Genomic DNA, 228,300 nt, shown 5'->3' with positions numbered 1-228,300 from the left:
GCTGAACGGCGCGGTCATGAAGACGCTGCAGGTCACCGCCATGATCATGACCATCCTGCTGGCCGGCAGCATGATGACCGGCGTCTTCATCGGCGCCGGCGGCGTGACCCTGGCGCAGGAGCTGGTCGACAAGGCGCAGCTCGGCCCCTGGGGCCTGCTGGCGCTGGTGCTCGGGCTGACGTTCCTGGCGGGGTTCTTCCTCGACTGGATCTCGATCGTGCTGATCATGATCCCGCTGTTCACGCCGCTGATCGTCGCCGCCGGCTTCGACGCGGTGTGGTTCTGCATCCTGTTCCTGGTGATGATCCAGACCAGCTACCTGACGCCGCCGATGGCGCCGGCGATCTTCTATCTGCGCGGCATCGCCCCGCCGGAGATCACCACCGGCCACATGTACCGCGGCGTGCTGCCCTTCATCGGGTTGCAGGTCCTGACCCTCATCATCGTGCTGGTCTTCCCGCAGACCGTGCTCTGGCTGCCGAGCAAGCTGCTGGGATTCAACTAACTTACGGAGCGCACCCATGACCCCCGAAGAGGTTCTCTCCCGCCCGCCGCGGATCCTGACCCAGGCCCAACGCGAGTCGTACTTCGAGGACGGCTATCTGCTGCTCGAATCCATCATCCCCATGGACATCGTCGACAACCTGCGGCGCACGACCGAGGAGATGGTGGACCGCACCCGCGGCATCGCCAAGTCCGACGACGTCTGGGACCTCGAGCCCGGCCACAGCGCGGAGTCGCCGCGCCTGCGTCGCCTGTCCGCCCCGGTGGACCACCACCCCTACTACTGGGAATACTGCTCGCAGTCGCTGCTGGGCGACATCGTCGCCGACCTCGTCGGCCCGGACGTTAAGTTCCACCACAGCAAGCTGAACTTCAAATGGGCCAAGGGCGGCACCGAGGTGAAGTGGCACCAGGACATCCAGTTCTGGCCGCACACCAACTACTCGCCGCTGACGGTCGGCACCTACATCTACGATTGCGACATGGACCAGGGACCGCTCGGCGTCATTCCGGGCAGCCACAAGGGCGAGCTGTTCCACCAGGTCGACGAGGCCGGCAACTGGACCGGCTGCCTGTCGGACGAGGACCTGAAGAAGGTGGACGTGACCAAGGCGGTCTACCTGCCGGGACCGGCCGGGTCGCTGACCATCCACAACTGCCGGACGGTGCACGGCTCCAAGCTCAACCAATCGCCGAACGGCCGGCCGCTGCTGCTGTACGCCTTCAGCTCGGCCGACGCCATGCCCTACACCGGCAACCCGATCCGCAGTTCGCACGACCAGGCGATCATCCGCGGCGAGCGCGCGCTGATGGCCCACCACGACCCGCGGCCGTGCTGGCTGCCGCCGGACTGGTCGGGCGGCTATGGTTCCATCTTCACGCACCAGCAGGGCGAGAAGAAGGCCGCGCCGGCCATGACGATGTGACCTTGCGCGGCACAATCCGGAGCGCTAAGTCTCGACGCTGGGGCAACTGGAACCGATGCTGCAAATGAAGAAGGCGCCACGCCACGAGACCCAACCGGTCAATGAGGCCGAGCCGGTCGACGACATGCAGTCGACCTTGACCGAAAAGGCCTACCGTGCGCTTGAGGAAATGATCGTCACCCTCAAGCTGGCGCCGGGCAGCGTGGTGTCGGAGGCGGCGCTGAGTCAGCTCCTCGGGATCGGCCGCACGCCGATCCGCGAGGCGCTGCACCGGCTGGCGCACGAGCATCTGGTGACCATCCTGCCCCGGCGGGGGATCATCGTCTCCGAAGTCAACATCATGACCCAGCTGCGCCTGCTGGAGGTGCGCCGTGAGGTGGAGCGCCTGATGGCGCGCGCTGCGTCCAAGCGGGCCACCCCCGCCGAACGCGATGCCTTCCGCCGCATCGAGGAGGGCATGCAGAAGGCGGCGTCCGGCAACGACGACATCGCCTTCATGCGGCTGGACCAGGCGTTCAACCAGCTGCTGACGCAGGCGGCGCGCAACGACTTCGCCGCCGGCGCCATCAGCCTGATGCAGTCCCTGTCGCGGCGGTTCTGGTACATCCATTACCGCAAGGTCGCCGACATGCCGCTGGCCGCCCGTCTGCACGGCGCGGTGGCGCTGGCCATCGCCGAGGGCGACGCGGAGCGGGCAGCCGCGGCGTCGGACGCGCTGATGGACTACATCGAGACCTTCACACGCGCCACGGTCACCGCCGACTGAAGCCCTTCCCCCAGGGGAACGGGGCTTCGGGCGCACACGGAACCGCTTTGGAGGCCCCATGCGGAACGGCTTTACCGACCTGTCGAAGGACGGCGAGGCGCTGTCGGCCGTCCTGTCGAGGATGGGACTGATCGCGCCGGGTCAGCCCTTCGAGGCGGAGACGCTGACGGGAGGCGTTTCCTCCACCGTCCTGAAGATCTCCAGCGCCGGCCGGGTCTTCTGCCTCAAGCAGGCGCTTCCCAAGCTGAAGGTGGCCAAGGATTGGCGGGTTCCGGTCGACCGCGTCTTCGGCGAGATCGACTGGCTGACCACCGTGTCCTCCATCGAGCCCGAAGCGGTGCCGGCGGTCTGCGGAGTTGACCGGGATTCCCGATGCTTCGCCATGGAATTCCTCCCCGAGGAGGCGTACCCGAACTGGAAGTCCCTGCTGATGCGGGGCCGTGTCGACGCCGGGTTCGCCGCCGCCGTCTGCGCGGCGCTCGGCCTGATCCACGCGAGGACGGCGGCCGACCCGGTCCTGGCCGGGCGGTTCGCCACGGACGCCAACTTTTACGCGATCCGCCTGGAGCCGTACCTCGCCGAAACGGCGCGCAACCATCCCCGTCTGGCGCCGCGGATCCTGGAGGTGCTGGAGCGGACGCGCACCACCAAACTCGTGCTGGTCCATGGCGACGTCAGCCCCAAGAACATCCTCGTCGGCCGCAAGGGGCCCGTGTTCCTGGACGCCGAATGCGCCTGGTACGGCGATCCGGCCTTCGACCTCGCCTTCTGCCTGAACCATCTGCTGCTCAAGGCCGTCCACAACCCGGCCGCCGCGCCGTCGCTGCTGGCGGCCTTCGCCGCGTCCGCTGCCGCCTACCTCGACCACGTCGGGTGGGAGCCGCGCGACCGCTTCGAGGAGCGCGCCGCGGCGCTCCTGCCCTGCCTGATGCTCGCGCGCGTCGACGGCAAGTCTCCGGTCGAGTATCTCGCCGACGCCGGGCGCGCGCTCGTGCGGACACTCGCCGTGGCGATGATCGACCGGCGGCCGATCGCCCTGGACCAGATTGCCGCGTTCGTTCGCAAGGAGATGACGTCGTGAGCCGGATCAAGGATGTTCGAGGCCGCCAAGTGTGGGATTCGCGCGGATGGCCGACCGTCGAGGTCGAGGTCACCCTCGACACCGGCGCGGTCGGTCGCGGCATCGCGCCCGCCGGCGCGTCGCGGGGCGCCCATGAGGCGGTGGAACTGCGGGACGGCGGCGCGCTGCTCGGCGGCAAGGGCGTTCGCACCGCACTTGCGGGCATCGAGCGGGACATCGCACCGGCGCTCGTCGGCCTGCCGGTCTCCGATCAGGCGCGGATCGACCGGACGCTGATCGATCTCGACGGGACGCCCAACCGCTCCCGGCTCGGTGGCAACGCGGTCGTCGCCACCTCGATGGCGGCGCTCAACGCCGCCGCAGCCGACGCCGGGCTGCCGCTGTGGCGCCACCTCGCTGAGGGCCGGCCGGTGCGGCTACCGCTGCCGCAGATCCAGATCTTCGGCGGCGGCGCCCACGCCGGACGCCGGATCGACATCCAGGACCTGATGGTGATCGCCACCGGCGCCGGGTCGTTCGGGCAGGCGCTTGAGATGACGGCGGAGGTCTATCACAGCGCCGGCCGGATCATGGCCGGGCGCGGTCTTTTGCAGGGCGTCGCCGACGAGGGCGGCTGGTGGCCGGCGTTCGACACCAACGAAGAGGCGCTGGACACGCTGGTTCGCGCCATCGAGGGCGCCGGCCTCGTGCCGGGCGAGGACGTGTGCATCGCCCTGGACATCGCCGCCTCGGAGTTCGGCAGGAACGGCCGCTATCGCCTCGGGCTCGAGGGGGTGGAGTACGATTCCGACGGCCTGTGCGCGGTGCTGCTCGACTGGCTTGACCGCTACCCGATCGTCTCAATCGAAGACCCGCTCGCGGAGGACGACGAGGCCGGTCTCGTCGCCTTCACCCGCGCGGCGGGAACGCGCGTCCAGATCGTCGGCGACGATTATCTGGTCACCGACGCGCGGCGGGTGGAGGCGGCGGCGGCCAAGGGCGCCTGCAACGCAGTCCTCCTCAAGCCCAACCAGGCCGGGACCATCACGGAGACCCAGGACGCGCTGGCCGCCGCGAAGGCGGCCGGCTTCAACACTATCGTGTCCGCCCGTTCGGGTGAAACCGAAGACGCGATCATCGTCCATCTCTCGACCGGCTGGAACGCCGGCCAGCTGAAAGTCGGCTCCTTCGCCCGGTCCGAACGGATGGCCAAGTGGAACGAAGCCATACGGGTCGAATCCGCAGGGCTTCCATTTTTCGGACGATCCGCACTGCAACGTCCGACGCGCTCCACGTAGGCATCCGGCTTCTGAAGTATCGTTTGTGGCGGACGAAGATCGAGTAGAATCCAGGCCTTTTCGGCGGTCAGGATGACAAGCTGATGCGCCGCGAGAAGAGCCCGTTCACGGAGGCGTTGGTGCGCAAATCGTGAGACTGGTGATCGAGGCGGGCTGCGGCAAAGGATCGGCCCCTGCTGGAGCCAAGGGCCGGATGCCGTGCAAGGCGGACGAGAGCCGTCATCATAAGGTCCAGAAGGCGCGCCACAGTGTCGAGAACGGGGCGGCCTAAGATGCGGCGATGTTCCGGCGCGGCGACCTGACCATCTTGGTGACATCGCAGGCGATCGCCGCGTGGACGCAGCCCGCTACGCGCCGACGCGGCCGGCCAGCGCACTGCTCGGGGCGATTCATTCCAAACGCTCAGGCCCACGCCGGCCTCCTTGTGAACTTCAGTGCAGATTGAAACTGGCGGGAAAGTCAAATCTCGGTGGCTTCGAGCCCCCGCAACCAAAGAAAAAAAGCCCTCCTGGAAGCACAGCGCTTCAGGGGGGCTTTTTGCGTGTTGTGTCCACCAGAGGCTTTGCGCAAAGTTTCGTTCAGAAAGAGCCGGCCCGACCTTCATTGAGCGGATGTGGTGGACGGCCCATCCACCTTCCTTATACCAAGTCCTGTGGAATACGACGTACGCCTCCGGTGAGCCTTTCAACTACCCACATCCGGCAGCACAGCTGATGACGGCGGTCTCCACCTCGTATGCGGGCAATCCGCGGCCTGTTGACATCGAACGATGTTCGGGAGGTGCCGATGGCCACGGGAACCAACGCCTGGATCGAGGGTGAACTCGCCGGCTGCCACTTTGCCGACGAGCGGCTGGGGCGACGCTTGAGCATGTTGCTCGATCAACTGGCCGGGGCGATGGGTGACAGCATTCCCCTGGCCTGCCAGGATTGGGCCAACACCAAGGCGGCTTACCGGTTCTTCGCCAACGAGCGGGTGAGCGACGCGGACAATCTCGCCGGCCACTTCGACTCGATCCGCCAGTGGGTAGCTGCGACTACCGGCCCGCTCCTGGTCATTCAGGACACCACGGAGTTCTCCTTCCAGCGCGAGCATCCTGAGAAGATCGGCCAGACCGTCCGGGTGAACAGCGGTCAGGACAAGGAGGGCCGGTTCCGCATGCACACCGTGTGTGGGTTGCTGATGCACGCCAGTCTGGCGGTCACGACCGAGGGCCTGCCGCTGGGCCTCGGCGCCGTCAAGTTCTGGACCCGGACCAAGTTCAAGGGCACCGCCGCACTGAAGAGGAAGATCAACCCGACGCGGGTTCCCATCGAGCAGAAAGAGAGTGTCCGCTGGTTGGAGAACCTGCGCCGGACCACAGAGCGGTTCGGCGATCCGGCGCGCTGCATCCATATCGGGGATCGCGAGAGCGACATCTACGAACTGTTCTGCCTGACTCAGGAGTTGGGCACGCATTTCCTGGTGCGGACTTGCGTGGACCGGCTCGCCCTTGGCGGCGATACGACCGTCGACGCTGTGATGAGCGAGGTCGCCGTTCAGGGCGTGCGTGCCGTCGCCGTCCGGGATGGCCAGGGGCGCGTCGGCACGGTGGAGGTCGAACTGACCTATCGCAGCCTGCGAATCTTGCCGCCGATCGGGAAACAGAAGCGCTATTCGGCGCTCACCCTGACCGTCCTGCATGCCCGGGAACGTGAGGCGCTCGCTGATCGGCCGCGCATCGACTGGAAGCTCCTCACCGATCTGCCCGTCCTCACCCAGGAGGCGGCCATCGAAAAGCTCCGCTGGTACGCGGTCCGATGGAAAATCGAGGTGTTTCACAAGATTTTGAAATCAGGGTGCAAGGCGGAGGAGGCAAGGCTCCGAAGCGCCGACCGCTTGGTCAAGTTGATCGCTGTCTATTGCCTCGTGAGCTGGCGGGTTTTCTGGATGACCATGATTGATCGATCGGCGCCGGATGTCGATGCAGGGACGAGCACGGACGCCGCAGCAGCGACGCCGGGCTGAGCGGCCTGGGAGTGCGGGTGGGCTTCCACCTCCTTCCGGTTGGGCACCGGGCTGGCGTTGGGTTCAACGGGGTCGATTGATGCCACGGGGGCCGCGACCAAGGAGGACTGCGCGGCCGGCTGCGCAGGCATGACGGTCGGCACCAGCGCCGGTGCCGACGGCGCCACGACGCTGGCGGGCCGCCTATCGGTCCCGGAAACCGCATTGCCCGACGGCGCGCCGGCCGGCATGCCGAACGTCATGCTGCTGACCGGCAAGGGTGGCAGGACGTCCGCGAGGTCGTCGTCGTAGTGGTTCTGTTCCCGTTCGGCGTTGATGCGGTGGACGCGGGGAAGCCCGCGCAGCACCAGCCGCGCGAGGTAGCTGTGCTCGGCCGTCTCCGCCGCCGGCACCGGCACCGGCAGGCCGACGGTGACGGCGCGCTCGAGCACCGCGCGGGCGGCGTCGAGACGGTTGTGCCGGACGGCGTCCTCGATGGTGGCAACGGCGTCGAGCTCGGCCTGGACCCGCCGGGCGATCTCCTCCGGCCCCCGCTCCCCGCCCAGGGCACGCGCCACCTCCGCCCGTTCCAGCTCGCCGAGCAGGATCGGTTGGAGGAGGGCGCGGAGCGCGCTGGTGTCGATGGTGCCGGCCTGCATGACCTCGCCGAGGAGTGCGAGCACGGCATCGACCACGACGCTGAGACGCCGCCCTCGCTGCCGTGCGAGGCCGGGCATATTGGTCCGCAGGGAGAGGCGTATCTCCCGACCGACGAATTTTTTCGAAGAATTTTCCGGGGCCCTGTCATCCCCGACCGCAGCCCCACATGCCGGCAGGATCCGGCGCCACCAGTAGACGGATCCGCGGCGGTAGAGATGGACCCCAAGCGACATCCCCGGCACTCCCCCGTGAAGGGCGCCGAACCGTCGATGGCACAGGCTGATGGCACAGTTGGGGGACCAGCCTGTTGGCTTCGCCCTAAGTGCCTGATGTACAAGGATTTCTAGGAAAGGTTGGTTGGGGGACTAGGATTCGAACCTAGGCTGGCGGAGTCAGAGTCCGCTGTCCTACCGCTAGACGATCCCCCAGACCGTCACCGGGAATGGCGTTGCGCCACATCCCGTCGTGGGCCGCTCTTTTAGCAAAGCAGGCAGGGCTTGTATAGCCCTTTTTTGGCATCTGGCACCTTGGTGTGGGCGCGCGCGCACAAATCAATGCCATTCGTGGGCTTTCGCTGGGACGTGAAACCGGGTTAAGATGACTCCCTTAAGCATGGCGGGGAGGAGACGTGGACCTTCAGGTGCACAGTGAACGGCAGAACGACACCGGACGGTTGCGTTCGTCGGCCCCTGCGCGCCCGGTCTTTGCGGCTCTCGATCTCGGAACCAACAATTGCCGGCTGCTGATCGCACGCCCGATTCCCGGCGGCTTTCGCGTCATCGATGCCTTCTCGCGGATCGTCCGGCTGGGCGAGGGGTTGACCCGCAACGACCGGCTTTCCGACTCGGCAATGGAGCGTACTCTCGCCGCCCTGAGGATTTGCGGGTCCAAGATCGAGCGTCGCGGCGTCACCGCGGCGCGTGCGGTGGCGACCGAAGCGTGCCGCCGTGCCCGGAACTGCAGCGAGTTCGTCGATGCGGTGGAGCGGGAGACCGGCATCGCCATCGAGATCATCTCCAGCCAGGAGGAAGGGCGCCTCGCGCTCGCCGGCTGCGCATCCCTGCTCGACCCGAACGTTCCCTATGCCGTGGTGTTCGACATCGGCGGCGGTTCTACCGAGCTGATGTGGCTGGCGGTCGAGCGGGGGCGGCCCCCGCGCATCCTCGACCAAACGTCCATCCAGTGCGGCGTCATCGGCCTGACCGAGCAGTTCGGCGGCGCCGACGCCGACCGCGGCATGTACCGGCAAATGGTTGAGGAGGTCGCTTCGGCCATCGCCTCTTTCGAGGCGCGCAACGGCATTCGCGAACGGGTGCTGGCCGGTCAGGTGCAGATGCTCGGCACCTCCGGCACGGTGACGACGCTGGCCGGGGTGCATCTCGGGCTGTGCCGCTACGACCGGCGGGCCGTGGACGGCAGCTTTCTGCGCATCGACCACGCCCGTGCGGTCATCGAACGTCTCGTGGCGCTGGACTTCGACGGGCGGGCGCGGCATCCCTGCATCGGACAGGACCGCGCGGATCTGGTGATCGCCGGATGCGCGGTGCTGGACGCGCTGTGCGACTGTTGGCCGGTGGAGCGCCTGCGCATCGCCGACCGCGGCTTGCGCGAGGGCATCCTCGTTGAGCTGATCGGGTCGACGCGGCAAATCTATTAAGGAAATGTGAGACCATGGTTGGAAAGCCTCCGTCCTCCTCGACGCCGGGTGGGCGCCGCGCCACCGTCCGCGTGAAGTCCGCGGCCAAGCGCACCACCTCCTCGGCCCGCTGGCTGGAGCGGCATCTGAACGACCCCTACGTGCACGAGGCGACGAAGCGCGGCTTCCGGTCCCGCGCCGCCTTCAAGCTGCTTCAGCTCGACGAGAAGTTCCATCTGCTGGGGCCGGGCAAGCGCGTGGTCGATCTTGGCGCCGCCCCCGGCGGCTGGACGCAGGTGGCTGTGGACAAGGTGCAGACCGGGCGTGAGGGCTGGAAGGTCGTCGGGCTGGATATCCTGCCCATGGACCCGGTGCCCGGCGCCACCACCATGCAGGCCGACTTCCTGGAGGAGGGCGCCGCCGAGCGGCTGAAGGAAGCGCTGGGCGGCCCCGCCGACGTGGTGCTGAGCGACATGGCCGCCCCGACCATCGGGCACCAGTCCACCGACCATCTGCGCATCATGGCGCTGGCCGAGGCCGCCTACGACTTCGCGGAGGAGGTGCTGGCCCCCGGCGGGGCGTTCGTCGCCAAGCTGTTCCAGGGCGGGGCGGAGAAGTCTCTGCTGGAGCGGCTGAAGCGCGATTTCACCACGGTGCGCCACGCCAAGCCGCCGGCCAGCCGTGCCGAATCCTCCGAAACCTATGTGGTCGCCACCGGTTTCCGTGGGGCCAACATGAACGACTAGGTCCACCTCCGGCTGCGGTCCGTTCGCGCAGGTCATGGCTGGCTTGCGCGGATGAGGCCCGGCACACGACAGTTTGTGGTTCAGGCGCCTTCACAAGCCCACGGTCTTGTGTATAGTGCGCCAAATTTTTTTCCGGCCCCTTTTTATCTCCCGGGAGACCGCCGATGGCCCGCTCGTCCACGATCCGCGAAGCTTTGACCTTCGACGACGTCCTCTTGGTTCCGGCCGAAAGTTCGGTCCTGCCGAACGAGGTGGACACCCGGACGCGCCTGACCAAGACCATCGAACTGGGCATCCCCCTGATGTCCTCCGCGATGGACACGGTGACCGAAAGCAGCCTCGCCATCGCCATGGCCCAGGCCGGCGGCATCGGCGTGGTCCACCGCAACCTGACCATCGAGCAGCAGGCCGAGGAGGTCCGCAAGGTCAAGCGGTACGAGTCCGGCATGGTGGTCAACCCGATCACCATCACGCCCGGCCAGACGCTGGCCGACGCGCTCCAGCTCATGGCCGACTACCGCATCTCCGGCATCCCGGTGGTGGAAAGCCGCGACTCCCGCGGCAGCGGCAAGCTGGTCGGCATCCTGACCAACCGCGACGTCCGCTTCGCCACCAACCCGAACCAGCCGGTCAGCGAATTGATGACCAAGGACGTGGTGTCGGTGCGCGAGGGCGTCAGCCAGGACGAGGCCAAGCGCCTGCTGCACCAGCATCGCATCGAGAAGCTGCTGGTGGTGGACGAGGCTCACCGCTGCATCGGCCTCGTCACGGTGAAGGACATGGAGAAGGCCCAGGCCTACCCCAACGCCTGCAAGGATGCTCAGGGCCGCCTGCGCGTCGCCGCCGCCACCGGCACCGGCTCGGACGGGCTGCGCCGTGCCGAGGCGCTGTTCGACGCCGGCGTGGACGTTCTGGTGGTCGACACCGCGCACGGCCATTCGCTGAAGGTGCTGGATCAGGTGCGCGCCGCGCGCAACATGTCCAACTACACCCAGGTGATCGCCGGCAACGTGGCCACCGCCGAGGCGGCGAAGGCGCTGGTCGATGCCGGCGCGGACGCCGTGAAGGTCGGGATCGGCCCCGGCTCCATCTGCACCACCCGCATCGTCGCCGGCGTCGGCGTGCCGCAGCTGACCGCCATCATGGACGTGGTCGAGGCATGCGAGAAGATGGGCATCCCGGTGATCGCTGACGGCGGCATCAAGTTCTCGGGCGATCTCGCCAAGGCCATCGCGGCGGGCGCCAGCGTGGCGATGCTGGGCAGCCTGTTCGCCGGCACCGACGAGAGCCCCGGCGAGGTCATCCTCTATCAGGGCCGCTCATACAAGAGCTACCGCGGCATGGGCTCGGTGGGCGCCATGGCCCGCGGCTCGGCGGACCGCTACTTCCAGCAGGAAGTGTCGACCATGAAGCTGGTGCCGGAAGGCGTCGAAGGCCGCGTGCCCTACAAGGGCCCGGTGTCGGCGGTGATCCACCAGCTCGTCGGCGGCCTGCGCGCGGCCATGGGCTACACCGGCAGCCAGTCCATCGCCGAGATGCAGACGAAGTGCGAGTTCGTCCGCATCACCAACGCCGGCCTGCGCGAGAGCCACGTCCACGACATCACCATCACCAACGAGTCCCCGAACTACCGTCAGGGCTGATCGGGCGTTTGTCGGGTGGCGGTTCGAAGAGGCGAGGGGGGCGTTCCCCTCGCCTTTTTCATGCCCGCGCTTCAGGAGCGGGAGGCGAAGTGGCTGAACAGCGCCACGCTCGCCGCGACGGTGGCGTTAAGGGACTCCACCGCCCCGGTGGTCGGGATGGACAGGCGCTGGACGGGCAGGGTGGCGGGCACGCCCTGACCTTCCTCGCCCAGCACCAGCCGGACGTCGCGCGGCCAGCGGTAGGCCGCCATGTCGGCACCCCCGGCGTCCAGGGCGACCAGCGGCCCGGCGGCCCGGCTCACGTCCTCCCACCGGCCGCCGCGCAGCAGCGTCAGCTCGAACTGGGCGTTCGACGCGGCGCGCAGGCATTTGGGATGGTACGGGTGGGCTGCGCCGTCGAGCAGGATCACCCGGCGGGCGCCGAAGGCGGCGGCGCTGCGCAGCAGGGCGCCGAGGTTGTTGGGGTCGCCCAGCGCGCAGACGAGTTCGAGCCCCTGTGGCGGTTGCGAGAGGTCGATGGGCGGCGTGTCGGGCACCGTGCCGACCAGCAGGGGAAAGCCAGTGCCAGAGACGTCCAGGGTGCGGAACAGGGCGGGGGTGAGTTGGACGATCTCCAGCCCCGCAGGCAGGCGCCAACCTTCGGCCTGCGCCGGATCAGTGACTAGCAGGGTGGAAAAGCGGTCCGGCCAGCGGACCAGCGCCTCCGGCACCGTCTTCAGTCCGGCCAGCAGGAACTTGCCCTGTTTCTTCAGGCCGCGGCTCTCCAGCAAAGCCTCCCACAGCTTGAACTGCGGATTCTGCGGGCTTTCGATCAGGCGCGGCGGGCGGATCATGCGGGACGGGCTTTCCAGGGCGGGCGGTCGTCGTGATCGTGGACCTTACGGCGCGGGGCGCCGCGTTGGGAAGGCCGATCCGCCTTCATAGCCCTCTCCCCTCTGGGGAGAGGGTGCCCGCGAAGCGGGCGGTGAGGGGGATGTGCCGGGTGATGCGTTCGGCAAAAGCGGGTCCCCCTCACCCCAACCCTCTCCCCAGAGGGGAGAGGGAGCTTCAAACGCGAAAGCCGTGCGGCCACCGCCTGTTCTCCCACCGCCTTCCCGCTGCTATCATCGCTGAACCACTGAAAGGCGATCCCCATCATGCTTGCGCTGCGGCCGAACTGCGAATGCTGCGACCGGGATCTGCCCCCGGAGTCCCGCGATGCCTACATCTGCTCCTTCGAATGCACCTTCTGCGGCGACTGCCGGGACGGGGTGCTGAAGGGCCATTGCCCGAACTGCGGGGGCGAGCTGGTGCGACGGCCCGTCCGTCCGGCCGGTAGGCTGGCCAACAACCCGGCCTCCGCACAGCGGGTGCTCAAGGCCGGCGGTTGTCCGCCCGCCTTCTGAACCACTCTTAATCCAGGTGCCAGCCGAGGAACAGCAGCGCTCCCCGCTGGGTCGCTGCGGTGAATCCGGCGCGCTGGTAAAAGCTGACGTTCCGCGCGAACACCCCGGTCACCAGATGCAGGCCGGGCAAGCCATCGGCGCGGCAGTCCTCCGCGAAGCGGTCAACCAGCGCCCGCCCGATTCCATGATCGCGGAAGCCGGGCCGGACGTTGACGTGGAGATGGGCGGGAAAGGCGGCGAAGCGGTCGGCGAAGACCTCGTATTTCGGGATGGTGCGGGCGAGGTCCACCGCCCCGGCGCTGTCCTTGCAGCCGGTCAGATAGCCGATGATGGCGCCGTCCTCGGCCAAGGCGAACCACACGTCGTCCGGCGCCCGCTCCACATACCAGCCCGTCCAGGTGCGGAAGAAGGCTGTGCGCTCCTCCGCCGAGGCGAAGTCCTTGCGCAGCGTGGACTGGAAGAAGATGTCTTCCAGCGCGGCGAGGGCGGCCTCCCGGTCGGGCAGGGCGGACAGACGAACCAGCATCGACGACCAGACCTCAGCGGCGTTGCGCCAGCGTGAAGGAAGTGGTGCGCGGCGCCAGCATCGTGTAGCGGCCCTTGGCCTTCATCACACCGGCGCCCTCCGCGGCCTCCGCCCCATGGCCCCAGAACAGGTCGCCGCGCACCGCCCCCTTGATGGCGCCGCCGGTGTCTTGGGCGACGACGAGGCGCTTGATCTCGCCCTGCGGCACCGGCGCCTCGCGGACGTCCAGCCACAGCGGCACGCCCAGCGGGACGTAGCCGGGGTCCACGGCAAGGCTGCGGCCCGCCGTCAGCTCCATGTTGCGCGCGCCGCGGGCGCCGACGTCGGGGCGCATCTGGAAGAAGACGTAGGACGGGTTCATGTTCATCACCTGCTTGGCCTCGCCGGGATGCTCGGTCAGCCAGCGGCGGATCAGCGGCATGGTCACCTGCTCCGGCGTGGCGTAGCCGATGTCGATCAGGTGCCGCCCGATGGGGACGTAGCGGTGGCCGTTCTGCCCGCCATAGCCCAGAGCCACCACCGACCCGTCGGTCATCCGCACCCGGCCCGACCCCTGGATTTCCAGGAAGAAGGCGTCGATGGGATCGTCCACCCACAGGATCTCCAGCCCCTTGCCCTTCAGCGCGCCGTCGGTGATGCGGGCGCGGCTGGGCAGGCCGCGCTTGGTCCGCTTGGGCGCCTTGTAGAGGGGGACGTTGTAGCGCTCGGTCCGGGTCCAGCTGCCGCGCAGCTCGACCTCGTAATAGCCCGTGAACAGGCCCTCCTGCCCCTCGGACAGGGCGACAGGGGTGAAGTGATCCTCGAAGAAGCGGCGGGCGGTTTCCGGCTGGGCGTCGGGCAGGCCGCGCAACGCCTCGCAGATCGGGCGCCAGTCCGAGGTGGTGCCGGCGGCGGGGTTGGGGCCGAGCGGCTTGCCGGCCGGCTGCGACGCCACCCAGCGGCAGGTGCGCTGAACGGCAGGCAGGGCCTGCGCGTGGTCGTCGTCGATCCAGCCCGGCAGGCCGCGGAAGTCTGCGGAAACCTTCTCCATCCCCGGCCGCCAGGACGCCGCGGTGACGCCGCCGCCCGGTCCCGGTCCGGTCGCTGCGTCGCCCGCACAGCCCGCCAGCAGGCCAAACGCAAGAAGGGTGGAGACGCGCGCCAACGCACGCGCCATGACACTGCCGACCGCAGCCGTCATCGCGGACCCCGCACCAGATTTCAAGAAGACGCCGAAGAAGAGGGAGCGTTGGACTTGCCGCCCGCAAGAGAGCCGACGCAAGAACAACTACCCCTTTTTTGCCTCATTCACGGGATTGCGGTCAACCGCTCTTCGCGCGGATGGTTTCGATCGGGCCGTCTTGTCACAGGGCGAACGCCTGGGACGGCGACTCGAAAGGCTGCCGCGCGTGCGCGGGGGATGACAACCGCCCCCCGCTCGGGTTATCGAGCAGGGAATCTATCCGAGGACCATCCCATGACCCCCGCCGCCCGCCTTCAGGCGGTCATCGACCTGCTGACCGAGATCGACGAAACCCCGCGCCCCGCCGACGCGGTGATGAGCGCCTATTTCCGCGCCCGCCGCTACATCGGGTCGAAAGACCGCACCGCGGTGGCGCAGACGGCCTACGCGATCCTGCGGCGGCATGCCCGCCTGTGCTGGTGGCTGGAGCGTCAGGGCCATCCGCCGACCCCGCGCGCCCGCGCGCTCGCCAACGAGATCCTGGCCGAGGGCAAGGCCGCGGCGACGGTGAAGGCGCTGTTCGGCGCCACCAAATTCGCCCCGGCCCCGCTGGCGCCGGAGGAGGCGAAGCTCGCCAACGAGCTGGACACCCACACGCTGGAGCATCCGCAGATGCCGGAGAGCGTGGCCGTGGAATGCCCGCCCTGGGCCGAGGAGCCGATGCGCGCCGCCATGGGCGACCGCTTCGCCGTGGAGATGCGGACGCTGCTGGACAGCGCGCCGCTCGATCTGCGCATCAACCCGGTGAAGGCCAACCGCGAGAGCGCGATCAAGGCATTGGCCCGCGCCCAGATCACGGCGACGCCGACGCAGTGGTCGCCGCTGGGCCTGCGCGTCCAGGGCCGCCCGCCGCTGGGTGCCGTGGATGCCTTCAAGGACGGTCTGGTCGAAATCCAGGACGAAGGCTCGCAGCTCGTGGCGATCGCGGTGGCGCCGAAGCCGGGGCAACAGGTGGTCGATTTCTGCGCCGGGGCCGGCGGCAAGACGCTGGCCATCGCCGCGCTGATGAAGAACAAGGGCCGCGTCGTCGCCTGCGACGTGCTGGCCGGGCGCCTGAAACGCGCCGCCGAGCGGTTCCGCCGCGCCGGTCTACACAACATCGAGGCGCACCCGCTGTCCAGCGAGCGCGACCCCTGGGTGAAGCGCCACAAGCGCAAGTTCGACCGCGTGCTGGTGGACGCGCCGTGCAGCGGCACCGGCACCTGGCGCCGCAACCCCGACAGCCGCTGGCGCCAGCTCGGCCCCGGTCTGGCGGAACTGGTGCCGCTCCAGGCCAACATCCTGGACAGCGCGGCCCGTCTGGTGAAGCCCGGCGGGCGACTGGTCTACGCCACCTGCTCCCTGCTTCCGGAGGAGAACGAGAATCAGGTGGCCGCCTTCCTGGAAACCCACCCCGACTTCTCCGTGCTGCCGGTCGCCGAGGTCTGGGCGGAGGAGGGCGCGGGCACCCCGCCCGCCGAGGGGCCGTATCTGCGCCTGACCCCGGCCCGCCACGACACCGACGGCTTCTTCGCCGCCGTGATGGTGCGCAAGGCGGAGGACGAAGCCGCGGCGGAGGTGGACCAGATGGCCGAGGCTGATCCGGCGCCTTCAGAAGGGTAACATCGGCGGGGAGAACCTTCCCCGGTGGAATGCGTCAGGCCGGCGGTGTGTCGCCGGTCTGCGCGTTTCCGGTTTGCGGCTTTCCCGCCCCGGCCTTCAGGGCTTCCAGCAGGCCGCTGGCGACCGTGTTCTGGCCTTCGTTGGCGTTTCCGGTGATCGCGCCCAGGACACCGGTTCCGCCTTTCGACGCGCCCGACGCAAGCGCCGATTGGAGCATCGACAGCGCCGCCTGCGCGTTGCCGGGGTCGCTCGACGCCGGTTTGCTGACGGTATCCGGCGGCGATGGGCTTTCAGCGGCTGGCTTGCTCGCGATGGCTGGCGTCTCCGTAGCAATCTTGCTTTCCGCAGCGGGCGCCGGGGTCGGAGCGGCAGTGTCGGTCTTCGGGGCAGCTGATTTGGCCCCGATGCCGGGAATGTCCACGGTTTCCGCAAATGCCTGGAACGCGTTGCCGAAGACGGTCCGGTCGAAGCCGAGGTCCTGAAGCTTCTGCTCGGCGGCCTCGCCGTCCGGCGCGTACAGGTCCGCGAAGCCGGCGTCCTCCCCCATGGAGGCCAGCGCGGATTTGAAGCCTTCCATGTTTTTCGTGAATCCGCTGGCGTCGCTGAGTATGGCCGTCTGATCGGTCGGCCTTCCATAGGCGCCACGGGTCGCCGCGATTTCGCTCTTGAACGCGTCCTGAACCGGCTTCAGGCGCTCGTTCATCTCGTCCATCGAGATGTCGCCGCGCTGCTGGGCCTCCTGAATCTCCTGGGTCTTGCGCCCGACCTCGGACAGCGCGCCCGACATCCGGCTGCCGTAGGCCTGCAATTTCTGCCAAGCGGCCTCCGAATCGGCGAGCCGCTGCTTGTCCTCCTCGTCGCGGGGGCGTTCGGAAACGTAGCGGTTGAAGGTCGCCTTGGTCGCCATCGATTTCAGCCCGGTCACGGCGTCTTCGGCGCTGATCTTGCCGGAGTTGACGAGTCCCTCCAGCATGCCCCGCGCCTTTGAGTCAAGTTGCTTGAACACATCGGCGGCGGCGCCCTTCAAGGCTTGCCCAAGCTTGCTCACGGACACGGCATCCGTCTTTTCGCCGCTTCCGATGCTTGAGGATTGATGCCCGGAGGAGCCGGTTCCAGCCTGTACAGGCTTCCAATATCCGGTGGCGGGCAAGGGAATAGAAGAACTGATTGAGCTGTTTGTCATTGATCCAATTCCTGACCGTAATTACCAATCATTATTGGTTATCTGCATGGGAGAGCGGAGAATATAATTTTGAATTAATGATTAACGTATCTATTTTATACTTTTTAAGTATTTAGTATGCGATTGTTTAGCCTTCTATGACGTAAGATAATGAAGGCTATTATTTAAATTTTGCGCGATGGATTTGTGAGGGGATCGGCGGCGGAAGAGGTGAGCCTACCGGTAATCGAAGGCCCCCTTGCCAATCAGACGACGGACCGCGTCGCCGAAAGCCGCAAACGGACTTAGGTTGATGCCGAGATCGGCGATCTTCTTTGACGCATCGTCGCCACCATCCTCAATGGCAAGGAAGTAGGCGTTGGCCTGAGCATCCCTGCTCGTCGCCGGGGAGGGCGATGCCGAAGGTTTGTCGACGCGGATCGGAGAATTGTCCGGCTGCGTCGGCGTGTCGGACCGGCGCTGGCCGCGCTGAAGGAGCACCGCTCCGCCGAGAGCGCGGTTGGCGGCCTCCGAATCGAGATCGATGGTGGCGACATCGACACCGGACTGCGCGAAGCCGATGCGTTTCAGACGTGTCGTCAAACCCTTCGCCACCTCATCGCCGGTCAGAGTGCCGGCGCGCACGGCGTCGTCCAGTTTCCGACGGTCCTCGTCGCCCAGCGCCTCGTTGAACATCGTAAGGGCATTGCCTTTCAGGGCCATTGCGAGAGCGCTGAGATCCACGCTGTCGCTGGCTCCGCCCTTCCGGACGCTCGGCGTGGCGACGGAAAGTGTCGATGTGTTCGCTGAGCGCGATGCTGATCCAGCTCGGAAATTTGCGGGAACATCGGCGGGCGATGGGACGCTTGTAGGAGCCATTGGAAAAACTCCGTTGAACGATGGCCGAGGCCCTCATAGCAGGAGATAGATATTATTGATCTGTTGATATAGAAATTTGAGCGAAGATTAATAATGAAACATTAAAGTTCGAATGATAAGTATTTATGCGATAATGAGCTATACTCATACTGGGGTATGAGGTGGTTGGTTGGCGGCCAGTTCTGCGTCGGAAGGTGACAGTTGGCGCCCCGCTAAGGATTTGGCGAAACCAACATGGTAAAGGAGATTGACGGCAGGCCGAAAAAGCGGCGAATGCGCGCCAGCCCAAGAAAGGACGAGCGCCGCTACTCATGCGGGGGCACACGGACCGGCCTGCTGATTTCGTGCGGGTCATACCGCGAGGTTTGCGGTTAGGGTGCGACCTTTCCCCGCATGTTGGAGTGCAATGATGTGGAACACGTCCCGCTGGCGGAGCGCCGCCCTGTCCGCCCTTTTCCTGTTGGGGCTGGGCACCTCCGCCGAAGCGGCTGAGCCGGTCAAGGTCAAGGTGTTCGTCGGCGCCATGTTCGAGATCGGCAAGAACACCGGCGACCGCGCCGGCGAGTTCCAGAACTGGTACGAGCGCTACTGGCAGTCCGCCGAGCCGATCGCCGTGAAGGGCGCGCTGAACCCGGTCTACTGCAACGCCGACGGCGTGTGCGGCGCGGTTCTGGGGATGGGCAAGGTCAGCTCCTCCGCGTCCATGCAGGCGATTCTGCTGAACCCGCAACTCGACCTGTCGCAGGCCTATTTCATCATTTCCGGCGTGGCCGGCACGCCGCCGTCGCGCGGCACCATCGCCGAGGTCAACTGGGCGACCTGGCTGGTGGATTACGATCTGGGCCACCGCTGGGCGCCGGAGGAGGGCAAGCCGGGCGAGCCGACCTTCATGCCGCGCAAGGGCTACGAGTCCGTCCGCCTGTTCCAGCTGAACCCGGCGCTGGTGTCCTGGGCGATGAAGCTGACCGGCGACACGCCGCTGAAGGATTCCGACAGTGCCCGCGCCTATCGCCAGCGCTACCCGCAGGACGCCGCCCGGCGCGCGCCCTTCGTCGGCACCGGCACGCATATGACCGGCGACACCTTCTTCCACGGCCCCGGCATGTCCGAGCAGGCGCAGTACATCGCCAAGCTCTACGGCGCCGACGATTACGTCATCACCGAGATGGAGGCCGCGGCGATCACGCTGGTCATCAAGCGGACGCTGGGCTCCGACCGGGTGATGAGCCTGCGCGGCGCCGTGAACTTCGACCAGGGCAATCCCAAGGAAACCACGCTGGAGCATCTCGACCCGAAGCCGGGCGAGACCGCCGGCGGCTTCGCCGAGACGGTGGAGAATGTGGCGGTGGTCGGCGCGCGCATGACCGATCACATCGTGTCCCACTGGGACCAGTGGCAGGCGGGCGTTCCGGCGCTCCCGGCCCAGTAACACGAAGGCCGGCGGTGCGGCGGCCGTCCACCGTCGCCCCGTCCCGGCCCTTTTGGCTGACTGGACATCCTCCGGCCCGGCTCCCAGTTTCCATTGGGGTGGGCAACGGGTCCGGAGATGTCCCATGGATGAAGCGCTGGTGATTCGCGACGCGCGCCCGTCGGACGCGGTGGGCATCGCCAAGGTCCACGTCGCGACGTGGCAATCCACATATCCGGGCCTCGTCCCCGACACCTATCTCGTCAACCTGTCGGAAGCCGCCGCGGCGATGCGCTGGCACAACGCCGTCCAGGCCCACGGGCCGGGCCAGGGCGCCTTGGTCGTGGCGGATGCCGCGGATTCGGTGGTGGGATTCGCCACCTACGGCGGGCGCCGCATTCCCGTGGAAGGGTACGACGGCGAGTTCTACGCCCTCTATCTGCTGGACGAGGCGCAGGGGCAGGGGCTTGGCCGCCGCCTGATGGCGACCATGGCCGAACGGCTCCAGGAGGGCGGCAAGCGCACCGCCGTGGTCTGGTGCCTGCGCGACAACCCGGCCCGCTGGTTCTACGAGCGGTTGGGCGGTGTGCGGGTGGCGGAGCGGCCGATCCGCTTCGCCGGGAAGGAACTGGTGGAGGTCGCCTACGGCTGGCACGACCTCGCACCGCTTGCACGCTTGTCCGCGGGGCCTGAAATGCGGTAGTCAGGGGCTTGTCCCCCCGCATCAGGTTGTCGTCCATGTCCGCCGAGCGCGTTCTCATCCTCGATTTCGGGTCGCAGGTGACCCAGCTCATCGCCCGCCGCGTCCGTGAAGCCGGCGTCTATTGCGAAATCCATCCGTTCAGCATGAGCGAGGAGCGGATTCGCGACTACGCGCCGAAGGCGATCATCCTGTCGGGCAGCCCGGCCTCCGTCACCGAGGAGAACGGCCCCCGCGCGCCGGAGGTGGTCTTCACGCTGGGCGTTCCGGTCCTGGGCATCTGCTACGGCCAGCAGACAATGTGCCACCAGCTCGGCGGCACCGTGTCGGGCTCCGACCACCGCGAGTTCGGGCGCGCCTTCATCGAGGTGAAGCAGACCTGCGCGCTGTTCGACGGGCTGTGGGCGGTCGGCTCGCGCGAGCAGGTGTGGATGAGCCACGGCGACCGCGTCACCGCCCTGCCGGACGGCTTCCAGGCCGTGGCGGTCAGCGACGGCGCGCCCTTCGCCGCCATCGCCGACGACGCCCGCCAGTTCTACGGCGTGCAGTTCCACCCGGAGGTCGTGCACACCCCGCACGGCGCGCAGCTCCTGTCGAACTTCGTCCACCGCGTGGCGGGCCTGAAGGGCGACTGGACCATGGCCGCCTTCAAGCAGCAGGCGATCGAGAAGATCCGCAACCAGGTCGGCAGCGGCAAGGTGATCTGTGGCCTGTCGGGCGGCGTCGATTCCTCGGTGGCCGCCGTGCTGATCCATGAGGCCATCGGCGACCAGCTCACCTGCATCTTCGTCGACACCGGCCTGATGCGCGCCGGCGAGGCGGAGGAGGTGGTGACGCTGTTCCGCGACCACTACAACATCCCGCTGGTCCACCGAAATGCGTCCGAGCTGTTCCTGGGCAAGCTGGCTGGTGTCACCGACCCGGAGCAGAAGCGCAAGATTATCGGCGGCCTGTTCATCGAGGTCTTCGACGAGGAGAGCGCCAAGGTCGGCGGCGCGCAGTTCCTGGCCCAGGGCACGCTGTACCCCGACGTGATCGAAAGCGTCTCCTTCACCGGCGGCCCGTCGGTCACCATCAAGTCGCACCACAACGTCGGCGGCCTGCCGGAGCGCATGAAGCTGAAGCTGGTCGAGCCGCTGCGCGAGCTGTTCAAGGACGAGGTCCGGGCGCTCGGCCGCGAACTCGGCCTGCCGGCCGCCTTCATCGGCCGCCATCCCTTCCCCGGTCCCGGCCTCGCCATCCGCGTTCCCGGCGAAATCACTCCGGAGAAGCTGGACATCCTGCGCAAGGCCGACACGGTCTATCTGGAGGAGATCCGCAACGCCGGCCTGTACGACGCGATCTGGCAGGCCTTCGCGGTGCTGCTGCCAGTGCGCACCGTGGGCGTGATGGGCGACGGGCGGACCTACGACCACGTGCTGGCCCTGCGCGCGGTGACCTCGACCGATGGCATGACCGCCGACTGGTACCCGTTCCCGCACGACTTCCTGGCCCGCGTGTCGAACCGCATCGTCAATGAGGTGCGCGGCGTCAACCGCGTGGTCTACGACATCACCTCGAAGCCGCCCGGCACGATCGAGTGGGAGTGACGGATCGCAGTTTCGGATACGGACGGACACTACGTCGTAGATTCGTCGAACCACACACGCCGGTCGTTGCCGAACATGTGGAGTGAGGGCTTCGCCCTCACTCCGCTGGCGGGAGGCGGATGCGAATACTTGTCTTTGGCGCCGCTTTGCCGACCTGGATCCGCGACGCTTCGACGACCGCGCGCGAGCCCGCCGAGAGACACTTTCGTGTTGGGCAATCGAGGTGCAACCAGTCCTTTGGCACGATCCAGTCCTCAAGACACTGGATCAACCGCCCACTCCGGACGCAGGGCTGCGCGCGAGCGGCCCCTTCACATTGATATCGATCTCTTGGCCGTTGCGTGAGAACGACCAAGGGAGCCTCTGCGGTGCCGCCCATGGAGAGCGGACGTCCGAGCGGATCAACCAGCGCAATGGCTATCGGGAACGGCTTTGGGAGACTCGCGCCGGTGCGGTTGGCGTTGCAAATGCCCAAGCTGCGCAAGGGGGCCTGCTTCCCCGGCTCCCTGGAACACCGGTTTACCGCTGAGAAGGCGCTCGCCGCCGTTATCCATGAAGCCGGTGTGCAGGGCGTCTCGACGCGCAGCGCGGACGAACTGGTTGAGGCCATGGGCACGGCCGGGATCAGCAAGTCGCAGGTCAGCCGCCTGTGCGAGGATATCGACGAGCGCGTCGGCACCATCCTGAACCGCCCGCTGGAGGGCGATTGGCCCCTCTATGGATCAATGCGATTCACATGAAGGTGCGCGTGGCCGGGCGCATCGTGTCGATGGCGGTGATAATCGCCGTCACGGTCAACACAGACGGGCGGCGTGAGGCGCTCGGCCTGGAGGTCGGCCCGTCGGAAGCTGAGATGTTCTGAACCAGGTTCCTGCGCTCCCTCACCTCGCGGGGCTGCGGGGCGTGAAGCGGGGCATTACCGATGCTCACGAGCGGTTGAAATGTGCTGCCCCGGATATATTCCCGGTCCACCGCGCTGAGGCGGCCCGCCCTCTCCTCGGCGGTGGAGAGGACGGTATCGCCGTACCCGTCGTACAGGGAGCTGCGGTCGCCTGCAGCTCCCAGAATAAGGCTGTTCCTCTCAGCCGAACCAACCGGCGGCGTTTCCGGTCTGGCCGACGATGGTGATGCGGTTGCCCGACCCGATGTCGAGGATGGTGTTGCCACCCTCCACCCGGGCGGAGCGGATCACCGCGCCGAGATCGATGGTGGCGTCATAGAAGGCCAGGCGGTCCACGCCCACCTGGAAGTCCATCACCACCGACCCGCCCGAGGACCGGCCGAAGGCGAAGACGTCCGCGCCCTCGCCGCCCCACAGCGTGTCCGCTCCGCCGTCGGCGAACAGAACGTCGTTGCCGGCCCCGCCGTTCAGCAGGTCGTTGCCCGCCCCGCCGAACAGCGTGTCGTTGCCGGCCTCGCCGAACAGCGTGTCGTCGCCGTCGCCGCCGCTGGCCAGGTCGTCGCCCGCGCCGAGCCCGATCAGGTCGCGACCCGCTCCGCCCAGCGCCACGTCGTTGCCGTCGCCGCCGCTCAGCGTGTCGTCGCCCTCGTCGCCGATCAGGAAGTCGTTGCCCTCCCCGCCGAACAGAAGGTCGTTGCCCGACCCGCCGGACAGCGTGTCGTCGCCCTCCTCGCCGCTCAGCGTGTCGTCGCCGTCCTCGCCGAACAGGATGTCCTGGCCCGTCCCGCCGAACAGCGCGTCGTTGCCGACCCCGCCGCCGACCAGGTCGTTGCCCTCCCCGCCGAACAGCCAGTCGTCGCCCTCGCCGCCCATCACCACGTCGTCGCCGTCGTCGCCGTACAGCGTGTCGTTGCCGCCGGCGCTGGCGATCGTGTCGTTGCCGCCGCCGCCGTGCAGGATGTCGTCGCCGGCCCCCAGATACATGAACTGCTCGTGGTCGTCGCCGTAGACGATCTGCTCGCCGTCGCCGCCGACCAGCGTGGCGGCGCCGACCACCGCGGCGAACTCCACGTTGTCGAGCTGGATGGTCATCGGCCCCGACACCCCCGTGGTGTTCAGCACAACCGCAGTCGGTGCCGTGCTGGCGATGCCCGTGCCACCCAGCGTATTGCCGGTGACCCGCGTCTGCACCGCTTGGCCCGCAGCAACGCCGGGCGTGCTGAAGTCGATGGCCCGCACGAGGAGCTGGGTCTGCGAGGACAGCATCGAGAGGAAGCCCGAGCCGCCGCCGGTCAGTCCGGTGCGCGAGACCGTACCCTCGTCGGTGCGGGCTTCGATGGCGGCGATCAGGCCGGTCAGCCCGGTCAGCGCCTGGTTGGCGGTCTGCCGCTCGGTGTTGCCCGTGGCGGTCACCGCCACCCCGGTGGAGACGCTGACCGTCAGGGTGGTGACGATGGACGCCTGCCCCGTCTGCCGGTCGACCACCTGTTCGCGCACCACCGGCACGTCGGCCAGATCGGCGTTGGCGGTGCTGTGGTCCTCAACGCGGCTGCCGGAGGTCGCGGCGATGGTCACCGTAGTCGTGCGGCTGCCATCGGTGGCGGTGGTGACCGAACCGTTGACGGTGGCGCCGTCCACGGTGGCCGCTGCCGGTGGGGCGACCGGGGCCGGTTTGTCCACCGTCGCGGTCAGCTTCTGCGTCGTCGCGATGAAGGGCACCGAGGCGTTGCCCGCCGGGTCGGTCAGGCCAAGCGACAACGTGAGGGTGCCATCGCCCAAGCTGAACAGGTCCAGGCCGGTTACCCGCGTGGTACCGCCAGTTGTCACGCCGCTTCCAGTCACCCGGCCACCACCCGACGAGGTGATGGTCCAGGTGAAGGTGGCGCCGGCCTCGCTCCCATTGATGGTGAAGGCGCTGCTGGACTGCTCCACCGCATCAATGCTGTCGTCTTCAAACAGGACCGTTGCCGTGGGGGCGGTGGTGTCGATGACCAGCGACTGCGTGCTCGGCGCGGAGACGTTGCCGGAGACATCGGTGGCGGTGGCCGATACCGGATTGTCGCCGTTGGCGTTCAGGCTCAGCGTGCCGGCGGTCGGCGTCGCCGTGGCGAGGTTGATGCTCCAGTTTCCGCCCGTCGCCGTGGTGGTGTAGGTGGCGCCGCCGATGGTGACGGTCACCGTGCTGCCGGCCTCGGCCGTACCGGTCAGGGTCGGCGTCGTGCTGTTGCTGAGGTTGGTCGAGATGACCGGCGCGTTGGGGTTGGTCGTGTCGATGGTCAGCGACTGGGTGCCCGGCGCCGAGGTGTTGCCGGAAGCATCGGTTGCGGTGGCCGAGACCGGGTTGGCGCCGTTGGCGTTGAGGCTCAGCGTGCCATTCACCGGCGTTGCCGTGGCAAGGTCGATGCTCCAGTTTCCGCCCGTCGCCGTAGTGGTATAGGTGGCGCCGCCGATGGTGACGGTGACCGTGCTGCCGCTCTCCGCCGTACCGGCGATGGTCGGCGCCGTGCTGTTGCTCAGCGCCGCGGAGTTGATGATCGGCGCGTTGGGGTTGGTCGTGTCGATCGTCAGCGACTGCGTGCCCGGTGCGGAGACGTTGCCAGAGGCATCGGTGGCAGTGGCCGAGACCGGGTTGGCGCCGTTGGCGTTCAGGCTCAGCGAGCCGGCGGTCGGCGTCGCCGTGGCGAGGTTGATGCTCCAATTCCCGCCGGTCGCCGTGGTGGTGTAGGTGGCGCCGCCGATGGTGACGGTCACCGTGCTGCCGGCCTCCGCCGTGCCGGTCAGGGTCGGCGTCGTGCTGTTGCTGAGGTTGGTCGAGATGACCGGCGCGTTGGGGTTGGTCGTGTCGATCGTCAGCGACTGCGTGCCCGGTGCGGACGTATTGCCCGCCGCGTCGGTGGCGGTGGCCGAGACCGGGTTGGCGCCGTTGGCGTTCAGGCTCAGCGAGCCGGAGGTCGGCGTCGCCGTGGCGAGGTTGACGCTCCAGTTTCCGCCGGTCGCCGTGGTGGTGTAGGTGGCGCCGCCGATGGTGACGGTCACTGTGCTGCCGGCCTCCGCCGTGCCGGTCAGGGTCGGCGTCGTGCTGTTGCTCAGCGCCGTCGTGACGGTCGGGGCGTTCGGAGCGGTGGTGTCGATGGTCAGCGACTGCGTGCCCGGTGCGGACGTATTGCCCGCCACGTCGGTGGCGGTAGCCGACACCGGGTTGACGCCGTTGGCGTTGAGGCTGAGCGCGCCGGAGGTCGGCGTCGCCGTGGCGAGGTTGACACTCCAGTTTCCGCCGGTGGCGGTGGTGGTGTAGGTGGCGCCGCCCACCGTGACGGTGACGGTGCTGCCGGCCTCCGCCGTGCCGGTGATCGTCGGCACCGCGCTGTTGGCCAGCGCCGTGGTGATGACCGGGGCGGCGGGCAGCGTGGTGTCGATGGTCAGCGACTGGGTGCCGGGTGCCGAGACGTTGCCCGCCGCGTCGGTGGCGGTGGCCGAGACCGGGTTGGCGCCGTTGGCGTTGAGGGCCAGCGAGCCGGCGGTCGGCGTCTCGGTGGCGAGGTTGATGCTCCAGGTTCCGTTGGTCGCCGTCGTGGTGTAGGTGGCGCCGCCCACCTCCACCGTCACCGTGGCGCCGGCCTCCGCCGTGCCGGTGATCGTCGGCGTCGCGCTGTTGCTCAGCGTCGTGGTGATGACCGGGGCGTTGGGGTTGGTGGTGTCGATGGTCAGCGACTGGGTGCCCGGCGCCGAGATGTTGCCGGCCGCGTCGGTGGCGGTGGCCGAGACCGGGTTGGCGCCGTTGGCGTTGAGGGCCAGCGAGCCGGCGGTCGGCGTCTCGGTGGCGAGGTTGATGCTCCAGGTCCCGTTGGTCGCCGTCGTGGTGTAGGTGGCGCCGCCCACCTCCACGGTCACCGTGGCGCCGGCCTCCGCCGTGCCGGTGATCGTCGGCGTCGCGCTGTTGCTCAGCGTCGTGGTGATGACCGGGGCGTTGGGGTTGGTGGTGTCGATGGTCAGCGACTGGGTGCCCGGCGCCGAGATGTTGCCGGCCGCGTCGGTGGCGGTGGCCGAGACCGGGTTGGCGCCGTTGGCGTTGAGGGCCAGCGAGCCGGCGGTCGGCGTCTCGGCGGCGAGGTCGATGCTCCAGGTTCCGTTGGTCGCCGTCGTGGTGTAGGTGGCGCCGCCCACCTCCACGGTCACCGTGGCGCCGGCCTCCGCCGTGCCGGTGATCGTCGGCGTCGCGCTGTTGCTCAGCGTCGTGGTGATGACCGGGGCGTTGGGGGTGGTGGTGTCGATGGTCAGCGACTGGGTGCCCGGCGCCGAGATGTTGCCGGCCGCGTCGGTGGCGGTGGCCGAGACCGGGTTGGCGCCGTTGGCGTTGAGGGCCAGCGAGCCGGCGGTCGGCGTCTCGGTGGCGAGGTCGATGCTCCAGGTCCCGTTGGTCGCCGTCGTGGTGTAGGTGGCGCCACCCACCGTGACGGTCACCGTGCTGCCGGCCTCCGCCGTGCCGCTGATCGTCGGCGTCGCGCTGTTGCTCAGCGTCGTGGTGATGACCGGGGCGTTGGGGGTGGTGGTGTCGATGGTCAGCGACTGGGTGCCCGGCGCCGAGATGTTGCCGGCCGCGTCGGTGGCGGTGGCCGAGACCGGGTTGGCGCCGTTGGCGTTGAGGGCCAGCGAGCCGGCGGTCGGCGTCTCGGTGGCGAGGTTGATGCTCCAGGTCCCGTTGGTCGCCGTCGTGGTGTAGGTGGCGCCACCCACCGTGACGGTCACCGTGCTGCCCGCTTCCGCCGTGCCGGTGAGGGTCGGCGTGGCGTTCTTGGTCAGCGCCGCGCTGGTCACCGCCGGGGTGCTGGGCGCCGTGGTGTCGATCACCAGCGACTGAGTCCCGGCGGTGGAGGTGTTGCCGGCTGCGTCGGTCGCCGTTGCAGAAACGGCGTTGGTGCCATTGGCATTGAGGCTCAGCACACCGGCGGTCGGCGTCGCCGTGGCGAGGTCGATGGACCAGTTTCCGCCCGTCGCCGTGGTGGTGTAGGTGGCGCCGCCCACCGTGACGGTGACAGTGCTGCCCGCTTCCGCCGTGCCGGCGATGGTCGGGGTGGCGTTGTTGGCCAGCGCCGTGGTGATGACAGGAGTGCTCGGAGCCGCGCTGTCGATGGTCACCGTCAGCGTGCTGGAGGCCGACGAGGTGCCGGTGGCATCGCTCGACACGGCGGTCAGGGAATGAGCCCCGTCACCCAGCGAGGCCGTCGTGACGGTCCACAGGCCATTGGCATCGGCCGTCACCGTGCCCAGCGCCGTCGCGCCCTCGTACAGCACCACGGTCGTGAACGCCTTGGCCAGGCCAGTGATCGCCGGAGCCGTGACGTTGGTCAGCGTGTCCGTCGTCGAGCCGCTGTTGGACGCGGTCGTCAAGGCCAGACTCGCCGGAGTCGGCGGAACGTTGCGGAACAGGGTGATGCTTGTGAAGGCTCCGACCAGGGCGTCGAGATCGCCGTCACCATCGATGTCCACGATGCTCGGCGACCCCATCATCCCGGCATTGCTCAGCCCGAAGGGGTTGGTGCCGATCAGCGTGAAGCTGGGCGCCGTCGCCGTGCCGACGTTGCGGTAGACCGCCGTGTCACCGGTGACATTGCCGACCAGAATATCGAGGTCGCCGTCGCCGTCGATGTCCACCATGCTCGGCGACGCCTGCCCCCCGGAATTGCCGAGCCCGAAGGGGTTGGTGCCGACCAGCGTGAAGCTGGGCGCCGTCGCCGTGCCGACGTTGCGGTAGAACAGCAGGTCGCCGCCCTGGCTGCCGACCAGGATGTCGAGATCGCCGTCGCCGTCGAGGTCCGCGATGCTCGGCGACGCGAGAGGGACGACATTGCTGAGCCCGAAGGGGTTGGTGGCCTCCAGGGTGAAGCTGGGGGCCGTCGCCGTGCCGACGTTGCGCAGGAACAGCAGGGAGCCGGAGCTGCCTCCAACCAGCACGTCGAGGTCGCCATCGCCGTCGAGGTCCGCGAAGGCCGGGGTGGACATCGTCGCACCGCTCAGCCCGAAGGGGTCGGTCGCCGCCTCCAGGGTGAAGCTGGGTGAGGTCGCGTTGCCGACGTTGCGGTAGAGCTGGAGATTGATCCCGATGTTGCCGACAAGGACGTCGAGGTCACCATCGCCATCAATGTCAACGAAGACCGGCTTGGCTTGGGGGAAGAGGCCGTTCAAGCCGAAGGGATTGGTGGCCTCCAGGACGAAGCTGGGATCGCCCGCCACCCGGACCGCCTGACCGGTCAGCGCACCCGCAGCGTTGCCCGCGGCGTCCGCGGTCTTCGCGCCGGAGCCCGGCGGCGTGTAATCCACCGTGACGCTCTGATAGACCGTTGCTCCGGCGTCGAGCGTCAGGGTGACCGTCTTGCCGCTGGTGGCGACGGCGGTGACCGTGCGCGCCACGCCGCCCACCATCACCGTGAAGGCGCCGGCCGGAGTCTGGGCGCCGTCCAGAAGCTCCGAATAGGTCAGGGTCAGCTGCGTCCCGTTCAGCGTCGCCGAGGTGAGCGTCGGCGCCTTGGTGTCGATGGTCAGCGTCAGAGCGGTCGAGGCCGTCGAGGTGCCGTTGACGGTGCTCGACGTGACGGTCAGCGAGTGCGTGCCATCGCTCAGAGAGGCGGTGGAGAGCGTCCACAGGCCGGAGGAGGCGTCGGCCGTCACCGTGCCGATGGCCGTCGCGCCGTCGTACAGCACCACCGTCGACGAGGCGACCGCGGTTCCGACGATCGCCGGCGCCGTGACGTTGGTCAGCGTGTCGGTGGTCGAGCCGCTGTTCGAACCCGCCGTCAGCGTCGGCGCCGTGGGGGTCGCGGGCGGCGGCGTGGTGTTGCGGTAGAGGACCGTCTTGCCGTCGTCCCGACCGATGAGCGCGTCGAGGTCGCCGTCACCGTCGATGTCCGCGAAGGTCGGCTTCGCGTTGCTGCCGACATCACCCAGGTTGAAGGGGTTGGTGCCCTCCAGGGTGAAGCTGGGCGCCGCAGCCGTCCCGACGTTGCGGTAGAGGACCGTGTTGCCGCTGTCGTTGCCGATCAGGGCGTCGAGGTCGCCGTCACCGTCGATGTCCACGAAGACCGGCGTGGCGTTGCTTCCGACACCGCCGAGGCCGAAGGGATTGGTGCTCTCCAACGCGAAGGTGGGAGCCGCCGCCGTTCCGATGTTCCGATAGAAGAGCGTGTCGCCATCCGCGTTGCCGACCAGCGCGTCGAGATCGCCGTCACCGTCGATGTCCGCCAGGGACGGCGACGCGAAGCCCCCGGCATTGCTCAAGCCGAAGGGATTGGTGCCCACCAGGGTGAAGCTGGGCGCCGCCGCCGTCCCGTCGTTGCGGTAGACGACGATGTCGCCGCCCGCGTTGCCGGCCACCAGGTCGAGGTCGCCGTCGCCGTCGATGTCCGCGAGGGCCAGCTTGGCGAAGGCGGGCATGCCGCCGCCGACGGTGTTCAGGCCGAAGGGATTGGTGCCCACCAGGGTGAAGCTGGGCGCCTCCGCCGTGCCGACATTGCGGTAGACGACGATGTTGGCGTACCAGTCGCCGACCACCGCGTCGAGGTCGCCGTCGCCGTCGATGTCGGCGAAGACCGGGGCGGACTGACCGACGAAGCTGCCGATCCCGAAGGGGTTGGTGGCTTCCAGGGTGAAATTGGGGTCGCCGCCCACGCGGACCGGCTGGCCGTTCAGCGCGCCCGCGGCGTTGCCGGCGGCATCCACGGTCTTGGCACCGGAGCCCGGCGGGGTGTAGCTGACCGTCGCGCCCTCATAGACCGAGGAGGCCCCGGCATCCAGCGTCAGGGTGACCATCCGGCCGCTGACCGCGACCGCGGTGACCGTCCGCACCACGCCGCCCACCGTCACCGTGAAGGCGCCGGCCACCGGAGTCTCGGCGCCGTCCAACGCCTCCGAATAGGTCAGCGTCAGCCGCGTCCCGCTCAGCACAGCCGACCTCAGCGTCGGCGCCGCCGTGTCGATGGTCACGCTCAGCGCCGTCGAGGCCGCCGACGTGCCGTTGGCGGTGCTTGCCTTGACGGTCAGCGAATGCGCACCGTCGCTCAGCGACGCCGACGTGACCGTCCACAGGCCTGCGCCGTCGGCCGTCGCCGTGCCCACCGTGGTCGCCCCGTCGTACAGCACCACCGTGGCGAAGGCCTCCGCCGTCCCGGTGATCGTCGGCGTCGTGACCTTGGTCAGCGTGTCCGTCGTCGAACCGCTGTTCGATCCCGCCGTCAGCGCCAGACCGCTCGGTGCAGCCGGCGGCGGCGGACCGTTGCGGAACAGCACCGTATCACCGTCCGTATTGCCGATCAGGGCGTCGAGGTCACCGTCACCATCGATGTCCACGAAGATCGGTGTGGCGTTGTCTCCGACATCGCCGAGGCCGAAGGGGTTGGTGCCCTCCAGGACGAAGGTGGGCGCCGCCGCCGTCCCGACGTTGCGATAGAAGTATGTCTGGCCATCCCCGCTGCCTATCAGGGCGTCGAGATCGCCGTCGCCATCGATGTCCAACAGCTTCGGCGTCGCGCTGACCCCGACGTTGCCCAGGCCGAAGGGGTTGGAACCCTCCAGTGTGAAAGTGGGCGCCGTCGCCGTCCCGACGTTGCGGTAGAAGACCGTATGGCCGTCGTCGACGCCGATCAGGGCGTCGAGGTCGCCGTCACCGTCGATGTCCGCCAGTTCCACCGACGATCCGAACCCGGCGCGGCTGAGGCCGAAGGGGTTGGAGCCCTCCAGCGTGAAGGTGGGCGCTGTCGCCGTCCCGACGTTGCGGTAGAAGTAGGTGTTGCCGCCGGCAGTGCCGACCAGGGCGTCGAGATCGCCGTCGCCGTCGAGGTCAGCAAAGGTCGGCTGCGCCCCGCCGGAACCCACGGTGTTGAGGCCGAAGGGGTTGGTGGCATCCAGCGTGAAGGTGGGCTGCGTCGCCGTCCCGACGTTGCGATAGAAGACGATCTTGCTGGCGAAGTTGCCGACCAGGGCATCAAGGTCGCCGTCACCGTCGATGTCCACGAAGATCGGTGTGGCGTTGTCCCCGACATCGCCGAGGCCGAAGGGGTTGGTGCCCTCCAGGGTGAAGGTCGGATCACCAACCACTGTGACAGTCCGGCCGTTCAGCGCGCCCGCGGCGTTGCCGGCGGCGTCCGCCGTCTTCGCGCCGGAGCCCGGCGGGGTGTAGTCCACCGTGACGCTCTGATAAAGCGTCGCCCCGGCGTCCAGCGTCAGGGTGACCGTCTTGCCGCTGGTGGCGACCGCGGTGACCGTCCGCGTCACGCCGCCCACCGTCACCGTGAAGGCCGAACTGGCCGCTTGGGCGCCGTTCAGCGTCTCCGAATAGGTCAGCGTCAGCTGCGTTCCGTTCAGCCGCGCCGAGGTCAGCGTCGGCGGGGTGGTGTCGGGCGTGTTGTTGGTGACCGGTTGGGCGGTGAAGCTGGCGGCATCGCCGCCGGTAGGGGACTGGATGGCGTTGGCGTCGTCGCCCACGGTCGGGTCGGTGTAGGCGACGGTGACCGTGTCCGTATCCGTGACCGGTTGGGCGAGCGTCAGGGTAACCGTCTTGTTGGTGCTGTCCACCGCGACGTTGCTGACGGTGACCGTGGTGCCGCCGACCTTGACCGTGAAGGCGCCGATCGCCGGCGGGTTGGCCGCGTCCAGCGCGCTGTCGTAGGTGAGCACCAGCGTCGCGCCATCCACCGACGCGCTTTGAAACACAGGCGGAGGGGTAACCGTCACCATGACGGAACTGGAGACCACCGAATTGGTGAGGTCAAGGCCGGCGGAGATCGCGTGGACGCTGATGGGGAACGCGCCGGACGTGTCCGTGCCGGAGGACGTCACGTCGAAGGTCAGCGTGAAGACGTCGCCTTGACTGATGATCGCAGCGATCGAGGGAGTGAGACTGACGCTTCCCACCGACCAGCCGCTCGGTGCATCGACCCCGAACGTGATCGAGGAACCGATCAGCGTCCTCATCTGCGTGGCCGTCACGGTGAAGGACACCTGCTGCGGCGTTCCCGGCGTGAAGGCGATGGTCGGGTTCGTCGGTACGACCGTCAGGAACGGGGTGTAGGTGGCCGTGTTCGCGATCGTGACCGTGGCGACCTTGTCGATCGCCGTGGAGTTGCTGGAGGCCCCGCTGTCGGTGATGGAGCGCAGAACGATCGAGCGGGTCTCGCTGCCGCCGTAGTTCGTGCTGGCCGCGTCCGTGTTCTTGTAGGCGATGCCGTCGATCAGCGTGTCCATGCCGCCGTTGCTGAGCGCCATGCCGCTCAGCGTCACTGTGGCGACGCCGTTCGCCAGCGTGACCGTGTAGGCGCCGCTGGCGAAGCTGCCCGAGGTGCCGTTGCTCAGCGCGATGTCGGTGCCGCCGATGCTCAGGAACTCGGTGCTGCCGGTGCCGCCGACGTTGTGAACGGTCAGCACCATGCCGGTGAAGGTCTGACCGTTGTCCACCGTGGAGGCGGTCACCCCGTCGAACAGGTCGGTGCCGCTGCTGCCTTGGCCGGATGAGAAGCCGCCGTTCTTCGTCGTCAGCGTCAGCGTCGGCGGGACGCCGTTCGGGTCGGGCGTGGTGTTGGTGACCGACCGGCCGGTGAAGCCGGCGGCGTCGAGGCCGCCGCCGAAGGACTGGATGGCGTTGGCGTCGTCGCCCGCGGTGGGGTCGGCATAGGAAACGCTGACCGCGGCGCCGTAGGCGACCGGCTGGGCGAGTGTCAGCGTGACCGTCTTGGTCGCGGTGTCCACGGCGACGCCGCTGACGGTCACCGGGGACCCGCCGGCCAGGACGGTGAAGCTGCCCGCGGACGGAATGTTCACGGCGTCGAGCGCCGTGTCGTAGGTCAGCACCAGCGACGTGCCGTTGACCGCGGCGCTTTGCAGGACCGGCGTCTGGGGGGCGCCGATGTTGATGACGGCGGAGATGCCGGTGAGGGTGCCGATGTTGTCGCTGACGCCGCTGTCGGTGACGCTGGCCAGCGTGATGATGCGCTGGCCGTTGGACGGCGTGCCGGCGCTGTTGTTGTAGTAGAAGCCGTCCAGGAGCGACTGCATTTCGTCAGCCGACAACCGCAGGCCGCTGATCGTCACCGTCAAGGTGCTGCCGTTGAGCGTGGCGCCGCCGGTGACTCCAAAGGGGCCGCCCATCAAGCTGGCGCCATCGGCCAGATTCATGATGGCGGACATGGCCCCGGGGATCATGAAGATCAGGTATTCCGACGCACCGTCCAGGACGCCGGTCACGGTGAAGGTCAGACCGGTGAAAACCTGTCCCAGATCATTGGCGTTCGCCGTGACCGACGAGAAGAGGTCCGCCGGGCTTGAGGCGTTGGTGAAGGTCGTCGCGTTGCCCGTCGCCGTCAGGCTCGGGGTGTTGACCGTGCGGGTGGTCGTGACCATGGTGGCGAAGCGGGTGTCGGGGAAATCCAGGCCCGACAGGTTCTGCAGGACATTGGCGGTGTCGTTGCCCGCGGTGGGATCGGTGTAGGTGAAGCGGACGTAATCCCCCTGAGCGAGCGGACTCACCGTGGTCAGGATCAGCTTGTTGCCGGAGATCACTGCCGAGCGCAGATCGACCTTCACGTCACCCGTGTTCGTGTTGCCCACGATGATGGCGTCGGTGCCGAAGTCCAGTGGAACATAGCTGTCGACGGCGCCGAAACTGGAAAGCAGCAACGGACTCTGGGTGTCCAGGGCCTGATCGAACGTCACGATGATGACGTTCTCGCCGACATAGGCATCGATGGCCGTGACGGACGGCGGCGTGGTGCTCGGGTCGGGCGAAGTGTTGGTGACCGACTGGCCGGTGAAGCTGGCGGCGTCACTGCCGCCGGTGCCGGCCTGGATGGCGTTGGCGTCGTCGCCCGCGGTGGAGTCGGTGTAGGAGACGGAGACCGTGTCGCCATAGGCGACCACCTGGCCGAGCGTCAGCGTGACCGTTTTGTTCGCCCCGTCCACGGCAACGCCGCTGACGGTGACTGGCGTGCCGCCGACCGTGACGGTGAAGGCGCCCGGCGCCGGCGGGTTGGCGGAATCGAGCGCCACGTCGTAGGTGAGCACCAGCGAATCGCCGGTCACCGCGGCGCTTTGCAGGACGGGAGCCGGCGGCGGCGCGGTCACGGTGACGGTGGCGGAGACGCCGGTGAGGGTGGAGGTGTGGTTGTTGCCGCCGTCGTCGGTGACGCTGGTGACGGTGATGACGCGGTTGCCGGGCGTGACGTTGCCGGAGACGAGAGTCCCGCCGGTGTAATTGATGTAGGACAGGCCGTCGATCAGCGCCTCGAGCTGGGCGTTGGTGTGAGACAGCCCGGTCAGGGTGACGGTCACCGTGGTGCCGTTGACCGCCACGTTGGCGAAGACGCCCAGCCCGGACCCGGTGATTCCCGGCAGGGGCGTCGGGCCGCCGCCGGCGATCGACAAGGCTAGGGGATTGCTGCCGATGCCGAGCAGCGCCTCGGCGTCGGACACGCCGGTGATCGTCAGGGTCAGGCCGGTGAAGACCTGCCCCGTGTCGTTGGTGTTCGCCGTCACCGTGGAGAACAGATCGGCGCCCACGGGCGAGCCCTGGCTGAAGGTCGGCGTGCCGCCCGTTGCCGTCAGGCTGGGCAGGGTCAGCGGCGGTGCGCCGACATTGATGGTGGCGGCGATGCCGGTCAGGCTGGCCGTGCTGTTGCTCGCCCCATCGTCGGTGACGCTGGTGAGGGTGACGACGCGCTGGCCGTTGGACGGCGTGCCGGCGATGTTGTTGTAGGCGATGCTGTCGATGAACGACTGCATGTCGGCGGCCGAGTATTGCAGGCCGCTGATCGTCACCGTGGCGGTGCTGCCATTGAGCGTGACGCCGCCGACAGCCGACCCGACGAAGGGACCCGTCAAGGTGCCGGCGCCGGTCAGCGCGATGGAGACGGCCCCCCCCATCATCCCCGGTATGGTGAAGCCCAGCATTTCCGACGCGCCGTCGACGAGGCCCGTCACGGTCAGCGTCAGGCCGGTGAAGACCTGCCCCGTATCGTTGGTGTCGGCCGTGACCGACGAGAACAGATCCACCGGATTGGAACTGTTGGCGAAGGTCGTCGTGCCGCCCGTCGCCGTCAGCGTCGGCAGGGTCGAAGACGCCGCACCGATATTGACGGTGCTGGAGACGCCGGAGATGCTGGCGGTGCTGTTGCTGCTGCCGTCGTCCGTGACGCTGTTGACGGTGATGACGCGCTGGCCGTTGGACGGGGTGGTGGCGGTGTTGTTGTATTCGAGGTCGTCGAGGAGCCACCCCATGTCGGCATCCGACGCCTCCAAGCCCGTGAGCGTCACGGTCGCCGTGCTGCCGGTGACGATAACGGTCGCGGTGACGACGGCTCCGCCTGGCATCGCCGGATTCGCGGTGCCTGTGCCGTTGACCAGGCTAAGTTGAAGGGGATTGGCCGCGCCGGGTATGTAGAAGGTCAAGAACTCCGCCGCGCCGTCCTGGACGCCCGTCACGGTCAGCGTCAGGCTGGTGAAGACCTGCCCCGTGTCGTTGGTGCTGGCCGTGATCGACGAGAACAGGTCCACCGGGTTGGAACTGTTGGTGAACGTCGTCGTGCCGCCCGTCGCCGTCAGTGTCGGGGCGGTGGTCGGACGGGCTCCATAAACCGTGACATCGTTCTGAAAGGTCGCGACATCGTCACCGGACAGCGATGCCTGGAGAACGCCGCTGGTCTGATTGCCGGTCGGGTCCTCATACTTGATGGTGAGCACGTCACCGTTGGTGAACGTCTCCATTGGAAGCGTCAGCGTCAGCGTGTTGCCGGAGATTACGGCGGCCGACAAGTTGGTCGCGGCACCGTTGATCTCCACGCTGCTCGGGGTCAGCATGTCGGAGGCGAAGTAACTCAGGGTCGGCTGGCTTGCGGCGTCCAGCGCCTGATCGAACGTCAGAACGATGGTGTTTTCACCGGCATAGGCGACGCCGCTCACGATGGTCGGAGCGGCCATCACCCCACGATATGAATCGAATCGCAGGGCATCGGCGGTGATGGTGCCGTGCACCCAGTCGAGGTCCCAGTCGCCGCCCCGGTCCGCGGCACCCGTGGGCGTCCGCGAGGCCGCGACGTTGGCCCCCGTCGCCTCCGCCAGCGCGGTGAGGAAGTCGGCGCCCCGGCCCGACGCCACGTCGCAGCCGTAGAGCAGGATGTCTCCCTCCGGGGCGAGGCTGGAGGCGATGGACGCCAGTTCCTCGACGCGCTGCGCCAGGGCCCAAGTGTCGAACCGGCCGGAGCCGAGCTTAAGACCGCCTTCGAAGCCGTGGCTGAGCACATGAATGGCATGAACGTCCCGGCGTCCGTCCAGTGCCCGCGCCATCGCCGCCATGCCGTCGGTACGGCTGTCGATCAGGAAGACCTCGATGTGAGCCGGCGTCCCGGATTTCAGGATCTGCCAGTCATCGAGCGCCGTATCGATGAACGCAACCTCAAGCCGTGAAATCGCTGGACCTTCCTCACAGCCCAAAATAGCAGTAGCGGGCGAGGGCACGGTCGGATAGGGCATGGCAGGCTTTCCTCGAAGGGGGTAAGCTTTTTGGGGGCTCCCTTCCGCCTATACATACACAAGTTGACTTAGTAAAATGCAGGGTTTGAAAGAGCGGAATTCGCCCCATGAATTTGCACCGTATCGATTTGAATTTGCTGGTGGTTTTCGATGCAATCGCGCGCGCGGGTTCTGTGAAGGATGCTGCGCCACAACTAGCGCTCAGCCAGCCGGCGGTCAGTCACGCGTTGAACCGGCTCCGCGAGTTGATGAATGATCCGCTGTTCGTGCGCAGCCGCAACCGGTTGGTGCCGACGGAAAGGGCGCAGTCAATGATTGTTCAGGTGGCGGACATCCTTCAGTCCGTCCGCGTCCTGATGAACGGTGAAGAATTGAATGTGGTCGAAAGCGACCGTCATTTCCGCATCGGCATCAGCGATTTCACCGCGTTGGCCATTGTACCCCGACTGACCCGAAAGCTGCAGGAGATTGCCCCCAAGATAACAATGGAGATGATCCCCGTCGGGGAGAGCACATTGAACCAGTTGGCGGCCGGGGAACTTGATTGTACATTCTGGGGACTGCAACCACCGGAAGCACCGTATCAGTCGCAATTTCTCTTTCATGACAGCTTCCTGGGGTTCTGTTGCGCAAGCCACCCATTGATAGAATTGGAGAGTGAGGAGATTTCCATTGATGATTATTTGCGGTTCCCACACGCCATCGCTCAATTCCGCGCTTCCAGCGCCAGCCCGATCGATGTTTTTCTGAAGGGCATCGGCCGGCGCCGGACAATCGCCCTGCGCTCGCCAAGCTTCATGAGCAACATTACCGCCATAGCAGGGACGAAGATGATCGCGACCCTGCCATCACGTCTGGAATCAATGGCCTTGTCGCAAGGCCTCCTGTCCTTCCCGCTGCCCTTTTCCATACCGAATTTCAATTATTCCCTGGTCTGGCATCGGCGCACCGAAGCCGATCCTTCCGGTATCTGGTTCAGGAGGCTGCTGATAGATTTGCGATAAGCTTTGCCTTCTTCCGAAAACTCTTTATCCGGGCCAAGCTTGAGCTTTCCAGCATGGTCAATGGCGAACGGAAAATATCCAGCGGCACCGTCAACCCGCCGGAACCGGCGCCGCTGTCGGTCACGCGCGGCGCCGGCCACCGGAGCGTCTTTGGCGGTTCTCCGCGACGGACCAGCCAAAGGCTTTTTCTCCCGCTTCCAAGTCCGTCACGTTTCTATTCTCTATGGCGGCTTGGCTGTTTGATGCTGGTGCCGTCTGCTCCTCGGGGTTGGGGCGCCAGCGGTGCAGCAGGCTCTCACCAATCCCGAGGTCGGTGGCAATTCGGCTGATCGGGGGCTTGCCCTCGCGGACCAGCTTTACGGCTTGCTCCTTGACGTCCGGCGTGAAGAACCGCCGTTTCCCCTGTCCCATCCAACACCTCCTGACGGATCATACGATCCAAGCGAGGCCTCCACCACTCCGGGGACAGATCAACCGAAACCGGTCCGCCGTCGGCGGCTCTGCCACAGTCGGGGCATTATTGCTGCCTTAGTGGTTGTCAGCGGGCCGTTACCCACCAATGTGAACGGCAGCCGGGCGGTCCTGTGACCACCCGCTTCCCACCCGGCACGCCTGCCGTTCGACACTCCATCAAGGAGGCGGCCCCAAGAGGCCGAAATTATATGCGTCGTCACCGCCGCGCGAAGATTGTTGCCACGGTCGGTCCCGCCAGCAACACCCCCGAGATGCTGAAGCGGCTGTTCCTGGCCGGCGTCGATACCTTCCGCCTTAATTTCAGCCATGGGACGCATGAGGATCACGCCAAGGTCCACGCCGCCATCCGCGCGTTGGAGGCAGAGATGGGTCGTCCCATCGGCATCCTTCAGGACCTGCAGGGCCCGAAGATTCGCGTCGGCACCATCCGCGACGGCAAGATCACCGTCGCCGCCGGCGAGTCGATCCGCTTCGTCCTGTCCGGTGCCGACGGCGACAAGACCGCGATCCCGCTGCCCCATCCGGAAATCTTCGCCGCGGTGATGCCGGGCCACAATCTGCTGATCGACGACGGGCGCGTGCGCGTCGCCGTGACCGGGCTGGGCGACGATTACATCGACGCCAAGGTGGTGATCGGCGGGACCATCTCCAACCGCAAGGGCGTCAACCTGCCCGACACGGTGCTGGAACTGTCGCCCCTGACCGCCAAAGACCGCGTCGACCTCGCCTTCGGGCTGGAGCTGGGCGTCGACTGGGTGGCGATGTCCTTCGTGCAGAAGCCCGCCGACCTGCTGGAGGCCCGCGGGCTGATCGGCGACCGCGCCGGGCTGATGTCGAAGATCGAGAAGCCGGCGGCGCTCGACCGTATCGACGACATCATCCGCCTGTCGGACTCGGTCATGGTCGCCCGCGGTGACCTGGGCGTCGAGATCCCGCACGAGGAGGTGCCGGGCCGCCAGAAGGAGCTGGTGCGCGCCTGCCGCCTTGCCGTGAAGCCGGTGATCGTGGCGACGCAGATGCTCGATTCCATGGTCAACGCGCCGACCCCGACGCGGGCCGAGGCGTCCGACGTGGCGACCGCCATCTATGACGGCGCCGACGCGGTGATGCTGTCGGCGGAGTCGGCCAGCGGCGCCTTCCCGGTTGAGGCCGTGGAGATGATGGACCGCATCATCCGCAGCACCGAGCAGCACAAGCTCTACCGCTCGATCATCGACGCGTCGGACCCCGGCGAGGAGCAGACCGCGCCGCACGCGGTGGCGGCCGCCGCGGCCGATCTGGCCGAGGTGATCCACGCCTCGACCATCGTCGCTTATACGTCCAGCGGCACCACGGCGGCGCGCATCGCCCGGCGCCGCCCGGCGGTGCCGATCCTGGCGATCACGCCGCACGCCGCGGTGTCGCGCCGCCTGTCCCTGCTCTGGGGCGCACACAGCGTCCTGTCCGCCGACATCCACACCTATGAGGAGATGGTCGAGCGGGCGCTGGGCTTCGCCAAGGAGGAGGGCTTCGCCAAGCCCAACGACCAGATGGTCGTGGTGGCCGGCATTCCCTTCGCCAAGGCGGGGACCACCAACAACCTGCGCGTGGTGCAGGTCGAGGGGTAAGGGTCCGGCAACGGTGCCCCCTCCCTAACCCTCCCCCGCTCTCGGCGGACAAAAGGTCCGCCTGCCGCGTCAGCGCAAACCTATGGTTTGCGCGAGAGCTTTCGCAGGGGAGGGGACTTGCTTCTCCCTCCCCTGCGTCAGCGGGGGAGGGCCGGGGTGGGGGCAAACCTTAGCGCTGCCTGTACGTCTCGCTGTCCATATGGACAAGCTGCGCCGCCGGGTAGCGCTCGCCTGCCGCGGCGCCGGGAGGCAGGGCTTCGGCCAGCTGCGTCAGATCCTCCGCCGACAGGGTGAGGTCCAGGGCGCCCAGCGCCTCGGCCAGACGGTCGCGGCGGCGGGCACCGACCAGCGGGACGATGTCGCGGCCCTGCGCCGCCACCCAGGCGATGGCGACCTGGGCGACCGAGCCGCCGATGCGCTGGGCGATCTCCCGCAGACGCTCGACCAGCGCCAGGTTCCGGTCCAGATTCTCCCCCTGGAAGCGCGGGCTGCGGCTGCGAAAGTCCTGTCCCGCGCGGTCCTTGCTCCAGTGACCGCTGATCAGGCCGCGCGACAGCACCCCGTAGGCGGTGACGCCGATGCCAAGCTCCCGGCAGGTGGGCAGAATGGCCTCCTCGATCCCGCGGGAGATCAGGGAATATTCAATCTGCAGGTCGCTGATCGGGTGCACCGCGGCGGCGCGGCGGATGGTGTCCGGGCCGACCTCCGACAGGCCGATGTGGCGGATGTAGCCGGCCTTCACCATGTCGGCCATGGCGCCGACCGTGTCCTCGATGGGGACGCTCGGGTCGAGCCGAGCCGGGCGGTAGATGTCGATGTGGTCGACCCCCAGCCGGCGCAGCGAATAGGTCAGGAAGTTTTTCACCGCCGCCGGGCGGGAATCGTAGCCGTTCCAGCCCATCTGCGGGTCGCGCAGGGCGCCGAACTTCACGCTGATGAGCAGCCCGTCGCGGTCGCGCCCGCGCAAGGCGTCGCGGATAAGCAGTTCATTGTGCCCCATGCCGTAGAAATCGCCGGTGTCGAGCAGCGTGATCCCGGCGTCGAGCGCCGCGTGGATCGTGGCGATGCTCTCCTCCTGGTCGGCGGGGCCGTAGAAGTCCGACATGCCCATGCAGCCGAGACCGATGACTGAGCTGATGGGGCCGGCGGCCCCGAGCGTGCGCTGTTCCATGGTCCTGATCCTCTCCGTCCGTCGCGGCGCCGTTCCAGCGCCGCCTTGCCCTGGGTGATGACCTGGGGATGATGACCCGGCGCCATTGATCCGATAAGCTGGACAATGCCGAACGGGCTGTTCACTGCATCGAACAATCGGAATCCGGGAATGGACGACACCGACCTGCGCGACCTGCAAGCCTTCGCCGCCGTCGCCCGCCACCGCAGCTTCCGCCGCGCGGCGCTGGAGCAGCGCGTGTCCGTCTCAAGCCTCAGCCAGCGGATGCGGGAATTGGAGGAGCATCTCGGCGTCCGCCTGCTGAACCGCACCACCCGCAGCGTCGCCCCGACCGAGGCTGGGGAGCAGCTTCTCCGCCGGCTGGAACCGGCGCTGGGCGAGGTGGCCGGTGCCCTCTCCGACCTGCGGGAGCGGCAGGGGCGTCCGGCGGGGCGGCTGCGCATCAACGCGCCGGCCCCGGCGGTCGATCTCGTGCTGGCCCCGATGGTCACGCCCTTCCTGACCCGCTTTCCGGATGTGGAGCTGGAAATCACCGTGGACATCGCCCTGATCGACATCGTGGCGCAGGGCTACGACGCGGGCGTGCGCTACGAGGAACATCTGGCGCAGGACATGATCGCGGTGCCGCTCGGCCCGCCGCAGCGCTTCGTGCTGTGCGCGGCGCCGTCCGTGCTCGACCGTTTCGGGGTGCCGGAGCGGCCCGAGGACCTGCTGGGCAAGCCGAGCGTCTCCACCGTCTACGCCAGCGGCGCCCACCCGCCCTGGGAGTTCGAGAAGTACGGCCGCATCGTGCGCATCCAGCCCGGCGGCCCTTTCCACGCCGGGCACACCGGCATCCAGCTGCGGGCGGCGCTGGACGGGTTGGGGTTCCTGATGACCTTCGACGATTATGTGCGCGAGCACATCGCCGCGGGCCGTCTCGTCGCCGTGCTGGAGGACTGGAGCCAGAGCTTTCCCGGCCCCTTCCTCTATTACCCGTCGCGCCGCCAGCCCCCGGCGTCGCTGCGCGCTTTCCTCGACTTCCTCAAGGACTGGCGCCGGCAGGCCGCGCCGTAAGCGGTCAGACGGTGCAGAGGAAGCGGCGCTCGCCGCCCTCCAGGACCAACGCGGTCAGCCGGTTGGAGGCGTAGGCCCCGGTGTCGATGCCGATGCGGTTGGAGCGGACGTCCGGCTGCTCGACGATGGTGTGGCCGTGCACGACGAGCTTGCCATGGTCGAGGTGGGAGGTCAGGAACTCCCGACGGATCCACAGCAGATCCTCGTCCCGCTGGCGGTGCAGCGGCAGGCCGGGGCGGATGCCGGCGTGGACGAACAGATAGTCGCCGATGGCGACGCTGGAGCGCAGCCCGGCCAGGAAGGCCCGGTGATGGGGCGGCAGGGCCGCGGCGAAACGCTGGCGGGCTTCCTCCACATGCTCCGGCGGGGCGTCCTCGACGGGGGCCGGAACGCCGTAGCTGGCCAGCGTCGCCCGTCCGCCATATTCCAGCCAGTCCGCTCCGGCCTCCGGCTTCTCGATGAAGTCCATCATCGCGGCCTCGTGGTTGCCGCGCAGGTGGATGGCGCCGAAGCCGGGCAGGGGCTCCCGGCACAGCCGTTCGATGACCATCGCGGAATCCGGGCCGCGGTCCACATAGTCGCCGAGAAAGACCAGATACTTGACGAGGTCGGCGCCGCTCGCCGCGTCGCGGTCGATCTGCGCCAGCAACTGGTCCAGCAGATCCAGGCGTCCGTGGATGTCGCCGACCGCGTAGACGCGCACCCCCCGCGGCACATGGCTCGCGACGGGTTCCGGGTCCGACCACAGTTTGCGCGCAAAGCCGAACACGCTCCGCTCTCCTCCGTCCTCGATGGGTGGTCCTGCCTTGACAGGATGGGGATGACGGCGCGCGCACTCAAGTCGCACACCCGCATGCCCGGCCCGGGTTCGCCCATTCATCCACAAGGCGCGAGTCGGACTGGAAAGAGTGGGTGCGGTCAAGCGGCTGGAATGGGTACCCCGGATGGCGTTCCTTGGCGGCGCCGTCAGGAGCCGGGCATGGCCCGGTCCAGCGCCTCCAGCAGGCCACCCAGCCGGAACTCCACGGTCCGCCGGTCGAGCCGCGGCCAGTGATAGACCTGCGTCGCACCGCCGGCCTGCTTCTGGAACTCCAGCCGCAGCGGGCGGTCGGAGCGGATCAGCGGCAGAAGACGCTCCATCGGGCCGCAGGTCAAGCCGATGCGCTGCGGCTCCTTGATGGCGGCGAAGCGGCTCAGCATCTCCGCTCCAGCGTCCTGGTCGGCGATGGCGCCCTCGGCCACCTGACGCAGGAAGCGGGTGAATTCGGGAGGCCCCCCTTCCGCTGCCGCGTCGGTCGGGCCTGCGTCATCGAGCGCGTCGGCGAGGTCGGAAAGCTGGCGCGGCGTGTAGAAACGCTGCGGCGGGGCGCCGTCCACCGCCAGGGTGACCGGGCGGGCGAGCGCGATGGGCTCGTCGAACACGATGTAGAGGGAGGTGCAGGCCGCCTCGCGCACCGCGCTGATGCTCAGCTCGCCGAGGCCGCCGCGGTTGTCGGGGAAGGGCTCGACGGCGGACACGGTGCAGCGCCGCCCGGCGCCCTCCCCGGCACAGACGGTGTCGGAGACAGTGTTGGAGACAGGGGCCTCCACGGCTAGGGCGGACGTGGCCGTTCCCAGCCCGGCCACCAACAGGAACAGCCCGATCCGGCGCGTCATCGGCAAATGAATCCTCCTCCGGCGCATGATCTGAACGGGGGACGCTACCAGGGCCGGGCTTTCGTCCTGGTTAATGGTCCGGTTCGATGGGGTGGTGCGAACGCCCGGCAATCCCACCTTGGTGCGGCGTTTTCGCCGGTCCGGACTCTGCTAGGATGTGGGAAAAGAAGGACAAGGGGGAGGGGCGCCATGGACGAGAGCCCGATCCGCGTGCGCCGGTTTCGTGAAATCCTGCTGTGGCCGGTGCAACTGATGCCGCTGAAGGCGGGTGCGCAGATCCAGAACCATTGGGAATGGCTGGGCGGGCCGGACTGTCCCTGGCAGGAGGTGGCGGACGAGTTCACCCAGGACCCCGGCCAGTTCAGCGAGCGCCATTACAGCGAGTTCGTGTCCTTCCTGCCCTATGTGCAGCGCTTCCTCTATGGCGAGGGGGAATCGCGCGACCACCGGCCCGGCTATGGCGGCTCTCCCATCCGCGTCTTCCGGCGGCGCGACGTGGCGGCGCTGGCGGTCACCCTGCGGCGGGGGCAGGCGCCGCTGCGCTTCGCCATCGCCCATGTCGATCTGCATTTCTTCCACGACGTCGACGTGGCGATCCTCGTCGTGGAACTGTTCGGCACGGATCTGCCGCTGGACCGCGTGCAGGACACGCTGTTCCGGCTGGGCCGCACCTATCCGCCCGCCTGGGAGTCGGACGGCAGCGCCGCGCAGTGCCCGCACCGCGTCGAATGGCTCGGCGCCGACGGTGCCGTGCTCGCCGTCTCCGACTATGAGCAGAAGGCCGATTACCTGTCCTTCGTGTGCCGCCACCGGGCGCCGCGGATCGCCGCCCACTGGTCGTTCCTTCTGCGCCCCCTGGTCCACCACCATTCGGAGGAGGCCGGGCTGCTGCGTTACCGCCAGCTCGAATATCAGCGGATGCCGGCCATGGCCTATCTGTCGCTGGACGAGCCGGAACGGCTGGAACGGGCGGATTGGGTGCGTCTGGGCTTCGCCACGTCGCCCGGGTTGGGACCCAGCGAGGTGATGCCCTTCGCCCCCGCCTTCCTGGAGGGGTTCGAGCAGCGCTACTGCTACGACCGCTATTGGGATCCGCGGGCGCCCGGCGCCTGGACGCGCAGCCGCATCCTGTGCTGCGGCCATTCGCTGGTCATGGTGGGGCCGGAGGGCGACGCCTTCTTCACCGATGCGGAAACCGGGCTGCTCGGCCAGTTCCGGCACCAGTATTTCCTGCTGGGGCTGGTCGTGCATTTCCATCGGGCGGCGCTGGTGATGCTGTCCGACCGGCTGGTGCTGGCGGTCAGCCAACTCGACATCGGCACCGTGGAGTCGGTGAAGCGGTTCAAGCGCGACATCCGGCAGGTGTTCGAGATCTTCCTGCGCTTCACCCACCGTTACTGGTTCCATGAGCTTTCGATCCAGGGACCGCTGCGCGACCTGTTCCGCCTGTGGGCCGGGCATCTCGGCACCGACCGCCTCTACGCCGAGGTGCGGGACGAAGTTCAGGACATGTCGGACTATCTCGACAGCGACGGGCTGCGGCGGCAGGCCAACACGGTGCTGCGGCTGACCGTGGTTACGGTTGTCAGCACCATCGGCACGCTGGTCACCGGCTTTCTCGGCATGAACCTGCTCGCCATGACCGACGATCCGCTGCCGACGCGCATCCTGTTCTTCCTGTTCGTCCTGCTGGCGACGGTCGGGCTGATCGCCTTCAGCGTGACGCGCTCCAAGCGTCTGGCGGATTTCCTGGAAGCACTGTCGGACGAACGGCTGCCGGGGCGGAGCAAGCTGGCGCTGTTGGCGAAGGTGTGGGAGCGCCCGAGTCGCCGCACCGGGCCACCCTTCTGAGGTGGTGGAAACTGGATTTACAGAAAGACCGGAAGGATAGGGCGTCCTTTCCCCGAATGGAGAGGGCCGGCGCCAAAGAACAGGCGGGGTACAGGAACCAGCCGGTCAAGCTCGCGTTCTTCTCAGCGAAAGCTCCACATTTAGGGGGACATCATGACCATCGGCACCATTCTGCTCATCATTTTGATTCTCGTTCTAATCGGCGCGGTTCCGGCCTGGCCGCACAGCCGCAGTTGGGGCTATGGCCCGAGCGGCATCCTCGGCGTGCTTCTGATCGTTCTGATCGTGCTTTTGCTGATGGGCCGGATCTGACGGGCAAGCCATAACGGCACCCAATCCGGCGACCGATGCGCGGGCGCCGTTCCCGTTCCGCCACCGGCCCCTGGGCGTCACGCTCCGGGGCTGCGGCCGGGACGGGAACGGCGCCCGTTCCGCATCACGAACATCAGCCAGCCGATCGGCCCGAGGATCAGCACCATCACCACCCAGCCGGTCCGCGGGCCGAAGGGGCAGCGCGTGCCGGGCGGCGGGCGCCACGAACCGCCGCGCCGCGACAGCATCACATGGAGGAGAGGCGCGCCGTAAAGGGCGAACAGGATCAGCCAGGGTGCGAAGTCTTGTGCCATGGCGGCATGCTACCCCAGAACGGGTGGCCGCTCCCACCACGGAGCGGTGGGAGCAACGTCGTCGGCGCTTGTTCGGTGATGTGTCCAAATGGTAATACCGCAACGCAGGAATGGACTTCATGCGTATGAGGCATGGTTGCGCCGCAGCGTGGCGGACGATTATCCTCAGCGGCGTCCGATAAGCCGAAAGGCCGATATCATGGCGGTTGAGATCGAACGGCGGTTTCTGGTCCGGAGGGACATCCGTCCCCTGTGCCGAAACGGCCTGTCCATCGTCCAGGGCTATCTGCCCTCCGACGATGGCCGCACGGTGCGGGTCCGGGTTGCCGGTTCGGACGCCACGCTGACTGTCAAAGGTCCCCGCCGCGGCCTATGCCGCGAGGAGGTCGAACACCCGCTGCCCCTCGACCGTGCCTTGGGTCTGCTGCGCCACAGTTGCCGGCGCGGTCTGATCGAGAAGACCCGCTACCTTGTCCACCATCATGGTCTCTGTTGGGAAATCGACGTGTTCGGCGGCGAGAACGCCGGTCTGGTGATCGCCGAGGTCGAACTGTCCCATCCCGATCAGGTCGTTCCGCTTCCCGATTGGGTGGGGGCAGAGATCACGCACCGGGCGGCCTACAGCAACTCCGCCCTGTCGCGCAGCCCGATCCGCCACTGGGTCAGCGCGGCTTAACTCCCCTGCCGGAAAAAAAGAAGCCCCGATCCGAAGGGAGGACCGGGGCCGAGGCTGCGTGGATGACTGTGTGCAACGCAGCAATCCGCGTGCCAGACTGTGCGGAAACTCCGGCGATGCGCCGAAAGGGGAACGCAGCCCGGTCCCGTCCTGTTGCAAAAGAGCCGTCCGGACGGGCGGCGGGCAACGGCGAACGGGAGTCTGGCACGATGACTCAATACGAGAACCGGTGGAAGGACGAGGCCCGCAACGTGGACGAGGACGACCGTCGCGACGTCCGCGAGCGCAACGACTTTGGGCGCGGCGCCTACGGCGCAGGCGGTTATTCCCGGAGTGACTACGAAAGCGGCGGTTCCGGCGGGCGCGATCCTGGTCGCCGCTGGAGCAGCGATTGGGGGCACGCCGAACGCGGTTGGCATCGCGACGACCGTATCCGGGATCAGCGCTACCGCGACGAGCCCATCGGCATGGCGCGGGAGCGCAATTTCTGGGAGCAGGCGGGCGACGAGGTGGCCTCCTGGTTCGGCAACGACGACGCCGAGCGCCGCCGCCAGGAGGATGAGCGCCGCGCTCAGTTCCGCGGTCGCGGTCCGCGGGGTTACACCCGGTCGGACGAGCGGATTCGCGATGATCTGAACGACCGGCTGACCGAGGACCCCTATCTCGACGCGACCGACATTGCGGTATCCGTGTCGGGTGGCGAGGTCACGTTGGATGGCACGGTGGACGACCGCATGGCGAAGCGACGCGCCGAGGATTTGGCCGACGCCATCTCCGGCGTCCGTCACGTCCAGAACAACCTGCGCCTTCGCGAGCCGGGCGGCACCATGGCCTTCTGATATGGCCTTCTGATCGGGTGCCGGCCTCCGAGGCGCTGACGAGACACCCCCGCTCCATCCGGTGCGGGGGCTTTCGCGCGTGCGCTCAATGGGCGGTGGTTGTGCTGCCGGCGTCTTCGGCCATGAAGGGGCTGTACTGTTTGTCCACCGACTGGATGTGCTCGATGAACCATTCCTTCAGGAGCAGGATCAGGTCGATGCGCAGCATCATCTCGTTGCTGTCGTCATCGTCCAGGGTCAGCTTGTGCACTTCGTCGATGAAATAGCGGTGCGCGGCCCGGTGGGCGTCGAGGCCGGGATAGCCCTGCTGCTCCATCAGCGCCTCCTCCCGCTTGAAATGCACCGTCGTGTATTCCTGCAAGCCCCCCAGCAGCCCGGACAGGCTGGCACGGTCCTTTTCCGCGATGCCGGCCTTCAGCAGCCGGTTGAACATGTCGAGCAATTTTCGGTGGTCGTCGTCGAGAATTTCGACGCCGACGCTCATCGATTTATCCCAGGCAACATGTTGCATCGGATCAATCCTTTCAGAGGGCCGGGTCAGGCGAGTATAGGGGGCGCGGAAATCTTGTATTGCGATGTTAAAACCGGCAACCGCGGCGGCACAAGCGGCAAAAAACCGCAGGTCGGAGGTTGCGCCGCACCCTGTTGACCTTGTGGGCCGGCAAAGGATGTGCTTCCCCGCGCGCCGTCCAGGCATTATGAAAATGCACGGGATCTGCGGAGTTCGGGACGATGGCGCTGCTGGACGATATTCTGGAAAAGAAGCGGGTTCTGGACGACGCCCGGCCGATGCCGTTGACGGTGGTCCGCGATCTGGCCGACCGCTTCGAGCGCGGCCTGACCACCGCCTGCCTCCTCGTCGAGGGGGTGGAACTGTCCCCCGACGACATCCGCATGGTGCTGGACCGCGGCGCGGTGCTGCGCAGCCGTCCGGCCGAGCCGCAGCGCCTCGCGCTCAACCACCGCGCCGCGCTGGAGCTGATGGCCCGTCTGTCCTTCCAGGGCAGCGGGGTGGTGACGGAGCGCACGATCGCGGCCTTCCACGGCGTGCTCTACCAGGGGATCGACACGAACGCCGGGCGCTACCGGGACGGCGCGCTCAAGGACGACGCCGGGGCCTCTCCCGATCCGGCGAAGGTGCGGGTGTCGATGTCGGCGCTGTCGGGCTGGCTGCGCCGGACGGAAGCGGGGCCGGAGGCCGCCTTCGAGGCGCACCACCGGCTGATGAGCGTCCGTCCCTTCTTCCAGGGCAACGCCGCGACCGCGCTTCTGCTGTGCAACCTGATCCTGAACCGCGCCGGCTTCCCGCCGGTGGTGGTGACCGAAGAGGATCGCGAGATGTACGCCGCGATGGTCGAGCGCGCCTGGTCGCTCGGCGACAAGACGCCGTTCCGCGACCTGATGATGCGCCTGCTCGACCGCAGCCTGAACCTGTGCCTGCGCAGCGCCGCCCGTGCCCTTCGCGATTTCGAGCCGGCCGACGAGGATGATCACGGCTTCGGCGGCGACCATGACGAGGGTTATGGCCGGCGCCCCTGAGGGCTGACGGTCAGCCTCGGGCCGGCAGCAGCAGGCGCGACGGGCGGGCGCCGCCGCCGTGGATGAGCAGGGTGATCGGCTGCGCGTCCACCAGCCGGGTTTCGCCCGGCTCCGCCCCCGTCCCCGGATTGATGGGATAGGCCGGGAAGCAGGACCCGGCGAGGCTGAGGCGCAACGCGCTTCCGGCGGGCAGGGTCGCGCAGAGCGCGCGCAGGGCCACCGGCATGGGACGCTGCTCGCCGCCCGGCTCCACCCGCGCGTGGCCCTGGCTGAGCGGCAGGACGCGCCCGTCGGGCAGCACGGCGGAGAGGACGGCGCTGACGTCGAAGGACGGCGCGTCGGCCTCCACCCAGATCTCCAGGGCGGCCAACCCCGACAATGTCAGCGGCGCCGTGAGCGGTGCGGTGTCGTAGACCGCCACGTCGGGGCGGGCGTCGGCGGCGGCGCGGTCGCGCGGGCCGGCGTCGGGCACCGCGTGACCGCCCACGGTGGGCACCGGATCGCGCGGGTCGTGGACCAGCACGTCGAGGAACGCTTCGTCCGGGGCGTCGTCGCGCAGGGCACCGCCGCGCCGCGTGGCGAGTCCGTCGCTGGACAGATGCAGCGGCCGTGCGGCGGGCGGCAGGGCCGGCAGGTCGCGCCAGCGGCGTTCCAGAACGTCGAACAGGCGGATCGGGCCGCCGCGCTCCGCGCCGTTCATCTCCCCCTTCAGGAAGCGCTCGAACCAGCCGAGCTGCAGGGCGTCGAAGGACGGCACGTCGGACGGCTTCAGGCTGTCGAGCCCGGCATGGACCGCCACCCCGTGACGGTCCCACGGGCCGACCAGCAGGCGGACGGTGCCGTCGCAGCCGGTCGACAGGGCTTCGTGCGCCGCCAGCGTGCCGGTCAGGCGCGGGTCGTACCAGCCGCCGATCTGAAGGACGGAGACCTCGCCGATACCGCCGGACAGGGCGTGGCGGGGGGACAGCTCGTCCCAGCTTCCGCCCGGGCCGGGCGTGGTCAGCCAGTCGTCGTAATGGCAATGCCGCGCGTAATCCCGCAGCACCCGCGGGCGGGAGGGAATCTCGTCGTCCAGCGGCAGGCTGCGGATCGCCTCCAGAAGCGCGCGGTAGGCCGCGCCATCCTCCAGCCGGCGGGCGGACTCCGCCGCGCAGTGCAGCGCCCAGCCCATCGCGTCGGCCAGCCGGAAGGCGCCGCCCTCCGTCGCCCAGTCGGTAAACACGTCCCAGCCGGCCAGCGCCGGAACCACAGCGCGCAGCGCGGCGGGCCGCTCGGCCAGGGCCAGAAGCTGCGCCATCCCGGCGTAGCCGCTGCCGTACATGCCGACGGTGCCGTTGGAGCCGGGCAGGGAGGCTGCCCAGGCCACCGCGTCGGCGCCGTCCTCGCGCTCCGCTTCGAAGGGGCGGAATCGGCCCTCCGACGTGCCGCGCCCGCGCACGTCCTGCACCACGACGACATAGCCCCGCGCGGCGTACCAGCGCGGGTGCGCGTAATGGCTGGTCATCGCCGTGCGCCGCCCGCAGGCCAGACGCAGCAGCAGGACCGGCCAGGGGCCGACCCCGTCGGGGCGGTAGAGGTCGGCGTCCAACCGCACACCGTCGCGCGTCCGCATGGAAACGGTTTCGGGAGGCCGGACGGCCAGGAGGGGCGGCTGTTCGAGAATCACCGGGGCCATATGGGTCATGGGGCGCCCTGCCGAGCAACTGTGACCGGCAACTCTCGCAAGCGCTGTGCCATGACCTGTTGAAACCCTCTCTCCCCTGGGGAGAGGGCTGGGTGAGGGGGAATTACGCCCGGCAGGGCGGAGAAAAGCCCTCGTCTCGCGACGGAGGCCGCCTTCGGCGCCCCCTCATCCTGACCTTCTCCCCAGAGGGGAGAAGGAACTGTGTCGCACCGCTTCCGCACAAATCATGGGCAGACGCCTCTCGGAAAGGCGCTTTTACGAATCGTAGCTCATCAGTGAGACGCTGGGCACGTCCAGCTTGTCGCGGCCGTTGAGGAAGGTCAGCTCGACCAGGAAGGCGGCGGCGCGGACGTCGGCGCCGACGCGGCGCAGCAGGCTGATCGCCGCGGCCATGGTGCCGCCGGTCGCCAGCAGATCGTCGAGGACGACCACGCGCTGGCCGGGTTTCACGGCGTCGGCCTGAACCTCGATGGTGTCGGTGCCGTATTCCAGGTCGTAGGAATGGGCGACCTTGTCGCCGGGCAGCTTGCCATGCTTGCGCACCATGATGAAGCCGGTGCCGAGCGCCAGGGCCAGCGGGGCGGCGATCAGGAAGCCGCGCGATTCGATGCCCACCAGCAGCTCCGGCTTGTGCGGGCGCAGCGCTTCGGCGAGCTGGTCCACCGCTTCCTTCCACGCCTCGGCGTGAGCCAGCAGCGGGGAGATGTCGTAGAAGAGGATGCCGGGCTTGGGGAAGTCGGCGATGCCGCGGATGTGGTTCTTCAGATCGATGGGGTTCGGCATGGTGAAAAGGTTCCTGTACAACGGCGGCGCCATACTATCGGGGCGGCCGTCCGCGTGCAAACCACCGCTGTGCGGCTGTTTTTCCCCGGCTTGAGGTTGACCATCGGGGGGGCTTGCGGCCAAGTTCCTCTCCACAAGCATGAGCATCGCCGCATGGCGGCACCGGAAGGGAAGGGCAGGACGGGGCATGGCGCGCGAAAGGGCGTGGTTGGAATCGTCGCGCGCCGGCGACGGTGAGTGGCGGCTGACGGCTCTCGGCCATTGGGATTTGCAGGCCGCCGGCTCCCTGTCGGCTACGCTCGACGGCTTCGCGCTGGACGGTGGCGGGGCGGTCAGCCTCGACCTGTCGCGGCTGGACGCCATGGACACGGTTGGGGCCTATCTGCTGTCCACCCTGTCCGACCGGCTGAAGGCGGCGGGCCACGGCGTCGATCTGTCCGCCATCCGCCCGGAGCACGCCGCCCTGTTCGAGGCCGTGCGCGAGGTCGGCCCTCCGCCGGTCGAGCGGGCGCAGACGCACCGCCCCATCCTCGACATGCTGGAGCGCACCGGACGCACCGCCGTGGATGGGCTGCGCGAGGGGCGGGACCTGCTGTCCTTCCTCGGCCTGATCGCCATCACCTTCGGGCGGCTGATCGTGAATCCGCGCCGGCTGCGCTTCCGCTCGGTGATGTTCCACATCGAGCAGACGGGGCTGAACGCCCTGCCGATCCTCGGGCTGCTGTCCTTCCTGATCGGCGTGGTGCTGGCCTTCCAGGGCGCGGACCAGCTCCGCCGCTTCGGGGCCGAGCTGTTCGTGGTCAATCTGCTGGGCGTGTCGATCCTGCGCGAGATCGGCATCCTGATGACCGCCATCATCGTGGCCGGGCGCTCCGGCTCCGCCTTCACCGCGCAGATCGGCACCATGAAGGTGAACCAGGAGGTGGACGCCATCAGCACGCTGGGGCTGGACGTGGTGGAGCTTCTGGTGGTGCCGCGCGCGCTGGCCCTGATGATCACCCTGCCGCTGCTGGCCTTCTACGCCGACATCATGGGGCTGTTCGGCGGAGCGGTGATGAGCTACGCGACGCTGGACATCACCTTCGGGCAGTTCATCCGCCAGCTTCACGGCGCCGTCACGCTGCCGCATTTCCTGGTTGGACTGGTGAAGGCGCCGGTGTTCGCGCTGGTGATCGCCATGGTCGGCTGTTACGAGGGGCTGAAGGTCTCCGGCAGCGCCGAGAGCGTGGGCACGCTGACCACCAAGTCGGTGGTCGAGTCCATCTTCCTGGTGATCGTCCTGGACGCGGTCTTCTCCGTCCTGTTCTCCTTCCTCAGGCTGTGAGGGACCGTGGCGCCGTTTGACGACAGACAACCGGATTCGCAGGACGCGGTGATCCGCGTGCGCGGGCTGGTCACGCGCTTTGGCCCGCAGGTGGTCCATGACGGGCTCGACCTCGACGTGCGGCGGGGCGAGGTGCTGGGCGTGGTCGGCGGCTCCGGCACCGGCAAGTCGGTTCTGCTGAAGGAAATCCTCGGCCTGATCCGCCCGGCGGACGGCCGGATCGAGCTGCTGGGACGCGACACCGCCGACCTGCCGGAGCGCGAGCGGGTGGCGCTCCAGGCGCGCACAGGCGTGCTGTTCCAGAACGGCGCGCTGTTCAGCTCGATGACCGTGGCGCAGAACGTCATGGTCCCGCTGCGTGAGCACACCGACCTGTCGGCGGCGCTGTCGGCGGAGATCGCGCGGGTCAAGATCGCCATGTCCGGCCTGCCGCCCAACGCCGGGGCGAAATTCCCGTCGGAGCTGTCGGGCGGGATGATCAAGCGCGCCGGTCTGGCCCGCGCGCTGGCGCTCGATCCCGACATCCTGTTCCTCGACGAGCCGACCGCCGGGCTGGACCCCATCGGCGCCGCCGCCTTCGACCAGCTGATCCGCAACCTCCAGCGCAGCCTGGGGCTGACCGTCTTCATGGTCACCCACGACCTGGACAGCCTGACCTCCATCTGCGACCGCATCGCCGTGCTGGTGGACAAGAAGATTCGCGTGGGCACGCTGGAGGAGCATCTCCGCGACCCGCACCCCTGGATTCACGACTATTTCCACGGACCGCGCGGCCGCGCCGCGCGCCATGCAGAAAGCTGACCGGACGCCATGGAAACCCGCACCAGCTACATCCTCGTGGGCAGCTTCGTGTTGGCCTTGCTCGCCGGCCTCTTCGTCTTCACGGTCTGGGTCGCCAAGATCCAGCTGGAGGAGACGCGCCAGCCCTATTACATCTATTTCACCGGCTCGGTGACCGGCCTTCAGGAGGGCAGCCCGGTGCGCTACCGCGGCATCCCCGTGGGCACGGCAACCGACATCCGCCTGGACCCCAACGACGTCAGCCGCGTGCGCGTGCGGATCGAGGTGCAGGAAGGCACGCCGATCAAGACCGACTCCATCGCCTCGCTGGAGGTCCAGGGCATCACCGGCGGCGCCTACGTCCAGATTTCCGGCGGCACGGAGATGAGCGAGCTTCTGCGCACCGCGCATGACGGCGGCATCCCAGTGATCCCGTCGCGGCCGTCGTCGCTGACGGTCTTCGTCGACGCCGCCCCGCAGCTTCTGAACCGCGCGCTGGACCTGACCAATCGGGTGGCGGACCTGCTGACCCCGCAAAATCAGGCGGCCATCGCCGAGATCCTGGCGAACACCCGCGACCTGACCGGCGAGTTGGCCCGCGCCAGCCAGGGGCTGGACACGACGCTCGCCCAAGCCAACCGGACGCTCCAGGGCTTCGAGACGGTCGGGCCGCAGATCGGCGAAACCATGGACCAGGCGCAGCGCACGCTGGTCGCGGTGGAAGGCGGCATGAAGACGGTGAGCGGCGATCTGCACACGCTGGCCGGATCGCTGAACAAGACCGCCAACCAGCTCAACGCCATGATCGGGGAGAATCGCGGGGCGATCCGCGACTTCACCGGCGGCGGGCTGTATGAGCTGACCTTGCTGATCTCGCAGTTGCGCGACCTGTCGGGGCAATTGTCCCGCGTCGTGACGCGGATCGAGAACGACCCGTCGAACTTCCTGTTCGGCGGAACCCGCCAGGGCGTGGAGGTGCGTGGACGATGACGAGCCAATTGATGAAGGGGGTGGCGGCGGCGCTGCTGGCGGTCGGCCTGATGACCGGCTGCGCGGCGCTGAACCCCACCGCGCCCAGCCTCTACACGCTGACGCCGGGAACCGTGGCGGAATCCGGGCTGCCGCCGGTGAGCTGGCAGTTGCTGGTGGAGCCGCCGGCGGCCAGCGCCGGGATCGACACGCCGCGCATCGCGGTCACCCGCTCCGCCACCGCGCTCGACTATTTCGCCGGAGTGTCCTGGGCCGACCGGGCGCCGAACATGGTGCAGGGGCTGATCGTCCAGTCCTTCGAGGACAGCCGGCGGATCGTCTCGGTCGGACGGGATTCGGCGGGCTTGCGCTCCGACTTCCTGCTGAAGACCGAACTGCGTGACTTCCAGGCGGAATTCAGCGACTCCAGCGCCGCGGCGCCGGACCGGGTGCGGGTGCGGCTGTCGGCCAAGCTGGTCGCCATGCCCAACCGGACCATCGAGGCGGGTGAGACCTTCGACGCCGTGGTCCCGGTGCGCGGGTCGGATTTCACCGACGTGATCGCCGCCTTCAACACGGCGCTGGGTCAGGTGGAAGGCGCGCTGGTGGATTGGACCCTGCGGCGGGGCGAGGCGGTGTTCCGTGCGGATGCCGGCCGTGGCCGTTCGGCGGGCGTCCGTTAAGGAAAGCGCTTGCTATGCGTACAAAGCCTCATACGTAATAGGGATCTGGGAAGGGCAGGGGCTGACGGGGCAGAGCATCCGATGATGGAGCTTTCGGAGCTTTCGCGCGACGAATTGCAGGCGATGTCGGAGGCCGCGCGGGAGGTCCGGCAGTGCCAGCGCGTGCTCGCCAAGACCGGCGACACGGTGGTGGGGGAGCTTCTGCGCGGGCACGGCACGCTCTACGAATGGCGCCACTATCCGCCGGGCGACGTCTACGATGCCGAGTATCACGCCCAGTACTATTATCATTGCCACCCCGAGGACGAGCGGCCCGACGGTGAGCACGGGCACTTCCACACCTTCCTGCGCCCGCTCGGGATGCCGCCGGGCATGGAGCCGGTGCCGCTGAAGGATTACGAGGAGCCGGACAACCCCAACGACGCGCTGTCCCATCTGGTGGGAATCGCCATGGACGTGGCGGGGCAGCCGGTGCGCCTGTTCACGACGAACCGTTGGGTGACGGGGGAGACGTGGTACGGGGCCGAGGACGTGATCCGCATGCTCGACAGCTTCACCGTCGATCACGCCCGCCCGTCCTGGCCGGCGAACCGCTGGATCACCGCGATGCTTCGGCTGTTCCGGCCGCAGATCATCAGCCTGCTGCACGAGCGCGACCGGACGGTCGCCGCGTGGAGCGACCGCCATCCGGACGGCTGGGTCTACGAGGATCGGACGCTGGAGGTCACGTCGCAGATTCTGATCTCGGTGGAGGAGCAGATCGCGACGGTGGAGCACGCGCTGCGCGGCGTGCGGCGGCGGTCCTCCGTGCTGCCGGAGCCGCCGCGCTTCGTCACGCCGTAACGCACCGTGGGGAGGCTGCCGCCGGTCACACCGGCAGCAGCGCCTTGCCCGTGGTACCCGGAATTTGCCGGGCTTGGGCCATCACCGCCTTCTGGACCTTCTCGAAGGCGCGCACCTCAAGCTGGCGCACGCGCTCGCGCGAGACGTGGAAGTGCTGGCTCAGCTCCTCCAGGGTCAGCGGCTCGTCGCGCAGGCGGCGGGCCACCAGGATCTGCCGCTCGCGGTCGTCGAGAACGCCCAGCCCCAGCTTGAGGAACTGTTGCCGGCGCTTGCGCTCCTGCGCGCCGGCCAGGATTGCCTCCTGGTCGGGTCCCTCATCGGCCAGAAGGTCCAGCCATTCGCTGTCGCCATCCTCGGCCAGTGTGGCGTTGAGCGAGCGGTCGGTGCCCAGCCGGCGGTTCATCTCGATCACGTCGGCCTGGGAGACGTCCAGCGTCGTCGCGATGCTCTCCACCGCTTCCGGAGACAGGTCGCCGCCGAAGGTGCCGTTCTCGGCGTCCTGCAACTGCGCCTTCAGCCGGCGCAGGCTGAAGAACAGCTTCTTCTGGGCCGCGGTGGTGCCGATCTTCACCAGCGACCAGTTGTGCAGCACATATTCCTGGATCGCCGCCCGGATCCACCAGGACGCGTAGGTGGCGAAGCGGAACCCCTTGTCGGGGTCGAACTTCTGGGCCGCCTGCATGACGCCGACGTTGCCCTCGGCGATCAGGTCGGACAGCGGCAACCCGTAGCCCTGATAGCCGCGGGCCATTTTGAAAACGAGCCGGAGGTGGCTGCCGATCAGCTTGTCGAGGGCGCGGCGGTCCTGCCGCTCCCGCCAGCGGATGGCGAGGTCGCGTTCCTGCTCGGGGGTGAGGTAGTCGTACTTGCGGGTTTCTTTTAGAAAGAGGGTGAGGGGTTCGCCAGAAACTGCCAGTTCCGTCAAAGAGCTTCTCCTGATTCCGGCATCCTCGGGAAACACCCTGCAATGGACCGATGGTCCCCGGCCCGGCTGGCCGGCGGGGCCATCGGAGCGGGGTGGGATCGGCTGTGGCCCAGGGCCGGCCGTGACTGTGTGGATGTCGGCAAGAGCTTAGAAATAAGAGGCCGCGGCGGCGGTTCAAGGGGTGGAGGGAAAGAAAGTATCCGCAACTGGAAAACGGGAACTCCCTGCGACATGCCGCGTTGGGGGTCGCGTCGGGCCGGCTGGATTCGGCTCGGTGACCGTCAACGGAGGGCCGCGGCCATGGACCTCGATCCGCTGCTTCTGTCACGAATCCAGTTCGCTTTCGTGATTTCTTTTCACATTCTTTTTCCCTCTTTTACGGTGGGGCTGGCCTGCTGGATCGCGGTGCTGGAGGCGCGGTGGCTGATCACCGGCAAGGCGCTGTACCGCAGCCTGTCGGAATTCTGGACGCGGATCTTCGCCATTTCCTTTGGCATGGGCGTGGTGTCGGGAATCGTGATGACCTACCAGTTCGGCACGAATTGGAGCCGCTGGTCCGACATCGTCGGCAACGTCCTGGGGCCGCTGATCCAGTACGAGGTGGTGACCGCCTTTTTCCTGGAGGCCGCCTTCCTCGGCATCCTGCTGTTCGGGCGGGACCGCGTGCCGCGGGGCATCCATTTCCTGGCGGCGGTTCTGGTGGCCACCGGGACGGTGCTGTCCTCCTTCTGGATTCTCTCGGCGAACAGTTGGATGCACACCCCGGCGGGGGCGGAACTGCGCGACGGGCGGTTCTTCGTCACCGACTGGTGGGCGGTGGTCTTCAACCCCTCCTTTCCCTACCGGCTGGCCCATATGCTCACCGCGATGTTCCTGACCACCGGATTCGTGGTGGCCGGCATCAGCGCCTTCTACCTGCTGCGCAACCGCTTCCTGGAGCACGCGCGGGTTGGGCTCAGCATGTCGCTGGCGCTCATCACCATCCTGGCGCCCTTGCAGATCTTCCTCGGCGACCTGCACGGGCTGAACACGCTGGAGCACCAGCCGGCCAAGATCGCCGCCATGGAAGGCCATTGGGAGGGCGGGGCGCGGGCACCGCTGATCCTGTTCGCCATCCCCGACAACGAGGCGGAGACCAACCACGCGGAAATCGCCATTCCCGCGCTGTCGAGCCTGATCCTGACCCACGAGTGGGACGGGGTGGTTCCCGGACTGAAGAACTTCCCGGTGGCGGACCGGCCCAACCCGGAAATCCTGTTCTGGACCTTCCGCATCATGGTGGCGATCGGCATGATCATGCTGGCGGTGGCGTTGATCCACTTGGTGCAGCGGGTGCGCGGGAAGCTCTACAGCCCGCACTGGTTCCACAAGGTTTTGGTCGGCTGCATGCCGCTGGGCTTCGTCGCCATCCTCGCCGGCTGGTTCACCACCGAGATCGGGCGCCAGCCCTGGGTGGTCTACGGGATCATACGCACGGCGGACGCGGTCACTCCGGCCCTGACCGGCGGGGCGGTGCTGACCTCGCTGATCGTCTTCATGGTGGTCTACACGATCATCTACGGGGCCGGGACCTATTACCTGTTCCGGCTGCTGACCATCGGCCCGGCGCGGCTGAACGACGAGGATCTGGAGATCCCGGCGGTGGTGCAGGGCCACCAGCCGAAGCGGCCGCTGTCGGTGCCCGGCGAATCCATCGAACCCGCGGAGTGACGTCCATGGAAGGCAGCCTGCTCACCCTCGCCTGGGTCGCCATCGTCGGTTTCGCCGTCTTCATGTATGTGCTGATGGACGGCTTCGACCTCGGCATCGGCATCCTCTACCCCTTCGCCCCCAGCGAGGAGGCGCGGGACGTCATGATGAACTCGGTGGCGCCGGTCTGGGACTTCAACGAGACGTGGCTGATCCTCGGCGGGGCGGGGCTGTTCGCGGCCTTTCCCATCGCCTACGCCATCGTCCTGCCGGCGATGTATCTGCCGCTGTTGCTGATGCTGATCGCGCTGATCTTCCGCGGCGTCGCCTTCGAGTTCCGCTTCAAGGCGCGGAGCAGCCGCCATTTGTGGAACAAGGCCTTCTTCCTGGGCTCGCTGCTCGCCACCTTCGCGCAGGGGGTGGTTCTCGGCTCCTTCATCCAGGGGATCGAGGTGGAGGGGCGCAACTTCGCCGGGACCATGCTGGACTGGCTGACCCCCTTCAGCCTGTTCTGCGGCGTGGCGCTGATCGCCGGCTACGCGCTGCTGGGGAGCACCTGGCTGATCTGGCGGACCATCGGCATTCTGCAGGACTGGTGCTTCCGCGTGGCGCGGCGGCTCCTCATCGTGGTGCTGGTTCTGGTCGCGGCGGTCAGCCTGTGGACGCCCTTCCTGGACGCCTCCATTGCCGCACGCTGGTTCTCGGTTCCCAACATCCTGCTGCTGTCGCCGGTGCCGCTGATGGTCGGCTTCCTCGCCTTCGGCCTGTGGCGGGCGCTGGACGAGGGGCGGGAGGCGCTGCCCTTCGCCTTCGCCATGGGGTTGTTCGCCCTGTCCTATCTGGGGTTGGCGATCAGCCTGTGGCCGGTGCTGATCCCGCCGGGAATCACCATCTGGCAGGCGGCCGCCCCGCCGGAAACCCAGGTCTTCCTGCTGATCGGCATGGCCTTCCTGATTCCGACGATCCTGATCTACACCGCCTACAGCTACTGGGTTTTCCGCGGGAAGGTAACGGGCGCCATCGGTTATCATTGACGGCGGCTGCCATTGAGAACCCGCCCGAGGCTGGCGTACAACAGCCGACCCCTTTCGACGGAGACCGCGCCATGACCCCAGACACCGCCCCGGACATCAGCTTCGCCGAGGTGATGCTGCGCAAGGGCGCGGAACTGCTGCAGGACACGCCGTCGGACGACGCGGCGGAGGAGGCGGTGAACATCATGGCGCGCCGTCTCGCCATCGCCGCGACGATGGACGCCCCGCTGGTCGTCCACGCCGAGGGCGGCGGGCGGCCGGAGATGTTCGAGGAGGCGATGCGGCTGGCCGGAGTCTCCGCCGGGGAGCGCGCCGCCGCCCTGGCCGAGGCCCGGCAGGTCGAGCGCGCCGTGGTGTTCGAGTTCGACGGCACCGGCCCACTGACCGGCAACCGCGTGGTCGCCGCGGTCATTCGCCCGGAGGACCGGCCGGACCTCCTGGAGGCCTACATCGCCATCGGGCGCCTGCGCGACGGGACCGCCCAGGTGACCGTTGCCCCGGCGACCTTGCGGCTCGACGCCCGCGCGCTGGCGGAGACGCTGGCGCTGATCGGTCCAGCGGCGCAGCACAGCCTCAACGCCGCCAACGCCGCCATGGCCCACGCGGCGAACATCACCGCTTTGCCGGGGCATGAGCTGGACAGCATGCCGGGCGCCCTGGTCGCGCTCTACTGGCATGCCTTCTGCCTGTCCTCGGCCCGCACGCGGCTGCGCCCCACCGGGCCGAACGCGCCGACCTTGCATTGAACGCCGGGAGACGGCCCATGAGGGTGCTGTTCCGCGCCGACGCCGGGGCGTCCATCGGGGCCGGGCATGTCATGCGCTGCCTCGCGGTGGCGGAAGCCGTGCAGGAGCTGGGCGGCGATGCCCTGTTCGCCGCAGCGGGCCTGCCGCCGGCTTTGGAAGAGCGTCTGCGCGCTGCCGGCATGGCCGTTCACCGGATCGAAGCGGCTCCCGGCAGCGCCGCCGACCTTGCCGCAACCCGCGCCATTGCAACGGAAGCCGGCGCCGCGGCCATCGTGCTGGACGGTTATGGATTCTCCGAAGGCTGGCGGGCCGGGCTGGCCGAAACGGGGCTGCCCATCCTGGCCTTCGACGACGCCGGGACGGGGGAACCGATCCACGCCGGGCTGATCGTCAACGCCGCGCCGGACGCTGCGTCGCTGCCCTACCGCAAGGGCAACCCAGACGCCCGGCTGTTGCTCGGCCCCGGCTACGCGCCGTTGCGGCGGGAGGTGCGGGAGGCCGCGGCGGCGGGCAAGCCGCCGCTGGAGGAACGCCGCGGTCTGCTGGTGACCTTCGGCGGCTCCGATCCGCTGGGGCTGACGGCTCCGGTGATCGAACGCCTTGCACCCCGCCTGCCGCCCGGCGTCTGGCTGGATGTGGCGGTCGGCGGGGCGGTGCGCGACGCGGCGGCAGTGGAGGCCGCGGCGGGGTGTTTCAAAGACAGCGTGCGGCTGCACCGCGACACGCCGCGCATGGGTCGCCTGATGGCGCAGGCCGGGCTGGCCGTCTCGGCGGCGGGCACCACGACGGGGGAACTGGCGGCCATCGGCACGCCCGCCGTCCTCGTCACCATTGCCGGCAACCAGTTGGAGGCCGCCCGCCAGTCGGAGGCGCTGGGCTGGTGCGCCCTGGTGGCCGGACAGACCGAAGGTGCTCCGGAGCGGATCGCGGACGTCGCGCTGGAGCTTTGGACCGATCCGGCGCGGCGGCGGATCATGGCGGACAAGCTGGTGGGGATCGTCGATGGCCAGGGAGCCTTGCGCATCGCGCGGGCTCTGGCGGAGGCGGTCACCCCGCGGTGAAGCCGCCGTCCACGGGCAGCACCGTCCCGGTCACCCAGCGCCCGCTGTCGGCCAGCAGATAGGCCACGGCGTCGGCCACGTCCTGCGGCGCGCCGTAGCCCAACGGGTGGGCGGCGGCGAGCGCGGCGTTCTGCTCCGCCGGCAGCATGGCGAACTGCTTCTCCGCCTTGGCGCCCAGCACCACCGCCGGGGCCACCACATTGACGCGGATTCGCTTGTCGGCCAGTTCCAGCGCCAGCGATTGCGCCACCGAGACCAGCGCCGCCTTGCTCGCGGCGTAAAGCGAGCGGCCCTTTTGGCCCTTCAGCCCGGCGACCGAGCCGACATAGACGATCGACCCGCCGCCCGGCGCGACGACGCCCTTCTGGTGGAAGCCGCGCGCCAGCATCAGCGACGCTCCGACGTTCAGCGTGAAATAGCGGTCGAACTGCGCCCGGTTGACCTGGCGCAGAACGGAATAGCCCTGCTCCGACGCGGAATGGACCAGCCCGGCGAAGGGACCGCCGGCCTCCGCCAGCCCCTTCATCCAGCCGGGAATGGCGTCCAGGTCGGTCAGGTCGAAGGGGGCGACGCCGTGCCGCTCCGGTCCGTCCAGCAGGGCGCGCGTGGCCTCCAGCGCATCGGCGCGGCGGCCGACCAGCGTGAGGGCGGCCCCCAGCCCGGCCAGCGTCCGGCAGATCTCCCGCCCGATGTCGCTGTCGGCGGAGGCCCCGGTCACCAGCAGGCGCCGTCCCGTGAGGTCGAGCGGGTTGCGCATGGTCCGGCGGCTCAGGGGGTTAGCAGGGGGAAGTCGTCGGGGATCTCCTGCACCGCCGGGGCGGGGATCGGCCCAACGTCGGCGACCACCGCACCCCAGGACCAGCCGACGCCGAAGCCGGCCAGCAGCATCTTTCGCGTGCCGGTGGACAGCGCCTCGCCCAGCCGGTGGCTGACCGCCAGCGGGATGGAGGCGGAGCTGGTGTTGCCGAAATCGTGCATGTCCACGAGGAATTTTTCCGGCGGGAACTTGGTCTTCTTGCGCAGATGCTCCAGCATGAAGGCGTTGGCCTGGTGCATCACGCACAGGTCGATGTCCTCCACCCCCACGCCGGCGAACTCCAGCGTCTCGCGGATCAGCGGCGGCACGGCGCGCAGCGTGAAGGCGAAGACCTCCGCCCCGTTCAGCGAGAGGCGCGAGTCGGTGAACATCCGCTCCTGCTTGTCCGCCGGCCATGGTTCGCGTCCGGGCACCAAGGAGTTGCGGCGGCCGCCGGCCTTGACCCAGATGTTCTTGGCCCCGCCGCCGTCGGTGCCGACGACGACGTGGATCGGCGTCGCCCCCTGGCTGACCTCCAGCGCTACGGCTCCGCCCGCGTCGCCGAACAGCGGCAGGGTGGAGCGGTCGCCCGGCACGAGGTGGCGTGAGCTGGTGTCGCCGCACAGCACGATGGCCCGCCGGCCCGTCGACCCGCCGAGCAGGCGCCCGGCCATCCACAGCCCGTAGACGAAACCGGAGCAGCCCAGATTGACGTCGAAGCAGGCCGCCCCCGTGGACAGCCCCAGCCGCTTCTGCATGACGCAGGAGGTCGCGGGCACGTTGTAGTCGGGGTCCTGCGACACGAAGACCAGAACGTCGACGCTGGCCGGGTCCCAGCCGAGTTGGGCGAGCAGCCCTTCCGCCGCCGCGACGCACATGTCCGACGCGCAGATGTGCGGCGGGGCGATGCGCCGCTCGTACACGCCGGTGGTGGCGAACAGCTTCTCCGCCTCCTCCGCCGTGAAGAGGGAATGGTCCTCCAGGAAGGAATGGCGGTGCGGCGGCACGGCGGCCCGGAATCCCGCGATGCGCACGCCCTCGATGATGGCCTTCACCGGATGCTCCCTCCCTCCGCCGCCCTTCCGTCCGTCCTGGACTTGGGCGAATTCGGAGACTATTAACCGAAAGAACGCTAGGGTCGAATGATTAACGAACCGATAAATGGAATCAGCCATGGATGACCGGGTTCAGCAAAGCCAGCTTTCGTTCCCGCCCGACATGGTGATCCCGCCCCAGCGTTACTCCGGCGAGGCCAATCACGCCGAAGAGGCGGTGCGAGTCTTCCGCCGTTGCTGGATGTTCGTTGGATTTACGGACGACCTGCGCAACGACAACGACTTCATCACCACCGACATCGCCGGCACCTCGGTTCTGGTCCAGAATTTCGACGGTGACTTGCGGGCCTATCACAATGTCTGCACGCACCGCTATTCGCTGATCCACCTGCGGCCCTGCGGCAACGGCAAGCCAGTCTGCCCCTATCATGGCTGGGTCTTCAACCGTGACGGCGTTCCGGTCGGCATCCCCGGCAACCGCGAGCATTTCGGGCTGGACGACGCCGCGAAGAAACGCCTCGCCCTGCGGCGCTTCGAGGTGGCGGTGCGGGGCCGCTTCGTCTTCGTCCGGCTTGAGCCGGCCGGGCCGGGGCTGGACGAGCAATTGGGCGCCTATGGCGCCGTCCTCGACCATCTGTCGGAGCTGTTCACCGACCGCATCGACGAGGGCGTGCTGCCCTGGAACGCCAACTGGAAGGCGGCTCTGGAAAGCGCCCTGGAAGTCTACCACGTCGACGCCACCCACCCCGAGACCTTCAAGGGCTACGTGAAGAAGGTGTGGATCTGCTCCTACGAGGGCGAGCATTCGCGGGGCGTCAGCCAGCTGTCCGACGGCTCGGCGCGCTGGTGGGACGGGGTGAGCCAGAAGATGGGGCTGCCGCGCAGCGACCGGCTGGAAAGCTACGACCACTATCTGATCTTCCCCAACCTCGCCATCGGCGTTTCCCACGGCGCGCTGATGAGCGTCCAGACCTACGATCCCGTCGGGCCGGACCGCTGCGAGCTGCATTACCGCCTCTTCCTGGGCGAGACGTCCAAGCCGCAGACCAAGGGCGGAGCGGCCCGCAAGGCGGTGGAGGCCAACGTCGCCGGCTTCAACCGCACCATTCTGGGCGAGGACCAGCGCGTGGCCGAAGCCACCCACAAGGGGCTGAAGCAGGTCCAGGCTCCGGCCGTCCTCGGCTCCTGCGAGGAGCGCATCGCCGCCTTCCACCGGGCGTGGCTCGCCCGCATGGCCGCCGAATGAGCCGGGACATGAGCCCTCTTGTCGATCTCACCGGACGGCATGTCCTGGTCACCGGCGCCTCCGCCGGGATCGGGCGGGCGACCGCTCTGCTGGCCGCGAGGCTCGGCGCGCGGGTTACGCTCAACGGGCGCGACGCCGGGCGGCTGGCCGAGACGCTGGCGCTTCTGCCGGGGGAGGGGCATCGGACGGCGGCCTTCGACCTGTCGGACAGTGACGCCATTCCCGGCTGGGTCAAGGCGCAGGCGGACGCTGGTGGTCCAATCGCCGGTCTGGCGCATTGCGCCGGCGTGCACGTCGGAAAGCCGGTGCGCGGCGTTGACCGCGCCTTCTTCGACAGCATCCTGCACGCCAACCTGCTGAGCGCGCTGGCGCTGGCCCGCGGGCTGCGGCAGAAGGGCTGCCACGCCGAACCGGCGGCGCTGGTGCTGGTGTCCTCCGTCGCCGCGGAGATCGGGCAGCCGGGCAACGTGGTCTATTCGGCGGCCAAGGGCGGGCTGGTCTCGGCCACCCGCGGGCTGGCCATGGAGTTCCTGCGCGACGGCATCCGCGTCAACTGCGTCGCCCCGGCGATGGTCGAGACGGAGATGATGGAGCGCTTCCGCCGCACCACCACGGCGGAGCAGTTCGAGGCGATCCGCGCCGCCCATCCCATGGGCTTCGGCAAGCCGGAGGACGTGGCCTCGGCCATCGCCTTCCTGCTGTCGCCGGCCAGCGGCTGGATCAACGGGGTGATGCTGCCGGTGGACGGCGGCTATCTGGCGACGTGACGCCGCAGGCGTTCGAAGGGTAAGGGTTCATGTTCCGCTTCCGCCGACCAACGACCGACGATGCCGAGATGCTGCTGCGCTGGCGAACCGAGCCGTCGATCACCCGCTTCATGTTCACCGATCTGGAGAACCCGGATGTGGACCGGCAGCGTGCGTGGCTGGCCGCGATGGACGCCCGCCCGGACTTCCGCCACTTCATCATCGAGCATGAGGATCGGCCGGTTGGCTATCTTTCCTACTATGACATCGACCGGGTGCATCTGCGCTGCTCCTCCGGCTCGTACATCGTGGAGGAGAAGGACAGGCGGCGGCTCGCCGGCTTCCTGCACTGTTTCATCATGGACTATTGCTTCTACGGATTGGGGATGAACAAGCTCTTCAACTATTTCATGGAGGGCAACGACACGGTCATCCGCATCCAGAGGGTTGTGAAGGCGCGGGAGGTTGGGGTGCTGCGGCAGCATGTCCACAAATATGGCCGTTTCCACGACGTCCATGTGTTCGAGACGCTGCGCAGCGATTGGGAGGGACATCCCCATATCTTTTCGCGCGAAACCACGCTGGCCGCCTTCGCGGAATAGGCCAAGCGGCTGGGGGCTTACGTTGGGCGGTCGGCCGGGAAAGTTCGCCGTCACCCCCACCGAATGTTTGACCAATCCACCGCCGACGCGGTATGCGGCGGGGGTGGGGGCGGCGCCGCGGCGCCGGGAGCATGAGGGGAAGCACGGTGCGGCCTGAGGAAGCCTTGACGGACATTGACGTCACGCTGCTTGCCGGTGGTCTCGGCTCGCGCATGCGGGGCGTCTCGGGCGACACGCCCAAGGTGCTGGCGCCCATCGCGGGCCGCGCCTTTCTCGGACATCTGCTGGACCATCTGGCCGCCTACGGCGCGCGCCGGGTGGTGCTGTGCCTAGGCCATCTGGCGGACCGGGTGACGGCGTGGCTGGCGCAGGGCGACACCAACCGGTCGCTGGACGTCGTCTGCCAGATCGAGCCGAGCCAGATGGGCTCCGCTGCGGCGCTCGCCTACATCCGCAAGGACCTGAAGGCCGGCACCGTCCTTGTAATGAGCGGCGACACCTTCCTGGACGCCGACCTGCGCGCCTTCGTCGCCTCGCACCGCCTGTCGGGGGCGGAGGCGTCGGTGCTGTGCGTGGAGGTGGAGGACGCCGCCCGCTTCGGCCGGGTCGAGGTCGGGCCGGACAGCCGCGTCCGCCAGTTCCTCGACAAGGCGCCGGGGCGCGGGGTCATCAACGCCGGAGTGTATCTCTTCTCCGCCGCCTTCCTCGACCGCATCGCGGCCTCCGGGGCCAGCTCGCTGACCCGCGACGTGCTGCACAAGATGCCGCCGGGCACGCTGCACGGCCATGTCGCCAAGGCGCGCTTCATCGACATGGGCACGCCGGAAAGTCTGGCGGTCGCCGCCAGCGTGATCGGCGGCCGCGAGACCTGAGCGGAACGGGCGCCGTGGCGACTCTGGACGAGGCGCTGGCCATCGCACTCGACCTTCACACCGCCGGGCGGACGGAGGAGGCGGAAGCCCTCTACGGGCGCATTCTCGACGCCGTTCCGGACGAGCCCAACGCCCTTCACCTCTATGGACTTCTTTGCGCCCAAGGCGGGCGGTTGGAGCAGGCCGTTGAACTTCTGGGCCGGGCGGTGGCGCTGCGTCCCGGCCTGCCCGAATACCGCGCCAACCTCGCGATGCTGCATCAGGCCCGCGGCGACCCCGCCGCAGCAGCCGAGGAGTACCGCGCCGCCCTGTGCCTTTGTCCCGATTCGGCTGCGCTCGCCTTTCCGCTGGCCGGAGCGGCGCGGCAAGCGGGGCAGGGCGGGCTCGCCATGGCGGCCTATCGCCGCACGACCCTCCTCCAGCCCGACCTCGCCGAGCCGCTGGTCCAGGCCGGAATCCTGCTGCGCTACGAGGGACGGACGGGTGAGGCGATGACGGCCCTGCGCCGCGCCGTCCGGCTGCGTCCCGACCATGGGGAGGCGTGGCACCATCTCGGGGTGGCGCTTCAGCGCGTCCAGGACCCGGCGGCGCCGGCGGCGCTGACGCACGCAGCGGCGTTGTTGCCGGAGGACGCGACGGTCCGGCTCAACCTCGGCCGCGCCCATTACGAGGCGGGACGTTGGGACGACGCCGCCACGGCTCTGCGCGGCGCGTTGGCGCTCGACCCGGCGAACGACGGCGCGCTGGAACTTCTCGCCGCCGCCGGGCGAAGAGCGGGCGGGGAGGTGGGCGCCGTGAGGACGCTGCGCCGTCTCCTGCGGCTGCGCCCGGACTCGGCGAACGGCTGGCACGCGCTCTCCCTGTCTGAGCCCGGCATCCTTGGAACGCTCCGCCGCGCGCTGGTCCTCCAGCCGGATCACCGCAGCGCGCTGAGCGGGCTGGCGAACCGTCTGCGGGACCGGCGGGAGATCGCGGAGTCGCTGCGCCTGCACGATCGCGCCGTCCGCCTTGAGCCGGCCAGCGCCGAGGCGCGCTGGAACCGCTCCCTGGCGCGGCTGCTCGCTGGTGATTTGGCGGGTGGTTGGGAGGATTACGAGGCGCGCTGGGGCGTGGCCGATTTCCCGACCCGGCCGCGCGGCCTGCCGCAACCGCTGTGGAGCGGCGAGGGCATCGCCGGGCAAACCATCCTGCTGCACGAGGAGCAGGGCCGCGGCGACGCCATCCAGTTCGTCCGCTATGCCCCCCTGGTGGCCGCCCGCGGCGCCCGAGTGCTGCTGGAGGTCGGGGCCGACTTGGTTTCCCTGTTCCACGGCCTGCCGGGGGTGGAGCGGGTCGTCGCGCGCGGCGAGCCCTTGCCGGCGTTCGACTGGCAGTGCCCGCTGCTCAGCCTGCCGCGGGCCTTCGCCACCCGGCTGGAGACCATTCCCGCCGCCGTCCCCTACCTGAGCGCCGACCCGGCACTCACTGCGGCGTGGAAGGAACGGCTGACCGGCGAGGGTCTCACGGTCGGGCTGGTCTGGGCCGGCAACCCGCAGTTCGCCGGGGACCGTGAGCGGTCGCCGGGCTTGGCGGCGCTGGCCCCGCTGCTGGCGGTGCCGGGCTGCCGCTTCTTCGGTCTGCAACTCGGCCCTGGGCGCGACGAACTGGCGGGGCGGGCGATGCCCCCCTCCTTCACCGATCTGGCCCCGGAGATCCGCGACTTCGCCGACACCGCGGCGATCATGGCGTCGCTGGATCTGGTGGTGTCCTCCTGCACCGCGCCCGCCCATCTGGCCGGAGCGCTGGGCGTTCCGCTGTGGGCGCTGCTGTCCCACGCGCCGGACTGGCGCTGGCTGCTCGACCGCGCCGACAGTCCCTGGTACCCAACCGCCCGCCTGTTCCGCCAGCCCCGCCCCGGTGATTGGTCCGCGGCGGTGGACGAGGTCGCGGCGGCTCTGGCCGAACGCGCGGCGCGTTCTTGAAACCTTAACCACGCCGGGGCTATCAGGAGGCGGGGCGCAACACAGGCGCCGGTTGGGGGATCCGCATGTCCGACATCGCCGGGGAACAGGCCGCCACGTTGAAGGCCCTGCTGAGCGAGCGCCAGTTCAACGCCGACCGTCTCAACGCCCTGACGGCCCATTGCGAGCGCATGCGCCGCGAGCTGGATTCGGACACCCGCCTGTCCATCGCCGAGGAACTGCGTCGTGACCCTCCGACCGGGGAAACGGTGCTGCTCCACTCCGTGCTGTTCCAACTGACCGGCGACCTTTACCACTACGAGCGCATTCTCCATTACCTGATGCTGGGCGGGGAGCGGGTCGGGCCGCAGTTGATGCACTACACCTACTGGTGCATGGCGCGGCAGCTGTTCCTGGCCGCGTCGGCGCCGGAGAAGCTGGGCGCCTTCGGCCCCTGCGACCTGTTCCGCTTCTATGAGGAACTGGTTCAGGCGGTGGCGCGGCGCTGGGGCGTCGTACCGCCGCGCCACGCGCCGCGCGACGGGCCGATCCGCCGGGTGGCCGTGCTGACCAACCAGTTCACCAACGACCAGCACCAGCCCTCGCGCGACTGCTTCGACTACGCCAGCCGGCTCCAGGACGATTTCGGGCTCGATGTCGCCATCATCAACTGCAACACCATGCCGCTGCGGGCCGAGAGCCTGTTCGTTCCGCCGATGGTCGCGGAACTGGTCGCCGATTACGAGGGCGTGTTCGCCCTGAAGATGTTCGGGCGGCAGGTGAAGACGGCCTCATTCACCGACCGCGCCTTTTCCAAGGACAAGCTGTCCACCATCGTTGGCGCCATCGACGGCTACGACCCCGACCTGTTGGTGACCTTTGGCGGCGCCAACGTGGTGGGCGACCTGTTCGCGGTGACCGGTGCGCGTCCGGTGGTCTGCCTGCCCACCACCTCGGGCATGACCATCTCGCTGGCCCATCTGGTGCTGGGCTACGAGGAGGGGAACCACACCGACGCGATGCCAGCGCTCTACCGCGGCCCCTTCGCGCGGCGTTTCCGGCCCTTCACGCTGGGCTTTTCCCCACCCCCCACGGCGGGAGTCGGGGGCGCTCTCGATCTCGGCGATGCGGCCTTCGTCTTCGCGGTGGTCGGCACCCGTCTGGACCTCGAAGTGACCGCGGAGTTCCTCGCGCTGGCCGATTCCATCCTCGACCGCTGCCCCGGTGCCGTGATCGTCTTCGCGGGAGAGGTGGAGCAATTGCCGGCCCGGCTGGCGGCGGCGCGCAACGGTGCGCGGATGCGCAGCCTGGGTCATCTCAAGGATATCCGCGCCTTCTATCGGCGCTGCCACGCCTACCTCAACCCGTCGCGCCAGGGCGGCGGCGGCAGCGCCGCCTACGCCATCGCCGAGGGGCTGCCGGTGGTCACGCTGGCCTGGGGCGACGTGGCGAGCGTGGCCGGAGCGGGCATCCCGGTGACGGACACCGCCGCCTATGTGGAGCGCGCCGCCGCCCTGGTCGCCGACCCTGCGCTGCGCGAGCGGCAGGCGGAGCTGTCGCGCGTCCGCTTCCGGACCGTCGGCGACCGCCACCGCTGCACCGAGCGCCTGCTGGCCTATGGTGAGGAGGCGCGGGACCTTCTGCGGGCAACCGCACAAAGGGAAGACCGGCCAACCGCTTCCATGGCAGAGTGATCCTCGACCATCACCGAGAGACCCATCCCGTGCCGCGCGACGTCGTCATCAACGGGCGCCCCATCGGCCCCGGCCACCCGCCCTATCTGATCGCCGAGATGTCGGGCAACCACCAGGGCGAACTGAACCGGGCGCTCGCCCTGGTCGACGCCGCCAGGGAGGCCGGCGCCGACGCGGTGAAGCTGCAGACCTACACCGCCGACACCTTGACCATCGACCATGACGGGCCGGGCTTCCTGCTGGAGGGCGGGCTGTGGAAGGGCCGCACCCTGCACGACCTCTACCGCGAGGCTCATACCCCCTGGGAGTGGCACGGCCCGCTGTTCGAGCGCGCGCGTGCCCTCGGCCTGACCATCTTCAGCTCCCCCTTCGACGAGACGGCGGTGGATCTGCTGGAGCGGCTGGACGCCCCGGCCTTCAAGATCGCCTCCTTCGAGCTGAACGATCTGCCGCTGATCCGCCGGGCCGCCCGCTCGGGCAAGCCGCTGATCCTGTCCACCGGCCTCGCCACGCTGGGCGAGATCGGCGAGGCGGTGGAGGCCGCGGGCGACGCGCCGCTCATCCTGCTCCATTGCGTCAGCGGCTATCCGACGCCGCCCGAGGATTGCAACCTCCGCACCATTCCGCATCTGGCGCAGGCCTTCGGGGTCGCCGCCGGTCTGTCCGATCACACCCATGGCGCGGCGGTGCCGGTTGCGGCGGCCGCGCTGGGTGCGGTGGTCATCGAGAAGCACTTCACCCTGTCCCGAGCCGATGGCGGGGTGGACAGCGCCTTCTCGCTGGAGCCTGCGGAATTCAAGGCGATGGCCGAGTCCGTCCGCACCGCCTGGGCGGCGCTGGGCGGCGTCCATTACGGGGTGAAGCCGAGCGAGGCGGGCGGGCGCGACTATCGCCGCTCTCTCTACGTCACCGCCGACGTGGCGCCGGGCGAAGCGCTGAGCGTCGGCAACGTCCGCTCCATCCGTCCCGGCTTTGGCCTGGAGCCGAAGCACCTCCCGGCCGTGCTTGGCCGCCGCGCCGCTCGCGCCCTGACGCGCGGTGAGCCGCTGCGCTGGGACATGCTGGCACCTGAGAACGGATGAGGGAGGACGCATGAGCGCCGCCACGGCCAAGCCGCGCGTCGTCTGCATTTCGCAGGCCCGCATGACCTCGACCCGCCTGCCCGGCAAGGTGCTGATGGACGCGGCGGGGGAGCCGCTCCTGGCCCACCATCTGCGCCGCCTGTCGCGCTGCCGGACGCTCGACGCGCTGGTGCTGGCGACCACGGTGAACGGCACCGACGACCCGGTGGCGGAGCTGGCGGGAGCACTCGGCGTGCCGGTCTTCCGCGGCGACGAGCAGGACGTGCTCGGGCGCTTCGCCGGGGCCGCCGCCATGGCGGGCGCCGACGTCGTGGTTCGGGTCACCGCCGATTGCCCGCTGATCGACCCGGCGCTGGTGGGCCGCGTGGTGACCGCCTTCCTGGAGGCCGAGCCGCCGCTGGATTATCTCAGCCTGGACGTCACCCGCTTCCCGCGCGGGCTGGATGCGGAGGTCTTCAGCCGCGCCGCCCTGGACACGGCCGCCGCCGGCGCTACCGAACCGGCGGAGCGCGAGCACGTCACCGCCCACATCTACCGCCGCCCGGAACGCTTTCGCATCGGCGCCCCCCTGGCCCCGGAGGACGGCGCGGTCTTCGACCAGCGCTGGTGCGTCGACGAGGCCGCCGACCTGGAGCTGGTGCGCCGCCTGCTGGGGGCGCTGCTTCCCGAAAATCCCGGCTTCGGCTGGCAGGATTGTTGCAAAGTTCTGCGCCAGCACCCTGAATGGGCCGACCTGAACGGCAGCGTGCGTCAGAACACGCTCCACTGAAACGGAGACACCACCATGAACCGCAAGGATTTCCTGCTTGCGCTCGACGAGATGCTGGAGCTGGACCCCGGCACGCTGACGGGGGCGGAAGAACTCGACTCGATCGACGCCTGGGACTCGCTGGCCGTCATCAGCTTCATCGCGCTGGTCGACGAGAAGCTCGGCCACGTCGTGGAGGGCGAGAAGCTCGTCAGGGCGAAGACGGTGGAGGACCTGATCGGTCTGGCCGGCATCGCCGTGGCCGCCTGACTGTCAGGTGACTGAAAGGATCGAACGTTCGCCGCGGCGCGGACGGGCCGACATTGAGGGCGGTCCCGCCTCCTATCTGTCGATGGGGCGGGGCGGCGTTCCGGCCCTGTTGCTGCACGGCTTCGCCGGGGATTCACTGACGTGGCAGTTCAACGCCGCGGCGCTGGCCGCCGAACGTCGAGTCCTGGCGGTCGATCTGCCGGGGCACGGCGCCTCGACCCTGGATGTCGGGGACGGGCGGGTCGGCGCCTTTGCGCCCTGGCTGCTGCGCCTGCTGGACGCGCTGGAGATTCCGCGGGTCCATGCGGTCGGCCATTCGATGGGCGGTTGCGTCGCGCTGGAGCTGGCGCGGCAGGCCCCGGATCGGGTGGCGAGCCTGTCGCTGGTCGCCAGCGCCGGCCTCGGCCCTGACTTCGATCTGGAGTTCCTGCAGCGGGTCGCCGCGCTGGAGAGCGTGGAGGATGGGCGGGACTGCGCCGCGCGCCTGTTCGCCCGGCCCTGGCTGCTGGCGGGACGCGTCGGAGAGGTGATGCACGCCCAGGCCGCCGATCCCCGGCGCCGCGCCGCCCTGGAGCGGATCATCGCCGGCTCCTTCGTGGAGGCGCACCGGTCGCTCGACCCGGTGGACTGGATGGCCTTCTCCATGCCGATCCAATTGCTGTGGGGACGCGAGGACCGCATCATCCCGGTGCCGAGTGCCGACCGCCTGCCCCCCGCGGCACCGCTTCATCTCTTCGACAAGGCCGGGCACTTGCCGCATAGTGAGGCGGCAACCCCCGTCACGGCCATCCTCCGCGACTTCCTTTCCGCATGCGACCCCCAATGACCAATTCCATGTTCGCGCTGATCGCCGAAGAGCTTGCCCGCATCGCCGCCGACAAGGGGGAGACCCTGCCGGCGCTTGATCCGGACACCCGTTTTCTCGGCGGGGATCTGCCGATCGACTCCCTCGACCTTGCCACGCTGCTGGTGGTGCTGGAGCAGCGCACCGGTCAGGATCCCTTTCGCGCAGGATTTGTCCAGTTCAACACGGTCGGGGAACTGGCGGCCCTCTACCGTTCGGCCCTCCACTGTCCGGCCCTCCACTGTCCGGACGTGTCCGCCGGGTCCTCATGAGCCCGCCGCCACCGCCCTCCTGGCTGCATCCCGGCATTCGCCTGATCGAGGCGGAGCGAAGCGTCGGCTGGGCGGAGATCGCCTCACAGGCCGACGCTTTCGAAGCGGCGTTCCGGGCTATGGGGACGCGAGCGGTCCTGCCGCCGCAGGGCGTGCCGGCCCTTGTCGCCGCCCTTGTCGCCGCCGAACGGGCCGAGGTGGAACTGCATTTGTCGCGCCGCACCTCTGTGGAGACGGATGCCAAGCCCAACGGGCCGGGCTTTGCGGTGTTGCTGGAAACCTCTGGCACCACGGGCACGCCGAAGCTGATCCGGCACAACTTCCAGCGCCTGCGCGGACGGCTGCGCGGTGCTGCCGATCCGAGCGCGCGCTGGCTGCTGGCCTATGAACCGGCGGCCTTCGCCGGGCTTCAGGTCATCCTGACGGCTCTGGCGGCGGGGGCGACGCTGGTGTCGGCGCCCGGTGTCGGTGCGGGGGAACTGGCGCGCCTCGCTGTGAGGAACGCGGTGACTCACATCAGCGCGACGCCCAGCTTCTGGCGCTCCTTCCTGCTGTCGCTCGACGGCGTGGCGCCGCCGCTGGCCGCCGTCACGCTGGGCGGGGAGGTGGCCGACCAACCGCTGCTCGACCGGTTGGCGGAGCGCTTCCCGACCGCGAAGCTTCGGCACATCTACGCCTCGACGGAAGCGGGAGCCCTGTTCGCGGTGGGCGATGGGCAGGCCGGATTTCCCGCCGCCTGGCTGGACGGCGGCATCGACGGGGTGGGCCTGCGCCTGAACGACGGCGTGCTGGAGGTGAACAGCCCCCGCGCGATGCTCGGCCATGGGGATGGCTGGCTGTCCACCGGGGACTTTGTGGAATTGCGTGGCGACCGCGCGCTGTTCGCCGGGCGGATCGACGGGCGGATCAATGTCGGCGGTGTGAAGGTCTCCCCGGAGGCGGTGGAGCAGGTGCTGCTGGACGTGCCGGGCGTGCGGGACGCCCTGGTTCAGGCGGCGGCCAACCCGGTGACCGGCCATATCCTGACCGCTCTGGTGGTTCCGGCGCCGGAGGTGGATGAGGCCGCCTTGCGCGCCGCGATCCGCTCGGCGGTGGCCGATCTGCCGCCCGCGGCGCGCCCCCGTCTGGTGACCATGACCGGGAGCATCGCCCTGGGGGCGGCGGGCAAGAAGACGCGGAAGGGAACGGCATGAGCGGCAAACGGCATGTCATCGTCACCGGCGGCAGCCGCGGGCTGGGGTTGGGGATCGTCGAGGCGCTGCTGGCCGAGGGCTACCGCGTCTCCACCTGCAGCCGCGCGCCGAGCGCGGCGCTGGAGCGGTTGGCCGGGGCGGACCTGTTCTGGAAGCCCTGCCGCATCGGCGATGGGGAGGAGGTGCGGGCCTTCATGGACGCCGCGCTGGACTGGGGCGGCGCGTCGCCGCTCTGGGGGCTGGTCAACAACGCCGGCATCGCGCGCGAAGGGGTGCTGGCGACCTTTCCCGAGATCGACGTCGAGGAGGTCATCCAGGTCAACCTGACCGGCGCCATCCAGGTCGCCCGCGCCTTCCTGCGCGCCAAGCTGGTGACGCGGGGGCCGGGGCGGATCGTCAACATCTCGTCGATCATCGGGCAGCGGGGCTACAACGGACTGTCCGCCTATTCGGCGTCGAAGGCGGGGCTGGACGGGCTGACCCGCGCGCTGGCGCGCGAGGTCGGGCGGCTCCAGGTCACCGTCAACTCGGTTGCGCCCGGCTATCTCGCCACCGAGATGTCCGGCACGCTGGCCCAGAGGCAGCGCGACCAGATCGTGCGGCGCACGCCGCTGGGCCGGCTGGGCGAGGTGGCCGACGTGGTGCCGGTGGTCCGCTTCCTGCTGGGTGATGGGGCGGGCTTCATGACCGGCCAGACCATCGTCGTGGACGGCGGCATCACCGGCTGACGGAAGGAGACGCCCCATGGTGGCCAGCGTGATCGAGGGCGTCGCCCTGACCGGCCTCGTCGCCTGTGTTCCGGAGCGGCGCGAGACGGTGGAGGATCTGGCCGTCCGCTTCGGCGAGGACGCCGCCCGTCGGATCGCCAAGGCGACGGGCATCGAAGCCCGCCATCTCGTGCCCTCCCATCAATGCACCTCCGATCTGGGGGAGGCGGCGGCGCGTCGCCTGCTGGACCGGCTGGGCTGGGCGGCGGACAGCGTCGACCTGCTGGTCATGGTCACCCAAACCCACGACCACATCCTGCCGGCCTCGGGCTATCGGCTCCACCATCGGTTGGGGCTGGGCAAGGGGGCGGCGGTGCTCGATCTGACGCTCGGCTGCTCGGGCTACGTCCACGGCCTGTGGACGGCATCGGCGATGCTGAAGGCGGCGGGCGGGCGGCGCGCGTTGTTGATCGCGGGAGACACGACATCGCGCGTGCTCGACCCCGACGACCGCACCGTGGCGCCTCTGTTCGGCGACGCTGCCACGGCGACGGCGCTGGTGGCGGAGGAGGGGGCGGCACCCATGGTCTTCGCGCTGGGCAGCGACGGCGCGGGCGCTCCCTATCTTGCCGTCCCCGGCGGTGGTCTGCGGCGGCCCGGCGAGCCCGCGCACCTGTTCATGGACGGCACGCAGGTCTTCGCCTTCACCCTGCGGGAAGTGCCTGGGAACATCCGCGCCGTTCTGGAACGGGCCGGCTGGGCGATGGAGACGGTGGACCGGCTGGTCCTGCATCAGGCCAACGCCCAGATGATCCGCCACCTTGCGCAGAAGCTCGGCGCCACGCCTGACCAGACGGTGATCGGACTCAGCGAATTCGGCAACACCAGTTCCGCCTCCATTCCCCTGGCGCTGGCCTCCGAATTGGGTGCGGCGCTGTGTGGCGGTCCGTTGCGCCTCGTCCTGTCGGGTTTCGGCGTCGGCTGGTCCTGGGGAAGCGTGACGCTGACCGCCGGCCCACTCGCCGTCTGCGAGGTGATGGTGCTCCCTGCAAGCCCGGCAGAATCTGCCGGGTCGGAAGCGCAACCGGCAAACGGTGCCGGGCGGGAGGCAACTTTTGCCGGGCACCCGGCAAAAGTTGCCGAGTCCTGATTTGCCCGGAGGCAGGAATTGCCTCGCCTGGGCGGCAAATTCGATCTGGCCCATTTTTTGCCTACTGCTAGCCCGAGGGAATTAGTCCCTCTCCGTGCGCGCACCGTCGTACGGACTGACATCCTCCAAAAGGAGTGACTTCCATGGCTGGCAGCGACATTTCCCTCTCGTCTTCGATGCGTACGAACCTGCTGCAATTGCAGGGCGTGCAGGACTCGATCGCGAAGAAGCAGAACATCCTCTCGACCGGCAACAAGATCAACACGGCCCTCGACGGCCCGACTTCGTTCTTCGCGGCGAAGGGTCTGACCCAGCGTGCGGGCGACCTGAGCGCGCTGAAGGACACGATGGGCCAGGCCATCAGCACCATCAAGGCCGCCGACAAGGGCTTGAGCTCGATCGACGACATGATCGAGCAGGCGCGCGGCCTGACCACCGCCGCCTATTCCGCTCTGGGCACCGACGCCGGCTCCGTCGCCACCCGCAAGACGCTGGCCTCGCAGTTCAACGCGCTGAAGGAACAGATCGACAAGCTGGCCGGTGACTCCGCCTATGGTGGTAAGAACCTGCTGGCCGGCAACGGTCTGCGCATGGACTCCACCAGCGAATCGCGCCGCGCCGTCAACACGATCCAGGGCATCGAGAACGCCCGCGTCACCAACGTGGTGTCGGCCGACACCTACACGGTGCGCGTCAAGGGCGACGGCTCCATCGAAGGCGCCGCCGGCGAGATCAACAGCGCCGAAATGGCCCACGGCCTGGTCGGCCTGAAGCTGTCCGGCACGATGTCGACGTCGGCGGGCAGCTTCTCCGACGTGCAGATCGAGGTCCGCGGCGCGTCGGGCCGCGAGCGGTCCTTCATCGTCACGGACGGCAACGAGTCGCGCACGGTCACCTACTTCGACAACAGCCAGACCATAGCCGCCAACACGACGACGGCGGCCAAGACGGGCACCGCGCAGATCACCCAGGTGACGCTGGGCGGAACGGTCGAAGCCGGCGACAGCTTCACCATCACCGTCGAAGACCAGACCTTCACCTACACCGCGACCGCCGGCGACGTGGCGACGGGCCAGAACGCCCGCAACAACATCGCCAACCAGCTCAAGGCGTCGATCAACAGCGCGCTGGGCGCCAACGGCCGCCTCAGCGGCAAGGACGTCCAGACCGTCACGGTCAGCACGACCGGCACGATCACGCTGTCCGGTGCGACGACGACCAACGCCGCCCGCGAGATGACCGTCAAGGCCACGGCCGAGAACGCCCTGACCAAGCGCATCTCCGAGAGCTTCGCGTCGGGCACGGTGGTGTCCTTCACGGTGGACCGCAAGCTGCTGGAGCAGGCCGCCAACGCCGGCAACGGCGTCTCGAGCATCGAGAAGAAGGTCGACATCCAGATCTCGGTCAGCAACCTGAGCGGCGCCACGGTGACCCGCGACGGCATGTCCAAGCGCGGCGAGGGCAAGCTGTCGGACGGCGAGAACGCCTACGCGTTCGACACCGGCACGGTGCGCTTCAACGTCGATCAGAAGAACATCAAGCAGGCGGCGGCGGCCAACTCGGCGGCCAATCTGGTCTCGGTGCAGGTGACCGACGCCAACACCGCGAACGATCTGACGGTGCAGCTCAACGAGCGCAACACCAACGCGATCACGGTGAAGTCGCAGAACCTGACCACTAGCGGCCAGGGCCTGCGTCTGGACTATGCGCAGAACGACTGGACCGACCGCGCCGACATCGACAAGGCGGTTGCCAGCATCGACTATGCGAAGCAGAACCTGCGTTCGGCCTCGCAGACGCTGTCGACCAATCTGAACGTCATCACGACCCGTGAGAACTTCACCAAGGAGTTCAGCGACGTGCTGACGGAAGGCGCGAGCAAGCTGACGCTGGCCGACCAGAACGAGGAAGGCGCCAACCTGCTGATGCTGCAGACCCGTCAGCAGCTCGGCACCATCGCCCTCTCGCTGGCCAACCAGTCGCAGCAGTCGATCCTGCGTCTGTTCTAAGCCTGAGACTTCGGGTAGGATCACGCCCGGCGGGCGGCGGCGCAAGCCGCCGCCCGTTTCATTTGGTGCGGCGCCTTCCGGCAAGCGCTTCCCGCTTCCGCGCGCCGCCGAGACAAGGACCGGGTCCGTTTCATGCCTCTGAAGTTCGTTCTCCGCCCCAATGAAAAGGTCATCATCAACGGCGCGGTCATCGGGGCCGGTGATCGTCCCGGCTCGTTCTTTCTTTACAACACCGCCAACTTCCTTCGTGGGCGCGAGGTGTTGAAGGAAGAGCAGATCGATTGTATCGAGAAAAAACTCTACTTCGTCATCCAGCTCATCTACATCTTCCCGGAAGATGCGGTGCTCAACCTGCAGCGCTTCGCCGCCATATTGGCGGAGACGCGCGACGCCCGGCCGGATTGCAGCGAAGACCTGAATGAGATTGAACGGCTGGTCGAGGCGCGCAACCACTACCGCGCTCTGAAAATCTGCCGGAAAATGTTCAAAGGCGGGTCCGAGACCGCGCCCAGCGTCGAGGGCGCGTCGGAAAACCCAGGGGTCGATCCGGCGCCGTGACCGAAGCGGAGGTGCAGGACTGGGGCGGGCGGTCGGCCGACGAGCTTCTGACCGATGCCATCGCGCGGCATCGCGCAGGCAAATTGGGGGAGGCCTGGGCTCTCTACGGCCGCATCCTGTCCGCCGATCCATCCCACACGGACGCCCGCCACCTGTCCGGCATCGCCGCCTATCAAGCCGGTCACCCCGCGCAGGCGGCGGCCTGCTTCCACGCAACCCTGGCGACCGATCCGTCCTTCGCCCCCGCTTACAACAGCCTGGGCAATCTCCTGGCCGACCGGAGCCGTCCGGACGACGCGGCCCGCGCCTATCGTCGCGCGATCGCGCTTCAGGACGGCTACGCGGAGGCGCTCGTCAATCTCGGCCTTCTTCTGCAGACGCAGGAGCGGATCGACGATGCCATCGCGGCTTACGAGGAGGCGCTGCGCGCCGATCCCGGGCGCACCGCCACCCGCTTCGATCTCGCGGTCCTCCACCGGCGCCGTGGCCGTCTGGACGAGGCCGCCTTGGGCTTTTACCGGGTGGTTCAAACGCAGCCCGACCATGGCGAGGCGTGGCGCAGCCTGGCGCTCGTGCTGCGTGTCCTGGGCCATCCCGACGCGGAATTGTGCCTGCGCCGTGCCCTGTCCGATGATCCGACGGACCGGGAGGTGGCACGGGACCTGGGGACGCTTCTGAACGAGCGCGGCGATTTCGCCGAGGCGGCGGCGGTTCTGGCGCCGGCGGTGGATGCCGACGGCGGTCGGGACGCGCGGCTGCTTTTCCATCTGGGCAGTGCGCTTCAAGGGAACGGGCGGCTGGCGGATGGCATCGCCCGCTACCGGCAAGCGCTGTCCCAGGACCCGTTGCTGGCCGGGGCGTGGAACAATCTCGGCGTGGCGCTGCTCGACCTGGGCAATCACGCTGCCGCCGTGATGGCGTTGCGGGCGTGCCTCGCGTTGCGCCCCACCGATGCGGTGGCCTTCAACAACATGGGCACCGGCCTCGACGGCCTGGACCGGCCGGAGGAGGCCGCCGGCGTCTTCCGGCGGGCGCTGACCGTTCAGCCGGACTATGGCAAGGCTCTGAACAATCTCGGCAATTCCCAAAGGGCCGCACGCCGGGCGGAAGCTGCCGCGGCCCTGTACCGGCGGGCGCTGATCGTTCAGCCGGACTATCCCGACAGCTACACGAACCTCGGCAACGTCCTCAAGGATTGGGACGATTGGGACGGCGCGCTGCGCCTGCACCGGCGTGCGGTGCGTCTGGCGCCGCGGAGTGCCATCGCGCTGACCACCCTGGGTCTTGCCCTGAACGTGCTGGGAAGGAACCAGGAGGCGGAGGCCGCGCATCGGCGCGCGCTCTCCATCGACGCGGGGCATGCGGAGGCCTATGCCAACCTCGGCATGCTGCAATGGCAGGCGACGCGCGTGGCGGAGGCGGAGCGAACCCTGCGTCGTGCCCTGCGCATCGATCCGGCCTTGGCCGCAGCCCGGCTGAACTTTGCCCTGGTCAGCCTCGCGACGGGCAATCTGCAGGAGGGTTGGGACGCCTATCAGGATCGGTTCAAGGCCAAGGAACATCAGGAGCGCACCATCGCAGCGCCGCTCTGGAGGAATGACGGAGCGGCCGTCCGCCGGCTTCTGGTCTGGCGTGAGCAGGGGGTGGGGGATGAGCTGATGTTCGCCTCCTGCTATCCCGCCTTGGCGGATCGCGTGGCGGCGGGCCGGATCGCTCAGGTCATCCTGGAATGCGACCATCGGCTGGTCAGCCTGTTCAGCCGCTCCTTTCCCTGGGCCACGGTCCGGAAGGAGACCGCGGCTTCCGACGGAACGGAGACCCTGGTCCCTCCGGACTGTGACGCCCACATCGCCGCGGGTGCTCTCCCGCGTCTTCTGCGACCGGATCTGGCGAGCTTCCCGCCCCGTCCCTGGCTGGTGCCCGACCCGGAACGCCTCGCCGTCTGGCGGGAGCGGCTGGCCGCCCTGGGGACGGGGCTGAGGATCGGCATCGCTTGGCGCAGTCAATTGATGACGACCGAACGAAAGGCCGCCTACATCACTCTGGAAGCGTTCGCGCCGCTGTTCGCGATTCCCGGAGTGGTTCTCGTCAATCTTCAATACGGTGACTGCGAGGCGGAGATCGCGGCGGCGGAGGTGCGTTTCGGCGTGAGCATCCACCGCTGGGGTGATCTGAATCTCAAGGATGATTTCGAGGGCGCAGCGGCCCTGACCGCTTCGCTTGATCTGGTCATCGCGCCGGCCGTATCCACCGGCGAACTGGCGGGAGCCCTGGGCGTGCCGGCTTGGCGCATCGGCGCCCGCGACTGGACGCAGCTCGGCACCGGCGTCCGTCCCTGGTACGCGACGATGCGCCTGTTCCAGCCCCGCCCCGGCGAGACGTTGGCCGCCGTCATGGTGTGCATCGCCCAAACCCTGAGCAATCTGGCGCGGCCGGTCGAGGGCGTCACGAGCCGCCCACCCGCGGCACCCGTGGATGTCGCTCTAGTGATCGCCAAGGCCGTCACCCACTACCGCGCCGGGGCACTGAAGGAGGCGGAGGACCATTGCCGGACAGTGCTGGACGCCCTGCCGGATCATCCCGTGGCCCTTCATCTGTTGGGAATCCTGCGGCTTCGCCAAGGCGATGCCGACGACGCGGTGACGGTGCTGGCCCTCGCGGTTAAGGCCGATCCCGACAACGCCTCCGCCCATGCCGCGCTGGCCGATGCCTGCAAGGCGACCGGCCGGCACAACGCCGCTCTGGCGGCGCAGCGCAACGCCGTTCTGCTCCGTCCGGACGTGGCGGAGCATTGGCTCAACCGCACCGCCCTCCTGCGGGAGCGGGATGAGGGTGGCGAAGCGGAAGCCTGTGCGCGGCGGTCCCTGAGGATTCGCCCGTCGCTCGGTATGGCGCACACCCATCTGGGGCACCTGCTCGCCGAGCGCGAGGACCGGGCTGGGGGGGAGCGGAGCTACCGGCGGGCGCTTGCCCTGGCGCCATCGGAGGTGGATGTGCTGGTGAGTCTCGGCGCGCTCTGCCTGAGGGCCGACCGGCCCGCGGAGGCGGAGCGGCTGTTGCGTCGCGCCACCTTGACCGCACCCGGCGCCGCCGTCGCCTGGAGCCACCGGGGGAGCGCGCTCGACCGGCTGGGGCGCGTCGAGGAGGCGTTCGCCTGCCACAGCCGGGCGGTCGACCGTGCGCCGGAGATGGCGGAGGCCCAGGCGAATCTCGCCATGCATTGGGCGCGGCGGCAGCGACCGGCCGAGGCCATCGCCGCCTACCACCAAGCCATCCGGTTCAATCCGGCGCTGCCGACCGCTCATTACAACTTGTCGCTCCTGCTCCTGGAGCGGGGAGAGCTTCGCGCCGGATGGGCGGAGCATGACTGGCGGTTCGACACCCCCCAGTTCCGCGACCAGAAGCGCCGCTTCGCGGCAAGACCCTGGCGGGGCGAGAACATCTCTTCCGCTCGCCTGCTGGTCTGGCGTGAGCAGGGGGTGGGCGATGAAATCCTCTTTTCCTCCTGCTACCCCGATCTGCTGCGCCGTGCCGGGCATCTGGTGGTGGAGTGCGACCGCCGCTTGGCGTCTCTCTTCGCGCGCTCCCTTCCCGGCGCGACGGTCCGTCCATCGACCGTGGAGCCGCGCGACGTCGACGTGCAGATTGCCGCCGCGTCGCTGCCGCGGTTGCTGCGTTCCGATTGGAAGCGGTTCCCGGCCCAGCCCTGGCTGGTGCCTGAACCCGGACGCCTGGACCGCTGGCGGGACCGGCTGGCCGCTCTGGGGCCGGGATTGAAGGTCGGTATCGCGTGGCGCAGCCAAGTCATGGATGGGGAGCGCCGCGCCGCCTACGTCACGCTCGACGCCTTCGCGCCGCTGTTCGCCCTGCCGGGGGTGGTGTTCGTCAACCTGCAATACGGGGATTGCGCGGCGGAGATCGCGGCGGCGGAGGCGCGCTTCGGGGTGACCATCCACCGCTGGGACGATCTCGATCTGAAGGATGATTTCGAGGCCGCGGCGGCGCTGACCGCCAATCTGGATCTGGTTCTCACGCCCGCCGTCTCCTCCGGCGAACTGGCCGGCGCCCTGGGTGTGCCGGTGTGGCGGTTCGGGCACCGTGACTGGACACAACTCGGCACCGGTGCCCGTCCCTGGTTCGCGTCGATGCGCCTCTTCCAGCCGCGTCCTGGCGAAGGGTTGGAAGCCGTCATGGACCGGATGGCGGCCACGCTGCGCCAACTCATGCCCGCAGACGAAGAACCACCGTCCGGCGGCTTCCAGAAGGGTGCCCCGGACGATCCGGACGCCCTTCTGGAAGCTGCCGCCGCCCATCATCGGGACGGTCGGCTGGCCGAGGCGGCTCCCCTGTACGAGCGTGTGCTGAAGGTGCATGCGGACCATCCGGTTGCTCTCCACCTGTGGGGGTTGCTGGCACACCAGTCCGGGGATTCTGCTGCGGGGGCGGCGCGCATCACCCGTGCTCTGGACGTGCTGCCCGCTTACGGCGCCGCCCAATCGAGCCTGGGCACCGTCCTGCTTGCCCTTGGACGTGCGTCGGAGGCGGTGCAACGCTTTCGGCTGGTGCTTGCCTTGCAACCGGCCGCCGCGGCGGCTCTGACCAATCTCGGCAACGCGCTGGAGGCAGCGCATGACCTGACCGCCGCCGCCGACGCCCATCGGTGGGCAACGTTGGCCGATCCGGGGCTGGCGGAAGCGCACGACAATTGGGGTGCCGTGCTGACCCGGCTCGGCGCGTTGGGAGAGGCCGAGGGGCGACATCGCCAATCCCTGTGCCTGGCCCCGGACCGCGAGAATGGGTGGCTGAATCTGGGAGTGGTGCTCCGCCGGGCGGGACGGCTGGACGAGGCGCGGCGCGCCCTCGTCCGCGCGCTGGCCCTGGCGCCGGCGCAAGGGGATGGGCTGGCCAATCTGGGGCGCCTGCTGCGTGACGTGGGCGAGACCGCGGTGGCGGAGCGCTGGTGCCGCCGCGCCCTGGCGGCGGAGCCGGAGCATCCGGCGGCCTCCTTCAACCTTGGGCTGATGAATCTGGCCCGCGGCAGGCTGGAGACGGGGTGGGCCGGCTATGACGCCCGCTTCCGCGCCCGTGAGCTGTCCGGTGCCGCCCGGGTCGTCTCCGTCCCGGCCTGGGAGGGGGAGGACCCCTCCGGCCTGCGCCTGCTGGTCTGGGCGGAGCAGGGGATCGGTGACGAGATCATGTTCGCCTCCTGTCTGGACGAACTGATCGAGCGGGCGGCCGCTGTGGTGGTGGAGTGCGACCGGAGGCTGATGCCGCTGTTCGCACGGTCCTTTCCCCGTGCGGACTGGCGGCCCGCCCCGACGGACCCGGAAGCGCCCTGCGCCGGCATTGACCGTCACGTCGCCATGGGATCGTTGCCGCGCTGGCTGCGGCCCCGACTGGAGCGCTTTCCGTCGCGTCCTTCCTTTCTGACCGCCGCCCCGGAGCGGGCCGCCCATTGGCGGAAGCGGGTGGAGACGCTCGGCCCCGGCCTGAAGGTGGGAATCGCGTGGCGCAGCGGGCTGATGACCGCGGAACGCCGCGGAGCCTATGCGCCGCTCGACGCGTGGGGGGCGGTCTTCGCGCTGCCCGGCGTGGTCCTCGTTACTCTTCAGTACGGCGACTGCACCGCCGAGATCGCTGAAGCGGAGCGCCGGTTTGGGGTGACCATCCACCGTTGGGACGATCTGGATCTCAAGAACGATCTGGAGGGGGTGGCGGCCTTGATGACGACGCTCGACCTCGTCATCACGCCGGCGAGTTCGGTGGGGGAATTGGCGGGGGCACTGGGCGTACCGGTCTGGCGGTTCGGGCCACCGGGGGATTGGACGGCGCTCGGCGCCGGGGCGCGTCCCTGGTTTCCGACCATGGCACTGATCCCCGCGCCGCCGGGAGAGCCGGCGTCCGGTGCGTTGCCGACAATCGGGCGCCGTCTGGCCGGGCTTCGCCCCGAGGCTGTGCCGGTCGTCAGCACGAAACCATAAAGAAAGCCGGGAGCGAACCGTCCGCCGCCCCCGACTTTACGAATCGGATCGATCCGGAAGGGTGCTAATTCACCCTGTGACTGGTTCTTGCCAAGCGATCAATTTCTTCCTTGAGGTGCAGCTTCTCAAGCTTCATCCGCTTGATGGCACTTTCGTCAGGCCACGAACGCTTTTCCTCGTCGAGGATGGCGCGGTCGAGACGCAGGTGCTTTTCCTGCAAGGAAGATAGGCGAGCATCAGTGTGCATGGGCTGCTCTCCGTCAGATCGAACCGGCTCCTGCCAAGTCCGGCAGGCCGGAAACCATAGTGTTCACCCATCCGTGCTGCCAAACAACCCCAAACTTTTGTCCTAGTACTCCAAAGACGGGGGGTGACCGCCCCTTACGATGGGGGGTAGGACGATTCGCCGCATATGCCTACCTTTTGCCGTTCGTTGCGGGATTAGACCAAAAGGTGGGGCTTTCTTGCGTCTTCATACCTCGTCAGGGTTAGGGGGTGCCGCCATCCGGGTCAGTATCCGGGCGATTCGATGGACAACGTCGGCGGAGGTCTCGCCGGGGTGTGGGGCGATCAGCCTTTGGGTGGGGAACCAAGGCCGCACCCCGCTGCCCATCCAGGTCCAGTCCCGGCTGCCCAGCCGCCAGACCGGCACCCCCAGGGCACCCGCCAGTTCACCGGCGGCGGTGGCGGGCAGGATGACGAGGTCGAGCGCCGCCATCAGAGCCGCCACCCCCTCCAGATCGTTCTTGAGATCCAGATCGTCCCAACGGTGGACACGCTGAATGCCGTCCGGCTCGATGGAGGCCAGTTCGGCGGCGCAATCGCCGTATTGAAGGTTGACGACGCGAACGCCCGGCACCTCCAGCAAAGGCAACCAGTCCGTGATGCGGGTGTAGGCGCCTTCGCGGTGCGCCGTGACGATCTGGCTGCGCCAACTGATGCCCACCTTCAGGCCGGGTCCGAGCGCATCAACCCGCTCCCGCCAGAAGGCGGCCCGCTCCGGGGCGGGCGTCAGGAAGGACGTGCGGACCGGGAAGCGCTCCAGCCGGTCGCGCCACAGGGCGGGCAGTGAGCCGGCGGCGATCTGCAGGTCGCAGTCCGGCGGGTCGAAGCGTTCGCCTCCGTCGGCGGTGACGGACTCCGCCCGCACTGTCGCCCAGGGGAAGGCGCGGGCGTACAAGGACACCAGACGCGGATCGCATTCGAGAACCACGGTTCCACCGCGGCTTTTCAGGTCACCGAAGACGGAGGCGAAGAGGATCTCGTCGCCCAGCCCCTGTTCCGGCCAGACCAGCAAGCGGCGCCCGTGCAGAGGCTCCCCATTCCAGACGGGCAGCGCGATGCGGCGCGCCCGCTGAAGCTGGCGGGCGGAGAAACGCCGCCCGTAGCCGGCCCATCCGGTGACGAGATCGCCGTCCGCCAGCGCCATCAGCCCGACGTTCCAGGCGGCGAGCGCCAGCCCGGGGGCCACCCGCAGGGCGCGGTCGAGGAAATGCCGGCAGAGGGTCGGACGATCCGCCATCTTGGCGAGGGTGCCCAGGTTGTTCAGGGTGTCGGCGGAGTCCGGCCGCAGGGTCAGGGCGCGCCGGTAATGGGCCGCGGCGTCGTCGAAGCGTCCTTCCACTTCGCAGGCGTAGCCCAGGTTGGTGTGGGCCGCCGGGTTCGCCGGGGCGAGATGGATGGACCGGCGGTGCCAGCGCTTGGCCTCGGCCAGCCGGTCCGGCCCGTTCATGCTCAGCCCCATGTGGGTCATCGCCTCGGGGAAATCCGGGCGCAGCGCGATTGCCCGGCGGAAACAGGCGAGGGCTTGGTCCGGACGGTCCAGGGACTGCCGGACGAGGCCCAGATGGTTCCAGGCGGTGGGAAAATCCGGATCGGTCCGGAGCGCCGCTGCGATGTTGCGCTCCGCCTCCGCATGCTGGCCGGCTTGATGCTGGGTCAGGCCGAGAAGATGGAGGGCGTCGCCGTGCCGTGGCGCCAGATCGAGGACCGCGCGGTAGGCCGCCATGGCGTCGTCCAGCCGTCCCGCCCGGTGCAGGGCGATGGCGTGGTTCAGCAAGGCTTCCGGATCGGCGGTGGGCGACGACGGCGACGACGGCGATGGCGGGGCCGAAGGGAGAATGTCCACGCGGTCGGGAACAGGGGCCGGGGCGGGCCGCATCCCGGCAAGGACGCGCGCCATGCCCGCCAGCACCTCGTCGAAGGTTTCGCCCGGACGTGGCTGGAACAGGCGCATTGTCGGGAACCAGGGGCGGACCCCGGTGCCGAGCTGCGTCCAGTCGCGGTGTCCGAAGCGCCAGACCGGCACGCCGAGGGCGCCGGCCAGTTCGCCCGCCGCCATCGCCGGCGTGATGACGAGATCCAGATTGGCGGTCAGGGCCGCTGCGGCCTCGAAATCGTCCTTCAGGTCCAGATCGTCCCAACGGTGAATGGTCACGCCGAACCGACGCTCCGCCGCCGCGATCTCCGCCGCGCAGTCGTCATACTGCAGATTGACGAACGCCATTCCCGGCAGAGCGAACAGCGGCGCCCACTGGTCCAACGTGGTGTAGGCGCCCTTGTGCTCGGGTGTCGTCAGCTGGCTGCGCCATCCGATTCCGATCTTCAGACCAGGCCCCAGGGCATCCAGCCGGTCCCGCCACAGGGCGGTGCGGGCCGGATCGGGCTTCAGCCAGGGCGTGAACTGGTCGAAGGACGCGATCGTTCCCCGCAACAGTCCGGGCAGGCTGGCCGCCGGAATCTGAAGGTCGACATCGGGGGGGACCATGGTTTCCCGGCCTTCGGCGTCCAGCGTCTCCGCCCGCACCGTCGCGCGCGGGAAGGACCGGGCGAACAGGCCGACCAGCCGCGGGTCGGTTTCTATGGTCACCGGCCCGCCGCCCCAGGCGATAACATCGCCATAGCAGGAGGCGAACAGGATCTCGTCCCCGATCCCCTGTTCCCGCCAGATCAGCAGTCGGCGCCGGCGCAGCCCCTCGCCCCGCCACCGCGGCGCGTCGATCCGCCGGTCGGGCAGAACCCGGCCGGCGGCAAAGCGCCGTTCGTAGCCCTCCCAGCCGCGCTCTAGCCGTCCGTGCAGAAGGGCGATGACGGCGAGGTTGTCGCTGGCGCTGGCGAGGTTCGGGTCGTGGGCCAGGGCCTCCTCGTAACAGGCTTCCGCCTTCGTGAACTGCCCCTGCGCCCGAAGCGCGTTGCCGAGGTTGTGGATGGCCTCGACGGCGTGGGGGTTCCGGCTGAGCACCTTGCGGAAGCACCGCTCGGCCTGGGCGGGGCGTCCCAGCTTCAGAAGAACGCTGCCCAGATCGTTCAGCGTCACCGGGTTGTCGGGTGCGCGCTTCAGCGCCTCGCGGTAGGCGATCTCCGCACCCTCATAAGCGCCCTTGCGTTGCAGGGCGGTGCCGAGATTGTGGTGGGCCTTCGGGTCGTCGGGCCGCAGCCGCAGCGCGGCGCGGGCCTGGGCCAGCGCCTCGTCCAGCCGCCCGGCGGCGCTCAAGGCGTCGCTGAGGTTGGTGTGGGCCTCGACCATCGCGGGCGTGAGCGTCGCGGCGCGGGCGAAGGCCCGCAAGGCGCCGGCAAGACGGTTCTGGGCGCGCAGCGCGTTGCCGAGATTGTACCAAGCCTTGGCGTAGCCGGGCTCAAGCTCCACCGCCGCGGTGAAGGCCAGCGCCGCCAATCCCGGCAGCGCCTGCGCCTGGAAGGCGTTGCCCAGATTGTGGCGCGGCTGGGCCGACAGGGGAGTCAGCGCGACGGCCATGCGGTGCGCGTCCGCCGCCTCGGCGTGGCGGTCCAGCGCGGCGAGCGCGCTTCCCAGATTGTCGTGGTAGTCGGCGACGCCGCCGGCCTGCCGGATGGCCTCTTCGATCAGCTCGACGGCGGGGCCGGGATGCCCGGCCTGGAGCGCCAGAACGCCCAGCAGATGCAGCGCGTCGGGGTGGCGCGGGTCGGCCGCCAGGACGGCGCGGTAATCGCGTTCCGCATCGGCCAGCCGGCCCGCCCGATGATGGGCGACGGCGCGGCCGAGCCGGGCGGCGACCTCATCGGGAGTCGTTGGCGACGCCTGGTCGGGGGGCTGGTTCATGGGGGGCGCCTTTTCCATCTGCCCGATCCGGACCCGTGTCTCAGGGCCTTCCACCGGTCTGTTGCCGGAAGGGAGTGCCATGTTCACCGGTTCCCGGTAAAGATGCTGTTAGCCCATGCCCCATTCAGGAGCCGTTCCGTGTCCGAACCGAGCGATCCGCCCCGTTCCCCGTCGCCGCGTCCGGGCCTGCTCGCCCGTGGCGTGGGGAGGCTCGGCGGGTTGGCCGCTCAGGCGATGCGTCTCTATGCGGAGGCAAACGCCTTGGCCTCGGACGGGCTGGCCGCGGAGGCGGAGGCCGCCTACCGCCGCACGCTGGGGCTGAATCCGCGCTTCGCGGAGGCGCACAACAACCTCGGCAACGTGCTGCGCGCCCTGGGCCGTGCCGAGGAGGCGGTGGCGGCCTACCGCGAGGCGCTGGCCTGCGGCCTCGACCACCCGCTGGTCCATTACAATCTGGCTTCGGCTCTGAAGGCGGCGGGTGATACAGCGCCCGCGGAGCGGCATTTCCGCCGCGCGTTGGTCGAGGAACCGGCCTATGCGGAAGCCTTCAACAACCTCGCCAACCTGCTGCGCGACGGCGACCGGCTGACCAAGTCAGCCACCGCCTACCGCCGGGCGCTGGCTCTGCGGCCCGACTGGGACGAGGCGCACGACAACCTGTCCGGCGCCCTTTACCTGCTTCACGAGGAGGGGCGGCACGAGGAGGCGGCGCGGTTTGCCCGGCTGTGGTTGCGCGACCATCCCGACCATCCGGTGGCCCGCCACATCGGCGCCGCCATCGCCGGGCTGGACGCCGGGGACCGGGCGTCCGACGCCTATGTCCGGCAGGTGTTTGACCTGTTCGCCGGGGAGTTCGACGACAAGCTGCTGGGCGAGTTGGGCTACCGCGCGCCGACGCTGCTCGCGGAGGCGTTGAGCGAAGTGGGAATCGTGCAGGACTCGAGCCTGGACGTGCTGGACGCAGGCTGCGGCACCGGCCTGTGCGCGCCCTTCCTGCGCAGCCCGGCGCGGCGGCTGGTCGGAGTGGACCTGTCGCCGGGCATGTTGGAGCGCGCCGCCACCCGTGGCCTGTACGACGCACTGGAGGAGGCGGAACTCGGTGCCTTCCTGGAGGAACGTCCGGCAGCTTTCGACCTGATCGTGGCGGCCGACGTGCTGTGCTACTTCGGCGCGCTGGACGGGGTGCTGGCGCAGGCTGCCGCGGCGTTGCGTCCCGGCGGCCGGCTGGCCTTCACGGTGGAGCGGCTGGAGGAGGGCGGTGCGCCCTGGCGGGTCAATCCGCATGGCCGCTACGCCCACACCGAGGGCCATGTGCGGAACGGTCTGAGCGCCGCGGGGATGACCGTCCTGCGCCTCGCTCCGGACACCCTGCGCCATGAGAGCGGTGCGCCGGTGGCCGGGCTGGTGGTGCTGGCCGCGCGGCCCTGACGGGGGCCGCCAGCCGGCCTCAGTCGAGCATCGGCAGGCCGGTCTCGATCCGCACCAGGGCGGCGAGCAGCGGGGCGCCGATGTCGCGGCGGACGAAGTTGCTCGCCCGGTCCGCGGCGTTGAGCGAGCCCTGGAAGCTCTTGCGCCAGCGGTCGTCGCCGTACATCACCTTCTCCGCCTTGGCCTTCTGGGCGAGCAGGCCGGGGCGGCGTCCGGCGGAGTCGTCCACCAAGCGGGTCAACCGCTTCATCAGCTCGTTGGCGCTGGTCGGGTCGCCGCGCTTCAGCGCCGCCTCGATCAGCTCGGCCAGGGCCTCGCCGCGGATGTCGAGGTCCTGCACCTGCTCGGCGTAGGACAGCGCGACCGAGGCGTCGGAGCGGCGGGCGATGCGGCCCAGCACCGCCGGGATCGTCCAGGGATTCTCGTCCTGCACGGTGCGCAGCAGGCCCAGCGCCAGATTGGTATCGCCCAGTTCCGCCGCGGCGACGGCCAACTCCGGCGGGCAGCAATCGGTCTTGGTCTCGCGGAACTTGGAGAACTGCGTTTCTACCGTGTTCAGGAACAGGGTGCGGGCCGCCCCCTCCTTGCCGGCGCGCAGCAGAGTCTGGGCAACCAGACCCAGTTCCCAGCTGCAGTTGCGGGCGGTGGCGTAGGCCTTGGCCTCCTCGGCGAGCTGGCCGGCCAGCGCCATGTCGCCGCGCCACGCCGCCGCCTTGGCGATGTCGGCGAGGTTGTAGATGCGGGTCGAGCATTCCGGGATCTGCCGGGTGATGTCGAGCGCCAACTGGCTCTGCCCCATCAGGGCGAGCGCGCGGGCGACGAACAGATCCTGTCCGGCCCCGTCGGACGCCGCGCCACGCCGCACCGCGCTGACGAAGGGCGCGATGATCTCCTTCGACCGCGCGGTGTCGCCGATTGTGTTGTAGGCGACGGCCAGCGATAGCCAGTCCCAGCGGGCGGCGGTGATCGGCGTCTCCACCGGAGGCAGCATCTCCGCCACCCGGTGCAGGAAGCACAGCGAGGTCATCGGCTCGTTGCAGACCAGCGAGCGGATGCGCGAGCGGAACTCAAAGAAGTCGAAGTCGCCGACGAACTGGTTGGTGACGAGCTGGACGGCCAGGGCACTGTCCGGATACTTGACGACGATCTCGTTCAGCAGCCGATCCGCCTCCTTCAGGAAGCGGCTTTCCTCGGCGATGTCGTAAGTGTTGTCCGCCTGCCGGATCATCTGCATCGCTTGCACGAAGAGCCGGTTGGCCGGCGCCTGGTCGGGCAGCGGCTGCTGCGCCATTGCCGGAGTGCCGGCCCCTCCCACCGCCACGGTGAACGTCCCCAGCGCCAGGAACAGGCTCATGGCGGCGGAGGCGGCAAGACGGCGGGCGAGGGCGGGCAGGATGGCCATGGCGGTGCGGAAACCCTGGTGCGCTAGAGGACGCGGGCGTAATTGACGACACGCTGGACGTTCGGCAGCGTGCGGGCGTGCTCGATCACGCGGTCGAGCTCGCCCTGGTGGGTGGCCAGACCCATGAGATAGACGACGCCGTTGACGGTATCGATGCTGAAATTCTGGCTATGAATCTGCGAATCGAAGGTGAGTTTCGTGCGCAGCTGCGTGGTGATCCAGGTGTCGCGGGCGCTGTCCATGATGCCCGAGTCCGTGTCCACCTGGATCTCGTTGATGACTTCCTTGACGCCCTCCACCTGCCAGCACAGGCGGACGGCGTCGAGGCGCATCTGGGCGTCGGTGGCGCGACCCGTCAGCAGCACGCGGCCCTGATCGACCGTCAGGCCGATGCGGCTGTGCATCTCCAGCGAGTGCTGGAACCACAGGTGGTTGATGCGGGCCTTGATCTCGGTGTCCGAGGCGAAGCCGGACAGGCCCCGGTGCTCGCTGGCCGCGACGACGGCGGTGCCCCCGGCGGCGCCCAGCACGACGGGCGCGCAGCCAGACGCAAGACCCGCGACAGCGGCCATCCCGACCAGCGCCCAAAGGCGGCCAAACCCCGACACGCTCTGCCTCCGATCCCCGGCCCGCCGAAAGAACGGGCGGGCGGAAAAAGTCATGCCGCAGGTGCGTTGGCAATGGGGAATCTTGGGAGTGTCAGGCTTCATCGTGGTTTTGTCCCAGGGTGATGCACGAATGTTTCACTCGCTGCGAGCGCGAAGGAATCCGGGCTAGGCAAAGGGCGCGCGCGTCACCAGCCCGGCGATTTCGCGCGCGAGAACGCGGGCGATCTTCTGCCGCGCCTTGGGGTCGCGCAGGATCGCCTCGTCCTTCGGATTCGACAGGAAGCCGGTCTCCAGCAGAACGGACGGAACGTCCGGCGCCTTGAGCACCGCGAAGTTGGCCGAGCGCATCGGGTTGTCCAGCAACGGCATGTCCTTCCCCGCTCCCTTCACGATCGCGTGCCGGGCCACCAGCGCCGCGTGCTTGGTGTGGCGTGCCGTAAGGTCGAGCAGGATCTCCTTCACGGCCTTTTTGGCGTCCTTCACGTCGACGCCGCCCAGCCGGTCCACGGCGTTCTCCTTGTGCGCCAGTGCTGCGGCGAAGGAGTCGGAGCTTTTTTCAGACAGGGTGTAGGCGGACAGACCGCGTGCCTCACGGTTGGGCGCGCTGTCGGCGTGGATGGACACGAACAGGTCGGCCCGCGCCGCGCGCGCGGCGTCCACCCGTTCGCCCAGCGCCAGGAAGCGGTCACCGTCGCGGGTCAATGTCACCCCCAGCCGGTGCTGCCGGGACAACAGGCGTCCCACCTCCTGCGCGATGTGCAGGGTGATCTCTTTTTCCAGCGTGCCGCGCGCCCCGATGGCCCCCGGATCAATGCCGCCATGGCCGGGATCGAGCACCACCATGCGCGGACGCGAAGCCGGGCGGGGCTTGGTCTGGGCATCCGCGGTGCGCGGGAACAGCAAGGCGCCCGCCCCGGCGAGGGGGACGGTCAGCGCCAGCTGGAGAAGACGTCTGCGTTCCATTCGCCCCTGATTCCGCAAGGAGTTGGGGCCGCCGAAACCAAAAGTCCTGAGCGCGATCGGAAAGGCGGCGTCCGGCCCGAACAGGCCTGAGGTTGAGCCCAAGGTGTGAGCGTTAACCAATGGGGACGCGCAAAAGGGTTGTCAAGGCCGGCCGGGTTAGCTCCGCCAATTGTCGCGGCCAAGCCGTCATGGAGGGAGGCGCCACCCTATGAAGATTCGACTCTTTCCAAGAATTCCTTGATGATGATGGCCGAAAGCGCTAAAATTTTAGAAATAAGCTCGGGAGGTGGCGATGTTGAGGAAAGCCTTGTTCAACATCATCCGGCAGGAGCAGCGCGAGGTCGAAGACGAACTCGAAAAGGAAGAGCGCCGCACGGCTCCCGACGTCGGCCGGGTGGTTGCGCTGCAGCGCGAGGTCACCGATTTGCGACGCGAACTGGAACACTACCGCGACGCCTGATCACACGAATACGAACAATTCTGTCCGCAAACCCCTTCCCTGCAGTGGCAGGAAAGGGGTTTTTTGTATTCGCACGTGTTTCCCTGGGCTTATGGCGGCGTAACATTTCAATGCTGCATCGCAGCATAGTTTTGCTTATTCCATGAGCAGTGCAAAGAGTGATTTTCAGGTTCTGAACAGAATTTAATCACGCCGCCGCCGAAATCGTGAGATCCGTTGATCCAAAGCAATGGACGCTGTGGGAACAGTGGGCAGACTTTCGAGGTAGCCTGTTTGTCACAGGGGCGATTTATCCCATCCGGCCAAGCACATGAACGGACCGGGGCGGCGGGCTGCGGGATTGGGTGGGACCGCCGACGAACCGCTGGCACGCCGGTTGCGGAGTGCCAGTCCGAACGCTCCCTGCTCCCTGTAAGGAGGGCTGCCCGATGTCGGACGCTGTTTCGGACGCCATGGCCGAAGACGCCCAGAACGTCCCCGTTCATTCCCTCGTGCCCACCGTGCGCCGCCGCCGTGGCGGCCAACTGACCGCCGGCCTGTCGCTGGTGTCACAACGTTACCTGCTGCTCCTGCGCTTCGCGGTGGTCAATGCCGCGGGCTTTGCCCTTCTCGCCGCCGCCTGGGCGGAGGGGCTGATCGACCCCATCGTCGCCACCGACAGCACGCATCTGTGCCTGCTGATCTTCCTGGTCTTCCTGACCGGGCTGGGGCTGTCGGCGCAGCGCATCCTGCGCACCAGCCGCGAACTGAACCGCGCCAAGGAATTCGACCCGTCCGTCCCGTCGCGGGCCGCGCGCTATCTGGCGGAGGTTCGCGGGCGGGATTCCGGGGCGCGGTCGATCGCCGCGTCGTGCCTGAAATTCAAGATGTCGGCGCGCATCGGCACGGTGCGGCAGATCTCCTCGACCCTGGTGATCCTCGGCCTGATCGGAACGGTCATCGGCTTCATCATGGCCCTGTCGGGGGTGGACCCCCAGAAGGCCGGCGACGTCGCCGCCATCGGCCCGATGGTGTCGAAGCTGATCGAGGGCATGGCCGTCGCGCTCTACACCACGCTGGTCGGCGGCGTCCTGAACATCTGGCTGAACATCAACATCGGCCTGCTGTCCGGCGCCACGGTGAACCTGATCACAGAGATCGTCGCCGTGGGGGAACGCCATGCAGGCCCTTGACCAGTTCGAGGAGGACGACGCCGGCACCGTCTTCCGCGACGTCATCACGCTGGCGCTCTGCGGCTTCGTGGCGGTGGTCATCCTGCTGCTTCCCCACATCCGGCCGGAGGCCAAGCAGGCCGACACGGCGGGCGTCGCAGCACCGGGCAACGTCATGGTCGAGGCCCGCTGGCCCGACGAGTTGGACGCCGACGTCGATCTGTGGGTGGAGGCTCCGGGCGACGTACCGGTCGGCTATTCCAACAAGTCCGGCGTGATCTTCAACCTGCTGCGCGACGATCTCGGCCGCAACGCCGACCCGACGAAGCTGAACTATGAGGCCAGCTACAGCCGCGGCATCCCGCCCGGCGAGTACGCGGTGAACCTGCATCTCTACCGCAACAAGGCGGCGGTCTTCCCGGTGCCGGTCACCGTGGTGGTCAGCGCCAAGCGGCCGGACGGCGACAACGCCCGCCAGCTCCTTGCCACCACCGTCCAGCTGGACCGGGAGGGGCAGGAGCTGACCGTTTTCCGTTTCAAGCTGACGGAGGCCGGAGAACTGGTCGGCGACAGCGTGCACAGCCTTTACAAGCCCCTGCGCAGCGGGAGGAAATCATGACCCAACTGCTCGACTTCCAGGTCGCCGCGGTCGCCCTGGCCGCCACGCTCGCCACCATCGCCATCTGGGCGCCGCGCCGGCTGTGGGTGAAGGTGTCGGCGGTCGCCGTCTCAATCGGCTTCATGCCCGTCGCCTACGCCGGAATGGCCGACTTGCTGAGCAAGCCGAAGCCGGTTCGCATGGAATGGGCGCAGAGCGCCACCGCCCAGGCCACCATTCTGGGCGCCCAGATCAAGGAGGGGCAGGGGATCTACCTGTGGCTCCAGCTGGAGGGCGGGGTAGAGCCGCGCTATTACAAGCTGGCCTGGGACCAGAAGCTCGCCGAACAGCTCCAGCAGGCGATGCGCGAGGCAGAGAAGAACCGGTCCGGCATGGCGATGACATTGCCCTTCGAGAAGACGCTGGACCCCGACAAGCCGAAATTCTACGCCCTGCCGCAGCCGCAGCTTCCAGAGAAGAACGGCGAAGAGGGCGGGCCGGGGCCGATGGTGTACCGTCACCCCGGCATGGACGCCTGACGCCGCCGATTCGACCAGACCGTGACGCTGGGTGAGGCGCGCTTACCCCAGCTTCACGTACCCCCGCTCGATCACCCGTTCCGCCGCCTCGAAGACCGCCTGCATTTCCTCGTAGGCGCGGCGGACGCGGGCCAGCTCCTCAATGGCGGCGGCATTGGGGTGCCGGTGATCCGCCACCTTCAGCCCGGCGCGCAAATAGTCGGCCCGCAACTCCGCCACCCGGACCGCCATGCGCAGGAATGAGGTCTGATTGAGGTTGGGAAGCTCGCGCCCCATCACCTCGCAATTCGCTTCCAGCACCGCCGCTTCCATGTTTTCCAGGAAGTGCATGATCCGATGCCGCGACGTATTTTCCGCCGCTTCCGGTGTCAGCAGTTTGTCAACCTTGCCCTTGGCGTACTCGCCGATGATCTTCCCGCCCATGCCCATGGCTCGCCTCCGCGGTCGGCCCGATGCCGAAACGGTGCATCATCGCATGGGAATCCTTACCAAATGCTGCCGGAAGGGCGTTCCGGTATTCCCACATTGCACGATGCATCCCGCCGACGATCGTGCTAGGGAATCCGCCCTCGATTCCAGGTCGCAATGGTAGGCGCGCATGTCCGGCACCGGTTCCGAATACATCCTCACCGTCTCGTGCCCCGATGCCGTGGGCATCGTCTACGCCGTGTCGGGCTTCCTGGCCGAGCGGTCGTGCAACATCATCGACAGCGCGCAGTTCGGCGACCGCGGGACCAATCTGTTCTTCCTGCGCATCCATTTCTCTGCCGCCGCTGCAGGGCCGTCGCAGGCGGAGCTTCAGGCGGCCTTCGCCGAGCAGGTGGCCGAGCGCTTCGGCATGACCTGGAAGCTGCACGACGCCGGGCGGCGTCAGCGGGTGCTGATCATGGTCTCGAAGTTCGGGCATTGCCTGAACGACCTGCTCTACCGCTACCGCACCGGTTATCTGCCGATCGAGATCCCGGCCATCGTGTCCAACCACCGCGACTTCTACCAACTTGCGGCGTGGCACAACATTCCCTTCCATTACCTGCCGCTGACCAGCGACACCAAGGCCCAGCAGGAGGCCCGTCTGCTTGAGATCGCGGAGCAGGAAAAAATCGATCTGGTTGTGCTTGCCCGCTACATGCAGGTGCTGTCCCCGGCCCTGTGCGAGCGGATGGCCGGGCGAGTCATCAACATCCACCATTCCTTCCTGCCCAGCTTCAAGGGCGCCAAGCCGTACCATCAGGCGCACGCCCGCGGCGTGAAGCTGATCGGCGCCACGGCCCATTACGTTACCTCGAATCTGGACGAGGGGCCGATCATCGAACAGGAGGCGGAGCGCGTCGACCACACGATGACGCCCGACGACCTCGTGGCCATCGGGCGTGATATCGAGAACATCGTGCTGGCTCGGGCGGTCCGCTATCACGTCGAACACCGCGTCCTGTTGAATGGTGGACGCACCGTGGTCTTCAAGTAGGGCGGTCTTCAAGTAGGGCGGTCTTCAAGTAGCGCCGGCTGGCTTCTTCCGCTCCGGGAACCTCAGTGCTTCATGGCGAGCGAGGCTTCCTCGGGGTGGGGGGTGAAAACGGCGCGGGTGATCGCCTGCTCGATCTGCTCGCGGGTGAAGGGTTTGGGGATCACCGGGCCCAGATGCTCCAACCCCTGCTTGGCCAGCTCGTTGGGGAAGGCGGTGACGAAGATCACCGGCAGGAAGCGCTGGCGGCGAAGCTCCCGCGCCACCTCGATCCCGTTGTCGCCCTCGGCCAGGCGGATGTCCATCAGCGCCAGCGTCGGCGCATGGCGGGAGGCCAGGGTCAGCGCCTCGTCCATGGTGGCAGCGTTGCCGCAGACGGTATGACCCATGCCGCGCACCGTCTCCGCCAGATCGAAGGCGATGATGGCGTCGTCCTCGACGATCAAAATCGTTGCCGTCAGCTTTGACCGTACCCGCTCTCGGGCGAAGTTCAGCCGTTCCACCGCATCTTCCGGAGCAATCCCCAGCACCGTCGCCGCATCGGCGACCGGCAAGTCCTCCAGATTGACCAGCAGGTAGAGCCGGCGGTCCATCTCGTCCAGGCTGTGCAGGGCCGCCTCGACCGGATGCACGCCGGGCGCGCCGACCCGGGCACCGGAACTGTCCTGCAATTGGTTCAGGTGGCGGTAAAGCGAGCCGCGCGACAGGTCCACCGCCGCCGACCCGCTCGGCCCGTCGAGGTACCATTCAAGCGTGCGCGTCACCAGAGCATCCCCCTGCGTCGATGTGCCGGTCAAGGCCCGCGCATAGCGTCGCAGATAAGGCAGATGTTCCATCAGGTGGCGGGTGTTTTGATCCATGATTTTTCCCCGTACCTCCAGCCAGTGCGGACCGCCGAAGGGCGCTGGCTTGCCTGCCGCGTTTCCCGGACTTTGCCGAATGTTCCCGTCCGATCGCTTACAAAGTTAATTTCATATGGCGCAGTTCGCGCCGTATCGGGAGTGACGACGAAAGGGTTATTCGGGATAGCTTGATCGGATTAAGTCCCTTAACCGATCGGGTGATTTCATACTTCGTTCGCTTGGGCGCGGCCTCTCTTTGGTCGTTGCGCCACTGTTCGGTTCGCTGCATGTGCGAGGGGAGTGGAACAACTGGCAAGGGATGGTTGTTGGGACTGCCAATGGTGTGATTCCTCCCTGAACCGCCAGTCACTGCCGCCGCAGCGCCTGTCCCAACGGGGACGCGCCGGCGGCGTTTTTTTGCGCGCCATCGAAAAAAAAGCGCGCTGGTGGGCTTGCGCCGGGATGAGTGCGATATTACTGACTGTCCCCGGCGTCGTGCACCGGTGGCGGAACGGCCTGGAAGCCGCCCGGCGCCGCCTCGCCAGACCCGTGCCTGTCGAACCGCGTATGCCAGGGCCGCGAATGCCAGAGTCGCGTATGACCGAACCAGATTTCGACCCGGCAGACTCTGATCCGCCCGATTCCGATCCGTCGGTGACCGATGGCATGCCACCGGGCGACTTGGCGGATTTTCATGCCTGGCGGCAGCGTGTGATCGGCACCAACATTTCCGACAAGACCCTGTTGGCGACCGATTATCTCAATCACTTCAACGAGATCGTGATGCTGATCGAGATGATTCCGGATATGCCGGACATGCTGGAGGAATGCCTGATCTGGCAGCCCAAGAGCTACCAGGAGCATTTCCGCGACAGCGGTTTTTCGGACAAGGATCTGGCCATCGAAGCTTACGGCCACGTCCCCGCCAAGTTCAAACGACCGTTCGAGGACACCATCGCCCAGGCGCATCAGGTGGTCCGCCACACGCTGGAGCGTGTGTCCATCGACCTACAGGACGGGGCGAGCGACAAGCTGCGGATGGACTGCCAGACCTCCGTCGCGATGATCCACCGAATCATCCAGGTCGCCAACGGCATCATCCACGGCACCGCCCACGTCATGGAGCAGGCCGAGATCGACCTGTATCTGAGTGCGGAGTAGGCCGCGTCGCGCTCGGGATGAAAGCGCCTGATCCCTGCGCAGATGATTATTGCTTGTGCACCAAGCATTCCTTCCTTGCATGGCTCAAAGGCCGAGCGTCCAACTACAGTAAGCCTTCGAACGAAGAAGAGGCGGCGCTGCGGCGGATGCCTCCCACCGGGAGTGGAGACAGACCGTGAAGGGACCCGCCACCGCAGCGGCCGAGGCATCGGCTGGGGCGCAGGGGGACGTGTCGGTCGATGTGGAGGCTGCGGCTGACCTTGCCGCCTCCCCGGAGATGCGCCTCTGGTTGCGTCTTTCGGCGTGCGCCGTTCTGATCGGCGCCCGGTTGCGCAGCCGTCTGCGCGATGAATTCAGCACCACACAGCCGCGTTTCGACCTGCTGTGCCTGCTCGACCGCCAGCCGGAAGGGCTGACCATGGGCGAGCTGTCGAAGCGCATGATGGTCACCAACGGCAACGTCACCGGCATTGTAGAACGGCTGTGCGCCGACGGGCTGGTCACGCGCGCCGCGGCGTCGAACGACCGGCGCATGCAGTTCGTCCGGATCACTCCCGAAGGCAGCGCCCTGGCGCAGGCCATCGCGGCGGCGCAACGCCGCTGGCTGGCCGAGCTGACGGCGGGAATGCCCCACGGCGACGTGGTCCAGTTGATGGGGCTGTTGGGAAAGCTCAAGAACACGGTGCGTGGCGGAGGCGTGAGGGGATGATCCGGTCCGGTCATATCGACAGTTTCACCCGCGACCGGCTGCCGCGGCCGGAGCAGTTGCCCGATTTTTCCTATGACCGGCCCGAACTCACCTATCCCGAGCGTCTGAACGCCGCCGCGGCCCTGCTGGATGTCTGGCGGGAGCGCGGCTGGGACGACCGCCCCTGCGTCATCGGAAACGGCGACGTCTGGAGCTATGGCCGCTTCCGCGATACTGTGGATCGCATCGCGCGCCTCCTGACCGAGCGGTTCGGCATCGTTCCGGGCAACCGGGTGCTGGTGCGTGGGACCAACACGCCGATGCTTGCTGCCTGCTGGCTGGCGGTGCTGAAGGCCGGGGCGGTGGTGGTGCCGACCATGCCGCTGCTGCGCGCGACGGAGCTGGAAAGCATCATCGAGCGTGCCGCCGTCTCGCTGGCGCTGTGCGACGCGCGTTTCGCCAAGGATCTCAACGCGGCGGCGGAGTCGATGGGCGAGGGGATGCCCGTCGTGACCTTCAACGGCGGCGATCTGGAAGGGCGGCTGGAGGAGACCGAAACCGGCTTCGCCGCGGTGGACACCGCTGCCGACGACGTGGCGCTGATCGCCTTCACCTCCGGCACCACGGGCAAGCCCAAGGCGACCGCGCATTTCCACCGCGATCTTCTGGCGGTGGCCGACCTGTCGCCGCAATCGCTGCTGAAGACCGGCGGCGACGACGTGTTCTGCGGCACGCCGTCGCTCGCCTTCGCCTACGGCCAGGGCGGGATGCTGCTGTTCCCGCTGCGGGTGGGGGCGTCGGTCGTGCTGCTGGACCGGGCCACGCCGGAACGGCTGCTGGAAGTGACCGCGAAGCACAAGGCGACGGTGATGTTCACCGTGCCGACCGTCTACCGTGCCATGACCGCGCGGATCGAGGAGGACCCGGCCCTGGCCGAGGGGCTGCGCACGCTGCGCGCCTGCGTCTCGGCGGGGGAACCGCTGCCCGCGACCACGCTGGAGGGTTGGCAAGCGGTGACGGGGATGGAGATCCTCGACAGCTTCGGCACCACCGAGATGCTGAACGCCGTCCTGCATTCACCACCCGGCGCCGTCCGGCCCGGCGCCACCGGGACGGTGGTTCCGGGATACGAGGCCCGCGTGGTCGACGACAGCCTGACCCCGCTGCCCCCCGGCCAGATCGGGCGGCTGGCCGTGCGCGGCCCGACCGGCTGCATCTATCTGGACGATCCGCGCCAGGAAAATTACGTGCAGGGCGGCTGGAACCTGACCGGCGACGCCTTCCGCATGGATGAGGACGGCTATTTCTGGTATCACGCGCGGACCGACGACCTGATTGTCTCCGCCGGCTACAAGATTTCCGGCCTGGAGGTGGAGGACGTCCTGCTTGGCCACGAGGCGGTGGAGGAATGCGCGGTGATCGCCGCACCCGATCCGCTGCGCGGCTCCATCCCCAAGGCCTTCATCGTCACCCGCGACGGTGTGCGGCCCAGCGACGATCTGGCGGAACGGCTGCAATGCTACGTCAAGGACCGGATCGCCCCATACAAATACCCTCGCGCGGTGGAGTTCCTGGAGCAGCTGCCGCGGACGGAAACGGGCAAGATCCAGCGCTACAAGCTGCGACAGAAGGAATGGGTCGAGAACGAGGATTGACCAAGGGAAGAGTCACTGGGGACCGGGCGGCGCACGCACCGCTGGTGCAGTTCCTGCTCTTCGCGGTGGTCGGCTGCGCCGCGGCGGTCGGCCATTACGGCGTGCTGATCGTCCTGTCGGAGCTGGCGGCGGCCCCGCCGGTCCTGGCCTCGGCGGCGGGCTTCCTCGTCGGCGGCGTCATCAGCTACCTGCTGAACTACGGCCATGTCTTCCGCAGCGAGCAGGAGCATCTGCCCACCGCCACGAAGTTTGTGGCCGTCGCGGCGGTGGGGCTGTGCCTGAACAGCGCCATCATGTGGGCCCTGGCGCAGCGGCTGGGCCTGCATTACCTGCTGGCCCAGCTCACCGCCACGGCGCTGGTGATGCTGTGGAGCTTCGGCGCGAACCGCTATTGGACCTTCAAGGCTGGATCGCCCGCCGCCTGAAGGGGATGGGCGACGAAGGAATGGCGGTGCGGCGTCGGGCCGATGTTCTTCGCCAGACGGTCGCCCCGCAACCCGGCGGCGGACAGCCGGGTCTGCAACTCCGCAGGCGTGTAGGTGGAAAAGCCGGCCTCGCGCCGGATGCGGCGGTAGTCGGACAGGGCCATGCGCCCCAGCCCCATCAGCGCCGCCATCAGGAAGCCGTGCCGGCGCGCCATGCTGAGCTGGCTGGCGATGTCGCGCAGCATCGGCGTGTCGGGCTCCACCACGTCGGCGATCAGGATGCGCCCCCGCGCGCCGATCAGGTGGCGCCAGCGGTGAAGGACCCCTTCCAGCTCCTCGCGCGGGATGTATTGCAGCACGGAGACGGCCAGCACCAGATCGACGCTTCCCACTGGCAGGGCCGCGAGGTCGTCGTCGTCGAGAATCCGGATTCCCGGATGGCCGGACAGCCGCTCGCGCAGGCGTTGCCGCACCGCGGGGGCGGCGTCGTAGAGCCAGACGTTTCGGCAGCGCTTGGCCATCGCTTCCGCCGCCAGCGCGTCGCCGCAGCCGAAGTCCAGTACGGTTCCTCCTTCCGGAAGATGGGCGTCGAGGTCGTTCTGCAGGCAGGCGAAATGCGCCTCCAGATTGCGCTGGTTCGCGTAGATGGCGTTGGGCCGGTTCCAGAAATCGACCCAGCCGCTCGAAGTCCGGCCGCCCGGTGGCCCGGACGACGTTCCGTTGTCGTGCATGTCCCGCATCCCCTTTGGTGGGCCGTTTCTTGCCGAGGGGAGTGTGTTGTTCGTCTCTTCGACCGGAAGAGCCCCCTCGATCCGACCGTGTCGTAATGATGGTAGGTGCGAACAATCGCAGCGGTCAAGAATGACCGGCGGGGACTATGCCGCCAGGGGAGGACGGGGCGGGATCAGGGCGCCGGGAACTCGGCGAAGCGGACGAGCCGGATGTTTCGCTCGCCAAGCAAGGTGGCGAAGGCTGGGCTTCTCAGATAGTCGTGCTCCACCTTGCGCTGTTCCACCAGCGGGTCGGCGCGGCGCAGGGCTTCGTCCGGGATGCCGGGATGGACCATCACCAGCAGGCGCCCGGCGGGACGGTCGAGAAAGCGTGCCATCAGCTCCGGGAAGGGCTGCCGTCCGGAGAAGTCGTAGACCCCGGCGAAGCGGTCGTTGGCGGGAATGCTGCGCGCCCGCGCCAGCCGCGACAGCCCGCCGCCAAGTCCGCCGATCAGCAGCGTCTTCGGAACGGCCACGCCGCGGCGCAGAATCGCGGTCACCGGCTCCCCACACAGGCGGACGTAGGCGCCGGGCAGGGCGGTCAGAGCGTCGGCGACCGCGTCGCGCACGGTGGGAAGCTGGTGCACGTGCTGGTGGCCGTCGATGTAGGCCGGCGGCCCGCCCCAGGCCGCGGCGAAGGCATCGAGCTGGCGGGCCAGCTCCGCCCGGATCTCCTGGGGGTCGAGGCCGCCGCTGTAGGCCAGTGTCATCAGCCGCCCCAGCGGCGGCAGCTTGCCGTCCGGCGCCAGTTTGGGCAGGGACCCCAGCGGCGGCTGGTCGGTCAGGGTGAAATGCAGCCCGACGTCGGCCTTGTCGGCCAGTTCCTTCAACGGCGCAGCGCCCTCCGCCCAATAGGGGCAGAGCGTCATGGCGGAGGTGGCGGTCAGGCGCCCGGCGGCGATGAGGTCGCGGATGGCCTCGTTGACGCCGGGCGCAAGGCCGTAGTCATCGGCGCAGAGCAGGACCGGATGCGCGGAACGCGGGGCTGGGGTGGTGTCGGTGTCGGGCATGGCGATGTAAGGTGGGACGGAAAGCGGCGCGAAGCCGGGGAGGGGATGATGGAGTGGGACAGCCTGTGGTTCAACGGTCATGCGGCGACCATGGCTCCGGAAGGAGTCGTACGGGACGCGGTGATCGCCGTGAAAGACGGGCGGATCGCCTGGATCGGCGCCGCCAAGGATCGCCCCGCCGGCCGCGCCGCCGCGGAGCATGACCTGGGTGGGCGCTGGGTCACGCCGGGGCTGATCGACTGCCACACCCATCTGGTCTTCGGCGGCAACCGCGCCCGCGAGTTCGAGATGCGGCTGGAGGGTGCGACCTACGAGGAGATCGCGCGGGCCGGGGGCGGCATCGCCTCGACCGTCGCCGCGACCCGCGCCGCCGACGAGGACAGCCTGATCGCCAGCGCCGCCGTGCGCCTGCAAAGGCTGCTGGCCGAGGGCGTGACGGTGGTGGAGGTGAAGTCCGGCTACGGCCTCGACCTCGCCACGGAGCGGCGGATGCTGCGCGCGGCGCGGGCGCTGGGCGAGCGCTTTCCCGTCACGGTGCGGACGACCGGGCTGGCCGCCCACGCCCTGCCGCCGGAATTCGCCGGACGGGCCGACGACTATATCGCGCTGGTCTGCGACGCTATTCTGCCCACCCTGGCCGCGGAGGGGCTGCTGGACGCGGTCGACGCCTTCTGCGAGCGGATCGCCTTCTCGCCGGAGCAGACGGCCCGCGTGTTCGACACCGCGCGGCGGCTTGGCCTGCCGGTGAAGCTGCACGCCGACCAGCTCTCGGACGGCGGCGGGGCCGCGCTGGCCGCCCGCTACAACGCGCTGTCCGCCGACCATGCGGAGCATACCGGCGAGGAGGGCGCGCGGGCGATGGCCGCGGCGGGGACGGTGGCGGTGCTGCTGCCCGGCGCCTTCTATATGCTGCGCGAGACCAAGCTGCCGCCCATCGACCTGTTCCGGCGCCACGGCGTGCCGATGGCGGTGTCCACCGACTGCAACCCCGGCACTTCGCCCGCCGTGTCGCTCCTGCTGATGCTGAACATGGCCTGCACCCTGTTCCGTCTCACCCCCCAGGAGGCGCTGGCCGGAGTCACCCGCAATGCCGCCCAGGCGCTGGGCATGGCCGCCACCCACGGCACGCTGGAACCCGGCAAGGCCGCCGATCTGGCGGTGTGGGACGTCGGCGACCCGGCGGAGCTGTGCTACTGGCTGGGCGCCAACCCCTGCGCTGCGGTGGTGCGGGGTGGGCGGCTGGTGAAATCTCTCCATGGGTAGAGTATCATCGGGGCAACGCGGACGGAGGTGACCGGGCGATGGGGGAGATCACGCTCAGGATCGAGGAAGACGTGCTCGACCGCTTGAAGATGCGGGCCAGCATCGCCGGCCGGTCCGTCGAAGAAGAGATCGGTCGGATTGTCGAGGAGGCGACGGCGGCGCCCTCTTCCGACCGCAGGGCGCTGGTCGAGGAGTTTCGGCGCATCCGCGCGCTGACGCCACCCGGCGCGCCCATCGACATTGCAGCCGTGATCCGTGAAGGACGTGAGCGATGACCTTGGTGGTCGATGCCAGCGTCGCGGTGCTGTGGGGTGTCGAAGACCCTATGGCGGAAACGGCGGAATCCCTTCTTCTGTCATCACGGCCCTTGATCGCTCCGGACTTCATTCTCATCGAGGTTGCCAACGCCGTCTGGAAGATCGCGCGGCGCGGCGGCATCCAGGCGGTGCAGGCCGAAGGCGTCGTGGAGCGCATTCCACGCGCGTTGACCGAACTGGTGCCGCCAAATGTTTTGTGGTCGCGCGCGCTCGGCATTGCCCGTCAACTCGATCACCCCGTGTATGACTGTGCTTACCTGGCGCTCGCCGAATCGCGCGGCGCACCGCTCGTCACGTTGGACAAGCGCCTGCACGCCCGCACCCGCTCCACCCCTTGGGAGGCATTGACCGTCCTCCTGGGCGGCGGCACTGTTGCCGTCTGAAAACAACAAGCGCATCAAGCAGAATCCGAGAGGGACGAGTCACATGTCCGACACCAAGCCGCCGGTCAATCGCCGCGTCATCCGGGCGCCGCACGGCACGGAACTTTCCGCCAAGTCCTGGCTGACCGAGGCGCCGCTGCGCATGCTGATGAACAACCTCGACCCTGACGTCGCGGAGAACCCGGACGAGCTGGTGGTCTATGGCGGCATCGGGCGGGCGGCGCGGAACTGGGACTGCTTCGACGCCATCGTGGCGTCGCTGAAGACGCTGAACGAGGACGAGACGCTGCTGGTCCAGTCGGGCAAGCCGGTCGGCGTCTTCCGCACCCACGCGGACGCGCCGCGCGTGCTGATCGCCAACTCCAACCTCGTGCCGCACTGGGCGACCTGGGACCATTTCCGGGAGCTGGACGCCAAGGGCCTGATGATGTACGGCCAGATGACCGCCGGATCCTGGATCTACATCGGCAGCCAGGGCATCGTGCAGGGCACCTACGAGACCTTCGTGGAGGTCGGGCGGCGGCATTACGGCGGCGACCTGAAGGGCCGCTGGATTCTGACCGGGGGGCTGGGCGGCATGGGCGGCGCGCAGCCGCTGGCCGCGACCATGGCCGGGGCGTCGATGCTGGCGGTGGAATGCTCCGCCCGCAGCATCGAGCGGCGGTTGGAGACCAAGTATCTCGACCGCTCGGCCACCAGCCTCGACGAGGCGATGGCGATCCTGTGGGAGGCCCAGGCCGCGGGCACGGCGGTGTCGGTCGGTCTGCTCGGCAACGCGGCGGAGGTGTTCCCGGAACTGGTGCGCCGCGCCAAGACCGACCCGCGCTTCCGCCCCGACGCGGTGACCGACCAGACCAGCGCCCACGACCCGCTGAACGGCTACCTGCCCGCCGGTTGGACGATGGAGGAGGCCGAGACGAAGCGCCGCAGCGACCCGGCGGCGGTGGTCGCGGCGGCCAAGGCGTCGATGGCGGCCCATGTCCGCGCCATGCTGGACTTCCACGCCATGGGCGTGCCGACGCTGGACTACGGCAACAACATCCGGCAGGTCGCCAAGGACGAGGGGGTGACCGACGCTTTCGCCTTCCCCGGCTTCGTGCCCGCCTACATCCGGCCGCTGTTCTGCCGGGGCATCGGCCCCTTCCGCTGGGCCGCCCTGTCCGGCGACCCGGAGGACATCTACCGCACCGACGCCAAGGTGAAGGAGCTGATCCCCGACAACCCGCACCTGCACAACTGGCTGGACATGGCGCGCGAGCGCATCCGCTTCCAGGGCCTGCCGGCGCGCATCTGCTGGGTGGGGCTGGGCGACCGGGCGCGGCTCGGCCTTGCCTTCAACGAGATGGTGGCGAAGGGCGAGCTGAAGGCCCCCATCGTCATCGGGCGCGACCATCTGGACAGCGGCTCCGTCGCCAGCCCGAACCGTGAGACGGAAGGGATGATCGACGGGTCGGACGCGGTGTCCGACTGGCCGCTGCTGAACGCGCTGCTGAACTGCGCCTCGGGGGCGACCTGGGTGTCGCTGCACCATGGCGGCGGCGTCGGCATGGGCTTCAGCCAGCATTCCGGCATGGTCATCGTCGCCGACGGGACGGACGCCGCGGCCAAGCGGCTGGAGCGGGTGCTGACCAACGATCCGGGCACCGGCGTGATGCGCCACGCCGACGCCGGCTACGACATCGCCAAGGACTGCGCGAAGGAGCAGGGGCTTACGCTTCCGATGATCGGCTGACGGGTTTGGCGGGGGCGGGCTTGGCGGGGGCGGTGCGCGGCGGCAGGGTCGCCAGCGCCACCCCCGGCAGCACCAGCAGGACGCCGAGCAGGTGGAACATCTGGAACTGCTCCCCCAGCAGCGCCCAGGCCGCCACCGCCGCCCACAGCGGCATGACGTAGAGCGAGGTGCCGGCCCGCGCCGGACCCATCAGGTTGATTGTCTTCTGGTAGGTCAGGAAGGCCAGGACCGAGGCGAACAGCGCCACCCCGGCGATGCGGATGGCGGCGTCCAGGCTCAGCGGGACGGGGCGCAGGGCCAGCGTCTCCCACGCGTAGAAGGGCGCGAGCACGACGACACCGGCCAGCGCGTTCGCCGCGAACACCGTCACCACCGGCAGCGAACTGCGGGTCTGGCGCAGCAGCACCGTGTAGACCGCCCACGTCGCCGAGCCCACCAGGATCAGCAGGTCGCCGGCGTTGAAGGACAGATGGAGCAGCGCCTGCGCGTCGCCGCGGGTCAGGATCACCAGCACGCCCGCCATGGCGACGGCGATTCCCGCGGCCTGCCGCGGCGTCACCTTTTCGCGCAGCCACAGGGCGGCGATCATCAGGATGATGACCGGGCTGGTGGCGTAGATCAGCGCGGCGTTGGTCGCGCTGGTGCGCTCCAGTCCCATGTAGACGACGGCGCCGCACACGCCCTGGGCCAGCGCACCCAGCAGAAGAAAGCGCTTCCACGAGGCGCGCAGGGCGTGGCGGTGCTGGATCAGGCCGGGCAGGGCCAGCGGCAGGATCATCAGGAAGGCCAGCACCCAGCGCCAGAAGGCCAGCCCGACCGGCGGCACGATGGCCGCCGCGGCCCGCCCGATCACCACGTTGGAGGCGAAGAAGGCCGAGGAGAGCAGATACAGGCTGTAGGCGGTGAAGACGGCGTTGCGCGGCTGGTGGTCCATGGGGCGTCCGGAGCGTGTCGGTGGGCGTCTTACGGAGCCTGCGGCCCCAGCAGCATCACCAGCTTGTAGTCGGATCGTCCGGCGGGACACAACGTCACTTGTTCGTAGACCAGCGTCCCGTCCTGGGGATGGGTGAAGCCGCGGGTGCCGCCCTCCCGCTCCAGCACGCCATGGTCCTCCCACAGCCGGGCGAAGCGGGGCGAGGCCGCGCGCAGGCCGTCGACCAGGGCGGTCACCTCCGCATCGCCGGCGCGGCGGGCGGTGTCGGCGCGGAACTCGGCGAGCAGCCGGCGGGCGCGGTCCTCCCAGCCGGCGATGAAGCCCCGTGCGGTGGGATCGAGGAAGACGTAGCGCAGCAGGTTCCGCTCCGCCCCGCCCAGCCAGCCGGAGAAGAGATGCGCCGCCGCGGCGTTCCAGCCGCAGGCGTTCCAGACGCGGTCGAGCAGGTAGGCCGGCGCCGTCATCGACTCCAGCGCCGCGAGCAGCGGAGCCGGCGGCTGGCCGGAACCATCCTTCGCGTCGGCATCGGGGTCGCGCTTGCGCGACAGCTCGAACAGATAGGCGCGCTCCGCCGCGGTCAGCCGCAGCGCCCCGGCGATGCGCGCCAGCGCATGGGGGGAGACGGAAACCTCACGCCCCTGTTCCAGCCAGGTGTACCAGGTCGGGCTGAGGCCGCAGAGCTGGGCGGCCTCCTCCCGCCGCAGGCCGGGCGTGCGGCGGCGGGCGGAGCCGGTCTGCGGAATGCCGGCCTCCGCCGGGGTCAGCCGCTCCCGGTGGGCGCGCAGGAAGGCGCCCAGCCGGTGCCGCGTGTCGTCGTCGGAGCTCATGGTGGCAGCGCTTATACCAGGATAAGCGCTTGCCTTGTACCAGTTTGCCGGAAGCCCGATGCTGGGTCATCACAACGGACACGCCCCAACAAACACCAACGGAATCGCCACCATGACCAACAGCCACCACGGCGTCGTCGCCGCGCAGTACGGCCAGCGCGCCGACGCCTATGTGACCAGCGCCGTCCACGCCTCGGGCGCCGACCTGGACCAGATCGAGGACACGCTGCGCGGGAGGAACGCCGGCCGCGTGCTGGATCTCGGCTGCGGCGGCGGCCATGTCGCCTACCGCGCCGCGCCGCACGCCGCCGAGGTGGTCGCCGTGGACGTCACTGCCCCGATGCTGGAGGCGGTGGCCCGCACCGCGGCGGAGCGCGGGCTGACCAACATCACCACCACCCAAGCCCCCGCCGAGCGTCTGCCCTTCGCGGACGGCCATTTCGACGTGGTGCTGAGCCGCTTCAGCGCCCATCACTGGCTGAACGCCGAGGCCGGCCTGCGCGAGGCGCGGCGGGTGCTGGCCCCCGGCGGGCGGGCGGTCTTCGTCGACATCGTGTCGCCGGGCCACCCGCTGCTGGACACCCACCTCCAGGCCGTGGAACTGCTGCGCGACACCTCGCACGTCCGCAACTACAGCGCCGCCGAATGGATGGCCGCCCTGTCGCGCGCCGGTTTCGCGGTGACCGGCCTGACGCCGCGCCGCCTGCGCATGGAGTTCGCCGTCTGGACCGCCCGCACCTCCACCCCGGACCTGCGCGCCCAGGCCATCCGGGCCCTGCAGGACCTCGCCTCCGACGAGGTGCGCCGCCACTTCGACATCCTGGAGGACGGCAGCTTTCTCCTGGACAGCCTGACCATCGAAGCGGAGGCTTGCTGATCTATGGTAATACAGACGGCTTGCGGCCTTCTCGCCGCTTCACCGCGTGCGCCGCCTCCAGTTTGGCCCTTCTTTCAATAAAATCATTGTAACTTTTAACTTGGTGAAGTATGGGTTTTCCGAGGTCGCCCATTATTTCCCTTGCTCTGCATGCGTAGGTCCAGAAAGTCCAGCTTCTATAGTTTTCTGATTTTTCATCGAAGCGCTCTACTTTTCCAAATAATTTTGTAATCTCCTCAATATTGATGCTTTCTAATATTTCTTTTTCGCCTTTGTTTGGAAACCTCCTTGCGTTTATTTCTGCACTATGGCGCACAGCTCGAACAATTTTTCTATACAAATTTGATAGAGTGCTGTCTCTTAGGTAAATATAATTGCCATCATAACGAAACCCAAGATATTCAATTCCATTTTTCCCCTTTTCTCCCTTTACTAAGCTAAAGAACTGCCTTTTTCCAGATTTGTAGTAGTGAAATACTGATGATTTTTTCTCTTTAATCTCTAACTTTGCGCCATGCTGCTTAATTAGGAGGCGAATATCATCAGTCAATGCAAGAGCGTCGTCATGCATGCGTGGAACTATAAGAATGATGTCGTCAGAGTATCTGTAATAATATCCTCCCATTTTTTTTGCCAATTCAGAAACTTCGAAATCAAATTCAATAAGATAAAAATTGGCTATTACATCTGATATGGGCGCCCCCTGTGGGATGCCATATGTAAGGTAATTTTTATGAATTATGGATCGGTCTCGTCCGGAACCTGCTAGCTTTTCTCGAAAAACATAACCTTTGCATAGGTGCTTTGGTGTTTCATTGTATGGCGTCAGGTATCCATGTATAGTTTTCCCGGAATTTGTTTTTCTTTTCTCTCCAAAATACCCGAGTCGCGCATAGGCTTCTTGCTTTTCAACATAAGAATAGTTAGTTATTGATTTAAAAACTTGAAAATGATCGCGTGGCAGCCGCGCCGATTTTATAAGTCGGCACCATATTTCTTTAATACGACTGTGGTCAAGTGACTCATAATACTTGCTTATATCAAGAGCAATTACATTGCAGTTATCAAGCTGGCGGATGCGTTGGAAAGCATCAAACGCAAAATGGATATTGCATTTTCCTCCACTCCCACTGCCACTCGGAATGCGCCGATATGCAATAATATTATCGGACAATCCAAGCGCGGTTAGCTCTCTCTCATATGCTGAGGAGAGTATTTCCCGATATCTCTGATAAATGTAGGCGTCGCGACGCGCTGCGTAACGGATTGGCCGCTCTTTAGCTTCACCTTTCTGGCCAAGTTTGGCGAAGCGATTCCATCCTTCAACATACCGCATCAACGGGAAGAAAGCATGCTTAACAACCCGTTCTGGATCGGTTGCAAGTGCTTCAGCTTCTTCTATGCTGATAATTGGATCAAAATGTGGATATTTCTTAAGATCTCTTTCTTTAAGACGCCAATTCCCCATAGCGTCCCTCCCAAAGGCGAGAGGGAGCGGAAGCTACGCCTGCATGCGATTATCGCTTCCGCTCCACACTGTTGGCGGCGAGCTAGTCGAAACTAACTCTAAGTCTGCAGAATCTTCGACGAGCTGGTCTATACTGCTATCCAAGCGATGTTCGCGTGGGCGACTTCGTGCAACCGCAACAAGATGTCGGAGGTCAACATGAACCTCGCGTTTCTCCTGGTGGGGATCGCATTCGGCCTTGACAGCTTCAACCGTTCCTCCCGTTCCCCTGGCGAACCGACGTAACGGGATGACGCATCATCCCAAATTGGTGGTGCTGCGCCAGGGTTGAACGTAGTGGTGCTTTGACACGCCGTCAATAGCCCTTCATCGTTTTTTTCAGCATGTAGGGTAGGTCCGCTTCGATCTGGGCGATTCGAAAGGTATGCAACTTCTGAAAGTCCTTCAGAAGCCTTCCATGGCAACGCGAGCGAGGAAAAATGATATCGAGCGACGTTCATGTGCGCAGGGCTGGTCTGGCCGACGCGGGCACGGTCACCGGCCTCGTGGCGGCGCTGCTCTCCGAACTCTCCGCCGGGCAGAACGACACGCCGCGGGCCGTCATGCTGGCCGTCGCCGAATCCCTGCTGAACGGCGACGGCCCGTCCTGCACGGTGTTCCTGGCCGAGGACGGAGCGGGGCGCCCGCTCGGCGTCGCAACCCTGTCGGAGGGAGCCTGCATCTCCACGTTGGGCCGGTTCGGGACGATCAGGGAATTGTACGTGACACCGGAGTCGCGCTCCGCCGGGGTGGGGCGGGTGCTGATCCGGGCCGTTCTGGACCATGGCCGCCGCCATCGCTGGTCGCGGGTGGAGGTGGGGGCGCCGTCCGCCGCGGAATGGCCGGATTCTCTGCGATTCTACCAGCGCGAGGGCTTCACGGAGATCGGGCCGCGATTGAAATTCCGCTTGGCCTGACGCCTGCCGTGGAGCTTGCGTGATGCCGCTTGGTTGCGTGTTGACAGACGATTCGGCCACGCGCCAAATGAACCCGCATCACCGGCCGCCGAAAAGAACGGGCGGCCATTCGACCGAACACGGGAGGTTGTTAGGAATGAAGCGCATCCTGCTGGGTGCCGGGCTCGGCGTTGCCGCCACCTTGGCGCTTGCTGCGCCGGCCCAGGCCGCCAAGACCCTCGTCTATTGCTCCGAGGGCAGCCCCGAAAACTTCAACCCGATGGTCAACACGACCGGAACGAGCTTCGACGTCTCGCTGCCCGTGTACAACAACCTCGTGCAGTTCGAGTACGGCGGCACCAAGGTGGTCCCCGGCCTCGCCGAGAAGTGGGAGGTGTCGGAGGACGGGCTGACCTACACGTTCCACCTGCGCAAGGGTGTGAAGTGGCACAGCAACAACGACTTCAAGCCGACCCGCGACGCCAACGCGGACGATGTCCTGTGGTCGTTCAACCGCCAGTGGAAGAAGGATCACCCCTTCCACAAGGTGTCCGGCGGCGCCTATGACTACTTCAACGACATGGCGATGCCCGACCTGCTGAAGTCGATCGAGAAGGTCGACGACTACACGGTCAAGTTCACGCTGAACAAGGTCGAGGCGCCCTTCATCGCCAATCTGGCGATGCCCTTCGCGCCCATCCAGTCCGCCGAATACGCCGAGGCCCTGCAGAAGAAGAACCAGATCGACAAGATCGATCAGGCGCCGATCGGCACCGGCCCGTTCCAGTTCGTCGCCTACCAGAAGGACGCGGTCATCCGCTACAAGGCGTTCGAGCCATACTGGGGCGGCAAGGCGCAGCTCGACAACCTCGTCTTCGCCATCACGCCCGACGCCGCCGTCCGCTACGCCAAGTTGAAGGCCGGCGAGTGCCACATCGTGCCGTACCCGAACCCGGCCGATCTGGAGGCGATGAAGAAGGACAGCGCCATCACCCTGATGGAGCAGGAAGGCCTGAACGTCGGCTATCTCGCCTTCAACGTCACCAAGAAGCCCTTCGACGACGTGCGCGTCCGCCGCGCGCTGAACATGGCCATCGACAAGAAGGCCGTGGTCGACGCGGTGTATCAGGGCGCCGGCGTTCCGGCGAAGAACCCGATCCCGCCGACCATGTGGTCGTACAACAAGGAGATCGAGGACTACCCGTACGATCCGGAGCGCGCGAAGAAGCTGCTGGCCGAGGCCGGCTTCCCGGACGGCTTCGAGACCGATCTGTGGGCCATGCCGGTGCAGCGCCCGTACAATCCCAACGCCAAGCGCATGGCCGAGATGATGCAGGCGGACCTCGCCAAGGTCGGCATCAAGGCCAAGGTCGTGCAGTACGAGTGGGGTGAGTACCGCAAGCGCCTCCAGGCCGGCGAGCACCAGATGGGCATGCTGGGCTGGACCGGCGACAACGGCGATCCGGACAACTTCCTGCACGTCCTCCTCGGCTGCGAGGCCGCGCGTCCGGGCGGGTCGAACATCGCCAAGTGGTGCTACAAGGAGTTCGACGACCTCGTGGTGCAGGCCAAGCGCACCACCGACATCGCCGCCCGCACCAAGCTGTACGAGCAGGCGCAGGTCATCTTCAAGGAAGAGGCTCCGTGGCTGACCGTCGCGCACTCGGTCGTGCACATGGCGCTGAGCAAGAATGTGGTCGATTACAAGATGGACCCGTTCGGCATCCATCGCTTCTACGGCGTCGATTTGAAACAATAAACTCAGCGTAGCAAGCGGCTTTACAAAGCGGTCGCCGGGGCATTAAACCCCCGGCTTCCCTTTGCGGATGCAGAGGTAAAAAGGGGGCTGCGGCCCCCTTGCTTTCGTTTCGAGCCCCCGGTGACGATCCGATGCTACGCTTCATCCTGACGCGGGTGAGCTTGGTGATTCCGACCTTTCTCGGCGTCACCTTCCTGACCTTCCTTCTGATCCGCCTTGTCCCCGGCGACCCCATCGAGGTGCGCGTCGGCGAGCGCGGAATTCCGCCCGAACGGCTTCTCGAACTGCGGCACGAACTGGGACTGGACCGGCCCCTGTGGCACCAGTTCCTCGACTACATCGGCGGTGTCCTCCAGGGCGACCTCGGCGTGTCGCTGGTGACGCGCAATTCGGTGTTCAGCGAATTCGTGACGCTGTTCCCGGCGACGCTGGAACTGGCGGCGCTGGCCATGCTGTTCGCCACGGTGGTCGGCCTGCCCGCGGGAATCATCGCGGCGGTCCGGCGCGGCTCGATCTTCGACCACGGCGTGATGGGCATCAGCCTGACCGGCTATTCCATGCCGATTTTCTGGTGGGGCCTGCTGCTGATCCTGTTCTTCTCGGTGGGGCTGGGCTGGACGCCGGTGTCCGGGCGGCTCGACCTGCTCTACTACGTGGAGCCGGTGACCGGCTTCATGCTGATCGACACGCTGATGGCGGGTGAATACGGCGCCTTCTGGTCGGCGCTGCACCATCTCATCCTGCCGATGATCGTTCTCGGCACCGTTCCGCTGGCCGTCGTGGCGCGCATGACGCGCTCCGCCATGCTGGAGGTGCTGGGCGAGGACTACATCCGCACCGCGAAGGCCAAGGGGCTGGCGGGCAAGCGGGTGATCGGCATGCACGCCCTGCGCAACGCGCTGATCCCCGTGGTCACCGTGATCGGCCTCCAGGTGGGCACGCTGCTGGGCGGCGCGATCCTGACCGAAACCATTTTCTCCTGGCCCGGCGTGGGCAAGTGGCTGATCGAGAGCATCAACCGCCGCGACTATCCGGCGCTCCAGGGCGGGGTGCTGCTGATCGCGACGACGGTGATGACCGTGAACCTGCTGGTGGACGTTCTGTACGGCGTCCTGAACCCCCGAATCCGCCATTCGCGGTGAGGTGAGCCATGACGACTCCCACGACGACGGGCGTTCCGGAGACTCTTCCGGCCGCTTCTCCGCCGGTTTCCCAGCCGCCGCACCCGCTGGTCGAGTTTTGGTACCATTTCCGGCAGAACAAGGGGGCCATGGCCGGCCTCGCCGTGATCCTTCTGATCGCCGTGGTCGCGCTGTTCGCCGAGCTGGTGGCGCCGCACGACCCCAACATCCAGTACCGCGACGCCATCCTGGTGCCGCCGGTCTGGCAGGAGGGCGGGCGCTGGGCCTTCCTCCTCGGCACCGACGACATCGGGCGCGACATGCTGTCCCGCCTGATCTTCGGGGCGCGGCTGTCGATGATGATCGGCCTGATCGTCGTCACGCTGTCGCTGGCTGTCGGGCTGGCGCTGGGCATGATCGCCGGATTCTTCGGCGGCGTCACCGACGCGCTGGTCATGCGCCTCATGGACATCCTGCTGTCGCTGCCCAGCCTGCTGCTGGCCGTGGTGGTGGCGGCGATCCTCGGGCCGGGGCTGGTCAATGCCATGCTGGCCGTGTCCATCGTGGTCATCCCGCACTACGCCCGCCTGACCCGCGCCGCCGTGATGGCGGAGACGAACAAGGACTACGTCGTCGCCTCCCGCGTGGCGGGGGCCGGGCCGCTGCGGCTGATGCTGGTGGTGATCCTGCCGAACTGCGTGGCACCGCTGATCGTCCAGGCGACGCTGGGTTTCTCCACGGCGATCCTGGACGCCGCGGCGCTGGGCTTCCTCGGCCTCGGCGCGCAGCCGCCGACGCCGGAGTGGGGCACCATGCTGGCCTCCTCCCTCCAGTTCCTCCAGCGCGCCCCTTGGGTCGTCACCTGGCCCGGCGTGGCCATCCTGGTGACGGTGCTGGCCTTCAACCTGCTGGGCGACGGGCTGCGCGACGCGCTCGACCCCAAGCTGAAACGCTGATACCCACCATGCCTCTTCTCGACATCAAGAACCTGTCCGTCGAGTTCACCACGCGCGCCGGCACCTTCCGCGCCGTGGACGGGATCGACCTCACCGTGGACGAGGGCGAGGTGGTGGGCATCGTCGGCGAGTCCGGGTCCGGCAAGTCCGTGACCTCGCTCGCCGTGATGGGCCTGCTCGGCTCCAACGGCACGGTGGTTGCCGACCATATGCGGTTCGGCGGCAAGGACCTGCTGGCGATGAGCCCGTCGCAGCGCCGGAAGATCACCGGCAAGGACGTGGCCATGGTCTTCCAGGAGCCGATGACCAGCCTCAACCCCTGCTTCACCGTCGGTTTCCAGATCATGGAGACGCTGAAGGTGCATGAGGGGCTGTCCGGCAAGGCGCTGCGCAACCGCGCCATCGAGCTGCTGGAGCAGGTCGGCATCCCGGCTCCGGAAAGCCGCCTGTCGGCCTTCCCGCACCAGCTCTCCGGCGGCATGAACCAGCGCGTGATGATCGCCATCGCCATCGCCTGCAACCCGCGCCTGCTGGTCGCGGACGAGCCGACGACGGCGCTGGACGTGACCATCCAGAAGCAGATCCTCGACCTGCTGGTCCGCCTCCAGAAGGAGCGGGGCATGGCGCTGATCCTCATCACCCACGACATGGGCGTGGTGGCGGAGACGGCGCAGCGGGTGGTCGTCATGTACGCCGGGCAGGTCGCCGAGACGCGCCCGGTGGACGCCCTGTTCAAGGCGCCGCGCCACCCCTACACCGGCGCGCTGCTCGACGCGCTGCCGGAGCGGGCTTTGGGCAAGCGTCGGCTGCCGACGATTCCCGGCGTGGTGCCGGGCATCGGCGACCGGCCGCAGGGCTGTCTGTTCAACCCGCGCTGCCGCTTCGCCACCGACCGCTGCCGCATCGAGCGGCCGGCCCTGTTCGACGTGGACGCCGGCAAGGCGCGCTGCTTCTATCCGCTGGCCGACGCACCGGTCGGCGCCGGGGAGGTTCTGTGATGACCGACATCCTCACCGACGTCATGCCGGCCACCGGCCCGGTGGTCCTGGAAGCCATCCACCTGCGCAAGCACTACGCGGTGAAGCGCGGCGCCTTCAAGCCGGCGGCCACCGTCAAGGCGCTGGACGGCGTGTCCTTCCAGCTTGAAGCCGGGAAGACGCTGGCGGTGGTCGGCGAGTCCGGCTGCGGCAAGTCGACGCTGGCGCGCTCCGTCACGATGATCGAGCCGCCGTCCTCGGGCCAGCTTCTCTACGACGGGCGCGACGTGGTCGGGCGCACCGCGTCGGAGATGAAGGAACTGCGGCGCACCGTTCAGATGGTGTTCCAGAACCCCTACGGATCGCTGAACCCGCGCAAGACCGTGGGCTCGATCCTGTCGGAGCCGCTGGTCATCAACACCCCGATGGGCAAGCAGGAGCGGCGGGAGCGGGCCGTCGCCATGATGGCGAAGGTCGGACTGCGCCCCGATCAGGTGGACCGCTATCCGCACATGTTCTCCGGCGGCCAGCGCCAGCGCATCGCCATCGCGCGCGCACTGATGCTGAACCCGCGGGTGGTGGTGGCGGACGAGCCGGTGTCGGCGCTCGACGTGTCCATCCAGGCGCAGGTGCTCAACCTGATGATGGACCTTCAGGAGGAGCTGAACCTCGCCTACCTGTTCATCTCCCACGACCTCAGCGTGGTCCGGCACATCGCCGACGCGGTCATGGTGATGTATCTGGGCCGGCCGGTGGAGCACGGGCCGAAGGACGTGGTCTACAGCCGGCCGCGCCACCCCTACACCCGCATCCTGATGGCCGCCACGCCGCGGGTGAACCCGGCGCTGCGGGCAGAGCGGGTGATCCCCAAGGGCGAACTGCCCTCGCCGCTGAACCCGCCGCCGGGTTGCCCCTTCCACAAGCGCTGCCCCCACGCCACGGAGCGCTGCGCGACCGAGGTGCCGGCGCTGCGCCCCGTGGACGAGCGGCTGGTTGCCTGCCATTTCGCGGAGGAGATGGCCTGAGGGCAAAAGGCCGCGGCGGCGACCGTCAGGCGCCGCGGCCGGTCTTGTCCTGAAGGGCGTCGATGCGTTTGGAGGCTTCGGCCTTCGTCAGGTCCCCGTCGAAGCCTTCGCCGGCCTCCTCGCTGAGTGTCTTCAGGTAGGAGGCCTGCGCCCCGGTCATCGGTTCGTCCCCCGTCGTCCAATCGTCCGGATCCTTCTCGCGGTTCGAGTGGTCGGCACCTCCGACGTGCGCGGTTTTCGGGTTGGTTTCCGAATTCGGCGCCTCTGCGCGATGGGCTTGGCTGTCGCCTTTGTCGTCGTGCTTCGCGTTCATGAAATGTTCCTCTTTTCTGGAAACGTCTGACGAACAGCCGCCCGTCGGATTGGTTCCGGTCGTCGCGTTGCCGACCGTTGAAGCCTCCACCCGAAGACGGTACCCTTTCGCGGGCTGTGGTCTATTCCTGGCCGATCATGCGAGGCCCAGCGCGAGGGGACGGAACGAAATGCCGCTGATGGTGTGGAACGAGAAGCTGAGCGTCGGGATCGCGCAGTTCGACGAGGAGCACAAGCAACTGGTCGCTCTGGTCAACCAACTGTTCGACGCCGTCCAGGCGGGGCGCAGCAAGGAGGCGCTGGGCGGCATCCTCGACAGCCTCGTCGCCTACACCAAGTCGCACTTCACCCATGAGGAGGAGCATTTCGCCCGCCTCGGCTATCCGGACCGCGACGCCCACAAGGCGGAACACGATGCGCTGGCCAGCCAAGTGCTGGAGGTGCAGCGCAAGTATCACGCCGGCGCCACCGCCACGCTGAGCATGGAGGTGATGAACTTCCTGAAGAACTGGCTTATCAAGCACATCCAGGGTACCGACAAGAAGTATGGCCCCTTCCTGAAGGAAAAGGGCGTGGCGTAAAGGGCCATTTCCGTAAGGACGATTGCCGGGACGAAACGCCCCGATTCGCTCCCTTCCTCTCTCCCACCACGGGGGTTTTCCCCCGCCGCGTCGCGCGTCCACCCGGCAGGTCCGTCGCCGGGTGTCGGGAACTCTTGGCCTGGGCCGGGGTTCATGACGTGACGGATGACTCCTGAAAGGCTCCGTCATCGCGCAATTCCGGCGAAGGTGCGCCGATGAACCGATGGCCGACATGGAGCCGTCCCGCCACCAGCGCCCGGACCGACTGCGCCGGGGCTGTCAGCGCACGCCGTCCCGCATTCGTCCTCCGCTCTCCTGATCCCGCCATCGCCGCCCGGCTTTCCGTGGCGCAGCCTTTACGCGTCTTTGCCGCCTGAACATGACGATCCGGAGACACACGCAACCGTCACAGGGTCAAAACCATGGAAGAACAGTGGCTCCTCAAGGCGAAATTCGTTGCCTTCAATTTGACGATCTCGGCGTTCGTCTTCGTTCTCTATGCGCAGGGGTGGCTGGACCGGGTCCTGACCGGACACATCGCCGTGGCGACCGCGATCATCGGGATCGTCTTCGTCGTCGGTCTGGTGATGTCGGCCTATCGGGTGTGGAAGATCGGCGGTGAACTGGACCGGGCCAAGCTCGGCGGCGGACGGCTGATGAAGGTCGAGAGCGAGCGTGCCCTGGAAATCCGCCTGTTCTCCCGGATTTCGCACCTTCAGCACATCGCCAACGCGCTCGGCATGCTCGGCCTGATCGGTACGGCCTGGGGCTTCAGCCTGTTCGCCGCGAACATCACGCCGGACATGGTGGGCAACGCCGCCTCGGCCGGCGCCATGGTGACCACGCTTGCGAGCGGTCTGGGCGTGGCGATCTACGCCACGATGCTCGGTGGCGCCCTGTGCCTGTGGACCACCTGCAACCTGCAACTCCTGCGCGGGGCCACGGCCTCGCTGTGCGCGCTGATCATGGACGAGGCCCACGCCCGCTCGCGGCTTGCTCCGCGGACAGGGGCTTCGGAGTTCGCCGCGCCTCAGGCGGCTCCCTACGGCGTGCTCGGCGGCGAGGCCACATCATGAACGATTTCCTGGGCGAGGACCAAACCGGTGTGCTCGTCGCGCGCGACCTGCTGACGCTGCTGCTGTGCGGCTTCGTGGCCTGCGCGGTTCTGGCGGTCCCCTTCATCAACGAGGCCAAGAAGACCGAAGCCAACCAACAGAACGAATCCTCGTCATCCGCTGCCGCAGGCATGGAACCGCCGGGAAACGTCATCATCGAGGCGCGCTGGGACGACAAGCTGCGCAGCGACGTCGATCTGTGGGTGCAGGCGCCAGGGGACGTGCCGGTCGGCTACTCGAACAAGTCGGGGCTGATCTTCAACCTGCTGCGCGACGATCTGGGCGCCTACGCCGATCCCACGGAAATCAATTTCGAGACCTCCTACTCCCGTGGCATTCCTCCGGGGGAATACACCGTCAACGTGCACATGTTCCGCAATCTGGAGAATGTGTTTCCCATCTGGGTCCGGGTGGTTGCCCGCGTCAAGGCGGAGCATGAATCGGGAGCCGCCACCATCGCCGCCACGCGCGTCCGGCTGGACCACGAAGGGCAGGAGATCACCGCCTTCCGCTTTAACCTGACCGAACGGGGCGAACTGGTGCCGGGGTCCCTGAACGCCGTGTTCAAGCCGCTGCGCTCGGCCAAGAATTGACCCGCCGGACCGGGAGTGCGCCATGGAAAGCCTGACCGTCATTTTCGGCTTCGTTGCCGTCGTCACCCTGCTGCTCGTCCTGTCGGCCCTGCGCTGGACGCGCAATCGGATGGCGCGCGTGGTGATCCTGCTGCTGTTCGCCCTGCTGCTGCCGGCGGCCTACGCCGCACCGGCGGCGCTGCTGGGCCGGGCGAAGCCGGTCACGCTGGAATGGATGGGGTCCAACGTCCGCGAGGCGAAGGTTCTGAGCGCCACGCTGGTGGAGAACGAGGCGATCTATCTCACCCTTCTCTGGGAGCAGGCGCCCAACCTCTACCGCCTGCCCTGGGACCGCCGCATGGCGGAGCAGTTGCAGGAGGCCCAGCGCGAGGCCCAGCGCAACGGCACCAATCCGATGATGCGGCTGCCCTTCGAGCGGTCCTGGGACGACCGGGAGCCGCGCTTCTACGCGCAGCCGCAGCCGAAAATGCCGGACAAACCTTATGAGAACGCCCCCGGCAACGGCGGACCGGGCGGCAATCCGGGAATCGAGTTCCAGCACCCCGGCCAACCGACCTGAGACGTTCGGCGGGCTGGTGGCGCCTGCGGACCGCTTTCCGTCACAGCGTCCATGAAGGCCTCTTGAAGGCGGGGTGCGGCCTCGTCTACGGTTCCGCGATTCAGTCCGTTCGAGCAAAGAGAGTCCTATGCCGTCCTTCGACATCGTGTCCAAGACCGACATCCACGAAATCGACAACGCGCTGAACGGCATGCGCCGCGAGATCGAGACCCGGTTCGACTTCAAGGGCTCGCGCTGCACCGTGGAGCGCACAGAGAACGACATCACCCTGTTGGCCGACGACGCTCCCAAACTGGAGCAGATGCAGGAGCTGCTGCGGGTCTATGTGACCCGGCGGAAGCTGGACGCCGGCGCCCTCGACTATTCCAAGCCGCCGGAGCGGGCGGCGGGCGACGCGCTGCGGCAGGTCGTCACCGTCAAACAGGGCATCGCTCAGGACCTCGGCAAGACCATCGTCAAGGCAATCAAGGACGCCAAGATGAAGGTCCAGGTCTCCATCCAGGGCGACGAGCTGCGCGTTACCGGCAAGAAGCGCGACGACCTCCAGGACGCCATCGCCTTGGTGCGCGGGCTGAAGATCGAGCAGCCTCTGCAGTATCTGAACTTCCGGGACTGAGGGCCGGCAAGGGCGCGCCGCAGGGTCGGTTTTGCCGGACGGCCGGTCATTCTTGCCGGGTGAGGCGGAAATTTTTGCCGGGCGCGTGGGCGGCGGGGAGGCCGCACTGCCAGCTTCTCCGCCCGTTGCGACGATGGCCCGTCCCTTGCTTGCCCTGATCCGGTAGCCGAACGCCGCAGGGTCCACGCGCCATGTCGATACCGGCCAACGCCGACGCTTCCCAGTTGATGCGCATCCGGGCTGAAGAGCTTCTGGAGCGCAAAGGCACGGGTGCGCCCCGGCAGGCCGGGGAACTCGCCGGCCAGTTCGCCGCGATGCTGGAGCAGTTGAATGGCGTCGGCGGCGAGGATGGCGCGTCGGGCCTGATGGCGTCCTCCCCGGCGGGTCCGGTCACGGGAAGTTCCGCGATCGCCCATCGGCTGGGAGTGGGCGCCGTCAGCGTCTTCGCGCAGAGCGATGGCGACACGGCGTCCGCCGGTCAGGCCGAAAGCCACACGCCCGACATGCGGGCGCCCAACGCCGAGGAGGCCATGCAGGTGGTGCAGAGCGCGCTCCAGGCCGAAAGCGCGCCGAACTTCCGCTGGCTGACCACGCTGCTGACCCAGGGCGTCCCCGACCGCATGACGTCGGGGTCGGCCCAGTGATCGGTGCAGTGATGGGACGGCGGGGCGTCAGCGAACGTCCAGCCGGCGTTCCAGTGTGACCACCGTCTTGCCATCGCGGGACAGCGTCACGATGCCCTTGTAGGGTCCGTTGGGCCATCCCGACGCCGGGCGCTTCAGCCCCTGATAGGCGAACCAGACGGCCTTGTCCCCGGTGATGCCCTTGCTGTTGTCGAACAGCGTCCGGCCATCGCCGTCGAGGATGCGGATCCGCTGGGTGTCGCCGTCGCGGACGCCCATGATGTCCGACCACAGCACCAGCAGGGGCGCGTCCGGAGTCAGCACCTCCCCGGCGAATTCGCCGTGGCGGGCCGGCTCGGCCTCCGGAACGCGGCGGGTGGCGAAGCCGGCGCTGAGGCCGGCCGTCGGGCGGTAGGCCAGCGCCTTGGCCGTGGCGGCGTTCCACAGCGGCGCCATGGGCTGGTTGCAGGCGGTGAAGGGCTGCTGGCCGACGAAGGGATCGACGACGGCACCGTTGTGGCGGACGCCGAAATGCAGATGGGGAAACTCGGTCAGGCCTGACAGCCCGACGTCGCCGAGCCGTTGTCCAGCCTCCACCCGCTGGCCGGGGGTGACCGCGACGCTGCCGCGCTTCATGTGGAGGTAGGCGGTCTGCCAGCCGTCGCCATGATCGATGATGACGGCGTTGCCGCCCCCGACCTTCATCACCGTGTCGCGCCCGATGACGTTGACGTTCACGTCCTCCATGCCGTCGCGCACCCGCAGGACGGTTCCCGAGGCGGCGGCCAGCACGGCGACGCCCTTGTCCATCGCCGTGTAGTCGGGGAGACGGAAGTCCGTGCCGTCATGGCCGTCGTAGCTCAGCCGTCCGCAGGCATGGTCGCGCCAGCCGGGGCCGGAATCCTCATCGACGTAGTTCTGGATGAAGCAGGTTTCCCCGATCCGGCACGCGAGCGGCAACCCGAAGGCCGGCGCTTCCGCCGCCGCTGGGGCGGCAAAGCTCAGCGCGCCCGCGAAGAGGCTTGCGGACAGGAGGGTGGCGATAGCGGCGCGGATCATGCGGACTTCCCAAAGAAGAGAGGCGGGTCTGCGAGGGCAGGGTGAGGCAAGCCTTGCCCCGACGCAACCGCAAGGAAGCCATACGCCGGCCGGCGACCGCCTGTCGCCCCCATCAGCCGGCGATCAGCACCGCAAGCACTTCGGAAGCCAGGACCGCAGGCTTGATCGGCTTGCGGACCATCCGGGCGACGCCCAGCTTGGTCAGGGCCTGCATGGTCAGTTCCGGCGGCACCCGCTCGTCGATCCCGGACAGGACGATGATCCGCAGGTCCGGACGAAGATTCTTGGCCACCTGGATGACCTCGAACCCGTCATGCTCCGGCATGATGAGGTCGGTGACCAGCAGGTCGAACTCATGGAACGTCAATGACTCGATGGCCGCCCGCGCGTCACCGCAACCGGTCACGTTGTTGCCTTCCTTCTCCAGAATCTTGCTGATGATGCTGAGAGATACCGGATCGTCATCGACGACGAGGATGTCGGCCATCAGAGTCTGCCCTCTCATGAGTCGGTGCTTGGGGTTTTGCCGACTTGAATAAGGCACGGCTGGTTTACGCTCCGTTTATGGGCTGGGGCCGCCATGCATATAGGTCAAGGCACCCGCCATGCGCAGACACACGGCGTTGACTTGGCGTTCCGTCCGCGTAAACTGATGCTGCCTTCACAAGGAGGGCGCCGGCCGCTCATCACGGGGACCGGCGAATTGGGTCATATCGCTTTCAAGAGGATGTGACATGAGCACCGCATTGGCACTGACCACGCCCTTTCCCGGCGAGTCGCTGTCCCGTTACATCGAGCAGATCCACCGCTTCCCCGTTCTGGGTGCGGAGGAGGAGTATGTGCTGGCCACCGCGTGGCGCCAGCATGGCGACATGGAGGCGGCCCGCAAGCTGGTGACCAGCCATCTGCGCCTGGTCGTCAAGATCGCCACCGGCTTCCGCGGCTATGGTCTGCCCATGACCGATCTGGTCGGCGAGGGCAACATCGGCCTGATGACCGCCGTCCGCAAGTTCGAGCCGGACCGCGGCTTCCGCCTCTCCACTTACGCGATGTGGTGGATCAAGGCCTCCATCCAGGAATACATCCTGCGCTCCTGGAGCCTCGTGAAGCTGGGCACCACCGGCGCCCAGAAAAAGCTCTTCTTCGGCTTGTCCCGCCTGAAGCGCAAACTGGGCGAGTTCGGCAACGGCGATTTGAAGCCGGAAAGCGTGTCCCGCATCGCCCGGGAACTCGACGTTCCGGAAAGCGACGTGGTGGCGGTGAACCGCCGCTTCGTCCAGCCGGTCGCCTCGCTGAACGCGCCGCTCTCCGCCGGGGAGGGGACCGCGGAGATGCAGGACTTCCTGCCCGACGAGCGCCCGAATGCCGAGGACAGCCTGCTGGAGCGCGATGAGGCGATGCACCGCAGCGCCCTGCTGCGCGACGCGATGGCGGTGCTGAAGGACCGCGAGCGCGACATCCTGACCGCCCGCCGCCTCAGCCCGTCGCCGAAGACGCTGGAGGATCTGGCCGCCGTCTACGGTGTCAGCCGTGAGCGCATCCGCCAGATCGAGGAGCGCGCTTTTCAGAAGCTGTCCCAGCGGGTGCGGGAACTCGCCGCAGCGGCGTAAAGGGGGGCTTGTTGCCTCCCTCCCCTTTGTGGTGTATATCGAAAGGCGTAGGTCCTAGAGGGTTGGATTCCGTTGCCGAGGCCGTTCCTTCGGGTGAGACGGGGCTGTGTTCTCCTGCCCAGGGTTGTGGTGGGGGGAGTGGGGGATGCAACAGATGTTGTGATTTCGCCGCAATTTGTTGGAAAATGCTTCGCAAGCCGTCATAATGACAACTCGGTTTTTGTGCACCCCTGGGTATCGGGCCTCGTGTCGAGCCTCGGGGTCGCCTTGGTGAGCGGGTACGGTTTTGGTCAACGTGTCTCCGGCAGAGCATCAGGGGCCTGACGGCTCGTCCGCACCGGCAATGCCGACGACATCGGCGTTTCTGGCGTCGCTGGCCGAAAGCCTGATGCATCAAGCGTCCTTCGCGTTGGTCTACGCCGACGCCGGGCGGCGCTGCCTGTTCGCCAATCCGGCCTTCGCCGCCGTGTTGCGGACCTCGCCCGAAGATCTGGCGGGGCGGTGCCTTGCCGAATTCGACCATCCTCTGGCGCGCTCCATCGTGCAGGCGTTGGACCGCTCCGGACAGACCGGGGAAGCCGCTCCGGTGGATTGCGAGGTCGAGCGCGCGGACGGCGGGCGTGGTGTCCTGACCGGCTGCGTCCTTCCCCACCGCACCGGCGACGGCGGGCAAGGCTTTCTCGGGCTGTTCCAGGACGTGACCGACCCGGCCCGTGTCGCCGATTTCGTCCTGCGCCGCGACCCCTTCGTGACGACGCTGCTCGACGCGGCGGTGGATGGCGTGGTGGTGGCGGACCGCAACGGCATCATCCGCACGGTCAACCGGTCCTGCCGCGACCTGTTCGGCTATGATGAGGAGGAACTGATCGGCCGGAACGTTTCCGTTCTGATGCCGCCGCCCTTCTCCCGCGACCATGACAAGTACATCGGCAGCTACCTGGAGACGGATCGCGCCAAGATCATCGGCATCGGGCGCGACGCGCTGGGACGGCGCAAGGACGGCGCGGTGTTCCCGATCCATCTCAGCGTCGGCCAGGCCCGCTTGGCGCGCGATGTCGTGTTTGTCGGCATCATTCGCGACATCTCGGAGCGGCTGGCGGCGGAGCAGAAAGCGACCTATCTCGCCCGGCACGATCCGTTGACCGGCGTTCTGACCCGCACCGCCTTCCTGGAGGAGTGCGAGGCCGTGCTGGCTGCGCCCTTTCCCGGCCAGGAGGGCGGCCTGTTCGCGCTCTACGCGCTCGACGTCGACCAGTTCAGCGACATCAACGAGGCGTTCGGTTTCCATGTCGGCGACGCCGCGCTGAAGGCGATGGTCAGCCGCGTGACGGAGGTGCTGCCGCAGCAGACCTACGTCTGCCGCATCGCCGCCGACGAATTCGCCGCCCTGTCCCGCGTGGAAAGCGCGGAGCAGGCGGAGACCCTGGCCGACCTGTTGCATGATCGGCTGACCGCCTCCATCTACGCCGACCGGCATTGGGTGCGGCTGCGCCTGTCCATCGGCGCCGCGGTGCAGGACGCCGACATCCGCACGCTGGAGGAGCTGAACGCCAAGGCCAAGCTGGCGCTTCAGGCCGCGCAGCACAACGGCGGCAACGCCGTCTGCTTCTACACCCCGGAGATGGCCGCGGCGGCGACCCGGCGCATGTTCCTGACCATGCATCTCGCCCATGCCATCGAGCGGAACGAGCTGCACATGGCCTACCAACCCATCGTGGAGGCCCGTTCCGGCCGGATCGTAGGGGCTGAGGCGCTGCTGCGCTGGAACCAGCACACGCTGGGTGCGGTCTCTCCCGGCGAATTTATCCCGGTTGCCGAGGAAAGCGGCCTGATCGTTCCCATCACCGACTGGGTGCTGAACGCCGTCGTCGAGCAGATGGCGGTGTGGGAGCCGGCGGGTACCCTGCCCAATCAGATATTCATCAACATTTCGGGTCCGCAGTTCCTGCGCGGCAACCTCAGCGCCCGCCTTGAGGAGCTGCTGGGGCGTCATCCTGAACTGCGGGGGCGTCTGGGGTTGGAGATCACCGAGCAGGCCGCGGTGCGCGATCTGAAGGCCGCCGTGCAGACCCTGACGGAATTGGAGGCCATCGACGTCCAGGTGGCCATCGACGACTTTGGCTCGGGCTACTCGTCGCTCAGCTACGTGCAGCAGCTTCCTGTGTCGAAGCTGAAGATCGACCGCGCCTTCATGGCGGACATTCCGGACAACCTGAAGAACGGGGCGCTGGTCCGCGCCGCGGTCGGCATGGCGCACGGTCTTGGCCTCGTCACGGTGGCCGAGGGGGTCGAGACGGAGGAGCAGCGCGACTTCCTGGTGTCCGTCGGCTGCGACCTGCTCCAAGGCTATCTGTTCGGTCGCCCCGCCGCCCCCGACGCCTTCGCGGCGATGATCCGCGCCCAACAGCCCGCAATGGCCTGAGGCCCGGCGGGAGGGACGGGGAGGGTCATCCCTCCAGCCGTTCCGGCTCCTTCCCGGCCAAGGCGGGTGTCTCGATGGCGCGGGCGGGCAGGCGCTCGCGGCGGGTTTCCCGGCGCTGCCAGCGGCGGAAGGAGCGTTTCGACCACCATGACAGGATCGTCTGCCAAAGCCGTTCCGGGCCCTGGAACAGCGGAACGCGGGGCTTGTCCATCGCCGACGGCTCCAGCGCGAGCCCGACCGAGGTGATCTGACCGTCCTGCATGTCGCGGACGATCAGTTCAACGCTGCCCATGCGCATCCGGTCGCCCAGCTCGCAGGCGCCGCCGAACTCGTTGCGCAGCAGGTCGCGCAGGGAGCGCTGGGCGTTCGCCAGCGACAGGGGCAGGCCGTACATCTCGGCGATCTGCTCCACCGTCGCGTCGGGGTTCAGCGCCAGATCGCCGTAAAAGGCACGGTCGTCCTGATCCAGAGGGCGGCTCTCGGCGAACAGCTTGTCGATCAGCGGCAGTTGGCTGGGCGGGGTGAACAGATAGACCATGTCCCCGGCCTGGAGCGTCCGCGCCTTGTGCAGCGGCACCACGCGCCCGTCGCGGATGACCAGGGACGGGCGGGCGAAGCGCGGCGTGCGCTGGCCACGGGCGGCGGGGCTCTTGGGGTGGACGGTGTAGGCGACCATCTCCTGGTCGGCCCCGCCGGGCAGTTCCAGCTCGAACCGCTCGACCGGGCCGCGCCGAGGCGGAACGATCAGCTTCAGCCAGCGCGCCATCGGGCCGATGGTCCAGCCCTGCACCGCCAGCGACACGATCACCACCAGGAAGGCCGTGTTGAAGATCACCTGTCCGCCCGGCAACTCGCCGAGGATCGGCACCAGTGCCAGCAGCATCGACACCGCGCCGCGCAGCCCAACCCAGGCCATGAAAGTCTTCTCGTTGGCCGAAAAGCGGAATGGCAGCAGGCACAGCCACACCGCCAGCGGGCGCGCCAGCAGAATCAGCAGGGCGGCAAGCGCCAGGGCGGGCAGGGCGATCGCCCTGAAATCATGCGGGGTGGCGAACAGGCCCAGCATGACGAACATGACGATCTGGCTGAGCCAAGTCAGGCCCGAATGGAACTGGCGCAGGCCCAGCGCCCCGCGCAGCTTCACGTTTCCGGCGACAAGGCCGGCGGCGTAGACGGCCAGGAAGCCGCTGCCCCCCAGCTCGTTCGTTCCGGCGAACAGGAACAGGGCGAAGGCCAGGGTGACCACCGGGTTCAGGCCGGGGTCGAGGCGGGCCTTGTTGATGAAGGCGGCCAGCCCGGCCCCGCCCAGGACGCCCAGAACCGCCCCGCCGGCGATCTGCTTGACCAGGAAGCCGGCCAGTTCCAGCGGCGTTCCCCAGCCGTGCAGCGCCGCCTCCACCAGCATGGCGGTCAGCAGGATGGCCGTCGGGTCGTTGCTGCCGGACTCGATCTCCAACGTCGAGCGCACGCGGTCGCGGATGGTGATCCCGCCGACCCGCAGCAGGAAGAACACCGCCGCCGCGTCGGTGGAGCTGACCGCCGCGCCGACCAGGAAGGATTCGATCCAGGGCAGGCCCAGCAGAAAATGCGCGGCGACTCCGACGACCCCGGAGGTGATGGCGACCCCGAAGGTGGCGAGGCTGAGCGCCGGCCAGGCGGCGGCACGGTAGCTCGACAGCTTGGTGTCCAGGCCGCTTTCGAAGAGGATCACGGCGAGCGCGATGGAGCCGATCAAAAAGGCGCTGTTTGCGTCGTTGAAGCTGATGCCCCCGATGCCGTCGATCCCGGCGAACAGCCCGACGCCCAGGAAGATCAGCAGCAGCGGTGTGCCGATCCGCAGCGCCAGATAGCTGGTCAGGATGCTGACGATCAGCAGCGACGATCCGATCAGGATGATGGTGCTCGCCGTCTCCATAGTCCTCGCGCCGGGAAGGGAGTGATGCCGCCTTTGCGGTCATCCGATTTTGGCAATTCTTGGGCACGAGTGCAACGCAGCGACCAAAATTTCCCAATGTTCCTAAAATAATACAGAAATGTCTCCCGCAATGCAGCATTGCAGCGGGCTACAATCCTTCCGGGTTAATGCAACGGGCGAGGGGCATTTCATGTTTCGTACACGGCGTATTCCGACACCTCCCTTCGTATCCCTGCCCCTCGCAACCCTGATGCTTGTCCTGTCCTCCGCCGCGGCGACGGCGGGAGCCTTGCCCGACCTGGACCGCACGGCGGCCGGCGGCGGTGCCACACCGATCCGGTTCGACAAGAAGGCCATCGATCTCGGCGGCTGGGGCGCCCTGGAGGTCGGCCAGACGGAAAGCGCGTCGCGCCGGATGGTGGTGACCACGCCGGTGCGCGACCAATGGTTCTCCGACCCGGTTTTCATGAACGACGGCGCGTTCGGCGGGCCGGACGCCCGGGCGACTTATTATTCGCCGCGCCTGCACGGGTTCAACATCGGTCTCGGCTACACACCCGTGCGGACGGAGCTGGGTGCGGCCGATCCGCTCGCCCGCCATGTGGTGGAGGGCGTCGTGCGGCACGACGGCCGGCTGGGCAAGGCCCGGCTGCGCATCACCGCCGGCGCGGGCAAGGCCGCCGTCGCCAAGGACCGTGGCACGCCCCGCCGGTCCTGGGTGGTTGGCGGGCAGGTGACGCTGCCCGGCGTCACGGTTGGCGCCGGCTATCGCGAGCAGTTGCCCGACGACGGCGCGGCGCGCCGGACGCTCAACGCCGGCCTCTATCTGGAGCAGGGCACGCCATTGCGAGGCTGGACGGTCATGGGGCGGCTGGCCCACAGCCAGGTCGGCGCCGAGGCCCCGCAGGAGGCTTGGTCCACGGGCCTGCGGTTCCGCATGTCGCCGAAGGTCAGCGTCACCGCCGATCTGGGCACGATGACCTACAGCGGAGACCCGTCCGACAGCACGATGCTGCGCGTCGGAACCCGTGTTCTGTTCTGAAACGGTGCCCGAACGGGCCTGATATCCCTCTTTCGTCCTTATCCAACGGTGGATTCCCGACGGAATCGCGGTGTCGTGGAAGCAAATCGCCTTCTCGCCTGTTTATAGGGGCGAGAAGCACCACAAGGAGGGTTTGGACATGTCTCGTTTGCGCCTGATCGGGACCGCCATTGCGCTGTTGACGCTCGCGGCCTGTTCGACCGGCGGCGTGGTTGGCGGCACGGCTGGCGCCGCGGGCGGCTACGCGGTGGACGGCAAGCGTGGCGCCATCATCGGTGGCCTGGGCGGCGCCGCGCTGGGCACGGCTCTGGATCGCTGACCGGACGCAACGGGTACATCCGTTGCCGATTGCGACAAGCGCGTCGCGCCGATCAGGCGCGGCGCGCTTTCGTTTTTTCAGGCGCGCCATTCCTTGCGCAGGATGGCGTACTGCATCGTGTTCTCGAAGATGGGATGTCCGTCGCCATCCGTCTCGAAGGATATGAATTCCACGAACAGACCTTCCTTCCTCATGCCGAGCCTTTCGCACAGGCGCTGCGACGCGACGTTGGTATCCTCGACATAGGCGTAGAGGCGGCGGGCCTGCTTCACCGTGAACAGATGGTCGAAGAGGGCGCGCGCGGCCTCCGCGGCGTATCCGGCCCCGGCAAAATCCGCGTTGAAGTTCCAGCCGACAGTGTGGGTGTCCGGCGGCTCGGGCACCTGGAACACGTCGCCGATCACCCGGCCGGTGCTGCGCAGGCACACGGCGATGTGCTCGTCGCTTCGGCTGCGCGTTTCCACCTCCGCGGCGGCCGCGTCGAGATCGTCCAGCTTGAGCGAGAGAAAGCAACTCGCCCTGGGGTGACGCAGATAGGCGAGCAGGTCGGGCGCGTCCCCCTCCCGGAAGGGCCTCAGGATCAGGCGGTCGGTGGTGATGGGGTCCATGCGTCGTCTCAGCGGAAGGGGCCGGAACCGGAAGCCGGCAGATCATGTGCCGGTCATTTTTGCCGCCCGGCACATCCACGCCATCAGAATTCCCACTTATGACGTTGATTGCCAAGCATATTTAAGGTTGCACAAAACTTGCTTGTCGGATCTCCAGCCCATCGGTCACGAGAAACCGTCATGCAAATCTCCAACTATATCAGCAACGTCTCCCGCGTCGTCGCCAAGTTCACGGCACAGAACGAGAAGACCGAACCGGAGAAGGAGGCAAGCGGAGTCAGCGCCGCCGACGCCTTCCTCAAGGAGGCGCGGAAGTCACCGGCCCAACGCATCCGGGACCAGATTCTCGCCCGCATGAAGCTGGACGAGGAGTCCCTCGCGTCCATGCCGGCGGAGAAGCGCGCCGCCGTCGAGAAGCAGATCGCCGAGGAGCTGAAGCGCCAATTGTCCGGCGAGAAGGACCGGCGCGGCGCGGCGGTCGACCTGACCGCCTGACCGCTTGGCGCCGCTCAGACCGGGGGCGCGTAACCGAACACCCTCAACGCGTCCTGAAGGTCAGGGAGGACGCGCTCGACCGCCGCCTCCCCCTCGCGGATGCAGTCCTCCGCCCGGTCGAACTCCGACAGGCCGATGTGCCCCAGTCGCGGCGTGATGTGCACGTCCGGCGGCTCGCCCGCCAGACGGGACCGCGCGATGCGGTCGGTGACGATGCCCAGCGAGGAGACCATGACGCCGAACAGGCTCGGCCCCTCGTAATCGCGTCGGAAGATGCGGCGGCTCAACGCGCCGATGGGCACGCGGAAGCTGGCACGGGATTTGGATTCACCATCCGGCCCCTGCTCCTCGTCGATCAGCTTCAGGAGGTCGAATCCCGCCGCGGTCGGTACGGCGGCGCCGGGGCGCCGCGATTTGCCGATGATGTCGGCGGCCAGATTGACGGCGATCACCATCTGGGCGCCCAGAGCCCGGCAGGCCGACACCGGTACCGGGTTGACCAGGGCGCCGTCGACCATCCAGCGCCCCTCGAAGCGCACCGGCGGAAAGACCCCGGGCAGGGAGAAGGAGGCGCGCAGGGCGTCCACCAGCGGGCCGTTGCGCATCCACACCTCGTGCCCGGTGACCAGATCGGTGGCGATGGCGGCGAAGGGGTTGGGAAGCTCTTCGATCTGGATGTCGCCCAGATGGTGGCGCATCTCGGCGACCAGCCGGTCACCGCCGATCAGCCCGCCGCCCTGGCGCAGCCGCAGGTCCAGATAGCCGACGATCTTCATCCGGGTGAGGCTGCGCGTCCACTCTTCCAGCGCGTCGAGCTTGCCGGCGAGATGGAGACCGCCGACCAGCGCGCCCACCGAACTGCCGCAGACGATGTCCGCCTCGATCCCGTAGCGCGCCAGCGCCCGCAGGACGCCGATGTGCGCCCAGCCGCGGGCCACCCCGGCGCCCAGCGCCAGACCGATGCGCGGCCGGTGGTGGTGCTGGCCGTAGCGATTGCCGGGACTCTGTCCGTTTCCGCCGTCCGCCGCCATGGCGCCTCCTTTGCACAGGGTGGAGCGCGTTCCGGTCGGTATCGTGCCATCCGCCCGGTTAAGGAAGCTTGATCGGTTCCGCCCCGGTGGACAAGGCCCGCCGGACAAGGTTCCGTGAAGTAAGGCCCCGTGAAGTAAGGCCCGGTGGACAAGCACCGGGGCCATCGGCTAAGCCATCGCGATTGCGCTACAGGAAGACGTGCACGTGAGCAAGAAGAGCGGAGAACGGCTGCGCCTCGACGCGGCGACGGAGCGGCTGGTTGGCCGCATGCTGCGGGAATGGGTGCGCCCCTACACCGGCAAACTGATGGTGTCCTTCCTGCTGATGGCCGTGGTGGCGGCGGCGACCGGCGCCTATCCGCTGCTGATCGATCAGGCCTATTCGATGTTCTCCGAGCAGGACCGCGGCATGCTGCTGGTCATCCCGCTGCTGATCATCGTGGTCACGGCGGTCAAGGCGCTGTCCATGTATTCCCAGACGGTGGTGACCACCGACATCGTGCAGCGGATCATCACCGACGTGCGCCTGTCGATGTTCGACCATCTGCTGCGGTCCGACACCGCGCAGCTTCACGCGGCCCCCACCGGGACGCTGACCTCCCGCTTCATCAGCGACGTCGACCTGATCCGCAACGCCCTGTCGCGGACCCTGACCGGGCTGGTGCGCGACATCCTGACGGTGATCGCGCTGGTCGGGTCGATGTTCTATCTCGACTGGGTGCTGTCGCTGATCGTCTTCCTGATCTACCCGATCGCCGCCATTCCCATCGTGAACATCGGCAAGCGGCTGCGCCGCGTGTCGCGCGACACCCAGGCGCAGATGGGCGACATGACCGCCCTGCTGACGGAAAGCCTGGCCGGCGCCCGCATGGTCAAGACCTACTCGCTGGAGGAGTACGAGCGCGCCCGCGCCGCCCGCGCCTTCGAGGACAATTTCGCCCTGACCATGAAGGCGACGCGCGCCCGCTCCCGCATCGACCCGATGATGGAGGTTCTGGGCGGCGCCGCGGTGGCCGGGGTGATCGCCTTCGCCGGCTACCGCATGGCGATGGGCGAGGGCTCGGTCGGCGCCTTCTCCGGCTTCGTCGGCGCGCTCCTGATGGCGGCGCAGCCGGTGCGGGCCATCGGTACGCTGAACGCCGTGCTCCAGGAAGGTCTGGCCGCCGCCCAGCGCATCTTCGAACTGGTGGACGAGAAGCCGACCATCACCGAGCAGCCCGGCGCCAAGCCCCTGGCGGTGGAACGCGCCGCCGTGTCCCTGCGCGATGTCCGCTTCGCCTACGAGGAGGGAACGGAGACGCTGAAGGGCATCGACCTGGAGGTTCCGGCAGGGGCGACGGTGGCCCTGGTCGGGCGCAGCGGCGCCGGCAAGTCCACCGTCTTCAACCTGATCCCGCGCCTTTACGACGCGACCGGCGGGCAGGTGCTGATCGATGGGCAGGACGTGCGGGCGGTGACGCTGAAGAGCCTGCGTGGCGTGATCTCGTTGGTCAGCCAAGACACGGTCCTGTTCAACGACACGGTGCGGGCCAACATTGCCTTCGGCCGGCTGGACGCCCCCTTCGACGACATCGTGGCCGCCGCGAAGGCCGCCGCCGCGCACGACTTCGTCGCCCGGCTGCCGGAGGGCTACGACACGGTGATCGGTGACCGCGGCGTGAAGCTGTCGGGCGGCGAGCGGCAGCGCCTCGCGCTCGCCCGCGCCTTCCTGAAGGACGCGCCGATCCTGCTGCTGGACGAGGCGACGAGCGCGCTGGACAGCGAGTCCGAGCGGCTGGTGCAGGGGGCGCTGGAGCGGCTGACCCAGGGGCGCACGACGCTGGTCATCGCCCACCGGCTGGCCACCGTGCGCAACGCCGACCGGATCGTCGTGATGGAGGGCGGGCGCATTCTGGAGCAGGGCACCCACGACGCCCTGATCGCCCAGAACGGCACCTACGCCCGCCTGTGCAAACTCCAGTTCGGCGAGGACGGCGAGGCCGCCCTGCTGGCGCCCTGATCCGGCAAACCGGAACCGGGCTCAATCCGCCGCGGGCACCATCTCCACCACGGCGTTGCGCAGTTCGTGGGCAGCGATGGGTTTGTGCAGCAGGGTGTGGCCACCCGCACGGGCTTCGGCCAGCCGCTCCGGGGCGGTGTCGCCGGTGATGATCGTCGCCGGAACCGGTGTTCTGAGCCGCTCGCACACCGCCCGGATGGCGTCCAGCCCGGTCTTCCCATCGCGCAGGCGGTAATCGGCCAGGATCGCGCTCGGCCATTCCCCGCTTTCGACGTGCTGAACCGCGTCCTCGATGGAGCCCGCCGTCAGGACCCGATAGCCCCAACCCTCCAGCATCGCCTGCAGGCCGAGGCGGATCAGCGGTTCGTCATCGATCACCAGGATCATTCCCCGCCCATCGCTCGTCGCCAGCCGGGCCTCGACCGGTTCGGAGCGGGTGGCATGGCGGGCGATCAACGGCACGTCGACGCAGAAGGCGGAGCCGGCTCCCAGCCTTGAGCGCAGGTGAACCTTGTGCCCGAGCAAGCGGGCAAGGCGCCGCACCACCGCCAGGCCGAGCCCCAGCCCCTTGCTGCGGTCCCGCTCTTGATTGCTGACCTGGAAGAACTCCTCGAAAATTTCCCCGTGCTTGTCGGACGGGATCCCGATGCCGGAATCCATCACTTCGATGCGCAGGCGGTCTCCCCGGCGTCGGCAGCCGATCAGCAGGCCGCCCTGTTCGGTGTAGCGCAGCGCGTTTTCCACAAGGTTGCGCAGGATGCGCATCAGCAACGCCGGATCGCTGCGGACCGTCAGAGCACAGGGAACCACGCGCAATCTCAGCCCCTTGGCCTCCGCCTGGGGATGATACTCGGTGCCCAACTGCTCGATGATCGGGCCGATCGGCAAATCCTGCAATTGGGGTACGATCAACCCGGCATCCAGCTTGGACACGTCGAGCAGGCTGTCGAGCAGCATGCGCAGCCCGTCCATGGCCTGCCCCATGGAGTCGAGAAGCGGGCCCGCGGGGTGCCCATCCAGGCGCGCGGCCAGTGCGGATTGGAACAGCATCATTGCCTGGACCGGCTGCCGCAGGTCGTGGCTTGCGGCGGCAAGGAACTTGGATTTTGCGACGTTGGCGCGGTCAGCCTCGGCCTTGGAGGCGCGCAGGGCGTCCTCGGTGCGGCGGCGTTCGGTGATGTTGCGCACGATCCCGGTAAAGTACCGGCGCTCCCCGGCGGTCCATTCGGTGACCGCCAGCTCGATCGGGAAGATCGAACCGTCCTTGTGCCGTCCCTCGACCTCGCGTCCGATGCCGATGATCTTTTTCTCGCCCGTTCGCTCATAGGCCTGGAGATAGCCGTCATGGGCGGAGTGGTACGGCTCCGGCATCAGGATGCGGATGTTCCGGCCGATCGCTTCACCGGCCTCATAGCCGAAGATGCGCTCCGCCGCCGGGTTGAAACTCTCGATCGTGCCGGTCGCGTCGATGACCAGCATGGCATCCACCGCGGTCTGAACGATGGCCCGGTGGCGGGCCTCGCTTTCCGCCAGCGCCGCCTCGCGCCGCCGGATCAGATCCGCGGCCCTTCGGATGGCGCGCCCCACCGCCTCAATCTCGGCAACGCCGCCGTTGGGCGGCGGCACCGGGTATCCCGCTCCCAGCGCTTCCGCCGCTCCGGCCAATTGGGAGACGGAGCGCGTGAGGCGCCGTCCGAGCAGAACCGCCGCCCCAATCCCGATCAGCAGAAGAACAAGGCCGCCGCCGGTGAACAGCAGGAGGGCATGGCGCGCCGGGGACGCGACCAAGGTGGTGGGGACGCTCATCGCGACCACCCAGCCGAAGCTGCGGGACCGACTGTAGGCCTGGATCGCCTCCACCTTTTCCAGATTGGTGGCGCGGTGGATTCCGTCCGGTTGTTCCTGCATACCGGCCCACAGGGCGGCAGGAAGCCGTTTGCCGACGAATTGTTCGCTCAAATGCGAGCGGGCGATGACAACTCCATCCTGGTCGATCACCCCTGCCCGCCATCCCGCGGGAATGCGTTCCGGCGACACGATGGCTTGAAGCCGCTCCTGAGAGATGTTCAGGCTCAACAGGTAGCGGATCTGGCCGTCGCGGATCACCGGGGCGATCACGGCCAGGATTGGCGATTGGCTTACATCACCGATGAACAGGCCGGTAACCTGTGGCCGCCCCGTGTCAAACACCCGCTGGTCGGCTTCGAGCACGGTGCTGCCCGGCAGTTCCGTACCCCAGGGCACCCGGCTGTTGACCCGCTGCCGGCCTTGCGGATCGCGGAGGACCACGTTGGAGCCCAGCCGGTCACGCACGCCGATGGCTTGCCGGTAGAAGGCGGCCAGATCGTCCGTCGTCAGGCTTTCCGACGTCGACAACACCTCGGCGGCGGCGATCTGGCGGCTCACCTCGCGTTCCACGTCCTCAGCCAGCAGACGCGTCCGGTCGAGCACGAGCTGCTCCGTCTGCTGGGCCTGCGCATCGACGTTGCGGATGAGGAGGAACACCGAGAACAGGACCAGCGGCACGGCAACCGCCATGACAAGAAGGACGAGCCAGCTTCGCACCCGTTTTGGCCGCACCCGCCAAGTCAGACGCCGAATCGGACGCCGCCGCTCCTCTGGGCTGAGGGTCATCGAATCGACCGGAGTTCGAACACGATCCTGCACCGGATCGCTTGAGGACTGCGGCCGATTCGCTTGGTGTCACTCTTGTCGGTGGCCCAGGCACGCCCAGGAGCGCGCGCCTGCACTCTTTGGAACGGCGGGCGGAGCATAGCTTTGGCGAGGCGGTCGATCGGGGGGATATATCCGGTCCGAACGTACCGGGGCATTTCGCAGACCATTCCTCAGCTAACCGGTTGCGGGTATCTCCAAACCAGACTGTATCATACCGCGTGATAACTGGCTGACAATCCATCTTCCCGCTCATGAAGGCGCGGTCAGGAGCGCCGCGGTGGTCATACGCAGCGTTCCCCGGACCGCTCCGGCGCGCGACCGTCGGTGGCAATTGGCGCCGGGGCCGATCCGGTCTATGGTCCCGCCTCATGGAACCAGCCCTCGACGACGCGATCCGCCTGCACAAATCCGGCAACCATGCGGGGGCGGAACCGCTTTACCGAGCGGTGCTGGAGCGCGATCCGGCAAATCGCGGCGCGCTGCAGATGTTGGCGATGCTCCTGGTGCAGACCGGGCGTCCGGCGGACGCCGTCGGCCACTTCCGGACCATCCTGCGGCTGGAGTCCGGCGGTGTCGCCGGATACAGCAACCTGGCCGCCGCCCTGCGCTTGGCCGGTCAGGGGACGGAGGCGATCGCCTGCCTGCATCGGGCTCTGGCCCTCGATCCGGCGCACGCGGCCTCCTGGTTCAATCTCGGCAATGGGTTGAAGCAGCAGGAGAAGGCGGCTGGCGCAGGGTGGAGTTACCGGCGGACCCTGGTGCTGGAGCCCGGTCACGCCGGGGCGGCGGGCAACCTGAAAGCATTGCATGACCAGTGGGGACCGCGGCTGGACGAGGCGGAGCGGCGGAGCGTCGCGGCGCGCCGCCCGGAGGCGAACGCCGACACCCGAACGGCGGCGGCCGAGGCCCTGGTGGCCGTCGGCGACGCGGTGGCGGCGGAAGCGATGGCGCGCGCCGCCCTGGAGCAGGATGAGCATCATCACCGCGCCAACCGCCTGCTGGGGCGCCTGCTGCTGGAGCGCAGCGGGGCGATGGGCGTGCAGGATGGAAAGCCCTTCGCGGTCGACCGGGCGTTGGTCGAGGAGGCCATCGGCGCGTTGCGCCGGGCCGTCGCCGCCCGTCCGGACGACGACGAGGCGGACTGGCTGCATGTCGCAGCGGTGGCGACCCTGGTGCAGGTGGGCATGGCGTCCGACACGGTGTTGCGCGATGGGGCGAGGGCCGCCTGGGTCCGCCTGCGGCGCCGCTCCAAGGACACGGTCGCGGCCTCCGTCATCGGCTTCCATATCTACCGTCGGGACCGGCTCGTCCTCGCTTCCTGGCTGAGCCGACGCTTCCGGCGGCGCTTCACCGCGGCGGAGGTCGCGCGGGAGCATGAACTGGGCCTATGGACCATGCTGCGCGCCGACGACGCCTTTTTCCGCGCCCTGCCACCGGTCGAAGCAGTGCTGGAGCGCATGGCGCCCCTGGAGTGGCGCATCGAGCCGGCGCCGGGGCTGTCCGGGGAACAGGTGGTCTTCTGCTGCTGCGACGACGTCTATTTCCGCCGTTTCGCCCCAGCGCTGCTGGAGTCGCTGGCGGAGCGGATGCCGGGCGCCACCGTCGCCGTCCATGTGGTGGCGCCGTCGCTGGAAACGGAACAGGTCATGGACCGCTGGCGGGTGGATGGACGGCTGACGGTGGGCTTCTCGCTGGACCGGCCGGACATGGCGGGGTGGACCGACATCAAGCGCGTCACCTACTACGCCTCCGCCCGTTTTCTCCGCGCCTTGCAGTGGCTGCGCCGGTTGGATCGTCCGTTGACGGTGGTTGACACCGACGCCTGGATCACCGGAGATTTGCAGGCTCTCCGGGAGGACATGGCCGGATACGACGTGGGCCTCATGCTCGACGGTCGCCGCCGTGGTCCATCACGGGAAATTCCGGTTGGGTTCGCCGTTTATGAGAACACGACGGGCGGCGACCGCTTCCTGTCGCTGCTCGGCTCCTACATCGGGCATTTCCTGGCGGGGGCGGAGGTCTATTGGATGCTGGACCAGATGGCCCATTACGCGGTGCTCGACTGGCTGAACCGGCACGAGCCGATCCGCATGCGCCGCTTCGACTTCCTGACCTTCCCCTACTGCCACTTCGTCGGGGCGAAGTGACGCGCCGTCCGCATCACTCCCGCCCCAGAACCCGGTCGACCACCGTGTCGGCCCACTCGCGGGAGCGGAAGCTGGCCTTGGCCTCCACCGGGTCGTAGACGCGCTCCACCCAGTCCCAGAAGGCGATTGGGCGCTTCTCGTTGTAGGCGGCGTAAAGCTCGAAGAAATAGTCGAGGATGCCGGTCTTCGCCTGCTTGAAGTGGCCGTACTTCCAGTGAAGTTGCTTGGTCGCCCGCTCCAGCGGCACGCCCTCGTGGATGAAGAGGTAGAGCGCCGACATGAAACCGGCGCGGTCCGCCCCCGACTTGCAGTGCAGAAGCGCCGGATACTGCATGGTCGCGAACAGGTCGCGGGCCTTCAGCAGTGTCTCCTTCTTCGGCATGTCGCGGGAGTTGACGGGAAAGTCCACCAGCGTCAGCCCCGCCGCCCGGCAGGCTTCGGCCTCCAGAATGTAGGAGGCGCAATCGCGGCTGCCGCGCAGGTTCAGGATGGTCTTCACGCCGCGCCGCGCCGCCTCCCGGATGTGCGAGGGGGAGGGCTGGCTTGCCCGGTACATGTTGGGGGAGACGCGATAGGTGTTGGAATAGATCAACCGGAAGCAGGCGTGGTCGATGAACACGCTTTCGAAATGTCCGAGCGCCCGTTGCAGCGGGGAGATCATGCGCGCGCGCGCGCGCTTGATCCCGTCGGCCAGCGCGGTGGTCGTGTAACGGCGCAACATCTTCCTGGTGGTGGCCACGCAAGCAGTCTCCAAATCGACAAGGCCGCCAAGATAGGCACACTTCGCGTGGCGTCAAGGCCGCCGCGCCGCTGGGCAGTGCGGCGCTTTGATCATCCGGCCCGCAGGACGCGCCCGTAGATATCGTAGCGTGCGGCCAGCGACAGCACGATTTCCATGTAAAGGTTGATCAGGCCGTTGGCGTAGAAGGCCGGGCAGCCGGTGTAATGGCGCTCGCCAAGTTGCGCGGTGGGCTCGATCAGGTCGGCGTTCAGGACGATCATGCCGCCCGGCGCCTCCGCGTCATAGACGAAGGCGGTCTGGTGGCGGGGCAGGGGGTGGATGGCCTGATGGTCGTCGGCCTCGATGTGACCGGCCCCCATGAACTGGCACAGCATGCCCAGGCTGCCCATGGCGAGCGGCAGCACCTGCTTCAGGCTGCGGCGCGACAGGTCGTCGTATTCGGCCGGGGTCAGGCCGGGCTTCAGCATCGGCGCCGACTCGCACAGGTTCCAGCAGACGTGGAGCGCCGTGTGGCTGCCGGTCTTGGTGATCGACAGCATGTCGTAGCCGGACGGCGCGTGCAGCACCGACGCCTCCAGCGTGTTGGCGAGGACGAAGCCGGCCGCGGCGAGCGGGGTGATGGCGCCCTCCGCCCGGCAGCGCTCCTCCTCCAGCGTCACCTTGATCGCCCAGTCCTTGATGATGGCGTCCAGCAGGTGGCACACGCTGTCGCGCAGGAAGCCGATCAGCGTCTCCGCCGGGGCGGCCTCCAGCCCTGCGGTGTCGGCGACGTCCAGCCCGTGCGGCGAGTCCGGCGGGTTGCACAGCAGCAGATGGCCGTTGGCGTCCAGCGGCATCCGGTTGGTGATGTGGTCGCGCAGGTCGTTGTAGAGGAAGGCCAGCAGCGTGTTGATCGCGACCTTTTCGTAATCCTCCTTGCGGGTGTCCGCGTGGGCGGGGCTCTGGCCGGCGAGGCGCTGAAGCTCCTCGGCGAAGAGGTAGTTCGGGTCCTCGGCGATGCGGTGCAGGATCGGCACGAGGCTGATCCGGGTCATCCCGGCCTCCTCATGCGCGGCGAAATAGGTCAGGGCGAAATCGTTGGAGCGGGCCATGATGGGGCGTCAATCTCGTGAATGAGGACGGTCAGCGGTCGCGAAGCCGGTCGTAGACGCCGTAGTCCATGGCGATGCTGGCCACGATGTCGAGATACAGTTTGATGAAGCCGGGCGTGTAGAAGGCCGGGCAGCCGGTGTAGTGCCGCTCCTCAGGCTTGGCGAAGCGGGTGATCGGCTCCGGGTTCAGGCAGATCAGCCCGGCCTCGTCGAGGACGAAGGCGGTCTGGTCCTTGGGCAGCAGGTGGATGGCGAGGCCGTCGTGGGGTTCGATCCCCGACGCCTCCATGTAATGGACCAGCATGCCCAGGCTGGCCATCGACAGCGGCACCACCTGCTTCAGGCTGCGCCGGACGAGGTCGTCGTAGGCCGCAGCATCCCTGTCCGGAAGCAGCAGGGGGGCGGCCTCCACCATGGCCCAGCAGATGTGGATGGCGGTGTGGCTGCCGGTCTTGGTGATCGACAGCATGTCGTAGCCGGCGCGCTGGTAGAGCGGCGAGTCCTCCAGCGTCGTGCGCAGGATGAAGGTCGCGGCGGCGGCGGCGGAGATTTCGCCCGTGCCCTGGGCGCGGTAATGCTCCTCCTCCGTCAGCAGGTCGGCCGCCCAGCCGGTGATGAGGCCGTCCAGCAGATGGCAGGTGGCGTCGCGCAGGACCGAGGCCATCACGTCGAGCGGGGCCGCCGCCATCGCCGCGCGGTCGGCCGGGTTGATGCCGTGGGGGGAGCGCGGCGGGATCGGCAGCATCACCTGCCCGCGCTCGTCCAGCGGCAGCTTGGACGCCACATGGTCGCGCAGCCGGTCGAACAGATAGGCGAGCAGCGTGTTGACCGTCACCTTGTCCGCGTCGTCGGCGTTGGGGGCGGCGTGCATGGGGCATTGACCGCCACCGCGCCGCAGATCCTCGCTGAACAGGAAGGCGGGGTCCTTCTGGATGGTCTGGAGGATGTGGGCGATCGAGACACGCTCCAACCCGGCATCGGCGTGAGCCTTGATGAAGCTGCTGGCGAAATCGTTGGAACGGGACATCGTGGCCTTGCCGGAACGGAGTAATCCCGTTCAGCCTAGGGCGAGTGGTGGGGCCGTTGCAACGGCAACCTCTGTGACCGGTTGCCGCTTCTCCGTTGAAATGTGCGGTTTTACCCCTCGGGAACCAGCCAGTCGACCGTGCAGCCTCCACCGGTGGAAGGCAGGGCGGCGTGCAGCGCCGGCAGCATGGCGCGCAGCGTGTCGTCCAGCGTCCAGGGCGGGTTGACGATCAGCAGCCCGGAGCCGTTCAACCGCAGATGTGTGTCCTCCGGGTGCCACGTCAGCTCGACGGTCAGGATCTTGCGGATGCCGGTGTTCTCCACCGCCTCCTGGAAGCGCCAGACGGCGGCACGTTCCTTGATCGGGTACCACAGGGCGTAGACGCCGGTGGACCAGCGCCGGTGCGCCGCCTTCAGCCCCTCGGCCATGCGGGCGAACTCGTCCGGCTGCTCGAAGGGTGGGTCGATCAGGACGAGGCCGCGCTTCTCCCGCGGCGGCAGGTGGGATTTCAACGCCTGATAGGCGTCCGTCTTGAAGGTCGAGACCTGACGGTCCCCAGCGAACTCCGCCTTCAGGGTCTGCCAGTCGTCGGGGTGAAGCTCGTTGAGGAGCAGACGGTCCTGCTCACGCAGCAGCGCCCGGGCCAGCCGCGGCGATCCGGGGTACCAGCGCAGCCGTCCATCCGGGTTCAGCGCGTTCACCGCGTCGAGATAGGGCTCCAGCGCCGGGTGCGGCGCCGGCTGGCCGAACAGTCGTCCGATTCCGTCCTGGAACTCCAGCGTCTTGCGCGCCGGTTCGGAGTCCAGGTCGTAGCGTCCGATGCCGGCGTGAGCATCGAGCACGCAGAAGGGCGCCGGCTTGGCGCGCAGATGATCGATGATCAGCGCCAGAACGGCATGCTTCATCACGTCGGCGGGGTTGCCGGCGTGGAAAATATGACGGTAGTTCATGGGGCAGGGATTTAGCCCATCGGGCCGTTCTGCGCCATCCCCTGCGAAGCCCGGTAATCAGTCGAGGGAAGCGACCTGCTGGGCGTTGCGGAAGGTGCGGCGGGTGCCCGGCGCGATGCTGGCAGGCTCGGAGTCGCCGCAGCGGGCGGATTCGAGCAGCTTGGCGCTCTTCGGGTCCAACTCGTTCAGGTGCTGCCAGATCTTGCAGATGTAGTTCTGTGCCTGACGGGTGGAACCGCCGTTGTAGCGGGCGACGGCGGTCTTCCAGCTTCCCTGCTCGCCATGAAGGCGAAGGAGAAGGCGGCCGGCGTAATAGACGTTCTCGCGGGGGTCGACGATCCGCTCCACCGGCTGGAACTCGCCGCGGTGGGTGCCCAGCGAGATCTGCATGCAGCCGACATAGACGTTCTGGCGAAGCTGGCCGCGCTTGTCGCGGAGATGCCGGGCGGCGTCGTTGGCGTTGCGGGCGTAAACGGGACGGCCTTCCACGCTCATCGCGAAGGGGGTCGGGGCGCCGTCCTGGCCGCTTTCCACCAGGGCGATGGCGACGAGCAGGCCGGAGGGGATGTTGAACTTGCGTTCGGCCTCCACGGCGTGGGAGACGCAACTGCTGTCCTGGGCGGCGGCGGGCTTGGCGAGGAGAACCGGAGCGGTGGCTAAGCCCAGTGCAAGAGCGATCCAGCCGCCATACGTGCGTCGCACGCGCTGAGTTCGATCCTGCATATCCTCGGTCCCCTCATTCGTTGCCGGGTTCATCCGGCTTCGTTTTGGCCCCCCGCGCGGGGCCGCCATTACCGGTCACCGAGTCGCTTACGGTGACCGCCTCCTACCCGAAAGTTCAGCGCCCACCATCGGGCGCCGAAGCCACACTTCCAAAAATTTTATACAGCGTCAATCTATTTGCTGCCCGGTAATACCACGCCTTTCGATCGAACGATGTCACAAGGCGGCGGGAAAAACCCACTCCGGGCCTTGGTCTTAGCCATCAAGGCACTGATTCCGAAGCGCTTTGAAAAACCGAAAGAGGTGGATTGTGCGAAAGGCGTACAAATCCATCCAATCGGCCTAATGCGACGGTTTGAAGCTCGATTCGCTGCCGAACGACCTCCTTCGGATGCCTCTTGCGCGCGCTCGCAAGCTGGTGCAGGAGTTCGTGTCTTCTTCCGCTTTCCGGAGTCTCCCGGAGCGGGGACGGCGACAGCGCATCTCCCATAGCGAAGTGATCGTGGATCGCGATTCGACGGCTCAAGCCGACCGGGAGGGGGCAGGCCCCCTCGTCCAGCCCGGAGACGTTCCGGGCATTTTGTTCCAGACTGGCTATGACCGACTCTACGCCGCCGACGCGGCGGGGGCGGCGCGTGCCTTCCGGCTCGCCTGCGCGGCCGATCCGGGATCGGGCGAGGCCTGGGGCGCCCTGGCCGACAGCACGCGGGACGCGGGCGAGGCCGCCGGGGCGCTGGCCGCCTGCGGGCGGGCGGTGGCGCTCGACCCCGGCGTGTGGCCCTGGCGGATCGCCCTGGCCGAGGCGTTGCGCGCCGCGGGCCGGTTCGATGAGGCGGTGATCACCGGGCAGGTGCTGACGGCGGAGCGTCCGGATTCCGCCACGGCCCGGCTCGGCCTCGCCCGCGCCCTGGCGGCGGCGGGCCGGCGGGAGGCCGCACTGGAGGAGTACCGCGAGGCCGTGGCCCTGCGCTCCGGCGACCGCGAGGCGGCGCTGGAACTGGCGGCCTTGCTGGTCGAGGCTGGCGACGCGCTGGGCGCGGTCGAGCTGCTTCAGCCCTTGTCCCGCCGGGACCCGGAGGACGCCGACCTGCACGCCGCCATCGGTCGGGCCTGGATCATGCTGCAGGAGCCGGCGAAGGCGCTGACCGCGCTGCGCCGCGCCGAAGGGCTCGACTCGGACGGGCGACTCGGCTGCGCGGCGCTGATCGCCGCGCTGGATGGGGGCGCCGGGGCGGATCTGTCGGCGGCCTATGTGCGCGCCCTGTTCGACCGCTACGCCGACCGCTTCGACCAGGATCTGGTGGGCAAGCTGGGCTACTCCGCGCCGGCCCTGCTGCGCGAGGCGGTGGACCGGCTGGGGCCGGCATCGGACCCTGGGGCTTCCGGGTTGCGGGTTCTGGACCTCGGCTGCGGCACCGGCTTGGCGGGCGTGGCGTTCCGCCCGTTGGCGGCGCATCTTGCCGGGGTCGATCTGGCCCCGCGCATGGTCGAGAAGGCCCGCGCCCGCGCTCTCTATGATGAGTTGTCGGTCGGCGACGTGGTCGCGGCGGTGGAGGCGGTGCCCGGCGCCTGGGACTTGCTGGTCGCCGCCGACGTGCTGGTCTATCTCGGCAACCTGACCGCGCTGTTCGAGGGCGCCGCCAAGGCCCTGCGTCCGGAGGGCCGCTTCGCCGCGACGGTGGAGCGTCTGGACGGCGAGGCGGCGGCCTCCGGCTACGCGCTCGGCCCGTCGCGGCGCTACGCCCACAGCGAAGCCTATCTGCGCGAGATGGCGGCGGCGGCGGGCCTGACGGTGCGTCTGATGGAGCCCTGCTCCCCCCGGCGGGAGAAGGGCGTGGGCGTGCCGGGTCTTCTCTTTATATTGGAGAAGCCGGCGGCCTGATGAAAAGACCGTTCGGAGCGGGGGCGTCGGTCACGCCTCCGCCCGGAAGGGCTGCAGGCTCAGCAGGGCGCAGTCCCAATAGGGGCGCGGGCCGAAGCGTTCGGCCAGGAAATCGACGAAGACACGGACCTTCGGCGACAGGTGCCGGTTCTGCGGGTAGACCGCGAAGACGTTCGATTCCGCCATGTAATAGTCCAGCAGCAGACACTGGAGCTGCCCCTTGGACAGAGCCTCCCCGCACAGGAAGGTGGGCAGAACGATGATGCCGACGCCGGCGATGGCGGACTCGCGCAGCAGGTCGCCGTTGTTGGTGCGCAGCGATCCCGACACGCGGACCGAGCGCATGGCGTCGCCGACGCGGAACTGCCACTGCTCGGCGGTCGGAATGTTGGTGTAAATCAGGCAGTTGTGGTTGGACAGCTCATCCGGCGTCTGAGGTATCCCGTGCTTCTCAAGATAGGCCGGGCTGGCGCAGACCACCTGCCGGTTGGGAGCCAGACGCTTGGCGATCAGCGAGCTGTCGCGCAGCCGCCCGATGCGCACCGCCAGATCGTAGCCCTCGTCGATCAGGTCGACGTAGCGGTCGTTCAGGTCCATCTCAATTTCGATGGACGGGTAGCGTTCGAGGAACTCGGCGACCGCCTTGGCCAGATGCAGCAGCCCGAAGGACACCGGCGCGTTGACTTTCAACCGCCCGCGCGGGGCGGCGTGCAGGTCGGCGACGGCCTGCTCCGCCTCCTCCAGGTCGGCGATGATGCGGGTGCAGCGCTCGTAATAGGCTTGTCCGACCTCGGTCAGGCTGAGCTTGCGCGTGGTGCGGTTCAGCAGCCGCGCCCCCAACCGGTTCTCCAACTCCGCGATGCGGCGGGAAACCACGGACTTGGACAGGTTCAGGCGCTCCGCCGCGGTGGTGAAGCTCTTGGTGTCCACGACCTTGATAAAGGCCATCATGTCGTCGAGGCGATCCATGTCATTGTTCTACACCTGGGAACAATGAAGTTCCAGCGCCCTGGATTTGCTAGGACGCGGCAACGCGCTATCTTTTTGGAACGCCGCAGCCTCCAGCGCGGCCGCAACGACAGAGGGGAGACGAGACATGGCGAAGGTTCTGGTGCTCTACTACAGCAGCTACGGCCACATCTCCACCATGGCGCAGGCGATGGCCGAGGGCGCACGCTCCGTTGCCGGCACCGAGGTGACCGTGAAGCGCGTGCCGGAGCTGGTCCCCGAAGAGGTGCGGCAGAAGGCGCACTTCAAGGAAGAGCCGAACATTCCCATCGCCGACCCGAACGAGCTGGCCAACTACGACGCCATCATCCTGGGCGTGCCGACGCGCTACGGCAACATGCCGGGCCAGATGAAGAACTTCCTCGACCAGACGGGCGGCCTGTGGGCGAAGGGCGCGCTGGTCGGCAAGGTGGGCGCCGCCTTCTCCTCCTCCGCCACCCAGCACGGCGGGCAGGAGAGCACGATCCTCACCACCCACACCGTGCTTCTGCACCTCGGCATGGTGATCGTCGGTCTGCCCTACAGCTTCCAGGGCCAGATGGGCGTGGACGAGGTGATGGGCAACAGCCCCTATGGCGCCAGCACCATCGCGGGCGGCGACGGCTCCCGCCAGCCGAGCGCGGTCGAGCTGGACGGAGCCCGCTACCAGGGGCGGCACGTCGCGGAGATCGCCAAGAAGCTGCACGGTTGAGGGTGGAGTGCGCCTCTCCCGCCGTCCGGGCGGGAGAGGCGGCACCGGACAGAGGGGAGTTCAGGGCATGGGCCTGTTGATCGACGGCCGCTGGCACGACCAGTGGTACGACACCAAGAACAGCGGCGGCGCCTTCGTCCGTCCGGAGACCCAGTTCCGCAATTGGGTGCGGGCCGACGGCTCGACCCCGTTCCAGCCGGAGGCCGGGCGCTACCACCTGTTCGTGTCGCTGGCCTGCCCCTGGGCGCACCGCACGCTGATCCTGCGCAAGCTGAAGGGGCTGGAGGACGTCATTGGCGTCACCGTGGTCGATCCCCTGATGCGCGAGGAGGGCTGGACCTTCCCCGAACCCGATCCGATCACCGGCTCCACCCGCCTGCACGAGGTCTACACCAAGGCCGATCCCACCTACTCGGGGCGCGTCACCGTCCCGGTGCTGTGGGACAGGAAAACCGGGACGATCGTCAGCAACGAGTCCGCCGAGATCGTCCGCATGCTGAACCGGGAATTCGATGCCTTCGGCGACGCCTCGCTGGATTTCTACCCGGCGGAACTGGCGGAGGAGATCGACCGGCTCAACGCCTTCGTCTACGACCGCGTCAACAACGGCGTCTACAAGGCCGGCTTTGCGACCAGCCAGGAGAAGTACGAGCAGGCGTTCGACGCCCTCTTCGCGGCGCTCGACGAGTTGGACGAACGGCTGGCCAAGCAGCGCTATCTGCTGGGGAACCGGCAGACCGAGGCCGACTGGCGCCTGTTCACCACGCTGGTGCGCTTCGACGCCGTCTATGTCGGCCACTTCAAGTGCAACCTGCGCCGCATCGCCGACTATCCGCACCTGTCCGGCTATCTGCGCGACCTCTATCAGGTGCCGGGCGTGGCGGAGACCGTCGATTTCCACCACATCAAGCGGCACTATTACGCCAGCCACACCATGATCAACCCGACCGGCGTCGTGCCGAAGGGGCCGGCGCTGGACCTCGACGCGCCGCATGAACGGGGCTCGGTGGGGTGATCGGGCCTCAGGGTTTGTAGCAGCGCGCCATGTCCTGCTTCTGGCCGATCATCTCGCACTGGAAGCTGTTGGAGAACTTGAAGCGGAACGGCCCTGTCTTGCGCACGCTGACCAGGGTCTGTCCGCCGGGGTTCTTGAAGGCCACCCAGGCCGAGGAATCAAAATGGGTGGTGATCCCGTTGCTCAGCCGCACGCGGCCCTGGTTGTCCTTGATGACCTGAACACCGGTGTTGAAGGCCATGACTCCGTTCGGCGTCTCAGACGCCACGGCGAGGCCGTTCGTGCAGTTCACCCCCTCCGGCTGCACCGCGACGCACTCATAGGGGCGCGGCTGCGACGCGGTGAGCACCATGGCGTAGATCGCCACTTCCAGAACGTTCATGGGCATGCGGAATCTCCCGGCAATCCGCACAAGGGTGCAGCAATGCACCGTGTACAGAATAATTCCGCCGTGGTTACGAAAAGTATAATGTCGCGGTCAAGGTTCTACCCTTTCGCGGTCAGCGCTTTTTCCAGCTTCTCGCGCAGGCCGACCGGGGTCAGCGGCTTCACCAGATAGCCGGTGGCACCGGAGCGCAGGGCCGACAGGACGACGTCCGACCCGTCGTGCTTGGTCAGCATGATGACCGGCGCCCGCCCGTCCAAAGCCTCCAGAAAGGCCAGACCGCCCATCGGCGCCATGTCCACGTCGCAGAAGATCGCGTCGAAATCGACGCGGTTGCAGCGGGCCAACGCCTCCGCCCCGTCGGCGGCTTCGATCACCGTGCCGACGCCCAACTGCTTCAGCAGCCGCACCGAGACGCTGCGGGTCACCACCTCGTCCTCGACGACCAGCACCGCGCAGGAATTGAACGACACGGCCACCCTCGCGCTTCGTCCTGTGGGTACCCCTAAGGGTTACGCCTGCATGATATATCAGCGCGAAAGAAACTCAAATGCGTGCGATTAAAATTTTCACGTCGGCCAGGGCGCGGTCGATGGCCGCTGCGTCCCGCCGCACCACCGCCGCGTCGCCGCGCAGGGCCGCATCCTCCACCGAGCCGAACAGGTCGGCGACCCGCCCCGCCCCGGCGGTGCGGGCGGCCCCCGCCGCCGAGTGGGCGGCCAGCCGGACGCCATGCAGGTCGCCGAGCGCCAATCGCTCTTTCAGAACGCGCGACAACTCATCCGCGTTCTCCAGGAACAGGGTGTAGAGCATGGTGACGGTGGGACCAGGGCCACCAAAGTTGCGCAACATCGGCTCGACGTCGAGGATGTCCCGGTCGCATGGGGTGATGTTGAACGTCGGCGGTTCGGATGGGACAGACGGGGGCTGGGGCACGGCTGCGGCTCCCGGCAGGACACGGTATGGCCGTACAGTGCGTGTGGCAATTCAACCCGGTCAAGCCGGGGACGGCGCGGCGAATGGACGCTTCGGCGGTGCAGCGTCCCGCTGCGGAACCTGGGAAGGCGCAGCCTGTTCCCCAACGTCACCAACGACCGCTGGAACGCCCGAGCAATGGCCGCCGCACCCGAGGAACAGCGTCTGGACACCCTGATCGTCGGCGGCGGACCCGCCGGGCTGACCGCGGCAATCTATCTTGCGCGCTACCGCCGCCGCTTCCTGGTGGTGGATTCCGGGGCCAGCCGGGCCTCCTGGATTCCGCTGTCCCACAACCATGCGGGCTTTCCGGACGGGGTGACCGGCGACGAGTTGCTGGCCCGCATGCGCGCACAGGCGGAGCGCTACGGCGCCCGGATCGTGCCGGGAACGGTGACGGCGGTGGAGCGGGGCGACGATGGCTACCGCGTGCGGACGGAGGACGGGCGGCTGTTCCGCGCCCGCACCGTGCTGGCCGCGACCGGCGTGATCGACCGCGAACCGGAGCTGCCCAACCTGTATCAGGCGGTGCAGCGGGGACTGGTCCGCCATTGCCCGATCTGCGACGGGTTCGAGGTGACCGGCCACCGCATCGGCGTTATCGGCCACGGCACCGGGGCTTTGGGGGAGGCGCTGTTCCTGCGCACCTATTCCCGCGACATCACCGTCCTGACGCTGGGCGAACCGATGAATCTGGAGGAGGCGGAGGAGCGCCGCATGGCCGAGGCCGGGCTGCGCGCCGTCGAGGAGCCGGTGGTGGAAATCCACACCGAGGGCGGGCGGATCGCCGCCCTGACCACGGCGTCTGGCGAGCGGCTGACCTTCGACACGCTGTATTCCGCCTTGGGTTGCCACCCGCGCAACGAGACGGTGAAGGGGCTGGGCGTGCGCATCGGGCCGAGCGAACGGCTGGTCACCGACGAGCACCAGCAGACCGGGATCGAGGGGCTCTACGCCGCGGGCGACATCGTGGAGGGACTGAACCAGATTTCGGTCGCCATGGGGCAGGCCGCGATCGCCGCCACCGCCATCCATCGCCGACTCCTGGCGGAGGACGGGGATCTCTGAGGGGCGATGCCTCCCTGTCGGGTGGTCAGCGGCGCCGGGCAAAATGTCGCATTTGATATTAATGAGCGGTAATACCAATCCGATGGACCAAGCTATGCTCTTGGTTTGATGGAGCTTCCAGGAAAGGCATAAAGGGTTATGCCTTTTGGGCTCGGCCGGACGTTTACACCTGATTAAGAATTTGGGCTTTAGGACTTTCGCCATTGCGAAAGGCGGTCCGTGCGGCTGGGTGTGGCCCGGCGCACAGCGGGACGAGCGAAGGGGCGTCATGATGACGTCATCGACCAACCCGCCGATCAACCCGGGCAGCCTGCCAGAACGAACGGAACCTGCTCCATGGCCCAATCCGTGACCCGCGCGCTTCAAGCCATCAAACGCCACAACGCCAAGCCGGAGCAGATCGACCACGCCATCCTCAGCGCCATCAACGTGACGCTGTGCATGCAGTCCGGCGGCAACGACCGGGTCGCCGAAGGCTTCAACCAGGACATCGCGCTGAGCGGCCGGGCCTTCGGCGTCCGGAGCTGACCTACTCCTCCTTTTCCTCCCGCTTCCGCAGCTCGTCCTGCAGGAGATAGCGGGCCTCCGGCGGCAGATCGCCGATGGCTTCGGCCAACACGCGCAGGCGACGCCGCAGCCCGTAGACGGTGTCCAGCAGCGACAGCACGACCGGCATCGCCTCGTCGTCGAGCGCCAGATCCTCCCGCAGATCGCAGATCAGTTCCAGCCGGGCCATGTCCGCCGCGCTGAAGACGAAACCGGTCCCTTCGTGCCGCGGCCTCAGCCAGTGCCGCTCCACCCACACCGTCAGCTGGGCGGAGGAGACGCGCCGGCAGGTGGCCAGCACCTCCTCGGTCCGCCATCGCGCGCCGTGCTGGTCCATGTCGTTCCGGTCCATCTCACGCGGCCTCCATGTCCCGTCTCGGGTTGTGGTCGGTTTTCCAATCCCGGACGAACGCCTCCAGCGCCGGGTCGGGCGCGTCGGGCAGGGCGATGCGCAGCGTCACATACTGGTCGCCGCGCGCGCCGTTCGCTCCGGGAAGGCCCTTGCCTTTCAACCGCAGCCGCGTGCCGTTGTTCGCCCCCTTCGGAACGGTCAGCATCACCGGCCCGTCGATGGTCGGCACGCGCACCTTGCCGCCCAGCACCGCCTCGCCCAGCGTCACCGGCAGGTCGAGCTGGATATCATCGCCGTCGCGGCGGAACCACGGGTGGGGCGTGACCTTGACGGTCACCAGTGCGTCGCCGGGCGGACCGCCGTTGCTGCCGGGCAAGCCCTGGCCCTTCAGGCGGATGGTGCCGCCATCCTCCAGCCCGGCGGGCAGGTCGATGTCCAGCGTCTTCCCGTCGGGCATGGTGACGCGACGCTTGCCGCCCTTGGCCGCCGCCAGGAAATCGACCGTCAGCGCCATGCCGAGGTTGCCGCCCTTCATCGGCATGGCGCCGCCGCGGGCGAAGCCGCGCCCGCCGAACAGGTCGGAGAAGATGTGTTCCAGATCATCCGACGCGAAGCCCTCGGCGTGGGCGTAGCGGGCGCCCGCCGGGCCTTCGGCGAAGTCGCGGTAATATTGGCGCTGCGGCCGTTCCTGGCCGGAGTCGTCGATCTCCCCGCGGTCGAAGCGGGCGCGCTTGTCGGCATCCGACAGCAGACTGTAGGCGGCGCTGATGTCCTTGAAGCGCTGCTCGGCTTCCGCCTTGCCGGGATTGAGGTCGGGGTGGTGCTTCTTGGCCAGCTTTCGGTAGGCCTTGCGGATCTCGTCGTCTGAAGCGGTGGGGGATACGCCCAGAATCTCGTAAGGATTGCTCATGGCGATGACCGTGATTGAAAAGCGGGGGTCAGCGGCTGACGGGTGAGCACGTTCGACGTGTATGTGTTCGACGCTCCCCCGCAAATCAAGAGGGGTGCCCTTCCGTGCAACGCACGTCGCCTGTGCTTGCGGCCGGGATGACGAAGGAACAGCGCGCGCCAATATGAAGCGGGCCGGACTTGGCTCCGGTTGAACGGTTCCAAAGGGAGATGGTCAGGGAGGAAGCCCCCGTCATGCCGCACATGCCTCGGTCCTTCATGCCCACCGATCAGGCCGTCGCCGACCTGAGGCGGCGCCACAAGATCGCGAACGTGTTGCAATCCCTCCTCCTGCTCGGCGGCATGGTGCTGCTGCTGGCGCTGTGCGGGATGATCCTGGCGGGGGTTGAGGGGGTGCTGTGGGCGCTGCTTGGCGGCGCCATCAGCCTGCTGTTCAGCCCGCGCCTGTCGCCGCGCATGGTGCTGGGCATGTTCGGCGCCCGCCGCCTGACCTATGCGGAGGCCCCGGTCCTGTTCGACGCGCTGGCCGCCATTGCCCGGCGGGCGGAGCTGCCCGCGGTGCCGGAGCTGTGGTACGTCGCCAGCCCGGCGCTGAACGCCTTCGCCGTTGGCAGCCGCCGCCGGTCGGCTATCGCGGTCACCGACGGGCTGCTGCGCGCGCTCAGCCTGCGCGAGCTGGCCGGGGTGCTGGCCCACGAGGTCAGCCATGTGCGCAACAACGACCTGACCGTGATGGGGCTGGCCGACACGGTGACCAGCCTGACCCGGCTGATGTCGGTCTTCGGCATGGCCTTGCTGATTCTCAATCTGCCGCTGCTGATGATGCGGCAGGAGGCGGTTCCCTGGCTGCTGGTGCTGCTGCTTATCGCCGCACCCTGGATCGGCGTGCTTCTGCAGCTTGCCCTGTCGCGCACGCGGGAATTCGACGCCGACCTCGACGCCGCCCACCTGACCGGCGACCCGGAGGGCGTGGCCTCGGCGCTTGCCCGGATCGAGCGGCTTCAGCACAGCCCGTGGGAGGGGCTGCGCTTTCCCGGCCGCCGCCGGGCGCAGAACATCCCGTCCCTGCTGCGCACCCATCCGGAGACCGAGGAGCGCGTGCGGCGCCTGATGGCGCTGCGCACCCCGCCGCCGGTCCTGCCGGGGCTCGACGCCCACCCTCTGCACGCCCACCCTCTGCACGCCCGGCCGCACCTCGCCATGCCGGCGGCGGTGCGGCGCCCGCGCTACCGGATCGGCGGCTACTGGTACTGAGGTTACAGGACCGGCGTCCGCCTCTCCTGGACTCACGCTGCCCGGCTGGGTAGAACCGACGGGCGCGGTCGGGCAATTTTCCCAAATCCCAGGCTTGTCCGGGGACGGCGGAGCGCCCGCGGCGGTCGGTTGGCTACAGAAGGCGGGTCCCCTCCATGACCTTTCAAGGGCGTTTGGTCCTCCTGATCTCCGGGCTGGTGACGCTGGCGGTGGCGCTGGTTACGATTCTGCTGGCCTGGACGACCCATTCGGCGATCCAGACGCGGGTGGAAGCGGATGGCCGCGGCGCGGCGACCCTGCTGGCCCGCTCCGCCACGCTGGCGCGCGAGGTCCCGCGCGACGTCGAGGCGCTTCTGGGCGACCGGCTGCTGTCGGAGGCGACCCTCGCCGCCCACCTCGTGGCGGTGATGGAGGCGGGCAAGGCGCCGGTCAAGGCGGTGACCGACCGGCTGAAGGCCGTCGCGGATGGCGGCGGGCCGGACGAGATCTGGGTCACCGACAACCGGGGCCGCGCCTATCTGCACAACATCCCCGGCCCCGACATCACCTTCGGCCCCGACGCCCGTGCGCAGCCGCGCCAGGCGCCCTATTACGGCCTGCTGAACCGCGCGCCGGAGAAGGTGGTGACCGACGCCGCCACCGAAGGCGGCAAGCTGATGAAGTTCGCCGGTGTGGCGGGCGTCGACAAGCCGCGCATCGTCCAGGTCGGCGCCGACGTGCGCCGGCTGGGCGACATCGCCCGCAAGGCCGGGGTGGACGGCGTGATGGCCTCCCTGCTGGCCGGCGGCACGGTGGAGGGCGCGTGGCTTCTGGAGCGCGACGGGCGTCTCGCCGTGCACGCCACCGGCCCCAGCGCCGGACCGCTGTCGGAACGGGCAATCGAGGCGGCGAAGGCCGCGGCGGCGGCCGGTGAAACCGGTCTTCTGCGCGAGGGCGACCGGCTGACCGCCTTCGCCCCGGTGCCGGCGGTGGCGGGGCAGGGGGCGGGCATCGCGGTGGTCCGCCTGCCGGCGGAGGACCTGTCCTCGGTGGTCGGGCGCCATGTGAAGATCGGCGTGCTGGTCGGGCTGCTCGCCCTGGCGGCGGGCGTCTACGGCGCCGTCCGCTTCGCGCGCAGCCAGATGGCTCCGATCGAGCGGCTGGGCGAGGCCGTCGCCGCCGTCGAGGCCGGGCGCTTCAACCCCTTCACCCTGAACGAGGCGATGGAGCGCAACGACGAGATGGGCCGCCTCGCCCGCGTCTTCCGCAGCATGGCGCTGGAGGCGTCCTACCGCGAGGAGACGCTGGACGCCCAGCTTCTGATGCGCACGGCCGAGCTGGAGACCCGCACCGAGAAGCTGGCCGCCGCCGAACATCTGATCGAGGAGGAGCAGCGCGCCGCCCGCGACGTGCAGGCGAACCTGCTGCCGCAGCAGCTTCCCGCCGGGCGCGACAGCCAGTTCTTCGGCCTGCTGGTCCCCGGTCCGGCGGTCAGCGGCGACTTCTACGACGTGATCGAACTGGACGAGCGCCAGTGCCTGCTGGTGGTGGCCGGCGTGTCCGGCTGGGGCGTGCCGGCGGCCTTCCTGATGCTGCTGGTGCGCGGCGCGATCCGCGAGGCGGCGGCCCGGCCCGGCATGACCCCCGCGGCCATCCTGGCGGCGGCCAACGACCGGCTGTGCGGGCAGAGCCCCTTCGACGGTTTCGCCACCGCCTTCGTCGCCCTCTACGACCGTGAGACCGGGGCGCTCAGCCATTCCAGCGCCGGCAACCGCGCGCCCTGCCGCATCCGGGCGGACGGCAGCGTCCTGACCCTGGCCGACGCCGGCGGCCCGGCGCTGGGCGTGCGCAAGGGCATCCCCTACGGCGAGGCGGTGGCTCGGCTGGAGCAGGAGGACACGCTGTTCCTGTGCACCGAGGGCGTGCTGCGCGCGGTGAACGCCCAGCGCGAGCCGTTCGGCGAGGAGCGTCTGGCCGCCGTCCTGCACCAGGGTCGCGGCCTGTCGGCGCGCGACCGCTCCGAACTGCTGCTGCGCGCGGTGGAGGCCCATGTCGGTCCGGGCGGCCAGACCGGCGACATCGTCTGCCTGACCGTGCGCCGCCTGCTGCCCGCCGCCGAACTGGCGCCGGAGTCCGAAGCGACGGTGTGACGCCCTTCGGCGACGACCGGCGGCGAGAACCTTCCCACTGTTCGGGGTGACCCGGCTGGCCCGCCGGGTCATCCGTGCGACCACGGCGCGGACCAGCCCTGCACCCCCATCTCAGTCCTGGGTTCCGCCGTTCAGCTTGGGTTCAGTCGCCCCCGGACAGGATCGGCAGGACTTGCCTGTTTCTGCCGATGAGGGGGACTCCCAATGTCCAACGCCTATTCCGAGGCCGCCGCTAGGCCGCCCGTCAAGACCCGCTACGACGGGGTGATGCTGTTCCTGCACTGGAGCGTCGCCCTGCTGATTCTGGTGGCCTTCGCCATCGCCCAGGGGCGCGGACTGGTGCCCCGCGGGCCGGAGCGGACCGCCCTGATGGACCTCCACCGTTCGCTCGGCGTCCTCGTTCTGGCGCTGGTGGCGCTGCGCATGGTCTGGCGCGCCGTCAGCCCGCCGCCGCCGATGCCTTCCGACACCGCGCCGCTGCTCCTGCTGGCGGCCAAGGCCGGGCATCTGGCGCTCTACGCCCTGATGATTGCCGTGCCGCTGGCCGGCGTGCTGATGACGCAGGCCAACGGGCATCCCGTTTCCGTCTTCGGCCTGTTCACGCTGCCCGCGCTGGTCGGTGAGGACAAAGCCTTCGGCCACACGCTGGAGGAGGCCCACGAGTTTCTCGGCACCGCCATCATCGTGCTGGCCGGCCTCCACGCGGCGGCGGCCCTGGTCCACCAGTATGTGCTGAAGGATGGGACGCTGAACCGGATGCTGCCCTGGGGAAACCGCTGAACTGAGAAAAGGGCGGACGGCGCGGACACCGGGGTGCCGGTGGGCGCCGCCCGCCGAGTGGTGAGGTCCTGCCTCCTCCATGGATGGACCCATGCTCGGGTCCCCCATGGTCTGATGAACCCGCCCAAGCGGCTTCTCTTCCCGACGCAATGGCGGTACCGCCCCCCGCTTTGACGCACCACTCCTGTTTTCCGGCTGTCCAGCGGGGAGGTGAGGCGGTGACGGGTAAGGCGATTCGTATGGCGGCGGGAGCCGCGTTGCTGATGTCGGCGCCCGCCGGGGCGGTGCCGTTCGACCGGGTGTTCGTCTTCGGCGACAGCCTGTCCGACACCGGCCGCGTCTATGAGCTGACGCGCGGCGGCATTCCGCAAAGCCCGCCCTATTACGACGGGCGTTTCTCCAACGGCCCCGTCTGGGTCGAGCGGCTGGCCCCGCTGATCGGCAGCCAGCCCGACCAGAAGACCAACTTCGCCTATGGCGGTGCCGAGACCGGGACCCTGTCGCAGACCGGCGTTCCCGGCATCCAGGGGCAGGTCGGTCAGTTCCTGCTCAGCCGCCCGAGCGGCACCGGCGGCGGACTGTTCGCGGTCTGGGCTGGCGGCAACGACTATTTCAACCGCGTCTCCGCCGGTTCGGACCCTTCGGGCCTCGTCACCCAGACGGTCGGCAACATCGTCACCACGGTGGAGCGTCTGGCGGCGCTCGGCGGGAAGACCTTCCTGGTGCCGAACCTGCCGGACCTCGGCACCATCCCGGACACCCGCAATTCCGACCGCGCCGCCTTGCTGAACGCCGTCACCGCCTCCCACAACACGTTGCTGTCGCAGGCGATGGCCGACGTGGAGAAGCGGCTGGGAGTCACCGTCGTGGTGGCTGACGTCAACGCGCTGTACCGCGCGGTGGCGGCCAACCCGACGGCCTATGGCTTCACCAACACCGTCACGCCCTGCCTGTCGGACAACGCGCCGACCGGCGCCTGCGGGACCGAGGCGCAGGCCGACCAGACCGTCTATTGGGACGAGATCCACCCGACCCGCGCCGCCCATCTGCTGATCGCGCAATACATGCAGGGCGCCCTGCTCGCGCTGAACGACGCGGCGGAAGCGGTGGCAATGCAGCCGGAACTGGCCTTCGAGGCGACGCGGAGCTGGCATCGCGCTCTGCTCGGCTCCATCGCCGGCCCCGCCGCCACGCGGGTGGAGGCGCCGCTCGGCAACGGGGAGCTGAGGGCGTTCCTGATCGGCGACGCCGCCTGGGGCCGTCTCGGCGGCACGCCGGAGCGCCAGGGCTTCCGCTTCAACACCCAGTCTGGCGGCGTCGGCGCCGAACTGCCGGTCGGGTCGGCCTCGCGCGTCGGGCTGTCGGTCGGCGGGTCGCGCGGCCGCGCCAAGCTGGACGAGGGGGCGGGCACGCTGGACATGACCAGCACCATCATCGGCCTGCACGCGGTGACCGAGGCGCGGGGCTTTCAACTGGCCGTGGCGGGCAGCGTCTCCTTCGACCGTTACGGCGACATCGACCGGACCACCGGTTTTGCGCCGTTCCCCAGCGCCTCGGCGGACACGGACGGGCGGACCTACGCCCTGTCGGTCGCCGGGGGCTACACGGCGCAGCTCGGACCGGTGGCGCTGGGGCCGCGGCTGGGCCTGCGCTACATCCACACGCGCATCGACGGCTATCAGGAGAGCGGCGCCGGTCTGCTGTCGCTCGGCGTCGAGCGGCAGAGCGCCGAATCGCTGGAGAGCAGCGTCGGGGCCGAAGCCTCGACCGTCGTGGAGATCGGACGATCGGTGCTTCAGCCCAGCCTGGGCATCGCCTGGGAGCACCAGTTCGCCGAAGACGCGCGCACCGTCACCGTCCGCCTGCCCGGCGGGGCCGCCAACAGCGTAAGCCCCAGCGGCGACGGCCGCGACTCCCTGGTGATCGGCGTCGGCCTGTCGGCTCAGCTTTGGCAGGCGGTCGGCGCCACGGTGGGCTACCGCGGCGAACTGTCGGGAGCGGATGGCCACAACCACGCCTTCACCGCCCGCTTGCGCATGAGCTTCTGAAGAAACGCCTATTCCATCCTTCCGGAAGGCTTTTTCCTGCTGGCGTTGCGGCGCCGCAAGAGGAACAATCGATGCAGGCGCGTCGCCCCCGGGGCACGCCCGCCCGAACAAGAATAACGGGAGGATTTTCATGGCCTACAAGCACATCCTCGTGCATCTCGATTCCGGACCGCAGGTGGAAACCCGCCTCGACGCGGCCATTGCGCTGGCGAAGACCAGCGGCGCCTTCCTGCGCGGCCTGTTCGCCCAGCCGGACCGCAGCGCCACCAGCGTCATCGCCCGCCGCTCCAGCGACCATCTGGAACAGGCCGCCGCCCGCAGCGAGGCGATGTTCCGCGACAAGCTCCAGGCGTCGGGCCTGCAGGGCCAGTGGCACGGCCTGACCCACGGCGAGCACAACCACGTCATCCGCGAGGTCATCATCTGGTCGCGCTTCGCCGACCTGACGGTGCTGGGCCAGTTCGACCGCAGCGCCCCCGCCGACGGCGTGGCGCCGGAAGAGCTGAACGAGCAGGTGGTGCTGAACTCGGGCCGCCCGGTGCTGGTGCTGCCCTTCGCCGGAACCTTCCCGGTGATCGGCAAGCGCGTTGCCGTCGCCTGGAATGCCGAGCGCGAAGCCGCCCGTGCCCTGGCCGACGCCATGCCCTTCCTCCAGGTCGCCGACGAGGTCACCGTCATCACCGTTCTGACCCAGGCCGCCCCGCCGGCCGGGACGGAGCCGCAGCGCATCGGCCTGCTCGACCATCTGGCGCTCCACGGCGTGTCGGCCGACCAGACGCATTTCACGGTGACCGACATCGGCGCCATGGACGCGCTCCTGGCCCGCAGCATCGATTCCGGGGCCGATCTGCTGGTGATGGGCGCGCACGGCCATTACGGCTTCCCCTTCCTGCACCGCGGCGGCGGGACGCGCCATGTCCTGCGCACCTGCCCGGTGCCGCTGCTGCTCTCCCACTGACGCCGTCCGGTTGACGGAAACAGGCGGCGGGCTTTCCTCCGCCGTGCCGGGCGGCCATGTAGAGGCTTCCCGGCACCGGCTGGAGAGCGTGCATGTCCTGGCTCCGCGTCTTCCTGATCGCCTGTCCCGTCATCGTCCTGGCGGCGCTGTTCGCCGCCTGGGCAGCGACGGGCTTCGACCTGTTCGGCCTCAGCCTGCCGGGCCTGCTCGCCCTGGTCGGCGGCGCCGTGCTGACCAGCGCCGTCGCCATCGGGCTGATGGCCCTGGTTTTCCTCAGCAACCGCAGCGGCCACGACGAGGCGGCGGGCCGCCCCGACCCCACGGACGGGTCGGACCGGCTCTAAAGCCCTGACCCCGAAATGGGCCATTGGCCCTTTCTTCCGTCTGATGTCCGCATGGTCGGCGGAACGCCTGCGACTCCCCACCGTTGCTGAAGGGACGAAAAAGCCCCGGTTCTTGCGGCCGGACGGGCCATGCCTGCGGCCGGGGCGGGAAGGAGGGGAACGCCGCGATGGACGAGCACCGCATCCGCCACCGTGCCTACGAGATCTGGGAGCAGGAGGGGCGCCCCGAAGGCCGCCGCGCCGAGCATTGGGAACGGGCCTGCCGTGAACTCCAGGAGGAGGACGAGCGGGCGAAGGAGCAGGGTCCCGAACCGCGCAACCTTGCCCAAGCCTCCGCGGATACCGGCGCCGGCATCTGACGTCCATCACACCCATTCCTCCAAGGAGTCGCCATGCCGCCCCGCCGTGATCCTGCGTCCTTCATGTGGTCGGAGGCCGTCGAACTGCTGGACCGTGCCGAGCGGCTGCACCGCCAGTTCTTCCGCCCGGCCCCGCCCGGCCCGCGCCGCGCCTGCTGGACCCCGCCCATCGACGTCTACGAGACGGAGGACGCGGTGACCATCGTCGTCGCCCTTCCCGGCGTCGGCGCGGAGCAGCTTCACGTCGCCGTCGAGGACGGCGTTCTGGTGGTTGCCGGGGAGCGGACCCTGCCGCTGGGCTGCGACGGGATCATCCACCGCCTCGAGATTCCCCACGGCCGCTTCGAGCGGCGGCTCGAGCTGCCCGCCGGGGCCTTCCGCATGGGACGGCGCGAGCTGTCGGCGGGCTGCCTCGTGCTGACGCTCGACAAGATGGGATGAAGGACGTTCGAATGACTGATGAGCACGCTGCCGAAGCGACGCCGGCTCCCCAGACGCCATCCGCATCGCCGCCTGTCTCCGGGCTGCCGGAGGATGTGATCCCGGTCATCCCCGTCCGGAACCTCGTGCAGTTTCCGGGGGTGGTGCTGCCGGTGACGGTCGGGCGGGCGCGCTCGGTCGCCGCGGCGCAGGAGGCGGCCCGCACCGAACGGCCGGTCGGCATCCTGCTCCAGCGCGACGAGGCGGTGGAGGACCCGACCGGAGCCGACATGCACCGTGTCGGCACGACCGCCAGCATCCTGCGCTACGTCACCACGCCCGACGGTTCGCACCATCTGGTGTGTCAGGGACAGCAGCGCTTCCGCATCGTCGAGTGGGTGCCGGGCCATCCCTTCATGGCCGCCCGCGTCGAGATGGTGGAGGAAAGCGACACCGCCACGCCGGAGGTCATGGCCCGCTTCCTGAACCTGCGCAACGAGGCGGTGGAGGCGCTGCAACTGCTGCCCCAGGCCCCGCAGGAGCTGCTTGCCGCCGTTCAGGCGCTCGAAAGCCCCGGCGAGCTGGCCGACATGACCGCTAGCTACATGGACCTGAAGCCCGCCGAGAAGCAGGAGGTGCTGGAGACCATCGACCTGCCGGAGCGGCTCGACAAGGTCGGCGCCTTGCTCGCCCGGCGCATCGAGGTGCTGCGGCTGTCCCGCGACCTGCGCGAGCGCACCCGCGAGGCGATGGACGAGCGGCAGCGCGAATACCTGCTGCGCGAGCAGCTGCGCGCCATCCAGAAGGAGCTGGGCGAGGCCGACGAGGGGCGTCAGGCCGAGATCGGCGAGCTTCAGGACGCCATCGCCAAGGCCGGGATGCCGCCCGATGTGCGGGAGCACGCCGAGAAGGAGCTGCGCCGGCTGGAGCGCATGCCGGAGGCGGCGGCGGAATATTCGATGGTGCGCAGCTACCTGGACTGGCTGATCGAAATGCCGTGGGACCGCCGGTCGGAATCCCGCATCGACATCGCCGAGGCGCGCCGCATCCTGGACGAGGACCATTACGGGCTGGAGAAGGTCAAGCGCCGCATCCTGGAATTCCTGGCGGTGCGCAAGCTGAACCCGGAGGGGCGCAGCCCCATCCTGTGCTTCGTCGGCCCGCCGGGGGTGGGCAAGACCTCGCTCGGCCAGAGCATCGCGCGGGCGACCGGGCGGGCCTTCGCCCGCGTCTCGCTGGGCGGCGTCCATGACGAGAGCGAGATCCGCGGCCATCGCCGCACCTATGTCGGGGCGCTTCCCGGCACCATCGTCCAGGCGATCCGCAAGGCCGGGACGCGCGACTGCGTGCTGATGCTGGACGAGATGGACAAGCTGGGGCAGGGCTTCCACGGCGACCCCTCGGCCGCCCTGCTGGAGGTGCTGGACCCGGAGCAGAACGCGACCTTCCGCGACCATTACCTGGGCGTGCCCTTCGACCTGTCGAAGGTGATGTTCATCGCCACCGCCAACATGCTGGACACCATCCCCGGCCCGCTGCGCGACCGCATGGAGGTGATCGAACTGTCCGGCTACACCGAGGATGAGAAGCTGGAGATCGCCAAGCGCTACCTGCTGGCCCGTCAGCTCACCGCGAACGGGCTGACGGCGGAGCAGCTGGAGATCCCCGACGACACGCTGCGCGCGATCATCCGCGACCACACGCGGGAGGCCGGGAACCGCCAACTGGAACGGCTGATCGGCGCGGTCGGCCGCTACGCCGCCGTCCGCATCGCCGAGGGCGAGGTCGAGCGGATGCGGGTCGAACCGGCGGACCTGACGGCGATCCTCGGGCCGCCGCGCTTCGAGAACGACGTGGCGATGCGCACCAGCGTGCCCGGTGTGGCGACCGGCCTCGCCTGGACACCGGTGGGCGGCGACATCCTGTTCATCGAGGCCAGCCGCTTTTCCGGCTCGGGCCGGCTGATCCTGACCGGCCAGCTGGGCGAGGTGATGAAGGAGAGCGCGCAGGCTGCCCTCAGCCTCGTCAAGTCGCGGGTGAAGGACCTTGGCCTCGACCCGGAGGGGCTGGACCGTTTCGACATCCACATCCACGTCCCGGCGGGAGCCATCCCGAAGGACGGGCCGTCCGCCGGGGTGGCGATCTTCACGGCCCTGGTGTCGCTGCTGTCCGGGCGCTGCATCCGCTCCGACACGGCGATGACCGGGGAGATCAGCCTGCGCGGTCTGGTGCTGCCGGTCGGCGGCATCCGCGAGAAGGTGGTGGCCGCCCAGCGCGCCGGCCTGAAGACGGTGATGCTGCCCGCGCGCAACCGCAAGGACTTCGACGACATTCCGGCGGCGGTGCGCGAGCGGCTGAGCTTCGTCTGGCTGGAGCGGGTGGATGACGCCGTCCGCGCCGCCCTGGTGTCGGAGCCCTCCGTGGAGGCGGCGGAGCGCAAGGCCGGTTAGCGTTCTCCGCAGGGGCCGGGACCCTTGCGCACCGGGGGTGCGGTGCGCCACATCAATGGCGCGCCCGCACGGAGCGCGCACAGGAGACGATCATGACGCCCGAGGAACGCACCCTCCTTTCCGATCTGTTCACGCACCTGCGCGAGGTGGAGAACCAGCCCCGCGATCCGGAGGCGGAACGCTTCATCCAGCAGATGATCCAGGGCCAGCCCGCCGCCGCCTACTACATGGCGCAGTCGGTCCTGGTGCAGCAGCAGGCGCTGACCGCCGCCCAGCAGCGCATCGAGGATCTGGAGCGGCAGGTGAGGGAGGCGCAGTCCCGCGCCCAGCAGACCCAGCCGCAGCCGTCCGGCGGCAGCTTCCTGTCCAACGCGCTCGGGCTGGGGCGCAGCCCGTGGGCCGGTGGGGGCAACCGTCCGGCTGAGCCGCGGCCTGCGCTGATGCCCCCGTCGCCCCAGGGGCCGGCCTACAACCCGATGCAGCCACCGCCGCGCAGCCCGTGGGGCGCCGCTCCGCAAGCCGGCGGGCAGCCCGGTTACGGCCAGCCGGCCTATCCGCCCCAGCCCGGCTACGCGCCGCAGCCCGGATTCGGCCCACAGGGATACGCGCCGCGCGGCGGAGGGTTCCTGAGCGGTGCCGCCCAGACCGCGGCCGGCGTGGCCGGCGGCATGCTGGCGGCCAGCGCCATCTCCTCGATGCTCAGCCATTCGCCGGGTCCGTTCGGCGAGGCCGCCGCCGCCGCGGGCCAGACGGCCAGCCATGGCGAGACGATCATCAACAATTACTACGGCGACTCCGCTGACCAGGGCGCGGACCAGGGCTTGCCGCCAGAGGATAACAACCTCCAGAACGTCGACTATCAAACCGACGATTCCTCGTTCGATGACGGCGGCGACGACGGTGGTGGAGACGACAGCTGGATCTGACCATATCCAGTCCTTGCCTTATCCAGTCTTTGGCGAAGGCGCACCAACCTTTGGAAAAGGTCCGGTGCGCCTTCGTGCCGCCATCACAGTTAATATAAATTAAACAGTTAGGTCCCTACGGTGCGTCGGGCAAGGAAGGCCGTGCTCCCCCCCGATCCCCACGCAGACCCGAGGCCCATGACGACGCTCGTTCAGCCCCAGCCGACCGAAGACGCCGAGCGCAACGACGCTGAGCGCAAGGCCTCCGCGACCCAGATGTACCATGAGGTGGCGCGGATCATCGAACGGATGCACCGCCGCTTCCTCGACGTTCTGCGAATCGAGCTGTCCCGCATCGGCATCGACGACATCAGCCCGGTGCAGGTGATGATGCTGCTGAACATCTCCAACGGAGAGATCAGCGTGCGCGACCTGATCGAGCGCGGCTATTACCTCGGCTCCAACGCCTCCTACAACCTGAAGCAGCTGGTGGACAGCGGCTATGTGGACCGCTCCGCCTCGCCGCGCGACAAGCGCGCCGCCCGGCTGAAGCTGTCGCCTCGGGGGCTGGAGTTGTGCGAGCGGCTGCGCCACATGGCGTCCGTCCATTCCGACGGTCTGATCCGCACCGAGGGCGACAGCCAGGACTTCGAGGTCACCTACCGCACGCTGCGTCGTCTGGAGCGCAAATGGACGGACGTCATCCGCTCCGACGAAACCGAAATCCTCTGACGCGCATTGACCTCCCTCAGTGCGCGCGGCGATACGCTATGCCACGGTAAGGCCGCAGGGTCTTTATGGGGGTGTGGGATGAGGTTCGCCGTCGGCACGCAGGATTACCGCAGCATCGCCACCCATGGCGGCCGCACCCGTCGCTTTCTGGTCTTCGAGGCCGAGGCGGGCGGCGAGCCCGTCGAGATCAATCGGATCGAACTGGCCGAGGACGAGGTCCTTCACCTCGCCGGTGACGGGAGACCTCATCCGATCGACGCGGTGCGGGTGGTCATCACCGGCTCCTCCGGCGAGGGCTTCATCAACCACATGAAGCGCCGCGGCATCGAGCCGGTGACCACGCTGGAGACTGATCCGGTGCAGGCGATCCGCGACTGGTTCGCGGGGACCGTCAAGACGGCCCCGCCGCCCGAGCATCCACACGAGCATCATGACCACGGCCCCGAGAACGCCCCGCACGAGTGCCACGGGGCGCCGGCCTGAGTCGTCACACAGGGAAGGACACGCTGGCGGTGGTGCCGGCGGCGTCGCTTTCCGTGTTCAGCGTGTCGCCGAGCTGGGCAGCCAGAGCTTCGGCCAGCATCAGCCCGTCTTCGGCCGTCGTGTCGAAGCCGGCGGGCAGGGCGCGCCCGTTGTCCTCGACGATCAGGCGGGCGCGCCCGTTGTTCTCCTGCATCACCGACACGCGGATCCAGCCTTGCTCCGGAAAGGCGTGGTGCAGGCTGTTGGTGATCAGCTCCGCGGTGATCAGGCCCAGCGGCATGGCCTCGTACAGACCGATCTGGATGGGATCGCTCTTCACCTCGATGGGCACGTTGGCGAGGCCGCCGGGCGTCCCGTGCTTCACCGCGTCGGCGAGCGATTCGATGTAGCGGCCCAGATTCACATGGGTCCCGGTGCCCGACTCGTGGAGTTGCCGATAGAGGATCGCCAGCGCCTCGATGCGGACCAGAGTCTGCTCATAGGCGGCGCGGGCATCCGGGTCGCGGATGCGGCCCGTCTGAAGCTTCAGCAGGCTGATGACGAGCTGGAGGCTGTTCTTGGCCCGGTGCTGAAGCTCGCGCAGTTCGGCCTCCAGCTCGCGGATGCGTTCCGCGATTGGGTCCTCCGGCGCTCCCGAACCGGTGGCGGGGCGATCAGCAGGCAGGGCGACCGGCTGGAACCGGAGGGGATTGGGCATCACGCAATTCTCGGCTGAGGCTGGGCAACGTTTTACTTAGGTACAGAACAATTTATGCGCTTGAACCCACTCCCGAATTGGTTCTGAGGAAGTACCCCTCTGCGCATATCCAATTCGTTCGTTCACGTTCGGACGGAGAGGCAGGGCTTATGAGCCCGGCGGACGAACGGTCGGATTCACGGGCAGGCGGGGCAAGCCGGAAAATGCGTTTCCCCGGCCACCCTGTCGTGGCATGAGTGCCGCCATGCGTTTGAGAACCCTTGTGATTCCCTTTTGCGCCCTTCTGGCCGTGGCCGGCGGCTGCGCCGCGGTGGCCGGAAACGGGCGATCGGCCGAGTCCTCCGTTCCAATTGCGCTCGACCCGGACCGCCCGGCTCTTGCGGAAGTCGGCGCCTTGCGATTTCGTGGCGCCCTCCGTCTGCCCGATGGGGCGGGCGTAGGGGGCTTGTCCGGTCTATGGGTCAGCGACTCGGGGGACCGTTTCGTTGCCGTTTCCGACAATGGCAAGAGCGTCACGGGGCGGCTGTCCTACGACGCCCAGGGACGTCTGGTGGGCGCCGGACATTATGATGTCCGTCCCCTGATCCTCGATAAGAGCCTGGACTACCGCGGTCGGCTCAACGACTCGGAAGACCTCATCCGCCTCCCGGACGGCGGCTGGCTGGTGCCGTTCGAGCGCAACCACCGCATCCTCCGTTACGACGGCGCCGACCGTCCCGAGGGAACCCCGCGGAAGCTTCCGGTGCCGCCCGGTCTGGAAAACGCCCCCGCGAACGGCGGGGTCGAAGCGCTGGCCGCGCTGTCGGACGGCCGTATCCTGGCCATCGAGGAGGGCGACGACGACGGTGTCCGTGAACGCCACGCCTGGATCGCTCCCGCCGATCCGAAGGCGCGCGGCGACTGGCAGCCGCTGACCTACCGCGCGGCGCCCCGCTTCCGCCCCACGGCGGCGGCGCCCTTGCCGGACGGCGGGGTGCTGGTGTTGGAGCGGCGGGTGTCCCTGCTGGGAGGTTGGGCGGCACGCATCGTCCATGTGCCGGCAGACTCGCTGCGCGGCGGCGCGACGATGGATGGGGTGGAACTGGCGCGGCTGGAGCCGCCCCTGCCGACCGACAATTTCGAAGGACTGGCGGTGCGGCCCGATGCGGGAGGCGGCCTGTTCGTCTACATCGTTTCCGACGACAACCGCAGCCCGCTCCAGCGGACCTATCTGATGATGTTCCAACTTCCGGCCGGCGCTCTGAAAGCCACCGTCGCGGGGCGCTGATCGGAAAGCGCCCCCCGCGGTGAGCGGCACCGCTCAGAAGTTGGCGTAGGGGCCGCCCTGGCTGGGCATGTCCGGAGCGCCCGGCGCGCCGGGGTTGCCCATCGGCTCGCGGTGATGATGGACGCGGGCGATGCTCGGGGCGAGGTCCTGAAGCTCGATGAAGTTGTCGGCCTGACGGCGCAGCTCGTCGGCGACCATCGGCGGCTGGGAGCGCACGGTGCTGATGACGCTGACCCGAACGCCCTTACGCTGCACCGCCTCGACCAGCCGGCGGAAATCGCCGTCGCCGGAGAACAGCAGGATGTGGTCGACGCGCTCGGCCATCTCCATCACGTCGATGGCCAGCTCTATGTCCATGTTGCCCTTGATCTTGCGCCGGCCCGAGGCGTCCGTGAATTCCTTGGTCGGCTTGGTCACCATGGTGTAGCCGTTGTAGTCCAGCCAATCGACCAGCGGGCGGATCGGCGAGTATTCCTGATCCTCCACCAACGCGGTATAATAGAAGGCGCGCACCAGTCGCCCCTCAGAGGCGAAGCCGTCGCGAAGACGCTTATAGTCGATATCGAAGCCCAGAGACCGGGCGGCTGCGTACAAATTGGCGCCGTCGATGAACATCGCCAGACGCTCTTCCTTATAAAAGAGCTTCGTAACATCTTTCGGCAAAGTCGTATTCCGATCCAATTCCGTAATCCTTCCACGATGGATTGAATTATATGTCAGGCATACGCGAAATTGCGATTCACCAGATAAGTAAAGTAGGCGGTCGTCTACGCGCGAGCAAGGGGGAGCGCGGGCGTGGTCACGCCGCGGGCGGGGTACGGCGGGCGGACCCGATAAGGCTCGAAGCGCTTGCGCAGGCGCGAACGCATCAATATATTCGGATGCCTTCGCAGATCCCGGAGTTGGTTTGGTATGGCCCGCGTTACCGTCGAAGATTGCGTCCTCAAGGTTCCGAACCGGTTTGAACTGGTCATGATGGCGGCCCAGCGCGCGCGTGAAATCGCGTCCGGCGCTCCGCTGTCGATCGACCGCGACAACGACAAGAACCCCGTCGTTGCCCTGCGTGAGATCGCCGATGAGACGGTGATGCTGGAGCATCTGAAGAACGCCCTGATCAAGGGCCACCAGAAGCACGTCGAGCCGGACGAGCCCGAAGAGGAGATCGTCGAGCTGATGGCCGGCGAGCACGACTGGGCCGCCCGCGGCGACACGTCGCTGGAGGACGAGGACGGGATGAGCGAAGCGGAGGAGGTCGGCGAAGGCGACGACCTGCTGTCCGACATGGAGAGCGACCCGGCGGCGGCCTTCGGCGAGACCGAGGACGATGTCGTCGGCCGCGATGCGGACGGGGATCTCTGACGCTGACCGACAGCGACCGGCTGTGGGGGCCGATGGCCCCCCTTTCCGTCGACCAACCAATCGTTTGCGAAACTTCATGGCGCACGCTGCGCCGGGTCGGGTGGCATGATCCGGCAATATGAGCTTGTCGAACGCGTCAAGGCGTACGACCCCTCGGCGGACGAGGAGTTGCTCAACCGCGCCTACGTCTTCTCCATGAAGGCGCACGGCTCGCAGACCCGCGCCTCGGGCGACCCCTACTTCCTCCACCCGCTGGAGGTCGCCGGCATCCTCACCCAGCTCAAGCTGGACGCCGGAACCATCGCGACGGCGCTGCTGCACGACACGGTCGAAGACACGGTCGCCACGCTGGAGGACATCGAGAAGCACTTCGGCAAGGAGATCGCCCGTCTGGTCGACGGCGTGACCAAGCTGTCGCGCCTGGAACTGCACAGCGAGCAGGCCAAGCAGGCCGAGAATTTCCGTAAGCTGGTGCTGGCCATGTCGGAGGACATCCGCGTCCTCCTGGTCAAGCTGGCCGACCGCCTGCACAACATGCGCACGCTGTTCCATCTGAAGAATCCGGACAAGCGCAAGCGCATCGCCCGCGAGACGATCGAGATCTACGCGCCGCTCGCCGAGCGCATCGGCATGCATCAGGTCAAGGACGAGCTGGAGGATCTCTCCTTCGCGGAGCTGAATCCGGACGCCCGCGACAGCATCCTGGCCCAGCTTTCCCGCCTGCGCACCGAGGGCGAGAACCGCGTCCAGCGGATCATCCAGGAACTTCGCGGCACGCTGGCGGAGGAGGGGCTGCCCAACGCCGGCGTCACCGGGCGCGAAAAGACCGCTTATTCGATCTGGCGCAAGCTGCAGCGCAAGAATGTCAGCTTCGAGCAGTTGTCCGACATCATGGCCTTCCGGATCATGGTGGACACGGTGCCGGAATGCTATCAGGCGCTGGGCGTCATCCACGCCCACTATCCGGTTGTTCCGGGGCGCTTCAAGGACTACATCTCGACGCCCAAGCCCAACGGCTATCGATCGCTCCACACGGGGGTGATCGGTCCGGAGCGCAACCGGATCGAGGTGCAGATCCGCACCAGCGACATGCACGAGATTTGCGAACTCGGCGTCGCCGCCCACTGGGCCTACAAGCAGGGCGAGCCGCGCACCCAGCAGGGGCGCGAGTACCGCTGGCTGCGCGAGCTTCTGGACATCCTGGAGCACGCCCAGAAGCCCGAGGAGTTCCTGGAACACACCAAGCTGGAGCTGTTCCAGGATCAGGTCTTCTGCTTCACGCCGAAGGGCGACCTGATCGCGCTGCCGCGCGGGGCGACCCCGGTGGACTTCGCCTACGCGGTCCATTCGGAGGTCGGCGACCACTGCGTCGGCGCCAAGATCAACGGTCGGATGCTGCCGCTGCGCACGCAGTTGCAGAACGGCGATCAGGTCGACATCATCACCTCCAAGGCCCAGACCCCGGTTCCGGGCTGGGAGCGCTTCGTCGTCACCGGCAAGGCGCGGGCGCGCATCCGCAAGTTCCTGCGCACCCAGCAGCGCACCCAGTACATCGAGCTGGGCCGCGCCATCCTGCAGCGCCAGTTCAAGTCGGAAGGCTACGAGTTCTCGGAAAAGGCGCTGGAAGGCGTCATCAAGATCTTCCAGCAGCCGAGCGCCGACGACCTGCTGGCCAGCGTCGGTTCCGGCCTGCATTCGGGCCGCGAGGTCTTCCATGCCGTCTTCCCCGGCCACAAGCCGCATGTGGCGACGCCCAAGGAAGGCGACGACAAGAACTCCATCACGGTGCCGAAGCCCAAGCCGAAGGCGAAGGGCAACAACGCGCCGCTGCCGATCCGTGGCCTGATCCCCGGCATGGCGGTCCACTACGCCCGCTGCTGCCACCCGCTGCCGGGCGACCGCATCGTCGGCATCGTGACCACCGGCAAGGGCGTGACCATCCACACCATCGACTGCGAAACGCTCGAAAGCTTTCACGAGTCGCCGGAGCGCTGGATCGACGTCGCCTGGGACATCGGGCCGGACAGCCCGGAGGAGCATGTCGGGCGCATTTCGCTGGTGGTCAACAACGAGCCGGGCTCGCTCGGCACGCTGTCCACGGTCATCGGCAAGAACGGCGGCAACATCACGAACCTGAAGATCACCAGCCGCAACACCGACTTCTTCGAGCTGCTGATCGACATCGACGTGAAGGACGCCAAGCACCTGACCAACATCATGGCGGCCCTGCGCGCCACCCCCGCCATCAACGCGGTGGAGCGGGCGCGGGGACGCTGAGGGTGTCCATCAGGAGCGAGGGAAGCATGTCCAGCCCGACCATCTTCAGCCGCCTGATCGCCGGGGAATTGCCCTGCGCCGTGGTGTACGAGGATGCGGAGACCTTCGCCTTCATGGACGCCGGGCAGGTCAATCCCGGCCATGTGCTGGTCGCGCTGAAGCGCCCGGCCCCGACCATCTTGGATGTGACGGAGGACGAAGCGGCGGCCCTGTTCCGCACCGTCCACAAGGTCGCCCAGGCCGTCCAGGCGGCCTTTTCGCCGGAGGGGATCACGCTTCTCCAGACGAACAAGCCGGCGGGATGGCAGACGGTGCCGCACATTCACGTGCATGTCGTGCCTCGCTACGAGAACGACGGCGCCGATCTGGTCTGGCCGCGCCATGACCCGCCCATCGAGCAGCTGAAGGCGCTCGCCGCGCGGATCGCCGCGCATCACGTCGTCGAATGACGGCGTGACGCGACGCGACGCCACCGCTATATAGCAGGGAGAACCGGTGCCCGCCGGATGCAGGATGCGGGACCGGCGCGACACCGGAGTTTCGAGCCTATGCCCCGCCCTCTGCGCCTCGGCGTGAACATCGACCATGTGGCGACCGTCCGCAACGCGCGGGGCGGGCGTCACCCCGATCCCGTGCGCGCGGCGAAGCTCGCCGCCGAGGCCGGGGCCGACGGCATCACCGCCCATCTGCGCGAAGACCGCCGCCACATCATCGATTCCGACATCGAGCGGCTGATGGCGGAGATCCGGCTGCCGCTGAACCTGGAGATGGCGGCGACGGACGAGATGCTCGCCATCGCGCTGCGCCACAAGCCGCACGCCTGCTGCCTCGTCCCGGAGAAGCGCACCGAGGTCACCACCGAAGGCGGGCTGGACGTCGCCGGGCAGATGGACAACCTCAAGCGCACCGTCGGCGACCTCGGCGCCGCGGGCATCCGTGTCTCGCTGTTCATCGACCCGGAACCGGCGCAGCTCGACGCGGCCAAGGCGCTGGGCGCGCCGGTGGTGGAACTGCACACCGGCGCCTATTGCGACGCGCCCGCCGGGGCGGAACGCGCGGCGGAGCTGGAACGCATCGTCCGGGCGGCGGCCCACGCGGAGGCCATCGGCCTGGAATGCCACGCCGGCCACGGGCTGAATTACGAGACGGTCGGGGCGGTCGCCGCCATCCCGACCATCGTGGAGCTGAACATCGGCCATTTCCTGATCGGCGAGGCGATCTTCGTCGGGCTGGGCAACACGCTCCAGCGCATGCGCGCCGTCATGAAGGACGCCCGCGCGGCGGCTAGGGGCGTCTCATGATCCTGGGCATCGGGAACGACCTGATCGACATCCGACGGATCGAGCAGTCGCTGGACCGTTTCGGCGACCGCTTCATCGCCCGCATCTTCACCGACGTGGAGCGCGCCAAGTCCGAACGCCGCGCCGGAGCCGCCGGCAAGCACAGCGCGCGGGCCGCGACCTACGCCAAGCGCTTCGCCGCCAAGGAGGCCTGCTCCAAGGCGCTGGGCACCGGCTTCCGCGACGGCGTGTTCTGGCGCGACATGGGGGTGGTGAACCTGCCCTCCGGCCAGCCGACCATGCGCCTGACCGGCGGCGCGCTGGAACGGCTGCAGGCGATCACCCCTCCGGGCATGCAGGCGCGCATCCATGTGACGCTGACCGACGAATATCCGATGGCGGAGGCCTTCGTCATCATCAGCGCCGAACCGGCCGACACCTCCATCACCACCTCCACGGCACCCCCCGCATGACCATGAACAGAGAGACCGCCTTGACCGGCAAATCCAAAGAGACAGGCGGCTTTGCCGAGACGGTGAAGACGGTCTTCTACGCGGTCATCATCGCCTTCGGCGTGCGGACCTTCGCCTTCGAGCCCTTCAACATCCCGTCCGGCTCGATGATCCCGACGCTGCTGATCGGCGACTACCTGTTCGTGTCCAAGTTCTCCTACGGATACAGCAAGTACACCGTCGGCTTCGGGTTGCCGCTGTTCGAGGGCCGCATCATGGGCCACGCGCCGGAGCGCGGCGACGTCGCCGTCTTCAAGCTGCCTCGCGACAACAAGACCGACTACATCAAGCGCGTCATCGGCCTGCCCGGCGACACCGTCCAGGTGACCGGTGGCGTGCTGCACATCAATGGTCAGCCGGTGAAGCGCGAGCGCATCGAGGACTATGTGTCCCGCGACGCGCTGGGCCGCGAGGTCCGGATCGCCCAGTATGTCGAGACCCTGCCGGGCGGGCGCAGCCACCGCATCATCGAGGAATCGGACAACGGTCCGCTCGACAACACCCCGGCCTTCAAGGTGCCGGCGAACCACCTGTTCATGATGGGCGACAACCGCGACAACTCGCTGGACAGCCGCGTCCCGTCGCAGGTGGGGTATGTCCCGATGGAAAATCTGGTCGGGCGCGCCGAATTCCTGTTCTTCTCGTTGGAGGACGGGACGCGCTTCTTCGAGGTGTGGCGCTGGCCGGCGGACCTGCGGTTCAGCCGCCTGTTCAACGCCGTGAAGTGAGCCCCGCACAGCACCGGGGCGCGGAGACCGATTATTGTGAGCCCTGAAGAACGGGGGACCCCCATGGCGTCCGATGCGGACGTGAGCGCCGATTCCGCCGACCTTGCGGAACTGGCCGCGGCCATCGGCCACCGCTTCGCCGACCCGCAACGGCTGGCCGACGCGGTCACCCATCCCAGCCTGATGGGGCTGGAGCGCAACGTCCGCGGTGGACGGCCCGAGCAGGGGCCGGGCCTTGCCTACGAACGTCTGGAATTCCTGGGCGACCGGGTGCTCGGCCTCGTCATCGCGGAATGGCTGCTGGAGCGCTTCCCCAACGAACGCGAGGGCGCGCTCGCCAAGCGGCATGTCTCGCTGGTCCGGCGGGAGGCGCTGAGCCGTGTCGCCGACGCGTTGCAACTGGGGCGCTACCTGCGCCTGTCCCCGTCGGAGGCGCAGGGCGGCGGGCGCAGCAACAACACCATCCTGGCCGACGCCTGCGAGGCGGTGATCGGGGCGCTCTATCTGGACGGCGGCATGGACAAGGCGCGGGACTTCATCCGCAGGGCCTGGGCCGGGCAGATCGACCGCGCGGAGCCGCCGCCGCTGGATTCCAAGACGGCGTTGCAGGAATGGGCGCAGGGCAACAAGCGGCCCCTTCCCACCTATGAACTGATCGAGCAGAGCGGCCCGGCGCACGAACCGGTGTTCCGCATCGCGGTCCGGCTGAAGGGCATGGAGCCGGTGACGGCCACCGGCCCATCCAAGCGGGTCGCCGAACGGAAAGCGGCCAGCGCCTTGCTGCGCCAATTGGGAGTGCAGGTCGATGACTGACGGCCGCGACAAGTTTGAAGACGACGATTTCGACGATAAGGACAAGGGCGTGAGCGAGAGCGTGGAAGAGGGTGCCGACACTGGTGCCGAAGAGGGCGCCGAAGAGGCTGCCTACGTGCCCGAAAACCCGCGCTGCGGATTCGTCGCCCTGGTCGGCGCGCCGAACGCCGGCAAGTCGACCCTGCTGAACGCGATGGTCGGCTCCAAGGTGTCGATCGTCAGCTCCAAGGTGCAGACCACCCGCACGCGCGTGCTCGGCATCACCATCGCCGGCGACAGCCAGATCATCTTCGTGGACACGCCGGGCATCTTCAAGCCGAAGCGCCGTCTTGACCGCGCCATGGTGGCGGCGGCCTGGCAGGGGGCGGAGGACGCCGATCTGGTCGGCCTGCTGTTCGACGTGTCGCGCCGCGGCATCGACCAGGACACCCAGGGCATCATCACCCGCTTGAAGGAGCAGGGGCGCAAGGCCATCCTGATCCTGAACAAGATCGACCTCGTGCCGCGGGAAAAGCTGCTGGGCCTCGCCGACAGCTTCAACCAGGAAGGCATCTTCACCGACATCTTCATGCTGTCCGCCTCGACCGGCGACGGCGTGGAGCATCTGCGTGGCTTCCTGGCCGCCCGCATGCCGGAAGGTCCCTGGCACTACCCGGAGGACCAGATCTCCGACATGCCGATGCGCCTCCTGGCGGCGGAGATTACCCGCGAGAAGCTGTTCCAGCAGCTTCACCAGGAACTTCCCTACGCGGCGACGGTCGAGACCGAGCAGTGGGAGGAGTTCGAGAACGGGTCGGTCAAGATCTCCCAGGTCGTCTATGTCCAGCGCGACAGCCAGAAGGCTATCGTGCTCGGCAAGCAGGGCACCCGCATCAAGGCGCTCGGGCAGGCCGCCCGCACCGAGTTGGAAGAGATGCTGGAGCAGCGCGTTCACCTGATGCTGTTCGTCAAGGTGCGCGAGGATTGGGAGAACGATCCGGAGCGTTACGAGGCATGGAACCTCGACTTCGGGGCGTCCTAAAGCACCGGTGAGGGTATAGGCGTGGGCGGACGGTCTCCCATATAGAAGGGCGATCGTCCCCAATACGGACCGGCTGACCGTGCGCGTGCCCATTTTCAACGACCTGTACGACGCCGGCTCGCGCCTGTTGGGGCGGGCCGGCGATCTCGTTTCCGGCGGCATCCTGGAGCAGGACGTCCGTCTCGGCGTCACCGGGCTGCGGCGGGCCGGCAAGACCGTGTTCGTCACCTCGCTGGTCGACAATTTGCTGAAGGCTGGGCGGCTTCCCTTCCTTGACGTGGTGTCTTCCGGCCGCTTCCAGGCCTCGCGCCTGCGTCCTCAGCCTGACGCCCAGGTTCCCCGTTTCGAGGTGGAGCAGCGGCTGGCCGAACTGGCCGGTCCGGCGCCCCATTGGCCGACCGAGACGCGCGGCATCAGCCAGCTCCGCCTGTCCATGCGCTACCGCCCGAACGCCATGCTGAAGCGTACGGTGCAGCCGGTCGCGACGCTGAATCTCGACATCGTCGACTATCCCGGCGAATGGCTGCTCGACCTGCCGCTGCTCCACCAGTCCTTCGCGGAATGGAGCGCGCTTACCCTGGAGCTGGCCGGGCGGGCGCCGCGCGACGAGCTGTCGGTGTCCTGGCGCGGCTGGCTCGCCACCATCGACACGGCGGCCCCGGCGGAGGAGGAGCAGGCGCGGCGCGGCGCGGCGCTGTTCACCGATTACCTGCACGCCTGCCGCCGTTCCGACAATCTGCTGAGCCTGATCCAGCCGGGGCGCTTCGTCGAGCCGGGCGACATGGCGAACGCGCCGCTGCTGACCTTCTGCCCGCTGCCGGGTGACCGTCCGCGCACCCGCGGCAGCCTGTGGGCGCTGATGGAGGATCGCTACGAGGCGTACAAGTCCAAGGTGGTCCGCCGCTTCTTCGCCGAGCACTTTGCCCGGCTCGACCGCCAGATCGTCCTGATCGACGTGCTGGGGGCGCTGAACTCCGGCCCGGCGGGCATGGCGGATATGAAGCGCGCCCTGGAACTGAGCCTGGAGCCCTTCCGCCACGGGTCCAGCAGTTGGCTGGACTGGCTGCTGGGCCGGAAGATCGACCGCGTGCTGTTCGCCGCGACCAAGGCCGACCATGTCGCCTCGCACCAGCACAACAGCCTACGCCATCTGCTGGACCGGCTGGTGTCCGACGCCCGCGCCGGCATCCGCTTCGAAGGGGCGCAGGTGGAGACCATGGCCATCGCCGCGCTGAAATCCACCGAGACGGTGGTGACCGAGCATGAGGGGCGGCAGTTGCGTTGCGTCCGCGGCGTGCCGCTCGGGCGCGACCGCCCGACCGTGCTGTTCCCCGGCGAGATCCCCGAGGACGCCGACTTCCCGCCGGGGCAGGAGCGGCCCTACAACTTCATGGCCTTCCAGCCGCCCGCCGATCTCGCCCGCGAGGCGCGCGGCCTGCCACACATCCGTTTGGATCAGGCCATGCAGTTCCTGCTGGGGGATTATCTGGAATGAGCGAGCGCACGCGCGACCGCCAATGGGTCCCGCCGATGGAGCTGGACCCCACCCGCGCCGCCGCCGTCCCGGCGGCGGAGGAAGAGGCGATCATCGCCGGTCCCCTGGCCGGCCCCCTGTCCGGGTCCGCGGCGGAGCGCCTTCCCGCGCTGCTGGCGGAGGACCGGCCGCGCAACCGGCTCGGCCGCTGGCTGGCCGGGTCGGTGGCCGCGCTGGTGCTGATTGCGCTGGGCTTCGACACCTGGGACCTGTTCAACCGCGCCTTTGCCACCAGCGCCGCGCTGGGCGTGCTGGTGGCCGCCGCCGTGACGGTGGCCGGCGGGGCGGCGCTGGGGATGCTGCTGCGCGAACTGCGCGCGCTGCGCCGCCTGCGCAAGATCGAGGAACTGCGCGGCGAGGCCGGGCGCCTGTCCACGGAGATCGTGACCAAGGCCGGGGAACCGGGCCACGCCGAGCGCTTTGCCGGGTCGCTGACCCGCCTCTATGACGGTCGCGCCGATCTGGCGCCCTCGCTGGAGCGGGTGCGCGACCATGTGACGGACGCCCACGACGACGCGGAGATCCTGCGCCTGCTCGACCGCGAGGTGATGGGACCGCTGGACCGCCGCGCCTACCAGACCGTCCTGCGGGCGTCCCGCGACACGGCGGTGGCGACGGCGCTCAGCCCGGCGGCGGTCGTCGACCTCGCGGTGGTTCTGTGGCGCAACCTGAAGCTGGTGCGGGAGATCGCGGCGCTCTACGGTGCGCGGCCCGGCTATGTCGGGTCGATGCGGCTGCTGCGGCGGATGCTTGCCAACCTCGCCGTCGCCGGGGTGGCGGAAAGCGCCCACCATGTCGCCGTCGAGGCGCTGGGCGGCTCCATCGCCGCGGCCATCTCCACCCGTATGGGGCAGGGGGTGATCAACGGTCTGCTGACTGCGCGGGTCGGGCTGACCGCGATGCATCTGTGCCGCCCCATCGCTTTTGGGCCGGACAACCGCCCCAGCATGGGCCAGATCCGCAAGGAGCTGCTGTCCCTGCCGAAGCAGGTTCTGTAGCCGCTCACGGCGTGGGGAAGGGCAGGCCGTGCCGGGGGTGGGCGCGGTCGTGGACCAAGGCGTGGTCGCGGATCATTGGCCAGACGATGCGGCGCAGGAAGCGGTGGTCCTGCGCCCGGTCCGCCTCGGCGGCGCCGTGGCGCTCGGCCAGCGGCAGCAGGTCGGGCAGCAGCCCCGCAACACCGCCCCAATGGCCGCCCGACATCACCTCCGTGTGCAGCACCCCGTCGCGCAGGACGTGGAAGGGCCGGCCGGAGGCGATCCAGTCATCCACGGCGGCCTTCCCATCGGCAGACGGCAGCGCGTCCCAATCGCGGCAGAGGAAACGCGCCACCGTGGGATCGTCGGCGGCGGTCAGGCGCCAATAGGGTCCGCCGGTCGGCGCGTCGGCGGCCACCGCCACGAGGTCCGCCCCCGCCGCGGCCAGTTCGCTTAACCGGTCGGCGGCAAGGGTGCCGTCGTGATAAACCCGGCAGCTCCAGCCTGCGTACAGCGCCACGGTCTGCCGCACAATCTCCGCCGGGTCATGAGTGCCGACGGGTTGGGCGCTGGTGGGCTGGCCGCCCCACAGGCTGAAGGCGATGACGTTGCGCCGCCGCTGCTCGGCCCCGCGTGGCCGGGCGGTCAACGGGGGCAGGGCGGGGGCCGTGTCCATGGCCGTGCGGTCCTTGAGGTCCAGTGCACGCTCCCCCCAGACGGCGGCCTCGTCGTCCCGGCCGAGCAGGGCTAGGGCGATGACGAGCCGGTCGATGGCGTCGAGATGGCGGGGATCCAGACGGGCGGCCTGCTCCAGCGCGCGGGCGGAGTCCTCCAACTGGTCCACGACCCCCAGCGCGATCCCCAGATTGAAGGCGGCAGACGGAAAATCCGGCGTGATGGCCAGGGCGTTGCGGTAGGCGAGGGTGGAATCCTCCCGCAGTCCCATGGCGAACAAGGCGTTGCCGTAGAGAAAGGCGACGTCGGCCTCCAGCGGAAGCAATTCTGCGGCCCGGGCCAGCGGGCGGAGGGCCTCGGTGCCGCGCCCCTGCTCAACCAGCAGGCGCCCCTCCTCGTGCCGCAGCGCGCCCAAGCGTTCCACGGCGATGGCGAGGGTGGGGGTGGAGGTGACGGCGCGCTCCAGAGCGGCGATGGCGCCAGGGGAGCGGCCCAGGCCGCGCAGGGCGTTCGCCATGTCGGTCCAGGCTTCCGCGAAATCGGGCTGGAGGGCGACAGCGCGCCGGTAATCCTCCACCGCCGCCTCCGGTTGTCCCGAGGAGCGGCGGATGTTGCCGCTGTTGGCGTGCATGTCCGCCGCTTCGGGTCGCTGGGCGATGGCGCGGGCGATGAGTTGCAGGCCAAGCGCCTGCTCCCCCACCTGACCGGCCAGGACGCCAAGGAAATGCAGGGCGTCCGGCTGATCCGGGTCCACATCCAGGATGCGGTTGTAGAGCTGCTGGGCCTCGGCCAGCCGGCCGGCCAGATGGTGGTCCAGGGCAAGCGTCAGCGCTTCCGCGATCGTAGCCATGCATACAGGCTTAAGCACACCGCCGCCCCTCCGCAAGCCCCACGGCTGTGAAAAGGGTGAGCGGCGGCTTCGCTGGTCCTGGAATGCGAAGCTTTGGTGCCGGAAACAGCCTGTGGGATTTCGTCCTTTGGCATAGCCGGAAAAAAGGTGAACGAACCCTTTACAATGCACGAGTGCGGCTGCAATATATGAGCTGGATTGTCCAATCATCGGTGTAATGTCATGAACGTGGCCATCGCCACCGCAACGGCTGCAAGGCCGTTGGCCTTCATGACGGCCCGCAACAGCGAGGCTGTTGAAACCGGGGCCGACACCGGGACTCCGCCCGTGAAGGACCCCGTCACCGGACAGTCCGAACCGCTTGCCGGGCGCTACACGAAGACCGCCTACCGCTATGACGCCGATGCGTCGCGCTTGGTGCTGCTGTTCCGCAGCCCGGAGGACGGAGCGACCCTCGACCAGATCCCGACCGAGGCGGCGCTGCGGCAATACCGTGAAGCGCAGAAGGACCGGAAGAGTGGCAAGGCGTCACTGGAACTGCTGGTGGGCGGTTCGGACGGGCAGGACCAGCCGAACGGCACCAGCCAAAGTGGGACCTCCGCCAACGGCTCGCCCGTGCATCGCTGGGCCTCGGGCCAGTCCGGGAGCGGCGGGGGCCGCTCCGGCACGTCACAGGGGACTTCCGCGCACACCTCACCGGTGGTAGCTTCGACCCCGATGGTGGCCCACGCGGTGGCCGCTCCCTCGGCGGGGGCCGGCTCCGTCAACGTGGTCATCTGACCGATACGGCGCGGACGGTCGGCTTCGGCCGCCGGTTCCCCCTTTGAAGGCTCTTTCCGATGGCTCTCGATATTTCCTCCTCCACCCTGGGCGCCGCGGTCGGCTTGCGGCAGGCGCAGGGACAGATGGACTTCGGCGTGAAGACGCTGAACCAGACCGCGCAACAGCAGGATCAGGCGATCGCCACGTTGCTTCAGGGCGGTTCGGACGGGGCCTCGGCTGGTGGAAACGTCACGGCCACGCGCGGGCAGAATCTGAACATCGTCGTCTAAACGGCTGATTCGACGGGCTTGATCGCTCAAACCAGGCCGCGGTCATAAAAAAAGCCCCTCTCGCTCGAGAGGGGCTTCATGCGTTCCGGAGGACCGCTTACTTCAGCTCGTCGAAGGTGTCGATGACATGGGTGACGATGCCGTACTCGCGGGCTTCGTCCGCCATCATCCAGTAGTTCCGGTCGGTGTCCTTGGAAACCTTCTCCACCGGCTGGCCGGTTTCGCGCGCGATGATGCGGTTCAGCCGCTCACGCATGCGGATGATTTCCTTCGCCTCGATGGCGATGTCCGTCGCCCGGCCACCGGTGCCGCCCAGCGGCTGGTGGATCAGGAAGCGGGTGTTCGGCAGGCAGTAGCGGTCTTCCTTCTTCGCGGCCAGGAAGATATGGCAACCGGCGCTGGCGACCCAGCCGGTGCCCAGCATCTTCACGCGCGGCTTCACGAAGCGGATCATGTCGTGAATGGTGTCGCCCGCCTCGACGTGGCCGCCGGGGGAGTTCACCACGACCGTGATGTCGTCATTGCTCTCGTGGGCCAGAGCCAGCAGCTGGGCCGAGACGGCCTGCGCCAGCTTCATGTCGATCTGCCCGAAGATCAGCACCGTGCGCGCCTTGAACAGGTTCGACTGCACGGCAGCGAACGGCGGCGGGGCGCTTTCCTTCGACTTCTCGTCCGGCTCCTGCTCGGGTTCGTCGTCGAAGCGGGTGTATCCGTCTTGCGCCATCGTTTTTGAACTCCCTGAGGTCGGCGTGTCTACCGGGGGGCTTTGGCTTGCGGGGGCCTGGGATGTCGGATGGGGACCGAACCACGCCACTCGTTTCTCCACATAGCCCGTATCGGTTCCTTGTTCAACGGGCCGCGACGCCAAATCCCACCCCGGCGCCGTCATAGTCGCGCTCAGGCTAGCCGCATCGGTGCGGATCGCCGCTTGCCGACCGTCGGGAAGGAGAGGCACACTGCCCTTCGCACAATCGGAGGGCGGTGCATGGAAGGGGGCAGCGGGGGCGGCGTCTCGGTCATCATTCCGGCCTTCCGGGCGCAAGGCACCATTGCCCGCGCGGTGTCCAGCCTGCTGGCGCAGAGCTTTTCCCACTGGGAAGCGGTGGTGGTCAGCGACGACGGCGCCGACTACGGCGCCGTTCTGGCGGCCGCCGGCATCGCCGACTCGCGCCTGACCTTCACTGGAACCGGCCGCGTCGGGTCCGGCGCCCCAGCGGCGCGCAATGCCGGGTTGCGGTGGGCGCGTCTGCCTCTGATCGCCCCGCTGGACGCCGACGACCGGTTCGAGCCGGACCGGTTGGCACGGCTGGCCCCGCTGGCGGCGGCGCACGGGGCGGCGGCGGACAATGTGGTGGTGGTGCGCGACGGTGACGGCTCGCCACTCTCCACCCTGTTTCCGTCCACTTCCGGGACCGCCACGCTGGACGCGGCGACCTTTCTGGAAACCTCCGTCCCGATGTTCTTCGTGGTCCGCCGCGACCTCGTTCCCGGCTGGGAGGAGGGCGTCGATTTCTGCGACGACGTGGTCTTCAACGTCCAGGTTCTCGACCGGCTGGGCCGCCTGCCGCTTGTGCTGGAGCCGCTGTACGAATATCGGCAGCGGGAGGGGTCGATCACCTGCTCCGCCGACAGCGGCACGCGGGCGGACCTTTGCTACCGCCATGTTCTCGACCGCTTGGCCGCCGACGGCCTGCGGATCGCTGACGCCGCGCTGCGCCACCGCTTCGCCGCCGCCCTGGGCGCCAAGCGCGCCCTGAACGCCGCCTACATGGCCGCGCAGGCCGCCGGACGTTGCGCCAGTTTTCAGGAGTTCCTGGCCTTGCGGGAAAACTCTCTGCCGGGATAGTCGCCGATCACGCTCAGATGCGTCACCACTGTGCCATTCGGCCGGAATTGATGAAGAGCGAGCGCGGACGGCTCCTCCGTCCAGCGGTAAGGCGGTTCCGGCGCCAGATCCAGCGCGATCTGGTAGGCCACGGACGGGGCGACGTAGCCGTGCGCCCCGTTCCAGGCGACCGCGGTCTGGCGGTGGGTGTGGCCGCACAGGACGGCGCGGACGTTGGGACGGCTCCGCACCAGCCGTCCCAACTCCTCCGCACCCTCCAGGCAGCGCAACGTGTCCAGGAAGGCCAACCCGGTGTCGAAAGGCGGATGGTGGAGCGCCAGCACGGTCGGCCGCTCCGGCTGCTCGGCCAGACGCTCGGCCAGCCAGGACAGCCGGTCGGCGCACAGGCCGCCCACCGCCGAACCGGGGATGACCGAATCGAGCATCAGGATGCGGACCGGGAATTCCTCCACCGCGTGCTGGAGGAAGGGACCCTCCATGGGCATCCAGCCGGTGCCGGCGAAAGTCCGGCGCAGTTCCGTGCGGTCGTCGTGATTGCCCGGCAGCACGCGGAAAGGAATGGCGAGCGGTTCCAGCAGGGCGGACAGCGCCTCGTACTCGCCGGGCTTCGGTCCGTTGACGAGGTCGCCGGTGATGAGGACGAGGTCAGGGCGCGGCACCAGCGCGTTCAGATGGGCGACCGCGGCGGCGAGGCGGGTGTTCGTGTCGTAAGCGGTGGTCGGGGCGGTGCCGGGGGCCGTCACATGCAGGTCGGACATCTGGGCGATCAGCATCGGGCACCCCTTGGAACGCGAGGGTCGGAGGACCAAGGATTGTCACATCGCCGATTTCCCGGACGCGTTCAAGAGTCCAACCGGAGCAAAACTTCCTTTACGCTTCCGTGACAGGCTGAGTCATCGGCCGAACGACCGTCTTGCCGCCACTGCATCGGATCGGGGAATGAGCGCGTCCACCTCCGCCTGCCTGCTCGCACGATTGCTGGCGTCCGGGAAGTTCTGGTTGAAGCGCGCCCGCATCGAATCCCCGGACCTCGGCGAGGGCACTCCGCCACCCGGCGCGGATGGCGTCTTGGTTGCCGATCTTCGCATTGAAGGAGATCGGATTCGTGCGGTTCTACCGGCGGGTGAAGCGCCCTGCTGCGCTCCCGGACTTTGTCTTGATGGTGGGGCTGTTCGTCCGCGCGGTGGCTGCACCGCGGTTGGCCCTGGTCAACCCGCTGATCTGACGGTGATTCTTTCCGATGGGGAACGGCTGGAAATGGAAAAGGGCCGGGTTGTGCAAGCCGATCCGCCGCCGCCGCGCGCCTGAACCCTTGCAACCGTCTCGACTCCGGAACTGAACTGAACGATATAGTTCAGTTTACCGCCCGCCCCTCACAGCGGCCCGGTTGACACGAAACGCCCCGCGCGCCCGCCCGGCGGGCCGGCGGGCCTGTGCGGGTTCCGTATCCATGCGCCACACGCTTCGCATCGTCGCCCTTCTGGTTCTGGTCGCTCTCGGCGGCGGCGCCTATTGGTACTTCGTCAAGCAGGGCGGAACCATCAACACGCTGCTCGCCGGCAAGGTTCCATCTCCCGGAGGCGCGTCGTCTGGCGCTCCGGCGGCGGGCGGGCCGCCGGGTAGCACGCCGCCGATGCCGGTGGAGGCACTGCCGGTCAAGGTCGGCACCGTGTCGCGCCAAGTCACCGCGGTCGGTTCGCTGCTGTCCAGCGAATCGGTGGTCATCCGGCCCGAGGTGGCGGGCAAGGTCTCCGAGATCGCCTTCCTGGAAGGGCAGGCGGTGAAAAAGGGCGCGGTGCTGATCCGCCTTGATGACTCCATCGCCCGCGCCACGCTGGCCCAGGCGCAGGCAAGCATCGCCTTCTCCCGCGCTGAATTGTCCCGCGCCGAGGAACTGTACCGCCAGCGCACCGGTCCCGCCCGCAACCGCGAACAGGCGCTCGCCAAGCTCCAGTCCGACGAGGCGACGGTGCAGCTCGCCAAGGCGCAGTTGGAGAAGCTGACCCTGACGGCGCCCTTCGACGGCGTGCTGGGCCTGCGCAAGGTCTCGGTGGGCGACGTGGTGGCCGCGGGCAAGGACATCGTGAACCTGGAGGCCATCGAGACCCTGAAGCTCGATTTCCGGGTGCCGGAGCTGTATCTGCCGACCGTCCGCACCGGCCAGACCCTGAAGGTCGCCGTGGACTCCTTCGGTGGGCGGACCTTCGACGGCACGGTCTACGCCATCGACCCGCTGGTCGACGTAAACGGCCGCGCCGTGGTGATCCGCGCCCGCGTCCCCAACAAGGACGGCGCGCTGCGCCCCGGCCTGTTCGCCCGGGTGGCCCTAACGCTGGACCAGACCCCCAACGCCGTTCTGGTGCCCGAGCAGTCGGTCAGCGCCTTCGGCAACCGCCAGTTCGTCTTCAAGGTGGTGGATGGCAAGGCGGTGCAGACCACCGTCACGCTGGGCGAACGCCGCAACGCCGAGGTTGAGATCACCGCCGGCCTGCAGCCCGGTGACGTGGTGGTGACCGCCGGCCAGTTGAAGATCCGCGACGGCGCCCCGGTCGTGGTCGTGAACAACAAGCCGGCGGGGAGCTGAGCCGATGGTCCTCTCCGACATCTCCATCCGCCGGCCCGTCCTGGCGACGGTCATGAGCCTCGCGCTCATGCTGATCGGCATCGTGTCGTACCAGCGCCTGTCGGTGCGCGAATACCCGAAGATCGACGAGCCCGTCGTCACGGTGGAAACCACCTACAAGGGCGCGTCGGCCGAGATCATCGAAAGCCAGGTCACCCAGATCCTGGAGGACTCGCTGTCGGGCATCGAGGGCATCGACGTGATGTCCTCGATCAGCCGCGCCGAAAAGAGCCAGATCACCCTGCGCTTCCGGCTGGACCGCAACGTCGACACGGCGGCCAGCGATGTGCGCGACCGCGTCGGCCGCGTGCGCGCCCAGCTTCCCAACGAGATCGACGAGCCGGTCATCGCGAAGGTGGAGGCCGACGCGCAGCCGATCATCTATCTGGCCTTCTCCTCCGACCGCCATTCGCCGCTGGACGTGACGGACTTCGCCGATCGCTACGTCAAGGACCGGCTGCAGAATCTGCCCGGCGTCGCCCAGGTGCGCATTTTCGGCGAGCGGCGCTTCGCCATGCGTCTGTGGCTCGACCCGCAGCGCATGGCCGCCTACCGGGTCACCCCGCAGGACGTGGAGAACGCGCTGCGCAAGCAGAACGTCGAGATTCCGGCGGGCCGCGTGGAGAGCAAGGCGCGGGAGTTCACCGTCGTCTCCGAAACCGACCTGCGCACGCCGGAGGAGTTCGACCGCATCATCCTGCGTGACGACGGCGGCTATCTTGTCCGGTTGAAGGATGTGGGCCGGGCCGAGCTGGGCGCGCGGGACGAGCGGGTCAGCGCCCGCTTCAACGGGCGCGGCGCCGTCGCCATCGGCGTGGTCAAGCAGTCCACCGCCAACCCGCTGGACGTGTCCAAGGCGGTGAACGAGGCGCTGCCGAAGATCCGCGCCGCCTTGCCCGACGGCATGGGGGTGGATGTCGGCTACGACAGCTCCGTCTTCATCGCCAAGTCCATCGACGCGGTGTTCAGCACGATCTTCGAGGCCATCGTCCTGGTCGTGCTGGTCATCTTCGTGTTCCTGCGCAGCTTCCGCGCCACGCTGGTGCCGCTGGTGACCATCCCGGTGTCGCTGATCGGCGGCTTCGCGCTGATGTACGCCTTCGGCTTCTCGGTCAACACGCTGACGCTGCTGTCCATGGTGCTGGCCATCGGCCTCGTCGTGGACGACGCCATCGTGATGCTGGAGAACATCTACCGCCACATCGAGGAGGGCGTTCCTCCCTTCCAGGCGGCCTTGCAGGGGTCGAAGGAGATCGGATTCGCGGTCATCGCGATGACCATCACGCTGGCGGCGGTCTACGCGCCCATCGGCTTCATGACCGGGCGCACCGGCCGCCTCTTCTCCGAGTTCGCCCTGACGCTGGCGGGGGCGGTGATCGTGTCGGGCTTCGTCGCCCTGACCCTGTCGCCGATGATGTGCTCCAAGCTGCTGAAGCACCAGACCAAGCACAACGCGCTCTACAACGCCATCGAGCGGCTGCTGAACGGGCTGACCAACGGCTACCGGTCCATCCTCCGCGTGTCGCTGAAGGCGCGTCCGCTGGTGCTGCTGGTCGGCGCGGTGGTGGCGGGGCTCAGCTACACGCTGTTCACCGGGCTGAAGTCGGAACTGGCGCCGGTCGAGGACCGCGGCACCATCGTCGGCATCGCCATCGCGCCGGAGGGCTCGACGCTCGACTACACGGAAAGCTACGCCAAGCGCATGGAGGACCTGTTCCGCCAGATCCCCATCGTCGAGAAGTTCTTCGTCGTGGTCGGCTTCCCGGTGGTCAACCAGGGCATCTCCTTCGTCCGGCTGATCGACTGGGACCAGCGCGACGTGAAGCAGCAGGCGATCACCGCCCAGCTCTTCCCCAAGATGTTCGGCATTCCCGGCATCCTCGCCTTCGTCACCAACCCGCCTTCGCTGGGCCAGAGCCCGGTGGACAAGCCGGTCAACTTCGTCATCCAAAGCTCGCTGCCCTACGACGAGCTTCAGAAGATGGTCGACGGGCTGATGGCGGAGGCACGGAAGTTCCCCGGCCTGACCAACCTCGACACCGACCTGAAGCTGAACAAGCCGGAACTGCGCATCACCATCGACCGCGACAAGGCCGCCGACCTCGGCGTGGACGTGGAGACGGTGGGCCGCACGCTGGAAACCCTGCTCGGCGGGCGGCAGGTCACCCGCTTCAAGAAGGAGGGCAAGCAGTACGACGTGGTGGTCCAGGTCGGCGACGTCGACCGCCGCAACCCGGACGACATCGCCTCCATCTACGTCCGCGGCACGCCGACCATGGCGGCGGAGGCCGGGGTCGCCACCAGCACTGGGGCGATGATCTCGCTCGCCAACCTTGTCCACATCGAGGAGCGGGTGGCGCCCAAGGAGCTGAACCACTTCAACAAGCTGCGCTCCGTCACCATCACCGCCACGCTGGCGCCGGGCACCTCGCTGGGCGAGGCGCTGGGCTATCTCCAGGATGCTGCGAACCGCGTGCTGCCGGCCACCGCCCAGACCGACTATGCGGGGCAGAGCCGCGAATTCCGGGAGTCGGCGACGGGCCTGTACTTCGTCTTCATCCTGGCGCTGGCCTTCATCTATCTGGTGCTGGCGGCGCAATTCGAAAGCTTCATCGACCCCTTTGTCATCATGCTGACAGTGCCGCTGTCGATGACCGGCGCGCTGGCCGCCCTGCACCTCACGGGCGGGACGATGAACGTCTACAGCCAGATCGGCTTGGTGACCCTCGTCGGCCTCATCACCAAGCACGGCATCCTGATCGTGGAGTTCGCCAACCAGCTCCAGCGTGAGGGCGTGGACATCCGCAAGGCGGTGGAGGAGGCCGCCGTGCTGCGCCTGCGCCCGATCCTGATGACCACGGGCGCCATGGTCCTGGGCGCCGTGCCGCTTGCCAACGCCCATGGGGCGGGAGCGGAGAGCCGGCAGGCCATCGGCGCGGTGATCGTCGGCGGCATGCTGCTGGGCACCTTCCTGACGCTGTTCGTGGTGCCGACGGTCTACAGCTACATTGCCAAGAAGAAGCCCTTCCCGGCCGTGGACGGCTCCGCCAGCCACCCGACGGGCGCGCACCCTCAGCCGGCAGAGTGATCGCCGGTCGTGGATTTGAGACGGACGGTGAAAAGGAGAACGGGGCGCCCGGATCAGGGCGTCCCGTTGTCCTCCAGCGGCTCGACATCGACGCTGACGGAGAGCGTGTGGCCCGCGGCGCCCATCAGGACGCCGCGGGCGGGGCTGACGTCGTCGTAGTCGCGGCCCCAGGCGATGGTGATGAAGTCCTGGTCGGCGCGGCGCGCGTTGGTCGGGCAGACGTCGATCCAGCCGGCCTCGGCGCCGCACCAGATGGAGGCCCAGGCGTGGCTGACGTCGGCGCCGACCAGACGCGGGCGGCCCGGCGGGGGCAGGGTGCGCAGATAGCCGGAGACGTAGCGGGCGGGCAGACCCATGGCGCGCACGCAGCCGACCACGATGTGGGCGAAGTCCTGGCAGACGCCGCGGCGGTGCCGCATGACCTCGGCCATCGGAGTGGCGATCGTCGTCGCGGCGGGGTCGAAGGTGAAATCGTCGTGGATGCGCTGCATCAGGTCCAGCGCGGCCTCCGCCGCTGGGCGGCCGGGCGTGAAGGACTGCGTGGCGTAGTCGTGCAGCGTCGGGCTGGCCGCAACCAGCGTGCTGTCGAAGCGGTACTGGACCACCTCCGCCCCGTCCTCCGGGCCAGTCAGGCCGCCCAGCGAATCGCGCACCTGCTCCCAGGATGGCGTGAACGCAGCGTCCAGCGGCGGGGGGGGGCCGACCTCGACTTCGCTCTCCGCCGTGACGACCAGTTGCCGGTGCGGCTCCTGCATCGCGACGTAGGTGACGGTGTTGCCGAAATAATCGGTGTGGGACGACTGCACCGCCGGACCCGGCAGGATGGTCAGCGCGCTGCGGCGAACGCGCTGGCGCGGGTGCGGGCGGGCGGTCAGGTGCAGCAGATGGTGGGACACCGACACGTCCTCGCCGTAGTCGTAGCGGGTCGTGTGGCGCACGCGGAAGCGGACGCCGAATCCATCGCCGGAGGGATCGTCAGCGGGGGCCGCGCCGGCCACGGTCGGGGAGAGGTCAGGCCGGTCGGGCAAAGGCATGGCTGAAATAGGCGTGGGTCAGAAGGTTGGAAATCTCAGGCAGCGACAGGGCGAGCGAGTCCAGCAGCGTGTGTAGGGCCGCGCCCGAGTCCAGAGCCTCTGGCGCGCGCAGCGAGGCGCGGGCGGCGCCCAGGATCGAGCGGGCCGAGGCGGCCGTGTCGCCCGGCACGGCCTGCGACCCGCTGGGCAGGGCGGCAACATGCCGTTCCAGCGCCGCCAGTTGGAAATCCAGGGCGCGCGGGTTCGTGTCGTCAGCCAGCAGCAACTCCAGCACCGGGCGCCGCCGCACGCTGGTCAGATAGCGGGACCGGTAGGTCATCACGCTCTCCCCCAGTTCCAGCAGAACGCTCAGCGTCGCCACCTGAACCGGCTCGTCCTGGCGGTCGAGCGCATGGACCTGAATGCCGCGCATCACCGAAATGATGTGGAGCGCCCGCTCCATGCGCCGCCCGATGTCGAGGAAGCGCCAGCCCTGGCCGCGCGTCATGCTTTCCTGCTCCAGCCCGGCGATGGCGGCGAGGCTGGTCATCAGGTCGTCCAGCCGCAGCAACATGGCGGCGGCGTCGAGCTTGTGCGCCGGCGGCTGGCTCTGCCGCTCCAGCATCGTGACCACCCGCCACATGTCGAGCGACAGGCGGTCGCGCACCGAATAGGCGGTGCGGTGCACCCGCTGCACCTGGGCGCGCAGGCTGTTGGGATGGTCCGGATCGACGACGGAGCTGTAGAGCGCCGCCCGCAACGCCCGTCCGCCACCAAGAGCCGTGACCCGCGTCAGGTCCCAGGGGATCATGCCCTCCCAGGCCATCAGATGGAGCAGTGGGCGGAGCTGCAGCGACGCGCCCGGCACGTTGCCGTCGGTCAGGCGGGAGTGGGTGGAGCGCAGCAGGCGCACCGTGCCCTCCGACCGCTCCGCGTAGCGGCCCAGCCAGTAGAGGCTGTCGGCCACCCGGCTGGGCAGGTCGGCGGAGGCGGCCTTGGGCGCCGGCTGCGGTTCCTGCACCGGCTGGGAGCGCGGCATCGCCGGCGTGGCCTCGGCACGGCGCCCAGAGAGGATCCAGGTGTCCTTGCTGCCGCCGCCCCGCTGCATGGAGACGACCAGCTTGCCGGATTCGGTGGACACGCGGGTCAGACCGCCGGGCATGACGGTGTAGCTGCCGTCCGGGCGGGCGCAGAGGAAGACGCGCAGCACCAGCGGGCGCGGCTGCAGCCGCCCACCCTGCCAGACCGGCGCGGTGGACAGGGCCAGACGCTCCTGCGCGACGTAGCACCAGGGGCGGGCCTTGATGCGTTCGACCAGCGCGGCGCGGTCCGCCGACGACAGGTCGGCGCCGAAGATCGGCTCGAAGGACAGGGACGGGAAGGCCGGCTTCACCACCAGCCCGTCCAGATGCTCGATGACGTAGGCGCGCTCGTCGTCGTTGCCGCACCACCAGACGGCGACGCCGGGCATCTTCAACTCCTCGCCCAGCAGATGGCGGCACAGCATGGGCAGCGACGGCTTGACCGCCATGGATTCCATGAAGCCGGAGCCGAGCGCGTTCGCCACAACCACATTGCCGGCGCGCACCGCCTCGATCAGCCCCGCCACGCCCAGCGAACTGTCGGCGCGCAGCTCCAGCGGGTCGGCGAAGTCGGCGTCCAGGCGGCGCAGAATGACGTCCACCGGCTCCAGCCCCGACAGGGTCTTCAGATAAACCTGACGGTCGCGCACGGTCAGGTCGGCCCCCTCCACCAGCGTGATGCCGAGGTAGCGGGCCAGATAGACGTGCTCGAAATAGGTTTCGTTGTAGGGGCCGGGCGTCAGAAGGACGATCCGCGGCTGGTCGCGGCGCGGGCTCAGCGACAGCAGCGTTTCCTTGTACGCGTCGAAGAAGGGCGACAGATGCTCCACCTGGCAATGGCGGAAGCTGTCCGGCAGGACCTTCGCCAGCACCGCCCGGTTCTCCAGCGCGTAGCCGCTGCCGCTCGGCGCCTGGGTGCGGTCGGACAGCACCCACCAGCGCCCGTCGGGCGCGCGGGCGAGGTCTGCCGCATAGAAATGCAGGTGGATGTCGTTGGGCACCGGAATGCCGTGCACGGCGCGGCGGAATCCGGGATCGGCGTGGATCACCGCCGGGGACAGCCGCCCGCTGCGCGTCAGGGTCTGCGGCCCGTAGATGTCGGCCAGCACCGCGTTCAGCAGCGTGGCGCGCTGGATCAGACCCGATTCGACCGCTTTCCACTCGTGGGAGGGGATCAGCAGCGGCACCATGTCGAGCGGCCAGGGCCGCTCCATCCCCTTGGGATCGCCGTAGATGTTGTAGGTGACGCCGTTCTGGTGGAGCAGGCGCCTCGCCTCCTCCCACCGCTCGGCCATCAGCTCCGGGTCGAGGGGGCCCAGCGTGCCCATGAAAGTCTGCCAGTGCGGGCGCAGACGGCCCTGCCCGGTGACCATCTCGTCATAGACTTCGCCGCGGCCATAGCCCATGGCGTCGGCTTCGCCGAACAGCGATCCCTGAAGGAAGGGCACCGGACGCAGACCCGGAAGGGCCGGCGTGCTGGAGTCGAGAAAGGGGGAATCGCGGTCGGACAAGGCGGGTTCGGGCGCTCAACTCTGGTACGGTGCTGGGGAGTGTGAACGTCCGTTCCCGCCGATGCAAGCGGCGGTTCGGAGACGGCGTGGCGCAATCGCATTCCGTCTCCCTCCGGGGACAGGGGGCGAGTGTGAGGGGCGCTTTTGCCGGACGCTTCCGTTTGCCAACTATCCGCCCCTTCGGGACACCCTCTCCCCGTGGGGAGAGGGCTGTGAACGGCCGCCTCACAGGGTCTTCAGATACTCAAGCAACTGCCAGCGCTGTTCGTCGGTCAGCGACGCGCCAAATTCGTGACCGGTGTTGTGATTGCCGGGCTTGGCGGTGTCGAAGGTGAAGGTGTTGTCGTTTGCGCTCTGGTCCACGCCGACCTTGTGCGGTTCGAAGGAGTGCGTCCCCAGGCGGAACGTCGCCGAACGCTGCGAGGCCGGGAGCAGCATCTCGTACAGGTTCGGGACCGAACCGTTGTGCATGTACGGTGCCGTCGCCCACACGCCGTCCAGCGGACGGGCCTTATAGGCCAGGATGCTCTGGATCAGTTCGGCCAGAGCCTTGGTCGCCTTGGCCTCGGCGTCCTTGACAGCCTGCGTCGGCTCGGTCGTGAGGTTCGTCGCGGCAGCGGTGGAGGCCAGCTCGCTCGACGGGGACGTCCGCTCCTTCAGTCTGCGCAGCAGGGCCTGGGCGGCCTCGTCAACAGGCTTGCCCTTGACCGGCCTGGTGAAGACGCGGGTGTCCTTGACCAGCACGGATGGCTGCGGGAGGGAGGCTGAGGCGGCTCCGGTCTCCGTTTTCCACACCGGGGGATCATCCCACGGGGTCGGGGTCCGCACGTCCTTGGCGCCCGTCCAACTGGTGTCCAGCAGCAGCGAGGCGACCGTCCGGTCGTGGATGATCGTGCCGATCAGCGAGCCGGTCACGGCGTTGGCCAGCACGTTGACCGCCAGATCGTCCTTCTTCAGCGCCGTGCCGATGATCGGCGGCATGACCACGCCCTCGATCGGGCCGGTCTTCAGGAAGCGGCAGGCGGCGTCCACCGCCATGGTTGGATCGGATTCATAGGCAACGGAGATATAGCCCGCCTTGACGGCGGCGGGGATTCCCTTCGCCGGGTCGCAGATGGTCTTGGTGAAGACATCGACCACCGTCTCCGGCCGCTTGTCTGCCCAGTTGAACAGCGGGATCATCTGGATCGGCGTGTCGGTGAAGGTCATGTCACGCGGCAGGACCTTGTGGCAGCTCTCGCAATTGTCCTTGTAGATCGACTCACCGGCCGAGGCCTTGACAATGTCCACCTTGCCGGCGATCGAATCCGGCCACACGGGCGACCGCAGCTCGCGCACCAGCTCCTCCATCCAGATCAGGTTTTTCGCCCGGACGGTGGAGTTGTAATAGTACTGATCCTTGCTGGGCGGGGCCTTCAGCGCGGCCTTGCCGAACACGCCCAGAACCTCTCCGGCGTTGCGGGCAAGCGCGGTCAGGCGATCGCCGTTCGGCACCGCCCCGTTCCATTGGGCCTTCGGTTGCTTGGAGGCGTCCCACAGGTAGGGGAAGCTGACCGGCGCGTTGGGGTGGACGCTGTTGGACGGGATCTTCAGGTCGATGGCGCCGACCCGGTTGAAGATCATCTGGAACGCGTCGGTGCGCATCGGACCCCACGGCGACGCCGGGGTGCTGTCGGCGACGAAGGTCGCGAACTCCTTGTGGAAGGTGGCCAACTTCCCGTGCAGGTCCACGCGTTGCGCGTCGGTGGCGTAGGGACCGAGGACGCGGTGGGAGAACACGTCGAAGGCGGCCGTGTTGCCCAGCGTGTATTTCACCGCGTCCGAGATGCCGCTGATCAGGCCATACAGGTCACCGGTGGTGGCAGAGCCGTCGATGCGCATGGTCTTGTCGCCGACGCGCCAGTCGCCGGTGTGGCAGGCCGCGCAGGTCAGGCCCATCCAGGCGGCGCCGTCCTTCGGGTCGGTGTCCTTGATGAAGCCGACTGGCAGCACGCCGTCGCTCCAGCCGCTCTTGCTCGCCGCCAGATAGCCGTAGCGCGTCAGATCCTGATGGAAATAGCTTTGCTCCAGCGGTGTGGTCAGCGACGAGTCCGGCAGGGCCATGAACCACTCGTAGGGCATGATCTGCGAGCCCTGGGTGGTGCTGTAGTACCACTGGCGCTCAGCGTCGGTCCAGTTCTGGTCCAGGTACCAGTAGTCGCCGATCTTCTGCGGCAGGCTGACGGGAACGGGCCGCGGCGGCTCCGGCGGCTTCTCGGCACAAGCGCCGAGCAGCACGGACCCCGCCACGACGGTAAGCAGGCTGGCTTTCATCCCTTTCGCTCCTGAAGGATATCGGCGGCAGGCCGACGGACATCGGTCAGAAGCTAATCCGGATAACAACCATAAGGATAATTAAACCGGAGGAACTCTCCTTAAAGCTGGTTTCGTTGTGGTCATAGACGCCTTTAGACGTGTATTGCCAGGAATTATGCCTACGGATGGATGAGGTTGAGGTCAACTCACGCAACGCGCGCGCACGAATCGGCCTCTCACCCCCGACGCAGATCCAGTGTCATGGGGAATTGCGGGTTGCGTTCCTCCGTCGGGGCGTCCATCGGGCCCGGGGTGTGGCCGAAGGGGAAGAAGCGGGCGAGGCGCCGCCCCTCCGCCTCGTTGGCGTTGACCGGGAAAGTGTCGTAGTTGCGCCCGCCCGGATGCATGACGTGATAGGTGCATCCGCCGATGGAGCGGCCCGCCCACAGGTCGAGGATGTCGAAGACCAGCGGCGTGTGCACCGGGATCGTCGGGTGCAGACAGGAGGGCGGCTGCCACGCCCGGTACCGCACGCCGGCGACGAACTCGCCCTCCGTCCCGGTTGGGATCAGCGGCACGCGGCGGCCGTTGCAGGTGATGGCGTAGCGCGCGTCGGTCAGGCCGGCGACCCGCACCTGCACCCGCTCGACCGAGCTGTCCACGTAGCGCACGGTGCCGCCGCCGCCCGGCTCCTCGCCCAGCACGTTCCATGGTTCCAGCGCCATGCGCAGCTCCAGCGAGATGCCGCGCTGGTTGACGTGGCCGTAGATCGGGAAGCGGAAGTTCATGTGCGGGTCGAACCAGCGCTCCTCGATGGGATAGCCGTGATCGCGCAGGTCGGCGATGACGTCCGCCAGATCCTGCTGCACGAAATAGGGCAGCATGAAGCGGTCGTGCAGCTCCGTCCCCCAGCGCACCAGCTTGCCCTTGTAGGGGGCCTTCCAGAAGCGCGCGACCAGGGCGCGCAGCAGAAGCTGCTGGGTCAGGCTCATCTCCGCGTGGGGCGGCATCTCGAAGGCGCGGAACTCGACCAGCCCGAGGCGCCCGGTGGAGCTGTCCGGGGAATAGAGCTTGTCGATGCAGAACTCGGCCCGGTGGGTGTTGCCCTGCACGTCGGTCAGCAGGTTGCGCAGAACGCGGTCGACCATCCAGGGCGGGCAATCGCCCGTCGCGGCGGCCTTGTCGATCTGGTTGAAGGCGATCTCCAGCTCGTAGAGCGCGTCGTCGCGGGCCTCGTCCACGCGTGGCGCCTGGCTGGTCGGGCCGATGAACAGGCCGGAGAAGGCATAGGACAGCGACGGGTGGTTCTGCCAGAAGGCGATCAGGCTGCGCAGCATGTCGGGCCGCCGCAGGAAGGGGCTGTCCGCCGCGGTGGCGCCGCCCATCACAACATGGTTGCCGCCGCCGGTGCCGCAGTGGCGCCCGTCGATCATGAACTTCTCGGCGCCCAGCCGGGACTGGCGGGCGTCCTCGTAAAGCTCCAGCGTGTTGCGGACCAGCTCGTCCCAATTGTGGGAGGGATGGATGTTCACCTCGATCACGCCGGGGTCGGGGGTGACGGCCAGCGAGTTCAGGCGCGGGTCCTTCGGCGGCTGGTAGCCTTCGATCACCACCGGCATGTCCAGTTCGAGCGCCGTCGCCTCGATCTCCGCCAGCATCGCCAGATAATCCTCCAGCGTGTTCATCGGCGGCATGAACAGGTGGATGCGCCCGTTGCGCGCCTCGCAGGTCAGGGCGGTGCGGACCACCCACCAAGCGGACTTGCCGTGCTCCGGCATCTCGCTGCGCACTTCGGCCATGGCGCGCTGGACGCGCTCGTTCCGCCCGTCCTGGCGTCCGGCCTCCTCGCGAAGCGCGTGCTGGCGCAGCGGCACCCGGTTCGGCGGCAGCGGCGCCCGCTCCTCGAACGGGTCGGTCTCCCAGGAATAGGGATAGTCCTGCGGCGCCACCCAGGGCAGCGAACCGAGCGGCAGGCGGTAGCCGACCGGGCTGTCGCCCGGCATCAGCAGCAGCCGTTCCTGGCGCAGCGGCCACGCGCTGGACAGCCACACCGGCCCCTGCTGGGTCATCTTGCGGTTGATCGGCAGGGCGAAGCCCACCGGCTCGTTCAGGCCGCGGGTGAAGACGTGGGCGAGGCGCGCCCGCTCCTCCTTGTCCTCCAGCTTGCTGTCCAGCGGATCGACGTTGACCGGCAGCAGCGATTCGCGGCGCAGGTAGTGCCAGGGGTCCTCGTAGGCGGCCAGCACCAGCGCCGGATCCAGCCCCAGCTTCTTCGCCAAGCTGACCAGGAAGGCACCGGCGTCCTCCGCCGTATGGCCGTAATCGGTGTCCTCGCGGGCCAGCAGGTCGCTGTTCGCCCACAGCGCCTCGCCGTCGCGGCGCCAGTAGACGGTCATCGCCCAGCGCGGCAGCGATTCGCCGGGATACCATTTGCCCTGGCCGAAATGCAGCAGCCCGCCCGGCGCGAAGCGGTTGGCCAGCCGGTGCACGAGGTCGGCGGCCATCTTGCGCTTGTTGGGGCCGAGCGCCGTGGTGTTCCACTCCGCCCCGTCCATGTCGTCGATCGACACGAAGGTCGGCTCGCCGCCCATGGTCAGGCGGACGTCGCCGGCGGTCAGTTCCTCGTCGATGCGGTGGCCCAGCGCCTCGATTTCCGTCCATTGCCGGGGGGTGTAGGGCTTTGTGACGCGCGGCGCCTCATAGATGCGGGTGACCGACATCTCGTGCCCGAACTCCACCTCGCACTCGTCGATGAGGCCGGAGATCGGCGCGGCGGAGGAGGCATCCGGCGTGCAGGCCAGCGGGATGTGCCCCTCGCCGGCCAGCAGGCCGGAGGTGGGGTCGAGGCCGACCCAGCCGGCGCCGGGCAGGAAGACTTCGGTCCAGGCGTGCAGGTCGGTGAAGTCTTCTTCGGGACCGGACGGGCCGTCGAGCGCCTTCTGGTCGGCGGTGAGCTGGATCAGGTAGCCGGAGACGAACCGCGCGGCCAGACCGAGGTTGCGCAGGATCTGCACCAGAAGCCACGCCGAATCGCGGCAGGAGCCGGTGCGCTTGCCCAGCGTCTCCTCGCAGGTCTGGATGCCGGGCTCCAGGCGGATGACGTAGCCGATGTCCGTCTGGAGCCGCTGATTGATGTCCACCAGGAAGTTGATGGATGCCGCCGGCTCACGCGAAATGCCGGTCATGTAGTCGGCCAGCAGCGGCCCTGGCTCCTCCACCTCCAGATAAGGGCGCAGCTCGCGCTCCAGCCAAGGCTCGTAGGCGAAGGGGATGGTCTGGGCCTTCTCCTCCAGGAAGAAATCGAAGGGGTTGATGGCCGCGATCTCCGCGACGAGATCGACCTCGATGATGAACTCGCGGGTCTTTTCCGGAAAGACGAAGCGGGCCTGGTAGTTGGACTGCGGGTCCTGCTGCCAGTTCAGGAAATGATGCTTGGGGGTGACGCGCAGCGAATAGCTGAGGATCGGGGTGCGGCAGTGGGGAGCCGGGCGGAGCCGGATGATCTGTGGCCCCAGATTGACCAAACGGTCGTAACGGTAAACGGTCTTGTGGTTGAGAGCGACGTGGATCGCCATGAAGTTCCACCCGTTGTCTGCGCTGGCCGGTCCCCTGCGGCTCTCCGCCGCACGGAGCGGGCATAGTACCATCGAAGAGTTCGCGCAGACCAGAGCGCCTTCGCAATCGCGGCACGAACTGGTTGCACAAAAAACAAGCAGATGCATATTGGACCGGTTGCGCCTTTCATCGCCGCCCGGACCGCTTTATAAAAGCCTATCTCTGTCCGCCGGCCTTCCGTCGGACGGGAACGACGCAGGCAGAGTGTGCATCGGGAATGGCGACGCTGGCGGGCCTGTCCACGGGTGGCGGTGCTTCGGCGGGCGATGGAGCGCCCGGCGGCGCCACGCGCGGCGTCGTCACCGGAAAATACTTCAACTTCAACCCGCTGCCGCCGCCGCCCGACGTGCTCGGCAACCCGCTGGTTGTCAGCAATCTGCCGACGCACAAGGCGCCCAAGGAAACGTGGCGCAGCCGGTGGCAGCGCCGTTTCGCGCGCTTCCACATCGGCAAGCAATCCGCGCAGGTGAAGCGGCGCTGGAAGATCCAGGACACAATTTCCTCGGTGGTCGCCTCGGTATCTCCGTCGGTGACCGTGCTGGGGGAGCGGGGAGGGCCGGAAAAGCGCAAGGCGTCCAGCGTTCCGATCATCGTGGTGCGGCACCCCTATCACCTGCGCCATGTCTTCGAGCTGATCCTGCAGACCTCGGATGACCTCGTCGCGGAGCGGCGGTTCCTCGAACTGCTGATGGGGCGCGTTCTGCGCAAGTATGGCGAGCAACTCACGCAAATCCGCGGCTCCGCCTTCTCGTTCGAGAACGAGGCGCGAGAGTATTTTTTCGCAGGATTCAAGCTGGAGCGGCAGATCAAGAAATACACGAGCCCTGAAGAACGCTTTGCCGCTCTGCAGTCGATCTACGTCAATTATTTTCATGGGCGAAACTATTATCTTTACGCCCTACTGCGCCGGGAGAAAATGGCGCCTGACAACAAGCTGTTCATGCTGAATTCCCGTGCCGTCTATTTCATGGCGCGGATCGGTTGGAACGGGGACCTGCTGGACAAGCCCAATCCGCGCTCCCTGCCCAGCCGCGAGGACATCTTTTTCCTCGTTCAGCGTGACAAGACGGTCCTGACGCGCTATCGCAGCGACCAGGATTTCCAGCGGCAGGTGAAAGCCGTCCTGGAAGCGTTTCCGGCGTAAGGGATGTGTGCGATGCGGGCAGCGATTCTTCTGGCGGGCATGCTGATGGCCGGCACGGTCATGGCGGCGGACACCAGCGGAGAGGCTGCCAAGCCTGCGGACTGCGCCGGGGAGACTCCGGTCGCGCTCCTGCTGTGCCGTGACGCGTCTCTGGCGGGGGCCGCCGACAAGCTCGATTCGGCGTTGCGTGCGCTGGCCGACGAGGCCGGGAAGGCTGGCGAGGAAGCCGTCGCCGCCGGCCAGCGCGCCTGGCTCCAACGGCGGGACGCCGCCTGTCCGGTCGCGGAGGTCGATCTCGCCGACCCGAAGAAGAACAAGGACCGCGCCGCCTGTCTGACACGTCAGATGGTCGACCGCACCAAGGCGCTCGAATCGGAACTGGCCGCCCGCCGTGCCCCGCTGGTGGATGAGCCTCTGACTGTCACCACGTCCGCCCCGCAACGCCCGGTTCAGCCCAGCGGTCAAGGCCAGGCCAAGCCGACCCCGGCGAAGCGCACGGTGGACCTGCCGGCCCTGACTGGTCGCTGGGCCAAGGCCGATCCGGCCACCCGGACGCCGATCGACGATTGCCGGACCTCCTACCTGGAGATCACCAACGACGGCGCCTTCAGCCTGCACGACCCGCGCATCGCAGCTTTTCCGCTGGAAGGTCCGCTGGCGCCCGGCGAGGGCGATCTGACGGAAGGTTTGTCCTTCGGCGGGGAAGAGGGGCTGCCAGAAGGCGTGCTGCGCCTGGACGCCGCCGAGGCGCCGCGGCTGGACCGTCTGTTCCTGACGCTGGACCCGCCGGCGTTCGGCGCCACCTTCGTCCGCTGCCGCTGACGCCGCGGACCGGCTCTCAACGGGCAGCGTTAACGGGCAAGCGTTTAACGCGTGAGTGTTTTCAGGCGCAAGCGCATGGTGCCGCTCAGTTCCTCGCCCGGTTCGAGACGGCGCAGACCGGTGTCCGGTTGCTCCGGGTGATTGACCGCGTCGGTCATGTGGGACACCGGCTCGACGCAGAGATAATCCTCGCCGGGTGGGGCATAGACGATGAGATGGCCGAACGGTCCTTCGGTCTCGATCGACAATCGACGGTTGATCGTCGGCCAATCCAGCGCCGCCGCCCCGTCCCAGCCGGTGAAGCCGTTGTCGAGAACGGTCCGGTCCATGACGATCCCGTCCGTGAAGGCCCAGCGGGGCGGCACCGCGGCGCGCTCCACCGGAAGGATGGTCGGTCCGTTCAGCCAGACGCCGTCGACCCGGGCGGTCAGGCGGGTGCCCGGCGGCTTCGGGAAATAGGGGTGCAGCCCGATCCCGGCGGGCATCGGCGTGTCGTCCTCGTTGACGAGGGAGAGGGTCAGGATGGCCCCATCCTCCTCCAGCACCACGGTCTGCATTGCGCGGTAGCGCCAGGGCCAGGCGTCGGCAGGGTGCCGGAAAACCATGCGCACGGCCGATTCGGCAGCCTCCTCGACCGTCCAGGCGGCGCGCCAGCCATGGCCGTGGATGACATGCGGGTTGCCGTCTCCGTCGAGCGGAAGCCGCACCTGTCGCCCGTCGAAGCTGAATTGCCCCCCACCGATCCGGTTGGAAAAGGGCACAAGCGGGAAGCAGCCCATGTCGTTGGCCGAGCCGTGGCGCAACGCCCAGTCGGAGGCCGGGCGCAGGAGGTCGATCGTTCCGTCCGCGCCGTGCCAGGCGAGGCGGGCAACGACGCCGCCGCGTTGTGGGCACAGCGTGCATTCCAGGGAGCCGTTCGCCGCGCTGCGATGCAGCGTGAGGGTTTGGGCGTCGATTCCCTGGTCCAACTCGACCTGTTCCATCCGGATCTCCTGCCGGCGGTGGTTGGGCGCCGGTATCGGTTCGGGTATCGCACAGCCCGCAGGGGAAGGGAAGGGCGGGACTGCGCGCAAAAGTGTGCCATGGCCCACGCCCTATGGCCCCTTGCAACACCTTTGCGCAAACATCCTCCGCCGTCGTGCAACCGCACCGTTCGGTCATTTCGGCCGGCGTATACCGGCTGTTTACCGGACCGCGCGGATTATGGCCGACTGTCCACGCCATCCGCCGCCACGCCGATCCCGCCCATAGGCTGCCCGTGTCAATGCCCGCTTCAAGGACGCCCGCCTCCGCAGGGGCACCCGGCCCCGCCGGCACGCTCGACGAGGCGGTGCTGTGCCAGACGCTCGCCGATCACCATGGCGGGCCGGCGCGGACCGTTATCGGCATCGTCCTGCGTCCGCATCTCGACAGCCTCGTGCTGACCCCGACGGAGTTGATCCACAGCAGCCGGCATCTGAAGGCGCTTCAGGCCAAGGCCACGCTGATGGAGGCCGCCCTTGGCCGGGTCGCCACGGTGCAGGCCCGCCTTCCCGGCCAGGATGCCAAGGCCCGTCGCCGTGCGCTGGACAACGCGCTTTCCGAAACCGTGGCGAAGGCCCGTGCCGCCCAACTCGCCTTCACCGGGTTGGGGCGGGGGCGCGCCCTTATCGATTCCATCCTGCGGAGCGCGCCGGGAAAATCGCCCACCGGCGATGCGGGATTCGATCTGCGTGCGGCGGTCTGCCTGGAGCTTGAGGAATGCCGGACCTGGGCGTTGAAGCTTGACGCTCTGATCCAGCTGTTTCCGGCGGAACGGCAGGATGCCCTGTCCGCCGTGCTGGACGAGGTGATCGGCGACGTGCTGGCCTCGCCCGCCGCGACGCAGGAACTGTTCGGAAGCACGTCGGCCGGCGGCTCGCCGCTGGTGGGGTTGTGCGACCTTCTGTTCGGGCGCGTGCCGATGGAGGTGTTTGGGCCGAACCGGTTGGGCGTTCTCAACGGCCTGTTCCGCCAGGGGCGCTTGCCCGCCGCCCGCGACATGGTGCTGGAGCGCATCCGGCGCCAGCTTCGCGCGCCGCAGACGCTCGGGCGTGGCACGGCGGAACAGGAAGCCGACCTGCTCCGCGCGCTGATGGGGCATTTGCTGACCCCGGCAGGGCTGACCGGCGGGGCGGCCATGGCCGACGCGTTGACCGTCCGCTACTCCCGCCGATTGGAACAGGGTGGGGCGAGCGCCTACCGGCGTTCCATCGTGGGGCTCAGCGAAATGCAGCCGGACCTGATCTGCCGAATCCATTATCTGGCCGCTGTCTCCACGGTGCCCGCTGCGGAGCGGCACATGGGCGAGATCGTGGACGCGCTGGACGCCGCGCTGAAGAACGAGCTGCTGGTGGAGAACATGGTGCTCCAGACGCCCGACACGGCGCTGGTGCGGCAGGCCCTGTCCGGTGCAGTGGAGGCCATTCGCGGTTCGGCGCTGGCGGAGCACGATCGGGAACGGATCGCCGCCCGCGCGGATTCGGTGGTCGATGACTTCGCCCGGCGGGGCCGGCTTGTTCAGCGGCTGCGCCAGATCGAACCGCTGCCGCGCCGCCGCATCATTCGCCTTGCGGAACTCGCCTGTTCCGGTCTGATTGGAGACGACGGGGCGCTTTCGGTCCTTCGCCAGCACATTCTGGAGACGGCCCGCCAGCCGCAGTTCCAGGCCGAGCTGGCCGGCGCCCAGAGCGACGACATCGCGCAGGCGGAGGTCCGCCGCCTGTACGAGCTGCTCGATCGTCTGAACCAGATGCAACTGCCGCCGGCCAAGCCGTCGCCCCTGCGTGACCGGATGGCGGCGCGGTCGGCCTTCGAGCCTTGCGGGGCGACGGGGCTTCCCACCGTCGTGGCTCCGCCGGTCCGCAGCATCGCCCTTCCGGTGAGCGCCGCCGCCGTGATGATGGAGGCGCCGTTGGTCGGCGCCGCCGCGTCGGGCCTTTGCCCGGCCTGCTTCGTGCCGAAGGCCCCGCGCGAAGTGTGCCGGGATTGCGGCTACCCGGTCCGTGTGCAGAACCGCAACGGGGTCCATCTGCTTCCGGGAACGCGGCTTCTGGGACGCTATCTGGTGGGCCGCGTCCTGGGGCAGGGGGGCTTCGGCGCCACCTATCTGGGCTGGGACGAACGGCTTCAGATCAAGGTCGCGGTGAAGGAATTCTACCCCGCCAATCTGGTGTCCCGCGTCGCCGGATCGCCGGGGATCGCCCCCTTCTCGGACGAGCACGCGGCGAGCTTCTCCACCGGGCTGGCGAAGTTCCTGGAGGAGGCGCGGATGCTCGCCCGCCTGCGGGAGGTCAAGGAGATCGTCAGCGTCCAGGACTTCTTCGAGGAGAACGAGACCGCCTATCTCGTCATGGAGCTTCTCGACGGGCGGACCCTGAAGCGGCATGTCTCCGAGAATGGTGGACGGATCGCGGCGCGCCCGACGCTGTCCCTGCTGTCGCCGATCATCAAGGCGCTGCACGCCGTGCACGAGCAAGGACTGATCCACCGTGACATCAGCCCGGACAATATTTTCCTGACCAGCGCTGGCGACCGCAAGCTGCTGGATTTCGGCGCTGCGCGCCACGCCGCGGGCAAGAGCGCCGATTTGACGGTGATCCTGAAGCCAGGCTACGCGCCGCCCGAACAGTACGCGCCGGACGGAAAGCAGGGGCCTTGGACGGACGTCTACGCGCTGTGCGCCACCGTCTACTATGCGCTGACCGGAAAGACACCGCCCGACGCCACCAGCCGCTTCATGAACGACCGGGTGCCCCGTCTGGCCGAAGGCGGCGCCACGGTGCCGCCCGGGTTCGAGAAGGTGTTGCTGAGCGGCCTCTCGATGCGCTGGCAGGACCGGCCCCGCAGCATGCGGGATCTCCTGGTGGCGCTGACCGGGGCGATCAACGGGCCGTGACGACCCGCAGGAATGGGGCGGGAAACGGGGCGGTGCGCGGTTTCACCGCCCCAATCACCTGAACAGGACCGCCGCGATCGGCGATCCTTTCCCCGCCGCCGTTACTTGGCGTCGGCGGCAACCTGCATCTTGACGATCTTGTCCGGGTCGCTGACCTGACCGTTGCGGGACTGGCTGCCCTTCTTGATCTTGTCGACGAACTCCATGCCTTCGACGACCTTGCCCCAGACGGTGTACTGCTTGTCCAGGAACGAGGCCGGGGCGAAGCAGATGAAGAACTGGCTGTCGGCGCTGTCCGGGTCCGGCGTGCGGGCCATCGACAGCGTACCGCGGACGTGCGGCTCGTTGCTGAACTCAGCCTTCAGCTTCTTGCCGGAGCCGCCGGTGCCGGTGCCGGTCGGATCGCCGGTCTGGGCCATGAAGCCGTCGATCACGCGGTGGAAGACGACGCCGTTGTAGAAGCCCTGACGGGTCAGCTCCTTGATGCGGGCGACGTGGTTCGGTGCCAGGTCGGGGCGCAGTTCGATGACCACGCGGCCGTCCTTGAGGTCGAGGTAGAGGGTGTTTTCCGGATCCAAGGCCTTGGCCTCCCCCTGAGCGAAGATGAATGTGGCGAACAGTGCCGCCATGAGAATGCGCGTCCACCGCAACATGCGAAACACTCCGATGTGCCGATTCCGCGGACGCGACCATAGGGGAAACCGGCGCCGATGCAAAGACGCCCTGCGGGGCTGCCTTCATCGGCGCCTTTTCCATCCGTTTCCGCCGCCGGCTCATCATTGTCCCAACGCTGCACGGTCGCGCCCCGGCCGCGATGAACGATAGACTGCCTTTCGGGTGTTCATACCCGAAAGAGACCGATGGCAATCTGGACGGCGAGGGGTGGGGCGTGCGGCAGCAAAGCGTGCGGCGGTTGAGACGATGGCTGGTGCTGGTGAAGCTGGTGCTGATCGGTGGCGCGGTCGCCCTCGCCGTCCAGCACCGGACCGATCTGGCCGGCACCGCCGCCACGCAGGCGCTGCGCCGCGCCGGCTTCCCGGACGCCGCCGTGACGGTGACCGACCTGTCGGTGGAGCAGACCAGCGCCGTGGTCCGCCTGGACCGGCAAGGCACGGTCGGCGGAACGCTCACCATCCGTCATCCGACGGACGCCCTTCTGGAGGGGCGAATCGAACGCCTGGATCTTGCGGACGTCCGCCTGAGGCTGGACGTGGCCAAGGACGGCGTCCTGCGCATCGCCGGCTATCCATTGACCGGCTCCGCCGGTGCGGGAGGCAACGGCGGCGCGGCGGGCGGCGGAAACGTCGTGCTTCCCATCGACACCATCCAGCTCGGCGACTCCGCGGTGACGTTGGCGACACCGCGGGGCACGGCCGGCGGGACGCTGCGCCTGACCATGACACGCGACGGCGCCACCCACCGCGGGCAGGCGACGCTGACCGCCCCGGCCAAAGGGTTGCCGGTCCTCACCCATTGGACGGGCGCCGGCACGATCGCCGAGACGGTGGGCACCCTGACCGCCAAGGCCCGGCTCACCTGGGACGGCGCGGCGCTGAAGGCCCAGGGGGACCTGCTGCTCGCTGACCTCGCCGGGCAATTCGGGCCGGTCGCCGCCAGCGGGATCAACGGGGTTCTGTCCTTTCCCAGCCTGCTTCCCCCGGTGATCGCGCCCGGTCAGACGCTGGCGGTGAAGCTGCTCGACGTCGGGTTGCCGTTGACCGATGGCACCCTCCGCTTCGGTTATGGGGCGAAGGGCCGGCTGAGCGTGGAGCGCGCCGAATGGCATTGGGCCGGCGGTGTGCTGCGGGCGGACCCGTTCGCCATCGACCCGGCGGCGCCGCGGGGGACGGTCACGCTGCGGGCGGAGCGAGTCCATCTCGGCCCTATGCTGGCGATGGTCGCGGTGGACGGGCTGGAGGCGAGCGGAACGGTCAGCGGGCGCCTGCCGGTGCGCATCGGAGCGGACTCCGTCCATCTGGACGGTGGGCTGCTGGAGGCCGACGGTCCCGGCACGCTGCGCTACGATCCCGAGAATCCACCCGGCTTCCTGAAGGGGGAGGAGGGAAGCCCGACCGCCCTGCTGATGGGTGCGCTGACCGATTTCCGCTATGACACGCTGAGCGCCACCGTGGATGGGCAGGCTGGCGGAGAACTGGCGGTCGGCATCGCCATCCGTGGGTCCAATCCGGCATTCTACGATGGCTATCCGGTCGCGCTTAACCTTAAGGTGAGCGGCGCGCTCGACCGGATCCTGCGGCAGAGCCTGGACACTTACCGCATTCCCGAGACGGTGCGTGATCGCATGACGGAGTTCCAACGAAAGAATCCATGAGACACACGGTTCGAAGCCGGCGCGTCCTGACCGCCGCACTGATCGCCGGGTTGGGGGCCGGAATGGGCGCCTGCACCCCGACCGTCAAGGTCGAGGCGCCCGACAAGCCCATCGAGATCAACCTGAACATCCGGATCGAACAGGAAGTCCGGGTGAAGGTCGAACGCGACCTGGAAAAGGCCATCGCGGACGATCCGGCCCTGTTCGGACTGCCTTCGGACAGCGGCGCGAAGGGAGGGAAAAAGCCATGATGCGCATGTTTGCCGCCGCCGGGCTGGTCCTGGCGCTTGCCCTGTCGGTTCCCACGATGGCGCCGGCCCAGGATGCTCTGGGCGCCGCCAAGGCCGCCGGGCAGATCGGTGAACGGCCGGACGGGCTGGTCGGGGCGGTCCCTGGAGCGCCGGCCGCCGCCGCCCAACTCGCCGAGCAGGTCAACGCCCAGCGTCTTGCCCGCTATCGCGAGATCGCGGGAAGCAACGGCACCTCGGTGGATCAGGTCCAAGCCCTGGCCGGGAAGCAGCTGATCGAGCGGACCCCCGCAGGCCAGTATGTGCTGTCGGGCGGGCGCTGGGTCCGCAAGTAGGTCACCCGCGGGCATGACCGCCGACTTCCGCGCCCGGATCAGGGAATGCCGGGCGGTTCTGGCCGCCAAGCCCGGCGATTCCGCGGCTCTGGCCGGGCTGTTCGGCGCGCTCGACGCGCTGGGCGAGTCCGGCACGCCGGAGGAGGCGGTGGCCCGCTCCGCCTACGGCGAGGCGCTGCGGCGGCAGGGGCGGGCGGTGGAGGCCGAGGCGCACCACCGCGCCGCCCTGTCCTGGCTCCCGGATTTCGGCGGCAACCATTTCAACTTTGGCCTGACGCTTCAGGCGTTGGGCCGCACCGCGGAGGCGGCGGACGCCTATGGCGAGGCCGCGCGGCTGATGCCGCGCTTCGCCGCAGCCCCCTGCAACCAGGGTGTCCTGCTCCGCGCGTTGGGCCACCGCGAGGCGGCGGAGACGGCGTTGCGCCGGGCCGTGTCGCTCGACCCCACGCTGGTTCCCGGATGGCTCAATCTCGGCACGGCGGTGCAGGAACGCGGTCAGCCGGAGGCCGCCGCCCATTGCTACCGCAACGCCTTGGCGCTTCGCCCCGATCTGGCCGAGGCCCATGCGAATCTCGGTTTGGTGGTGAAGGAGGCCGGGCGCCTCGCGGACAGCCTGCCGTCTTTCGAACGCGCCCTGGCGCTCGGCTTGCCGGACGTGGGCGGCGTGCTCGCGCAGCTCGTTCAGCAGATGCGTCATCTCTGCCGCTGGGACGGGCTGGCGGAGCGCTCCGCGCAACTGGCCGCTCTGGTGGGTGGCGGCAGGACGCGGCAGGTCCACCCCTGGATATTCCTTGGCGAAGGCGCCGGACCGACGATGGAGTTGGCCTGCGCCCGCGGCTATGCGGAGTGGCGGGCGCGGAGCATTGCAGCCATGCCGACCCAGCTCGATGCCGGACCGCGCGGTCGCCTGCGCGTCGGCTACCTATCCGCGGACTATCACGAGCACGCCACCGCCGCCCTCATCGCTGAACTGATCGAGCGTCATGATCGGGATCGGGTGGAGGTCATCGGCTACAGCTATGGCCCGGACGACGGCGGTCCGATGCGGCGCCGGCTGACCGCCGCCTTCGACCGCTTTGTGGACCTCACCGCCTGTTCCCACGCCGACGCGGCGGCGCGCATCCGGGCGGACGGCGTCGACATCCTGGTGGACCTCAAGGGCTACACCCAGCACGCCCGGCCGGAGATCGCCGCCCATCGGCCCGCCCCCGTGCAGGCGCAGTGGCTGGGCTATCCGGGAACGATGGGCGCCGGATTCATCGATTACGTGATCGGCGACCCTTTGGTCACGCCGTTCGACCATCAGCCCTTCTATGCGGAGCGGATCGTTCAGCTTCCGGTCTGTTACCAGCCCAACGACCGAAGCCGGCCGATCGGTCCGGCCCCGTCCCGCGCGGCGTGCGGCCTGCCGGAGCGGGGCACGGTTTTCTGCTGCTTCAATGCCGCGTACAAGATCACGCCGGTCCTGTTCAAGCTGTGGTGCCGCCTGCTGCGGGACGTACCGGACAGCGTGCTGTGGCTGCTCGACAGCCATCCGGAGGCGAGCGAGAATCTGCGGCGGGAAGCGGCGCGCCGTGGCGTGGCCGAGGGCCGGCTCATCTTCGCGCCCCGGCGCCCTCCGGCGGAGCATCTGGCGCGCTATCGTCTGGCCGATCTGTTCCTGGACACCACGCCGGTTGGCGCCCACACCACGGCCAGCGATGCGCTGTGGGCGGGTCTGCCGGTGCTGACGGTGACAGGGGAAGGGTTCGCGTCCCGCGTCGGGACGAGCCTGCTGCGCGCCGCCGGCCTGCCCGAACTGGCCGCCCGTTCGCTCGCCGATTACGAGGCCTCCGCTTTGCGGTTGTCTCGCGATCCGGACGGCCTCGCCCGGTTGAAGGCGCGCCTCGCCGCGGAGCGGGCCCGCGCGCCGTTGTTCGACACCGACCGCTTCGCCCGCGCCCTGGAGCGCGCCTACGCGACGATGTGGGACATCCGTGCGGCTGGCAAGCCGCCGCGTCCGTTCATCATCCCGGACGAGAGTTAAGGGAAGGGACAGCGGTCGGCGGTCACGTCCACGAAGGAGCGGGCGCCGGGCGCGAAGGTGAAGCGGTACTCGGTGTTGTCGATCACCACCGTCTGGTGGAGCGGCAGAACGCCCTTGGCGACCGTCTCCTTGCCGCCCATGCCGGCGATCTTGATGGTCACCGGCTGCGCCGGGTCGAACCAGCTCTCGGCGTTGCCCTGCGCGTTGCGCGACGACTGGCCCTCACCGCTGACGGTCACCGCGCCGTTGTTGAAGCTGGTGCTGCGGTTTCCCGACTTCAGGAGGGGGGTGGCCAGCGCGAAGCGCTTGGTTTCCGCCGGCTGGCAGTTGCGAACCGCCTGAACTTGGGCGATCACGAAGGCGAGGCGGTTGGGGTCCATGCCGCCTTTCAACCGCTCCGACACCAAGCCCGTCAACCGTGCAAGATCGCCCGAGGGCACCTCGCGCTGGAGCCTGGCTTCCAGTTCCACCGCGCGGGCCTCGGCCGTGCGGGCGGCGTGCTGCATCTGGCTGGCCAGCAGTTCCAACTCCGCCTTCTGCCGCGACAGGGTGGATATCTCTTCCCGCAACGTGACGTCGCGGCCCTTCAACTGCTCGATGCCCATCTGGTAGGCGAACAGACCGACACCGAGGAGAACGGCGGCGAACAGACCGAACTTCGCGAACCCCGCCCAGAAGCGGCGGCGATAGCGGCGTTCGTAGTCGTAGCGTCCCAAGGCCATGTGCAGAAAACCCGAGCGGAAGAAGAGGGTGCTATGGCTACCCAGATCGGCCGTCCGATGCAACCCCTTGACCTTGGCAGGAAAAGCCCTTTCAGGTCAGTTGCTGGCTCCGGACGGGCCGAGGAATCCGGCGCTGATGCCCGGCGTGCGGAACTCGCCCACATTCTTGAACACGAAGCGGAAGAAGATGGTGTTTCCTTCCTGCTCGCCGTTCTGGATGGTGGTGTAGTCGCGCTGGGCGATGGTCTCGAAAATCAGGCATTCATCCTGATAGCGGAGCACACCCGCGCTGGAGCGCGGACCCGCATCGGGGCGGAACGCCTGGGAATGGGACAGGCTGAGCGACCAGTGTTGCGAGAATTGCGAGGCCAGGGTGAGGCTTGCCTGTTCGACCTCGTTCCGTTCCACGACGTAGGGATTCTCCGTCTGGTCGACGTAGGTGTAGGTGCTGTAGAGCCGCAACAGCGGCACGCCAGCCGCTGCGTTGACCGAATGGCGGCGCGGTTTCAGCGTGTCGTGGTCGATGCGGAAGCCGTAGTTCAGGTCGAGCCAGTCCGCCGGGCGCAGATCGAGGCGGCCGACGTAATCCGAGGATTTCTTGTCGAGGCCCGACCCGCCACGGAAGTTCTCCGTATCGTCGGCGCGGAAGCTCTGGCCGACGAACAGGCTTGCCGAACCGGTCTTGTAGCCCTGGAACGTCGTGCGCAGTCCGTAGGTGGCGCGAAGGCCGCCGTCCAGCCGGTCGATGCCGGTGAAGCGGTTGGGCATCAGCAGATTGACCTCGTCGAACTCGACGTCGAGGCTATCCTCGTTCGGGAAGGCAGGATCGTTGTCCACCTTCGGCGATACGCTGACCTGTCCGATGGGCTCGATGGTCTGGAAATTGTTCTCGCCATAGCGGACGAAGGGGTAGCGGACCGTGGTCGTGGCCTGCGGGAAGAAGCGCAGGCGCTGGACGCTGTCGTTGCCGGTCCCGCCGGCCGGATCGTTCGGATCGAACCGCTGGGCGGTGTAGCCGGCCAGCAGGACGCTGCCCTCGACCGTGGTGACGAAACCCAGATTGGAATAGATGTCGCGCTGCCAACCGGGCTGCACGGCCATACGCTGTGTGTCGGGGCCGCCACTGCCCGGCCGTGCGATCGCCAGAAGGCTGCTGTCCAGAGACCAGCGCCCGCCCATCAGGCTGCCCGGCTCGCCCAGCGCATTGTAGCGCGCCTCGGGAAGCACGTAGGGTTCCTGCACCGGATTGCCCCAGCGCAGATCCTGGAAGCCGTAGGCGTTGACCGCCGCGTAGTTGCGGCCGTTGAAGCCTTCGACGAAGGCCCGGCTGGTCAGCACCTCGTCACGGATGTTGAAGTAGCGGCGCAGATACAGCTCGTCGCTGGCTCGCTTCAAATTGAAGCCCCAGCGCCATGTCTCGTCGATATCGAACAGACCGGTGGCGAAGGCATGACCGCGCCAGCGCCTATCGTCGGCACCCCTCAGCGTGCCATTGGGAATTTCGCCCTGCGTTCCCGACACGTCGAGCTGCAGCCGTCCGTTCTCGAAGCGCTTGCGGTACTGGCCGCCCAGGAACACACCCTGGTTGGAATAGCCGCCGACGTCGAAGGTCGCGTCCTGATCCGGCGCAATGTCCCAGTAGTAGTGGGAGATCACACCGAAACCGAGATTCGAGTTGTTCCGGAAGCTGGGCGTCAGGAAGCCGGAGCGCCGGTCCACCGTGGGATCGGGATGGGAAAGATAGGGCGTGTAGAAGAACGGAACGCCAAACATCTCCATGAAGGCGTCGCGGTAGCGGACCTCGTGATCCTCGTTGTCCTGCACCACGCGGGCGGCGCGGATCTGCCAGACCGGCGCGCGGGTCGGATCGGTCTGGCAAAGCTCGCAGGGACTGTAGACGGCGCGGTTCAGGCGGATCAGGCGTCCGCCGCGCCGCTCGCCCTCGGTGCCGGCCATGCGGCTGTTGTCGGTCATCAGCACGCGGACGTTCTCGACGAACGCGTCGCGCATGTCGTCGGTCAGTTCCGCGTAGTTGGAGAACAGGATGTCGCCCGACGGCTCGACCAGACGGACGTTGCCGGAGGCGATGACCACCTTGGTCTGCTGGTTGTACGTGATCGTGTCGGCATGGACGGTCCGCGCACCTTGCGACAGTTCCACGTTGCCGGACGCCGTCACGAGGCTGTTCGCCTCGTCGAAGGTGACCGTGTCCGCTCCCAGAAGGACCGGTGGGTCCTGCGGCTTCCCTTGGGCCGGTCCCGGCGATGGAGCGACGACTTCGAGCCGTCCGCCCTGGTCCGGTCCGGCGGGCGGCGCGGCGTTCGCCTGCGGCGTCGGAGGGGGAGGCTGCTGCGCGTCGGCCAGATCGGCCAGGACGATGCCGCAGGCGGCCATCAGGGCGACGATGCCGGACCGCAGGACCAGCGACCGGCGGTCCAACGGGCGGTGCATCTTCGGGCTGGTGGCGCGGGCGCGCCGGGCATGTCGGGACGGGAGCTGGGACATGCGGAACGTTTGAGGTAACCAACCGGCCAAGTCAACGGTTTCGCGGCGCGTCTCGTGAATTGTCCAACGCCTGTTGCCGTAAGGCGGAGTCATGAAAAAGGGGATCGGCCGCGACTGACGGACGTCCCCTTTTTGTGCTTGGTCTGCGCCTCTTCGAGACGCTTTCCACACCCGTCGAACGCCTAGGCGAAGGCCTTGTAGGCAATGAGGGTGAAGGTGTCGCGCACCCCGGTCAGGGTCTGGATGTTTTCGGTCACGAATCGGCCGATGTCCAGATCCTGGGGCAGGTAGCACTTCATCAGCAGATCGTACTGACCGGAGATGGAGTGCACCTCCGATACCTGCTCGATGTCCTGAACGGCCTGATCGGCCACCTGATAGGCTTTGCCCAGTTCGCATTTGACCATGACGAAGATGGTCTGCATGGCGCTCAGCCCTCCTGCGAGGATTGCTCGGTGGACTCGATCGGGGCCGGGCGCCGCGCGGAGCGGAGCATGAAGGCCGGCATGTGGTCGCCGAAGCCGATCACGGGTGTGTCGTCCTCGTCCTCATCGCGGCGGCGGCGGCGGTCGCGGTCACGATCCCGGCGGGGCTCCTGGCGGCGGCTTTCGGTGGCGGCCAGCGATTCGCGCGGCTGGCGTTCCTCACGGGGCTGCCGGTCCTCGCGCACCGGGCGCTCGTCGCGGCTCGGCCGATCCTCACGCGGTTGACGATCGTCGCGGGCCTGACGCTCCTCACGGGGCGCCCGTTCCTCGCGGTCAGGACGTTCCGCGCGCTCGGCGCGCGGCGCGCGGTCACCGCGCTCCTTGTCCTTGCCACGCCCCCGGCTGCGGCCACGGCGCGCCTCGTCCTCACTGAGGAACTCGGCCGACTCGAGGCCGTCAATGGCGATCAACGGAATCTCCCGCTTGATGAGACGGCCGATGGCCGAAACCTGCTTGCCGTCCAATGGGCTGGCCAGCGTGAAGGCGCGGCCCATGCGGCCAGCCCGGCCGGTGCGTCCGATACGGTGGACATAGTCTTCCGCGCTGACCGGCACATCGAAATTGAAGACGTGGCTAAGTCCCTGCACATCCAGGCCGCGCGCCGCCACGTCGGAACAGACGAGCAGCGTGATCTCCCCCTTCTTGAAGGCTTCCAGCGTCTCCGTCCGCTTTGACTGCACCATGTCTCCGTGCAGCGCGCCGGCGTTGAAGCCATGGCTCTCCAGCGACTTCTGCAGGATGGCGACGTCGCGCTTGCGGTTGCAGAAGATGAAGGCGTTCTTGACGTCCTCGGTGCGCAGCAGGTGGCGCAGCGCCTTGCGCTTGTCCTCCTCGTGCACCAGGACCATGGCCTGGGTCACCGTCTCCGACGGCGAGGCCGGCGGGGCGACGGTCACTTCCTTCGGGTTCGACAGGAAGGCGTCAGCGAGACGGCGGATCTCCGGCGGCATGGTGGCGGAGAAGAACAGCGTCTGGCGCAGCTTGGGCAGCTTGCTGACGATCCGCTCGATGTCCGGGATGAAGCCCATATCGAGCATCCGGTCCGCTTCGTCGATGACGAAGACCTTGATGTCGTTGAGCATGATGTTGCCGCGCTCGAACAGGTCGATCAGACGGCCCGGCGTCGCGATCAGCACGTCCACCCCGCGGTCCAGCCGCTTCACCTGCTCGGTGAAGGTTTCGCCGCCGATCAGGAGCGCCATGCTGAGCTTGTGGTGCTTGCCGTAGGTCTCGAAGCTTTCGGCGACCTGCGCCGCCAGCTCTCGAGTCGGCTCCAGGATGAGCGAACGGGGCATGCGCGCCCGTGCCCGGCCCGACGCCAGAATGCTGATCATCGGCAAGGTGAAGCTGGCCGTCTTCCCGGTGCCGGTTTGCGCGCAGCCGAGCACGTCGCGGCCTTGCAGGACCCAGGGAATGGCCTGTTCCTGAATTGGCGTCGGCTGGGTGTAACCCTTGTCCTCGATTGCCCGCAGGACGTCAGGTCCAAGCCCAAGTTCCGAAAAGAGCATCCAACCTGTTTCTGTCTGGAGTGCGAAAATCGTGCCGGTACGGCCCGACGAGTAGATGGTGCGGCAGAATATGAAGTCAAAGGGCGCTGTCAATAGACCTTGTGATGGAATCGCGCATTGCGCGGCTCCGGATGGGCCGCTTGGCGTTCCGCATCCGCTCGGCTAGGCTGCGAAAAGGACGCGGAAACCGCGGAAATCCGGGGTTCGTGGCGCTGGAAGGGTCGGTTTCGGCCTTGTCCTCCGCTTGAACCGGACCAAGAAAAAAGGCAGCCCTCAGATGCTTCTGTCCTCCGAACGTTCCGTCCTGGTGGTGGTCGATATCCAGGAAAAACTGATGCCGGCCATCGCCGAGTCCGCGCGGGTGGAGCGCAACGCCGCCACGTTGCTGAAGGGCGCAGCCCTGCTCGGCGTGCCGGCTTTCGCTACCGAACAGTATCCCAAGGGGCTTGGCCCGACCGCCGCCTCCCTGCGCGCCCTGCTGCCGCCGGACGGGGTGGTTGAGAAGATCAGCTTCTCCGCCGCGCGGGAGCCGGCCTTTCTGGAGCGACTGGAGCGGATTGGCCGCCGGCAGATCGTGCTGGCCGGGTCGGAGGCCCATGTCTGCGTGATGCAGACCGCACTGTCGCTGGTCGGGCTGGGGTTCGAGGTGGTGCTGGTGGCCGACGCCGTGTCGTCGCGCGTTCCCGCCAACGCGGAGTTGGGCATCGCCCGCATGCGTGCCGCCGGGGCAACCATTGTCAGCACCGAAATGGTCTTGTTCGAATGGATGGAACGGTCGGACATTCCGGCCTTCAAAGCGGTGCTGGATTTGATTCGCTGAACGGAACGAAACAGCCAGAGGAAGAGAGGACGAGCGATGAGCGACCGGATTCCCCTGATTCTGCTGCCCGGCATGCCGCTGGACGCCGCGCTGTGGGAGCACCAGACCGGCCATCTGGCCGATGTGGCCGAGCCGATCGTCGGCGACCTGACCGGTCACGACTCGGTGGCTACCCTCGCTGCCGCGGTGCTGACGCAGGCGCCCGAGCGATTCGCGCTCGCCGGCCTGTCGATGGGAGGTTACGTCGCCTTCGAGATTCTGCGGCAGGCGCCGGAGCGGGTGGCCAAGCTCGCCCTGCTCGACACGAGCGCCCGCCCCGACACGCCCGAGCAGACCGCCACGCGCCAGGATGCCGTGCGCCTGGTGGGGCAGGGGCGGCTGCGGCAGGTGGTGGCCGCCGGCATGCCACGCCTGGTTCATCCCGACCGAAGCGCGGATCCCGCTCTGGTCGACTCGGTTCAGGCCCAAGCCCAGCGGGTCGGGGCGGACGGCTATATCCGCGAGCAGACCGCGATCATGAACCGCCCTGACAGCCGGCCCGGGCTGGGGGCCATCGCCTGCCCGACGCTGGTGCTGTGCGGGCGGCAGGACGCCATCACGCCTTTGGCGCTGCATGAGGAGATGGCCGAGGGCATCCCCCATGCTCGCCTCGCGCTGATCGAGGATTGCGGCCATCTGTCGGCCATGGAGCAGCCCCAGGCGGTTACCGCTCTGCTGCGGCAGTGGCTGCTTTACGCCTGACCGCCGTCCTCGCCCGCCTCAGCAGTCAGGACCCCCGCCGCAGCCGTCCAGGTCGGCGCGGCGGGCCGGAAAAAGGGCAAAGGTCATGTCGCTGATGAGTGATCGGAAATCGGGGTCGTTGGGTCCCTGCGGACGGTCGAGCCAGCCGGTGGCCGAGGACAGCGTTCCGCCGCCGCGGCAGAAGGCGCCCTGAACCACGATGGGGCCGCCGGGTGGGCTGGTGCGCAGGGGCTGGCCGCTGCACAGGTACGAGTTCAGGGTGGTCTCGGCGGGGTTGAAGGCTAGAACAACCCGGTAGTCGGGCCGCGCCGTCTGGTTCGGCGTCGTCGTGAAGTTGGTGCGCACGCCGGAAATGCGGTTCTGCATGTTGGCGGTCACCAGCGGCCCGAAGGTCTGCGGGTCCATGCCGAAGGGATTGCCGTGGATCACCACGCGCAGATCGCGGTTGGAGGCGGCGTAGGACACCTCGCTCAGCGTGTAGGCGGGGACGGGCAGGTCGGCCACCACGCGTTCGTTGGTGCAGGCCGCCGCCATCGCACAAAGGGCGAGAACGCTGGCACGGGGCAGGAAGGTCATGGCTCGCCTGGCTGCAGAGTGGACGTCGGGCGACCAATCATGGGACGCTGCCGACGCACCGGCAAGCCCGCGCCTCCGGAAGAGCCGCCGCTCAGCCGACCGCGCATCCCGGCAGCGTGCAACATCACACGTCGATGTCGTCGACCCGGACGAACTTCGCGTTCTCCTGGATGAACTGGAAGCGCAGCTCCGGACGGCGGCCCATCAGCTCCTCCACGCGGGTCTTGGTTGCCTTCACGTCCTCGGCCTGCTCGGGGTCGGCGCTGTTCGGCACGACGACGCGCAGCAGCGTGCGCTTGGCCGGGTCCATGGTCGTCTCGCGGAGCTGGGCCGGCATCATCTCGCCCAAGCCCTTGAACCGGCTGATCTCCACCTTCTTGCCCTTGAAGGTCTTGTTCATGAGCTGGTCCTTGTGGGCGTCGTCGCGGGCGTAGACCGACTTGGCGCCGTGGCTGATGCGGTAGAGCGGCGGCAGGGCCAGATACAGGTGCCCGTTCTGGATCAGCCCGCCCATCTCCCGGTAGAAGAAGGTCATCAGCAGCGAGGCGATGTGCGCGCCGTCCACGTCGGCGTCGGTCATGATGATGACCCGCTCGTAACGCAGCTTGTCGCTGGAGAAGTCCTTGCCCACCCCGCAGCCGAGCGCCTGGGTGAGGTCGTTCAGCTCCTGGTTCGCCTTCATCTTGTCGGAGGAGGCCGAGGCGACGTTCAGGATCTTGCCGCGCAGCGGCAGGATGGCCTGGGTCTCGCGGTTGCGCGCCTGCTTGGCCGACCCGCCCGCGGAATCGCCCTCGACCAGGAAGATCTCGGTCCCCTCCGGAGAGTTGCGGGAGCAGTCGGCCAGCTTGCCGGGCAGGCGCAGGCGCCGGGTCGCGGACTTCCGTCCCAACTCCTTGGACTGCTTGCGCTTGGCGCGCTCCTCCGCCTTCTCGATCAGCCGTTCCAGAAGGGCCTTGGACGAGGACGGGTCGCCGGACAGCCAGTGGTCGAAGTGATCCTTGATCGCCGCCTCGACCAGCCGGTGGGCTTCCGCCGTCACCAGCTTCTCCTTGGTCTGGCCCTGGAAATGCGGCTCGCGGATGAAGACCGACAGCAGGATGCAGGCGTCGCCCATCACGTCGTCCGCGGTGACTTGGGCGGCGCGCTTGTTGTTGGTCAGTTCGCCGTAGCCCTTCAGACCGCGGGTCAACGCGGCGCGCAGGCCGGCCTCGTGCGTGCCGCCCTGCGGGGTGGGCACGGTGTTGCAGTAGGTGTGCGAGAAGCCCTCGTCATCCTCCGGCCAGGCAATGGCCCATTCCACGCGGCCCTGCTGGTTCGGAAAGTCCAGCGCGCCCGAGAAGGGCAGGCGGGTCATCGTCCGGCGTTCCTTCAGGGCGGCGTTCAGGTAGTCGAGCAGGCCGCCGGGGAAGTGCAACGTCTCCTGCGCCGGGGTGGTGCTGTCGGGGGACAGCAGGGACGGGTCGCAGCTCCAGCGGATCTCCACGCCCCGGTACAGGTAGGCCTTGGAGCGCGCCAGCCGGTACAGCCGGTGCGGTTCGAAATGGGCGGCCTCGCCGAAGATTTCGGGGTCGGCGTGGAAACGGATGGTCGTGCCGCGGCGATTGGCCGCGCCCTGGCGGGTCAGCGGTCCCTGGGGCAGGCCGCGGCTGTAGTGCTGCACGTAGAGCTGGCGGTCGCGCGCCACCTCGACGGTCAGCCGGTCGGACAGGGCGTTCACCACCGACAGGCCGACGCCGTGCAGGCCGCCGGAGGTCTGGTAGACCTTGTTGGAGAATTTGCCGCCCGAATGCAGGGTGGTGAGGATGACCTCCAGCGCCGACTTGCCCGGGTACTTGGGGTGGTCGTCGATCGGGATGCCGCGCCCGTTGTCGCGCACCACCACCGTGCCGTCGGCAGTCAGCTCCAGGTCGATGCGGCTGGCGTGGCCGGCCACCGCCTCGTCCATGGCGTTGTCCAGAACCTCGGCCACCAGATGGTGCAGCGCCCGGTCGTCGGTGCCGCCGATGTACATGCCGGGGCGCCGACGGACGGGCTCAAGCCCTTCCAGAACCTCGATATCCTGGGCGGAATAGGTCTCGGCCTTGCGCGCCGTGTTCTCGAAAAGATCGCTCATGGCCCCAGTTATAGGAATTTCGTCAGGGCTGCGCAAGCGCATGCGGTGGCTCCTATATACTCCCCGCACCATATTTTGTGATGCGCTTTTTCGACCCCAGAATGAACGAGGGCGGAGGCACGATGAGCGACGGCACTCCTACCGACCAATCCCCCACCCACCCCGACATGGAGGGCGGCCCGGCGTTGCGCACCATCGCCATGCCGGCGGACACCAACCCCAACGGCGACATCTTCGGCGGCTGGTTGCTGTCCCAGATGGATCTGGCCGGCGGCGTCGCCGCCCTGCGCCGGGCGGGCGGGCGCGTGGCGACGGTGGGGATCGAGGCGATGACCTTCCACAAGCCGGTCTATGTCGGCGACGAGGTGAGCTGCTTCGCCCATGTCACCAAGGTGGGCCGAACCTCCATCCGCGTGCGGGTCGAGACCTGGGTTCGGCGCCAGCGCAGCGCGGGGGAGGCGATCAAGGTGACGGAGGGCGTGTTCACCTACGTCGCCATCGGCGAGGACCGTCGCCCGCGCGAGGTCCCGCCGGAGTGAAGCGCCACCCGCCTTCTTTCGAAGGTTGCGCACTGTGACACTCTCCTTTGGGGGTGTAAGCCGCCTATTACTCGGCGGCGCAAAGAGCATGGCGCGGTGAATTCTTTCGGATTGCTTCTTTTCCGTTTGACCGAAGGAATCGCGTATGATTCCATCATACCGTCATGACCATGCTCCAGAACCTCACCGACTCGCTGAAACGCGCCGCCAAAAGCGCCCTTCGCCAGGCCATCGGGCCGGCCATCGGCTCCTGCGTCGTCGCCTACTTCGTCTATTACGCCGTCCAGGGGGACCGCGGGCTGCTCGCCATGAACCACCTGAAGGCGGAGATCGCCACGGCGGAATCCGTCCTCGATCAGGTGAAGGCCGAGCGCGAGCGAATGGACCGTCGTGCGCAACTGATGCGCAGCGACCACCTGGACCGCGACATGCTGGACGAGCGTGCGCGCACGATGTTGAACCTTTCAGGCCCCCGCGACGTCATAATCGCACTCCCTCCGGCGCAGGTCGAAGGTGATGCTAGCGCTGAGAAGTAGGTCATATCAGTGAATTAACCGAAAGCCGGTTAACGCCGAATTTCGCGTTTAAAAACAGATATTTGCGTCTCGTGCGCTTGTCGTGTACTGTGCGCCCCGCATCCGCTTCCGGTGCGAGGGGGATGCACCCTCATAAGTGGGATGTACCCTCGCAACGTGCTGCAGCCCTGGCTGTTCGCTTGCCGTCGCTGCATAAACCCTGGGGAGGAAACATGGCCGCGTCACGACGCCGTCCGAAGGCGCAGACTGACTCCGCTTCGAAGCAGGCCGCTTCGACCGAGGACCTGATCAAGTACTACCGCGAGATGCTGCTGATCCGCCGCTTCGAGGAGAAGGCGGGCCAGCTCTACGGCATGGGCCTCATCGGCGGTTTCTGCCACCTCTACATCGGCCAGGAGGCCGTTGTGGTCGGCATCCAGGCCGCGCTGAAGGACAACGACGACGTCATCACCAGCTACCGTGACCATGGCCACATGCTGGCCTGCGGCATGGACCCGAAGGGCGTGATGGCCGAGCTGACCGGCCGCCGTGGAGGCTACTCCAAGGGCAAGGGCGGCTCGATGCACATGTTCAGCCGCGAGAAGAACTTCTACGGCGGCCACGGCATCGTCGGCGCGCAGGTCCCGCTGGGCACCGGTCTCGCCTTCTCGCACAAGTACAACAAGGATGACGGCCTGTCCGCGGTCTATTGCGGCGACGGCGCCATCAACCAGGGTCAGGTTTACGAGAGCTTCAACATGGCGGCTCTGTGGAAGCTGCCGGTGCTCTACGTGATCGAGAACAACAAGTACGCCATGGGCACCTCGCAGGAGCGCGCCTCGGCGGGCGAGCTGCACCAGCGCGGCGCGGCCTACGGCATTCCCGGCCATCAGGTCAACGGCATGGACGTCCTCGAGGTCCGCGAGGCCGCCGACAAGTGGGTGGAATACATCCGCGCCGGCAACGGCCCGGTCATCCTCGAGATGAAGACCTACCGCTACCGCGGCCACTCGATGTCCGACCCGGCCAAGTACCGGACCAAGGAGGAGGTCGAGAAGATGCGGAGCGAGTCCGATCCGATCGACAACCTGAAGCGCGTCCTGCTGGAAGGCGCTTACGTGACCGAGGACCAGCTCAAAGAGATCGACCGCGAGGTCAAGGCCGTGGTGACCGAGGCTGCCGAATTCGCGCAGCAGAGCCCCGAGCCCGATCCGGCGGAGCTGTGGACGGACGTCCTGGTCGAAGCCTGACGACAACGATAAGCAGGAGCGGCGCCGAGGGCCGGAGGCTTCGCCTCCCGGTGAACCCGCGCCGCCGGAGGTTGAGGAATGCCGATCGAAGTGCTGATGCCGGCGCTGTCGCCCACCATGACCGAGGGCAAGCTGGCGAAATGGGTCAAAAAAGAAGGTGACGAGGTCAAGTCCGGCGACGTGCTCGCCGAGATCGAGACCGACAAGGCGACCATGGAAGTCGAGGCGGTCGACGAAGGCCGCATCGGCAAGATCCTCGTCGCCGAGGGCACCGAGAACGTCGCCGTGAACACCCCCATCGCCGTGATCCTCGGCGAGGGCGAGAGCGTCACCGACGCCGTGTCCGGCTCCCCGGTGCCGGCCCCGAAGGTCGCCGCCGAGCCGGTGGTGAAGGACACGGGCGCCCACGCCCCGGCCACCCTGCCGGTCGGCCCGGCCAGCGGCCCGGCCGCCGCGCCGCCGGCCTCGGACGAGGACAAGTTCTTCGACAAGACGGTGAAGAAGACCGTCCGCGAAGCGCTGCGCGACGCCATGGCCGAAGAGATGCGCCGCGACCCGACCGTCTTCCTGATGGGCGAGGAGGTCGCGCAGTACCAGGGCGCCTACAAGGTGTCGCAGGGCCTGCTCCAGGAATTCGGCGCCGACCGCGTCATCGACACGCCGATCACCGAGATCGGCTTCGCCGGCCTGGGCGTCGGTGCGGCCTTCCGCGGCCTGCGCCCGATCGTCGAGTTCATGACCTTCAACTTCGCGATGCAGGCGATCGACCACATCGTGAATTCCGCCGCCAAGACGCTGTACATGTCCGGCGGCCAGATGGGCTGCCCGATCGTGTTCCGCGGCCCGAACGGTGCGGCCGCCCGCGTCGCCGCGCAGCACAGCCAGGACTTCACCCCCTGGTACGCCAGCGTGCCCGGCCTGAAGGTCGTCGCTCCCTACAGCGCGTCGGACTTCAAGGGCCTGATGAAGTCGGCGATCCGCGATCCGAACCCGGTCATCTTCCTCGAGAACGAGATCCTCTACGGCCAGTCCTTCGAGGTGCCGGAGAGCGAGGACTTCATCGTTCCGATCGGCCGCGCCAAGATCCGCCGCGCCGGCACGGACGTGACGATCACCGCCCATTCGCTGATGGTCAGCTACGCGCTCGCCGCCGCCGATCTGCTGGAGAAGGACGGGATCAGCGCCGAGGTCATCGACCTGCGCACGATCCGTCCGCTCGACACCGAGACGATCGTCAACTCCGTTAAGAAGACCAACCGCCTCGTCACCGTCGAGGAGGCCTGGCCGACCTGCGGCATCGGCGCCGAGCTGTCGGCCCTGATGATGGAGCAGGCCTTCGACTATCTGGACGCCCCGGTGATCCGCGTGACCGGCCTCGACGTGCCGATGCCCTACGCGGCGAACCTGGAAAAGCTCGTCCTTCCTTCGCCCGACCGCATCGCGGAAGCGGCGAAGAAGGCCTGCTACCGCAAGTAAGGAGGGCGAGCGAATGACCATCCAGATTCTCATGCCCGCCCTCTCTCCGACCATGACCGAGGGCAACCTCGCGAAGTGGCTGAAGAAGGAAGGCGACGCGGTGAAGTCCGGCGACGTGATCGCCGAGATCGAAACCGACAAGGCCACCATGGAAGTCGAGGCGGCCGACGAAGGCCGTCTCGGCAAGATCCTCGTGCAGGCCGGCACGCAGGGCGTCGCGGTGAACACCCCGATCGCCGTGCTGCTGGAAGAGGGCGAGGACGACAGCGCGCTCGCCAAGGCCGCTGCCCCCGCTCCCGCTCCGGCGGCTGCGCCCGCGGCGGCTCCGGCCCCGGCGGCTTCCGCTTCGGCGGCTGCCCCGGCTCCGCAGGCCGCGGCTGCTCCGGCTCCCGCCGCCCAGGGCGGTGGCCGCGTGTTCGCCAGCCCGTTGGCCCGCCGTCTGGCCGAGCAGGCCGGTCTCGACCTGAAGGCCGTCAAGGGCACCGGCCCGAACGGCCGCATCGTCAAGGCCGACATCGAGGCCGCCAAGGCCGGCGGCACCGCCAAGGCCGCCGCTCCGCAGGCTGCCGCTCCGGCTCCCGCCGCGGTCCCGGCGGCTGCGCCGGCCGCCGCCGCTCCGGCTCCGAAGGCCGCGGGCATCGACGCCAAGGACCTCTCGGACAAGCTTGGCATGCGCTACAAGGCGCAGCCGAACAGCTCCATGCGCAAGACGATCTCCCGTCGTCTGACCGAGGTGCAGCAGACGGTGCCGGACTACTTCCTGGCCATCGACTGCGAACTGGACGCGCTGCTGAAGGTCCGTTCCGACCTGAACGCCCGCTCCAAGGACTACAAGCTGTCGGTCAACGACTTCATCATCCGCGCCGCCGCGCTGACGCTGAAGAAGTTCCCGAACATCAACGCCGCCTGGTCGGAAGAGGCCATCCTCCGTTACGACCACGTCGACATCTCGGTCGCCGTGGCCACCCCGACCGGCCTGATCACGCCCATCGTCAAGAAGGCGGAGACCAAGGGGCTGGCCGAGATCTCCAACGAGATGAAGGGTCTGGCGGAGCGCGCCCGCGACGGCAAGCTGAAGCCGGAAGAGTACCAGGGCGGCACCTTCTCGATCTCCAACCTCGGCATGTACGGCATCCGGGAGTTTGCGGCGATCATCAACCCGCCGCAGGCCTGCATCATGGCGGTCGGCGCCGGCGAACAGCGTCCGGTCGTGAAGAACGGCGCACTCGCCATCGCCACCGTGATGACCGTCTCGGTCACCGTGGACCACCGCGTCGCCGACGGCGCGCAGGGTGCGGAATTCCTCGCGGCTTTCAAGAAGCTGATCGAGGACCCGCTGAGCATGCTGCTGTAAGGGGCGCGGACCATGGCTGACATGAACTACGATCTCATCGTCATCGGCGGCGGTCCGGGCGGCTATGTGGCGGCGATCCGCGCCGCCCAGCTCGGCCTCAGCACCGCGGTGGTGGAGCGTGAGAATCTCGGCGGCATCTGCCTCAACTGGGGCTGCATCCCGACCAAGGCGCTCCTCCGCTCCGCCGAGGTGCTGCGCAACGCCAAACACGCCGCGGAGTACGGGCTGGTCATCCAGAACCCGTCCTTCGACCTGGACAAGGTCGTTCAGCGGTCCCGCAAGGTCGCGGGGCAGCTCAACGGCGGCGTCAAGCACCTGCTGAAGAAGAACAAGGTCGCCGTCATCGAGGGCGAGGCCAAGCTGCTCGGCAAGGGGCAGGTGGCCGTGACCAAGGGCGGTGCGGCGGTCGGTACCTTCGGGGCGAAGAACATCATCATCGCCACGGGCGCCCGCGCCCGCACCCTGCCGGGTCTGGAGGACGACGGCAACCTCGTCTGGACCTACCGCAAGGCGATGACCCCGAACACGACGCCGAAGTCGCTGCTGGTCATCGGCTCCGGCGCCATCGGCATCGAGTTCGCCAGCTTCTACAACGAGCTGGGGGCCAAGGTGACGGTGGTCGAGGTGATGGACCGCATCCTGCCGGTTGAGGACGAGGAAATCTCGGCCTTCGCCCGCAAGCAGTTCGAAAAGCAGGGCATGCGCATCATCACCAACGGCAAGGCGGGCAACCTGCGCAAGGGTGCCGACAGCGTGACGGTGGCGGTGGAGGCCAACGGCAAGACTGAGGACATCACGGTCGACCGCGTGATCCTCGCCGTCGGCATCGCGCCGAACACGGAGAATCTGGGCCTGGAGAACACCAAGGTCCAGACCGACCGCGGCCACATCAAGACCAACGCCAACTGCCAGACCGACGAGCCGGGCGTCTACGCCATCGGCGACGTGACGGGGGCTCCGTGGCTCGCCCACAAGGCCAGCCACGAGGGCGTCATCGCCGTCGAGCACATCGCCGGCAAGCACCCGCACGCGCTGGACGTCCGCAACATCCCGGGCTGCACCTACTCGCACCCGCAGATCGCGTCGGTCGGTCTGACCGAGAAGAAGGCGAAGGAGGCGGGCTACGAGGTCCGCGTCGGCCGCTTCCCCTTCATCGGCAACGGCAAGGCCATCGCTCTGGGTGAGGCGGACGGCATGGTGAAGACCGTGTTCGACGCCAAGACCGGCGAGCTGCTGGGCGCCCACATGGTCGGCGCCGAGGTGACGGAGCTGATCCAGGGCTACACGGTCGCCAAGACCATGGAGACCACCGAGCAGGAGCTGATGCAGACGGTGTTCCCGCATCCGACCCTGTCGGAAATGATGCACGAGTCGGTTCTTGATGCCTACGGCCGGGCCATCCACTTCTAAGTGGCGGGTCTGATCGGCGGTCGTTTTCTCCCTCGCCCTCTGGGGCGGGGGAGCAACGTTTGCGACTCCGTTATCCTTTTGGCGGTGTTGTTTCGTCGCGGCCGATAATCAGACTTGACCGGTCGGTCATTCCGGCCTATCCGGCGGGACCGTGTCCGCCGGCCTTGCGCCGTTTCCCTGCGCCGTCCCTTGCGCGGAAGGCGGCGCGTTACCGTTCAGCATCGGCGCTGCCATCGGGCAGCCCGTGGGAGCACTTCAGACCATGACCGTGGCCGATCACCCCGAGAAGCTTCGCCATCCCGAAAAGGCCCACAAGCCCGACAACCCGATCCAGCGCAAACCGGGCTGGATTCGCGTCAAGGCGCCGACCAGCCAGGAATACAACGAGACGCGCAACCTGATGCGCGGGCTCAAGCTCAACACCGTGTGCGAAGAGGCGGCCTGCCCGAACATCGGGGAGTGCTGGAAGCACAAGCACGCGACCTTCATGATCCTCGGGTCCGTCTGCACCCGCGGCTGCGCCTTCTGCAACGTCGGCACCGGCCGTCCCGACCAGCTCGACCCGCACGAGCCGGACAATGTGGGGGAGGCGGTGGCCCAGCTCAAGCTGAGCCACGTCGTCGTCACCTCGGTGGACCGCGACGACCTGGAGGACGGTGGGGCGGAACATTTCGCCCGGACCATCCGCGCCATCCGCGCGGCGTCGCCGGACACCACCATCGAGATTCTCACCCCCGACTTCCAGAAGAAGAAGGGTGCCGTGGAGGTGGTGGTCGAGGCGAAGCCAGACGTCTTCAACCACAACTTGGAAACCGCGCCGCGCCTCTACCCGACGATCCGTCCGGGTGCGCGCTACTTCACCTCGCTGCAGCTGCTGGCGCGGGTGAAGGAGCTGGACCCGTCGATGTTCACCAAGTCCGGCGTGATGGTCGGTCTGGGCGAGACGCGCGAGGAGGTCGGGCAGGTGATGGACGATCTGCGCGCCGCCGATGTTGACTTCATGACGATCGGCCAGTACCTCCAGCCGACGCCCAAGCACGCGGCGGTGGACCGGTTCGTGACTCCGGAAGAATTCCAGAGCTACGCAACACTTGGCCGCGGCAAGGGTTTCCTGATGGTGGCCTCGACGCCGCTGACCCGCTCCAGCTATCACGCGGGGGCGGACTTCGCGAAGCTGCGCGAGGCTCGCCTCCGCAAGCTCGCGGCAGCGGCGGGCTGAGAGGCGGCCGAAAGAGAAACGGAGCGGGTATGCCGACGCACGCGGAAAAGAAGGTTCTTCCCTACACGCCGGAGCAGATGTACCGGCTGGTCGCCGATGTGGAGAAGTACCCGGAATTCCTGCCCTGGTGCCTCGCTGCCCGCATCCGCCGCCGAGAAGGCGACGTGATGTTTGCGGACCTTGTCATCGGCTTCAAGATGGTCCGAGAACGCTTCACCTCGCGCGTGGAGCTGGACGAGGCGAACCGCCGCATCAACGTCCAGTACACCGAGGGGCCGTTCCAGTACCTGAACAACCACTGGATCTTCACCCCGCACGAGGGCGGCGTCTGCGTGGATTTCTACGTGGACTTCGAGTTCCGTTCGAAGATGCTGCAGAAGATCATGGGCGTGCTGTTCAACGAGGCGGTGCGCCGGATGGTGCAGGCCTTCGAGACCCGCGCCAACCAGCTCTACGGCAACGGCTCCAGCCGGCC

198 protein-coding genes, 1 tRNA gene and 1 pseudogene (2 of these 200 running past the window's edge) are annotated in these 228,300 nt (G+C 68.1%); 134 read left to right on the top strand and 66 right to left on the bottom strand.

Going from position 1 to position 228,300, the window contains the following annotated elements:
* From AMK58_RS18620 to AMK58_RS18595, 6 genes are all read left to right on the top strand, one after another.
* On the top strand, nt 1-505 hold the end of the coding sequence (locus tag AMK58_RS18620; protein WP_035676600.1) for a TRAP transporter large permease. Its footprint begins 815 nt before the window's first position; only the last 505 of its 1,320 coding nucleotides appear in the window; the start codon falls outside the window, past its left edge; the stop codon is at nt 503-505.
* A 16-nt stretch (nt 506-521) separates the two neighbouring features.
* Nucleotides 522-1,430, top strand: coding sequence for a phytanoyl-CoA dioxygenase family protein (locus tag AMK58_RS18615; protein WP_035676597.1), 909 nt, complete (start codon nt 522-524; stop codon nt 1,428-1,430).
* A 64-nt stretch (nt 1,431-1,494) separates the two neighbouring features.
* On the top strand, nt 1,495-2,196 hold the full coding sequence (locus AMK58_RS18610; protein WP_079285590.1) for a GntR family transcriptional regulator: 702 nt from the start codon (nt 1,495-1,497) through the stop codon (nt 2,194-2,196).
* Between the two features lie 58 nt (nt 2,197-2,254).
* Nucleotides 2,255-3,277, top strand: a complete 1,023-nt coding sequence (locus tag AMK58_RS18605) for a phosphotransferase family protein (protein ID WP_059399270.1) — start codon at nt 2,255-2,257, stop codon at nt 3,275-3,277.
* Entirely contained in the window at nt 3,274-4,554 is a 1,281-nt protein-coding gene (gene eno / locus AMK58_RS18600; protein ID WP_059399269.1) for a phosphopyruvate hydratase, read from the top strand. Before AMK58_RS18605 ends, eno begins: the two co-directional genes overlap by 4 nt.
* A 786-nt stretch (nt 4,555-5,340) precedes the next feature.
* Nucleotides 5,341-6,561: an IS4 family transposase gene (locus AMK58_RS18595; RefSeq protein ID WP_051140434.1), complete on the top strand. Its 1,221-nt coding sequence runs from the start codon at nt 5,341-5,343 to the stop codon at nt 6,559-6,561.
* Here the strand turns inward: AMK58_RS18595 and AMK58_RS29800 are convergent.
* Both AMK58_RS29800 and AMK58_RS18585 read right to left on the bottom strand, forming a co-directional pair.
* Nucleotides 6,453-7,433 carry a hypothetical protein gene (locus tag AMK58_RS29800; RefSeq protein WP_175424483.1) on the bottom strand — a complete coding sequence of 327 codons (981 nt, stop codon included), beginning with the start codon at nt 7,431-7,433 and terminating at the stop codon, nt 6,453-6,455. The two genes, AMK58_RS18595 and AMK58_RS29800, sit on opposite strands and share 109 nt — an antisense overlap.
* 121 nt (nt 7,434-7,554) lie before the next feature.
* A tRNA-Gln gene (locus AMK58_RS18585) sits at nt 7,555-7,628 on the bottom strand.
* A 200-nt stretch (nt 7,629-7,828) separates the two neighbouring features.
* Between AMK58_RS18585 and AMK58_RS18580 the strand changes: the two genes are divergently transcribed.
* From AMK58_RS18580 to guaB, 3 genes are all read left to right on the top strand, one after another.
* On the top strand, nt 7,829-8,857 hold the full coding sequence (locus AMK58_RS18580) for a Ppx/GppA phosphatase family protein (RefSeq protein WP_035676589.1): 1,029 nt from the start codon (nt 7,829-7,831) through the stop codon (nt 8,855-8,857).
* Between the two features lie 14 nt (nt 8,858-8,871).
* Complete coding sequence (locus tag AMK58_RS18575; protein WP_035676587.1) at nt 8,872-9,582, top strand: RlmE family RNA methyltransferase; 711 nt, start codon at nt 8,872-8,874, stop codon at nt 9,580-9,582.
* Nucleotides 9,583-9,746: 164 nt separating this feature from the next.
* Nucleotides 9,747-11,225, top strand: a complete 1,479-nt coding sequence (gene guaB, locus AMK58_RS18570) for an IMP dehydrogenase (protein WP_059399267.1) — start codon at nt 9,747-9,749, stop codon at nt 11,223-11,225.
* Between the two features lie 71 nt (nt 11,226-11,296).
* Here the strand turns inward: guaB and AMK58_RS18565 are convergent, their stop codons facing one another.
* On the bottom strand, nt 11,297-12,058 hold the full coding sequence (locus AMK58_RS18565) for a TrmH family RNA methyltransferase (RefSeq protein ID WP_035676581.1): 762 nt from the start codon (nt 12,056-12,058) through the stop codon (nt 11,297-11,299).
* A 303-nt stretch (nt 12,059-12,361) separates the two neighbouring features.
* Here AMK58_RS18565 and AMK58_RS18560 point away from each other — a divergent pair, with 303 nt between their 5' ends.
* Nucleotides 12,362-12,610, top strand: coding sequence for a DUF1272 domain-containing protein (locus tag AMK58_RS18560; protein ID WP_035676578.1), 249 nt, complete (start codon nt 12,362-12,364; stop codon nt 12,608-12,610).
* Nucleotides 12,611-12,617: 7 nt separating this feature from the next.
* Here AMK58_RS18560 and AMK58_RS18555 read toward each other — a convergent pair whose 3' ends face one another.
* Together AMK58_RS18555 and mltA are read right to left on the bottom strand one after the other, a co-directional pair.
* The gene (locus tag AMK58_RS18555; protein ID WP_035676576.1) at nt 12,618-13,136 is read right to left on the bottom strand and encodes a GNAT family N-acetyltransferase; all 519 of its coding nucleotides are present in this window, start codon (nt 13,134-13,136) and stop codon (nt 12,618-12,620) included.
* Between the two features lie 13 nt (nt 13,137-13,149).
* Complete coding sequence (gene mltA, locus AMK58_RS18550; RefSeq protein ID WP_035676573.1) at nt 13,150-14,316, bottom strand: murein transglycosylase A; 1,167 nt, start codon at nt 14,314-14,316, stop codon at nt 13,150-13,152.
* Nucleotides 14,317-14,592: 276 nt separating this feature from the next.
* On the opposite strand from mltA, the gene AMK58_RS18545 reads away from it, so the two are divergent.
* On the top strand, nt 14,593-15,960 hold the full coding sequence (locus AMK58_RS18545) for an RsmB/NOP family class I SAM-dependent RNA methyltransferase (RefSeq protein ID WP_059399266.1): 1,368 nt from the start codon (nt 14,593-14,595) through the stop codon (nt 15,958-15,960).
* Nucleotides 15,961-15,994: 34 nt separating this feature from the next.
* Here the strand turns inward: AMK58_RS18545 and AMK58_RS18540 are convergent, their stop codons facing one another.
* Both AMK58_RS18540 and AMK58_RS18535 read right to left on the bottom strand, forming a co-directional pair.
* Entirely contained in the window at nt 15,995-17,008 is a 1,014-nt protein-coding gene (locus tag AMK58_RS18540; protein ID WP_236778233.1) for a hypothetical protein, read from the bottom strand.
* 351 nt (nt 17,009-17,359) lie between these two features.
* A complete protein-coding gene (locus tag AMK58_RS18535; protein ID WP_236778232.1) occupies nt 17,360-17,866 on the bottom strand; it encodes a hypothetical protein in 507 nt (168 codons plus the stop codon).
* 544 nt (nt 17,867-18,410) lie between these two features.
* Between AMK58_RS18535 and AMK58_RS18530 the strand changes: the two genes are divergently transcribed.
* The 4 genes and pseudogenes from AMK58_RS18530 to AMK58_RS31440 all read left to right on the top strand — a co-directional run.
* On the top strand, nt 18,411-19,430 hold the full coding sequence (locus AMK58_RS18530; protein WP_035676566.1) for a purine-nucleoside phosphorylase: 1,020 nt from the start codon (nt 18,411-18,413) through the stop codon (nt 19,428-19,430).
* A 124-nt stretch (nt 19,431-19,554) separates the two neighbouring features.
* Nucleotides 19,555-20,112: a GNAT family N-acetyltransferase gene (locus tag AMK58_RS18525; protein ID WP_035676564.1), complete on the top strand. Its 558-nt coding sequence runs from the start codon at nt 19,555-19,557 to the stop codon at nt 20,110-20,112.
* Nucleotides 20,113-20,147: 35 nt separating this feature from the next.
* Nucleotides 20,148-21,698 carry a glutamine-hydrolyzing GMP synthase gene (guaA, locus tag AMK58_RS18520; RefSeq protein WP_035676562.1) on the top strand — a complete coding sequence of 517 codons (1,551 nt, stop codon included), beginning with the start codon at nt 20,148-20,150 and terminating at the stop codon, nt 21,696-21,698.
* Nucleotides 21,699-22,035: 337 nt separating this feature from the next.
* Nucleotides 22,036-22,658, top strand: a pseudogene (locus tag AMK58_RS31440) (IS256 family transposase); the annotation flags it as partial.
* Between the two features lie 121 nt (nt 22,659-22,779).
* Here the strand turns inward: AMK58_RS31440 and AMK58_RS18510 are convergent.
* Complete coding sequence (locus AMK58_RS18510; RefSeq protein ID WP_082413745.1) at nt 22,780-37,107, bottom strand: Ig-like domain-containing protein; 14,328 nt, start codon at nt 37,105-37,107, stop codon at nt 22,780-22,782.
* A gap of 107 nt (nt 37,108-37,214) precedes the next feature.
* Between AMK58_RS18510 and AMK58_RS18505 the strand changes: the two genes are divergently transcribed.
* A complete protein-coding gene (locus tag AMK58_RS18505) occupies nt 37,215-38,111 on the top strand; it encodes a LysR family transcriptional regulator (RefSeq protein ID WP_035678905.1) in 897 nt (298 codons plus the stop codon).
* A gap of 120 nt (nt 38,112-38,231) precedes the next feature.
* On the opposite strand, the gene AMK58_RS29785 is transcribed toward AMK58_RS18505, so the two are convergent.
* Nucleotides 38,232-38,522 (bottom strand): transposase, encoded by a 291-nt coding sequence (locus tag AMK58_RS29785; protein WP_035678908.1) that lies wholly within the window; start codon nt 38,520-38,522, stop codon nt 38,232-38,234.
* A gap of 251 nt (nt 38,523-38,773) precedes the next feature.
* Here AMK58_RS29785 and pyk point away from each other — a divergent pair, with 251 nt between their 5' ends.
* A complete protein-coding gene (pyk, locus tag AMK58_RS18500; RefSeq protein ID WP_014198596.1) occupies nt 38,774-40,192 on the top strand; it encodes a pyruvate kinase in 1,419 nt (472 codons plus the stop codon).
* Nucleotides 40,193-40,361: 169 nt separating this feature from the next.
* Here pyk and AMK58_RS18495 read toward each other — a convergent pair whose 3' ends face one another.
* Nucleotides 40,362-41,363: an aldo/keto reductase gene (locus AMK58_RS18495; protein WP_035678911.1), complete on the bottom strand. Its 1,002-nt coding sequence runs from the start codon at nt 41,361-41,363 to the stop codon at nt 40,362-40,364.
* A gap of 150 nt (nt 41,364-41,513) precedes the next feature.
* Between AMK58_RS18495 and AMK58_RS18490 the strand changes: the two genes are divergently transcribed.
* On the top strand, nt 41,514-42,419 hold the full coding sequence (locus tag AMK58_RS18490) for a LysR family transcriptional regulator (RefSeq protein ID WP_035678912.1): 906 nt from the start codon (nt 41,514-41,516) through the stop codon (nt 42,417-42,419).
* A 4-nt stretch (nt 42,420-42,423) separates the two neighbouring features.
* Here AMK58_RS18490 and AMK58_RS18485 read toward each other — a convergent pair whose 3' ends face one another.
* Nucleotides 42,424-43,188 carry a metallophosphoesterase family protein gene (locus AMK58_RS18485; RefSeq protein ID WP_079284980.1) on the bottom strand — a complete coding sequence of 255 codons (765 nt, stop codon included), beginning with the start codon at nt 43,186-43,188 and terminating at the stop codon, nt 42,424-42,426.
* A 197-nt stretch (nt 43,189-43,385) separates the two neighbouring features.
* Nucleotides 43,386-44,075 (bottom strand): hypothetical protein, encoded by a 690-nt coding sequence (locus AMK58_RS18480; RefSeq protein ID WP_035678913.1) that lies wholly within the window; start codon nt 44,073-44,075, stop codon nt 43,386-43,388.
* A 189-nt stretch (nt 44,076-44,264) separates the two neighbouring features.
* Here AMK58_RS18480 and AMK58_RS18475 point away from each other — a divergent pair, with 189 nt between their 5' ends.
* Both AMK58_RS18475 and AMK58_RS29775 read left to right on the top strand, forming a co-directional pair.
* Nucleotides 44,265-45,926, top strand: coding sequence for a CorA family divalent cation transporter (locus AMK58_RS18475; RefSeq protein ID WP_035678914.1), 1,662 nt, complete (start codon nt 44,265-44,267; stop codon nt 45,924-45,926).
* Between the two features lie 153 nt (nt 45,927-46,079).
* Nucleotides 46,080-46,238 carry a DUF3309 family protein gene (locus tag AMK58_RS29775; protein WP_035678915.1) on the top strand — a complete coding sequence of 53 codons (159 nt, stop codon included), beginning with the start codon at nt 46,080-46,082 and terminating at the stop codon, nt 46,236-46,238.
* A 77-nt stretch (nt 46,239-46,315) separates the two neighbouring features.
* Here the strand turns inward: AMK58_RS29775 and AMK58_RS18470 are convergent, their stop codons facing one another.
* Nucleotides 46,316-46,552: a hypothetical protein gene (locus AMK58_RS18470; RefSeq protein WP_035678917.1), complete on the bottom strand. Its 237-nt coding sequence runs from the start codon at nt 46,550-46,552 to the stop codon at nt 46,316-46,318.
* A 199-nt stretch (nt 46,553-46,751) separates the two neighbouring features.
* On the opposite strand from AMK58_RS18470, the gene AMK58_RS18465 reads away from it, so the two are divergent.
* Complete coding sequence (locus tag AMK58_RS18465) at nt 46,752-47,228, top strand: CYTH domain-containing protein (protein ID WP_035678919.1); 477 nt, start codon at nt 46,752-46,754, stop codon at nt 47,226-47,228.
* Between the two features lie 209 nt (nt 47,229-47,437).
* Nucleotides 47,438-48,067: a BON domain-containing protein gene (locus AMK58_RS18460; RefSeq protein ID WP_059399263.1), complete on the top strand. Its 630-nt coding sequence runs from the start codon at nt 47,438-47,440 to the stop codon at nt 48,065-48,067.
* An 85-nt stretch (nt 48,068-48,152) separates the two neighbouring features.
* Here AMK58_RS18460 and AMK58_RS18455 read toward each other — a convergent pair whose 3' ends face one another.
* On the bottom strand, nt 48,153-48,578 hold the full coding sequence (locus tag AMK58_RS18455) for a bacteriohemerythrin (RefSeq protein WP_035678921.1): 426 nt from the start codon (nt 48,576-48,578) through the stop codon (nt 48,153-48,155).
* 221 nt (nt 48,579-48,799) lie between these two features.
* On the opposite strand from AMK58_RS18455, the gene AMK58_RS18450 reads away from it, so the two are divergent.
* Nucleotides 48,800-49,606: a Fic family protein gene (locus AMK58_RS18450; protein ID WP_035678923.1), complete on the top strand. Its 807-nt coding sequence runs from the start codon at nt 48,800-48,802 to the stop codon at nt 49,604-49,606.
* Nucleotides 49,607-49,616: 10 nt separating this feature from the next.
* On the opposite strand, the gene AMK58_RS18445 is transcribed toward AMK58_RS18450, so the two are convergent.
* The gene (locus tag AMK58_RS18445) at nt 49,617-51,290 is read right to left on the bottom strand and encodes a CocE/NonD family hydrolase (RefSeq protein WP_059399262.1); all 1,674 of its coding nucleotides are present in this window, start codon (nt 51,288-51,290) and stop codon (nt 49,617-49,619) included.
* A 255-nt stretch (nt 51,291-51,545) separates the two neighbouring features.
* Nucleotides 51,546-52,061, bottom strand: coding sequence for an adenine phosphoribosyltransferase (locus AMK58_RS18440; protein WP_035678983.1), 516 nt, complete (start codon nt 52,059-52,061; stop codon nt 51,546-51,548).
* Between the two features lie 199 nt (nt 52,062-52,260).
* Between AMK58_RS18440 and AMK58_RS18435 the strand changes: the two genes are divergently transcribed.
* The 5 genes from AMK58_RS18435 (at nt 52,261) to AMK58_RS18415 (ending at nt 56,672) form a co-directional block, all read left to right on the top strand.
* A complete protein-coding gene (locus tag AMK58_RS18435; RefSeq protein WP_035678925.1) occupies nt 52,261-53,397 on the top strand; it encodes an MlaE family lipid ABC transporter permease subunit in 1,137 nt (378 codons plus the stop codon).
* A gap of 6 nt (nt 53,398-53,403) precedes the next feature.
* A complete protein-coding gene (locus AMK58_RS18430; RefSeq protein WP_035678928.1) occupies nt 53,404-54,198 on the top strand; it encodes an ABC transporter ATP-binding protein in 795 nt (264 codons plus the stop codon).
* 9 nt (nt 54,199-54,207) lie between these two features.
* Nucleotides 54,208-55,167, top strand: a complete 960-nt coding sequence (locus AMK58_RS18425; protein ID WP_035678931.1) for an MlaD family protein — start codon at nt 54,208-54,210, stop codon at nt 55,165-55,167.
* Nucleotides 55,164-55,829: an ABC-type transport auxiliary lipoprotein family protein gene (locus AMK58_RS18420; protein WP_035678932.1), complete on the top strand. Its 666-nt coding sequence runs from the start codon at nt 55,164-55,166 to the stop codon at nt 55,827-55,829. Before AMK58_RS18425 ends, AMK58_RS18420 begins: the two co-directional genes overlap by 4 nt.
* 81 nt (nt 55,830-55,910) lie before the next feature.
* The gene (locus tag AMK58_RS18415; protein WP_035678934.1) at nt 55,911-56,672 is read left to right on the top strand and encodes a DUF6969 family protein; all 762 of its coding nucleotides are present in this window, start codon (nt 55,911-55,913) and stop codon (nt 56,670-56,672) included.
* 25 nt (nt 56,673-56,697) lie between these two features.
* Here the strand turns inward: AMK58_RS18415 and rpoH (AMK58_RS18410) are convergent, their stop codons facing one another.
* Nucleotides 56,698-57,597: an RNA polymerase sigma factor RpoH gene (gene rpoH, locus AMK58_RS18410; RefSeq protein WP_035678935.1), complete on the bottom strand. Its 900-nt coding sequence runs from the start codon at nt 57,595-57,597 to the stop codon at nt 56,698-56,700.
* 300 nt (nt 57,598-57,897) lie between these two features.
* Here rpoH (AMK58_RS18410) and AMK58_RS18405 point away from each other — a divergent pair, with 300 nt between their 5' ends.
* From AMK58_RS18405 to pseG, 4 genes are all read left to right on the top strand, one after another.
* Nucleotides 57,898-59,307, top strand: a complete 1,410-nt coding sequence (locus tag AMK58_RS18405) for a cytochrome ubiquinol oxidase subunit I (RefSeq protein ID WP_035678937.1) — start codon at nt 57,898-57,900, stop codon at nt 59,305-59,307.
* A gap of 5 nt (nt 59,308-59,312) precedes the next feature.
* Entirely contained in the window at nt 59,313-60,320 is a 1,008-nt protein-coding gene (cydB, locus tag AMK58_RS18400; RefSeq protein ID WP_035678940.1) for a cytochrome d ubiquinol oxidase subunit II, read from the top strand.
* A 71-nt stretch (nt 60,321-60,391) separates the two neighbouring features.
* Nucleotides 60,392-61,066, top strand: a complete 675-nt coding sequence (locus AMK58_RS18395; protein WP_051140616.1) for a hypothetical protein — start codon at nt 60,392-60,394, stop codon at nt 61,064-61,066.
* 17 nt (nt 61,067-61,083) lie between these two features.
* Nucleotides 61,084-62,127 (top strand): UDP-2,4-diacetamido-2,4,6-trideoxy-beta-L-altropyranose hydrolase, encoded by a 1,044-nt coding sequence (gene pseG, locus AMK58_RS18390; protein ID WP_059399261.1) that lies wholly within the window; start codon nt 61,084-61,086, stop codon nt 62,125-62,127.
* Here pseG and AMK58_RS18385 read toward each other — a convergent pair.
* Nucleotides 62,114-62,884 carry an SDR family NAD(P)-dependent oxidoreductase gene (locus tag AMK58_RS18385; RefSeq protein WP_035678945.1) on the bottom strand — a complete coding sequence of 257 codons (771 nt, stop codon included), beginning with the start codon at nt 62,882-62,884 and terminating at the stop codon, nt 62,114-62,116. The two genes, pseG and AMK58_RS18385, sit on opposite strands and share 14 nt — an antisense overlap.
* A gap of 11 nt (nt 62,885-62,895) precedes the next feature.
* On the bottom strand, nt 62,896-63,978 hold the full coding sequence (locus AMK58_RS18380; RefSeq protein ID WP_035678947.1) for a 3-oxoacyl-ACP synthase III family protein: 1,083 nt from the start codon (nt 63,976-63,978) through the stop codon (nt 62,896-62,898).
* A 118-nt stretch (nt 63,979-64,096) separates the two neighbouring features.
* Between AMK58_RS18380 and AMK58_RS18375 the strand changes: the two genes are divergently transcribed.
* The 17 genes from AMK58_RS18375 to AMK58_RS18295 all read left to right on the top strand — a co-directional run bounded on the left by AMK58_RS18375 (nt 64,097) and on the right by AMK58_RS18295 (nt 85,892).
* A complete protein-coding gene (locus AMK58_RS18375) occupies nt 64,097-65,224 on the top strand; it encodes an aromatic ring-hydroxylating oxygenase subunit alpha (RefSeq protein ID WP_035678949.1) in 1,128 nt (375 codons plus the stop codon).
* A gap of 8 nt (nt 65,225-65,232) precedes the next feature.
* Nucleotides 65,233-65,991: an SDR family NAD(P)-dependent oxidoreductase gene (locus AMK58_RS18370; RefSeq protein ID WP_236778231.1), complete on the top strand. Its 759-nt coding sequence runs from the start codon at nt 65,233-65,235 to the stop codon at nt 65,989-65,991.
* A gap of 29 nt (nt 65,992-66,020) precedes the next feature.
* Nucleotides 66,021-66,572, top strand: coding sequence for a GNAT family N-acetyltransferase (locus AMK58_RS18365; protein ID WP_035678952.1), 552 nt, complete (start codon nt 66,021-66,023; stop codon nt 66,570-66,572).
* Nucleotides 66,573-66,736: 164 nt separating this feature from the next.
* Entirely contained in the window at nt 66,737-67,444 is a 708-nt protein-coding gene (locus AMK58_RS18360) for a sugar phosphate nucleotidyltransferase (protein ID WP_236778230.1), read from the top strand.
* A gap of 14 nt (nt 67,445-67,458) precedes the next feature.
* The gene (locus AMK58_RS18355; protein WP_079284977.1) at nt 67,459-69,405 is read left to right on the top strand and encodes a tetratricopeptide repeat protein; all 1,947 of its coding nucleotides are present in this window, start codon (nt 67,459-67,461) and stop codon (nt 69,403-69,405) included.
* Between the two features lie 65 nt (nt 69,406-69,470).
* The gene (locus tag AMK58_RS18350; protein ID WP_059399260.1) at nt 69,471-71,078 is read left to right on the top strand and encodes a glycosyltransferase; all 1,608 of its coding nucleotides are present in this window, start codon (nt 69,471-69,473) and stop codon (nt 71,076-71,078) included.
* 29 nt (nt 71,079-71,107) lie between these two features.
* Nucleotides 71,108-72,160 (top strand): pseudaminic acid synthase, encoded by a 1,053-nt coding sequence (gene pseI, locus AMK58_RS18345; protein ID WP_035678957.1) that lies wholly within the window; start codon nt 71,108-71,110, stop codon nt 72,158-72,160.
* Nucleotides 72,161-72,170: 10 nt separating this feature from the next.
* Nucleotides 72,171-72,929 carry a cytidylyltransferase domain-containing protein gene (locus tag AMK58_RS18340; RefSeq protein WP_035678960.1) on the top strand — a complete coding sequence of 253 codons (759 nt, stop codon included), beginning with the start codon at nt 72,171-72,173 and terminating at the stop codon, nt 72,927-72,929.
* 15 nt (nt 72,930-72,944) lie between these two features.
* Complete coding sequence (locus tag AMK58_RS18335) at nt 72,945-73,178, top strand: hypothetical protein (RefSeq protein WP_035678962.1); 234 nt, start codon at nt 72,945-72,947, stop codon at nt 73,176-73,178.
* Between the two features lie 7 nt (nt 73,179-73,185).
* Complete coding sequence (locus AMK58_RS18330; protein WP_059399259.1) at nt 73,186-74,004, top strand: alpha/beta fold hydrolase; 819 nt, start codon at nt 73,186-73,188, stop codon at nt 74,002-74,004.
* Nucleotides 74,005-74,012: 8 nt separating this feature from the next.
* Nucleotides 74,013-74,294, top strand: a complete 282-nt coding sequence (locus AMK58_RS18325; RefSeq protein WP_246203336.1) for an acyl carrier protein — start codon at nt 74,013-74,015, stop codon at nt 74,292-74,294.
* Nucleotides 74,291-75,487: an ANL family adenylate-forming protein gene (locus AMK58_RS18320; RefSeq protein ID WP_035678967.1), complete on the top strand. Its 1,197-nt coding sequence runs from the start codon at nt 74,291-74,293 to the stop codon at nt 75,485-75,487. Before AMK58_RS18325 ends, AMK58_RS18320 begins: the two co-directional genes overlap by 4 nt.
* Nucleotides 75,484-76,215, top strand: a complete 732-nt coding sequence (locus AMK58_RS18315; RefSeq protein WP_035678969.1) for an SDR family NAD(P)-dependent oxidoreductase — start codon at nt 75,484-75,486, stop codon at nt 76,213-76,215. Before AMK58_RS18320 ends, AMK58_RS18315 begins: the two co-directional genes overlap by 4 nt.
* Before the next feature lie 16 nt (nt 76,216-76,231).
* Complete coding sequence (locus AMK58_RS18310; RefSeq protein ID WP_035678972.1) at nt 76,232-77,344, top strand: 3-oxoacyl-ACP synthase III family protein; 1,113 nt, start codon at nt 76,232-76,234, stop codon at nt 77,342-77,344.
* 143 nt (nt 77,345-77,487) lie between these two features.
* Complete coding sequence (locus AMK58_RS18305; protein WP_059399258.1) at nt 77,488-79,353, top strand: flagellin N-terminal helical domain-containing protein; 1,866 nt, start codon at nt 77,488-77,490, stop codon at nt 79,351-79,353.
* A gap of 132 nt (nt 79,354-79,485) precedes the next feature.
* Entirely contained in the window at nt 79,486-79,911 is a 426-nt protein-coding gene (locus AMK58_RS18300; RefSeq protein ID WP_035678977.1) for a flagellar biosynthesis repressor FlbT, read from the top strand.
* Nucleotides 79,908-85,892: a tetratricopeptide repeat protein gene (locus AMK58_RS18295; RefSeq protein ID WP_236778229.1), complete on the top strand. Its 5,985-nt coding sequence runs from the start codon at nt 79,908-79,910 to the stop codon at nt 85,890-85,892. The genes AMK58_RS18300 and AMK58_RS18295 overlap by 4 nt, the downstream gene beginning before the upstream one ends.
* Before the next feature lie 64 nt (nt 85,893-85,956).
* Here AMK58_RS18295 and AMK58_RS18290 read toward each other — a convergent pair whose 3' ends face one another.
* Complete coding sequence (locus tag AMK58_RS18290; protein ID WP_014198642.1) at nt 85,957-86,139, bottom strand: YdcH family protein; 183 nt, start codon at nt 86,137-86,139, stop codon at nt 85,957-85,959.
* 225 nt (nt 86,140-86,364) lie between these two features.
* Nucleotides 86,365-89,970 carry a tetratricopeptide repeat protein gene (locus tag AMK58_RS18285; RefSeq protein ID WP_035679105.1) on the bottom strand — a complete coding sequence of 1,202 codons (3,606 nt, stop codon included), beginning with the start codon at nt 89,968-89,970 and terminating at the stop codon, nt 86,365-86,367.
* 138 nt (nt 89,971-90,108) lie between these two features.
* Here AMK58_RS18285 and AMK58_RS18280 point away from each other — a divergent pair, with 138 nt between their 5' ends.
* Nucleotides 90,109-91,398: a tetratricopeptide repeat protein gene (locus AMK58_RS18280; protein ID WP_035679000.1), complete on the top strand. Its 1,290-nt coding sequence runs from the start codon at nt 90,109-90,111 to the stop codon at nt 91,396-91,398.
* Nucleotides 91,399-91,417: 19 nt separating this feature from the next.
* Here AMK58_RS18280 and AMK58_RS18275 read toward each other — a convergent pair whose 3' ends face one another.
* From AMK58_RS18275 to AMK58_RS18265, 3 genes are all read right to left on the bottom strand, one after another.
* Entirely contained in the window at nt 91,418-92,800 is a 1,383-nt protein-coding gene (locus AMK58_RS18275) for a hypothetical protein (protein WP_035679003.1), read from the bottom strand.
* Nucleotides 92,801-92,823: 23 nt separating this feature from the next.
* Nucleotides 92,824-93,408, bottom strand: a complete 585-nt coding sequence (locus AMK58_RS18270; RefSeq protein ID WP_035679005.1) for a BON domain-containing protein — start codon at nt 93,406-93,408, stop codon at nt 92,824-92,826.
* A gap of 165 nt (nt 93,409-93,573) precedes the next feature.
* Complete coding sequence (locus AMK58_RS18265) at nt 93,574-94,371, bottom strand: N-acetylmuramoyl-L-alanine amidase family protein (RefSeq protein ID WP_035679007.1); 798 nt, start codon at nt 94,369-94,371, stop codon at nt 93,574-93,576.
* Between the two features lie 307 nt (nt 94,372-94,678).
* Here AMK58_RS18265 and AMK58_RS30935 point away from each other — a divergent pair, with 307 nt between their 5' ends.
* From AMK58_RS30935 to AMK58_RS18250, 4 genes are all read left to right on the top strand, one after another.
* Entirely contained in the window at nt 94,679-94,831 is a 153-nt protein-coding gene (locus tag AMK58_RS30935) for a hypothetical protein (RefSeq protein WP_162473411.1), read from the top strand.
* A gap of 428 nt (nt 94,832-95,259) precedes the next feature.
* On the top strand, nt 95,260-96,003 hold the full coding sequence (locus tag AMK58_RS30590; RefSeq protein ID WP_051140620.1) for a MotA/TolQ/ExbB proton channel family protein: 744 nt from the start codon (nt 95,260-95,262) through the stop codon (nt 96,001-96,003).
* Nucleotides 95,990-96,601, top strand: coding sequence for a hypothetical protein (locus AMK58_RS18255; RefSeq protein ID WP_035679009.1), 612 nt, complete (start codon nt 95,990-95,992; stop codon nt 96,599-96,601). Before AMK58_RS30590 ends, AMK58_RS18255 begins: the two co-directional genes overlap by 14 nt.
* Nucleotides 96,598-97,119, top strand: a complete 522-nt coding sequence (locus AMK58_RS18250) for a hypothetical protein (RefSeq protein ID WP_035679012.1) — start codon at nt 96,598-96,600, stop codon at nt 97,117-97,119. Before AMK58_RS18255 ends, AMK58_RS18250 begins: the two co-directional genes overlap by 4 nt.
* Nucleotides 97,120-97,161: 42 nt before the next feature.
* Here the strand turns inward: AMK58_RS18250 and AMK58_RS18245 are convergent, their stop codons facing one another.
* The gene (locus AMK58_RS18245; RefSeq protein WP_079284975.1) at nt 97,162-97,548 is read right to left on the bottom strand and encodes a hypothetical protein; all 387 of its coding nucleotides are present in this window, start codon (nt 97,546-97,548) and stop codon (nt 97,162-97,164) included.
* 169 nt (nt 97,549-97,717) lie between these two features.
* Between AMK58_RS18245 and purU the strand changes: the two genes are divergently transcribed.
* Nucleotides 97,718-98,584, top strand: a complete 867-nt coding sequence (purU, locus tag AMK58_RS18240; protein ID WP_035679015.1) for a formyltetrahydrofolate deformylase — start codon at nt 97,718-97,720, stop codon at nt 98,582-98,584.
* 62 nt (nt 98,585-98,646) lie between these two features.
* On the opposite strand, the gene AMK58_RS18235 is transcribed toward purU, so the two are convergent.
* The gene (locus AMK58_RS18235) at nt 98,647-99,441 is read right to left on the bottom strand and encodes a response regulator (protein WP_035679016.1); all 795 of its coding nucleotides are present in this window, start codon (nt 99,439-99,441) and stop codon (nt 98,647-98,649) included.
* Nucleotides 99,442-100,020: 579 nt separating this feature from the next.
* Here AMK58_RS18235 and AMK58_RS18230 point away from each other — a divergent pair.
* The 4 genes from AMK58_RS18230 (at nt 100,021) to AMK58_RS18215 (ending at nt 103,352) form a co-directional block, all read left to right on the top strand.
* The gene (locus tag AMK58_RS18230; RefSeq protein ID WP_079284973.1) at nt 100,021-100,584 is read left to right on the top strand and encodes a hypothetical protein; all 564 of its coding nucleotides are present in this window, start codon (nt 100,021-100,023) and stop codon (nt 100,582-100,584) included.
* Nucleotides 100,585-100,759: 175 nt separating this feature from the next.
* Nucleotides 100,760-101,293 carry a MarR family winged helix-turn-helix transcriptional regulator gene (locus AMK58_RS18225; protein WP_079284972.1) on the top strand — a complete coding sequence of 178 codons (534 nt, stop codon included), beginning with the start codon at nt 100,760-100,762 and terminating at the stop codon, nt 101,291-101,293.
* Nucleotides 101,290-102,927, top strand: a complete 1,638-nt coding sequence (locus AMK58_RS18220; protein ID WP_035679017.1) for an AMP-binding protein — start codon at nt 101,290-101,292, stop codon at nt 102,925-102,927. Before AMK58_RS18225 ends, AMK58_RS18220 begins: the two co-directional genes overlap by 4 nt.
* A complete protein-coding gene (locus AMK58_RS18215) occupies nt 102,924-103,352 on the top strand; it encodes a GtrA family protein (protein WP_236778228.1) in 429 nt (142 codons plus the stop codon). The genes AMK58_RS18220 and AMK58_RS18215 overlap by 4 nt, the downstream gene beginning before the upstream one ends.
* On the opposite strand, the gene AMK58_RS18210 is transcribed toward AMK58_RS18215, so the two are convergent.
* Entirely contained in the window at nt 103,316-104,083 is a 768-nt protein-coding gene (locus AMK58_RS18210) for a class I SAM-dependent methyltransferase (protein ID WP_051140623.1), read from the bottom strand. The genes AMK58_RS18215 and AMK58_RS18210 overlap by 37 nt on opposite strands.
* A gap of 173 nt (nt 104,084-104,256) precedes the next feature.
* A complete protein-coding gene (locus tag AMK58_RS18205) occupies nt 104,257-105,132 on the bottom strand; it encodes a ChbG/HpnK family deacetylase (RefSeq protein ID WP_035679120.1) in 876 nt (291 codons plus the stop codon).
* A gap of 48 nt (nt 105,133-105,180) precedes the next feature.
* On the opposite strand from AMK58_RS18205, the gene hutI reads away from it, so the two are divergent.
* Genes hutI through hutU form a run of 4 tightly spaced genes read left to right on the top strand, consistent with a single transcriptional unit; the run spans nt 105,181 to nt 108,827 of the window.
* Nucleotides 105,181-106,395 (top strand): imidazolonepropionase, encoded by a 1,215-nt coding sequence (hutI, locus tag AMK58_RS18200; protein WP_059399424.1) that lies wholly within the window; start codon nt 105,181-105,183, stop codon nt 106,393-106,395.
* Nucleotides 106,396-106,433: 38 nt separating this feature from the next.
* Nucleotides 106,434-106,670: a FitA-like ribbon-helix-helix domain-containing protein gene (locus AMK58_RS18195; RefSeq protein ID WP_035679034.1), complete on the top strand. Its 237-nt coding sequence runs from the start codon at nt 106,434-106,436 to the stop codon at nt 106,668-106,670.
* Nucleotides 106,667-107,095 (top strand): type II toxin-antitoxin system VapC family toxin, encoded by a 429-nt coding sequence (locus AMK58_RS18190; RefSeq protein ID WP_051140625.1) that lies wholly within the window; start codon nt 106,667-106,669, stop codon nt 107,093-107,095. Before AMK58_RS18195 ends, AMK58_RS18190 begins: the two co-directional genes overlap by 4 nt.
* Before the next feature lie 43 nt (nt 107,096-107,138).
* A complete protein-coding gene (gene hutU, locus AMK58_RS18185; RefSeq protein ID WP_035679037.1) occupies nt 107,139-108,827 on the top strand; it encodes a urocanate hydratase in 1,689 nt (562 codons plus the stop codon).
* Here the strand turns inward: hutU and AMK58_RS18180 are convergent.
* A complete protein-coding gene (locus tag AMK58_RS18180; protein ID WP_059399256.1) occupies nt 108,805-109,761 on the bottom strand; it encodes a DMT family transporter in 957 nt (318 codons plus the stop codon). The genes hutU and AMK58_RS18180 overlap by 23 nt on opposite strands.
* Nucleotides 109,762-109,790: 29 nt before the next feature.
* A complete protein-coding gene (locus tag AMK58_RS18175) occupies nt 109,791-110,588 on the bottom strand; it encodes a helix-turn-helix transcriptional regulator (RefSeq protein ID WP_059399255.1) in 798 nt (265 codons plus the stop codon).
* Nucleotides 110,589-110,700: 112 nt separating this feature from the next.
* On the opposite strand from AMK58_RS18175, the gene AMK58_RS18170 reads away from it, so the two are divergent.
* A complete protein-coding gene (locus AMK58_RS18170; protein WP_035679133.1) occupies nt 110,701-111,465 on the top strand; it encodes a class I SAM-dependent methyltransferase in 765 nt (254 codons plus the stop codon).
* Between the two features lies 1 nt (nt 111,466).
* On the opposite strand, the gene AMK58_RS29750 is transcribed toward AMK58_RS18170, so the two are convergent.
* Complete coding sequence (locus tag AMK58_RS29750) at nt 111,467-112,933, bottom strand: reverse transcriptase domain-containing protein (RefSeq protein WP_079284989.1); 1,467 nt, start codon at nt 112,931-112,933, stop codon at nt 111,467-111,469.
* A gap of 479 nt (nt 112,934-113,412) precedes the next feature.
* Between AMK58_RS29750 and AMK58_RS18165 the strand changes: the two genes are divergently transcribed.
* The 6 genes from AMK58_RS18165 to AMK58_RS18140 all read left to right on the top strand — a co-directional run bounded on the left by AMK58_RS18165 (nt 113,413) and on the right by AMK58_RS18140 (nt 119,706).
* Nucleotides 113,413-113,889 (top strand): GNAT family N-acetyltransferase, encoded by a 477-nt coding sequence (locus AMK58_RS18165; protein ID WP_035679047.1) that lies wholly within the window; start codon nt 113,413-113,415, stop codon nt 113,887-113,889.
* A gap of 136 nt (nt 113,890-114,025) precedes the next feature.
* Complete coding sequence (locus AMK58_RS18160) at nt 114,026-115,627, top strand: ABC transporter substrate-binding protein (RefSeq protein ID WP_035679049.1); 1,602 nt, start codon at nt 114,026-114,028, stop codon at nt 115,625-115,627.
* Between the two features lie 131 nt (nt 115,628-115,758).
* The gene (locus AMK58_RS18155; protein WP_035679052.1) at nt 115,759-116,769 is read left to right on the top strand and encodes an ABC transporter permease subunit; all 1,011 of its coding nucleotides are present in this window, start codon (nt 115,759-115,761) and stop codon (nt 116,767-116,769) included.
* Between the two features lie 8 nt (nt 116,770-116,777).
* Nucleotides 116,778-117,704, top strand: coding sequence for an ABC transporter permease subunit (locus tag AMK58_RS18150; protein WP_059399254.1), 927 nt, complete (start codon nt 116,778-116,780; stop codon nt 117,702-117,704).
* A gap of 8 nt (nt 117,705-117,712) precedes the next feature.
* On the top strand, nt 117,713-118,702 hold the full coding sequence (locus tag AMK58_RS18145; protein WP_035679058.1) for an ABC transporter ATP-binding protein: 990 nt from the start codon (nt 117,713-117,715) through the stop codon (nt 118,700-118,702).
* Complete coding sequence (locus tag AMK58_RS18140) at nt 118,702-119,706, top strand: peptide ABC transporter ATP-binding protein (RefSeq protein WP_079284970.1); 1,005 nt, start codon at nt 118,702-118,704, stop codon at nt 119,704-119,706. The genes AMK58_RS18145 and AMK58_RS18140 overlap by 1 nt, the downstream gene beginning before the upstream one ends.
* A gap of 25 nt (nt 119,707-119,731) precedes the next feature.
* Here AMK58_RS18140 and AMK58_RS18135 read toward each other — a convergent pair whose 3' ends face one another.
* Nucleotides 119,732-120,019, bottom strand: coding sequence for a DUF3072 domain-containing protein (locus tag AMK58_RS18135; RefSeq protein ID WP_035679061.1), 288 nt, complete (start codon nt 120,017-120,019; stop codon nt 119,732-119,734).
* Between the two features lie 169 nt (nt 120,020-120,188).
* On the opposite strand from AMK58_RS18135, the gene AMK58_RS18130 reads away from it, so the two are divergent.
* The 6 genes from AMK58_RS18130 to AMK58_RS18105 all read left to right on the top strand — a co-directional run bounded on the left by AMK58_RS18130 (nt 120,189) and on the right by AMK58_RS18105 (nt 124,126).
* Entirely contained in the window at nt 120,189-120,599 is a 411-nt protein-coding gene (locus AMK58_RS18130; RefSeq protein WP_035679064.1) for a bacteriohemerythrin, read from the top strand.
* A gap of 422 nt (nt 120,600-121,021) precedes the next feature.
* Nucleotides 121,022-121,675: a MotA/TolQ/ExbB proton channel family protein gene (locus tag AMK58_RS18125; RefSeq protein ID WP_035679066.1), complete on the top strand. Its 654-nt coding sequence runs from the start codon at nt 121,022-121,024 to the stop codon at nt 121,673-121,675.
* The gene (locus AMK58_RS18120) at nt 121,672-122,307 is read left to right on the top strand and encodes a hypothetical protein (RefSeq protein WP_035679068.1); all 636 of its coding nucleotides are present in this window, start codon (nt 121,672-121,674) and stop codon (nt 122,305-122,307) included. Before AMK58_RS18125 ends, AMK58_RS18120 begins: the two co-directional genes overlap by 4 nt.
* A 22-nt stretch (nt 122,308-122,329) precedes the next feature.
* Nucleotides 122,330-122,866: a hypothetical protein gene (locus AMK58_RS18115; RefSeq protein ID WP_035679071.1), complete on the top strand. Its 537-nt coding sequence runs from the start codon at nt 122,330-122,332 to the stop codon at nt 122,864-122,866.
* A 127-nt stretch (nt 122,867-122,993) separates the two neighbouring features.
* On the top strand, nt 122,994-123,482 hold the full coding sequence (locus tag AMK58_RS18110) for a YajQ family cyclic di-GMP-binding protein (protein ID WP_035679074.1): 489 nt from the start codon (nt 122,994-122,996) through the stop codon (nt 123,480-123,482).
* Between the two features lie 191 nt (nt 123,483-123,673).
* A complete protein-coding gene (locus AMK58_RS18105; protein WP_051140626.1) occupies nt 123,674-124,126 on the top strand; it encodes a hypothetical protein in 453 nt (150 codons plus the stop codon).
* 27 nt (nt 124,127-124,153) lie between these two features.
* On the opposite strand, the gene AMK58_RS18100 is transcribed toward AMK58_RS18105, so the two are convergent.
* Together AMK58_RS18100 and AMK58_RS18095 are read right to left on the bottom strand one after the other, a co-directional pair.
* Nucleotides 124,154-125,164, bottom strand: coding sequence for a M23 family metallopeptidase (locus AMK58_RS18100; RefSeq protein WP_051140627.1), 1,011 nt, complete (start codon nt 125,162-125,164; stop codon nt 124,154-124,156).
* Between the two features lie 112 nt (nt 125,165-125,276).
* Complete coding sequence (locus AMK58_RS18095; RefSeq protein WP_236778227.1) at nt 125,277-125,669, bottom strand: response regulator; 393 nt, start codon at nt 125,667-125,669, stop codon at nt 125,277-125,279.
* A gap of 229 nt (nt 125,670-125,898) precedes the next feature.
* Between AMK58_RS18095 and rpoH (AMK58_RS18090) the strand changes: the two genes are divergently transcribed.
* Together rpoH (AMK58_RS18090) and AMK58_RS18085 are read left to right on the top strand one after the other, a co-directional pair.
* Nucleotides 125,899-126,774 (top strand): RNA polymerase sigma factor RpoH, encoded by an 876-nt coding sequence (gene rpoH / locus AMK58_RS18090; protein ID WP_035679080.1) that lies wholly within the window; start codon nt 125,899-125,901, stop codon nt 126,772-126,774.
* A 343-nt stretch (nt 126,775-127,117) separates the two neighbouring features.
* The gene (locus tag AMK58_RS18085; RefSeq protein WP_051140628.1) at nt 127,118-129,196 is read left to right on the top strand and encodes a putative bifunctional diguanylate cyclase/phosphodiesterase; all 2,079 of its coding nucleotides are present in this window, start codon (nt 127,118-127,120) and stop codon (nt 129,194-129,196) included.
* 25 nt (nt 129,197-129,221) lie between these two features.
* Here the strand turns inward: AMK58_RS18085 and AMK58_RS18080 are convergent, their stop codons facing one another.
* Entirely contained in the window at nt 129,222-131,111 is a 1,890-nt protein-coding gene (locus AMK58_RS18080; RefSeq protein WP_035679082.1) for a potassium/proton antiporter, read from the bottom strand.
* 250 nt (nt 131,112-131,361) lie between these two features.
* Here AMK58_RS18080 and AMK58_RS18075 point away from each other — a divergent pair, with 250 nt between their 5' ends.
* Both AMK58_RS18075 and AMK58_RS18070 read left to right on the top strand, forming a co-directional pair.
* The gene (locus AMK58_RS18075) at nt 131,362-132,153 is read left to right on the top strand and encodes a porin (protein ID WP_035679083.1); all 792 of its coding nucleotides are present in this window, start codon (nt 131,362-131,364) and stop codon (nt 132,151-132,153) included.
* A 139-nt stretch (nt 132,154-132,292) separates the two neighbouring features.
* On the top strand, nt 132,293-132,472 hold the full coding sequence (locus AMK58_RS18070) for a hypothetical protein (RefSeq protein WP_014198692.1): 180 nt from the start codon (nt 132,293-132,295) through the stop codon (nt 132,470-132,472).
* A gap of 77 nt (nt 132,473-132,549) precedes the next feature.
* Here the strand turns inward: AMK58_RS18070 and AMK58_RS18065 are convergent, their stop codons facing one another.
* On the bottom strand, nt 132,550-133,080 hold the full coding sequence (locus AMK58_RS18065) for a GNAT family N-acetyltransferase (RefSeq protein WP_035679085.1): 531 nt from the start codon (nt 133,078-133,080) through the stop codon (nt 132,550-132,552).
* 180 nt (nt 133,081-133,260) lie between these two features.
* Here AMK58_RS18065 and AMK58_RS18060 point away from each other — a divergent pair, with 180 nt between their 5' ends.
* A complete protein-coding gene (locus AMK58_RS18060; protein WP_051140629.1) occupies nt 133,261-133,575 on the top strand; it encodes a hypothetical protein in 315 nt (104 codons plus the stop codon).
* Nucleotides 133,576-133,589: 14 nt separating this feature from the next.
* On the opposite strand, the gene AMK58_RS18055 is transcribed toward AMK58_RS18060, so the two are convergent.
* Nucleotides 133,590-134,606, bottom strand: coding sequence for a patatin-like phospholipase family protein (locus AMK58_RS18055; protein WP_035679087.1), 1,017 nt, complete (start codon nt 134,604-134,606; stop codon nt 133,590-133,592).
* A gap of 205 nt (nt 134,607-134,811) precedes the next feature.
* Here AMK58_RS18055 and AMK58_RS18050 point away from each other — a divergent pair, with 205 nt between their 5' ends.
* Nucleotides 134,812-136,605, top strand: coding sequence for an ABC transporter ATP-binding protein (locus AMK58_RS18050; RefSeq protein WP_059399253.1), 1,794 nt, complete (start codon nt 134,812-134,814; stop codon nt 136,603-136,605).
* 21 nt (nt 136,606-136,626) lie between these two features.
* Here the strand turns inward: AMK58_RS18050 and AMK58_RS18045 are convergent, their stop codons facing one another.
* The gene (locus tag AMK58_RS18045) at nt 136,627-139,143 is read right to left on the bottom strand and encodes a hybrid sensor histidine kinase/response regulator (protein WP_236778226.1); all 2,517 of its coding nucleotides are present in this window, start codon (nt 139,141-139,143) and stop codon (nt 136,627-136,629) included.
* A gap of 506 nt (nt 139,144-139,649) precedes the next feature.
* Between AMK58_RS18045 and AMK58_RS18040 the strand changes: the two genes are divergently transcribed.
* A complete protein-coding gene (locus tag AMK58_RS18040) occupies nt 139,650-141,428 on the top strand; it encodes a tetratricopeptide repeat protein (RefSeq protein WP_035679092.1) in 1,779 nt (592 codons plus the stop codon).
* A gap of 13 nt (nt 141,429-141,441) precedes the next feature.
* Here the strand turns inward: AMK58_RS18040 and AMK58_RS18035 are convergent, their stop codons facing one another.
* From AMK58_RS18035 to AMK58_RS18015, 5 genes are all read right to left on the bottom strand, one after another.
* Nucleotides 141,442-142,167 (bottom strand): protein tyrosine phosphatase family protein, encoded by a 726-nt coding sequence (locus tag AMK58_RS18035; protein ID WP_236778225.1) that lies wholly within the window; start codon nt 142,165-142,167, stop codon nt 141,442-141,444.
* 92 nt (nt 142,168-142,259) lie between these two features.
* Nucleotides 142,260-143,261 (bottom strand): hypothetical protein, encoded by a 1,002-nt coding sequence (locus AMK58_RS18030; protein WP_035679094.1) that lies wholly within the window; start codon nt 143,259-143,261, stop codon nt 142,260-142,262.
* Between the two features lie 31 nt (nt 143,262-143,292).
* The gene (locus AMK58_RS18025; RefSeq protein ID WP_035679097.1) at nt 143,293-144,288 is read right to left on the bottom strand and encodes a hypothetical protein; all 996 of its coding nucleotides are present in this window, start codon (nt 144,286-144,288) and stop codon (nt 143,293-143,295) included.
* A 110-nt stretch (nt 144,289-144,398) separates the two neighbouring features.
* Complete coding sequence (locus AMK58_RS18020; protein WP_035679100.1) at nt 144,399-145,238, bottom strand: 23S rRNA (adenine(2030)-N(6))-methyltransferase RlmJ; 840 nt, start codon at nt 145,236-145,238, stop codon at nt 144,399-144,401.
* A 57-nt stretch (nt 145,239-145,295) separates the two neighbouring features.
* Nucleotides 145,296-145,940, bottom strand: a complete 645-nt coding sequence (locus AMK58_RS18015; RefSeq protein ID WP_236778224.1) for a transglycosylase SLT domain-containing protein — start codon at nt 145,938-145,940, stop codon at nt 145,296-145,298.
* Nucleotides 145,941-146,463: 523 nt separating this feature from the next.
* On the opposite strand from AMK58_RS18015, the gene AMK58_RS18010 reads away from it, so the two are divergent.
* Complete coding sequence (locus tag AMK58_RS18010) at nt 146,464-147,843, top strand: tetratricopeptide repeat protein (RefSeq protein WP_059399423.1); 1,380 nt, start codon at nt 146,464-146,466, stop codon at nt 147,841-147,843.
* Between the two features lie 30 nt (nt 147,844-147,873).
* Here the strand turns inward: AMK58_RS18010 and AMK58_RS18005 are convergent, their stop codons facing one another.
* Nucleotides 147,874-148,812, bottom strand: coding sequence for a LysR family transcriptional regulator (locus AMK58_RS18005; RefSeq protein WP_035679155.1), 939 nt, complete (start codon nt 148,810-148,812; stop codon nt 147,874-147,876).
* Between the two features lie 127 nt (nt 148,813-148,939).
* Between AMK58_RS18005 and wrbA the strand changes: the two genes are divergently transcribed.
* A complete protein-coding gene (wrbA, locus tag AMK58_RS18000) occupies nt 148,940-149,542 on the top strand; it encodes an NAD(P)H:quinone oxidoreductase (RefSeq protein WP_035679158.1) in 603 nt (200 codons plus the stop codon).
* 67 nt (nt 149,543-149,609) lie between these two features.
* Nucleotides 149,610-150,557 (top strand): glutathione S-transferase family protein, encoded by a 948-nt coding sequence (locus tag AMK58_RS17995; protein ID WP_035679160.1) that lies wholly within the window; start codon nt 149,610-149,612, stop codon nt 150,555-150,557.
* A gap of 7 nt (nt 150,558-150,564) precedes the next feature.
* Here the strand turns inward: AMK58_RS17995 and AMK58_RS17990 are convergent, their stop codons facing one another.
* From AMK58_RS17990 to AMK58_RS17980, 3 genes are all read right to left on the bottom strand, one after another.
* Complete coding sequence (locus AMK58_RS17990; RefSeq protein ID WP_035679162.1) at nt 150,565-150,945, bottom strand: hypothetical protein; 381 nt, start codon at nt 150,943-150,945, stop codon at nt 150,565-150,567.
* A 98-nt stretch (nt 150,946-151,043) separates the two neighbouring features.
* Complete coding sequence (locus AMK58_RS17985) at nt 151,044-151,415, bottom strand: response regulator (RefSeq protein WP_236778223.1); 372 nt, start codon at nt 151,413-151,415, stop codon at nt 151,044-151,046.
* A gap of 73 nt (nt 151,416-151,488) precedes the next feature.
* Nucleotides 151,489-151,878: an Hpt domain-containing protein gene (locus AMK58_RS17980; RefSeq protein ID WP_059399251.1), complete on the bottom strand. Its 390-nt coding sequence runs from the start codon at nt 151,876-151,878 to the stop codon at nt 151,489-151,491.
* Nucleotides 151,879-152,055: 177 nt separating this feature from the next.
* Between AMK58_RS17980 and AMK58_RS17975 the strand changes: the two genes are divergently transcribed.
* On the top strand, nt 152,056-152,985 hold the full coding sequence (locus tag AMK58_RS17975; protein ID WP_035679168.1) for an NAD(P)/FAD-dependent oxidoreductase: 930 nt from the start codon (nt 152,056-152,058) through the stop codon (nt 152,983-152,985).
* A gap of 336 nt (nt 152,986-153,321) precedes the next feature.
* Nucleotides 153,322-153,513 carry a hypothetical protein gene (locus AMK58_RS17970; RefSeq protein ID WP_014198714.1) on the top strand — a complete coding sequence of 64 codons (192 nt, stop codon included), beginning with the start codon at nt 153,322-153,324 and terminating at the stop codon, nt 153,511-153,513.
* Nucleotide 153,514: 1 nt separating this feature from the next.
* Here AMK58_RS17970 and AMK58_RS17965 read toward each other — a convergent pair whose 3' ends face one another.
* The gene (locus AMK58_RS17965; protein WP_051140633.1) at nt 153,515-153,883 is read right to left on the bottom strand and encodes a chaperone modulator CbpM; all 369 of its coding nucleotides are present in this window, start codon (nt 153,881-153,883) and stop codon (nt 153,515-153,517) included.
* A 1-nt stretch (nt 153,884) separates the two neighbouring features.
* On the bottom strand, nt 153,885-154,793 hold the full coding sequence (locus AMK58_RS17960) for a DnaJ C-terminal domain-containing protein (RefSeq protein ID WP_059399250.1): 909 nt from the start codon (nt 154,791-154,793) through the stop codon (nt 153,885-153,887).
* A gap of 233 nt (nt 154,794-155,026) precedes the next feature.
* Between AMK58_RS17960 and AMK58_RS17955 the strand changes: the two genes are divergently transcribed.
* From AMK58_RS17955 to AMK58_RS17900, 12 genes are all read left to right on the top strand, one after another.
* Nucleotides 155,027-156,046: a zinc metalloprotease HtpX gene (locus tag AMK58_RS17955; protein ID WP_059399249.1), complete on the top strand. Its 1,020-nt coding sequence runs from the start codon at nt 155,027-155,029 to the stop codon at nt 156,044-156,046.
* A 155-nt stretch (nt 156,047-156,201) separates the two neighbouring features.
* Nucleotides 156,202-158,175, top strand: coding sequence for a PP2C family protein-serine/threonine phosphatase (locus AMK58_RS17950; protein ID WP_059399248.1), 1,974 nt, complete (start codon nt 156,202-156,204; stop codon nt 158,173-158,175).
* A 204-nt stretch (nt 158,176-158,379) separates the two neighbouring features.
* Complete coding sequence (locus tag AMK58_RS17945) at nt 158,380-158,955, top strand: cytochrome b (protein WP_079284964.1); 576 nt, start codon at nt 158,380-158,382, stop codon at nt 158,953-158,955.
* Nucleotides 158,956-159,218: 263 nt separating this feature from the next.
* The gene (locus AMK58_RS30585) at nt 159,219-161,003 is read left to right on the top strand and encodes an autotransporter domain-containing protein (RefSeq protein ID WP_158283095.1); all 1,785 of its coding nucleotides are present in this window, start codon (nt 159,219-159,221) and stop codon (nt 161,001-161,003) included.
* Between the two features lie 130 nt (nt 161,004-161,133).
* A complete protein-coding gene (locus AMK58_RS17935; protein WP_035679175.1) occupies nt 161,134-161,961 on the top strand; it encodes a universal stress protein in 828 nt (275 codons plus the stop codon).
* Nucleotides 161,962-162,053: 92 nt separating this feature from the next.
* Nucleotides 162,054-162,305 carry a hypothetical protein gene (locus AMK58_RS17930; RefSeq protein ID WP_035679176.1) on the top strand — a complete coding sequence of 84 codons (252 nt, stop codon included), beginning with the start codon at nt 162,054-162,056 and terminating at the stop codon, nt 162,303-162,305.
* Between the two features lie 167 nt (nt 162,306-162,472).
* Entirely contained in the window at nt 162,473-162,664 is a 192-nt protein-coding gene (locus tag AMK58_RS17925) for a DUF2934 domain-containing protein (RefSeq protein WP_035679177.1), read from the top strand.
* Nucleotides 162,665-162,697: 33 nt separating this feature from the next.
* Nucleotides 162,698-163,105, top strand: coding sequence for an Hsp20/alpha crystallin family protein (locus AMK58_RS17920; protein WP_035679179.1), 408 nt, complete (start codon nt 162,698-162,700; stop codon nt 163,103-163,105).
* 11 nt (nt 163,106-163,116) lie between these two features.
* A complete protein-coding gene (lon, locus tag AMK58_RS17915) occupies nt 163,117-165,534 on the top strand; it encodes an endopeptidase La (RefSeq protein ID WP_236778222.1) in 2,418 nt (805 codons plus the stop codon).
* A gap of 92 nt (nt 165,535-165,626) precedes the next feature.
* Complete coding sequence (locus AMK58_RS17910) at nt 165,627-166,460, top strand: DUF2076 domain-containing protein (protein WP_059399247.1); 834 nt, start codon at nt 165,627-165,629, stop codon at nt 166,458-166,460.
* A 177-nt stretch (nt 166,461-166,637) separates the two neighbouring features.
* Complete coding sequence (locus tag AMK58_RS17905) at nt 166,638-167,171, top strand: MarR family transcriptional regulator (protein WP_035679196.1); 534 nt, start codon at nt 166,638-166,640, stop codon at nt 167,169-167,171.
* 78 nt (nt 167,172-167,249) lie between these two features.
* Nucleotides 167,250-167,654 carry a NifB/NifX family molybdenum-iron cluster-binding protein gene (locus tag AMK58_RS17900; protein ID WP_035679199.1) on the top strand — a complete coding sequence of 135 codons (405 nt, stop codon included), beginning with the start codon at nt 167,250-167,252 and terminating at the stop codon, nt 167,652-167,654.
* A 4-nt stretch (nt 167,655-167,658) separates the two neighbouring features.
* On the opposite strand, the gene AMK58_RS17895 is transcribed toward AMK58_RS17900, so the two are convergent.
* Nucleotides 167,659-168,351, bottom strand: a complete 693-nt coding sequence (locus tag AMK58_RS17895) for a sensor histidine kinase (protein WP_035679201.1) — start codon at nt 168,349-168,351, stop codon at nt 167,659-167,661.
* A 445-nt stretch (nt 168,352-168,796) separates the two neighbouring features.
* Here AMK58_RS17895 and AMK58_RS17890 point away from each other — a divergent pair, with 445 nt between their 5' ends.
* The gene (locus AMK58_RS17890; protein WP_236778221.1) at nt 168,797-169,618 is read left to right on the top strand and encodes an esterase-like activity of phytase family protein; all 822 of its coding nucleotides are present in this window, start codon (nt 168,797-168,799) and stop codon (nt 169,616-169,618) included.
* Nucleotides 169,619-169,651: 33 nt separating this feature from the next.
* Here AMK58_RS17890 and AMK58_RS17885 read toward each other — a convergent pair whose 3' ends face one another.
* Nucleotides 169,652-170,233 (bottom strand): LabA-like NYN domain-containing protein, encoded by a 582-nt coding sequence (locus AMK58_RS17885; protein ID WP_035679202.1) that lies wholly within the window; start codon nt 170,231-170,233, stop codon nt 169,652-169,654.
* Between the two features lie 297 nt (nt 170,234-170,530).
* Between AMK58_RS17885 and rpoZ the strand changes: the two genes are divergently transcribed.
* From rpoZ to AMK58_RS17835, 10 genes are all read left to right on the top strand, one after another.
* The gene (gene rpoZ, locus AMK58_RS17880; protein WP_035679203.1) at nt 170,531-170,977 is read left to right on the top strand and encodes a DNA-directed RNA polymerase subunit omega; all 447 of its coding nucleotides are present in this window, start codon (nt 170,531-170,533) and stop codon (nt 170,975-170,977) included.
* Nucleotides 170,978-171,082: 105 nt separating this feature from the next.
* Nucleotides 171,083-173,254: a RelA/SpoT family protein gene (locus AMK58_RS17875; protein ID WP_035679205.1), complete on the top strand. Its 2,172-nt coding sequence runs from the start codon at nt 171,083-171,085 to the stop codon at nt 173,252-173,254.
* A 26-nt stretch (nt 173,255-173,280) separates the two neighbouring features.
* Complete coding sequence (locus tag AMK58_RS17870; RefSeq protein WP_035679207.1) at nt 173,281-173,703, top strand: HIT family protein; 423 nt, start codon at nt 173,281-173,283, stop codon at nt 173,701-173,703.
* 99 nt (nt 173,704-173,802) lie between these two features.
* Entirely contained in the window at nt 173,803-174,555 is a 753-nt protein-coding gene (locus AMK58_RS17865; protein ID WP_035679210.1) for a pyridoxine 5'-phosphate synthase, read from the top strand.
* Nucleotides 174,552-175,007, top strand: a complete 456-nt coding sequence (acpS, locus tag AMK58_RS17860) for a holo-ACP synthase (RefSeq protein WP_035679213.1) — start codon at nt 174,552-174,554, stop codon at nt 175,005-175,007. The genes AMK58_RS17865 and acpS overlap by 4 nt, the downstream gene beginning before the upstream one ends.
* Nucleotides 175,004-175,774 (top strand): signal peptidase I, encoded by a 771-nt coding sequence (lepB, locus tag AMK58_RS17855; RefSeq protein WP_035679215.1) that lies wholly within the window; start codon nt 175,004-175,006, stop codon nt 175,772-175,774. Before acpS ends, lepB begins: the two co-directional genes overlap by 4 nt.
* A gap of 63 nt (nt 175,775-175,837) precedes the next feature.
* On the top strand, nt 175,838-176,587 hold the full coding sequence (rnc, locus tag AMK58_RS17850; protein WP_051140636.1) for a ribonuclease III: 750 nt from the start codon (nt 175,838-175,840) through the stop codon (nt 176,585-176,587).
* On the top strand, nt 176,580-177,608 hold the full coding sequence (gene era / locus AMK58_RS17845) for a GTPase Era (protein WP_035679216.1): 1,029 nt from the start codon (nt 176,580-176,582) through the stop codon (nt 177,606-177,608). Before rnc ends, era begins: the two co-directional genes overlap by 8 nt.
* 79 nt (nt 177,609-177,687) lie before the next feature.
* A complete protein-coding gene (locus tag AMK58_RS17840) occupies nt 177,688-179,103 on the top strand; it encodes a YcjX family GTP-binding protein (RefSeq protein WP_051140637.1) in 1,416 nt (471 codons plus the stop codon).
* Nucleotides 179,100-180,140, top strand: a complete 1,041-nt coding sequence (locus AMK58_RS17835) for a YcjF family protein (protein ID WP_059399246.1) — start codon at nt 179,100-179,102, stop codon at nt 180,138-180,140. Before AMK58_RS17840 ends, AMK58_RS17835 begins: the two co-directional genes overlap by 4 nt.
* Nucleotides 180,141-180,144: 4 nt before the next feature.
* Here the strand turns inward: AMK58_RS17835 and AMK58_RS17830 are convergent, their stop codons facing one another.
* Nucleotides 180,145-181,644 (bottom strand): tetratricopeptide repeat protein, encoded by a 1,500-nt coding sequence (locus AMK58_RS17830; RefSeq protein WP_051140640.1) that lies wholly within the window; start codon nt 181,642-181,644, stop codon nt 180,145-180,147.
* A gap of 222 nt (nt 181,645-181,866) precedes the next feature.
* On the opposite strand from AMK58_RS17830, the gene AMK58_RS17825 reads away from it, so the two are divergent.
* On the top strand, nt 181,867-182,424 hold the full coding sequence (locus AMK58_RS17825; RefSeq protein ID WP_035679227.1) for a hypothetical protein: 558 nt from the start codon (nt 181,867-181,869) through the stop codon (nt 182,422-182,424).
* A 59-nt stretch (nt 182,425-182,483) separates the two neighbouring features.
* Nucleotides 182,484-182,696, top strand: a complete 213-nt coding sequence (locus AMK58_RS30580; RefSeq protein WP_035679229.1) for a hypothetical protein — start codon at nt 182,484-182,486, stop codon at nt 182,694-182,696.
* Between the two features lie 97 nt (nt 182,697-182,793).
* Here AMK58_RS30580 and AMK58_RS17815 read toward each other — a convergent pair whose 3' ends face one another.
* Nucleotides 182,794-183,420 (bottom strand): ATP-dependent Clp protease proteolytic subunit, encoded by a 627-nt coding sequence (locus tag AMK58_RS17815; protein ID WP_035679230.1) that lies wholly within the window; start codon nt 183,418-183,420, stop codon nt 182,794-182,796.
* 261 nt (nt 183,421-183,681) lie between these two features.
* Between AMK58_RS17815 and AMK58_RS17810 the strand changes: the two genes are divergently transcribed.
* On the top strand, nt 183,682-184,542 hold the full coding sequence (locus AMK58_RS17810) for a glycosyltransferase family 2 protein (protein WP_035679233.1): 861 nt from the start codon (nt 183,682-183,684) through the stop codon (nt 184,540-184,542).
* Here the strand turns inward: AMK58_RS17810 and AMK58_RS17805 are convergent.
* Nucleotides 184,500-185,315 carry a phosphodiesterase gene (locus tag AMK58_RS17805; RefSeq protein ID WP_035679234.1) on the bottom strand — a complete coding sequence of 272 codons (816 nt, stop codon included), beginning with the start codon at nt 185,313-185,315 and terminating at the stop codon, nt 184,500-184,502. The genes AMK58_RS17810 and AMK58_RS17805 overlap by 43 nt on opposite strands.
* A 299-nt stretch (nt 185,316-185,614) precedes the next feature.
* Here AMK58_RS17805 and AMK58_RS30930 point away from each other — a divergent pair, with 299 nt between their 5' ends.
* The 3 genes from AMK58_RS30930 to AMK58_RS17795 all read left to right on the top strand — a co-directional run bounded on the left by AMK58_RS30930 (nt 185,615) and on the right by AMK58_RS17795 (nt 190,253).
* Nucleotides 185,615-185,767, top strand: a complete 153-nt coding sequence (locus AMK58_RS30930; RefSeq protein WP_167555920.1) for a hypothetical protein — start codon at nt 185,615-185,617, stop codon at nt 185,765-185,767.
* A 225-nt stretch (nt 185,768-185,992) separates the two neighbouring features.
* Nucleotides 185,993-187,126 (top strand): efflux RND transporter periplasmic adaptor subunit, encoded by a 1,134-nt coding sequence (locus AMK58_RS17800; protein ID WP_035679236.1) that lies wholly within the window; start codon nt 185,993-185,995, stop codon nt 187,124-187,126.
* 4 nt (nt 187,127-187,130) lie between these two features.
* On the top strand, nt 187,131-190,253 hold the full coding sequence (locus tag AMK58_RS17795; protein ID WP_035679239.1) for an efflux RND transporter permease subunit: 3,123 nt from the start codon (nt 187,131-187,133) through the stop codon (nt 190,251-190,253).
* 53 nt (nt 190,254-190,306) lie between these two features.
* On the opposite strand, the gene AMK58_RS17790 is transcribed toward AMK58_RS17795, so the two are convergent.
* From AMK58_RS17790 to AMK58_RS17775, 4 genes are all read right to left on the bottom strand, one after another.
* Nucleotides 190,307-191,287 (bottom strand): transglutaminase family protein, encoded by a 981-nt coding sequence (locus AMK58_RS17790; RefSeq protein ID WP_236778220.1) that lies wholly within the window; start codon nt 191,285-191,287, stop codon nt 190,307-190,309.
* The gene (locus AMK58_RS17785) at nt 191,265-193,859 is read right to left on the bottom strand and encodes a circularly permuted type 2 ATP-grasp protein (protein WP_236778219.1); all 2,595 of its coding nucleotides are present in this window, start codon (nt 193,857-193,859) and stop codon (nt 191,265-191,267) included. Before AMK58_RS17785 ends, AMK58_RS17790 begins: the two co-directional genes overlap by 23 nt.
* Before the next feature lie 225 nt (nt 193,860-194,084).
* Nucleotides 194,085-196,172 carry a di-heme-cytochrome C peroxidase gene (locus AMK58_RS17780; RefSeq protein ID WP_059399244.1) on the bottom strand — a complete coding sequence of 696 codons (2,088 nt, stop codon included), beginning with the start codon at nt 196,170-196,172 and terminating at the stop codon, nt 194,085-194,087.
* A gap of 218 nt (nt 196,173-196,390) precedes the next feature.
* The gene (locus tag AMK58_RS17775; RefSeq protein WP_035679244.1) at nt 196,391-199,729 is read right to left on the bottom strand and encodes a transglutaminase family protein; all 3,339 of its coding nucleotides are present in this window, start codon (nt 199,727-199,729) and stop codon (nt 196,391-196,393) included.
* A gap of 257 nt (nt 199,730-199,986) precedes the next feature.
* Between AMK58_RS17775 and AMK58_RS17770 the strand changes: the two genes are divergently transcribed.
* Both AMK58_RS17770 and AMK58_RS17765 read left to right on the top strand, forming a co-directional pair.
* Nucleotides 199,987-200,913, top strand: coding sequence for a hypothetical protein (locus AMK58_RS17770; RefSeq protein ID WP_035679245.1), 927 nt, complete (start codon nt 199,987-199,989; stop codon nt 200,911-200,913).
* A 12-nt stretch (nt 200,914-200,925) separates the two neighbouring features.
* A complete protein-coding gene (locus tag AMK58_RS17765) occupies nt 200,926-201,735 on the top strand; it encodes a lysozyme inhibitor LprI family protein (protein WP_035679246.1) in 810 nt (269 codons plus the stop codon).
* Between the two features lie 44 nt (nt 201,736-201,779).
* Here the strand turns inward: AMK58_RS17765 and AMK58_RS17760 are convergent, their stop codons facing one another.
* Nucleotides 201,780-202,718 carry an aldose 1-epimerase gene (locus AMK58_RS17760; protein WP_079284962.1) on the bottom strand — a complete coding sequence of 313 codons (939 nt, stop codon included), beginning with the start codon at nt 202,716-202,718 and terminating at the stop codon, nt 201,780-201,782.
* Between the two features lie 281 nt (nt 202,719-202,999).
* Between AMK58_RS17760 and AMK58_RS17755 the strand changes: the two genes are divergently transcribed.
* Nucleotides 203,000-205,651 carry a serine/threonine-protein kinase gene (locus AMK58_RS17755; RefSeq protein WP_035679247.1) on the top strand — a complete coding sequence of 884 codons (2,652 nt, stop codon included), beginning with the start codon at nt 203,000-203,002 and terminating at the stop codon, nt 205,649-205,651.
* A 101-nt stretch (nt 205,652-205,752) separates the two neighbouring features.
* Here AMK58_RS17755 and AMK58_RS17750 read toward each other — a convergent pair whose 3' ends face one another.
* Complete coding sequence (locus AMK58_RS17750) at nt 205,753-206,280, bottom strand: peptidylprolyl isomerase (RefSeq protein ID WP_051140648.1); 528 nt, start codon at nt 206,278-206,280, stop codon at nt 205,753-205,755.
* A gap of 260 nt (nt 206,281-206,540) precedes the next feature.
* Between AMK58_RS17750 and AMK58_RS17745 the strand changes: the two genes are divergently transcribed.
* Genes AMK58_RS17745 through AMK58_RS17730 form a run of 4 tightly spaced genes read left to right on the top strand, consistent with a single transcriptional unit; the run spans nt 206,541 to nt 210,592 of the window.
* Nucleotides 206,541-207,983, top strand: coding sequence for an intermembrane phospholipid transport YdbH family protein (locus tag AMK58_RS17745; RefSeq protein ID WP_079284961.1), 1,443 nt, complete (start codon nt 206,541-206,543; stop codon nt 207,981-207,983).
* Nucleotides 207,980-208,234, top strand: a complete 255-nt coding sequence (locus AMK58_RS17740; protein WP_051140644.1) for a YnbE family lipoprotein — start codon at nt 207,980-207,982, stop codon at nt 208,232-208,234. Before AMK58_RS17745 ends, AMK58_RS17740 begins: the two co-directional genes overlap by 4 nt.
* Nucleotides 208,231-208,566 carry a YdbL family probable chaperone protein gene (locus AMK58_RS17735; RefSeq protein ID WP_051140645.1) on the top strand — a complete coding sequence of 112 codons (336 nt, stop codon included), beginning with the start codon at nt 208,231-208,233 and terminating at the stop codon, nt 208,564-208,566. Before AMK58_RS17740 ends, AMK58_RS17735 begins: the two co-directional genes overlap by 4 nt.
* Nucleotides 208,567-208,579: 13 nt before the next feature.
* Entirely contained in the window at nt 208,580-210,592 is a 2,013-nt protein-coding gene (locus tag AMK58_RS17730) for an O-linked N-acetylglucosamine transferase, SPINDLY family protein (RefSeq protein WP_059399243.1), read from the top strand.
* Here AMK58_RS17730 and AMK58_RS17725 read toward each other — a convergent pair.
* The 4 genes from AMK58_RS17725 to AMK58_RS17710 all read right to left on the bottom strand — a co-directional run bounded on the left by AMK58_RS17725 (nt 210,589) and on the right by AMK58_RS17710 (nt 215,812).
* Nucleotides 210,589-211,314, bottom strand: a complete 726-nt coding sequence (locus AMK58_RS17725) for a hypothetical protein (protein ID WP_035679274.1) — start codon at nt 211,312-211,314, stop codon at nt 210,589-210,591. The genes AMK58_RS17730 and AMK58_RS17725 overlap by 4 nt on opposite strands.
* 96 nt (nt 211,315-211,410) lie before the next feature.
* A complete protein-coding gene (locus tag AMK58_RS17720; protein ID WP_035679275.1) occupies nt 211,411-213,819 on the bottom strand; it encodes an LPS-assembly protein LptD in 2,409 nt (802 codons plus the stop codon).
* Between the two features lie 182 nt (nt 213,820-214,001).
* Nucleotides 214,002-214,244 carry an Lrp/AsnC ligand binding domain-containing protein gene (locus AMK58_RS17715; RefSeq protein WP_014198771.1) on the bottom strand — a complete coding sequence of 81 codons (243 nt, stop codon included), beginning with the start codon at nt 214,242-214,244 and terminating at the stop codon, nt 214,002-214,004.
* Between the two features lie 5 nt (nt 214,245-214,249).
* On the bottom strand, nt 214,250-215,812 hold the full coding sequence (locus AMK58_RS17710; protein WP_035679278.1) for a DEAD/DEAH box helicase: 1,563 nt from the start codon (nt 215,810-215,812) through the stop codon (nt 214,250-214,252).
* 277 nt (nt 215,813-216,089) lie between these two features.
* On the opposite strand from AMK58_RS17710, the gene AMK58_RS17705 reads away from it, so the two are divergent.
* Nucleotides 216,090-216,632, top strand: a complete 543-nt coding sequence (locus tag AMK58_RS17705) for a hydrolase (RefSeq protein ID WP_035679279.1) — start codon at nt 216,090-216,092, stop codon at nt 216,630-216,632.
* A gap of 36 nt (nt 216,633-216,668) precedes the next feature.
* Nucleotides 216,669-217,373 (top strand): alpha/beta fold hydrolase, encoded by a 705-nt coding sequence (locus AMK58_RS17700; protein WP_035679280.1) that lies wholly within the window; start codon nt 216,669-216,671, stop codon nt 217,371-217,373.
* A gap of 18 nt (nt 217,374-217,391) precedes the next feature.
* Here AMK58_RS17700 and AMK58_RS17695 read toward each other — a convergent pair whose 3' ends face one another.
* Together AMK58_RS17695 and parE are read right to left on the bottom strand one after the other, a co-directional pair.
* Nucleotides 217,392-217,949, bottom strand: a complete 558-nt coding sequence (locus AMK58_RS17695; RefSeq protein ID WP_035679282.1) for a hypothetical protein — start codon at nt 217,947-217,949, stop codon at nt 217,392-217,394.
* A gap of 124 nt (nt 217,950-218,073) precedes the next feature.
* Entirely contained in the window at nt 218,074-220,062 is a 1,989-nt protein-coding gene (gene parE, locus AMK58_RS17690) for a DNA topoisomerase IV subunit B (RefSeq protein ID WP_035679284.1), read from the bottom strand.
* A gap of 122 nt (nt 220,063-220,184) precedes the next feature.
* Here parE and AMK58_RS17685 point away from each other — a divergent pair, with 122 nt between their 5' ends.
* From AMK58_RS17685 to AMK58_RS17650, 8 genes are all read left to right on the top strand, one after another.
* Nucleotides 220,185-220,601, top strand: coding sequence for an acyl-CoA thioesterase (locus AMK58_RS17685; RefSeq protein WP_051140650.1), 417 nt, complete (start codon nt 220,185-220,187; stop codon nt 220,599-220,601).
* Between the two features lie 164 nt (nt 220,602-220,765).
* A complete protein-coding gene (locus AMK58_RS17680) occupies nt 220,766-221,137 on the top strand; it encodes an FtsB family cell division protein (protein WP_014198780.1) in 372 nt (123 codons plus the stop codon).
* 212 nt (nt 221,138-221,349) lie between these two features.
* Nucleotides 221,350-222,366: a pyruvate dehydrogenase (acetyl-transferring) E1 component subunit alpha gene (pdhA, locus tag AMK58_RS17675; RefSeq protein ID WP_014198781.1), complete on the top strand. Its 1,017-nt coding sequence runs from the start codon at nt 221,350-221,352 to the stop codon at nt 222,364-222,366.
* 78 nt (nt 222,367-222,444) lie between these two features.
* Nucleotides 222,445-223,842 carry a pyruvate dehydrogenase complex E1 component subunit beta gene (locus tag AMK58_RS17670; RefSeq protein ID WP_059399242.1) on the top strand — a complete coding sequence of 466 codons (1,398 nt, stop codon included), beginning with the start codon at nt 222,445-222,447 and terminating at the stop codon, nt 223,840-223,842.
* A gap of 13 nt (nt 223,843-223,855) precedes the next feature.
* Nucleotides 223,856-225,196, top strand: a complete 1,341-nt coding sequence (locus AMK58_RS17665) for a pyruvate dehydrogenase complex dihydrolipoamide acetyltransferase (protein WP_059399241.1) — start codon at nt 223,856-223,858, stop codon at nt 225,194-225,196.
* 12 nt (nt 225,197-225,208) lie between these two features.
* A complete protein-coding gene (gene lpdA / locus AMK58_RS17660) occupies nt 225,209-226,606 on the top strand; it encodes a dihydrolipoyl dehydrogenase (protein ID WP_035675939.1) in 1,398 nt (465 codons plus the stop codon).
* 262 nt (nt 226,607-226,868) lie between these two features.
* Nucleotides 226,869-227,825, top strand: a complete 957-nt coding sequence (gene lipA / locus AMK58_RS17655) for a lipoyl synthase (protein ID WP_035675941.1) — start codon at nt 226,869-226,871, stop codon at nt 227,823-227,825.
* Nucleotides 227,826-227,854: 29 nt separating this feature from the next.
* On the top strand, nt 227,855-228,300 hold the 5' portion of the coding sequence (locus tag AMK58_RS17650) for a type II toxin-antitoxin system RatA family toxin (protein ID WP_035675943.1). The gene runs 22 nt beyond the window's last position; only the first 446 of its 468 coding nucleotides appear in the window; its start codon is at nt 227,855-227,857; the stop codon falls past the right edge of the window.

Origin of the sequence: Azospirillum brasilense (assembly GCF_001315015.1) — a bacterium.
GTDB lineage: Bacteria > Pseudomonadota > Alphaproteobacteria > Azospirillales > Azospirillaceae > Azospirillum > Azospirillum brasilense.
Note: the sequence above shows the minus strand (reverse complement) of the source record. Positions and strands in the feature narration are given on the sequence as shown.

Excerpts from the sequence above, each read along its gene's own strand:
- cydB (WP_035678940.1), top strand. The coding sequence starts at position 59,313 with ATGGAAGGCAGCCTGCTCACCCTCGCCTGGGTCGCCATCGTCGGTTTC.
- AMK58_RS17955 (WP_059399249.1), top strand. The coding sequence starts at position 155,027 with ATGCCGCACATGCCTCGGTCCTTCATGCCCACCGATCAGGCCGTCGCC.
- AMK58_RS18070 (WP_014198692.1), top strand. The coding sequence starts at position 132,293 with ATGTCTCGTTTGCGCCTGATCGGGACCGCCATTGCGCTGTTGACGCTC.
- AMK58_RS18075 (WP_035679083.1), top strand. The coding sequence starts at position 131,362 with ATGCTTGTCCTGTCCTCCGCCGCGGCGACGGCGGGAGCCTTGCCCGAC.
- AMK58_RS17990 (WP_035679162.1), bottom strand. The coding sequence starts at position 150,945 with ATGCCCATGAACGTTCTGGAAGTGGCGATCTACGCCATGGTGCTCACC.
- AMK58_RS18190 (WP_051140625.1), top strand. The coding sequence starts at position 106,667 with ATGACCTTGGTGGTCGATGCCAGCGTCGCGGTGCTGTGGGGTGTCGAA.
- AMK58_RS18545 (WP_059399266.1), top strand. The coding sequence starts at position 14,593 with ATGACCCCCGCCGCCCGCCTTCAGGCGGTCATCGACCTGCTGACCGAG.
- AMK58_RS18480 (WP_035678913.1), bottom strand. The coding sequence starts at position 44,075 with ATGACGCGCCGGATCGGGCTGTTCCTGTTGGTGGCCGGGCTGGGAACG.
- purU (WP_035679015.1), top strand. The coding sequence starts at position 97,718 with ATGTCCGGCACCGGTTCCGAATACATCCTCACCGTCTCGTGCCCCGAT.
- AMK58_RS18320 (WP_035678967.1), top strand. The coding sequence starts at position 74,291 with ATGAGCCCGCCGCCACCGCCCTCCTGGCTGCATCCCGGCATTCGCCTG.
- AMK58_RS18245 (WP_079284975.1), bottom strand. The coding sequence starts at position 97,548 with ATGGGCATGGGCGGGAAGATCATCGGCGAGTACGCCAAGGGCAAGGTT.
- AMK58_RS17775 (WP_035679244.1), bottom strand. The coding sequence starts at position 199,729 with ATGGCGATCCACGTCGCTCTCAACCACAAGACCGTTTACCGTTACGAC.
- lon (WP_236778222.1), top strand. The coding sequence starts at position 163,117 with ATGACTGATGAGCACGCTGCCGAAGCGACGCCGGCTCCCCAGACGCCA.
- AMK58_RS17700 (WP_035679280.1), top strand. The coding sequence starts at position 216,669 with ATGAGCGACCGGATTCCCCTGATTCTGCTGCCCGGCATGCCGCTGGAC.
- AMK58_RS17735 (WP_051140645.1), top strand. The coding sequence starts at position 208,231 with ATGATGCGCATGTTTGCCGCCGCCGGGCTGGTCCTGGCGCTTGCCCTG.
- AMK58_RS17755 (WP_035679247.1), top strand. The coding sequence starts at position 203,000 with ATGCCCGCTTCAAGGACGCCCGCCTCCGCAGGGGCACCCGGCCCCGCC.
- AMK58_RS29775 (WP_035678915.1), top strand. The coding sequence starts at position 46,080 with ATGACCATCGGCACCATTCTGCTCATCATTTTGATTCTCGTTCTAATC.
- AMK58_RS17965 (WP_051140633.1), bottom strand. The coding sequence starts at position 153,883 with ATGGACCGGAACGACATGGACCAGCACGGCGCGCGATGGCGGACCGAG.
- AMK58_RS18230 (WP_079284973.1), top strand. The coding sequence starts at position 100,021 with ATGACCGAACCAGATTTCGACCCGGCAGACTCTGATCCGCCCGATTCC.
- AMK58_RS17970 (WP_014198714.1), top strand. The coding sequence starts at position 153,322 with ATGGCCCAATCCGTGACCCGCGCGCTTCAAGCCATCAAACGCCACAAC.
- AMK58_RS18165 (WP_035679047.1), top strand. The coding sequence starts at position 113,413 with ATGATATCGAGCGACGTTCATGTGCGCAGGGCTGGTCTGGCCGACGCG.
- AMK58_RS17710 (WP_035679278.1), bottom strand. The coding sequence starts at position 215,812 with ATGCTCTTTTCGGAACTTGGGCTTGGACCTGACGTCCTGCGGGCAATC.
- AMK58_RS18435 (WP_035678925.1), top strand. The coding sequence starts at position 52,261 with ATGGCGCGCGAAAGGGCGTGGTTGGAATCGTCGCGCGCCGGCGACGGT.
- AMK58_RS18335 (WP_035678962.1), top strand. The coding sequence starts at position 72,945 with ATGAACCGCAAGGATTTCCTGCTTGCGCTCGACGAGATGCTGGAGCTG.
- parE (WP_035679284.1), bottom strand. The coding sequence starts at position 220,062 with ATGAGCGATCTTTTCGAGAACACGGCGCGCAAGGCCGAGACCTATTCC.
- AMK58_RS18470 (WP_035678917.1), bottom strand. The coding sequence starts at position 46,552 with ATGGCACAAGACTTCGCACCCTGGCTGATCCTGTTCGCCCTTTACGGC.
- AMK58_RS17935 (WP_035679175.1), top strand. The coding sequence starts at position 161,134 with ATGGCCTACAAGCACATCCTCGTGCATCTCGATTCCGGACCGCAGGTG.
- AMK58_RS18555 (WP_035676576.1), bottom strand. The coding sequence starts at position 13,136 with ATGCTGGTTCGTCTGTCCGCCCTGCCCGACCGGGAGGCCGCCCTCGCC.
- AMK58_RS18145 (WP_035679058.1), top strand. The coding sequence starts at position 117,713 with ATGCCTCTTCTCGACATCAAGAACCTGTCCGTCGAGTTCACCACGCGC.
- AMK58_RS17770 (WP_035679245.1), top strand. The coding sequence starts at position 199,987 with ATGGCGACGCTGGCGGGCCTGTCCACGGGTGGCGGTGCTTCGGCGGGC.
- AMK58_RS18065 (WP_035679085.1), bottom strand. The coding sequence starts at position 133,080 with ATGGACCCCATCACCACCGACCGCCTGATCCTGAGGCCCTTCCGGGAG.
- AMK58_RS17825 (WP_035679227.1), top strand. The coding sequence starts at position 181,867 with ATGAACGTGGCCATCGCCACCGCAACGGCTGCAAGGCCGTTGGCCTTC.
- AMK58_RS30585 (WP_158283095.1), top strand. The coding sequence starts at position 159,219 with ATGTCGGCGCCCGCCGGGGCGGTGCCGTTCGACCGGGTGTTCGTCTTC.
- AMK58_RS18310 (WP_035678972.1), top strand. The coding sequence starts at position 76,232 with ATGGTGGCCAGCGTGATCGAGGGCGTCGCCCTGACCGGCCTCGTCGCC.
- AMK58_RS17765 (WP_035679246.1), top strand. The coding sequence starts at position 200,926 with ATGCGGGCAGCGATTCTTCTGGCGGGCATGCTGATGGCCGGCACGGTC.
- AMK58_RS17875 (WP_035679205.1), top strand. The coding sequence starts at position 171,083 with ATGATCCGGCAATATGAGCTTGTCGAACGCGTCAAGGCGTACGACCCC.
- AMK58_RS17685 (WP_051140650.1), top strand. The coding sequence starts at position 220,185 with ATGAGCGACGGCACTCCTACCGACCAATCCCCCACCCACCCCGACATG.
- AMK58_RS30580 (WP_035679229.1), top strand. The coding sequence starts at position 182,484 with ATGGCTCTCGATATTTCCTCCTCCACCCTGGGCGCCGCGGTCGGCTTG.
- AMK58_RS18175 (WP_059399255.1), bottom strand. The coding sequence starts at position 110,588 with ATGAGCTCCGACGACGACACGCGGCACCGGCTGGGCGCCTTCCTGCGC.
- AMK58_RS18305 (WP_059399258.1), top strand. The coding sequence starts at position 77,488 with ATGGCTGGCAGCGACATTTCCCTCTCGTCTTCGATGCGTACGAACCTG.
- AMK58_RS18370 (WP_236778231.1), top strand. The coding sequence starts at position 65,233 with ATGAGCCCTCTTGTCGATCTCACCGGACGGCATGTCCTGGTCACCGGC.
- AMK58_RS18565 (WP_035676581.1), bottom strand. The coding sequence starts at position 12,058 with ATGATCCGCCCGCCGCGCCTGATCGAAAGCCCGCAGAATCCGCAGTTC.
- AMK58_RS18495 (WP_035678911.1), bottom strand. The coding sequence starts at position 41,363 with ATGGAACAGCGCACGCTCGGGGCCGCCGGCCCCATCAGCTCAGTCATC.
- rpoH (WP_035679080.1), top strand. The coding sequence starts at position 125,899 with ATGAGCACCGCATTGGCACTGACCACGCCCTTTCCCGGCGAGTCGCTG.
- AMK58_RS18080 (WP_035679082.1), bottom strand. The coding sequence starts at position 131,111 with ATGGAGACGGCGAGCACCATCATCCTGATCGGATCGTCGCTGCTGATC.
- AMK58_RS17865 (WP_035679210.1), top strand. The coding sequence starts at position 173,803 with ATGCCCCGCCCTCTGCGCCTCGGCGTGAACATCGACCATGTGGCGACC.
- AMK58_RS17895 (WP_035679201.1), bottom strand. The coding sequence starts at position 168,351 with ATGCCCAATCCCCTCCGGTTCCAGCCGGTCGCCCTGCCTGCTGATCGC.
- AMK58_RS18405 (WP_035678937.1), top strand. The coding sequence starts at position 57,898 with ATGGACCTCGATCCGCTGCTTCTGTCACGAATCCAGTTCGCTTTCGTG.
- AMK58_RS17945 (WP_079284964.1), top strand. The coding sequence starts at position 158,380 with ATGTCCAACGCCTATTCCGAGGCCGCCGCTAGGCCGCCCGTCAAGACC.
- AMK58_RS18300 (WP_035678977.1), top strand. The coding sequence starts at position 79,486 with ATGCCTCTGAAGTTCGTTCTCCGCCCCAATGAAAAGGTCATCATCAAC.
- AMK58_RS18255 (WP_035679009.1), top strand. The coding sequence starts at position 95,990 with ATGCAGGCCCTTGACCAGTTCGAGGAGGACGACGCCGGCACCGTCTTC.
- AMK58_RS18135 (WP_035679061.1), bottom strand. The coding sequence starts at position 120,019 with ATGAACGCGAAGCACGACGACAAAGGCGACAGCCAAGCCCATCGCGCA.
- AMK58_RS17950 (WP_059399248.1), top strand. The coding sequence starts at position 156,202 with ATGACCTTTCAAGGGCGTTTGGTCCTCCTGATCTCCGGGCTGGTGACG.
- pyk (WP_014198596.1), top strand. The coding sequence starts at position 38,774 with ATGCGTCGTCACCGCCGCGCGAAGATTGTTGCCACGGTCGGTCCCGCC.
- AMK58_RS17795 (WP_035679239.1), top strand. The coding sequence starts at position 187,131 with ATGGTCCTCTCCGACATCTCCATCCGCCGGCCCGTCCTGGCGACGGTC.
- AMK58_RS18235 (WP_035679016.1), bottom strand. The coding sequence starts at position 99,441 with ATGGATCAAAACACCCGCCACCTGATGGAACATCTGCCTTATCTGCGA.
- AMK58_RS17905 (WP_035679196.1), top strand. The coding sequence starts at position 166,638 with ATGACGACGCTCGTTCAGCCCCAGCCGACCGAAGACGCCGAGCGCAAC.
- AMK58_RS18490 (WP_035678912.1), top strand. The coding sequence starts at position 41,514 with ATGGACGACACCGACCTGCGCGACCTGCAAGCCTTCGCCGCCGTCGCC.
- AMK58_RS18575 (WP_035676587.1), top strand. The coding sequence starts at position 8,872 with ATGGTTGGAAAGCCTCCGTCCTCCTCGACGCCGGGTGGGCGCCGCGCC.
- AMK58_RS18005 (WP_035679155.1), bottom strand. The coding sequence starts at position 148,812 with ATGGATCGCCTCGACGACATGATGGCCTTTATCAAGGTCGTGGACACC.
- AMK58_RS18170 (WP_035679133.1), top strand. The coding sequence starts at position 110,701 with ATGACCAACAGCCACCACGGCGTCGTCGCCGCGCAGTACGGCCAGCGC.
- AMK58_RS18615 (WP_035676597.1), top strand. The coding sequence starts at position 522 with ATGACCCCCGAAGAGGTTCTCTCCCGCCCGCCGCGGATCCTGACCCAG.
- AMK58_RS18475 (WP_035678914.1), top strand. The coding sequence starts at position 44,265 with ATGGACGAGAGCCCGATCCGCGTGCGCCGGTTTCGTGAAATCCTGCTG.
- AMK58_RS18155 (WP_035679052.1), top strand. The coding sequence starts at position 115,759 with ATGCTACGCTTCATCCTGACGCGGGTGAGCTTGGTGATTCCGACCTTT.
- AMK58_RS29785 (WP_035678908.1), bottom strand. The coding sequence starts at position 38,522 with ATGGGACAGGGGAAACGGCGGTTCTTCACGCCGGACGTCAAGGAGCAA.
- AMK58_RS17975 (WP_035679168.1), top strand. The coding sequence starts at position 152,056 with ATGGCCGCCGCACCCGAGGAACAGCGTCTGGACACCCTGATCGTCGGC.
- AMK58_RS18285 (WP_035679105.1), bottom strand. The coding sequence starts at position 89,970 with ATGAACCAGCCCCCCGACCAGGCGTCGCCAACGACTCCCGATGAGGTC.
- AMK58_RS18045 (WP_236778226.1), bottom strand. The coding sequence starts at position 139,143 with ATGGCGGTTGCCGTGCCGCTGGTCCTGTTCTCGGTGTTCCTCCTCATC.
- AMK58_RS17665 (WP_059399241.1), top strand. The coding sequence starts at position 223,856 with ATGACCATCCAGATTCTCATGCCCGCCCTCTCTCCGACCATGACCGAG.
- AMK58_RS18445 (WP_059399262.1), bottom strand. The coding sequence starts at position 51,290 with ATGACCCATATGGCCCCGGTGATTCTCGAACAGCCGCCCCTCCTGGCC.
- AMK58_RS18160 (WP_035679049.1), top strand. The coding sequence starts at position 114,026 with ATGAAGCGCATCCTGCTGGGTGCCGGGCTCGGCGTTGCCGCCACCTTG.
- AMK58_RS18325 (WP_246203336.1), top strand. The coding sequence starts at position 74,013 with ATGTTCGCGCTGATCGCCGAAGAGCTTGCCCGCATCGCCGCCGACAAG.
- AMK58_RS17725 (WP_035679274.1), bottom strand. The coding sequence starts at position 211,314 with ATGGCCTTGGGACGCTACGACTACGAACGCCGCTATCGCCGCCGCTTC.
- AMK58_RS18460 (WP_059399263.1), top strand. The coding sequence starts at position 47,438 with ATGACTCAATACGAGAACCGGTGGAAGGACGAGGCCCGCAACGTGGAC.
- AMK58_RS18025 (WP_035679097.1), bottom strand. The coding sequence starts at position 144,288 with ATGTCCCGTTCCAACGATTTCGCCAGCAGCTTCATCAAGGCTCACGCC.
- AMK58_RS17715 (WP_014198771.1), bottom strand. The coding sequence starts at position 214,244 with ATGCAGACCATCTTCGTCATGGTCAAATGCGAACTGGGCAAAGCCTAT.
- AMK58_RS17750 (WP_051140648.1), bottom strand. The coding sequence starts at position 206,280 with ATGGCGGCACTGTTCGCCACATTCATCTTCGCTCAGGGGGAGGCCAAG.
- AMK58_RS17800 (WP_035679236.1), top strand. The coding sequence starts at position 185,993 with ATGCGCCACACGCTTCGCATCGTCGCCCTTCTGGTTCTGGTCGCTCTC.
- AMK58_RS17885 (WP_035679202.1), bottom strand. The coding sequence starts at position 170,233 with ATGTTCATCGACGGCGCCAATTTGTACGCAGCCGCCCGGTCTCTGGGC.
- AMK58_RS18095 (WP_236778227.1), bottom strand. The coding sequence starts at position 125,669 with ATGAGAGGGCAGACTCTGATGGCCGACATCCTCGTCGTCGATGACGAT.
- rpoZ (WP_035679203.1), top strand. The coding sequence starts at position 170,531 with ATGGCCCGCGTTACCGTCGAAGATTGCGTCCTCAAGGTTCCGAACCGG.
- AMK58_RS18180 (WP_059399256.1), bottom strand. The coding sequence starts at position 109,761 with ATGGACCACCAGCCGCGCAACGCCGTCTTCACCGCCTACAGCCTGTAT.
- AMK58_RS17995 (WP_035679160.1), top strand. The coding sequence starts at position 149,610 with ATGGGCCTGTTGATCGACGGCCGCTGGCACGACCAGTGGTACGACACC.
- AMK58_RS18605 (WP_059399270.1), top strand. The coding sequence starts at position 2,255 with ATGCGGAACGGCTTTACCGACCTGTCGAAGGACGGCGAGGCGCTGTCG.
- AMK58_RS18250 (WP_035679012.1), top strand. The coding sequence starts at position 96,598 with ATGACCCAACTGCTCGACTTCCAGGTCGCCGCGGTCGCCCTGGCCGCC.
- AMK58_RS18125 (WP_035679066.1), top strand. The coding sequence starts at position 121,022 with ATGGAAGAACAGTGGCTCCTCAAGGCGAAATTCGTTGCCTTCAATTTG.
- AMK58_RS18265 (WP_035679007.1), bottom strand. The coding sequence starts at position 94,371 with ATGGAACGCAGACGTCTTCTCCAGCTGGCGCTGACCGTCCCCCTCGCC.
- hutI (WP_059399424.1), top strand. The coding sequence starts at position 105,181 with ATGGAGTGGGACAGCCTGTGGTTCAACGGTCATGCGGCGACCATGGCT.
- AMK58_RS18120 (WP_035679068.1), top strand. The coding sequence starts at position 121,672 with ATGAACGATTTCCTGGGCGAGGACCAAACCGGTGTGCTCGTCGCGCGC.
- AMK58_RS18595 (WP_051140434.1), top strand. The coding sequence starts at position 5,341 with ATGGCCACGGGAACCAACGCCTGGATCGAGGGTGAACTCGCCGGCTGC.
- AMK58_RS18030 (WP_035679094.1), bottom strand. The coding sequence starts at position 143,261 with ATGGCCCGCTCCAACGATTTCGCCCTGACCTATTTCGCCGCGCATGAG.
- AMK58_RS17680 (WP_014198780.1), top strand. The coding sequence starts at position 220,766 with ATGACCATGCTCCAGAACCTCACCGACTCGCTGAAACGCGCCGCCAAA.
- acpS (WP_035679213.1), top strand. The coding sequence starts at position 174,552 with ATGATCCTGGGCATCGGGAACGACCTGATCGACATCCGACGGATCGAG.
- AMK58_RS18055 (WP_035679087.1), bottom strand. The coding sequence starts at position 134,606 with ATGGCGGCGGACGGCGGAAACGGACAGAGTCCCGGCAATCGCTACGGC.
- AMK58_RS17835 (WP_059399246.1), top strand. The coding sequence starts at position 179,100 with ATGAGCGAGCGCACGCGCGACCGCCAATGGGTCCCGCCGATGGAGCTG.
- AMK58_RS17695 (WP_035679282.1), bottom strand. The coding sequence starts at position 217,949 with ATGACCTTCCTGCCCCGTGCCAGCGTTCTCGCCCTTTGTGCGATGGCG.
- AMK58_RS18375 (WP_035678949.1), top strand. The coding sequence starts at position 64,097 with ATGGATGACCGGGTTCAGCAAAGCCAGCTTTCGTTCCCGCCCGACATG.
- AMK58_RS18350 (WP_059399260.1), top strand. The coding sequence starts at position 69,471 with ATGTCCGACATCGCCGGGGAACAGGCCGCCACGTTGAAGGCCCTGCTG.
- AMK58_RS18275 (WP_035679003.1), bottom strand. The coding sequence starts at position 92,800 with ATGGCCATCCTGCCCGCCCTCGCCCGCCGTCTTGCCGCCTCCGCCGCC.
- AMK58_RS18510 (WP_082413745.1), bottom strand. The coding sequence starts at position 37,107 with ATGCCCTATCCGACCGTGCCCTCGCCCGCTACTGCTATTTTGGGCTGT.
- hutU (WP_035679037.1), top strand. The coding sequence starts at position 107,139 with ATGTCCGACACCAAGCCGCCGGTCAATCGCCGCGTCATCCGGGCGCCG.
- AMK58_RS18395 (WP_051140616.1), top strand. The coding sequence starts at position 60,392 with ATGACCCCAGACACCGCCCCGGACATCAGCTTCGCCGAGGTGATGCTG.
- lepB (WP_035679215.1), top strand. The coding sequence starts at position 175,004 with ATGACCATGAACAGAGAGACCGCCTTGACCGGCAAATCCAAAGAGACA.
- AMK58_RS17960 (WP_059399250.1), bottom strand. The coding sequence starts at position 154,793 with ATGAGCAATCCTTACGAGATTCTGGGCGTATCCCCCACCGCTTCAGAC.
- rnc (WP_051140636.1), top strand. The coding sequence starts at position 175,838 with ATGGCGTCCGATGCGGACGTGAGCGCCGATTCCGCCGACCTTGCGGAA.
- AMK58_RS29800 (WP_175424483.1), bottom strand. The coding sequence starts at position 7,433 with ATGTCGCTTGGGGTCCATCTCTACCGCCGCGGATCCGTCTACTGGTGG.
- pdhA (WP_014198781.1), top strand. The coding sequence starts at position 221,350 with ATGGCCGCGTCACGACGCCGTCCGAAGGCGCAGACTGACTCCGCTTCG.
- AMK58_RS18195 (WP_035679034.1), top strand. The coding sequence starts at position 106,434 with ATGGGGGAGATCACGCTCAGGATCGAGGAAGACGTGCTCGACCGCTTG.
- AMK58_RS18060 (WP_051140629.1), top strand. The coding sequence starts at position 133,261 with ATGCAAATCTCCAACTATATCAGCAACGTCTCCCGCGTCGTCGCCAAG.
- AMK58_RS18385 (WP_035678945.1), bottom strand. The coding sequence starts at position 62,884 with ATGCGCAACCCGCTCGACCTCACGGGACGGCGCCTGCTGGTGACCGGG.
- AMK58_RS18420 (WP_035678932.1), top strand. The coding sequence starts at position 55,164 with ATGACGAGCCAATTGATGAAGGGGGTGGCGGCGGCGCTGCTGGCGGTC.
- AMK58_RS18560 (WP_035676578.1), top strand. The coding sequence starts at position 12,362 with ATGCTTGCGCTGCGGCCGAACTGCGAATGCTGCGACCGGGATCTGCCC.
- AMK58_RS18315 (WP_035678969.1), top strand. The coding sequence starts at position 75,484 with ATGAGCGGCAAACGGCATGTCATCGTCACCGGCGGCAGCCGCGGGCTG.
- AMK58_RS18040 (WP_035679092.1), top strand. The coding sequence starts at position 139,650 with ATGGAACCAGCCCTCGACGACGCGATCCGCCTGCACAAATCCGGCAAC.
- AMK58_RS17720 (WP_035679275.1), bottom strand. The coding sequence starts at position 213,819 with ATGTCCCAGCTCCCGTCCCGACATGCCCGGCGCGCCCGCGCCACCAGC.
- AMK58_RS17670 (WP_059399242.1), top strand. The coding sequence starts at position 222,445 with ATGCCGATCGAAGTGCTGATGCCGGCGCTGTCGCCCACCATGACCGAG.
- wrbA (WP_035679158.1), top strand. The coding sequence starts at position 148,940 with ATGGCGAAGGTTCTGGTGCTCTACTACAGCAGCTACGGCCACATCTCC.
- AMK58_RS17810 (WP_035679233.1), top strand. The coding sequence starts at position 183,682 with ATGGAAGGGGGCAGCGGGGGCGGCGTCTCGGTCATCATTCCGGCCTTC.
- era (WP_035679216.1), top strand. The coding sequence starts at position 176,580 with ATGACTGACGGCCGCGACAAGTTTGAAGACGACGATTTCGACGATAAG.
- AMK58_RS18210 (WP_051140623.1), bottom strand. The coding sequence starts at position 104,083 with ATGCACGACAACGGAACGTCGTCCGGGCCACCGGGCGGCCGGACTTCG.
- AMK58_RS18425 (WP_035678931.1), top strand. The coding sequence starts at position 54,208 with ATGGAAACCCGCACCAGCTACATCCTCGTGGGCAGCTTCGTGTTGGCC.
- AMK58_RS17805 (WP_035679234.1), bottom strand. The coding sequence starts at position 185,315 with ATGCTGATCGCCCAGATGTCCGACCTGCATGTGACGGCCCCCGGCACC.
- guaB (WP_059399267.1), top strand. The coding sequence starts at position 9,747 with ATGGCCCGCTCGTCCACGATCCGCGAAGCTTTGACCTTCGACGACGTC.
- AMK58_RS18115 (WP_035679071.1), top strand. The coding sequence starts at position 122,330 with ATGGAAAGCCTGACCGTCATTTTCGGCTTCGTTGCCGTCGTCACCCTG.
- AMK58_RS17815 (WP_035679230.1), bottom strand. The coding sequence starts at position 183,420 with ATGGCGCAAGACGGATACACCCGCTTCGACGACGAACCCGAGCAGGAG.
- AMK58_RS18525 (WP_035676564.1), top strand. The coding sequence starts at position 19,555 with ATGGATGAAGCGCTGGTGATTCGCGACGCGCGCCCGTCGGACGCGGTG.
- mltA (WP_035676573.1), bottom strand. The coding sequence starts at position 14,316 with ATGACGGCTGCGGTCGGCAGTGTCATGGCGCGTGCGTTGGCGCGCGTC.
- AMK58_RS17900 (WP_035679199.1), top strand. The coding sequence starts at position 167,250 with ATGAGGTTCGCCGTCGGCACGCAGGATTACCGCAGCATCGCCACCCAT.
- AMK58_RS17760 (WP_079284962.1), bottom strand. The coding sequence starts at position 202,718 with ATGGAACAGGTCGAGTTGGACCAGGGAATCGACGCCCAAACCCTCACG.
- AMK58_RS18020 (WP_035679100.1), bottom strand. The coding sequence starts at position 145,238 with ATGAACTACCGTCATATTTTCCACGCCGGCAACCCCGCCGACGTGATG.
- AMK58_RS17790 (WP_236778220.1), bottom strand. The coding sequence starts at position 191,287 with ATGCCTTTGCCCGACCGGCCTGACCTCTCCCCGACCGTGGCCGGCGCG.
- AMK58_RS18465 (WP_035678919.1), top strand. The coding sequence starts at position 46,752 with ATGGCGGTTGAGATCGAACGGCGGTTTCTGGTCCGGAGGGACATCCGT.
- AMK58_RS17870 (WP_035679207.1), top strand. The coding sequence starts at position 173,281 with ATGTCCAGCCCGACCATCTTCAGCCGCCTGATCGCCGGGGAATTGCCC.
- AMK58_RS18455 (WP_035678921.1), bottom strand. The coding sequence starts at position 48,578 with ATGCAACATGTTGCCTGGGATAAATCGATGAGCGTCGGCGTCGAAATT.
- AMK58_RS18100 (WP_051140627.1), bottom strand. The coding sequence starts at position 125,164 with ATGATCCGCGCCGCTATCGCCACCCTCCTGTCCGCAAGCCTCTTCGCG.
- AMK58_RS18110 (WP_035679074.1), top strand. The coding sequence starts at position 122,994 with ATGCCGTCCTTCGACATCGTGTCCAAGACCGACATCCACGAAATCGAC.
- AMK58_RS17925 (WP_035679177.1), top strand. The coding sequence starts at position 162,473 with ATGGACGAGCACCGCATCCGCCACCGTGCCTACGAGATCTGGGAGCAG.
- AMK58_RS18365 (WP_035678952.1), top strand. The coding sequence starts at position 66,021 with ATGTTCCGCTTCCGCCGACCAACGACCGACGATGCCGAGATGCTGCTG.
- AMK58_RS18450 (WP_035678923.1), top strand. The coding sequence starts at position 48,800 with ATGGCGCTGCTGGACGATATTCTGGAAAAGAAGCGGGTTCTGGACGAC.
- AMK58_RS17830 (WP_051140640.1), bottom strand. The coding sequence starts at position 181,644 with ATGGCTACGATCGCGGAAGCGCTGACGCTTGCCCTGGACCACCATCTG.
- AMK58_RS18130 (WP_035679064.1), top strand. The coding sequence starts at position 120,189 with ATGCCGCTGATGGTGTGGAACGAGAAGCTGAGCGTCGGGATCGCGCAG.
- AMK58_RS18220 (WP_035679017.1), top strand. The coding sequence starts at position 101,290 with ATGATCCGGTCCGGTCATATCGACAGTTTCACCCGCGACCGGCTGCCG.
- AMK58_RS17705 (WP_035679279.1), top strand. The coding sequence starts at position 216,090 with ATGCTTCTGTCCTCCGAACGTTCCGTCCTGGTGGTGGTCGATATCCAG.
- AMK58_RS18340 (WP_035678960.1), top strand. The coding sequence starts at position 72,171 with ATGAGCGCCGCCACGGCCAAGCCGCGCGTCGTCTGCATTTCGCAGGCC.
- AMK58_RS17780 (WP_059399244.1), bottom strand. The coding sequence starts at position 196,172 with ATGAAAGCCAGCCTGCTTACCGTCGTGGCGGGGTCCGTGCTGCTCGGC.
- lipA (WP_035675941.1), top strand. The coding sequence starts at position 226,869 with ATGACCGTGGCCGATCACCCCGAGAAGCTTCGCCATCCCGAAAAGGCC.
- AMK58_RS17930 (WP_035679176.1), top strand. The coding sequence starts at position 162,054 with ATGTCCTGGCTCCGCGTCTTCCTGATCGCCTGTCCCGTCATCGTCCTG.
- AMK58_RS18290 (WP_014198642.1), bottom strand. The coding sequence starts at position 86,139 with ATGCACACTGATGCTCGCCTATCTTCCTTGCAGGAAAAGCACCTGCGT.
- AMK58_RS18505 (WP_035678905.1), top strand. The coding sequence starts at position 37,215 with ATGAATTTGCACCGTATCGATTTGAATTTGCTGGTGGTTTTCGATGCA.
- AMK58_RS29750 (WP_079284989.1), bottom strand. The coding sequence starts at position 112,933 with ATGGGGAATTGGCGTCTTAAAGAAAGAGATCTTAAGAAATATCCACAT.
- AMK58_RS18085 (WP_051140628.1), top strand. The coding sequence starts at position 127,118 with ATGCCGACGACATCGGCGTTTCTGGCGTCGCTGGCCGAAAGCCTGATG.
- AMK58_RS18415 (WP_035678934.1), top strand. The coding sequence starts at position 55,911 with ATGATGGAGCTTTCGGAGCTTTCGCGCGACGAATTGCAGGCGATGTCG.
- pseG (WP_059399261.1), top strand. The coding sequence starts at position 61,084 with ATGAGGGTGCTGTTCCGCGCCGACGCCGGGGCGTCCATCGGGGCCGGG.
- lpdA (WP_035675939.1), top strand. The coding sequence starts at position 225,209 with ATGGCTGACATGAACTACGATCTCATCGTCATCGGCGGCGGTCCGGGC.
- AMK58_RS18105 (WP_051140626.1), top strand. The coding sequence starts at position 123,674 with ATGTCGATACCGGCCAACGCCGACGCTTCCCAGTTGATGCGCATCCGG.
- AMK58_RS17740 (WP_051140644.1), top strand. The coding sequence starts at position 207,980 with ATGAGACACACGGTTCGAAGCCGGCGCGTCCTGACCGCCGCACTGATC.
- AMK58_RS18610 (WP_079285590.1), top strand. The coding sequence starts at position 1,495 with ATGAAGAAGGCGCCACGCCACGAGACCCAACCGGTCAATGAGGCCGAG.
- AMK58_RS17920 (WP_035679179.1), top strand. The coding sequence starts at position 162,698 with ATGCCGCCCCGCCGTGATCCTGCGTCCTTCATGTGGTCGGAGGCCGTC.
- AMK58_RS17730 (WP_059399243.1), top strand. The coding sequence starts at position 208,580 with ATGACCGCCGACTTCCGCGCCCGGATCAGGGAATGCCGGGCGGTTCTG.
- AMK58_RS17910 (WP_059399247.1), top strand. The coding sequence starts at position 165,627 with ATGACGCCCGAGGAACGCACCCTCCTTTCCGATCTGTTCACGCACCTG.
- AMK58_RS30590 (WP_051140620.1), top strand. The coding sequence starts at position 95,260 with ATGTCGGACGCTGTTTCGGACGCCATGGCCGAAGACGCCCAGAACGTC.
- AMK58_RS18140 (WP_079284970.1), top strand. The coding sequence starts at position 118,702 with ATGACCGACATCCTCACCGACGTCATGCCGGCCACCGGCCCGGTGGTC.
- AMK58_RS18150 (WP_059399254.1), top strand. The coding sequence starts at position 116,778 with ATGACGACTCCCACGACGACGGGCGTTCCGGAGACTCTTCCGGCCGCT.
- AMK58_RS18530 (WP_035676566.1), top strand. The coding sequence starts at position 18,411 with ATGTGGAACACGTCCCGCTGGCGGAGCGCCGCCCTGTCCGCCCTTTTC.
- AMK58_RS18205 (WP_035679120.1), bottom strand. The coding sequence starts at position 105,132 with ATGCCCGACACCGACACCACCCCAGCCCCGCGTTCCGCGCATCCGGTC.
- guaA (WP_035676562.1), top strand. The coding sequence starts at position 20,148 with ATGTCCGCCGAGCGCGTTCTCATCCTCGATTTCGGGTCGCAGGTGACC.